The 226,363-nt window shown below is 55.6% G+C and carries 227 protein-coding genes, 1 tRNA gene, 4 rRNA genes and 1 pseudogene (2 of these 233 cut by a window edge); 138 read left to right on the top strand and 95 right to left on the bottom strand.

Annotated features, from left to right (window positions below):
- The 6 genes from AC2TE5_RS21465 to AC2TE5_RS21440 form a co-directional block, all read right to left on the bottom strand.
- Positions 1 to 186 carry the 5' portion of a phosphopantetheine-binding protein gene (locus AC2TE5_RS21465; RefSeq protein ID WP_008503081.1) on the bottom strand. 72 nt of this gene lie to the left of the window's left edge, so only the first 186 of its 258 coding nucleotides appear in the window; it begins with the start codon at positions 184 to 186; its stop codon lies off the left edge, out of view.
- Entirely contained in the window at positions 167 to 982 is an 816-nt protein-coding gene (locus AC2TE5_RS21460) for a lysophospholipid acyltransferase family protein (RefSeq protein ID WP_484612324.1), read from the bottom strand. Before AC2TE5_RS21460 ends, AC2TE5_RS21465 begins: the two co-directional genes overlap by 20 nt.
- Positions 979 to 1,701, bottom strand: a complete 723-nt coding sequence (locus tag AC2TE5_RS21455; protein ID WP_484612323.1) for a beta-ketoacyl synthase chain length factor — start codon at positions 1,699 to 1,701, stop codon at positions 979 to 981. Before AC2TE5_RS21455 ends, AC2TE5_RS21460 begins: the two co-directional genes overlap by 4 nt.
- Before the next feature lie 67 nt (positions 1,702 to 1,768).
- Positions 1,769 to 2,833 carry a class I SAM-dependent methyltransferase gene (locus AC2TE5_RS21450; protein ID WP_159515068.1) on the bottom strand — a complete coding sequence of 355 codons (1,065 nt, stop codon included), beginning with the start codon at positions 2,831 to 2,833 and terminating at the stop codon, positions 1,769 to 1,771.
- A gap of 69 nt (positions 2,834 to 2,902) precedes the next feature.
- On the bottom strand, positions 2,903 to 3,292 hold the full coding sequence (locus tag AC2TE5_RS21445; protein ID WP_484612322.1) for an LptM family lipoprotein: 390 nt from the start codon (positions 3,290 to 3,292) through the stop codon (positions 2,903 to 2,905).
- Positions 3,293 to 3,624: 332 nt separating this feature from the next.
- Positions 3,625 to 4,674 (bottom strand): AI-2E family transporter, encoded by a 1,050-nt coding sequence (locus AC2TE5_RS21440; protein ID WP_213329102.1) that lies wholly within the window; start codon positions 4,672 to 4,674, stop codon positions 3,625 to 3,627.
- Positions 4,675 to 4,819: 145 nt separating this feature from the next.
- On the opposite strand from AC2TE5_RS21440, the gene AC2TE5_RS21435 reads away from it, so the two are divergent.
- Positions 4,820 to 6,037 (top strand): MFS transporter, encoded by a 1,218-nt coding sequence (locus AC2TE5_RS21435; protein ID WP_484612321.1) that lies wholly within the window; start codon positions 4,820 to 4,822, stop codon positions 6,035 to 6,037.
- 4 nt (positions 6,038 to 6,041) lie between these two features.
- Here the strand turns inward: AC2TE5_RS21435 and AC2TE5_RS21430 are convergent, their stop codons facing one another.
- Positions 6,042 to 6,599, bottom strand: a complete 558-nt coding sequence (locus AC2TE5_RS21430) for a DcrB family lipoprotein (RefSeq protein WP_484612320.1) — start codon at positions 6,597 to 6,599, stop codon at positions 6,042 to 6,044.
- Positions 6,600 to 6,671: 72 nt separating this feature from the next.
- The gene (locus tag AC2TE5_RS21425; protein ID WP_032648297.1) at positions 6,672 to 7,337 is read right to left on the bottom strand and encodes a 7-cyano-7-deazaguanine/7-aminomethyl-7-deazaguanine transporter; all 666 of its coding nucleotides are present in this window, start codon (positions 7,335 to 7,337) and stop codon (positions 6,672 to 6,674) included.
- 167 nt (positions 7,338 to 7,504) lie between these two features.
- Here AC2TE5_RS21425 and tusA point away from each other — a divergent pair, with 167 nt between their 5' ends.
- On the top strand, positions 7,505 to 7,747 hold the full coding sequence (tusA, locus tag AC2TE5_RS21420) for a sulfurtransferase TusA (protein ID WP_436353546.1): 243 nt from the start codon (positions 7,505 to 7,507) through the stop codon (positions 7,745 to 7,747).
- 104 nt (positions 7,748 to 7,851) lie between these two features.
- On the opposite strand, the gene yhgN is transcribed toward tusA, so the two are convergent.
- Positions 7,852 to 8,445, bottom strand: coding sequence for an NAAT family transporter YhgN (yhgN, locus tag AC2TE5_RS21415; RefSeq protein ID WP_003861574.1), 594 nt, complete (start codon positions 8,443 to 8,445; stop codon positions 7,852 to 7,854).
- A gap of 177 nt (positions 8,446 to 8,622) precedes the next feature.
- Between yhgN and asd the strand changes: the two genes are divergently transcribed.
- The 6 genes from asd (at position 8,623) to glgP (ending at position 19,344) form a co-directional block, all read left to right on the top strand.
- Positions 8,623 to 9,726: an aspartate-semialdehyde dehydrogenase gene (gene asd / locus AC2TE5_RS21410; RefSeq protein ID WP_033146834.1), complete on the top strand. Its 1,104-nt coding sequence runs from the start codon at positions 8,623 to 8,625 to the stop codon at positions 9,724 to 9,726.
- 249 nt (positions 9,727 to 9,975) lie between these two features.
- On the top strand, positions 9,976 to 12,162 hold the full coding sequence (glgB, locus tag AC2TE5_RS21405; protein ID WP_484612319.1) for a 1,4-alpha-glucan branching enzyme: 2,187 nt from the start codon (positions 9,976 to 9,978) through the stop codon (positions 12,160 to 12,162).
- On the top strand, positions 12,159 to 14,132 hold the full coding sequence (gene glgX, locus AC2TE5_RS21400; protein ID WP_032662237.1) for a glycogen debranching protein GlgX: 1,974 nt from the start codon (positions 12,159 to 12,161) through the stop codon (positions 14,130 to 14,132). Before glgB ends, glgX begins: the two co-directional genes overlap by 4 nt.
- Before the next feature lie 17 nt (positions 14,133 to 14,149).
- A complete protein-coding gene (gene glgC, locus AC2TE5_RS21395) occupies positions 14,150 to 15,445 on the top strand; it encodes a glucose-1-phosphate adenylyltransferase (protein WP_063144256.1) in 1,296 nt (431 codons plus the stop codon).
- Complete coding sequence (glgA, locus tag AC2TE5_RS21390) at positions 15,445 to 16,878, top strand: glycogen synthase GlgA (RefSeq protein WP_063144255.1); 1,434 nt, start codon at positions 15,445 to 15,447, stop codon at positions 16,876 to 16,878. Before glgC ends, glgA begins: the two co-directional genes overlap by 1 nt.
- A gap of 18 nt (positions 16,879 to 16,896) precedes the next feature.
- A complete protein-coding gene (gene glgP, locus AC2TE5_RS21385) occupies positions 16,897 to 19,344 on the top strand; it encodes a glycogen phosphorylase (protein ID WP_213329106.1) in 2,448 nt (815 codons plus the stop codon).
- Positions 19,345 to 19,439: 95 nt separating this feature from the next.
- On the opposite strand, the gene glpD is transcribed toward glgP, so the two are convergent.
- On the bottom strand, positions 19,440 to 20,948 hold the full coding sequence (glpD, locus tag AC2TE5_RS21380; RefSeq protein ID WP_032662239.1) for a glycerol-3-phosphate dehydrogenase: 1,509 nt from the start codon (positions 20,946 to 20,948) through the stop codon (positions 19,440 to 19,442).
- Positions 20,949 to 21,136: 188 nt separating this feature from the next.
- Here glpD and glpE point away from each other — a divergent pair, with 188 nt between their 5' ends.
- The 4 genes and pseudogenes from glpE to AC2TE5_RS21360 all read left to right on the top strand — a co-directional run bounded on the left by glpE (position 21,137) and on the right by AC2TE5_RS21360 (position 24,453).
- Entirely contained in the window at positions 21,137 to 21,469 is a 333-nt protein-coding gene (gene glpE / locus AC2TE5_RS21375) for a thiosulfate sulfurtransferase GlpE (RefSeq protein ID WP_006177908.1), read from the top strand.
- A 47-nt stretch (positions 21,470 to 21,516) separates the two neighbouring features.
- Entirely contained in the window at positions 21,517 to 22,347 is an 831-nt protein-coding gene (gene glpG / locus AC2TE5_RS21370; RefSeq protein WP_121426134.1) for a rhomboid family intramembrane serine protease GlpG, read from the top strand.
- 16 nt (positions 22,348 to 22,363) lie between these two features.
- The gene (locus AC2TE5_RS21365) at positions 22,364 to 23,122 is read left to right on the top strand and encodes a DeoR/GlpR family transcriptional regulator (RefSeq protein ID WP_008503060.1); all 759 of its coding nucleotides are present in this window, start codon (positions 22,364 to 22,366) and stop codon (positions 23,120 to 23,122) included.
- A gap of 117 nt (positions 23,123 to 23,239) precedes the next feature.
- A pseudogene (locus AC2TE5_RS21360) lies at positions 23,240 to 24,453 on the top strand (IS481 family transposase).
- Between the two features lie 21 nt (positions 24,454 to 24,474).
- Here the strand turns inward: AC2TE5_RS21360 and malT are convergent.
- Positions 24,475 to 27,180 carry an HTH-type transcriptional regulator MalT gene (gene malT, locus AC2TE5_RS21355; protein ID WP_213329107.1) on the bottom strand — a complete coding sequence of 902 codons (2,706 nt, stop codon included), beginning with the start codon at positions 27,178 to 27,180 and terminating at the stop codon, positions 24,475 to 24,477.
- A 586-nt stretch (positions 27,181 to 27,766) separates the two neighbouring features.
- On the opposite strand from malT, the gene malP reads away from it, so the two are divergent.
- Both malP and malQ read left to right on the top strand, forming a co-directional pair.
- Entirely contained in the window at positions 27,767 to 30,160 is a 2,394-nt protein-coding gene (gene malP / locus AC2TE5_RS21350) for a maltodextrin phosphorylase (protein WP_213329108.1), read from the top strand.
- A gap of 9 nt (positions 30,161 to 30,169) precedes the next feature.
- Positions 30,170 to 32,251, top strand: coding sequence for a 4-alpha-glucanotransferase (gene malQ / locus AC2TE5_RS21345; RefSeq protein WP_484612318.1), 2,082 nt, complete (start codon positions 30,170 to 30,172; stop codon positions 32,249 to 32,251).
- A gap of 86 nt (positions 32,252 to 32,337) precedes the next feature.
- Here the strand turns inward: malQ and gntT are convergent, their stop codons facing one another.
- From gntT to gntX, 3 genes are all read right to left on the bottom strand, one after another.
- Positions 32,338 to 33,654, bottom strand: coding sequence for a gluconate transporter (gene gntT / locus AC2TE5_RS21340; RefSeq protein WP_213329110.1), 1,317 nt, complete (start codon positions 33,652 to 33,654; stop codon positions 32,338 to 32,340).
- Between the two features lie 394 nt (positions 33,655 to 34,048).
- The gene (nfuA, locus tag AC2TE5_RS21335) at positions 34,049 to 34,624 is read right to left on the bottom strand and encodes a Fe-S biogenesis protein NfuA (protein WP_029742206.1); all 576 of its coding nucleotides are present in this window, start codon (positions 34,622 to 34,624) and stop codon (positions 34,049 to 34,051) included.
- A 61-nt stretch (positions 34,625 to 34,685) separates the two neighbouring features.
- Entirely contained in the window at positions 34,686 to 35,369 is a 684-nt protein-coding gene (gene gntX, locus AC2TE5_RS21330; RefSeq protein ID WP_484612317.1) for a DNA utilization protein GntX, read from the bottom strand.
- Positions 35,370 to 35,405: 36 nt separating this feature from the next.
- On the opposite strand from gntX, the gene bioH reads away from it, so the two are divergent.
- Complete coding sequence (gene bioH / locus AC2TE5_RS21325; RefSeq protein ID WP_213329112.1) at positions 35,406 to 36,179, top strand: pimeloyl-ACP methyl ester esterase BioH; 774 nt, start codon at positions 35,406 to 35,408, stop codon at positions 36,177 to 36,179.
- Between the two features lie 111 nt (positions 36,180 to 36,290).
- Positions 36,291 to 36,560, top strand: coding sequence for a YdgH/BhsA/McbA-like domain containing protein (locus tag AC2TE5_RS21320; protein WP_133295262.1), 270 nt, complete (start codon positions 36,291 to 36,293; stop codon positions 36,558 to 36,560).
- A 33-nt stretch (positions 36,561 to 36,593) separates the two neighbouring features.
- On the opposite strand, the gene feoC is transcribed toward AC2TE5_RS21320, so the two are convergent.
- The 5 genes from feoC to greB all read right to left on the bottom strand — a co-directional run bounded on the left by feoC (position 36,594) and on the right by greB (position 42,628).
- A complete protein-coding gene (gene feoC, locus AC2TE5_RS21315; protein ID WP_024907906.1) occupies positions 36,594 to 36,830 on the bottom strand; it encodes a [Fe-S]-dependent transcriptional repressor FeoC in 237 nt (78 codons plus the stop codon).
- A 10-nt stretch (positions 36,831 to 36,840) separates the two neighbouring features.
- Positions 36,841 to 39,159 carry a Fe(2+) transporter permease subunit FeoB gene (gene feoB, locus AC2TE5_RS21310; protein WP_484612316.1) on the bottom strand — a complete coding sequence of 773 codons (2,319 nt, stop codon included), beginning with the start codon at positions 39,157 to 39,159 and terminating at the stop codon, positions 36,841 to 36,843.
- 30 nt (positions 39,160 to 39,189) lie between these two features.
- Positions 39,190 to 39,417, bottom strand: coding sequence for a ferrous iron transporter A (gene feoA, locus AC2TE5_RS21305; RefSeq protein ID WP_008503050.1), 228 nt, complete (start codon positions 39,415 to 39,417; stop codon positions 39,190 to 39,192).
- Positions 39,418 to 39,736: 319 nt separating this feature from the next.
- Entirely contained in the window at positions 39,737 to 42,067 is a 2,331-nt protein-coding gene (locus AC2TE5_RS21300) for a Tex family protein (protein ID WP_484612315.1), read from the bottom strand.
- A gap of 87 nt (positions 42,068 to 42,154) precedes the next feature.
- Entirely contained in the window at positions 42,155 to 42,628 is a 474-nt protein-coding gene (gene greB / locus AC2TE5_RS21295) for a transcription elongation factor GreB (protein WP_014885539.1), read from the bottom strand.
- Between the two features lie 228 nt (positions 42,629 to 42,856).
- Between greB and ompR the strand changes: the two genes are divergently transcribed.
- Positions 42,857 to 43,576 carry an osmolarity response regulator transcription factor OmpR gene (ompR, locus tag AC2TE5_RS21290; protein WP_001157751.1) on the top strand — a complete coding sequence of 240 codons (720 nt, stop codon included), beginning with the start codon at positions 42,857 to 42,859 and terminating at the stop codon, positions 43,574 to 43,576.
- Entirely contained in the window at positions 43,573 to 44,919 is a 1,347-nt protein-coding gene (envZ, locus tag AC2TE5_RS21285; RefSeq protein WP_010436407.1) for a two-component system sensor histidine kinase EnvZ, read from the top strand. The genes ompR and envZ overlap by 4 nt, the downstream gene beginning before the upstream one ends.
- A gap of 127 nt (positions 44,920 to 45,046) precedes the next feature.
- Here the strand turns inward: envZ and pckA are convergent, their stop codons facing one another.
- From pckA to AC2TE5_RS21260, 5 genes are all read right to left on the bottom strand, one after another.
- Complete coding sequence (gene pckA / locus AC2TE5_RS21280; RefSeq protein WP_484612314.1) at positions 45,047 to 46,663, bottom strand: phosphoenolpyruvate carboxykinase (ATP); 1,617 nt, start codon at positions 46,661 to 46,663, stop codon at positions 45,047 to 45,049.
- A gap of 352 nt (positions 46,664 to 47,015) precedes the next feature.
- On the bottom strand, positions 47,016 to 47,900 hold the full coding sequence (gene hslO, locus AC2TE5_RS21275; RefSeq protein ID WP_162269339.1) for an Hsp33 family molecular chaperone HslO: 885 nt from the start codon (positions 47,898 to 47,900) through the stop codon (positions 47,016 to 47,018).
- A 17-nt stretch (positions 47,901 to 47,917) separates the two neighbouring features.
- Complete coding sequence (gene hslR / locus AC2TE5_RS21270) at positions 47,918 to 48,319, bottom strand: ribosome-associated heat shock protein Hsp15 (protein ID WP_023333710.1); 402 nt, start codon at positions 48,317 to 48,319, stop codon at positions 47,918 to 47,920.
- Positions 48,316 to 48,999, bottom strand: coding sequence for a GMP/IMP nucleotidase (gene yrfG, locus AC2TE5_RS21265; protein WP_032641117.1), 684 nt, complete (start codon positions 48,997 to 48,999; stop codon positions 48,316 to 48,318). The genes hslR and yrfG overlap by 4 nt, the downstream gene beginning before the upstream one ends.
- A gap of 67 nt (positions 49,000 to 49,066) precedes the next feature.
- Positions 49,067 to 51,202, bottom strand: a complete 2,136-nt coding sequence (locus tag AC2TE5_RS21260) for an intracellular growth attenuator family protein (protein WP_484612313.1) — start codon at positions 51,200 to 51,202, stop codon at positions 49,067 to 49,069.
- Positions 51,203 to 51,523: 321 nt separating this feature from the next.
- Here AC2TE5_RS21260 and nudE point away from each other — a divergent pair, with 321 nt between their 5' ends.
- Positions 51,524 to 52,084 carry an ADP compounds hydrolase NudE gene (nudE, locus tag AC2TE5_RS21255; protein WP_023333707.1) on the top strand — a complete coding sequence of 187 codons (561 nt, stop codon included), beginning with the start codon at positions 51,524 to 51,526 and terminating at the stop codon, positions 52,082 to 52,084.
- Positions 52,085 to 52,164: 80 nt separating this feature from the next.
- On the opposite strand, the gene mrcA is transcribed toward nudE, so the two are convergent.
- Positions 52,165 to 54,717 carry a peptidoglycan glycosyltransferase/peptidoglycan DD-transpeptidase MrcA gene (gene mrcA, locus AC2TE5_RS21250; protein WP_213329118.1) on the bottom strand — a complete coding sequence of 851 codons (2,553 nt, stop codon included), beginning with the start codon at positions 54,715 to 54,717 and terminating at the stop codon, positions 52,165 to 52,167.
- Positions 54,718 to 54,837: 120 nt separating this feature from the next.
- On the opposite strand from mrcA, the gene AC2TE5_RS21245 reads away from it, so the two are divergent.
- The 12 genes from AC2TE5_RS21245 (at position 54,838) to trpS (ending at position 64,821) form a co-directional block, all read left to right on the top strand.
- Positions 54,838 to 55,614 carry a DNA utilization protein HofM gene (locus tag AC2TE5_RS21245; protein WP_484612312.1) on the top strand — a complete coding sequence of 259 codons (777 nt, stop codon included), beginning with the start codon at positions 54,838 to 54,840 and terminating at the stop codon, positions 55,612 to 55,614.
- Positions 55,611 to 56,105 (top strand): PilN domain-containing protein, encoded by a 495-nt coding sequence (locus tag AC2TE5_RS21240; protein ID WP_484612311.1) that lies wholly within the window; start codon positions 55,611 to 55,613, stop codon positions 56,103 to 56,105. Before AC2TE5_RS21245 ends, AC2TE5_RS21240 begins: the two co-directional genes overlap by 4 nt.
- Before the next feature lie 3 nt (positions 56,106 to 56,108).
- The gene (locus tag AC2TE5_RS21235) at positions 56,109 to 56,564 is read left to right on the top strand and encodes a HofO family protein (RefSeq protein ID WP_484612310.1); all 456 of its coding nucleotides are present in this window, start codon (positions 56,109 to 56,111) and stop codon (positions 56,562 to 56,564) included.
- Positions 56,554 to 56,958 (top strand): HofP DNA utilization family protein, encoded by a 405-nt coding sequence (locus tag AC2TE5_RS21230; RefSeq protein WP_484612309.1) that lies wholly within the window; start codon positions 56,554 to 56,556, stop codon positions 56,956 to 56,958. Before AC2TE5_RS21235 ends, AC2TE5_RS21230 begins: the two co-directional genes overlap by 11 nt.
- A complete protein-coding gene (gene hofQ, locus AC2TE5_RS21225) occupies positions 56,885 to 58,108 on the top strand; it encodes a DNA uptake porin HofQ (RefSeq protein WP_484613371.1) in 1,224 nt (407 codons plus the stop codon). The genes AC2TE5_RS21230 and hofQ overlap by 74 nt, the downstream gene beginning before the upstream one ends.
- 286 nt (positions 58,109 to 58,394) lie before the next feature.
- Positions 58,395 to 58,916, top strand: coding sequence for a shikimate kinase AroK (gene aroK / locus AC2TE5_RS21220; protein ID WP_003861630.1), 522 nt, complete (start codon positions 58,395 to 58,397; stop codon positions 58,914 to 58,916).
- A gap of 57 nt (positions 58,917 to 58,973) precedes the next feature.
- Positions 58,974 to 60,062: a 3-dehydroquinate synthase gene (aroB, locus tag AC2TE5_RS21215; protein ID WP_121426116.1), complete on the top strand. Its 1,089-nt coding sequence runs from the start codon at positions 58,974 to 58,976 to the stop codon at positions 60,060 to 60,062.
- A gap of 92 nt (positions 60,063 to 60,154) precedes the next feature.
- Positions 60,155 to 61,471: a cell division protein DamX gene (gene damX, locus AC2TE5_RS21210; RefSeq protein WP_484612308.1), complete on the top strand. Its 1,317-nt coding sequence runs from the start codon at positions 60,155 to 60,157 to the stop codon at positions 61,469 to 61,471.
- 67 nt (positions 61,472 to 61,538) lie between these two features.
- Positions 61,539 to 62,351: an adenine-specific DNA-methyltransferase gene (gene dam, locus AC2TE5_RS21205; protein WP_023309480.1), complete on the top strand. Its 813-nt coding sequence runs from the start codon at positions 61,539 to 61,541 to the stop codon at positions 62,349 to 62,351.
- A 41-nt stretch (positions 62,352 to 62,392) separates the two neighbouring features.
- The gene (gene rpe, locus AC2TE5_RS21200; RefSeq protein WP_024907923.1) at positions 62,393 to 63,070 is read left to right on the top strand and encodes a ribulose-phosphate 3-epimerase; all 678 of its coding nucleotides are present in this window, start codon (positions 62,393 to 62,395) and stop codon (positions 63,068 to 63,070) included.
- Positions 63,063 to 63,824: a phosphoglycolate phosphatase gene (gene gph, locus AC2TE5_RS21195; protein WP_121426114.1), complete on the top strand. Its 762-nt coding sequence runs from the start codon at positions 63,063 to 63,065 to the stop codon at positions 63,822 to 63,824. The genes rpe and gph overlap by 8 nt, the downstream gene beginning before the upstream one ends.
- Positions 63,817 to 64,821, top strand: a complete 1,005-nt coding sequence (trpS, locus tag AC2TE5_RS21190; RefSeq protein ID WP_010436358.1) for a tryptophan--tRNA ligase — start codon at positions 63,817 to 63,819, stop codon at positions 64,819 to 64,821. Before gph ends, trpS begins: the two co-directional genes overlap by 8 nt.
- A 144-nt stretch (positions 64,822 to 64,965) precedes the next feature.
- Here the strand turns inward: trpS and AC2TE5_RS21185 are convergent, their stop codons facing one another.
- The 4 genes from AC2TE5_RS21185 to nirB all read right to left on the bottom strand — a co-directional run bounded on the left by AC2TE5_RS21185 (position 64,966) and on the right by nirB (position 69,630).
- Positions 64,966 to 65,136, bottom strand: a complete 171-nt coding sequence (locus AC2TE5_RS21185; protein WP_008503029.1) for a YhfL family protein — start codon at positions 65,134 to 65,136, stop codon at positions 64,966 to 64,968.
- Between the two features lie 143 nt (positions 65,137 to 65,279).
- Positions 65,280 to 66,653, bottom strand: coding sequence for a siroheme synthase CysG (gene cysG, locus AC2TE5_RS21180; RefSeq protein WP_484612307.1), 1,374 nt, complete (start codon positions 66,651 to 66,653; stop codon positions 65,280 to 65,282).
- A gap of 110 nt (positions 66,654 to 66,763) precedes the next feature.
- Positions 66,764 to 67,090 carry a nitrite reductase small subunit NirD gene (gene nirD, locus AC2TE5_RS21175; RefSeq protein ID WP_029740471.1) on the bottom strand — a complete coding sequence of 109 codons (327 nt, stop codon included), beginning with the start codon at positions 67,088 to 67,090 and terminating at the stop codon, positions 66,764 to 66,766.
- The gene (gene nirB, locus AC2TE5_RS21170; RefSeq protein WP_484612306.1) at positions 67,087 to 69,630 is read right to left on the bottom strand and encodes a nitrite reductase large subunit NirB; all 2,544 of its coding nucleotides are present in this window, start codon (positions 69,628 to 69,630) and stop codon (positions 67,087 to 67,089) included. The genes nirD and nirB overlap by 4 nt, the downstream gene beginning before the upstream one ends.
- A gap of 239 nt (positions 69,631 to 69,869) precedes the next feature.
- Between nirB and AC2TE5_RS21165 the strand changes: the two genes are divergently transcribed.
- A complete protein-coding gene (locus AC2TE5_RS21165) occupies positions 69,870 to 71,186 on the top strand; it encodes a cytosine deaminase (protein ID WP_484612305.1) in 1,317 nt (438 codons plus the stop codon).
- A gap of 3 nt (positions 71,187 to 71,189) precedes the next feature.
- On the opposite strand, the gene tsgA is transcribed toward AC2TE5_RS21165, so the two are convergent.
- Entirely contained in the window at positions 71,190 to 72,374 is a 1,185-nt protein-coding gene (gene tsgA, locus AC2TE5_RS21160) for an MFS transporter TsgA (protein WP_121426109.1), read from the bottom strand.
- Positions 72,375 to 72,652: 278 nt separating this feature from the next.
- Between tsgA and ppiA the strand changes: the two genes are divergently transcribed.
- From ppiA to argD, 4 genes are all read left to right on the top strand, one after another.
- The gene (ppiA, locus tag AC2TE5_RS21155; protein ID WP_023309471.1) at positions 72,653 to 73,225 is read left to right on the top strand and encodes a peptidylprolyl isomerase A; all 573 of its coding nucleotides are present in this window, start codon (positions 72,653 to 72,655) and stop codon (positions 73,223 to 73,225) included.
- Positions 73,226 to 73,331: 106 nt separating this feature from the next.
- Complete coding sequence (locus AC2TE5_RS21150) at positions 73,332 to 73,916, top strand: putative adenosine monophosphate-protein transferase Fic (RefSeq protein ID WP_484612304.1); 585 nt, start codon at positions 73,332 to 73,334, stop codon at positions 73,914 to 73,916.
- Positions 73,917 to 73,946: 30 nt separating this feature from the next.
- Positions 73,947 to 74,510: an aminodeoxychorismate synthase component 2 gene (pabA, locus tag AC2TE5_RS21145; RefSeq protein WP_213329128.1), complete on the top strand. Its 564-nt coding sequence runs from the start codon at positions 73,947 to 73,949 to the stop codon at positions 74,508 to 74,510.
- Positions 74,511 to 74,596: 86 nt separating this feature from the next.
- Positions 74,597 to 75,817, top strand: coding sequence for a bifunctional acetylornithine/succinyldiaminopimelate transaminase (gene argD, locus AC2TE5_RS21140; RefSeq protein WP_484612303.1), 1,221 nt, complete (start codon positions 74,597 to 74,599; stop codon positions 75,815 to 75,817).
- Here the strand turns inward: argD and AC2TE5_RS21135 are convergent.
- Complete coding sequence (locus tag AC2TE5_RS21135; RefSeq protein WP_213329142.1) at positions 75,814 to 77,901, bottom strand: YccS/YhfK family putative transporter; 2,088 nt, start codon at positions 77,899 to 77,901, stop codon at positions 75,814 to 75,816. The two genes, argD and AC2TE5_RS21135, sit on opposite strands and share 4 nt — an antisense overlap.
- A 57-nt stretch (positions 77,902 to 77,958) precedes the next feature.
- On the bottom strand, positions 77,959 to 78,591 hold the full coding sequence (gene crp, locus AC2TE5_RS21130) for a cAMP-activated global transcriptional regulator CRP (RefSeq protein ID WP_000242758.1): 633 nt from the start codon (positions 78,589 to 78,591) through the stop codon (positions 77,959 to 77,961).
- A 311-nt stretch (positions 78,592 to 78,902) separates the two neighbouring features.
- Between crp and AC2TE5_RS21125 the strand changes: the two genes are divergently transcribed.
- Entirely contained in the window at positions 78,903 to 79,307 is a 405-nt protein-coding gene (locus tag AC2TE5_RS21125; RefSeq protein ID WP_008503018.1) for an OsmC family protein, read from the top strand.
- Positions 79,308 to 79,373: 66 nt separating this feature from the next.
- Here AC2TE5_RS21125 and AC2TE5_RS21120 read toward each other — a convergent pair whose 3' ends face one another.
- Genes AC2TE5_RS21120 through AC2TE5_RS21110 form a run of 3 tightly spaced genes read right to left on the bottom strand, consistent with a single transcriptional unit; the run spans position 79,374 to position 81,511 of the window.
- Positions 79,374 to 80,243: a phosphoribulokinase gene (locus tag AC2TE5_RS21120; RefSeq protein ID WP_032662303.1), complete on the bottom strand. Its 870-nt coding sequence runs from the start codon at positions 80,241 to 80,243 to the stop codon at positions 79,374 to 79,376.
- A gap of 30 nt (positions 80,244 to 80,273) precedes the next feature.
- Positions 80,274 to 80,492 (bottom strand): YheU family protein, encoded by a 219-nt coding sequence (locus AC2TE5_RS21115; protein WP_063144226.1) that lies wholly within the window; start codon positions 80,490 to 80,492, stop codon positions 80,274 to 80,276.
- Positions 80,489 to 81,511, bottom strand: coding sequence for a hydrolase (locus AC2TE5_RS21110; RefSeq protein ID WP_029741379.1), 1,023 nt, complete (start codon positions 81,509 to 81,511; stop codon positions 80,489 to 80,491). Before AC2TE5_RS21110 ends, AC2TE5_RS21115 begins: the two co-directional genes overlap by 4 nt.
- A gap of 228 nt (positions 81,512 to 81,739) precedes the next feature.
- Here AC2TE5_RS21110 and mdcA point away from each other — a divergent pair, with 228 nt between their 5' ends.
- The 8 genes from mdcA to mdcH all read left to right on the top strand — a co-directional run bounded on the left by mdcA (position 81,740) and on the right by mdcH (position 88,791).
- Positions 81,740 to 83,395 (top strand): malonate decarboxylase subunit alpha, encoded by a 1,656-nt coding sequence (gene mdcA / locus AC2TE5_RS21105; protein WP_484612302.1) that lies wholly within the window; start codon positions 81,740 to 81,742, stop codon positions 83,393 to 83,395.
- Positions 83,395 to 84,252 (top strand): triphosphoribosyl-dephospho-CoA synthase, encoded by an 858-nt coding sequence (locus AC2TE5_RS21100; RefSeq protein ID WP_484612301.1) that lies wholly within the window; start codon positions 83,395 to 83,397, stop codon positions 84,250 to 84,252. The genes mdcA and AC2TE5_RS21100 overlap by 1 nt, the downstream gene beginning before the upstream one ends.
- A gap of 9 nt (positions 84,253 to 84,261) precedes the next feature.
- A complete protein-coding gene (mdcC, locus tag AC2TE5_RS21095; protein WP_014885504.1) occupies positions 84,262 to 84,561 on the top strand; it encodes a malonate decarboxylase acyl carrier protein in 300 nt (99 codons plus the stop codon).
- On the top strand, positions 84,554 to 85,387 hold the full coding sequence (locus tag AC2TE5_RS21090) for a biotin-independent malonate decarboxylase subunit beta (protein ID WP_116342651.1): 834 nt from the start codon (positions 84,554 to 84,556) through the stop codon (positions 85,385 to 85,387). The genes mdcC and AC2TE5_RS21090 overlap by 8 nt, the downstream gene beginning before the upstream one ends.
- Positions 85,387 to 86,187 carry a biotin-independent malonate decarboxylase subunit gamma gene (mdcE, locus tag AC2TE5_RS21085; protein ID WP_198886846.1) on the top strand — a complete coding sequence of 267 codons (801 nt, stop codon included), beginning with the start codon at positions 85,387 to 85,389 and terminating at the stop codon, positions 86,185 to 86,187. Before AC2TE5_RS21090 ends, mdcE begins: the two co-directional genes overlap by 1 nt.
- Before the next feature lie 128 nt (positions 86,188 to 86,315).
- Positions 86,316 to 87,275 carry an AEC family transporter gene (locus tag AC2TE5_RS21080; protein WP_024907941.1) on the top strand — a complete coding sequence of 320 codons (960 nt, stop codon included), beginning with the start codon at positions 86,316 to 86,318 and terminating at the stop codon, positions 87,273 to 87,275.
- Between the two features lie 2 nt (positions 87,276 to 87,277).
- Positions 87,278 to 87,895, top strand: a complete 618-nt coding sequence (locus AC2TE5_RS21075; RefSeq protein ID WP_484612300.1) for a malonate decarboxylase holo-ACP synthase — start codon at positions 87,278 to 87,280, stop codon at positions 87,893 to 87,895.
- Positions 87,895 to 88,791, top strand: coding sequence for a malonate decarboxylase subunit epsilon (mdcH, locus tag AC2TE5_RS21070; RefSeq protein WP_484612299.1), 897 nt, complete (start codon positions 87,895 to 87,897; stop codon positions 88,789 to 88,791). The genes AC2TE5_RS21075 and mdcH overlap by 1 nt, the downstream gene beginning before the upstream one ends.
- 63 nt (positions 88,792 to 88,854) lie before the next feature.
- Here the strand turns inward: mdcH and AC2TE5_RS21065 are convergent, their stop codons facing one another.
- Complete coding sequence (locus tag AC2TE5_RS21065) at positions 88,855 to 89,787, bottom strand: LysR substrate-binding domain-containing protein (RefSeq protein WP_484612298.1); 933 nt, start codon at positions 89,785 to 89,787, stop codon at positions 88,855 to 88,857.
- 15 nt (positions 89,788 to 89,802) lie between these two features.
- Positions 89,803 to 91,707 carry an ABC transporter ATP-binding protein gene (locus AC2TE5_RS21060; RefSeq protein ID WP_370733230.1) on the bottom strand — a complete coding sequence of 635 codons (1,905 nt, stop codon included), beginning with the start codon at positions 91,705 to 91,707 and terminating at the stop codon, positions 89,803 to 89,805.
- Between the two features lie 138 nt (positions 91,708 to 91,845).
- Between AC2TE5_RS21060 and kefG the strand changes: the two genes are divergently transcribed.
- The 4 genes from kefG to slyD all read left to right on the top strand — a co-directional run bounded on the left by kefG (position 91,846) and on the right by slyD (position 95,101).
- Positions 91,846 to 92,397, top strand: coding sequence for a glutathione-regulated potassium-efflux system ancillary protein KefG (gene kefG, locus AC2TE5_RS21055; protein ID WP_014885493.1), 552 nt, complete (start codon positions 91,846 to 91,848; stop codon positions 92,395 to 92,397).
- Positions 92,397 to 94,202, top strand: coding sequence for a glutathione-regulated potassium-efflux system protein KefB (gene kefB / locus AC2TE5_RS21050; RefSeq protein WP_484612297.1), 1,806 nt, complete (start codon positions 92,397 to 92,399; stop codon positions 94,200 to 94,202). The genes kefG and kefB overlap by 1 nt, the downstream gene beginning before the upstream one ends.
- Before the next feature lie 13 nt (positions 94,203 to 94,215).
- Positions 94,216 to 94,416 (top strand): YheV family putative zinc ribbon protein, encoded by a 201-nt coding sequence (locus tag AC2TE5_RS21045; protein WP_010436300.1) that lies wholly within the window; start codon positions 94,216 to 94,218, stop codon positions 94,414 to 94,416.
- Positions 94,417 to 94,510: 94 nt separating this feature from the next.
- Complete coding sequence (gene slyD / locus AC2TE5_RS21040) at positions 94,511 to 95,101, top strand: peptidylprolyl isomerase (RefSeq protein ID WP_063865788.1); 591 nt, start codon at positions 94,511 to 94,513, stop codon at positions 95,099 to 95,101.
- Between the two features lie 51 nt (positions 95,102 to 95,152).
- Here slyD and AC2TE5_RS21035 read toward each other — a convergent pair whose 3' ends face one another.
- Positions 95,153 to 95,371 (bottom strand): protein SlyX, encoded by a 219-nt coding sequence (locus AC2TE5_RS21035; RefSeq protein WP_159515679.1) that lies wholly within the window; start codon positions 95,369 to 95,371, stop codon positions 95,153 to 95,155.
- 238 nt (positions 95,372 to 95,609) lie between these two features.
- Here AC2TE5_RS21035 and fkpA point away from each other — a divergent pair, with 238 nt between their 5' ends.
- The 11 genes from fkpA (at position 95,610) to bfr (ending at position 103,811) form a co-directional block, all read left to right on the top strand.
- The gene (gene fkpA / locus AC2TE5_RS21030) at positions 95,610 to 96,428 is read left to right on the top strand and encodes an FKBP-type peptidyl-prolyl cis-trans isomerase (protein ID WP_023309460.1); all 819 of its coding nucleotides are present in this window, start codon (positions 95,610 to 95,612) and stop codon (positions 96,426 to 96,428) included.
- A 166-nt stretch (positions 96,429 to 96,594) separates the two neighbouring features.
- Entirely contained in the window at positions 96,595 to 97,317 is a 723-nt protein-coding gene (locus AC2TE5_RS21025) for a helix-turn-helix transcriptional regulator (protein ID WP_003861697.1), read from the top strand.
- Positions 97,317 to 97,703, top strand: coding sequence for a sulfurtransferase complex subunit TusD (gene tusD, locus AC2TE5_RS21020; protein WP_121426097.1), 387 nt, complete (start codon positions 97,317 to 97,319; stop codon positions 97,701 to 97,703). The genes AC2TE5_RS21025 and tusD overlap by 1 nt, the downstream gene beginning before the upstream one ends.
- Entirely contained in the window at positions 97,703 to 98,062 is a 360-nt protein-coding gene (gene tusC, locus AC2TE5_RS21015; RefSeq protein ID WP_213329136.1) for a sulfurtransferase complex subunit TusC, read from the top strand. The genes tusD and tusC overlap by 1 nt, the downstream gene beginning before the upstream one ends.
- 7 nt (positions 98,063 to 98,069) lie before the next feature.
- Positions 98,070 to 98,357: a sulfurtransferase complex subunit TusB gene (tusB, locus tag AC2TE5_RS21010; RefSeq protein ID WP_054830114.1), complete on the top strand. Its 288-nt coding sequence runs from the start codon at positions 98,070 to 98,072 to the stop codon at positions 98,355 to 98,357.
- Positions 98,358 to 98,481: 124 nt separating this feature from the next.
- Positions 98,482 to 98,856: a 30S ribosomal protein S12 gene (gene rpsL, locus AC2TE5_RS21005; RefSeq protein WP_000246815.1), complete on the top strand. Its 375-nt coding sequence runs from the start codon at positions 98,482 to 98,484 to the stop codon at positions 98,854 to 98,856.
- A gap of 96 nt (positions 98,857 to 98,952) precedes the next feature.
- Entirely contained in the window at positions 98,953 to 99,423 is a 471-nt protein-coding gene (gene rpsG, locus AC2TE5_RS21000) for a 30S ribosomal protein S7 (RefSeq protein WP_004106370.1), read from the top strand.
- A 96-nt stretch (positions 99,424 to 99,519) separates the two neighbouring features.
- Positions 99,520 to 101,634, top strand: coding sequence for an elongation factor G (gene fusA, locus AC2TE5_RS20995; RefSeq protein WP_063144212.1), 2,115 nt, complete (start codon positions 99,520 to 99,522; stop codon positions 101,632 to 101,634).
- A gap of 69 nt (positions 101,635 to 101,703) precedes the next feature.
- On the top strand, positions 101,704 to 102,888 hold the full coding sequence (gene tuf, locus AC2TE5_RS20990) for an elongation factor Tu (protein ID WP_014068448.1): 1,185 nt from the start codon (positions 101,704 to 101,706) through the stop codon (positions 102,886 to 102,888).
- A gap of 179 nt (positions 102,889 to 103,067) precedes the next feature.
- Positions 103,068 to 103,262, top strand: a complete 195-nt coding sequence (bfd, locus tag AC2TE5_RS20985) for a bacterioferritin-associated ferredoxin (RefSeq protein WP_008503493.1) — start codon at positions 103,068 to 103,070, stop codon at positions 103,260 to 103,262.
- Between the two features lie 72 nt (positions 103,263 to 103,334).
- On the top strand, positions 103,335 to 103,811 hold the full coding sequence (bfr, locus tag AC2TE5_RS20980; protein WP_484612296.1) for a bacterioferritin: 477 nt from the start codon (positions 103,335 to 103,337) through the stop codon (positions 103,809 to 103,811).
- On the opposite strand, the gene AC2TE5_RS20975 is transcribed toward bfr, so the two are convergent.
- The gene (locus tag AC2TE5_RS20975) at positions 103,795 to 104,268 is read right to left on the bottom strand and encodes a prepilin peptidase (protein ID WP_484612295.1); all 474 of its coding nucleotides are present in this window, start codon (positions 104,266 to 104,268) and stop codon (positions 103,795 to 103,797) included. The two genes, bfr and AC2TE5_RS20975, sit on opposite strands and share 17 nt — an antisense overlap.
- Before the next feature lie 380 nt (positions 104,269 to 104,648).
- Between AC2TE5_RS20975 and rpsJ the strand changes: the two genes are divergently transcribed.
- The 31 genes from rpsJ (at position 104,649) to AC2TE5_RS20820 (ending at position 119,479) form a co-directional block, all read left to right on the top strand.
- Positions 104,649 to 104,960: a 30S ribosomal protein S10 gene (gene rpsJ, locus AC2TE5_RS20970; RefSeq protein ID WP_001181005.1), complete on the top strand. Its 312-nt coding sequence runs from the start codon at positions 104,649 to 104,651 to the stop codon at positions 104,958 to 104,960.
- Positions 104,961 to 104,992: 32 nt separating this feature from the next.
- A complete protein-coding gene (gene rplC / locus AC2TE5_RS20965; protein ID WP_006178923.1) occupies positions 104,993 to 105,622 on the top strand; it encodes a 50S ribosomal protein L3 in 630 nt (209 codons plus the stop codon).
- A gap of 10 nt (positions 105,623 to 105,632) precedes the next feature.
- The gene (gene rplD, locus AC2TE5_RS20960; protein WP_000424395.1) at positions 105,633 to 106,238 is read left to right on the top strand and encodes a 50S ribosomal protein L4; all 606 of its coding nucleotides are present in this window, start codon (positions 105,633 to 105,635) and stop codon (positions 106,236 to 106,238) included.
- Positions 106,235 to 106,537 (top strand): 50S ribosomal protein L23, encoded by a 303-nt coding sequence (gene rplW / locus AC2TE5_RS20955; protein WP_000617546.1) that lies wholly within the window; start codon positions 106,235 to 106,237, stop codon positions 106,535 to 106,537. The genes rplD and rplW overlap by 4 nt, the downstream gene beginning before the upstream one ends.
- Before the next feature lie 17 nt (positions 106,538 to 106,554).
- The gene (rplB, locus tag AC2TE5_RS20950; protein WP_000301859.1) at positions 106,555 to 107,376 is read left to right on the top strand and encodes a 50S ribosomal protein L2; all 822 of its coding nucleotides are present in this window, start codon (positions 106,555 to 106,557) and stop codon (positions 107,374 to 107,376) included.
- Positions 107,377 to 107,392: 16 nt separating this feature from the next.
- Complete coding sequence (gene rpsS, locus AC2TE5_RS20945) at positions 107,393 to 107,671, top strand: 30S ribosomal protein S19 (RefSeq protein WP_001138117.1); 279 nt, start codon at positions 107,393 to 107,395, stop codon at positions 107,669 to 107,671.
- Between the two features lie 14 nt (positions 107,672 to 107,685).
- Entirely contained in the window at positions 107,686 to 108,018 is a 333-nt protein-coding gene (rplV, locus tag AC2TE5_RS20940) for a 50S ribosomal protein L22 (RefSeq protein WP_002919773.1), read from the top strand.
- A gap of 17 nt (positions 108,019 to 108,035) precedes the next feature.
- A complete protein-coding gene (rpsC, locus tag AC2TE5_RS20935) occupies positions 108,036 to 108,737 on the top strand; it encodes a 30S ribosomal protein S3 (protein ID WP_000529945.1) in 702 nt (233 codons plus the stop codon).
- A 12-nt stretch (positions 108,738 to 108,749) separates the two neighbouring features.
- A complete protein-coding gene (rplP, locus tag AC2TE5_RS20930) occupies positions 108,750 to 109,160 on the top strand; it encodes a 50S ribosomal protein L16 (RefSeq protein ID WP_002919759.1) in 411 nt (136 codons plus the stop codon).
- A complete protein-coding gene (gene rpmC, locus AC2TE5_RS20925; protein WP_003863282.1) occupies positions 109,160 to 109,351 on the top strand; it encodes a 50S ribosomal protein L29 in 192 nt (63 codons plus the stop codon). The genes rplP and rpmC overlap by 1 nt, the downstream gene beginning before the upstream one ends.
- Entirely contained in the window at positions 109,351 to 109,605 is a 255-nt protein-coding gene (gene rpsQ / locus AC2TE5_RS20920; protein ID WP_008503489.1) for a 30S ribosomal protein S17, read from the top strand. Before rpmC ends, rpsQ begins: the two co-directional genes overlap by 1 nt.
- A 166-nt stretch (positions 109,606 to 109,771) precedes the next feature.
- Complete coding sequence (rplN, locus tag AC2TE5_RS20915) at positions 109,772 to 110,143, top strand: 50S ribosomal protein L14 (protein ID WP_002919748.1); 372 nt, start codon at positions 109,772 to 109,774, stop codon at positions 110,141 to 110,143.
- 10 nt (positions 110,144 to 110,153) lie between these two features.
- A complete protein-coding gene (rplX, locus tag AC2TE5_RS20910) occupies positions 110,154 to 110,468 on the top strand; it encodes a 50S ribosomal protein L24 (RefSeq protein WP_003863287.1) in 315 nt (104 codons plus the stop codon).
- A gap of 14 nt (positions 110,469 to 110,482) precedes the next feature.
- Positions 110,483 to 111,022, top strand: a complete 540-nt coding sequence (gene rplE, locus AC2TE5_RS20905; protein WP_001096206.1) for a 50S ribosomal protein L5 — start codon at positions 110,483 to 110,485, stop codon at positions 111,020 to 111,022.
- A gap of 14 nt (positions 111,023 to 111,036) precedes the next feature.
- Complete coding sequence (rpsN, locus tag AC2TE5_RS20900; protein ID WP_003863291.1) at positions 111,037 to 111,342, top strand: 30S ribosomal protein S14; 306 nt, start codon at positions 111,037 to 111,039, stop codon at positions 111,340 to 111,342.
- A 30-nt stretch (positions 111,343 to 111,372) separates the two neighbouring features.
- A complete protein-coding gene (gene rpsH, locus AC2TE5_RS20895; protein ID WP_006178918.1) occupies positions 111,373 to 111,765 on the top strand; it encodes a 30S ribosomal protein S8 in 393 nt (130 codons plus the stop codon).
- Between the two features lie 12 nt (positions 111,766 to 111,777).
- Complete coding sequence (gene rplF / locus AC2TE5_RS20890) at positions 111,778 to 112,311, top strand: 50S ribosomal protein L6 (protein ID WP_003863296.1); 534 nt, start codon at positions 111,778 to 111,780, stop codon at positions 112,309 to 112,311.
- Positions 112,312 to 112,320: 9 nt separating this feature from the next.
- Positions 112,321 to 112,674: a 50S ribosomal protein L18 gene (rplR, locus tag AC2TE5_RS20885; RefSeq protein WP_003863297.1), complete on the top strand. Its 354-nt coding sequence runs from the start codon at positions 112,321 to 112,323 to the stop codon at positions 112,672 to 112,674.
- A gap of 14 nt (positions 112,675 to 112,688) precedes the next feature.
- A complete protein-coding gene (gene rpsE / locus AC2TE5_RS20880) occupies positions 112,689 to 113,189 on the top strand; it encodes a 30S ribosomal protein S5 (RefSeq protein WP_003863299.1) in 501 nt (166 codons plus the stop codon).
- A gap of 6 nt (positions 113,190 to 113,195) precedes the next feature.
- Entirely contained in the window at positions 113,196 to 113,375 is a 180-nt protein-coding gene (gene rpmD, locus AC2TE5_RS20875; protein ID WP_003863301.1) for a 50S ribosomal protein L30, read from the top strand.
- A gap of 3 nt (positions 113,376 to 113,378) precedes the next feature.
- Entirely contained in the window at positions 113,379 to 113,813 is a 435-nt protein-coding gene (rplO, locus tag AC2TE5_RS20870) for a 50S ribosomal protein L15 (RefSeq protein ID WP_003863304.1), read from the top strand.
- A gap of 7 nt (positions 113,814 to 113,820) precedes the next feature.
- Positions 113,821 to 115,152 carry a preprotein translocase subunit SecY gene (secY, locus tag AC2TE5_RS20865; protein WP_003863305.1) on the top strand — a complete coding sequence of 444 codons (1,332 nt, stop codon included), beginning with the start codon at positions 113,821 to 113,823 and terminating at the stop codon, positions 115,150 to 115,152.
- Between the two features lie 31 nt (positions 115,153 to 115,183).
- Entirely contained in the window at positions 115,184 to 115,300 is a 117-nt protein-coding gene (gene rpmJ / locus AC2TE5_RS20860; RefSeq protein WP_000868187.1) for a 50S ribosomal protein L36, read from the top strand.
- A 146-nt stretch (positions 115,301 to 115,446) separates the two neighbouring features.
- The gene (gene rpsM / locus AC2TE5_RS20855; protein ID WP_003863308.1) at positions 115,447 to 115,803 is read left to right on the top strand and encodes a 30S ribosomal protein S13; all 357 of its coding nucleotides are present in this window, start codon (positions 115,447 to 115,449) and stop codon (positions 115,801 to 115,803) included.
- Between the two features lie 16 nt (positions 115,804 to 115,819).
- Positions 115,820 to 116,209 (top strand): 30S ribosomal protein S11, encoded by a 390-nt coding sequence (rpsK, locus tag AC2TE5_RS20850; RefSeq protein WP_003863312.1) that lies wholly within the window; start codon positions 115,820 to 115,822, stop codon positions 116,207 to 116,209.
- 33 nt (positions 116,210 to 116,242) lie between these two features.
- Positions 116,243 to 116,863: a 30S ribosomal protein S4 gene (rpsD, locus tag AC2TE5_RS20845; protein ID WP_004868345.1), complete on the top strand. Its 621-nt coding sequence runs from the start codon at positions 116,243 to 116,245 to the stop codon at positions 116,861 to 116,863.
- Positions 116,864 to 116,888: 25 nt separating this feature from the next.
- Complete coding sequence (locus AC2TE5_RS20840) at positions 116,889 to 117,878, top strand: DNA-directed RNA polymerase subunit alpha (RefSeq protein WP_002919219.1); 990 nt, start codon at positions 116,889 to 116,891, stop codon at positions 117,876 to 117,878.
- A 40-nt stretch (positions 117,879 to 117,918) separates the two neighbouring features.
- A complete protein-coding gene (gene rplQ, locus AC2TE5_RS20835) occupies positions 117,919 to 118,302 on the top strand; it encodes a 50S ribosomal protein L17 (RefSeq protein ID WP_001216368.1) in 384 nt (127 codons plus the stop codon).
- Positions 118,303 to 118,409: 107 nt separating this feature from the next.
- Positions 118,410 to 118,778, top strand: a complete 369-nt coding sequence (locus AC2TE5_RS20830; RefSeq protein ID WP_159515035.1) for a DnaJ family domain-containing protein — start codon at positions 118,410 to 118,412, stop codon at positions 118,776 to 118,778.
- 2 nt (positions 118,779 to 118,780) lie between these two features.
- Positions 118,781 to 119,206 (top strand): Zn(2+)-responsive transcriptional regulator, encoded by a 426-nt coding sequence (gene zntR / locus AC2TE5_RS20825; protein WP_023333666.1) that lies wholly within the window; start codon positions 118,781 to 118,783, stop codon positions 119,204 to 119,206.
- Between the two features lie 57 nt (positions 119,207 to 119,263).
- Positions 119,264 to 119,479, top strand: a complete 216-nt coding sequence (locus AC2TE5_RS20820) for an alternative ribosome-rescue factor A (protein WP_023333665.1) — start codon at positions 119,264 to 119,266, stop codon at positions 119,477 to 119,479.
- Here AC2TE5_RS20820 and mscL read toward each other — a convergent pair whose 3' ends face one another.
- The 5 genes from mscL to def form a co-directional block, all read right to left on the bottom strand.
- Positions 119,480 to 119,890, bottom strand: a complete 411-nt coding sequence (gene mscL, locus AC2TE5_RS20815) for a large-conductance mechanosensitive channel protein MscL (RefSeq protein ID WP_023309449.1) — start codon at positions 119,888 to 119,890, stop codon at positions 119,480 to 119,482.
- 146 nt (positions 119,891 to 120,036) lie between these two features.
- Entirely contained in the window at positions 120,037 to 121,413 is a 1,377-nt protein-coding gene (gene trkA, locus AC2TE5_RS20810) for a Trk system potassium transporter TrkA (protein ID WP_008503482.1), read from the bottom strand.
- Positions 121,414 to 121,435: 22 nt separating this feature from the next.
- Positions 121,436 to 122,722 (bottom strand): 16S rRNA (cytosine(967)-C(5))-methyltransferase RsmB, encoded by a 1,287-nt coding sequence (rsmB, locus tag AC2TE5_RS20805; RefSeq protein ID WP_484612294.1) that lies wholly within the window; start codon positions 122,720 to 122,722, stop codon positions 121,436 to 121,438.
- Between the two features lie 52 nt (positions 122,723 to 122,774).
- Positions 122,775 to 123,722 carry a methionyl-tRNA formyltransferase gene (gene fmt / locus AC2TE5_RS20800; protein ID WP_484612293.1) on the bottom strand — a complete coding sequence of 316 codons (948 nt, stop codon included), beginning with the start codon at positions 123,720 to 123,722 and terminating at the stop codon, positions 122,775 to 122,777.
- A 25-nt stretch (positions 123,723 to 123,747) separates the two neighbouring features.
- A complete protein-coding gene (gene def / locus AC2TE5_RS20795) occupies positions 123,748 to 124,257 on the bottom strand; it encodes a peptide deformylase (RefSeq protein ID WP_008503479.1) in 510 nt (169 codons plus the stop codon).
- Between the two features lie 127 nt (positions 124,258 to 124,384).
- On the opposite strand from def, the gene dprA reads away from it, so the two are divergent.
- From dprA to AC2TE5_RS20765, 6 genes are read left to right on the top strand one after another with little or no spacing between them, the layout of a single operon-like run.
- Positions 124,385 to 125,509, top strand: a complete 1,125-nt coding sequence (gene dprA, locus AC2TE5_RS20790; RefSeq protein ID WP_484612292.1) for a DNA-protecting protein DprA — start codon at positions 124,385 to 124,387, stop codon at positions 125,507 to 125,509.
- Positions 125,481 to 125,954 carry a DUF494 family protein Smg gene (gene smg, locus AC2TE5_RS20785; RefSeq protein WP_008503477.1) on the top strand — a complete coding sequence of 158 codons (474 nt, stop codon included), beginning with the start codon at positions 125,481 to 125,483 and terminating at the stop codon, positions 125,952 to 125,954. Before dprA ends, smg begins: the two co-directional genes overlap by 29 nt.
- Positions 125,955 to 125,980: 26 nt before the next feature.
- Positions 125,981 to 126,535 carry a DNA topoisomerase family protein gene (locus AC2TE5_RS20780; protein ID WP_032662341.1) on the top strand — a complete coding sequence of 185 codons (555 nt, stop codon included), beginning with the start codon at positions 125,981 to 125,983 and terminating at the stop codon, positions 126,533 to 126,535.
- Entirely contained in the window at positions 126,528 to 127,100 is a 573-nt protein-coding gene (tsaC, locus tag AC2TE5_RS20775) for an L-threonylcarbamoyladenylate synthase type 1 TsaC (RefSeq protein WP_029740644.1), read from the top strand. Before AC2TE5_RS20780 ends, tsaC begins: the two co-directional genes overlap by 8 nt.
- Positions 127,101 to 127,104: 4 nt before the next feature.
- Positions 127,105 to 127,923, top strand: a complete 819-nt coding sequence (aroE, locus tag AC2TE5_RS20770) for a shikimate dehydrogenase (protein WP_484612291.1) — start codon at positions 127,105 to 127,107, stop codon at positions 127,921 to 127,923.
- Positions 127,920 to 128,168 carry a DUF1488 family protein gene (locus AC2TE5_RS20765; protein WP_048976997.1) on the top strand — a complete coding sequence of 83 codons (249 nt, stop codon included), beginning with the start codon at positions 127,920 to 127,922 and terminating at the stop codon, positions 128,166 to 128,168. The genes aroE and AC2TE5_RS20765 overlap by 4 nt, the downstream gene beginning before the upstream one ends.
- Here AC2TE5_RS20765 and AC2TE5_RS20760 read toward each other — a convergent pair.
- A complete protein-coding gene (locus AC2TE5_RS20760) occupies positions 128,144 to 128,698 on the bottom strand; it encodes a gamma carbonic anhydrase family protein (protein WP_029740647.1) in 555 nt (184 codons plus the stop codon). The two genes, AC2TE5_RS20765 and AC2TE5_RS20760, sit on opposite strands and share 25 nt — an antisense overlap.
- Positions 128,699 to 129,170: 472 nt before the next feature.
- Between AC2TE5_RS20760 and AC2TE5_RS20755 the strand changes: the two genes are divergently transcribed.
- The 5 genes from AC2TE5_RS20755 to rrf (AC2TE5_RS20735) all read left to right on the top strand — a co-directional run bounded on the left by AC2TE5_RS20755 (position 129,171) and on the right by rrf (AC2TE5_RS20735) (position 134,261).
- Positions 129,171 to 130,710, top strand: a 16S ribosomal RNA gene (locus AC2TE5_RS20755).
- Between the two features lie 208 nt (positions 130,711 to 130,918).
- Positions 130,919 to 133,824: ribosomal RNA gene (locus AC2TE5_RS20750) — 23S ribosomal RNA — on the top strand.
- A gap of 72 nt (positions 133,825 to 133,896) precedes the next feature.
- Positions 133,897 to 134,012: ribosomal RNA gene (rrf, locus tag AC2TE5_RS20745) — 5S ribosomal RNA — on the top strand.
- A gap of 14 nt (positions 134,013 to 134,026) precedes the next feature.
- Positions 134,027 to 134,102, top strand: a tRNA-Thr gene (locus AC2TE5_RS20740).
- Between the two features lie 43 nt (positions 134,103 to 134,145).
- Positions 134,146 to 134,261: ribosomal RNA gene (rrf, locus tag AC2TE5_RS20735) — 5S ribosomal RNA — on the top strand.
- The 16S, 23S and 5S rRNA genes sit together here with 1 tRNA gene alongside, the layout of an rRNA operon.
- A gap of 106 nt (positions 134,262 to 134,367) precedes the next feature.
- Here the strand turns inward: rrf (AC2TE5_RS20735) and AC2TE5_RS20730 are convergent.
- The 7 genes from AC2TE5_RS20730 to AC2TE5_RS20700 form a co-directional block, all read right to left on the bottom strand.
- Entirely contained in the window at positions 134,368 to 135,126 is a 759-nt protein-coding gene (locus tag AC2TE5_RS20730; RefSeq protein WP_014171880.1) for an amino acid ABC transporter ATP-binding protein, read from the bottom strand.
- 7 nt (positions 135,127 to 135,133) lie between these two features.
- Positions 135,134 to 136,237 carry an amino acid ABC transporter permease gene (locus AC2TE5_RS20725; protein WP_121424811.1) on the bottom strand — a complete coding sequence of 368 codons (1,104 nt, stop codon included), beginning with the start codon at positions 136,235 to 136,237 and terminating at the stop codon, positions 135,134 to 135,136.
- 9 nt (positions 136,238 to 136,246) lie between these two features.
- Positions 136,247 to 137,428, bottom strand: a complete 1,182-nt coding sequence (locus AC2TE5_RS20720) for an amino acid ABC transporter permease (RefSeq protein ID WP_484612290.1) — start codon at positions 137,426 to 137,428, stop codon at positions 136,247 to 136,249.
- A 67-nt stretch (positions 137,429 to 137,495) separates the two neighbouring features.
- The gene (locus tag AC2TE5_RS20715; protein ID WP_023333654.1) at positions 137,496 to 138,521 is read right to left on the bottom strand and encodes an amino acid ABC transporter substrate-binding protein; all 1,026 of its coding nucleotides are present in this window, start codon (positions 138,519 to 138,521) and stop codon (positions 137,496 to 137,498) included.
- A gap of 473 nt (positions 138,522 to 138,994) precedes the next feature.
- Positions 138,995 to 139,216: a lipoprotein gene (locus AC2TE5_RS20710; protein WP_008502867.1), complete on the bottom strand. Its 222-nt coding sequence runs from the start codon at positions 139,214 to 139,216 to the stop codon at positions 138,995 to 138,997.
- A 304-nt stretch (positions 139,217 to 139,520) separates the two neighbouring features.
- Positions 139,521 to 142,634, bottom strand: a complete 3,114-nt coding sequence (locus tag AC2TE5_RS20705; RefSeq protein ID WP_484612289.1) for an efflux RND transporter permease subunit — start codon at positions 142,632 to 142,634, stop codon at positions 139,521 to 139,523.
- An 11-nt stretch (positions 142,635 to 142,645) separates the two neighbouring features.
- Positions 142,646 to 143,785 carry an efflux RND transporter periplasmic adaptor subunit gene (locus AC2TE5_RS20700; RefSeq protein ID WP_484612288.1) on the bottom strand — a complete coding sequence of 380 codons (1,140 nt, stop codon included), beginning with the start codon at positions 143,783 to 143,785 and terminating at the stop codon, positions 142,646 to 142,648.
- Positions 143,786 to 144,173: 388 nt separating this feature from the next.
- Between AC2TE5_RS20700 and envR the strand changes: the two genes are divergently transcribed.
- On the top strand, positions 144,174 to 144,893 hold the full coding sequence (envR, locus tag AC2TE5_RS20695) for an acrEF/envCD operon transcriptional regulator (RefSeq protein ID WP_213328836.1): 720 nt from the start codon (positions 144,174 to 144,176) through the stop codon (positions 144,891 to 144,893).
- Here the strand turns inward: envR and AC2TE5_RS20690 are convergent.
- The 14 genes from AC2TE5_RS20690 to acuI all read right to left on the bottom strand — a co-directional run bounded on the left by AC2TE5_RS20690 (position 144,809) and on the right by acuI (position 157,725).
- Complete coding sequence (locus AC2TE5_RS20690) at positions 144,809 to 146,890, bottom strand: putative bifunctional diguanylate cyclase/phosphodiesterase (protein WP_484612287.1); 2,082 nt, start codon at positions 146,888 to 146,890, stop codon at positions 144,809 to 144,811. The genes envR and AC2TE5_RS20690 overlap by 85 nt on opposite strands.
- Positions 146,891 to 147,029: 139 nt before the next feature.
- A complete protein-coding gene (locus AC2TE5_RS20685; protein WP_193941273.1) occupies positions 147,030 to 147,194 on the bottom strand; it encodes a DUF2556 family protein in 165 nt (54 codons plus the stop codon).
- Positions 147,195 to 147,371: 177 nt separating this feature from the next.
- On the bottom strand, positions 147,372 to 147,668 hold the full coding sequence (gene fis / locus AC2TE5_RS20680; protein ID WP_000462905.1) for a DNA-binding transcriptional regulator Fis: 297 nt from the start codon (positions 147,666 to 147,668) through the stop codon (positions 147,372 to 147,374).
- A gap of 23 nt (positions 147,669 to 147,691) precedes the next feature.
- Positions 147,692 to 148,657, bottom strand: a complete 966-nt coding sequence (gene dusB / locus AC2TE5_RS20675) for a tRNA dihydrouridine synthase DusB (protein WP_023309409.1) — start codon at positions 148,655 to 148,657, stop codon at positions 147,692 to 147,694.
- A 330-nt stretch (positions 148,658 to 148,987) separates the two neighbouring features.
- Entirely contained in the window at positions 148,988 to 149,728 is a 741-nt protein-coding gene (locus AC2TE5_RS20670; protein WP_213328941.1) for a carbonic anhydrase, read from the bottom strand.
- A gap of 128 nt (positions 149,729 to 149,856) precedes the next feature.
- On the bottom strand, positions 149,857 to 150,738 hold the full coding sequence (gene prmA / locus AC2TE5_RS20665) for a 50S ribosomal protein L11 methyltransferase (RefSeq protein ID WP_032639765.1): 882 nt from the start codon (positions 150,736 to 150,738) through the stop codon (positions 149,857 to 149,859).
- Positions 150,739 to 150,749: 11 nt separating this feature from the next.
- Entirely contained in the window at positions 150,750 to 152,201 is a 1,452-nt protein-coding gene (panF, locus tag AC2TE5_RS20660; protein WP_032650448.1) for a sodium/pantothenate symporter, read from the bottom strand.
- The gene (locus AC2TE5_RS20655) at positions 152,191 to 152,433 is read right to left on the bottom strand and encodes a YhdT family protein (protein ID WP_063143609.1); all 243 of its coding nucleotides are present in this window, start codon (positions 152,431 to 152,433) and stop codon (positions 152,191 to 152,193) included. The genes panF and AC2TE5_RS20655 overlap by 11 nt, the downstream gene beginning before the upstream one ends.
- 108 nt (positions 152,434 to 152,541) lie before the next feature.
- Positions 152,542 to 153,891, bottom strand: coding sequence for an acetyl-CoA carboxylase biotin carboxylase subunit (gene accC, locus AC2TE5_RS20650; protein WP_010436177.1), 1,350 nt, complete (start codon positions 153,889 to 153,891; stop codon positions 152,542 to 152,544).
- Between the two features lie 10 nt (positions 153,892 to 153,901).
- Entirely contained in the window at positions 153,902 to 154,363 is a 462-nt protein-coding gene (accB, locus tag AC2TE5_RS20645; RefSeq protein ID WP_010436174.1) for an acetyl-CoA carboxylase biotin carboxyl carrier protein, read from the bottom strand.
- Positions 154,364 to 154,384: 21 nt separating this feature from the next.
- Positions 154,385 to 154,837, bottom strand: coding sequence for a type II 3-dehydroquinate dehydratase (gene aroQ / locus AC2TE5_RS20640; protein ID WP_484612286.1), 453 nt, complete (start codon positions 154,835 to 154,837; stop codon positions 154,385 to 154,387).
- Between the two features lie 234 nt (positions 154,838 to 155,071).
- Positions 155,072 to 155,671 (bottom strand): protein-methionine-sulfoxide reductase heme-binding subunit MsrQ, encoded by a 600-nt coding sequence (msrQ, locus tag AC2TE5_RS20635; protein ID WP_213328838.1) that lies wholly within the window; start codon positions 155,669 to 155,671, stop codon positions 155,072 to 155,074.
- A complete protein-coding gene (msrP, locus tag AC2TE5_RS20630; RefSeq protein WP_121424800.1) occupies positions 155,672 to 156,673 on the bottom strand; it encodes a protein-methionine-sulfoxide reductase catalytic subunit MsrP in 1,002 nt (333 codons plus the stop codon).
- 77 nt (positions 156,674 to 156,750) lie between these two features.
- Entirely contained in the window at positions 156,751 to 157,725 is a 975-nt protein-coding gene (acuI, locus tag AC2TE5_RS20625) for an acrylyl-CoA reductase (NADPH) (RefSeq protein WP_159515024.1), read from the bottom strand.
- A 183-nt stretch (positions 157,726 to 157,908) separates the two neighbouring features.
- Here acuI and csrD point away from each other — a divergent pair, with 183 nt between their 5' ends.
- The 8 genes from csrD to tldD all read left to right on the top strand — a co-directional run bounded on the left by csrD (position 157,909) and on the right by tldD (position 170,180).
- Positions 157,909 to 159,849 (top strand): RNase E specificity factor CsrD, encoded by a 1,941-nt coding sequence (csrD, locus tag AC2TE5_RS20620; RefSeq protein WP_213328841.1) that lies wholly within the window; start codon positions 157,909 to 157,911, stop codon positions 159,847 to 159,849.
- 282 nt (positions 159,850 to 160,131) lie between these two features.
- A complete protein-coding gene (mreB, locus tag AC2TE5_RS20615) occupies positions 160,132 to 161,175 on the top strand; it encodes a rod shape-determining protein MreB (protein ID WP_000913396.1) in 1,044 nt (347 codons plus the stop codon).
- A gap of 62 nt (positions 161,176 to 161,237) precedes the next feature.
- Complete coding sequence (gene mreC / locus AC2TE5_RS20610; protein ID WP_023309400.1) at positions 161,238 to 162,254, top strand: rod shape-determining protein MreC; 1,017 nt, start codon at positions 161,238 to 161,240, stop codon at positions 162,252 to 162,254.
- Positions 162,254 to 162,742: a rod shape-determining protein MreD gene (mreD, locus tag AC2TE5_RS20605; RefSeq protein WP_023309399.1), complete on the top strand. Its 489-nt coding sequence runs from the start codon at positions 162,254 to 162,256 to the stop codon at positions 162,740 to 162,742. Before mreC ends, mreD begins: the two co-directional genes overlap by 1 nt.
- Positions 162,743 to 162,751: 9 nt before the next feature.
- Complete coding sequence (locus tag AC2TE5_RS20600) at positions 162,752 to 163,345, top strand: Maf family protein (RefSeq protein ID WP_032639757.1); 594 nt, start codon at positions 162,752 to 162,754, stop codon at positions 163,343 to 163,345.
- Positions 163,335 to 164,804, top strand: a complete 1,470-nt coding sequence (gene rng, locus AC2TE5_RS20595) for a ribonuclease G (RefSeq protein WP_010436156.1) — start codon at positions 163,335 to 163,337, stop codon at positions 164,802 to 164,804. Before AC2TE5_RS20600 ends, rng begins: the two co-directional genes overlap by 11 nt.
- Positions 164,805 to 164,846: 42 nt before the next feature.
- A complete protein-coding gene (gene yhdP / locus AC2TE5_RS20590; RefSeq protein WP_484612285.1) occupies positions 164,847 to 168,650 on the top strand; it encodes an AsmA2 domain-containing protein YhdP in 3,804 nt (1,267 codons plus the stop codon).
- 84 nt (positions 168,651 to 168,734) lie between these two features.
- Positions 168,735 to 170,180, top strand: coding sequence for a metalloprotease TldD (tldD, locus tag AC2TE5_RS20585; RefSeq protein WP_196367259.1), 1,446 nt, complete (start codon positions 168,735 to 168,737; stop codon positions 170,178 to 170,180).
- Between the two features lie 46 nt (positions 170,181 to 170,226).
- On the opposite strand, the gene AC2TE5_RS20580 is transcribed toward tldD, so the two are convergent.
- A complete protein-coding gene (locus AC2TE5_RS20580) occupies positions 170,227 to 170,841 on the bottom strand; it encodes a YagU family protein (protein WP_032642433.1) in 615 nt (204 codons plus the stop codon).
- A 218-nt stretch (positions 170,842 to 171,059) separates the two neighbouring features.
- Entirely contained in the window at positions 171,060 to 171,986 is a 927-nt protein-coding gene (aaeR, locus tag AC2TE5_RS20575; protein ID WP_023616809.1) for an HTH-type transcriptional activator AaeR, read from the bottom strand.
- A 179-nt stretch (positions 171,987 to 172,165) separates the two neighbouring features.
- Between aaeR and aaeX the strand changes: the two genes are divergently transcribed.
- From aaeX to AC2TE5_RS20550, 5 genes are all read left to right on the top strand, one after another.
- Positions 172,166 to 172,369, top strand: a complete 204-nt coding sequence (aaeX, locus tag AC2TE5_RS20570) for a p-hydroxybenzoic acid efflux pump operon protein AaeX (RefSeq protein ID WP_003860416.1) — start codon at positions 172,166 to 172,168, stop codon at positions 172,367 to 172,369.
- A gap of 7 nt (positions 172,370 to 172,376) precedes the next feature.
- Entirely contained in the window at positions 172,377 to 173,309 is a 933-nt protein-coding gene (gene aaeA / locus AC2TE5_RS20565; RefSeq protein WP_484612284.1) for a p-hydroxybenzoic acid efflux pump subunit AaeA, read from the top strand.
- Between the two features lie 5 nt (positions 173,310 to 173,314).
- Positions 173,315 to 175,282 (top strand): p-hydroxybenzoic acid efflux pump subunit AaeB, encoded by a 1,968-nt coding sequence (gene aaeB / locus AC2TE5_RS20560; RefSeq protein WP_219321626.1) that lies wholly within the window; start codon positions 173,315 to 173,317, stop codon positions 175,280 to 175,282.
- 90 nt (positions 175,283 to 175,372) lie between these two features.
- Positions 175,373 to 176,827, top strand: a complete 1,455-nt coding sequence (locus tag AC2TE5_RS20555) for an NAD-dependent succinate-semialdehyde dehydrogenase (RefSeq protein ID WP_213751841.1) — start codon at positions 175,373 to 175,375, stop codon at positions 176,825 to 176,827.
- Positions 176,828 to 176,872: 45 nt separating this feature from the next.
- On the top strand, positions 176,873 to 177,145 hold the full coding sequence (locus tag AC2TE5_RS20550) for a barstar family protein (RefSeq protein ID WP_063143598.1): 273 nt from the start codon (positions 176,873 to 176,875) through the stop codon (positions 177,143 to 177,145).
- A 62-nt stretch (positions 177,146 to 177,207) separates the two neighbouring features.
- Here the strand turns inward: AC2TE5_RS20550 and yhcN (AC2TE5_RS20545) are convergent, their stop codons facing one another.
- From yhcN (AC2TE5_RS20545) to argR, 3 genes are all read right to left on the bottom strand, one after another.
- Positions 177,208 to 177,474, bottom strand: coding sequence for a peroxide/acid stress response protein YhcN (yhcN, locus tag AC2TE5_RS20545; protein ID WP_023333630.1), 267 nt, complete (start codon positions 177,472 to 177,474; stop codon positions 177,208 to 177,210).
- Between the two features lie 112 nt (positions 177,475 to 177,586).
- Positions 177,587 to 177,850 carry a peroxide/acid stress response protein YhcN gene (gene yhcN / locus AC2TE5_RS20540; RefSeq protein WP_023309389.1) on the bottom strand — a complete coding sequence of 88 codons (264 nt, stop codon included), beginning with the start codon at positions 177,848 to 177,850 and terminating at the stop codon, positions 177,587 to 177,589.
- Positions 177,851 to 178,225: 375 nt separating this feature from the next.
- Positions 178,226 to 178,696: a transcriptional regulator ArgR gene (argR, locus tag AC2TE5_RS20535; protein WP_023309388.1), complete on the bottom strand. Its 471-nt coding sequence runs from the start codon at positions 178,694 to 178,696 to the stop codon at positions 178,226 to 178,228.
- Between the two features lie 397 nt (positions 178,697 to 179,093).
- On the opposite strand from argR, the gene mdh reads away from it, so the two are divergent.
- Positions 179,094 to 180,032 (top strand): malate dehydrogenase, encoded by a 939-nt coding sequence (mdh, locus tag AC2TE5_RS20530; protein ID WP_213328844.1) that lies wholly within the window; start codon positions 179,094 to 179,096, stop codon positions 180,030 to 180,032.
- A 57-nt stretch (positions 180,033 to 180,089) separates the two neighbouring features.
- Here mdh and degS read toward each other — a convergent pair whose 3' ends face one another.
- From degS to zapG, 3 genes are all read right to left on the bottom strand, one after another.
- Positions 180,090 to 181,157 (bottom strand): outer membrane-stress sensor serine endopeptidase DegS, encoded by a 1,068-nt coding sequence (gene degS, locus AC2TE5_RS20525; protein WP_213328845.1) that lies wholly within the window; start codon positions 181,155 to 181,157, stop codon positions 180,090 to 180,092.
- Between the two features lie 91 nt (positions 181,158 to 181,248).
- Positions 181,249 to 182,616 (bottom strand): serine endoprotease DegQ, encoded by a 1,368-nt coding sequence (gene degQ, locus AC2TE5_RS20520; RefSeq protein WP_484612283.1) that lies wholly within the window; start codon positions 182,614 to 182,616, stop codon positions 181,249 to 181,251.
- A gap of 171 nt (positions 182,617 to 182,787) precedes the next feature.
- Complete coding sequence (gene zapG, locus AC2TE5_RS20515) at positions 182,788 to 183,186, bottom strand: Z-ring associated protein ZapG (protein ID WP_008502832.1); 399 nt, start codon at positions 183,184 to 183,186, stop codon at positions 182,788 to 182,790.
- Positions 183,187 to 183,375: 189 nt separating this feature from the next.
- Here zapG and zapE point away from each other — a divergent pair, with 189 nt between their 5' ends.
- From zapE to sspB, 5 genes are all read left to right on the top strand, one after another.
- Positions 183,376 to 184,500 (top strand): cell division protein ZapE, encoded by a 1,125-nt coding sequence (gene zapE / locus AC2TE5_RS20510; protein ID WP_213328847.1) that lies wholly within the window; start codon positions 183,376 to 183,378, stop codon positions 184,498 to 184,500.
- A 290-nt stretch (positions 184,501 to 184,790) separates the two neighbouring features.
- Positions 184,791 to 185,219: a 50S ribosomal protein L13 gene (rplM, locus tag AC2TE5_RS20505; RefSeq protein WP_006178824.1), complete on the top strand. Its 429-nt coding sequence runs from the start codon at positions 184,791 to 184,793 to the stop codon at positions 185,217 to 185,219.
- Between the two features lie 15 nt (positions 185,220 to 185,234).
- Positions 185,235 to 185,627 (top strand): 30S ribosomal protein S9, encoded by a 393-nt coding sequence (gene rpsI / locus AC2TE5_RS20500; RefSeq protein ID WP_003860436.1) that lies wholly within the window; start codon positions 185,235 to 185,237, stop codon positions 185,625 to 185,627.
- A gap of 308 nt (positions 185,628 to 185,935) precedes the next feature.
- Positions 185,936 to 186,574, top strand: coding sequence for a stringent starvation protein SspA (sspA, locus tag AC2TE5_RS20495; protein WP_023333624.1), 639 nt, complete (start codon positions 185,936 to 185,938; stop codon positions 186,572 to 186,574).
- Between the two features lie 5 nt (positions 186,575 to 186,579).
- Entirely contained in the window at positions 186,580 to 187,077 is a 498-nt protein-coding gene (sspB, locus tag AC2TE5_RS20490) for a ClpXP protease specificity-enhancing factor (protein ID WP_024906337.1), read from the top strand.
- Between the two features lie 30 nt (positions 187,078 to 187,107).
- On the opposite strand, the gene AC2TE5_RS20485 is transcribed toward sspB, so the two are convergent.
- Together AC2TE5_RS20485 and gltB are read right to left on the bottom strand one after the other, a co-directional pair.
- Complete coding sequence (locus tag AC2TE5_RS20485; RefSeq protein ID WP_193941261.1) at positions 187,108 to 188,526, bottom strand: glutamate synthase small subunit; 1,419 nt, start codon at positions 188,524 to 188,526, stop codon at positions 187,108 to 187,110.
- Positions 188,527 to 188,535: 9 nt separating this feature from the next.
- Complete coding sequence (gene gltB, locus AC2TE5_RS20480) at positions 188,536 to 192,996, bottom strand: glutamate synthase large subunit (protein WP_484612282.1); 4,461 nt, start codon at positions 192,994 to 192,996, stop codon at positions 188,536 to 188,538.
- A 687-nt stretch (positions 192,997 to 193,683) separates the two neighbouring features.
- Here gltB and mnmL point away from each other — a divergent pair.
- Positions 193,684 to 194,625, top strand: a complete 942-nt coding sequence (gene mnmL / locus AC2TE5_RS20475) for a tRNA modification radical SAM protein MnmL/YtqA (protein ID WP_213328848.1) — start codon at positions 193,684 to 193,686, stop codon at positions 194,623 to 194,625.
- Here the strand turns inward: mnmL and AC2TE5_RS20470 are convergent.
- Complete coding sequence (locus AC2TE5_RS20470) at positions 194,605 to 196,107, bottom strand: helicase HerA-like C-terminal domain-containing protein (RefSeq protein WP_484612281.1); 1,503 nt, start codon at positions 196,105 to 196,107, stop codon at positions 194,605 to 194,607. The genes mnmL and AC2TE5_RS20470 overlap by 21 nt on opposite strands.
- 137 nt (positions 196,108 to 196,244) lie before the next feature.
- Here AC2TE5_RS20470 and AC2TE5_RS20465 point away from each other — a divergent pair, with 137 nt between their 5' ends.
- Positions 196,245 to 197,891, top strand: a complete 1,647-nt coding sequence (locus AC2TE5_RS20465) for a dihydroxyacetone kinase subunit DhaK (protein WP_484612280.1) — start codon at positions 196,245 to 196,247, stop codon at positions 197,889 to 197,891.
- A 92-nt stretch (positions 197,892 to 197,983) separates the two neighbouring features.
- Here AC2TE5_RS20465 and ahr read toward each other — a convergent pair whose 3' ends face one another.
- From ahr to pepA, 5 genes are all read right to left on the bottom strand, one after another.
- Positions 197,984 to 199,003 (bottom strand): NADPH-dependent aldehyde reductase Ahr, encoded by a 1,020-nt coding sequence (gene ahr / locus AC2TE5_RS20460; protein WP_484612279.1) that lies wholly within the window; start codon positions 199,001 to 199,003, stop codon positions 197,984 to 197,986.
- An 83-nt stretch (positions 199,004 to 199,086) separates the two neighbouring features.
- Entirely contained in the window at positions 199,087 to 199,590 is a 504-nt protein-coding gene (locus AC2TE5_RS20455) for a GNAT family N-acetyltransferase (RefSeq protein ID WP_198886065.1), read from the bottom strand.
- Positions 199,591 to 199,713: 123 nt separating this feature from the next.
- The gene (locus tag AC2TE5_RS20450; RefSeq protein ID WP_121424782.1) at positions 199,714 to 202,569 is read right to left on the bottom strand and encodes a valine--tRNA ligase; all 2,856 of its coding nucleotides are present in this window, start codon (positions 202,567 to 202,569) and stop codon (positions 199,714 to 199,716) included.
- Positions 202,569 to 203,012 carry a DNA polymerase III subunit chi gene (gene holC / locus AC2TE5_RS20445; protein WP_008502815.1) on the bottom strand — a complete coding sequence of 148 codons (444 nt, stop codon included), beginning with the start codon at positions 203,010 to 203,012 and terminating at the stop codon, positions 202,569 to 202,571. Before holC ends, AC2TE5_RS20450 begins: the two co-directional genes overlap by 1 nt.
- Before the next feature lie 118 nt (positions 203,013 to 203,130).
- On the bottom strand, positions 203,131 to 204,642 hold the full coding sequence (gene pepA, locus AC2TE5_RS20440) for a leucyl aminopeptidase (protein WP_023309366.1): 1,512 nt from the start codon (positions 204,640 to 204,642) through the stop codon (positions 203,131 to 203,133).
- A 266-nt stretch (positions 204,643 to 204,908) separates the two neighbouring features.
- Here pepA and lptF point away from each other — a divergent pair, with 266 nt between their 5' ends.
- The 5 genes from lptF (at position 204,909) to mtgA (ending at position 211,168) form a co-directional block, all read left to right on the top strand.
- The gene (gene lptF / locus AC2TE5_RS20435) at positions 204,909 to 206,009 is read left to right on the top strand and encodes an LPS export ABC transporter permease LptF (RefSeq protein WP_024906345.1); all 1,101 of its coding nucleotides are present in this window, start codon (positions 204,909 to 204,911) and stop codon (positions 206,007 to 206,009) included.
- A complete protein-coding gene (lptG, locus tag AC2TE5_RS20430; RefSeq protein WP_213328853.1) occupies positions 206,009 to 207,091 on the top strand; it encodes an LPS export ABC transporter permease LptG in 1,083 nt (360 codons plus the stop codon). Before lptF ends, lptG begins: the two co-directional genes overlap by 1 nt.
- Before the next feature lie 135 nt (positions 207,092 to 207,226).
- Positions 207,227 to 209,560, top strand: coding sequence for an aerobic respiration two-component sensor histidine kinase ArcB (gene arcB, locus AC2TE5_RS20425; RefSeq protein WP_213328854.1), 2,334 nt, complete (start codon positions 207,227 to 207,229; stop codon positions 209,558 to 209,560).
- Between the two features lie 232 nt (positions 209,561 to 209,792).
- Complete coding sequence (elbB, locus tag AC2TE5_RS20420) at positions 209,793 to 210,446, top strand: isoprenoid biosynthesis glyoxalase ElbB (protein WP_484613370.1); 654 nt, start codon at positions 209,793 to 209,795, stop codon at positions 210,444 to 210,446.
- Complete coding sequence (gene mtgA, locus AC2TE5_RS20415) at positions 210,443 to 211,168, top strand: monofunctional biosynthetic peptidoglycan transglycosylase (protein ID WP_063143583.1); 726 nt, start codon at positions 210,443 to 210,445, stop codon at positions 211,166 to 211,168. Before elbB ends, mtgA begins: the two co-directional genes overlap by 4 nt.
- A gap of 38 nt (positions 211,169 to 211,206) precedes the next feature.
- On the opposite strand, the gene npr is transcribed toward mtgA, so the two are convergent.
- From npr to AC2TE5_RS20360, 11 genes are all read right to left on the bottom strand, one after another.
- Positions 211,207 to 211,479: a PTS phosphocarrier protein NPr gene (gene npr, locus AC2TE5_RS20410; protein ID WP_003861872.1), complete on the bottom strand. Its 273-nt coding sequence runs from the start codon at positions 211,477 to 211,479 to the stop codon at positions 211,207 to 211,209.
- Positions 211,476 to 212,330 (bottom strand): RNase adapter RapZ, encoded by an 855-nt coding sequence (gene rapZ / locus AC2TE5_RS20405; RefSeq protein ID WP_014885397.1) that lies wholly within the window; start codon positions 212,328 to 212,330, stop codon positions 211,476 to 211,478. The genes npr and rapZ overlap by 4 nt, the downstream gene beginning before the upstream one ends.
- A gap of 45 nt (positions 212,331 to 212,375) precedes the next feature.
- The gene (gene ptsN / locus AC2TE5_RS20400; RefSeq protein WP_008501443.1) at positions 212,376 to 212,867 is read right to left on the bottom strand and encodes a PTS IIA-like nitrogen regulatory protein PtsN; all 492 of its coding nucleotides are present in this window, start codon (positions 212,865 to 212,867) and stop codon (positions 212,376 to 212,378) included.
- Positions 212,868 to 212,949: 82 nt separating this feature from the next.
- Positions 212,950 to 213,237 carry a ribosome hibernation promoting factor gene (gene hpf, locus AC2TE5_RS20395; protein WP_008501444.1) on the bottom strand — a complete coding sequence of 96 codons (288 nt, stop codon included), beginning with the start codon at positions 213,235 to 213,237 and terminating at the stop codon, positions 212,950 to 212,952.
- A gap of 22 nt (positions 213,238 to 213,259) precedes the next feature.
- Positions 213,260 to 214,693 (bottom strand): RNA polymerase factor sigma-54, encoded by a 1,434-nt coding sequence (gene rpoN / locus AC2TE5_RS20390; RefSeq protein WP_063143582.1) that lies wholly within the window; start codon positions 214,691 to 214,693, stop codon positions 213,260 to 213,262.
- A gap of 47 nt (positions 214,694 to 214,740) precedes the next feature.
- The gene (gene lptB, locus AC2TE5_RS20385; protein WP_023309359.1) at positions 214,741 to 215,466 is read right to left on the bottom strand and encodes an LPS export ABC transporter ATP-binding protein; all 726 of its coding nucleotides are present in this window, start codon (positions 215,464 to 215,466) and stop codon (positions 214,741 to 214,743) included.
- A 6-nt stretch (positions 215,467 to 215,472) separates the two neighbouring features.
- Positions 215,473 to 216,027 (bottom strand): lipopolysaccharide ABC transporter substrate-binding protein LptA, encoded by a 555-nt coding sequence (lptA, locus tag AC2TE5_RS20380; protein ID WP_023309358.1) that lies wholly within the window; start codon positions 216,025 to 216,027, stop codon positions 215,473 to 215,475.
- Positions 215,996 to 216,571 (bottom strand): LPS export ABC transporter periplasmic protein LptC, encoded by a 576-nt coding sequence (gene lptC / locus AC2TE5_RS20375; RefSeq protein ID WP_121424777.1) that lies wholly within the window; start codon positions 216,569 to 216,571, stop codon positions 215,996 to 215,998. The genes lptA and lptC overlap by 32 nt, the downstream gene beginning before the upstream one ends.
- On the bottom strand, positions 216,568 to 217,134 hold the full coding sequence (gene kdsC, locus AC2TE5_RS20370; protein ID WP_023309356.1) for a 3-deoxy-manno-octulosonate-8-phosphatase KdsC: 567 nt from the start codon (positions 217,132 to 217,134) through the stop codon (positions 216,568 to 216,570). Before kdsC ends, lptC begins: the two co-directional genes overlap by 4 nt.
- A gap of 14 nt (positions 217,135 to 217,148) precedes the next feature.
- Positions 217,149 to 218,135 carry an arabinose-5-phosphate isomerase KdsD gene (gene kdsD, locus AC2TE5_RS20365; protein WP_213328856.1) on the bottom strand — a complete coding sequence of 329 codons (987 nt, stop codon included), beginning with the start codon at positions 218,133 to 218,135 and terminating at the stop codon, positions 217,149 to 217,151.
- A gap of 13 nt (positions 218,136 to 218,148) precedes the next feature.
- A complete protein-coding gene (locus AC2TE5_RS20360; protein WP_252034347.1) occupies positions 218,149 to 219,126 on the bottom strand; it encodes a calcium/sodium antiporter in 978 nt (325 codons plus the stop codon).
- A 227-nt stretch (positions 219,127 to 219,353) separates the two neighbouring features.
- Here AC2TE5_RS20360 and mlaF point away from each other — a divergent pair, with 227 nt between their 5' ends.
- The 7 genes from mlaF (at position 219,354) to murA (ending at position 224,147) form a co-directional block, all read left to right on the top strand.
- Positions 219,354 to 220,166 carry a phospholipid ABC transporter ATP-binding protein MlaF gene (gene mlaF, locus AC2TE5_RS20355; RefSeq protein WP_213328857.1) on the top strand — a complete coding sequence of 271 codons (813 nt, stop codon included), beginning with the start codon at positions 219,354 to 219,356 and terminating at the stop codon, positions 220,164 to 220,166.
- A gap of 7 nt (positions 220,167 to 220,173) precedes the next feature.
- Entirely contained in the window at positions 220,174 to 220,956 is a 783-nt protein-coding gene (mlaE, locus tag AC2TE5_RS20350) for a lipid asymmetry maintenance ABC transporter permease subunit MlaE (RefSeq protein WP_023333605.1), read from the top strand.
- Positions 220,957 to 220,960: 4 nt separating this feature from the next.
- Positions 220,961 to 221,509 (top strand): outer membrane lipid asymmetry maintenance protein MlaD, encoded by a 549-nt coding sequence (gene mlaD / locus AC2TE5_RS20345; protein ID WP_023309352.1) that lies wholly within the window; start codon positions 220,961 to 220,963, stop codon positions 221,507 to 221,509.
- A gap of 18 nt (positions 221,510 to 221,527) precedes the next feature.
- Complete coding sequence (gene mlaC / locus AC2TE5_RS20340; protein WP_023333604.1) at positions 221,528 to 222,163, top strand: phospholipid-binding protein MlaC; 636 nt, start codon at positions 221,528 to 221,530, stop codon at positions 222,161 to 222,163.
- Positions 222,163 to 222,456 carry a lipid asymmetry maintenance protein MlaB gene (mlaB, locus tag AC2TE5_RS20335; RefSeq protein WP_032639716.1) on the top strand — a complete coding sequence of 98 codons (294 nt, stop codon included), beginning with the start codon at positions 222,163 to 222,165 and terminating at the stop codon, positions 222,454 to 222,456. Before mlaC ends, mlaB begins: the two co-directional genes overlap by 1 nt.
- A gap of 126 nt (positions 222,457 to 222,582) precedes the next feature.
- Positions 222,583 to 222,837 (top strand): BolA family iron metabolism protein IbaG, encoded by a 255-nt coding sequence (gene ibaG, locus AC2TE5_RS20330; RefSeq protein WP_023333602.1) that lies wholly within the window; start codon positions 222,583 to 222,585, stop codon positions 222,835 to 222,837.
- A 50-nt stretch (positions 222,838 to 222,887) separates the two neighbouring features.
- Positions 222,888 to 224,147: a UDP-N-acetylglucosamine 1-carboxyvinyltransferase gene (murA, locus tag AC2TE5_RS20325; protein WP_023309349.1), complete on the top strand. Its 1,260-nt coding sequence runs from the start codon at positions 222,888 to 222,890 to the stop codon at positions 224,145 to 224,147.
- A 60-nt stretch (positions 224,148 to 224,207) separates the two neighbouring features.
- Here murA and sfsB read toward each other — a convergent pair whose 3' ends face one another.
- Both sfsB and ispB read right to left on the bottom strand, forming a co-directional pair.
- Positions 224,208 to 224,495, bottom strand: a complete 288-nt coding sequence (gene sfsB, locus AC2TE5_RS20320; protein ID WP_121424774.1) for a DNA-binding transcriptional regulator SfsB — start codon at positions 224,493 to 224,495, stop codon at positions 224,208 to 224,210.
- Positions 224,496 to 224,725: 230 nt separating this feature from the next.
- Positions 224,726 to 225,697 carry an octaprenyl diphosphate synthase gene (gene ispB / locus AC2TE5_RS20315; protein WP_024906360.1) on the bottom strand — a complete coding sequence of 324 codons (972 nt, stop codon included), beginning with the start codon at positions 225,695 to 225,697 and terminating at the stop codon, positions 224,726 to 224,728.
- 257 nt (positions 225,698 to 225,954) lie between these two features.
- Between ispB and rplU the strand changes: the two genes are divergently transcribed.
- Together rplU and rpmA are read left to right on the top strand one after the other, a co-directional pair.
- Positions 225,955 to 226,266: a 50S ribosomal protein L21 gene (gene rplU, locus AC2TE5_RS20310; RefSeq protein ID WP_003025032.1), complete on the top strand. Its 312-nt coding sequence runs from the start codon at positions 225,955 to 225,957 to the stop codon at positions 226,264 to 226,266.
- Between the two features lie 19 nt (positions 226,267 to 226,285).
- Positions 226,286 to 226,363, top strand: the beginning of a protein-coding gene (gene rpmA / locus AC2TE5_RS20305; protein ID WP_004385076.1) for a 50S ribosomal protein L27. 180 nt of this gene lie beyond the right edge of the window; only the first 78 of its 258 coding nucleotides appear in the window; it begins with the start codon at positions 226,286 to 226,288; its stop codon lies beyond the right edge, outside the window.

The raw sequence follows: 226,363 nt of genomic DNA, 5'->3' as shown, positions 1-226,363 counted from the left end.
TTCGGCGGAAAGCACCACGCCATACTGGTTTTTCACGGCCAGACCCAGTTCCAGCGCGTCGATAGAGTCGAGACCCAGCCCATCGCCAAACAGCGCGGCATCGGTGTCAATGTCCTCTGCGGTAAGCTCGTCCAGATTCAGCGTGGTGATAATGAGATTCTTAATTTCAAGATAAAGCGCTTGCATCATTAATTCCTGACAAAGATTGAAGGCCTGATGTTAATCGATGCTGTAGATGCCGGTTTAACTGCCTTGCCGCCAGCGCCGGTTCTTGTTCATTTGCATCGTAAAATTCGTCAATGTTCACGCGGTCGCGGACATCCACGGTGAAGACAGGTTTTTCTGGCGGTACATCATACCAGCGACTTTTTTTATCCAGCAGGTGCTCGCTGCAGTGGATCAGCACCACCCGCAGATCGCTGTTACAGCGCACGGCGATATTTGCCGCGCCGCGCTGGAGGGAGATGGCCTCGCCAAACCGGGTACGCGTGCCTTCCGGGAAGATTAACAGCGTGTCGCCCTGAGCCAGACGCTGCCGGCTGGCCGCGAGCAGGGGCTCGGCTTCGCTGTTAATCAGGTAGTCCGCCGCGCGGATAACGCCGCTGACAAAGGGGTTGCGCAGCAGCGCGCTCTTCACCAGACAGTCGGTTTCCGGCATCACCGACGCCAGAATCACGTAGTCAATTAACGTGGGGTGGTTAGCCACCACCAGACAACCCCGATCGCTGCGCAGCGCGTCAAGATTGTGAATGCGATAGTCCAGTACTCCGAGGCTGCGCGCCACGGTCAGGAAGAAGCGGAAGCTGGCCGCAATGCTGCGACGCGCCAGGCGACGACGGCTGGCGCGGTCGCGCTGGACGATCAGGAGCAGGTTGAACCAGACCAGCGACAGCAGCAGCCCGCCCACGCCAAACAGCGCGAAGCAGAAGCCGGTCATCGCCAGACGCCATAACCAGTTGATACGGGCGGCCAGGCGGTTCATGCGCGCGTCCATTGCCACAGCAAACGTTCGCCCGGCACTACAAACTGACGTTCCTCGCTGAGATAACGTTGCAGGAACATCAGGCTTTGCGGCAGGGCAGGTTCTTCACCCGTGCTGCCGCTGCGGGTTTCGCACTGCAAGTCGTTGCCGGATTCAATCACCAGCGCCAGCGCGTACGGCCAGGTGGGCATCTGCGGCGGTAGCGCCGGATGGTAAAATTCCGGCAGCGCGCCGTCAAAATCGACCAGCAGGACGCGGGAGTAGCCCGCATGCAGCAGGCTCAGCACTTCGCATAAGGCCTGCTGGAAGGTGTCCAGCCCGGCAGAGATGGATGACGAGACGATGGGCTGGCGTGCGGTAATCGTGAGATTGCCCACCGCGGAATTGTGCACGGACATGGCGAAGTCGGTGGGGGAAACGGACTGCCCGGTCGCCAGAGCATGCAGAATACGGTAGTTGCGCTCCAGCTCGCCGTGACGGCTGGCATAGACGACGGCATCAATGGCGTGGTTTTGCAGCATGGCAAGACCAATATCCACCGCCAGCTTACTGCCTGAATTGAGGCGGCGCGCGGTCATCATGGGTAAAGCTGTCAGCCGGGGAAGCGGGGCCGCTGGGTCAACGGCCAGCTGCAGGCGCGACCACGCCTGCCACTCTGTGGCATCGCTGAGTCCTGGCGCTCTCGCCTGCCAGTCGATAATGTTCAGTGAAAATTTCATCTACGCGCGTCCGCGAAAAAAACCGTATTCAAAGGGCAGGCTGGGCCACCCGGGCAGCTAAGCTGCTCTATTGTTCACGTTTGGTGCATATCAGCAGGGTATGACCGACCCCAAGGTTGTCCAGCCGCTGTTCAACGCTGAAACCTGCGCTCTCCAGATAGCGATAAAACTTCTCTACGCTGTAAAACCGGCTATTACCATTCGCCATACAGGTGAAATAGAGCGAGGTTGCATTCAGGCTGAAAGAGGCCGCTTCAAATTTCTGGGCATCCCAGAAAAGCTCCATGATGCACAAACGTGCGCCTGGCTTCATGACCTGTGCGACGCGCGTCAGCATGGCGACAATCTGATCCGGAGAGAAACAATCCAGGAACTGGCTCATCCACCAGACGTCGGCGTCACCCGGCAATGCTGCTGGGCTAAGCATATCGACAGCATGGAATGCAATACGATGAGAAAAACCTGCTTTTGCGATGTTTTCCTGCGCCAGCGCTATCTGCTGCGGCAGATCGAGGATCGTCACGGCAACATTTTCGTCATAGCGGCAGCAGCGTAACGACCATTTACCCGTATTTCCGCCCACATCGTACAATTTTGTCGGCGAGCTTGCGAATATATATGGCAACGCAGCGTCAAAAGCGGCGTCAGAATAGTAATGATCGAAGGCGAACCAGCTCTCTTTCGCCGGAGCCGGTAATTGGGATAAGGCCGGGTAGATGGTTGGCCAGTTGCCAAACACGGCTAATCCGGCAGGCTTTTCTTCCTGCAGGGCGTCCGCCAGGTGAAATAGTCCCTGGTAACAAACGTCCTGAGTGAAATCCATATTTACGCGGGTCATTTCGTCGTGCAGTAAAAAATGGCCCACTTTCGCCAGAAAATAACGTCCATTCTGTTGGGTAACGATTCGACCGCTTAATCCCATATCCAGCAGTACGCTGACGCCATAGCCGCCGAGCGTGCTGTGTTCGGTTATTTCCTCGAGGCTGGCACCCTGTTTACCTTGTTTATCGAGCCAGGCGAGAACGCCTGAGTTACGCAGACAAAGCGCAGTCTGGAATAACATCGGGGCAAAGGCGATGCGCTGCGCTTCGGTAATGGCATCCAGTGCGCTGAGTGTGTCCTTTTCGTACATTACTGCGTAACCTTTTAGGGCAATAAAGAGAGGTTATCGGGCCATACGCGGCCCGACTTTAGAAAAAAATTACAGCGCGGCGCCAGCGGAAAGGTTCAGCTGAATATCGTGGTCGAGGTTATTCACCCAGCGGTTATAATTTTTGTGAATTTTACCGTCTGCCGCTTTCAGGTTAAGGCTGTTTTCATAGTTGATTGAATAGCTTGTTGCCGTGTACGGAATACTCACCTGGACCGAGTGATCGCGTGACTGCAGACGTCCCTTAATCACTCCCGGGCCCGCTTCCGTCATGATCCAGTCACGCTTTTGGCCTGCTTTCAAAATTGCCGTTTTTACCTGATCGGCAGAATGACCCGCGCTGACAATAGAGTGAACCTGAGCGATTGGGGCGGTACGCGCACAGCCTGCCAGTGCGCCAACGAATACGGCAGCAGCACACCATTTAACGATCTTTTTCATCAACAACTCCATATCAATAATAACAATTAAAGGTAGTGGTTTTTACAAATAATATTCATCCGGCGTATCGTTTGCGCCAGATGTATTTTTAATCAATATTAATGTTTGCATTACGTTGACGCGAAGACGGGCATAATATCATGGAAAATAAATAAGAATTTCATTTTTTATAATTTGCGTTAAATCATGAATTGCGTATCAACATAATGCGCGTAGCGTAAATAAAGACAGGGCGAATATCGCCTTAACGCAAATAAAAATACCGCGACGGATTAAGGTCGCGGTAATTTACGGCGTATTACTGACGGTTTAAACCTACCTGTACAGGTAGGTTACCCGGGTAGCCGGCTTTTCGGTCTCCCCGGCCCGAGCAGGATCGCCAGCTTGCTGCCGCCTTTGGTGGTTTCCATCCAGATTTTACATACGCTGGTCAGCGGGACCGAAAGCAGCATGCCGACCGGGCCCAGCAGCCATCCCCAAACCAGTAAGGATAAAAACACCACCAGCGTCGACATGCCCAGCCGGTGCCCCATCATGCGCGGCTCAAGAATATTGCCCAGCACCATATGCACGACGAGGAACAGCGCGCCGACCAGCATACATTCGTAGAAGCCGTTAAACAGAAACGCCTGAATCATCGGCGGCACGGCGGAAAGCACCGCGCCAATATTGGGCACGTAGTTCAGCAGAAAGGCCAGCACGCCCCACATCAGCGCGAACTGCACGTCCATCAGCATCAGCCCCAGCCAGACAATCACCCCGGTCCAGACGCTCAGGAGCGTTTTCAGCGCCAGGTATTTGGAGACGCCCTTCAGTGCCCGGTGTAATCCCGCAATGTGAATTTGTGGATTGTTCAGTGCAAAGCGCAGCTTATAAGGGACGTGGCGGACTTCGAACAGCATGAACACCACCGTCATGACCAGCAGCAGAATGCTGGCCATCGCGCCGGAAAGCCCCGTCATTAAGGTGGTGGCGTAGGTCATAACCTTCTCTGAATCCATCCGGCGCAGCATCCGTTCGGGTGAGATATGCAGATTAAGGAAGGGCACCATCTCCTGCAGTGCGACAATCTTACGCGTCAGCTCTTTGTTGTACTGCGGCAGCATGGTGGAGAATTCGCTCAGCGATGCCGCCAGCACGCCGAAGAGCGCCGTCAGGGCAATCAGCATCACGATGACGACGATGGTGATGGCTACCGGACGGCTGACGCCCCGGCGTAAAAACCAGGTGACCAGAGGATTAAGCACAATGGCAAAAAAGAGCGCCAGCAGGAGCTGAACAATAATGTCGGCGGCAGCATGGATACCCGCAAGGATAACCACCAGACAGGCGAGTTTTAATAAGATGTGAAGTCCTGTTTTGTCGGACGGGTTAGCGATCATGCGTGTTCCTTAATGTGATGACCCGGTAAGTGTAGTGCCCGGGCTCCGCTTCGTCTGGGGCCGTTAATCTGAAAGTCGGGGCTGATTTTCTTATTGCGCCGTGGTAATAGTGAAACACTGTTGTAAAAAACCCAGGTAGAACCCCATGCCCGAACCTGCCGCTGAACCGGCACTGAGCGGACTGCGCCTCAATCTGCGCATCGTTTCCGTTGTGATTTTCAACTTTGCCAGCTATCTGACCATTGGCCTGCCGCTGGCGGTCCTGCCGGGCTATGTCCATGACGTGATGGGCTTCAGCGCCTTCTGGGCGGGGCTGGTGATTAGCCTGCAATATTTCGCCACGCTCCTCAGCCGCCCGCATGCCGGGCGCTACGCGGACACGTTCGGTCCAAAAAGCATCGTGGTGGTGGGACTGTGCGGCTGTTTCCTCAGTGGCCTGAGCTATCTGCTGGCTGCCGCAACCAGCCACTGGCCGCTGGTCAGCCTGGCGCTGCTCTGCCTGGGCCGCGTCATTCTGGGCATTGGGCAAAGTCTGGCGGGAACCGGCTCGACGCTGTGGGGCGTGGGGGTGGTAGGCGCGCCGCACATTGGCAGGGTGATCTCCTGGAACGGGATTGTCACCTACGGTGCGATGGCGCTCGGTGCGCCGCTCGGCGTGGCCTGCTATGCGCTGGGGGGGCTGTATGGGCTGGCCATCACCATCATGGTGGTCGCGCTGCTGGCGATCCTCTTTGCGCTGCCGCGCCCGAAAGTGAAGGCCAGCAAAGGCAAGCCGCTGCCGTTTCGGGCGGTGCTGGGGCGCGTCTGGCCGTACGGCATGGCCCTGGCGCTGGCGACCACCGGCTTCGGCGTGATCGCGACCTTCATTACTCTGTTCTACGACGCCAAAGGCTGGGACGGCGCGGCCTTTGCGTTAACCCTGTTCAGCTGTGCGTTTGTAGGCGCCCGCCTGCTTTTCCCTAACGGCATCAACCGTCTGGGCGGGCTGAACGTGGCGATGATCTGCTTTGCGATAGAGATTGTCGGGCTGCTGCTGACCGGAATAGCGATGGTGCCCTGGGTCACGAAAGTGGGCGTGTTCCTCGCGGGGGCAGGCTTTTCCCTGGTCTTCCCGGCGCTGGGCGTGGTGGCGGTAAAAGCCGTGCCGCAGCAGAATCAGGGGGCGGCGCTGGCGACCTATACGGTGTTTATGGATATGTCTTTAGGCATTACCGGCCCGCTGGCGGGGCTGGTGATGGCCTGGGCAGGGGTTCCGGTGATCTATCTTGCCGCGGCGGGTCTGGTGGTGATTGCGCTGCTGCTGACGTGGCGGCTAAAAAAATGGCCCCCGGTGCAGGCACCGGAGGCCACGTCATCGTCGTGAAGGGTTACTGGATCACGATGGTGTTAATGATGTTTTCAGCAGCCGTCTGCGCTTTCTGCTGATCTTCCGCTGGCAGGGTGATCTGCAGGGTCAGCAGTTTGTTATCAACCTTGCCCAGCACCACAGAAGAGTAAGCGGTCTGGCCTTTTGCAGAGATGATGCTGTCGAGCTGTTGCAGCGTGTGGCCTTTCAGCTCGATGGATTTATTGGTGACGACCTGCAGCTGCGGATCGCGGCCGCGCTGCTGATCTTCCAGACGTTTGGACAGAACGGCCAGATCTTCGCTGGTGTCGTCGCCCACAATCACAATGACCGCTTTCTGCCCGGTTGCGTCGGAGTACACGTGCATGTTGTTCGCCTGGGTGCCCAGCTTGCCGCTCTGGTCAGTCATATCGGCTGGCAGAGAGAAACTGAGTTTGCCATCCATCAGATTCACCGGCTGGCCGGTCGCGTTGCTCTCTGCGGATGCGCCCTGAGCAGGCATTTTCGTGTCGCTGTTATCACAGGCTGCAAGACCCACAACCAGCAGGCCAATCCCGACATATTTAACCAGATTGCGCATTGACTTCTTCCTTTCGATAAACGGCCATAACGGCTCATTCGCTCATCTTATCACAACTGATAAAGCGAACCCTTAACCAGCCTGCAATGCCGTGATTTCAGATTTATCTGCCAGCCTTTTCAGCAGCATATTGAGCAGCACGCCGTACATCGGCAGGAAGAAGACAATGCTGATGAGGACCTTGAAGCAGTAGTCCACCAGCGCGATTTCCATCCAGTGTTCAGCCATGAACGCATCCGGGCTGCGCCAGAAGGCGATGAAGAAGAAGGCCAGCGTATCGCTCACGTTACCGAACAGCGTGGAGGCGGTTGGTGCCATCCACCAGCGATGGTTCTGACGCAGGCGGTTAAACACATGCACGTCGAGGATCTGCCCCAGCGCGTAGGCCATAAAGCTTGCCGCGGCGATACGGGCAACAAACAGGTTGAAGTGGGTTAACGCCTCAAAGCCCTGCCAGCTTCCCATATAAAACAGAGAGGAAATCACGTACGAGATGAACAGCGCCGGGAGCATGACCGAAAAAATAATGCGGCGAGCCAGCGGTGCGCCAAAGATACGCACGGTCAAATCGGTCGCGAGGAAAATAAACGGGAAGCTGAACGCGCCCCAGGTGGTATGAAAACCAAAGATGGAGATCGGGAGCTGCACCAGATAGTTGCTGGAGGTGATCACCAGCAAATGGAAAAGCGAAAGCCAGAACAACGCTTTTACGCGCTGTGATTCAGAAAACGACGTCATATTGTGACCTTTTTATACGTTGGGGTGAGGGAACCCAATAAAAACCGCAGCATGATACTGCTTTGGCAGGACATTGCAATGGTTAGTTTTTACGCAATCGTTAACCTGGTTTGCATTGATCGCAACCGGGCGTAAACTACAGCCGTTTTTACCAGACCGAGAAGACCATGATCGACCTGTTTTCCAGCCCAGACCACACTCTTGACGCCCAGGGCCTTCGCTGCCCGGAGCCGGTAATGATGGTACGCAAAACCGTGCGCAACATGCAGACCGGTGAAACGCTGCTGATTATTGCCGATGACCCGGCCACGACCCGCGATATTCCCGGCTTTTGTACCTTTATGGAACATGAACTGGTGGCACAGCAGACCGAGGCGCTGCCGTACCGGTATTTGATTCGTAAGGGTTAGATGGGCTGTCCTCTGCGGCCTGATGCCCTCACCCCGGCCCTCTCCCACGGGGAGAGGGAGCAAACACTAAAAACGGCAATCTTTGATTGCCGTTTTGCGTTTACCTAGCCTTTCATCCACGCCCTGATCCCGTCCAGGAACATCTGCGTTGCCATCATTACCAGAATCAGCCCCATCAGGCGTTCCAGCGCGTTCACCCCTTTCTCTCCCAGCAGGCGAAGGAACAGGGACGACTGCAGCAGGATAATAAACGTCCCGCCCCAGGCGATCAGCAGGGCAATCACCAGATGGCTCATCTGGTTCGGATATTGATGCGACAGCAGCATCAGCGTGGCCAGAATGGTTGGCCCGGCGACGAGGGGGATCGCCAGCGGCACAATAAACGGCTCTTCACCCGCAGGCAGGCCGCTGCTGCTGCCTTCCGCGCTCGGGAAAATCATCTTAATGGCAATCAGGAACAGAATAATCCCGCCGGAAATCGAAACCGTTTCGGCGCGCAGGTTCAGGAACGCGAGAATTTTTTCACCCGCAAACAGGAAGATAAACATCACCAGCAGGGCGATGAGCAGCTCGCGGATCATGATCGCCCGGCGGCGCTTCGGCTCGGTGTGCTTCAGCACCGACATGAAGATCGGCAGGTTACCCAGTGGATCCATTATCAGAATCAATAAAACCGCTGCGGAAATGATTTCACTCATGTAAATTATCCCTGAAATTCTCTATGGTTATTATGATAATTAGCTGTATTTCTGATTGCCGGGCAATCATCGATTAATTTCGCTTGCGACTTTGGCAGCATTTTGTAATGTGAAGCATATCCCAGTTCAATACTGGCTTGCACAAACAGCACACACCCTCAGCAGGAAAAAAATGCTATGAAAAACGTTGGTTTTATCGGCTGGCGCGGTATGGTCGGCTCTGTACTCATGCAACGCATGGTTGAAGAGCGCGATTTCGACGCTATCCGCCCGGTCTTCTTCTCCACTTCCCAGCTCGGCCAGGCTGCTCCGTCCTTTGGTGGTACCACAGGCACGTTGCAGGATGCTTACGATCTGGAAGCGCTGAAGGCACTCGACATTATTGTCACGTGCCAGGGCGGCGATTATACCAACGAAATCTATCCAAAGCTGCGTGAAAGCGGCTGGCAGGGCTACTGGATTGACGCGGCCTCTTCGCTGCGCATGAAAGACGATGCCATCATCATTCTTGACCCGGTTAACCAGGGCGTCATCACCGACGGCCTGAACAACGGCGTGAAAACCTTTGTTGGCGGCAACTGCACCGTCAGCCTGATGCTGATGTCCCTCGGCGGCCTGTTCGCGCAGGATCTGGTGGAGTGGGTCTCCGTGGCGACCTACCAGGCCGCGTCCGGCGGCGGCGCGCGTCACATGCGCGAGCTGCTGACCCAGATGGGCCAGCTGCACCAGAGCGTCGCGACCGAGCTGGCAAACCCGGCGTCCGCGATCCTCGATATTGAACGTAAAGTGACTCAGCTGACCCGCAGCGGCGAGCTGCCGGTGGATAACTTCGGCGTACCGCTGGCCGGTGGCCTGATCCCGTGGATCGACAAACAGCTGGATAACGGCCAGACCCGCGAAGAGTGGAAGGGCCAGGCTGAGACCAACAAAATCCTCGCGACCGCGAACACCATTCCGGTTGACGGTCTGTGCGTGCGTATCGGCGCGCTGCGCTGCCACAGCCAGGCCTTCACCATTAAACTGAAAAAAGATGTGTCTATTCCGACCGTGGAAGAGCTGCTGGCCGCGCACAACCCGTGGGCGAAAGTGGTACCAAACGATCGCGATATCACCATGCGCGAGCTGACCCCGGCTGCTGTTACCGGCACGCTGACCACGCCGGTTGGCCGTCTGCGCAAGCTGAACATGGGGCCGGAATATCTCTCCGCGTTCACCGTCGGCGACCAGCTCCTGTGGGGTGCCGCCGAGCCGCTGCGCCGCATGCTGCGCCAGCTGGCGTAATAATTTGTTAAATACCGGGGGTGATTTTCACCCCTTTTTTTTGCGTACTACATGGAGTAACACGCGTATGTCTTATTTTTTATCAGGAGTCATCTAGAGCGTTGGCTATGCTTTAAGGAAGAGTCATTTCTTACCTGAGGTTCGAACGGAGCAGAATGGATGCACATTTTTGTGCTGTCCCGTTCAGGTCACATTAAAAGTCGTCCCGGAGCGCTTAAAAAGGACGACATAAAAAACAGGATGAATACCATGTCCGATCGTGTGGATAGAGACGTGATTAATGCGCTTATTGCGGGTCATTTTGCTGACCCCTTTTCTGTGCTTGGGATGCATTATACTGAGGATGGTCTTGAAGTTCGGGCACTGTTACCGGATGCCACAGAAGTCTGGGTGATTGAACCCAAAACCGGCCGCAAGGTGGGTAATCTAGAATGCCTCGATTCCCGTGGCTTCTTCTCGGGCGTAATGCCCCGTCGTAAAAACCCTTTTCGCTATCAGCTCGCCGTTCTCTGGCACGGTCAGCAAAACCTGATTGACGACCCTTACAGCTTCGGCCCTCTGCTTAAGGAGATGGATGCCTGGCTGCTCTCCGAAGGAACGCATCTTCGCCCTTATGAAACGCTGGGTGCCCATGCCGATACCATGGACGGCATTACCGGCACGCGGTTCTCCGTGTGGGCGCCTAACGCCCAGCGCGTCTCCGTTGTCGGCCAGTTCAACTACTGGGACGGCCGCCGCCACCCGATGCGCCTGCGCCGGGAAACCGGCATCTGGGAGCTGTTTATCCCCGGGGCGCACCACGGGCAGCTTTATAAATTCGAGATGATCGACGCCCACGGCAAGCTGCGCATTAAAGCCGATCCGTATGCCTTCGAAGCGCAGATGCGCCCGGAGACCGCGTCGCTGATTTGCGGCCTGCCGGAGAAGGTCGTCCAGACGGAGGAGCGTAAACAGGCCAACCGCTTTGATGCGCCCATCTCCGTCTATGAGGTCCACCTTGGCTCCTGGCGTCGCCACACCGATAACAACTTCTGGCTGAGCTACCGTGAGCTTGCCGACCAGCTGGTGCCCTATGCCAAATGGATGGGCTTTACCCACCTTGAGCTGCTGCCGGTCAACGAGCATCCGTTCGACGGCAGCTGGGGCTATCAGCCCACCGGGCTGTATGCGCCAACGCGCCGCTTCGGCACGCGCGATGACTTCCGCTATTTCATTGATGCCGCGCACGCCGCCGGGCTGAACGTCATCCTCGACTGGGTGCCGGGCCATTTCCCGTCGGATGACTTTGCGCTGGCAGAATTTGACGGCACGAAGCTGTACGAGCACAGCGACCCGCGTGAAGGCTATCACCAGGACTGGAATACGCTGATCTACAACTACGGTCGCCGTGAAGTCGCAAACTACCTGGTCGGGAATGCCCTGTACTGGATCGAGCGGTTTGGTATTGATGCCCTGCGCGTCGATGCGGTGGCGTCGATGATCTACCGCGACTACAGCCGCAAAGAGGGCGAGTGGATCCCGAACGAGTTTGGCGGCCGTGAAAACCTGGAAGCGATTGAATTCCTGCGCAATACCAACCGCATTATCGGCGAGCAGGTGGACGGTGCCGTGACCATGGCGGAAGAGTCGACCGACTTTGCGGGCGTCTCCCGTCCGCCGTCACTAGGCGGCCTGGGGTTCTGGTATAAGTGGAACCTGGGCTGGATGCACGACACGCTCGACTACATGAAGCTGGATCCGGTTCACCGCAAGTACCATCACGACAAGCTGACGTTCGGGATGCTCTACAACTACACCGAAAACTTCATGCTGCCGCTGTCCCACGATGAAGTGGTGCACGGCAAAAAATCCATTCTCGACCGCATGCCGGGCGACGCGTGGCAGAAGTTTGCCAACCTGCGCGCCTACTACGGCTGGATGTTTGCCTTCCCGGGCAAGAAACTGCTGTTTATGGGCAATGAGTTCGCTCAGGGACGCGAGTGGAACCACGACGCCAGCCTCGACTGGCATCTGCTCGAAGGCGGTGACAACTGGCACCACGGGGTGCAGCGTCTGGTGCGCGACCTGAACCTGACCTACCGCCACCACAAAGCGCTGCACGAGCTCGACTTCGATCCGTACGGCTTTGAGTGGCTGGTGGTGGACGACCACGAGCGCTCGGTGTTTGTCTTTGTGCGTCGTGACAAAGCGGGTAACGAGATCGTCGTCGCCAGCAACTTCACGCCGGTGCCGCGCGAACACTACCGCTTCGGCATTAACCAGCCGGGTAAATGGCGCGAGATCCTGAATACCGACTCGATGCATTACCACGGCAGTAACGCCGGTAACGGCGGGCTGGTACAGAGCGACGCCATCGAAAGCCACGGACGACCCAACTCCCTGAGCCTGACGCTGCCGCCGCTTGGCACCATCTGGCTGATGCGGGAGGGCGAATGACGCAGCTTACGGCAGGTAAACCCGAACCGCTCGGCGCGCGTTTTGACGGAAAGGGTGTCAATTTCACCCTCTTTTCCGCTCACGCTGAGCGGGTAGAACTGTGCGTTTTTGATGGGGAAGGTAACGAGCACCGTTACGATTTACCCGAGCGCACGGGGGATACCTGGCACGGCTACCTGGCCGGAGGACGGCCAGGCATGCACTACGGCTTTCGCGTACACGGTCCGTGGGATCCGGCGCAGGGGCACTGGTTTAACCCGGCGAAGCTGCTGATCGACCCGTGCGCGCACCGCGTGGACGGTGAATTTAAAGATGACCCGCTCTTCCACGTGGGCTACGGCGAGCCCGACCACCGCGACAGCGCGCCCGTCGCGCCAAAAAGCGTGGTGGTGAACGATCTTTATGACTGGGAAGACGATGCCCCGCCGCAGACGCCGTGGGGCAATACCGTCATTTATGAAGCCCACGTCAAAGGGCTGACGTACCTGCATCCGTCGATCCCCAAAGAGATGCGAGGCACCTATAAGGCGCTCGGGCATCCCACCATGATCGCCTACCTGAAACACCTCGGCATTACCGCGCTGGAACTGCTGCCCGTCGCCCATTTTGCCAGCGAGCCGCGCCTGCAGCGGCTGGGGCTAAGCAACTACTGGGGCTACAACCCGCTGGCGATGTTCGCGCTTGAGCCACGCTATGCCGCTCATCCGGAAAAGGCGCGGGACGAGTTTCGCGATGCGGTGAAGGCGCTTCATACGGCGGGCATTGAGGTCATTTTGGACGTCGTGCTGAACCACAGTGCCGAAAGCGATCTCGACGGTCCGACGCTCTCCATGCGCGGAATTGATAACCGTAGCTATTATTGGATCAGGCAGGATGGCGATTATGAGAACTGGACCGGCTGCGGTAACACGCTCAACCTCAGCCATCCGGCGGTCACGCATTTTGCTTATGAGTGCCTGAAATACTGGGTAGAAACGTTCCACGTCGACGGTTTTCGTTTCGACCTGGCGCCCGTGATGGGCCGCACGCCGGCGTTCAGCCAGCAGGCGCCGCTGTTTGAGGCGATAAAAAACTGTCCGGTGCTCTCGCAGGTGAAGCTCATTGCCGAGCCGTGGGACATCGGTGAAGGCGGTTATCAGGTCGGGAATTTCCCGCCGCTGTTTGCCGAGTGGAACGATCACTACCGCGATGCCGCGCGCCGCTTCTGGCTGGAACGGAATCTGTCGCTGGGGGAGTTCGCCGGACGCTTTGCCGCTTCAAGCGATCTCTTTAAGCGCGACGGCAAACGCCCGTCGGCCACCGTCAATCTGTTGACGGCGCACGACGGTTTTACCCTCAGGGACTGCGTTTGTTTCAATCAGAAACACAATGAGGCAAACGGCGAAGAGAATCGCGATGGCACTAACAATAACCATAGCTTTAATCATGGTATAGAAGGGTTAGGCGGAAGCCTTGACGTTATCGAGCGGCGACGCGCCAGCGTACATGCGCTGCTGACAACGCTTTTATTGTCGCAGGGCACGCCGATGCTGCTGGCAGGCGATGAGCACGGCCATAGCCAGCACGGTAACAACAATGCGTATTGCCAGGACAACACGTTAACCTGGCTCGACTGGGGTGAAGCCAACAGCGGGCTGATTCATTTTACCGCTGCGCTGATCCATCTTCGCCAGCAGATCCCCGCGCTGACCGCCGATCGCTGGTGGGAAGAGGGTGACGGCAACGTTCGCTGGTTGAATCAAGACGCGCAACCGTTAAGCGCGCAAGAGTGGCAACACGGCGTACCACGCCTGCAAATCCTGCTGTCGGATAAATGGCTGGTCACGCTGAACGCGACGGATGACGTCGCAGAGATTGTTTTACCTGAAGGGGAATGGCGAGCTGTTCCCCCCTTTGCCGGAGCGGATAATCCGGTAGTAATGGCTGTCTGGCACGGGCCTGCGCACGGAGTGTGCGTATTCCAAAGATGATAAAAAAGGAGTTAGTCATGGTTAGATTAGAGAAGAACGATCCCTTAATGTTGGCACGCCAGCTACCATTAAAAACGGTTGCCCTGATACTTGCGGGTGGGCGTGGTACCCGTCTGAAAGATTTGACCATCAAGCGCGCCAAACCGGCTGTTCACTTTGGTGGTAAGTTCCGCATCATCGACTTTGCGCTCTCCAACTGCCTGAACTCGGGCATTCGCCGTATTGGCGTCATCACGCAGTATCAGTCGCACACGCTGGTTCAGCATATCCAGCGCGGCTGGTCATTCTTCAGCGAAGAGATGAACGAGTTTGTCGATCTCCTTCCTGCTCAGCAGCGCGTTCACGGCGAGAACTGGTACCGCGGGACGGCGGATGCGGTGACGCAGAACCTCGACATCATTCGTCGCTACAGCGCGGAATACATCGTGATCCTCGCCGGGGACCACATCTACAAGCAAGATTACTCCCACATGCTCATCGATCACGTCGAAAAAGGGGCGCGCTGCACCGTGGCGTGTCTGCCCGTGCCCGTTGCTGAAGCGACGGCGTTTGGCGTGATGCACGTGGATGCCGACGACAAAATTATCGACTTTGTTGAAAAACCGGCGAACCCGCCAACCATGCCGGGCGATGACACCAAATCGCTTGCCAGCATGGGGATCTACATCTTTGATGCAGAATATCTTTATGAGCTGCTGGAAGAAGATGACAAAGACGAAAACTCCAGCCACGACTTCGGTAAAGACATCATTCCGAAAATCACGAAAGCTGGCATGGCGTATGCACATCCTTTCCCGCTGTCCTGCGTGCAGTCCGACCCGAATGCGGAACCCTACTGGCGCGATGTGGGAACCCTGGAAGCGTACTGGAAAGCGAACCTCGACCTGGCGTCGGTCACGCCTGAGCTGGATATGTACGACCAGAACTGGCCGATTCGTACCCATATGGAATCGCTGCCGCCGGCGAAATTTGTGCAGGATCGCTCCGGCAGCCACGGTATGACGCTGAACTCGCTGGTGTCCGGCGGGTGCATTATTTCAGGCTCGGTGGTGGTGCAGTCGGTGCTGTTCCCCCGCGTGCGGATAAATTCATTCTGTAATATCGATTCGGCAGTCTTACTGCCTGATGTCTGGGTAGGTCGCTCGTGTCGTCTGCGTCGCTGCGTTATCGATCGTGCCTGCGTCATTCCCGAAGGGATGGTGATTGGTGAAAACGCGGAAGAAGACGCGCGTCGTTTCTATCGTTCGGAAGAGGGGATCGTGTTAGTTACACGGGAAATGTTGCGGAAGCTGCAGATCAAACAGGAGCGATGATGCAGGTTTTACACGTATGTTCTGAGATGTTCCCGTTGTTAAAAACGGGCGGTCTGGCGGATGTTCTGGGTGCATTACCGGCGGCGCAAATCGCCGGAGGCGTGGATACCCGAGTCCTGCTGCCCGCCTTTCCGGATATCCGGCGCGGTATACCTGATGCAAAAGTGGTGACCCGCCGTGAGACCTTCGCCGGACGCATCACCCTGCTGTTTGGACATTACAATGGCGTAGGGATTTACCTGATCGACGCGCCGCACTTATACGATCGACCGGGCAGCCCGTATCACGATACGAACCTGTTCGCCTATACCGACAACGTGCTGCGCTTTGCGCTGCTCGGCTGGGTCGGTGCCGAAATGGCGACGGGGCTGGATCCGTTCTGGCGTCCGGATGTGGTGCACGCGCACGACTGGCACGCCGGGCTTGCCCCGGCGTATCTCGCGGCGCGCGGCCATCCGGCCAAATCGGTCTTTACCGTGCATAACCTGGCGTATCAGGGGATGTACTATGCCCATCACATGAGTGAAATCGATCTGCCATTATCGTTCTATAACATGCACGGACTGGAATTTAACGGGCAGATCTCGTTCCTGAAAGCCGGGCTGTACTACGCCGATCACATCACGGCGGTGAGCCCAACCTACGCGCGTGAGATCACCCAGCCGGAGTTTGGCTACGGTCTGGAAGGGTTGCTGCAACAGCGCCATCGCGAAGGCCGCCTGTCGGGCATTCTGAACGGCGTGGATGAACAGATCTGGAGCCCGGAGACCGATCTCCTGCTGGCGGCGCGCTATGGCCGTGACTCCGTGGAAGACAAAGCGGAAAACAAACGCCAGCTGCAGATTGCGATGGGCCTGAAGGTTAACGACAAGGTGCCGCTGTTCGCGGTGGTCAGCCGCCTGACCAGCCAGAAAGGGCTGGATCTGGTGCTGGAGGCGTTGCCCGGTTTACTGGAGCAGGGCGGGCAGCTGGCGCTGCTCGGCGCGGGCGACCCGGTGCTGCAGGAAGGTTTCCTTGCCGCCGCCGCGGAACATCCGGGGCAGGTGGGCGTGCAGATTGGCTACCACGAAGCGTTCTCGCACCGCATCATGGGCGGCGCGGACGTCATCCTGGTGCCGAGCCGTTTCGAACCCTGCGGCCTGACGCAGCTTTACGGTCTGAAATACGGCACGCTGCCGCTGGTACGCCGCACGGGCGGGCTGGCGGATACCGTATCCGATAGCTCTCTGGAAAACCTGGCGGACGGTATCGCCAGCGGGTTTGTCTTTGAGGACAGTAATGCCTGGTCGCTGCTTCGGGCGATTCGGCGTGCTTTCGTCTTGTGGTCCCGTCCATCGCTCTGGCGTTACGTTCAGCGTCAGGCGATGTCCATGGACTTTAGCTGGCATGTCGCGGCGCAGTCATACCGCGATCTCTATCAACGCTTGATGTAACGAGGCGAAGTTACTGATATGAACGCTCCATTTAGCTACTCTTCACCCACGCTCAGCGTTGAGGCGTTAAAGCACTCCATCGCCTACAAGCTGATGTTCACCATCGGGAAAGATCCGGTTATTGCGAACAAACACGAGTGGCTGAACGCCACCCTGTTTGCGGTGCGTGACCGTTTAGTGGAACGCTGGCTGCGCTCAAACCGCGCCCAGCTCTCGCAGGAAACGCGTCAGGTTTACTACCTGTCGATGGAATTTTTGATTGGCCGCACGCTTTCCAACGCGCTGTTGTCGCTCGGTATTTATGACGACGTCAAAACCGCACTGGAAGAGATGGGGTTAGATTTAGAAGAACTGATCGATGAAGAGAACGACCCGGGCCTCGGCAACGGCGGCCTGGGGCGTCTCGCCGCCTGCTTCCTCGACTCGCTCGCGACGCTGGCGCTGCCGGGCCGCGGCTACGGTATTCGCTACGACTACGGTATGTTCAAACAGAACATCGTCGACGGGCGTCAGAAAGAGTCGCCGGACTACTGGCTGGAGTACGGCAACCCGTGGGAGTTCAAGCGCCACAATACGCGCTACAAGGTACGCTTTGGCGGGCGTATCCAGCAGGAAGGCAAAAAATCCCGCTGGGTCGAAACGGAAGAGATCCTGGCCGTAGCCTACGACCAGATTATCCCCGGCTATGACACCGATGCCACCAACACGCTGCGCCTGTGGAGTGCCCAGGCCAGTAGCGAAATTAACCTCGGTAAATTCAACCAGGGTGACTACTTTGCGGCGGTGGAAGATAAAAACCACTCCGAGAACGTGTCCCGCGTGCTGTACCCGGATGACTCGACCTACTCCGGCCGCGAGCTGCGCCTGCGTCAGGAGTATTTCCTCGTCTCTTCGACGATTCAGGATATCCTCAGCCGCCACCATCAGCTGCACAAAACCTACGCCAACCTGGCGGAGAAAACCGCGATTCACCTTAACGACACCCACCCGGTGCTCTCCATTCCGGAGCTGATGCGCCTGCTGATCGACGAGCATAAGTTCAGCTGGGATGACGCGTTTGAAGTGACCTGTCAGGTGTTCTCCTACACCAACCACACGCTGATGAGCGAAGCGCTGGAAACGTGGCCGGTGGACATGCTCGGCAAAATCCTGCCGCGCCATCTGCAGATCATCTTTGAGATTAACGACTACTTCCTCAAGACGCTGCAGGAGCAGTACCCGAACGATACCGGGCTGCTGAGCCGCGCGTCCATCATTGATGAATCAAACGGTCGCCGCGTGCGCATGGCCTGGCTGGCGGTGGTCATCAGCCACAAGGTCAACGGCGTGTCCGAGCTCCACTCGAACCTGATGGTGCAGTCGCTGTTTGCGGACTTCGCGAAGATTTTCCCGACGCGCTTCTGCAACGTGACCAACGGCGTCACGCCGCGCCGCTGGCTGGCGCTGGCCAACCAGCCGCTCTCTGAGGTGCTGGACGAGAATATCGGCCGTACCTGGCGGACCGATTTGAGCCAGCTGAGCGAGCTGGAACAGCACATTGATTTCCCGACGGTGAACAAAGCCGTGCGCGAAGCCAAGCTGCTGAACAAAAAGCGTCTGGCGGTCTGGCTGGCGATGCACCTCAACGTGGTGGCAAACCCGAAAGCGCTGTTCGACGTTCAGATCAAACGCATCCACGAATACAAACGTCAGCTGATGAACGTGCTGCACGTGATCACCCATTACAACCGCATCAAGGCCGATCCAACGGCCGAATGGGTGCCGCGCGTGAAGATCTTCGCCGGTAAGGCGGCCTCTGCCTACTACATGGCGAAGCACATCATTCATCTCATCAACGATGTGGCGAAGGTGGTTAACCAGGATCCGGACATTGGCGACAAGCTGAAGGTGGTGTTCATTCCGAACTACAGCGTGAGCCTGGCGCAGATGATCATCCCGGCGGCGGATCTTTCTGAGCAGATTTCTACGGCGGGTACGGAAGCATCCGGCACCAGCAACATGAAGTTTGCCCTTAACGGCGCGCTGACCATTGGTACGCTTGACGGGGCGAATGTTGAGATGCTGGAGCACGTGGGCGAAGAAAATATCTTTATCTTCGGTAATACGACGGAAGAGGTGGAGGCGCTGCGCAGGAAAGGCTACTCGCCGCGTAAATATTACGAAGAGGATGAAGAGTTACGCCAGGTGCTGACGCAGATCGCGACCGGCGTGTTTAGCCCGGATGAACCGAGCCGCTATCGCGATCTGGTGGATTCGCTGATTAACTTTGGCGATCACTACCAGGTGCTGGCGGATTATCGCAGCTACGTGGACTGTCAGGATAAGGTGGACGAACTGTATCGTCAGCAGGAGAAGTGGACCAGCGCCGCGATGTATAACATCGCCAATATGGGCTATTTCTCGTCTGACAGGACCATCAAGGAGTATGCCGAGACGATCTGGCATATTGATCCGGTGAGGTTATAAAAGCAAAACGGCAACCTCGGTTGCCGTTGTTAGTGTTTGTTCCCTCTCCCTGTGGGAGAGGGTCAGGGTGAGGGCATCAGCCCGCACCGATCGTATTACGACGCCAGCGACAGCTCACGCTTCCCCGCATTTTGCAGTAACCACTGCGCCACGCGAGACTGCTGCTCGGCGTTGAGCCACATCCCTTCTTTGGTACGACGCCAGATAGCATCATCCAGACGACGAACCCACTCGTGCTCAACCAGGTAGCGCAGCTCGGCTTCGTACAGCTCGTGGCCAAAATGCTCGCCCAGATCCGCAATGTCCTTCGCATCGCCCAGGAACAGCTCGGTATTGCTGCCGTAGGTGCGGGCATAGTGGCGCGCCATTCCTTCGGTGATGAACGGGAAGCGACGGCGCAGCTTCGCGGCGTAATCATCGCGGTTATCGCCGATATCACCGCCGGGCAGTACCGCGCCTTTGGTCCATGCCGGGCCAATGCCTTTATAGTACGGCGCCAGTTTTTCCAGCGCGTGCTCGGCCAGCTTGCGGTAGGTGGTCAGCTTGCCGCCAAACACGGAAAGCAGCGGCGCCTGGCCGTCAACGTCGTGAATATCGAGCGTATAGTCGCGGGTAATCGCCTGCGGCGAGTCAGACTCGTCATCGCACAGCGGACGCACGCCGGAGTAGGTCCAGACAACGTCATCGCGAGACAGCTGTTTCTTAAAGTGCGCGTTATACACTTTGAGCAGGTAGTTCACTTCGCTCTCGTCGATCTCGACGTTCTTCGGATCGCCTTTGTACTCCACGTCGGTGGTACCGATGATCGAGAACTCGTCCATCCACGGGATCACAAACACGATGCGCTTGTCTTCGTTCTGCAGAATGTAGGCCTGCTTCTGCGTATGCACGCGCGGCACCACAATGTGGCTGCCCTTGATCAGGCGAATGCCGTACGGCGAAGGCAGATGCATGCCGTCGTCGAAGAACTGCTTCACCCACGGGCCGGTAGCGTTCACCAGGCCGCGCGCTTTCCAGCTGAATTTCTCGCCGGTATCGATGTCTTCCGCTTCCACAATCCACAGGCCGTTTTCACGACGGGCAGCGGTCGCGCGGGTACGGGTTTTCACCTCGCCACCTTTCTTCTCGACCATCTGGGCATTCGCCAGCACCAGGCGCGCATCGTCCACCCAGCAGTCGGAATATTCGAAACCGCGCACGATTTCTGGCTTAAGGACCGATTCTGAGCCAAAACGCAAACCTTTCGAACCCGGGAGGCTGGTGCGTTTACCCAGATGATCGTACATAAACAGACCAATTCGGATCATCCACGCCGGACGCAGATGCGGGCGATGGGGCAGGCGGAAGCGCATCGGAATAGCCAGATGCGGCGCCATTTTCAGCAGCACTTCACGTTCGGCCAGCGCTTCACTGACCAGGCGGAATTCGTAGTGTTCCAGGTAGCGCAGGCCACCGTGAATCAGTTTGGAGCTGGCGGACGACGTCGCGCAGGCGAGATCGTTAGCTTCCAGCATCAGTACGGATAAACCGCGTCCTGCGGCATCAACCGCAATACCGGCACCGTTGATGCCACCGCCTATCACAATCAGATCTTTGGTTTCCATAACACCCTCATGCACTTTCGTTAAAGCTCAGAAATGTTCGATATCGCTCATAATAGCAAAGGAACGCGCTTTTGGTAACATCAAAAAAACAATTTAGAGTGATATGGATAACATAATGGCGTTTACCCGCCGCCAGGACGTACACTACGGGGTAAAATCTTGTCGTTGACCACTGTAAAGAGAACACCATGGATCAGTTTGAATGTATTAACGTAGAAGAAGCCCACCAGAAGATGCACCAGGGAAAAGCGGTGCTGGTGGACATCCGCGATCCGCAGAGTTTTGCGATGGGCCACACGCCGGGCGCGTTCCATCTCACCAACGACACGCTGGGCGCGTTTATGCGCGATAACGACTTCGAGACGCCGGTCATGGTCATGTGCTACCACGGCAACAGCAGCAAAGGTGCGGCGCAGTATCTGCTTCAGCAGGGCTACGACGCGGTGTACAGCGTCGACGGCGGCTTCGATGCCTGGCATCGTCATTTCCCGGCAGAAGTGGAATACGCTTTTGAGCGCTGATCCCGCTATACTGTCCCCTTTTGTGTGGAAATAAGCGACCGCTGCCCATGTTGATGATCACCTCTTTTACCAACCCGCGCGTCGCCCAGGCGTTTGTCGACTATATGGCGACGCAGGGCGTTATTCTGACCATTCAGCAACATAACCAGACCGACGTTTGGCTGGCCGACGAGAGCCAGGCCGCGCGCGTAAACGAAGAGCTGGCGCGTTTTCTTGAGAACCCCGGCGACCCGCGCTATCTGGCGGCCAGCTGGCAGTCCGGGCAGACCGGCAGCGGATTGCACTACAGCCGTTTTCCCTTCCTTGCCACCATCCGCGAACGCGCGGGCCCGTTTACGCTGCTGCTGATGGCGGCCTGCATTATCGTCTTCATTATTATGAACGTGGTGGGCGACCAGAGCGTGATGATTGCTCTGGCCTGGCCCTATGACCCGTCTCTTGAGTTTGACGTCTGGCGCTACTTTAGCCACGCGCTGATGCACTTCTCGGTGATGCATATCCTCTTTAACCTGCTGTGGTGGTGGTATCTCGGCGGTGCCGTTGAAAAGCGTCTGGGCAGCGGCAAGCTGATCGTTATCACCCTTATCAGCGCCCTGCTGAGCGGCTATGTGCAGCACAAGTTCAGCGGGCCGTGGTTCGGCGGGCTGTCGGGCGTCGTGTACGCCCTGATGGGCTATGTCTGGCTTCGCGGGGAGCGCGATCCGGAAAGCGGCATCTATCTGCAACGCGGATTAATAACCTTTGCGTTAATATGGCTAATTGCCGGATGGTTTGATCTGTTTGGTATGTCTATCGCCAACGGTGCACACGTCGCCGGGCTGGCCGTGGGGCTGGCGATGGCGTTTGCCGACACGCTCCATGCGCGAAAACGAACATAATTCTCAGGGATAATTGATGAAACAAACACAACGTCATGACGCTATTATCGAACTGGTAAAAAAACAGGGATACGTCAGCACCGAAGAGCTGGTGGAGCAGTTTGCCGTCAGCCCACAAACCATCCGTCGTGACCTGAACGACCTGGCCGATCAGAACCGCATTCTTCGCCACCACGGCGGGGCGGCGCTGCCGTCCAGTTCGGTCAATACCTCCTGGCACGACCGTAAAGCCACGCAGACGGCAGAGAAAGAGCGCATTGCCCGCAAGGTCGCCAGCCAGATCCCAAACGGGGCGACGCTGTTTATTGATATCGGCACCACGCCGGAAGCGGTGGCCCATGCGCTGCTGGATCACGAGAACCTGCGCGTGGTCACCAATAACCTGAACGTGGCCAATACCCTGATGCAGAAAGACGATTTCCGCATCATCCTCGCGGGCGGCGAACTGCGCAGCCGCGACGGTGGGATTATTGGCGAAGCGACCCTCGATTTTATCTCTCAGTTCCGCCTCGACTTCGGCATTCTGGGGATCAGCGGCATCGACAGCGACGGCTCCCTGCTGGAGTTCGATTATCACGAGGTACGCACCAAGCGCGCGATTATTGAAAACTCGCGCCACGTGATGCTGGTGGTGGACCATTCCAAGTTTGGCCGTAACGCGATGGTGAACATGGGCAGCATCAGCATGGTGGATGCGGTCTATACCGACGTGATGCCGCCGGCGGGCGTGATGCAGGTGATTAAGGATAATAATTTGCAGTTAGAGTTGTGTTGAAAAGCCGTTCTCCCTCTCCCTGTGGGAGTGTACGGTCCGGGGACATAGTGAACACTTGTTCGGGGACATGGTAGACACTTACAACTAAGGCATAAGAACCCGTTTATGGAGTCGCTTATGCCCTGGGATGCGAGAGATACCATGTCATTACGTACCGAGTTTGTTTTGTTCGCCTCGCAGGACGGGGCGAACATTCGTTCCCTCTGCCGTCACTACGGTATTTCACCTGCCACAGGCTACAAGTGGCTTCGCCGCTGGGCTCAGGAAGGTGCCGCCGGCCTTCAGGACCGCCCGCGCATACCGCACCATTCCCCGAACCGCTCATCTGACGACATCACAGCCCTGCTGCGCATGGCGCATGACCGCCATGAGCGCTGGGGCGCACGCAAGATAAAGCGCTGGCTCGAGGACCAGGGGCACCGCATGCCCGCCTTCAGCACCGTCCATAGCCTGATGGCCCGCCATGGTCTGCTGCCGGGCGCTTCACCGGGCATTCCCCCCACGGGACGGTTCGAACATGACGCGCCGAACCGCCTCTGGCAGATGGATTTTAAGGGCCACTTTCCCTTTGGCGGCGGCCGCTGCCATCCGCTCACCCTGCTGGACGACCACTCCCGTTTTTCCCTGTGCCTGGCGCACTGTACCGATGAACGGCGCGAGACCGTGCAGCAGCAGCTGGTCAGCGTGTTTGAGCGTTACGGCCTGCCGGACCGGATGACGATGGACAACGGCTCACCGTGGGGCGACACCACCGGCACCTGGACGGCGCTGGAGCTGTGGCTGATGCGCCACGGTATCCGGGTGGGGCACTCCCGGCCTTATCATCCGCAGACGCAGGGCAAGCTGGAGCGTTTTCACCGCAGCCTGAAGGCGGAAGTACTGCAGGGAAAATGGTTCGCAGACAGCGGTGAGCTGCAGCGCGCCTTCGACCACTGGCGGACGGTCTATAACCTTGAACGCCCGCACGAGGCGCTGGATATGGCGGTACCGGGCTCGCGGTATCAGCCGTCAGCGCGGCAGTACAGCTGCACCACAACGCCCCCGGAATACGACGAGGGCGTGATGGTCAGGAAGGTGGATATCAGCGGAAAGCTGAGCGTGAAAGGGGTAAGTCTGAAGGCAGGCAAGGCGTTCAGGGGAGAACGGGTCGGGCTGAAGGAGATGCAGGAAGACGGCAGCTACGAGGTGTGGTGGTACAGCACGAAAGTGGGGGTGATCGACCTGAAGAAAAAGTCGATCACCATGGGTAAAGGATGATAAAAAGTGTTCACCATGTCCCCGAACACCTGTCTACCATGTCCCCGGACTGTACAGGGAGAGGGTCGGGGTGAGGGCATCAGGCTGCACAAAACCTAAACCCCATACCCCATCATCTTCAACAGCTGCTGCGCATGCTGCACCGCATCCTGTCGATGCGCCACACCCAGCTTCTGATACAGATTGCGGATATGCGTTTTGATGGTGGTCGCCGCCACCGCCAGCTCGCCGGCGATCTGCTCGTTGCTGTAGCCTGAATAGATCAGCCCCAGAACCTGCCATTCACGCTGGGTGAGCGGGCTGGTGCGGATAAGCTCCGGCACTTCCGGGTGGTTCAGCAGACGTTCAACGAAGTTCTCATCAAAGTGCGCGAACTTGTGCCGATGATGCTGGTTAATCTCGCGCAGAATGCGCTGGGCGCGATGCTGATCCAGCTCCGGCAGCGTGTTGAGCTGAATAAGCTGACGCAGCTGCTGCGCCATTACTTCACCTTCAATCACAAAGTGGCTGATAAACCCGGTGCGGTTAGCCAGCTGCAGTGCTTCGAGCAGCACGCGCTGGGCATCGTTTTTACGACCCGCCTGCCAGTAGAGCTGGTTCAGCAGCAGCAGGTTGCGGTTCAGGTCGCTCATCAGACGCAGGCTGCGCGCGTTCTCGTTCAGCTCTTCCAGCACAATCTCAGCGGGCTCTAATTCACCGAGCAGGATCTGCGCGCGGGCAATGTTGCGCCACTGGCTCTGCAGGAAGTGGTTGTTCGCAAATTCCGGTTTGGGCGTCTGACGCAGCCAGTTGGCGGCGGATTTTTTATCGCCGGTCATCTGCCAGTAAATCACCCGGACCTTATCGGCGTTGGAGACCCAGTCGCTATGATACTGACCGTTGCCGAGCAGGTTCTCCAGGCGGTTAAGATGGTTGCGGGCATTATCGAGATCGCCGCGCGCCAGCGAGCACTGCACCAGCAGCGCCAGACACTGCAGCTGCTGCTGAGGCTGGAAGCTGGAAAGGACATTCACACCCTGGCGGGCGCAGCTTTCCGCTTCATCCAGACGCGACCATGCCCACAGCAGCTGAGCGCGAATACGCAACAGGAACTCGTGCATCGGCAGCTGTTCCAGGTGCTGTTCACGAATCAGCTGGAACGCTTTTTCCTGGTTTTCCCAGGCGGCCTGCAGGAACCCCTGTGCAAATAAAATCTCGCTCTGTTGGATCAGGCTCCACAGCGCGTAATGCCAGACATCGTGCCGACGCGCCATCTGTTCGGTTTGCTGCATCAGTGAAAGCGAACGGGTGAGGTCGCCTTTGCAGTGCAGCACCTCGCCGTGCACCGAGGTCGCCACGATGCGGCTGTAGAAGTTAGCCAGCGGCAGTTCATCCAGCGCGACCATCGCCAGCCGCTCAGCTTCGTCCGGGTCGCCGTCGTTAATGGCCACCTGAGCGCGCAGCGCGTTGAACTCGCCGTGCAGGGTGGTATCCATTTCGCTTTCCATCTCCTGCTCGGCGCGCGCCAGCAGGGTGTTCACTTCGCTGTAGCGATGCTGACTCTGCATCAGCCAGGCCTGCAGCAGAACCAGACGCGGGTTCTCCAGCAGGCTTTCCCACGGCAGGGCTTTGAGAGACTCTTCCAGCAGCGTCAGTTCGCTGTGGTTGAACAGGCCCCACGCATGGTTGAGGAGGATATCGCGCAGCATGCTGGCATCACCGGCGGCCAGCGCGTGGTGGATGGCCTCGCTCGGGAAGCCTTGTGCCATCCAGCTTTCGGCAGCGGCGCGGTGGATCTCCGGAAGTTCAACCGCCAGCTCCCACTGACAGCGCTGGCGCAGGAAGCTGCCAAACAGCGGGTGATAGCTAAACCACTCGCCCGGATCGTCCATGCGCGTCAGGAAAAGGCCCTGACGTTCAATCTCTTCGAGCTGTAGCTGACCGTTTTCACAACCGGTGACGCGCACGATCAGCGCATCGTTCATGGAACGCAGCAGAGAGCTTTTCAGCAGGAAATTACGCGTCGAGGGATCGACGCTGTCCAGCACCTCATCCACGAGGTAGTCAGAAAGGTGGCTGGCGTTGATGCCCGCCAGACGCCGCGCAGACTGATGCGCCGGACTGTTGTTTTGCCGGGCAGAGAGGGCGATTAGCTGCAGCGCCGTGGCCCAGCCGGCAACGTCATCGCACAGGCGGCTGCTTTCGGCGGCCTCAATGGGCGATGTCAGTCGGCAGTCAAAGAACTGTTTCGCTTCCTGGTGGGTAAAGGCCAGCTGCTGGCTGCCCACTTCCAGAAGCTGATCGCGCACGCGCAGGTTGGCAATACCCAGCTGCGGCAGGTTGCGTGACAGCACCACTAAGGTCAGGTTTTCCGGCTGATGGCGCAGGAAGAAACGCATCGATTCATGAATCACCGGGTTAGTGATGAGATGGTAATCATCAATCACCACGTAAAGCGGGCGATGCCATTCGGCCAGTTCGATAAACAGCTGAGAGAAAAGGGAGGACAGGCTGGCGTACTGGCGCTTTTGCACCATCACCTCACTGGCGACGCAGTGTCCATGGGTGGCTTGCTGTATGGCGGCAATCAGATAGCTGGCAAAACGCTCCTGCTGGTTATCGCCCTCGTCGAGGGAGTACCAGCCAAGATCGCTCTTACCCGCGGCCCATTGCGAAATGAGCGTTGTTTTTCCATAGCCTGCAGGGCTCGTAACCAGCGCCAGTCGGAAATTATGCGCGCCGGAAAGTTTAGCCAACAGACGCTCGCGAACCACTGTATGGTCAAGGCGAACCGGGCGACTTAATTTAGACGGAATCAACATAGGTTTCACTTCACTGTGGGGAACGAGAGATTTTATTTTTTTTGCGCTTCGTAATTAATAGGATATAAGGTCGAACAGAAAGAGAACTATTGCAAGTTATGTCTGGGTTTTGTGGTTCTGAATTTGCACTCTGTCACAAAACATTCAGGCAAATGTTGGAACTTTCTCGAAAGGGGCTTCACGCCGCGTCACTGCTGGCTTGTCTGTATACATTACCGCTGCGCTGAAACTGGTTTCAGAAAGGTATAGTGACGTCAAATTTAATAAAGTCCGGGTAAAGTTGAGTGAGAGTAATAGTCTCCATAAAGGTGACCCGATGACTAAATTATTATTCTACGTAAGTAATTATTTCTGAGCGGATTAATTTCCCCCGAAACTGCATTTCATTTCTTTGACATTCTCCCCTGTTACTTTTTTATCTTCAGGGCACACTCGAACTATGCTCTGAGAGTGGCCTCGATCACACTTTTCTGCTCATCCCCGCTACTCCTCCCTGTCTAATCCCCCACAGGAGGAGGAAGAGGTGAAATGAGCCAGGCACACTAGCGCCAACTTGTGTTTTCTTTCTAAAGGATGCCGATCCCCTATGTCACAGCCTACCTTCAACAAAGCTCAATTCCAGGCTGCCCTGACGCGTCAGTGGCAGCGTTTTGGCCTTCATGCTGCAAACGAAATGACGCCTCACCAGTGGTGGCAGGCCGTGAGCGGTGCGCTCGCAGAACAGCTGGATGCTCAACCGGTGGCGAAGCCTGTTAAGGGCCAGCGTCACGTGAACTATATCTCGATGGAATTCCTGATTGGCCGCCTGACCGGCAATAACCTGCTGAACCTTGGCTGGTATCAGGACGTCGGCGATGTGCTGAAAGAACACGACATTAACCTGACCGACCTGCTGGAAGAAGAGATTGACCCGGCGCTGGGCAACGGCGGCCTGGGCCGTCTGGCGGCCTGTTTCCTGGACTCTATGGCGACCGTCGGCCAGTCGGCGATCGGCTATGGTCTGAACTATCAGTACGGCCTGTTCCGTCAGTCGTTTGCCGATGGCCATCAGATGGAAGCGCCGGACGACTGGCATCGCAATACCTATCCGTGGTTCCGCCACAACGCGCAGCTGGATGTGCAGGTCGGCATTGGCGGGAAAGTCACAAAGCAGGGGCTCTGGGAACCGGCGTTCACCATTACCGGTGAAGCCTGGGATCTGCCGGTGCTTGGCTACCGTAACGGCGTGGCGCAGCCGCTGCGTCTGTGGCAGGCGAAGCACGCGCATCCGTTTAACCTGACCAAATTCAACGACGGCGATTTCCTGCGCGCCGAGCAGCAGGGCATCGACGCCGAGAAGCTGACCAAAGTCCTCTACCCGAACGACAACCACCTGGCGGGTAAAAAGCTGCGCCTGATGCAGCAGTACTTCCAGTGCGCCTGCTCCGTGGCGGACATTCTGCGTCGCCATCACCTGGCGGGCCGCAAGCTGGCGCAGCTGCCGGACTTCGAAGTGATTCAGCTCAATGACACGCACCCGACTATTGCCATCCCGGAACTGCTGCGCGTGCTGATCGACGAGCATCAGCTGAGCTGGGACGACGCCTGGGCCATCACCAGCCGCACCTTTGCCTACACCAACCACACCCTGATGCCGGAAGCGCTCGAGTGCTGGGATGAGAAGCTGGTGAAAACGCTGCTGCCGCGGCACATGCAGATCATCAACAAGATTAACGACCAGTTTAAAACCCTGGTGGATAAAACCTGGCCGGGCAACAAAGCGGTCTGGGCGAAGCTGGCGGTGGTTCACGATAAGCAGGTGCGCATGGCGAACATGTGCGTAGTCAGCGGCTTTGCGGTGAACGGCGTGGCGGCGCTGCACTCGGATCTGGTGGTCAAAGATCTCTTCCCGGAATACCACCAGCTGTGGCCGACCAAATTCCACAACGTGACCAACGGCATCACGCCGCGCCGCTGGATCAAGCAGTGCAACCCGCTGCTGGCCGGCCTGCTGGACAAGACCCTGAAGAAAGAGTGGGCCAACGACCTGGACCAGCTCATCAACCTGGAAAAACAGGCTGACGACGCGAAGTTCCGCAAGCAGTACCGCGCGATCAAGCTGGAGAACAAGGTTCGCCTGGCGGAGTTCGTGAAAATGCGTACCGGGATTGAGATCAACCCGAATGCCATTTTCGATATCCAGATCAAACGTCTGCACGAGTACAAACGTCAGCACCTGAACCTGCTGCATATTCTGGCGCTGTACAAAGAGATCCGCGAGAACCCGCAGGCCGACCGCGTGCCGCGCGTGTTCCTGTTCGGTGCGAAAGCGGCGCCGGGCTACTACCTGGCGAAAAACATTATCCTCGCCATCAATAAAGTGGCGGCGGCGATCAACAGCGATCCGAAAGTGGGCGACAAGCTGAAGGTAGTGTTCCTGCCGGACTACTGCGTCTCGGCGGCTGAACTGCTGATCCCGGCGGCGGATATCTCCGAGCAGATCTCGACGGCGGGGAAAGAGGCGTCCGGTACCGGCAACATGAAGCTGGCGCTGAACGGCGCGCTGACCGTCGGTACGCTCGACGGGGCAAACGTCGAAATCGCCGAGAAGGTCGGTGAAGAGAATATCTTTATCTTTGGCCATACCGTGGAAGAGGTGAAAGCCATTAAGGCCAAAGGCTATGACCCGGTGAAATGGCGTAAGAAAGACAAAGTGCTGGATGCTGTACTGAAAGAGCTGGAAAGCGGTAAATACAGCGACGGCGACAAGCACGCGTTTGACCAGATGCTGCACAGCATGGACAAACACGGCGGTGACCCGTATCTGGTGATGGCGGACTTCACGGCCTACGTTGAAGCGCAAAAACAGGTCGACGTGCTGTATCGCGACCAGGAAGCGTGGACCCGCGCGTGCATCCTGAACACCGCCCGCTGCGGCATGTTCAGCTCTGACCGTTCAATCCGTGATTATCAGGCCCGTATCTGGCAGGCAAAACGCTAAGGAAGCGCGATGGAGAGTAAACGTCTGGACAGCGCCGCGCAGGCGGCGGGGATCAGCCTCAGTTACATTAATGCTCACGGCAAACCGCAGTCTATTGGCGCCGACACCAAAAGACGTTTGCTGGACGCCATGCACAAAGCCGACGCGAAAGCGTCGGTTGCGCCGGTGCCGAACGTGAAGGTATTCACCGCAGGCAAAAAGATGCCGCTGGCGGTGGAGGGGCGCGGCGAGTTTAGCTGGCTGCTTACCACCGAAGAGGGGCATCAGCACAAAGGCCACGCCACCGGCGGCAAAACGTTAAACCTTCCGGCGAAGCTGCCGGAGGGGTATCACACCCTCACGCTCACCCAGGATGACCTGCGTTTCCACTGCCGGGTAATCGTCGCGCCAAAACGCTGCTACGAGCCGCAGGCGCTGCTCGAAGGCAAAAAGCTGTGGGGCGCCTGCGTGCAGCTCTACACCCTGCGCTCCGACAGCAACTGGGGCATCGGTGATTTTGGCGATCTGAAAAAGATGCTGGCATCCGTGGGCGAGCGCGGCGGCGCGTTTATCGGCCTCAACCCGATCCACGCGCTCTATCCGGCCAACCCGGAGAGCGCCAGCCCGTATAGCCCGTCGTCCCGCCGCTGGCTGAACGTGATTTATATCGACGTTAACGCGTTAGATGACTTCAAAAACAGCAAAGAGGCGCAGGCGTGGTGGAAACTCAGCACCACGCAGCAGGCGCTGAAGCAGGCGCGCGACGCAGACTGGGTGGACTATTCCACCGTCACGGCGCTGAAAATGGCCGCGCTGCGTCTGGCGTGGAAAGGCTTTTCGCAGCGTGACGACGAGCAGATGGCCGCGTTCCGCCAGTTTGTGATGCAGGAGGGCGAGAGCCTGTACTGGCAGGCGGCGTTTGATGCGCTGCACGCGTATCAGGTGAAAGAGGACGAAATGCGCTGGGGCTGGCCGGTCTGGCCTGAAGTGTATCAGTCCGTCGACACGCCTGAAGTGAAAGCGTTCTGTGAAAAATATGCCGATGAAGTGGATTTCTACCTGTGGCTGCAGTGGCTGGCGTACAGCCAGTTTGCCGCCTGCTGGCAGGTGAGCCAGGGCTATAAGATGCCGATCGGCCTGTATCGTGACCTGGCCGTGGGTGTGGCAGAAGGCGGTGCGGAAACCTGGTGCGATCGTGAGCTTTACTGTCTGAAAGCCTCCGTGGGTGCGCCACCGGATATCCTCGGCCCGCTCGGCCAGAACTGGGGACTGCCGCCGATGGATCCGCACGTTATGGCGGCGCGCGCCTACGAGCCGTTTATCGACCTGCTGCGCGCCAACATGCAGAACTGCGGTGCGCTGCGTATCGACCACGTGATGTCCGTGCTGCGCCTGTGGTGGATCCCGTACGGTGAAACCGCCGACCACGGGGCGTACGTGCAGTACCCGGTTGACGATCTGCTGTCGATCCTGGCGCTGGAAAGTAAGCGTCACCAGTGCATGGTGATCGGTGAAGATCTCGGTACCGTGCCGGTGGAAATTGTCAGCAAGCTCCGCGACAGCGGCGTCTACTCCTATAAAGTGCTCTATTTTGAAAACGACCATGAGAAAACCTTCCGCGCGCCGAAAGCGTACCCTGAACAGTCAATGGCAGTCGCGACGACGCATGACCTTCCTACGCTTCGTGGCTATTGGGAAAGCGGCGATCTGACGCTCGGCAAAACGCTGGGTCTGTATCCTGATGAAGAGGTTTTGCGCGGCCTGTATCAGGATCGCGAGCTCTCTAAGCAGGGGCTGCTTGATGCGCTGCACAAGCAGGGCTGTCTGCCGAAACGTGCCGGGCATAAGGCGTCGTTGATGTCGATGACCGCTACCCTCAATCGCGGCCTGCAGCGCTATATTGCCGACAGCAACAGCGCGCTGCTGGGCCTGCAGCCGGAAGACTGGATTGATATGGCGGAGCCGGTGAACATCCCGGGCACCAGCTATCAGTACAAGAACTGGCGTCGCAAGCTGTCCACAACGCTTGAGAAGATGTTTACCGATGACGGGGTGAACAGGCTGATTAAGGATTTGGACAAGCGCAGAAGGGCGGTGGGTAAGAAGCGGTAGTTTCACCCTCACCCTAACCCTCTCCCAGAGGGAGAGGGAATAGAATGTAGGCCGGGTAAGCGTCAGCGCCACCCGGCTTTTTTACATCAGACAACCATATTCAACAGCAGCACCCCGACCAGACCGCACACCGAAATAATGGTTTCCAGCGCGGACCAGGACTTGATGGTTTCACCGATCGTCAGGTTGAAGTACTCCTTGAACAGCCAGAAGCCAGGGTCGTTAACGTGAGAGAAAATCACGCTGCCGGAACCGACGGCGATAACCATCAGCTCAGGGCTTACGCCCGTGGTCGCAATCAGCGGGGCAACGATACCGCCCGCGGTGATCGCCGCAACGGTCGCAGAACCCAGCGCAATACGCAGAACCGCAGCAATTGACCAGGCCATCAGGAGCGGCGACACGTTGGTTTCATGCATCATGGCAGCGATGTATTTGTCCACGCCGCTGTCGACCAGAACCTGCTTGAACGCACCGCCACCGCCGATGATCAGGAGCATCATGGCAATGATTTTGATGGAAGAGGTCAGCGTGTCGTTGATCTGATCCATTGAGCGACCGCGGTTCAGACCGAAGGTGAACATCGCGATCAGCACCGCAATTAGCGTTGCCATCACCGGGTCACCCAGGAATTCCGCAACGGCCAGGAACGCATGGCCTTTCGGCAGGATCATCTCCGCCACGGCACGCATGGCCATCAGGATCACTGGTACCAGAGAGGTCCAGACGCTGACGCCAAAGCCAGGCATCTCTTCTTCGGTGAAGGTTTTGGCGCTGTACAGACCTTCCGGGATCGGCTTATCAATGCCTTTCAGGAAGCGGGCATAAACCGGGCCTGCCAGAATCACGGTTGGGATCGCCAGAATCGTACCGAACAGCAGGGTTTTACCCATATCCGCGTGGAAGATGGTCGCGATAGCGGTTGGACCCGGGTGCGGCGGCAGGAAGCCGTGGGTCACGGACAGCGCCGCAGCCATTGGCACACCGACATACAGCAGCGGGATGTTTGCCGCAGCCGCGATGGTGAACACCAGCGGCAGCATCAGCACGAAGCCCACTTCATAGAACAGCGCGAAACCGACGGTAAAACCGGTTAACACCACGGCCCACTGAATGTGCTGTTTACCGAATTTGGCAATCAGGGTGGTGGCGATACGCTGCGCGCCACCGCAGTCCGCCAGCATTTTGCCGAGCATGGCACCGAAGCCCATGATCAGCGCCAGGCTGCCGAGCGTACCGCCGACGCCGGCTTTAATGGAGCTAATAACCTTAACCAGCGGCATCCCTTGCATCAGACCGACTGCAAGTGCCACCAGAACCAGAGCGATAAATCCGTTCAGCTTGAAGCGGATCATCAAGAGCAGTAATAACACAACACCGATAGCAACGATGACTAATGGCATGATTTACCTGGCCTTTGAATTGTTATGGGTAACGTCATTGTTTCAACGACAAATTCCGATTGTCCCAACTGGGAACAGAGTGTTAACGGCACTAATACTGATGCCTTGGAAACCATTAAGTTTAGTCGGCTGTTATGAGTGTGCTTAGTGCCCACGAGAATGATACGGGTAACATGATGTGATTGAGAATCACCCAGGCAGGCAAAATGTGAATTATGAGACGCAGGTCAACATATAGAGGGAGAGGTAAACGCAAAACGGTAACCACAAGGTTACCGTTTTTAATGTTTTCACCCTCTCCCGTGGGAGAGGGCCGGGGTGAGGGCATCAGACCTCACTATTTTTGTAGGCTCGCTAAGCGCAGCGCCACCGGGCAATACGGGCGAACACTGAATTAGTAGTAAGAGTGCTCGCCGCGCTGGTGCTCGGTCAGGTCACGCACGCCTTTCAGTTCCGGGAATTCGTTCAGCAGCTGCTTCTCGATCCCTTCCTTCAGGGTCACGTCGACCATCGAACAGCCGTTACAGCCGCCGCCGAACTGTAGGATCGCCAGACCGTCTTCCGTGATTTCCATCAGGGTTACACGGCCGCCGTGGCCCGCCAGCTGTGGGTTGATCTGGGATTGCAGCAGATACTCAACGCGCTCCATCAGCGGGGCATCGTCAGACACTTTACGCATTTTCGCGTTCGGCGCTTTCAGGGTCAGCTGAGAACCCAGCTGATCGGTGACGAAGTCGATCTCCGCATCTTCAAGATACGGTGCGCTCAGCTCATCAACGTAGGCGGTGAGCTGTTCAAATTTAAGGGCAGTGTCAGTCGCTTCCACAGCGTCCGGAGGACAATAAGAAACACCACATTCTGCATTCGGAGTGCCTGGATTAATCACAAACACGCGGATCTGCGTCCCTTCTTCCTGATTTGCCAGCAGTTTGGCAAAGTGCGCTTGTGCAGAATCGGAAATACGGATCATAGCTTTGGCCTAATAGTTGACTAAATTACCTGGGTATAATCATACGCCCATTGAAGAAGGGCTACAAGGTACGGCACAGACACCATACCTGAACCGACGCGGCGCCGCTTCGCAAAAGCAGTCGGGAAAGTTCAGCAACGGTACTGCCCGTGGTGACGACATCATCCACAATCGCGATATGGAGACCGTCGACCGGCAATTCAAGGCGAAAGGCATTTTTGAGGTTTCTTTTGCGCAGCCGGGCGCTGAGCTGATGCTGGATGGCGGTGGCATGAACTCGTGTAAGCGCGTTGGCCTCATACCGACAGCCGAGCCACCGCGCGAGGGGGCGGCAGATCAGGTCACTCTGGTTATAGCCGCGCCGCCAGTGCCGACGCCGGTATAGGGGGACATTCACCACCATGTCGATTTTCGGCAGCGCACGCTGACGCTGTGCCTGCAAAACCGCCAGCAATAGCAGGCGGGCAAGGGGCTGTGCCAGCGAGCTCTGCCCGGAAAACTTTAGCGCGTGAATCAGCCTGCTCAGCGGGGGAACATAATCATCCACGGCCACCAGCGCGCTCCACGGCGGGGATTTTTTCAGGCAGCGGCCACAGGGCAAAGAGGGATTTGTGGCCGGTAAACCACATTGTGGACAGGTCCCGATACGCCATTCCAGCGATCGCGTGCAGACGGAGCAGACGCCCCACCGGCTGAGCGCCAGCGGCATTTGGCATAGCCAGCACAAGCCGGGTACTGTTAGCATGTGCAACCTCCATGTGAAAAAAGAGAACAGTAACTGATGAAGACGCTGTGGTGGCAGACCGTAGGGACAGGAAATTGCCATCTTGTGCTGCTGCACGGATGGGGCCTGAACGCGGAGATATGGCATTGCATACGTGAGGAACTTGCCTCGCATTTCACACTGCATCTGGTGGATTTACCCGGCTTTGGCCGCAGCCGCGGATATGGCGCGTTATCGCTTGATGAGATGGCGCAGCAGGTTCTGGACGCAGCGCCGCAAAACGCGGTCTGGCTGGGCTGGAGCCTGGGCGGGCTGGTGGCGAGCCAGATTGCACTGTCGCGGCCTGACCGCGTACAAGCCCTGGTAACGGTGGCGTCGTCACCCTGTTTTAGCGCGCAGGACGCGTGGCCAGGGATCAAACCTGAAGTGCTGGCGGGCTTCCAGCAGCAGCTGAGCGAAGATTTTCAGCGGACCGTGGAGCGGTTTCTTGCATTGCAGACAATGGGCACTGACACCGCGCGTAAAGATGCCCGAACGCTGAAGCAGACCGTGCTTTCGCTGCCGATGCCGGAGGTTGAGGTGCTTAACGGGGGTCTTGAGCTCCTGAAAACGGTTGACCTGCGCGAGCCGCTGGCCGCGCTGACGGTGCCGCACCTGCGTATCTACGGTTACCTCGACGGGATTGTGCCGCGCAAAGTGGTTCCGCTGCTGGATTCGCTCTGGCCGGACAGCGAATCGCAGATTATTGCCAAAGCCGCACATGCCCCGTTTATCTCCCATCCGACGGAGTTTTGTTCAGCGCTCATTGCGTTAAGTCAACGTTTAGACTGATTATTTTCTATCCAGCCTGGAAAAAGTTACACACCGCAACCATACTCCTGATGTCGTTGCGGTTGTTCTGCCTACGATAATCAAAACAACAATCCTATGGAGAGTCAGGTTATGAAACTTGTTACAGGTATTGTCACTTCTCTGGTTATTGGGTCACTGTCATTTGGCGTCTTTGCGGCAAAAGAGCTGGAAAAAGATAAAGTTGCCAGCATGAATCTGACGAAAATTGGTGAAATTTCTACGTCTGACACCACCGCGCCGATGGACGCGAGAAAAGAGCTGTCGAAGAAAGCGGATGAGCTGGGCGGAACGTACTACGTCGTCACCAGCGCTGAAAAGCAGACCAAAAACGTACGCGCAACGGCGGACGTCTACAAGTAATACGATAAAGCCAGGCAGCGATGCCTGGCTTGATTAACGCAGTGCCCACCACTCCCTGAGGCAGGCCTTTCCTTCCGGACAGCTTTTACAACTGCCGGATAGACAGCCGTCCGCGTCTTCCTGAATCCGCACGGCTTTCCCCATGGCTTCCAGTCTTTCCAGCATGGCATCGATCATCGGCTGCGGCGTATGCAGGCTGAGGCTCAGCTGTTTCGCCTCCATCCGCCCTTGCAGTGCCAGCAGGTCACGAACCTGAATCAACGATGCCATGGTGTGCTCCTTAGTGACAGTCGCCCGCCGGGCTGCTGCAGCAGGTCGCGGCGGTTTTACGGTTTGCCAGCAGGTCGATGTCGACGCGGCTGCGTGCCCGCCGCAGAAGACCGAGCACTATCACGTTAAACAGCACAACCGCGAGAATGCAGACCAGGCTGTAGCGCGGATGCTGGCTGAAGTTAACGGTTTGATAAAAGAGCGTCGACAGCGAGTACGCAATGTTTAACCCCCACAGGATGGAGAAGCCCATCCAGCCGCGGCTGGACTCGCGGGCAATCGCTCCCATCACGGAGATGCACGGAATGTAGAGCAGAACAAAGATGAGGTAGCTGTAGGCCGCGGACGCGCTGCCAAATTTCTCGCCCATCACGCCCATGGCACCCGTCGCCATTTCGCCGTCGCCTTTGCTCGCCTCAATAGGGTTCGCCAGCACGCTCAGGCTGAAGGTGTCTTTCAGGCTCTGCCAGGTCTCCTCTACGGCAACCAGCAGTTCATGCCCGAGATGAAACTCTGCCGGATTAAATTCCTGCTCCTGAATGTTCTCAGCGGTGTAAAGCGTGTTCAGGGTGCCGACAACCACCTCTTTTGCCATCGCGCCGGTGAACAGCCCGACGGTTGCCTGCCAGTTATCCTCATGCACGCCAATCGGTTTAAAGACCGGCGTGATGACGCGGCTGACGGAGGCGAGGGCAGAGTCGTTGATGTTATCTGCCGCCTGCCCGCTGAGGGTGAAGCTGTTCAGCGCGCTCAGGAAAATGCTGACGATGACAATGACCTTACCGGCGCGCAGCACAAAGCCTTTCAGGCGCTGCCAGGTCTGGATCGCCAGGCTTTTCAGATGCGGCACGTGATACACCGGCAGCTCCATCACAAACGGTGACGCTTCACCGCGCATGATGGTGTGCTTCAGCATCAGACCGGTGAGGATCGCCATCACGATGCCCAGCACGTACAGCGAAAAGACCGCCAGCGCGCCCTGCTGACCGAAGAAGGCAGCGGCAAAGACCGCAAAGATTGCCAGGCGGGCACCGCAGGACATAAACGGCGCCATCATGATGGTCATCAGACGTTCACGCGGCGCATCAAGCGTGCGCGCGCCCATCACCGACGGCACGTTACAGCCGAAGCCGACAATCAGCGGAACGAAGGATTTACCCGGCAGACCCAGCGCCTGCATCAGACGATCCATCACGAACGCGGCGCGCGCCATGTAGCCGGAATCTTCCAGGAACGAGAGGAACAGATACATCATGCCGATCTGCGGCACCAGAGGCAGAACGGTGTTGATACCGCCGCCGATCCCCTGTGCGAGGAAGATGGTTAACCATTCCGGGAAGTGCAGGGTGTAACCCACCCACTGAATACCGTGCACGAAGACCGCGACGGAACCAGCGTCGAAAATGGGCTGGAGTGCGCCACCGATGTTAATGGCGAGCAGGAACATCACGTACATCACCAGCAGGAAGATGGGCAAACCGAGGAAGCGGTTAAGCACCACTTTATCCACCGCTGCCGTAAAGCGGCTGGGTTCTGCCGTCAGGGCGTTGCTGACAACGTCGCAAATCGAGGCGATGGCCTGATAACGCGCATCGGCGATGTGCAGCGCCGGGTCGTCCAGCTCGTCGCTAAGACGGGCTACCGTCGCGTCCAGCTTATCTGCCGCATGCCCGGCGTAAGCGCGGCTGTAGATATCGCCTTCCAGCATCTGCAGGCCGAGCCACAGGCGCTGTTTCGCAGGCATGCTGTTGTCCATCTCCTGCGCCAGCAAATTGGCTTCGCGCAGGAGAGGCTGCGCGTAATGCACCAGCTCAATGTCGCGATTACCCTGGTGACGGTCAATGGCCAGCTTCAGCGCGTCAATACCGCGAGCGCGCGTCGAGACCAGCGGAACGACCGGGCACCCCAGGCGCGCGGAGAGGGCATCGACGTCGATGCGCAGCTTTTGTTTCTCCGCAATGTCGAGCATGTTGAGCGCCACGATGCAGGGGATACCCAGCTCCAGCAGCTGCAGCGTCAGATAAAGGTTACGCTCGAGATTGGAGGCGTCGACCACGTTGATCAGCAGGTCCGCGTCGCCGCCAAGAATATAGTGGCAGGCAATCTGCTCATCGAGCGAGGTTTGCGACGAAATGGTGGTTAAGGAGTAGGTGCCGGGAAGGTCAACCAGCGTCACCTGATTGTCCGTTGTCGTGAACTGGCCCTCTTTACGCTCAACCGTCACGCCCGCCCAGTTGCCCACGCGCTGGCGTGCGCCGGTCAGCTGGTTAAAAAGGGTGGTCTTGCCGGAATTAGGATTGCCAATTAAGCCAATAGTTAACTTTTTCATTTTTTTAGACTCACTGAAACCGCTGGCTTGTTATCGGGATAAGGCTTCGACTTCTATTAACGCGAGGTCTTTCTTACGCAGCACCAGATTCACGCGGCGGGTTTCGATGTGAACCGGGTCACCTAGCGGCGCCACGCGCACGACCTGGAATGACGAGCCGGGCAGCATGCCCAGCGACAGCAGCTTTTGCCGATAGGCCGGGCTAATTTCGCGGGTAAAACCGGTAATCTTCCATGCACTGTCTGGAGTGAATTGCATAACGCCTGATTCCACGAAAGGTTAAATTATCTACTATGGGATGATAATGAGAATAGTTTTTATCAGCAATATTAAAACTGTGACGGAATGTTGTTTGCGGTATTAATTTACGGCCTGTTTGACCTTGCTCAATATTTGCTGAATTGCCTGGAAAATGAAAAGAGGAGTATTTGTTAACGGGGTGATAATTAGTGGTTTAAATATGGCTACATTCTATTTATTTTAATTCGCTGCGGCCTGCTTGCCGGGCGGCACTGCGTTTGCCCGGCCTACAAAACCGTAGGCCCGGTAAGCGCAGCGCCACCGGGCATTGACAACCTTAGCGTTTCTTACCCATCGCTGCCGCCAGCGCATCCATCATCGCGCTGTTGCCGGCAGGCTGCGCATCACGTCCGCGCGGTTTTGCTGCTTTCGCGGCCGGACGCTGCTGCTCGCGGCCACCGCCATTGCCGCCGCGGCGCGCGTTGGTGTCGCCAGGCTGCTCGTCCAGACGCATGGTCAGGGCGATACGCTTGCGCTGCAGATCCACTTCCAGCACTTTGACCTTCACGATGTCGCCCGCTTTGACCACGGTGTGCGGGTCTTCAACGAACTTGTCGGCGAGGGATGAGATATGCACCAGTCCGTCCTGATGCACGCCGATATCCACAAACGCGCCAAAGTTGGTCACGTTGGTCACCGCGCCTTCCAGCACCATGCCGGGCAGCAGGTCGTTCATGGTTTCCACGCCGTCAGCAAAGGTCGCCGTTTTGAACTCAGGACGCGGATCGCGGCCCGGCTTTTCCAGCTCTTTGATGATGTCGGTGACGGTTGGGACACCAAATTTGTCGTCGGTGAAATCAACGGCTTTCAGGTTGCGCAGGGCGCTGTTGTCACCCATAAGATCTTTCAGTGCCTGCTGGGTGGCGGCCAGAATGCGTTCCACCACAGGGTACGCTTCCGGGTGAACGGTAGAGGCATCCAGGGGGTTATCGCCGTGGTTGATGCGCAGGAAGCCCGCGCACTGCTCAAAGGCTTTTGGCCCCAGACGGCTCACCTTCAGCAGCTGCTGACGGTTCTGGAACTGGCCGTTCTCATCACGCCAGGCGACGATGTTCTGCGCCATCATGCGGGTTAAGCCCGCCACGCGGGTCAGCAGGGGGACGGAGGCGGTGTTCAGGTCAACGCCGACGGCGTTTACGCAGTCTTCCACCACCGCATCCAGCTTGCGCGCCAGCTGAGTCTGGCTCACGTCGTGCTGATACTGACCCACGCCGATAGATTTCGGGTCGATCTTCACCAGCTCCGCCAGCGGATCCTGCAGGCGGCGAGCGATTGAAACCGCACCGCGCAGGGAAACGTCCAGGTCCGGGAACTCCAGCGCCGCCAGCTCGGAGGCGGAATAGACGGATGCCCCCGCTTCGCTGACGATCACTTTCTGCGCCGTCACTTTCGGGAACTGCTTCTGCACGTCGAGGTAGAAACGTTCGGTTTCGCGGGACGCCGTACCGTTGCCGATGGCAACCAGCTCCACGTTGTATTTTTCGCACAGCGCCGCCACCACGACGGCCGCTTTCGCTGCCTGGCCGGTGTGCGGATAGATGGTGTCGGTGGCGACGAGCTTGCCGGTGCCGTCAACCACGGCGACCTTCACGCCGGTACGCAGACCCGGATCGAGACCCATGGTTGCGCGCAGGCCGGCAGGGGCGGCCATCAGCAGGTCGTGCAGGTTACGGGCGAAGACGTTAATCGCTTCATCTTCGGCGCGCTCGCGCACGGTGCCCATCAGCTCGGTTTCGAGGTGCATCAGCACCTTGATGCGCCAGGTCCAGCTCACCACGCCTTTGCGCCAGCTGTCCGCCGGGGCGTTGTTCAGGCGCAGGCCGAGATGGTCGATAATGATCTGCTCGCAGTGGCTCTCTTTCGGCGGCTCGTCAAACTGCGGGTCGGCGTTCAGGGAGAGCTGGAGCACGCCTTCGTTGCGGCCGCGGAACATCGCCAGCGCGCGGTGTGAAGGGGCGGTAGAGATCGGTTCGTGGTGATCGAAGTAGTCGCGGAATTTCGCGCCTTCTTCCTCTTTACCCGCGACGACGGTAGAGACGATGTGGGCATTCTTCCACAGGTAATCACGCACTTTAGCGAGCAGGGCGGCGTCTTCGGCGAAGCGCTCCATCAGAATGTAGCGCGCGCCGTCGAGGGCGGCCTTGGTGTCCGCTACGCCTTTGTCGGCGTCGATAAATTTGGCGGCTTCGGTTTCCGGGTCGTGGGACGGCTCGTTCCACAGCAGGTCGGCCAGCGGCTCAAGGCCCGCTTCAATCGCAATCTGCCCGCGCGTGCGGCGCTTCGGTTTATACGGCAGATAGAGATCTTCGAGTTCGGTTTTGCTCAGGGTACCGTTAATGGCGCTTTCCAGCTCGCTGGTCAGTTTGCCCTGTTCGCCGATGGATTTGAGGATCGCCTGACGACGTTCTTCCAGCTCGCGCAGATAGCCCAGACGGGTCTCCAGGTTACGCAGCTGCGTGTCATCCAGACCGCCGGTGACTTCCTTACGATAGCGTGCAATAAACGGCACGGTGTTCCCTTCATCAAGCAGGCGAACGGCAGCTTCTACCTGTTCGGCTCTGGCCTGAATATCACCCGCAATAATGCGGCAGAGCGAATCTTTCATCATGGCTTTATCATCTGTTGAGTCGAAAAATCAGGGGATAGTTATACGGGCTGACACGGCAAAATGCCAGCCGGGGAGGGCGCTCTCGGACTATTTTACGTAGACGATCTCATTGACGTACCAGCTGGCTTCTCCGGCCGGGGTCTGAACGACGGCCAGATCGCCCACTTCCTTTTTCAGTAGAGCGCGGGCCATCGGGGAGTCGATGGAGATGTAATCCTTACGACCAAAAATTTCATCGTAGCCGACAATGCGAAACCGCAGGGTGTCACCGTCGTCGTTTTCAATTTCCACCCACGCGCCGAAAAATACCTTGCCCTCCTGCTGCGGGGAGTAATCGACAATTTTGAGATTCTCGAGGCACTTGGTCAGATAGCGAACCCGGCGGTCAATTTCGCGCAGCCGCTTTTTATTGTACTGGTAGTCAGCGTTTTCGCTGCGATCGCCCAGGCTTGCCGCCCAGGTGACTTTTTTGGTTACTTCAGGACGCTCTTCGCGCCAGAGGTAATCCATCTCTTTTTTGAGTTTCTCATACCCTTCGCGGGTGATCAGGGGCGTTTTCATGGTAAAGCCTTTGCTGCCGGTTTTCTGTCTTGCGCACAATACGTACCACACAGTGTAACAGACAGGATTAATAATGATTTATGTGATGAAATGAGCAGATAAGCTGCTGTTAAATATGCTTTGTAACAATTTCGACTAGAATTTATACCAGAATTAGCTGGTCGAATACGTGCACTTTTTTAGAATACGCTGTTACAAAGACTATCCGAACCTTTGGGAGTACACACAATGCAAGAGAACTACAAAATTCTGGTCGTGGATGACGACATGCGCCTGCGTGCGCTGCTGGAACGTTATCTGACTGAGCAGGGCTTCCAGGTTCGTAGCGTCGCGAACGCTGAGCAGATGGACCGTCTGCTGACCCGTGAATCTTTCCACCTGATGGTGCTCGACCTGATGCTGCCCGGCGAAGACGGGCTTTCTATCTGCCGCCGTCTGCGCAGCCAGAGCAACCCGATGCCGATCATCATGGTGACGGCGAAGGGCGAGGAAGTTGACCGTATCGTGGGCCTCGAAATCGGCGCGGACGACTACATTCCAAAACCGTTTAACCCGCGTGAACTGCTGGCGCGTATTCGCGCTGTTCTCCGCCGTCAGGCGAACGAACTGCCAGGCGCACCGTCGCAGGAAGAAGCCGTCATCGCCTTCGGCAAGTTCAAGCTGAACCTCGGCACGCGCGAGATGTTCCGTGAAGACGAGCCAATGCCGCTTACCAGCGGCGAGTTTGCGGTACTGAAAGCGCTGGTCAGCCACCCGCGTGAACCGCTTTCCCGTGACAAGCTGATGAACCTGGCGCGCGGTCGCGAATACTCCGCAATGGAACGCTCTATTGACGTGCAGATCTCTCGCCTGCGCCGCATGGTGGAAGAAGATCCTGCTCATCCTCGTTATATTCAGACCGTATGGGGTCTGGGCTACGTGTTCGTCCCGGACGGCTCTAAAGCATGAGGCGAATGCGCTTCTCGCCGCGTAGCTCGTTTGCCCGCACCCTGTTGCTGATCGTCACCCTGCTGTTCGTCAGCCTGGTGACGACCTATCTGGTGGTGCTGAACTTTGCGATCCTGCCGAGCCTCCAGCAGTTTAATAAGGTCCTGGCCTACGAAGTCCGTATGCTGATGACCGACAAACTGCAGCTGGAGGACGGCACGCAGCTCGTCGTTCCCCCGGCGTTTCGCCGTGAAATCTACCGTGAGCTGGGCATTTCGCTCTACTCCAACGAAGCGGCGGAAGACGCGGGCCTGCGCTGGGCGCAGCATTACGAATTCCTCAGCCAGCAGATGGCGCAGCAGCTGGGCGGCCCAACGGAAGTGCGCGTTGAGGTCAACAAAAGCTCGCCCGTCGTCTGGCTGAAAACCTGGCTGTCACCCAATATCTGGGTGCGCGTCCCGCTGACCGAAATCCATCAGGGCGACTTCTCGCCGCTGTTCCGCTACACCCTGGCGATTATGCTGCTGGCGATAGGCGGCGCGTGGCTATTTATCCGTATACAGAACCGACCGCTGGTCGACCTGGAGCACGCTGCGCTGCAGGTCGGTAAAGGAATTATTCCTCCTCCGCTGCGCGAGTATGGCGCCTCGGAAGTCCGTTCGGTGACGCGCGCGTTTAACCATATGGCGGCAGGCGTGAAGCAGCTGGCGGATGACCGTACGCTGCTGATGGCGGGCGTCAGCCATGACCTGCGCACGCCGCTGACGCGTATTCGCCTGGCGACGGAGATGATGGGGGAAGAGGACGGTTACCTTGCCGAGTCCATCAACAAGGACATCGAAGAGTGTAACGCCATCATTGAGCAGTTCATCGACTACCTGCGCACCGGGCAGGAGATGCCAATGGAGATGGCGGATCTGAACGCGGTGCTGGGCGAGGTGGTGGCGGCGGAAAGCGGCTACGAGCGCGAGATTGATACCGACCTTCAGGCGGGGGAGATCCAGGTACGCATGCACCCGCTCTCCATCAAACGTGCGGTTGCCAACATGGTGGTCAACGCGGCGCGGTACGGTAACGGCTGGATCAAAGTCAGCAGCGGGTCTGAACTCAACCGCGCCTGGTTCCAGGTGGAGGATGACGGTCCGGGCATCAAGCCCGAGCAGCGTAAGCATCTGTTCCAGCCGTTTGTGCGCGGCGACAGCGCGCGCAGCACCAGCGGTACGGGCTTAGGCCTGGCGATTGTTCAGCGTATTATCGATAACCACAACGGGCTGCTGGAAATTGGCACCAGCGAGCGGGGTGGATTGAGCATTCGCGCCTGGCTGCCGGTACCGGTGACGCGGGGGCAGGTGAAAGAGGGTTAAAAAAAGGGTGGCGCTCGCCACCCCCCGACAAAATGTGGTCTCTGCGGCCTGATGCCCTCACCCCGACCCTCTCCCACGGGGAGAGGGAGAAAACATTAAAAAAGGCAACTTACGTTGCCTTTTGCTTTTACCTTGGTCCCGCACTCACCAGCGCAGCACCCGCCGGGGTATCGGTATACTTCTCGAAGTTCTCAATAAACAGCTTCGCCAGCGATTCCGCCTTCTCGCGCCACTGCTCAGGAGAACCGTACGTATTGCGCGGGTCGAGGATATGCGTATCCACACCCGGCAGCGACGTTGGGATCGCCAGGTTAAACATTGGCAGCGTGAAGGTTTCGGCGTCGTCCAGAGAACCATCCAGAATGGCGTCGATAATCGCGCGGGTATCTTTGATAGAGATACGTTTGCCGGTACCGTTCCAGCCGGTGTTCACCAGATAGGCCTGCGCGCCGGATGCCTGCATGCGTTTCACCAGCACTTCAGCGTACTGCGTCGGGTGCAGCGACAGGAAGGCCGCGCCGAAGCAGGCTGAGAAGGTTGGGGTTGGCTCCGTCACGCCGCGCTCGGTACCCGCCAGCTTGGCGGTAAAGCCGGAGAGGAAGTGGTACTGCGTCTGGCTGGCCGTCAGGCGGGACACCGGAGGCAGCACGCCGAACGCATCCGCCGTCAGGAAAATGACCTTCGTGGCATGACCCGCTTTTGACACCGGCTTCACGATATTGTCGATGTGGTAGATCGGGTAAGAGACGCGGGTGTTTTCCGTTTTCGACGCATCGTCGAAGTCGATGGAGCCGTCGGCGCGCACGGTGACGTTTTCCAGCAGCGCATCGCGACGGATCGCGTGGAAGATATCCGGCTCGGCCTCTTCGGACAGGCGAATGGTCTTCGCGTAGCAGCCGCCTTCAAAGTTGAATACGCCGTCGTCATCCCAGCCGTGTTCGTCATCGCCAATGAGACGACGTTTTGGATCGGTGGAGAGGGTGGTTTTACCGGTGCCGGACAGGCCGAAGAATACCGCCACGTCGCCTTTTTCACCGACGTTAGCCGAGCAGTGCATGGAGGCGATGCCCCGCAGCGGCAGCAGGTAGTTCATGACGGAGAACATCCCTTTCTTCATTTCGCCGCCGTACCAGGTTCCGCCGATCAGCTGGATACGCTCGGTCAGGTTGAAGGCCACAAAGTTTTCGGAGTTCAGACCCTGCTCTTTCCACTGTGGATTCGTGCATTTTGCACCGTTCATCACGATGAAATCCGGGGTGAAATCCTGCAGCTCTTCGTCGGTTGGACGAATAAACATGTTTTTCACGAAATGCGCCTGCCAGGCCACTTCAGTGATAAAACGCACGGAGAGACGGGTGTCGGCGTTAGCGCCGCAGAAAGCGTCGACAATGAACAGGCGCTTGCCGGAAAGCTGATGGGTGACGAGCCCTTTCAGGTGCTGCCAGGTTTCCGGGGAGAGCGGTTTGTTGTCGTTCTTCCCTTTGCCCTTGTCAGCCCACCACAGCGTATCGCGGGTGGTTTCGTCTCGGACGATATACTTATCTTTCGGCGAACGACCGGTAAAGATACCGGTATCGACGGCGATAGCACCAAGATTCGTCAACACACCACGCTCGTATCCTTCCAGTGCTGGATTGAGCTCTTCCTGATACAGCGTATCGTAGTCGGGGTTGTAGACGATTTCCTGGACGTCGTGAATACCATAAGCCTTGAGATTTTGCGGGGTTAAACCAGTAACACGCATATCACTGCTCCTTAGCCAATATGTACTGCCTGAAATTGTAGGGTTTTTCTGAGGTTGTTAACCGCGACGGGGCTCATAGATTTACGCATCTGGACAAAACCCTTACTAACGGAAAACGCTGCGACTCCAGTCACAGCGCAGGCGGATTATCGCAGGAATCGCTTTTTGGTTGGGGAAAATGTTCCGAAAAGGTTAAAGAGTGGTGATTTTATCGGAAAGAATGTGAATGTAATCGCATACACGTAAGAAAATTACGTAAGAGTTACATAGGGAAAACGATTCAGCTTGGGGGGAGTTTTTTACCCCTCACCCCAGCCCTCTCCCCAAAGGGAGAGGGAACAGGATGGGGATATTAGTGAACCTGCGGATCCGCCGGGGAGGCGTTATTGCGGATCTCAGCGATATCCATCGAATTGAACACGTAGTGCGTACCGCAGTAGTCACAGTGCATATCAATTTCGCCGTCTTCCGCCATGATGCTGTCGATCTCTTCATCCGGCAGGGTTTTCAGCGCGCCAGCGCAGCGCTCGCGGGAGCAGGTGCACTTAAATTCCACCGCCTGCGGGTCGTAGACCGTCACTTCTTCTTCGTGGTACAGACGCCACAGCACGTCGGTCGCTGACAGGTTGAACAGCTCTTCCGCTTTGATGGTTTCGGTCAGCGTCGCCAGGTGCTCGAAGTCATTGGTCTGTGCGTCCTGCGCAGGCAGAACCTGCAGCAGCATACCGCCGGCAGCAGGCTGACCGTCCACTTCACCGGTGCGGATGAAGAGACGCGTCGGCAGCTGTTCAGAACGCATGAAGTAATCTTCCAGGCAGGCTGCCAGGGTATCGCCTTCCAGACCCACCACGCCCTGATAGCGCTCACCTTCCTCAGGGGAGATGGTGATCACCAGGTAGCCATTACCTACCAGCGTTTTGAGGTCCGCATTTTCAGGCACGTCGCCCTGAACGCGCGCCACGCCGCGCATCTGCTGTTGGTTATTGCCGTTGATCACCGCCAGCGTCATCGGGCCGTCACCCTGCAGCTGCACGGTGATATCACCGGCAAACTTCAGCGTCGCCGTCAGCAGGCTGGTGGCAACCAGCAGTTCGCCCAACAGGGTCTTCACCGGCAGCGGGTAGTTGTGGTTTTCCAGAATCTGTTTCCAGGTTTCGGATACGGTGACCAGCTCGCCGCGCACGGCGAATTGTTCAAACAGATAGCGGTGTAATTGGTCGTGTTGGGCCATTTTCATCTCTCGTGCGGGTGAGGTTACTCGGTCTCACCGTGTTTAAATTTCATCAGATCGCGGCGCTCTTTTTTATCCGGCCGCCGGTCCGGGTGAGGCATCGTCAGCGCGTTCATTTTGCGCGCCAGCGCGGTCTTCTCGCGCTTTTCAATGCTCTCCGCCGTCTCTTCATAAAGCAGTACGGCTTCCGTTGCGGGTCGACGCTGTTCGGTAATGGCTTTAATCACCACCGTACGTTCATCGTTGCCCTGACGCAGCGTTAAGGTGGCATTCAGCTCAACCAGCTTGCTCGGTTTGCTGCGCTGGCCGTTGTAATGCACTTTTCCGCCGTCAACCATCTCGCGGGCAAGGGCGCGTGTTTTATAAAAACGCGCTGCCCACAGCCATTTATCCAGTCTTACCCCGTCAGAGGGTTTTTCTTTCATGGCGTCTCCTTCACGGTCAGTGAGGGGATCATCTGGCGATAGTCGTTCAGTCCAGGGTGGCGCAGATAGCTTTTTTCAGCCAGGCCAGAGTCAGGATTGGTCACGCCAAGACAGTAGCGAATGCCAAACCTTGCCGCGGAATCCAGAATGGGCTCGCTGTCATCAATGAACAGCGTACGTTCTGGCTGCAAACCCGTCTCTTCCTTCACCGCATGCCACAACCGCTGATCCTCTTTCGGATAACCAAATGTGTGGGTGGAAAGTAATAAATCAAGGTGCGACGCCAGGCCGGTATGCTCCAGCTTCACCGCCAGATTATGGGGATGCGCGTTGGTCAGCAAAATACGGCGCTTGCCGCTGGCTTTCAGCGCATCCAGAAAGGGCACGGTATCCTCGCGCAGAACGGCGCGCGGGCCCTGGGCGGTGGTCATGGCACAAATATCCAAACCGAGGCGCTCGCTCCAGTAATCAAGACAGTACCAGTTTAGCGTATGTTGCACCGCGCTATATTGCGAACGAATGAATGCCTGCGCTTCTGCCGGGGAGATCCCCTGCTGTTCGCCGTAGGTTTCAGGAACCAGCGTTTGCCAGAAATAGTTATCAAAGGCGAGATCGAGCAGCGTGCCGTCCATATCCAGCAGAACGGTGTCAACCTCCTGCCAGGCGATATCAAGATGCATTAGGGGGAACTCCAGCCAGAAGAAACGTGCGCGACAGGGTAGCACATCTTGTCGCGCAACGACGTTATCAGATCAGGCTCTCAGACGAGGGGATCAGCTTAGGATTGAGGCAGTTTTCATAATACTGCTGGATGTCGGCAAGCCGGTTGCGCGAGCGCTGGTAGCGGCGCAGGGCCATAAAGCCGTTCCAGAAAATGGCGGCAAGCATCGCGGTCATCAGCAGAGAGGTGCCGATGTAGCGCCATAAGCCTGCGCTATCCGGCATCCGGTGCAGGCCGATATGGCGAGTGCCGTTGGCATCGGTGTAGATGCTTGTGACAATCCCTTCGGCGCTGAACGGCGTTTGCATCAGCATCTGCGCCAGGCGCTGGAACTGGCTCCACTGCTCCTGCGCCGGGTAGTCATAAAGCGCAACCTGCGGGTAAGGCTGATCGACCAGGTCGCTGCCTTCATCGCTGACAATCACAAATCCGCCCGGTGCCGGGCTGTTCAGCGCCTGAGCCGCTCGGGTGGTCTCGCGCATCATGAACGGCGAGGTCGAGGTGGCGACCAGGTTATCCAGCGATTCAGCGCTTACCGGACGCAGCAGCACGTTAACGCCATCCAGTCGTCCCGCTTCGGCGCGTTTCACCAGCGAGTCCCAGTCCTTACTGTTACCCAGGTTTACCAGGGCATTTTTAAGACGTATGCACTCATCCTGAGAGGAGCATAAATCCTGCGTTTTCAGGACGATGTCACCAAAATCATCCAGCAGAACCATGCCTGATTTCTGAATGGCCGAGCGCAGCGCAGGGCTGACGCGCGAATCATCGTCCGGTTTCGGGTGCAGCTGGCGGTTCACCGTCTGGGTCAGCGCCGTGGCCTTATTCACCACTTCGGATTCCGGCAGCGGCAGCGGCGGCGCGTCGTTCCAGATAATTTGCGAACAATCGAACGGCATGAAAGGCGAGTTCTGGCGGGTATTCCACGCCCCCGGGGTGTGAATATTACACATCCCGGTCCCCTTCAGGCGCAGCGTGTCCCCCACTCGTACACCGGCTTCATCCAGCTTGCTGACGCTGCTCGCTTCAATGGTTTGCGCGCCTTTGATCCACGACAGGGTGAATTTGATGGGCATATCCAGCGGCACGAAGAGCAGCAGCATAACTAAGACCAGCGCGGCGCCGCCGGCAATGACCGCGCTGCGCAGCCAGTGCTGAAGCGGGAAGTTTTTCACTTCGTCATGCAGAGACAGGAAGCGCCCCTGACGCACAACGTGGCGGTCAAGGTAGATATCAATATCGGTTTTCAGCCCTAGGTCCTGCGCAATCCACGGCTGCCAGTGGCGCGGGTAGATTAGGTCGATAATACCGAGTGAAATATTGTTGAGATGTTCCTGATCGTTTTCACCGAACAGGCCCCAGCGCTTTGGCGTACCGCGCAGGCAGTGGATCTCTCGCAACGAGGTTTTGGCCGGTGGGGCAAAGAGCCCCCACAGCCCTGCTGCCAGCAGCAGCACCGCGCCTCCCGCCAGCCAGGGGACAAACACATCCGGCGTGAGCAGGCAGATAAAAAAGAGCAGGAAGGCCGCGACGATCAGAATGGCTTCACGGATGCCGTCCGGGCGGCTCAGGGCGTACTCTTCATGCGTCTCCTGGCGAATATTCAGCAGTTCGATCTGCTCAGTCTCTTCGCCACGAATGGATGCCTGCGTTGAACTCGCGCGCTCCAGCGCAAAACGCGGGGCTTCCTGAAGGTATTCATTCAGCGTATGGCCGTTAAGCGAGATAACCAGGGGCAACGAATCGGTGTGGATCAGCTCAACGCTGTTCTCGTCATTTATGTACTGCTCCCAGGACGGGGGCAGATGCACTTCGACGGAATCCAGGTAATAGCGCCATTTGTTGGGGTCATCAGTGGTGATGCCATAACGCGTGATGGAGCGCGTCACGCAGAGCACGGTATCACTTTGCGCGTTAAGCTTTAGCGCGACGGGCGCAGCGGTAGCTCCCGTCGGCCCAGGCGTTAGCTGAGAACGGTTCAGGATTTCGAGATAGTTTTCAACTGCATCGCGCTCGTCTTGCGTGAGTTTACGCGTGCTCGCACCCGCAAATGCATTTAAAAAGGGCAGACGATAACGGCGCTGTACGCGGCGCCTGTACAACCACCCTGCAACCAATGCGCTGGCCAGCATAGCAGCGAGAACAATCAAAATGGTGCTCATGCTTTCCCCATCTTACTTATCTTACAGGTGTAGTCAGTAGCACCTTTACATTGAATGAGAGTCTGTGGTTGGCTATCGGCAAGTATGGAGTCGAACTTGAGCATTCTGAAGCGCATCCCAGTGACCGGTGATGATAGCAAAGCCTGTTATGGCGCGATATCAGCAAATTCCTGGAAACATTTCAACCTCTTGACATTTGTTTTGAATTGAGGATTGATCCCTGATACGTTGCATAAATGTAAATAAAGAACGATTGACATTGCCGAAACCGTGCGGCATATCGCACAATAACGCCAGTTCTCACTGCTAAGACCCATCACGATGAGCAAACCACTACAAAAACCCACCATTCTAAATGTTGAAACTGTCGCCAAATCGCGCCTGTTTAATGTCGAAAGTGTGGATCTGGAGTTCAGCAACGGTGTGCGTCGCGTTTATGAACGTATGCGCCCCTCTTCGCGCGAAGCGGTGATGATCATTCCCATTATCGACGATCATCTGATTTTGATCCGCGAATACGCTGTGGGAACGGAATCTTACGAGCTTGGTTTCTCGAAAGGGCTTATCGACCCGGGTGAAACCGTCTTCGAAGCGGCAAACCGCGAGCTGAAAGAAGAGGTCGGATTCGGGGCGAATGAGCTTTCATTCCTGAAAAAGCTGAGCATGGCGCCGTCCTATTTTTCCAGCAAAATGAATATCGTGGTGGCCGAAGATCTCTATCCTGAATCGCTCGAAGGGGATGAGCCGGAGCCGCTGCCGCAGGTTCGCTGGCCGCTAGCGCACCTGATGGATCTGCTGGAAGACCCTGACTTTAATGAGGCTCGCAACGTGAGCGCGCTGTTCCTGGTCCGGGAGTGGCTGAAGGGGCAGGGGCGACTGTAGGCCATAAAAAAAGCCGGGTGGCGGCTTCGCCTTACCCGGCCTACGATTATTTGCCCGGTTTTTACCGGGCATTTTTATGCTTAAAACAGCTCGTGCGTTTCGCCGTTATCAATAATCTCTGTACCCACCTCATGCACCGCCTGCGTGGTTGGCTGCGTGCCCTCGATGAAATACTCTGCGCGACTATTACCGCCGTTGGCGAGCTGGCCCGTGCTGCGGTCGATATTGACCGTCACCACGCCTGGCGGTGGCGTCAACGGCTGCTCCGGCACGCCTTCAAGGACGGACTTCATGTAGGCGTCCCAGGCCGGCTGCGCGCTCTTCGCTCCGCCTTCGTAGCCGGAAATCTGATCCTTAATCGCGCCGGAGGCCGTTGTACGACCTAAGTCACGGCGGTGATCGTCGAAACCGATCCAGACCGATGTCACCACGCCCGGCCCGTAACCGGAGAACCACGCATCTTTCGAACTGTTGGTTGTCCCCGTTTTACCGCCGATGTCATGGCGCTGCAAATCACGCCCTGCACGCCAGCCTGTACCCTGCCAGCCCGGTTCACCGAAGATGTTGGTGTTCAGCGCGCTTTTGATCAGGAACGACAGCGGCGTGTTGATCACATGCGGGGCATACTCCGGCGCACCGGTCTGTGCTACCAGAGACTGGTTAGCCTGCTCGAGCTGCGGCTGCGGCACGACGCCGTTCTGCTGCTCCTGAGACACGGCAGGATCTTCCATGTCCTTGTTTTCAAGCACCTCGGATTTCGGCGTATTGCCATAAATGACCGGAATATCGCAGTCAGGACAGGCAATCTTCGGCTTCGCTTCGAACAGTACGCCGCCCTGGTCGTTCTCGATCTTGCTGATGAAGTACGGGTCAATCAGGAAGCCGCCGTTGGCCATCACCGAGTAACCGCGTGCGACCTGAAGCGGCGTAAAGGAGGCGGAGCCTAACGCCAGCGACTCGGTGCGAACGATATTCTGCGCCGGGAAACCGAAGCGCTGCAGATACTCTGCGGCATAGTCGACGCCCATCGCGCGCATGGCGCGCACCATCACCACGTTTTTCGACTGCCCCAGCCCCTGACGGAGACGAATAGGACCGGCATACTCCGCAGGGGAGTTCTTCGGCTGCCAGTCGGAACCGGCACCGGCATCCCAGCGGGAGATTGGCACGTCGTTCAGGATGCTGGCGAGGGTCAAGCCCTTATCCATCGCTGCCGTGTAGAGGAACGGTTTGATATTGGAACCAACCTGACGCAGCGCCTGGGTGGCGCGGTTAAATTTGCTCTGGTTGAAATCAAACCCGCCGACCAGGGCCAGAACGGCACCGTTCTGCGGGTTGATAGAGACCAGGGCCGAGTTGACGTCCGGCACCTGGGCCAGCCACCAGGATTCGCCTACCTTGCGCACCCAGATTTGCTGCCCGGTTTGCACCGCATCGGTCACTTTACGCGGCGTTGCGCCCTGCAGCGTATCCGAGCGGTACGGACGCGCCCAGCGGATACCGTCCATACGCAGCGAGACGGAAGTACCGTCCGCGAGCGTCGCAACGGCTTCCTGAGGATCGGCCTGCGTCACCACGGCAGGAAGGAGCGGACCATAGGTTGGCAGCGCCTTCAGCGTACTGGTGATTTTTTTGCTGTCCCACGCGCTTTCGCCCACTTTCCAGAGCACGTTTGACGGGCCGCGATAGCCGTGACGCATATCGTAGTCCATCACGTTGTTGCGCACCGCTTCCTGAGCCGCCTGCTGGACTTTGCGGGTGACGGTGGTGTACACGCGATAGCCATCTTCATAGGCCTTGTCACCATAGCGATTCACCATCTCCTGGCGAACCATTTCGGTCAGGTAAGGAGAAGCGAAGGCGATCTCAGGGGCGTGGTAGTTAGCGTCAATCACATCGTTACGCGCCTGGTCGTACTCGCTCTGGCTGATGTAGCCTTCGCTCAGCATACGTGACAAGACGACGTTACGACGCGCGGTGGCGCGATCGAGCGAGTAGAGCGGGTTAAACGTGGACGGCGCTTTCGGCAGACCGGCAATGGTTGCCATTTCGCTTAAGGTGAGTTGCTCAACAGGCTTACCGAAGTACACCTGCGCGGCAGCCCCCACGCCATAGGCGCGGTAGCCCAGGTAGATTTTGTTGAGGTACAGCTCAAGGATTTCGTCTTTGCTCAGCAGCTGCTCAATACGGATCGCAAGGAACACCTCTTTGATCTTACGTATCAGCGTCTTTTCGGGGCTGAGGAAGAAGTTACGCGCCAGTTGCTGCGTAATGGTACTCGCCCCCTGAGAGGCGTGACCAGAGAACAGCGCAATGCTCGCGGCACGGAAAATCCCCACCGGATCGACACCGTGGTGCTCGTAAAAACGGCTGTCCTCCGTGGCGATAAAGGCTTTCACCATCACGGGAGGGATTTGGTTTAAGGTCAGCGGAATACGACGCTTCTCGCCATACTGCGCCATGAGCTCGCCATCGGCGCTATAGACCTGCATCGGGATCTGGAGTCGTACATCGCGAAGCGTGGCGACATCAGGTAGCTGTGGCTCAATATATTTGTACAAACCGTAAATCGAGCCTGCTCCCAGCAGAATGCAACAGACTGCAAGGATGAATAAATACTTTACGAACTTCACCGGAGATTTCCCATTTGGTTTCACTTGGGCAGTTTCTAAACAATCGCGCGGTAGTATAAAGGCAAGCCTGATTCATTGATATAGCCGTCAAGGTGACGGGCGATAAGGAGATCGTGAAGCATGGCTTTCAAAACATGGCAAACGGGCGTTCATATTCAACAGGATAGGGTGCTGATCGTCGCGTTGGCCCGGGAGAAGTCCGGCTGGTGCCTGCGCCGCTGGTGGGCGATTCCTCTGGCCGAAGGCATCATTCGTGACGGCAAAATTTGTCAGCCAGAACAGCTGGTTGATGCGTTACGCGACTGGCGGAAAACGCTGCCGCACTACCACCGGGCGTTCCTCTCTTTCCCGGCAGCGCGCACCCTGCAGCGGTCGCTTCCCCGCCCGACCGTTGCGCTGCGCGACAGCGAGCAGCTCTCATGGCTTGGCGCGGCGCTCGCGCGCGAACTGGAGATGTCTGCCGATACGCTCTGTTTCGATTACGCGCAGGACACCTTCAGCAATACCTTTCACGTCACTGCCGCGCAAAACAGCGAGGTCGACACCCTTCTGGCGCTAGCGAAAACGCTGCGTTTGCGGCTGGTGGCCATTACGCCGGATGCCAGCGCGCTGGCGAATCTTCTTCCTGCGGTGGCACCCGCGACGTGCATCGCCTGGCGGGACGATCGGCAGTGGCTGTGGGCGATGCGCCACCAGTGGGGACGCCGCTTTACCACAGAAGCCGAAAGCGTGGCCGAGCTGGCGGCGCTGCTGGCGCTTGGACCGGATGACATCGCGCTGTTTGATAACCGACGTGACCCGTGGGAAATCCTGGAACGCTGCCATGCCCCGCTACCGGACTGCGGCGCAGATTATACCGTTGCGCTGGCGCTGGCCATGAGCGAGGTGCCCGGATGAGCATCATGAACTTTCTGCCCTGGCGACAGCAGCGGCGCGCGCGATGCCTGCGTTTCTGGGGCGCAATGGGTGTCGGCACCGTGCTGTTGATGTTCATGGTCATGTTCGGTCTGCGGATGAACCCTCTTATGAGGCTGCACGCGCTGCAAACGGAACTCACGGGAATGCAGACCGTGCAGCATGCGCTTCTCTCCCGGCAGAAACTCGCCTCACAGGCGCAGATGCCAGCGCAGACACTTCAGCGACGCGCATGGCAGCCGGTGCTGGAGTCGCTTTCCCGCGCCATTCCGGCACAGGTCTGGCTGACAGAGCTGCGCTATCAGCCGCCTGCGCTGATGCTGAGCGGGTATGCCCTAACCCTGCCGGCCCTCTCCGCCCTGCGGGATGCGCTTGGCCAAATCGCGGATTTTACGCCCGGGACGACGGGTGAGCTTCGGCAGGACAGCCAGGGGCGCTGGATGTTCACCCTTCATCTTAAAAGCGAGGGTTAACGCGTGGATACTCTGTTAGAACGCTGGTGCGAAAGCAGTCCCTGGTATCGGGTGCTCTTCTGGTGCCTGGGGAGTCTCCTGGCCGGACTGGCAGCGTGGGGCACCTTGCTCAGACCCCTAGACAGGCAGTGTGCTGAACGACAGCGCCAGCTGATTCAGGACGCGAGAGCTAACGCAGCGTTATGGCCTGCCGTCAGAAAGATGCCGTTTCGTCCGGAAGCACCGGAATCACGGGAGCTGATATCTTTTTCCCCGCTCGATTTTCAGGGCGATAACGCGACGCTGGTTCACTGGAAGCCGTTGCAGAACGGAGGCGAACTGATGCTGGAGATTGAGTGGCAGGCGCTTCCGGCGCTTTTTTCCCGGCTGGCGCAGCGGGATGTGCAGATCGCCGCTTTTGCGATTTCGCCACAGGGTACAGCGTTGCGCCTGCGGCTGGAGCTGGAACATGCGAAATAGCGCGCGATATTTGCTGGTTTGCTCAGCGCTGCTATTGACCGGCATGCGCGATCCGTTTCGCCCGCCGGACGATCCCTGCGCCATTGGCGAGCTGGCGCAGTGGCACTATCGCGGCATGGTGGGAGGACAGCAGGCTATCGGCATTTTACAGGATGGGCAAAAGCGCTGGCACCGGCTGAAAACGCATGAGCGCTTCCCGACAGGCTGGACGATAACAGCCATCAATGAAACGGAACTGGTTGTTGATGTGGGTGACACATGTGAACCAGGAAAATGGACGTGGCAACGAGAAGGAACGGATAAGAATGAATTTACGGATAATGCTGTGGCTGCTGGCGTTCAGCCATCCGCTGTGGGCCGCCGCGCCAAAACCGGTCACGCTGGTGGTGGATGATGTGCCTGTAGTCCAGGTGCTTCAGAGCCTGGCCGCGCAGGAGAGCCGTAATCTGGTGATATCGCCCGATGTCGGCGGCACGCTTTCGCTTAACCTGACGCGCGTGCCCTGGCGGCAGGCGTTACAGACGGTTGTCACCAGCGCTGGCCTGGTTTTGCGAGAGGAAGGCGGCATTTTTTACGTGCATACCGCGGCCTGGCAGCGTGAACAGCAGGAACGCTCAGAGCAGGAGCGGGCGCGTCGACAGCTTGATGCGCCGCTGGTGTCTCACAGTATCCCGTTTTCCTATGCCGATGCCGGAGAGCTGCAAAAAGCCGCGGAAAAACTCCTTAGCCCAAAGGGGAGTTTATCTGTCGACAAACGCACCAACCGCCTGCTGATTAGGGATAACCAGACGGTGGTGGAGACGCTGCAGCGCTGGGCCGCTCAGATGGATATTCCCGTCGAACAGGTCGAGCTGGCGGCGCATATTGTGACCATGAATGAAAAAAGCCTGCGTGAGCTGGGAGTGAAGTGGAATCTCACCGACGCCACCGACGCGGGCAAGGTTGGTCAGCTCACCACGCTTGGCAGCGATCTTTCCGTCGCCAGCGCCACCAGCCACGTGGGTTTTAACATCGGGCGGATCAATGGTCGGCTGCTGGATCTGGAGCTCTCTGCGCTGGAGCAAAAACAGCAGGTCGATATCATCGCCAGCCCGCGGCTGCTGGCCTCGCATATGCAGCCGGCCAGCATCAAGCAGGGGAGTGAAATTCCATATCAGGTCTCAAGCGGTGAAAGCGGCGCCACCTCCGTTGAGTTTAAAGAGGCGGTATTAGGGATGGAGGTCACACCGGTGGTGTTACCGGGAGGGCGCGTGCGCCTGAAATTGCACATCAGCGAAAATATGCCGGGACAGGTTCTGCAGCAGGCGGACGGCGAAACGTTGGCGATCGACAAACAGGAGATAGAAACCCAGGTAGAGGTAAAAAGTGGAGAAACGCTGGCGTTAGGCGGAATTTTTTCGCAGAAGAACAAAACCGGTAGTGACAGCGTCCCGGGGCTGGGAAACATCCCCTGGCTTGGGCAGCTTTTTCGCCACGATGGGAAGGATAATGAACGGCGCGAGTTAGTGGTGTTTATTACGCCACGTCTGGTCGGTATTCGCTGACGGGTAACGATCCCCGCAATGATTTTGCATTCAGTTTGTTGCAGATGTTTGACGTGGGGCATGAATTAGCATACAAGGAGTACCGATTTGAGTTGGACTTACGTCTTATTACCTTATGCGCCCGACGCGGTGATTTAATCAGTTGCCAAACAAGCCGGAGTATTGAGATAATTTTTAGTCTGACTCTCGCTCTATTGCATATGAGGTTTCAGTTCATGTCCTGCTACGCTGAGTGTCTGCGAAGCGGGGATTACCATTAACGAATAGTCTTAGTAGTACCGATAAAATGGCAGAGAAACGCAATATCTTTCTGGTTGGGCCTATGGGTGCCGGCAAAAGCACTATTGGGCGTCAGTTAGCTCAACAACTCAATATGGAATTTTACGATTCTGATCAAGAGATTGAGAAACGAACCGGAGCTGATGTGGGCTGGGTTTTCGACGTAGAAGGCGAAGAAGGTTTCCGTGACCGAGAAGAAAAAGTGATCAACGAACTCACGGAAAAGCAGGGCATCGTTCTGGCAACAGGCGGCGGCTCTGTGAAATCTCGCGAAACCCGCAACCGTCTCTCCGCCCGTGGCGTAGTGGTCTATCTTGAGACGACCATCGAGAAACAGCTGGCACGTACGCAGCGCGATAAAAAGCGCCCGCTGCTGCAGGTTGAAACGCCACCACGCGAAGTTCTGGAAGCGTTGGCCGATGAACGCAATCCGCTGTATGAAGAGATTGCCGATGTGACCATTCGTACTGACGACCAGAGCGCTAAAGTGGTTGCAAACCAGATTATTCATATGCTGGAAAGCAACTGATTCTGGCTTTATATACACTCGCCTGCGGGTAAAAGCATTAAAGGTGGATGTCGCGTCATGGAGAGGATTACAGTTACTCTCGGGGAACGTAGTTACCCTATCACCATCGCGGCTGGTTTGTTTAACGACCCAGCTTCCTTTTTACCACTGAAAGCGGGTGATCAGGCGATGCTGGTCACCAATGAGACGCTGGCTCCGCTTTATCTCGACCGCGTACGCCACCTGCTTGAGCAGGCGGGCGTAAAAGTCGACAGTGTGATTCTCCCCGATGGCGAGCAGTATAAAAGCCTGACGGTACTGGATACCGTCTTTACCGCATTGCTGCAAAAACCGCACGGTCGCGATACAACACTGCTTGCCCTGGGCGGCGGTGTTGTGGGCGATCTGACCGGCTTTGCGGCCGCAAGCTATCAACGTGGCGTCCGTTTTATTCAAATCCCGACCACGTTGCTGTCCCAGGTCGACTCCTCTGTGGGTGGCAAAACGGCAGTCAACCATCCGCTCGGCAAAAACATGATTGGCGCGTTCTACCAGCCCGCATCGGTGGTGGTGGATCTCGACTGTCTGAAAACCCTGCCGAAGCGCGAACTGGCTTCTGGTCTGGCGGAAGTGATCAAATACGGCATTATTCTGGATGGCGAGTTCTTTAACTGGCTTGAAGAGAATATGGATGCGCTGCTGTGCCTGGATGAGGCTAAACTGGCATACTGCATCCGTCGTTGTTGTGAGCTGAAAGCAGAAGTTGTCGCCGCAGACGAGCGTGAAACGGGCTTACGTGCTTTACTGAATCTTGGGCATACGTTTGGTCACGCGATTGAAGCCGAAATGGGTTACGGTAACTGGCTGCACGGTGAAGCCGTCGCGGCCGGAATGGTAATGGCTGCCCGTACTTCAGAACGTCTCGGGCAGTTCACACCGGAAGAGACGGCACGCATCATTGCGCTGCTTGAGCGTGCAGGTTTGCCGGTGACCGGACCGCAGGAGATGTCGGCGCAAGCGTATTTACCCCACATGATGCGCGATAAAAAAGTATTGGCAGGCGAGATGCGTCTTGTACTCCCGCTTGCAATAGGGAAGAGTGAAGTGCGCGGCGGAGTGCCGCACGATGTCGTTCTTGGCGCTATCGCTGATTGTCAGCAGGCGTAACAACTAGAAAGGTCAGGCCACTGTCGCCGGTGGTCGTTTAGCTTCAGGTGAAATGCAAAGTCGTTAGCATAAGCCTTTGAGTGGGGTGTTAAATGGATGAATTCAAACCAGAAGACGAGCTGAAACCCGATCCCAGCGATCGTCGTACTGGTCGTTCTCGTCAATCTTCAGAACGTGATAACGAGCCGCAGATCAACTTTGACGATGTTGATCTGGATGCAGACGATCGTCGCCCTTCGCGCAGCCGCAACGCGCACGAAGAGCGAGCAGAAGAGGATTATGAGTCCGAAGAAGATTCAATGGACGAACAGCCTGTAGAGCGTCGCCCGCGTAAACGTAAAAAAGCCGCTGCGCCTAAACCGGCGTCCCGCCAGTACATTATGATGGGCCTTGGCGTTCTGGTGCTTGTGCTGCTGATTGTCGGCATTGGCTCCGCGCTTAAAGCACCGTCAACGAACTCAACCGAGCAAACTGCTTCCGCTGAGAAGAGCATCAACCTGTCCGGTAACGATGCGACCAATCAGGCGAATGGCGCACAGCCTGCACCGGGTGCGACTTCCGCAGAGCAGACCGCAGGTAACACCACCGCGCCGCAGGATGTTTCTCTGCCTCCCGTTTCTTCAACCCCTGCTCAGGGTCAGGCACCTGCTACGCCTGAAGGCCAGCAGCGCGTAGAAGTTCAGGGTGACCTGAACAATGCGCTGACGCAGCCGCAGAACCAGCAGCAGGTTGATAACGTCGTGGTTAACTCCACGCTGCCAACCGAGCCGGCAACCGTTGCCCCGATTCGCGGTGGTAATGCTCAGCCGCAAACGGCTGCGACGGAAACCAAACCGCGCCAGACGCAAACTGCGACACGTCCTGAACGTAAGCAGGCGGTGATTGAGCCTAAGCGTGAAACCAAACCTCAGGCAGTCGTCAAAGCGCCTGAAGTGAAATCCGTACCGGCACAGCCGAAACACACCGAAACGGCTGCGGCGAGCGAGCCTGCTAAAGCGCCAGTCACGCAGACTGCGCCGAAAGCAACGGCGACCACAACGGCACCGGCTGCCACAGCTGCGCCTGCAGCAACAGCTCCAGCAGCCACGGCAACAGCCTCCAGCAGCGCCGCAGGCAAAACGGCAGGTAACGTTGGTTCGCTGAAGTCTGCGCCATCCAGCAACTACACGCTGCAGCTGAGCAGTTCGTCTAACTATGACAACCTCAACAGCTGGGCGAAGAAATCAAATCTGAAAAACTACGTTGTTTATCAGACGACCCGTAACGGTCAACCGTGGTACGTGCTGGTCAGCGGTGTTTATACGTCTAAAGATGAAGCGAAACGTGCCGTGGCGGCACTGCCAGCGGATGTTCAGGCGAAAAATCCGTGGGCTAAGCCGATTCATCAGGTTCAGGCCGATCTGAAGTAATGTTTAAAGCGCAGGATGCTGTCGGAGCTTTCTCCACAGCCGGAGAAGGTGTAATCAGTTAGTCAGCATGAAAAAAAATCGCGCTTTTCTGAAATGGGCAGGGGGGAAATACCCCCTGCTCGATGATATTAAAAAGCACCTGCCTAAAGGCGAGTGTCTTATCGAGCCTTTCGTGGGCGCAGGATCGGTGTTCCTCAACACCGATTTTTCTCGTTATATCCTGGCGGATATCAACAACGACCTTATCAGCCTCTATAACATCGTTAAGCTGCGTACCGAAGAGTATGTCGCAGAGGCGCGCAAGCTGTTTACGCCGGAGAATAATCACCCGGACGTTTACTACCAGTTCCGCACTGAGTTTAATCAGAGTCAGGATCCGTTCCGCAGAGCGCTGCTGTTCCTCTATCTCAACCGACACGGTTACAACGGCCTGTGCCGGTATAACCTGCGTGGGGAGTTTAACGTGCCGTTTGGTCGCTATAAACGCCCGTATTTTCCGCAGGACGAGCTGTATCACTTTGCCGAAAAAGCGCAGAACGCAGAGTTTCATTGCCTCTCTTATGAAGAGTGTATGGAACTGGCAGGCGTAAACTCGGTGGTTTACTGTGACCCGCCTTACGCACCTCTGTCTGCAACGGCGAATTTCACCGCTTATCACACCAACAGCTTCAGCCCGGCCGAACAGGCTCGTCTGGCTGAGATGGCGGAAAAGCTGGTCAGCAAAAGAATTCCGGTGTTAATTTCGAATCACGATACCCCTGATACGCGCGAATGGTACAAAGCCGCGAAGCATTTTCAGGTCAAAGTGCGGCGTAGCATTAGCAGCAACGGCGGCACACGTAAAAAGGTGGACGAACTTCTGGCTCTTTATCGCCCCTGAGCCGTTTTGCCCGCCGGTAAACACATTTCAAGGAGAAGCGGATGAAACAGTTTTTGATTGCTCCCTCAATTCTGTCGGCCGATTTTGCCCGCCTGGGTGAAGACACCGCCAAAGCTCTCGCGGCTGGCGCAGATGTCGTCCATTTCGACGTTATGGACAACCACTACGTCCCGAATCTGACCATTGGCCCAATGGTGCTTAAGGCATTGCGTAACTATGGCATTACCGCGCCGATCGACGTTCACCTGATGGTGAAGCCTGTCGATCGCATCGTGCCTGACTTCGCCGCAGCGGGTGCCAGTATCATCACTTTCCATCCGGAAGCCTCTGAACACGTAGACCGCACGCTGCAGCTGATCAAAGAGAACGGCTGTAAAGCAGGGCTGGTGTTTAACCCGGCCACGCCGCTGAGCTATCTCGACTATGTCATGGACAAGCTGGACGTGATCCTGCTGATGTCCGTGAACCCAGGCTTTGGCGGTCAGTCGTTTATCCCCCACACGCTGGATAAGCTGCGTGAAGTGCGCCGTCGTATTGATGAGTCAGGTTACGATATTCGTCTGGAAGTGGACGGCGGGGTGAAAGTGAATAACATTGGTGAAATTGCGGCAGCGGGCGCGGATATGTTCGTTGCAGGTTCGGCAATTTTCGACCAGCCGGATTACAAAAAAGTCATTGATGAAATGCGCCGTGAGCTGGCGAAGGTAAGTCATGGATAAATTGCAGGCAATTCGGGGTGTGGCATTCGACCTCGACGGCACGCTGGTCGACAGCGCGCCGGGCTTAACGAGCGCCGTAGACCAGGCGTTGTACGCTCTTGAACTGCCCGTTGCGGGCGAAGAGCGCGTAGTGACGTGGATTGGCAACGGTGCCGATGTTCTGATGGAGCGCGCGTTGACGTGGGCTCGCCAGGAGCGCGCGTCGCAGCGTTCCGCGCAGGGTAAACCGAGCGTGGATCACGCTGATATCCCTAAGGACGAGCAGCTGCGTATTCTGCGTAAACTGTTCGATCGTTTCTACGAAGAGACCGTCGAGGAGGGCAGCTTCCTGTTCCCGGACGTTCAGGAAACGCTGAGCGCGCTGCACGCGAAGGGCCTCCCGCTGGGGCTGGTGACCAACAAGCCAACCCCGTTCGTTGCGCCTCTGCTGGAAGCGCTGGATATCGCGAAGTACTTCTCCGTGATTGTGGGCGGCGATGACGTGCAGAACAAAAAGCCGCATCCGGAACCGCTGTTGCTGGTGGCAGGAAAATTATCCTTAACGCCTGCGGAGCTGCTCTTTGTCGGGGATTCGCGCAATGATATTCTGGCTGCCCGAGCGGCAGGGTGTCCTTCCGTCGGATTAACCTATGGCTACAACTACGGTGAGGCCATCACGCTAAGTGAGCCGGATGTGGTCTTCGACCACTTCAAAGATTTGTTGCCCGCACTCGGGCTTTCGCACAGTGAACATCAGGAATTGAATAATGACTAAGCCCATCGTTTTTAGTGGCGCACAGCCTTCAGGTGAATTGACCATTGGTAACTACATGGGTGCGTTACGTCAGTGGGTCAGCATGCAGGATGACTACCATTGCATTTACTGCATCGTCGATCTCCACGCGATTACCGCGCGTCAGGATCCTGAGAAGCTGCGTAAAGCCACCCTGGATACGCTGGCGCTGTACCTGGCCTGCGGCATCGATCCTGAGAAAAGCACCATCTTCGTTCAGTCTCACGTGCCAGAGCACGCGCAGCTGGGCTGGGCGCTGAACTGCTACACCTATTTCGGCGAGCTGAGCCGCATGACCCAGTTCAAGGATAAATCCGCGCGCTACTCTGAAAACATCAACGCCGGCCTGTTCGACTATCCGGTGCTGATGGCGGCGGACATCCTGCTGTATCAAACCAACCAGGTGCCGGTGGGTGAAGACCAGAAGCAGCATCTGGAGCTGAGCCGCGATATCGCCCAGCGCTTTAACGCGATTTACGGCGATGTGTTCAAAGTGCCAGAGCCGTTTATTCCAAAATCCGGCGCGCGCGTGATGTCGCTGCTGGAGCCGACCAAGAAGATGTCCAAGTCTGACGATAACCGCAACAACGTTATTGGCCTGCTGGAAGATCCGAAATCCGTCGTCAAAAAGCTCAAGCGCGCGGTCACCGACTCCGACGAGCCGCCTGTTGTGCGCTACGACGTGCAGAACAAAGCGGGCGTCTCCAACCTGCTGGATATCCTCTCCGGCGTGACCGGCCAGAGCATTCCTGAGCTGGAGCAGCACTTCGAAGGCAAAATGTACGGCCACCTGAAAGGTGAAGTGGCAGACGCCGTTTCCGGGATGCTGACCGAGCTTCAGGAGCGCTATAACCGCTATCGCAATGACGAAGCTTTCCTGCAGAAGGTGATGAAAGACGGCGCAGAAAAAGCCAGCGCGCGCGCGTCCGAAACCCTGAAAGCGGTGTATGAAGCGATTGGGTTTGTCGCGAAGCCGTAAGTCTGCTTGCCGGGTGGCGGCTTCGCCTTACCCGGCCTACGGACAGTGTAGGTCGGGTAAGCGTTAGCGCCACCCGACAAAGAAACCGCTCCGCACCAACAAAAAAACCGGGAAAGCCCCGGTTTTTTTACGCCTGAAAATCGCTTACTGCTGCGCCGCCGGGCCGCAACCGCCGATGATCTTCGAAATGGAGATCGCCGGGTGCAGCAGGTAATCATAACTGCAGTTATTTTTGGTGTTCTGTACGTGACCGGTGCAGGCAGTCAGAGTCGATAACAGGCCAACCAGAACGGCGGCTTTTGCCAGTTTGAACATACGCATTCCTTGTCTTAAAAACGAAAATTGGATGTAACTCAAGGGAATAAAGGGAAAAGTTCCACTTCGGGGCGGTATGTTATCGACAGCGGTAAGAGGGGAGTAGTCCGCTTAAGGACTACTCCGGAAAGGAAGAATATGCGTTAGTGATTCGAGAACCAGTTCAGCTTGTCGCGCAGTTCAACCACACGACCCACCACAATCAGCGCCGGGCTTTCAACCTGCTGCGCCAGCTCGCCGAGCTGCGTCAGTACGCCATTCACCACGCGCTGCGTAATGGCGGTGCCGTTTTCCACCAGCGCGACCGGCATATCTGCCTCCATGCCGTGCTCCAGCAGCTTCGCCTGGATGGTCGCGGCCTGGTTCAACCCCATGTAGAACACCAGCGTCTGCTTTTCGGCGGCCAGGTTATGCCAGTCCAGCTCGCTGCCGGTTTTCAGGTGGCCCGTCACCAGACGCACGCTCTGGGCGTAGTCGCGGTGGGTCAGCGGAATGCCAGAGTAGGCTGAACACCCGGATGCCGCCGTAATGCCCGGCACGACAGAGAACGGAATGCCCGCGTCACACAGGGTTTCCAGCTCCTCGCCGCCGCGCCCAAAGATAAACGGATCGCCGCCCTTAAGACGCACCACTCGCTTACCTTTCTGCGCCTCGCGCAGGAGGATCTGGTTAATCTCCTCCTGCGGCACGCAGTGGTAGCCCGCCCGTTTGCCGACGAATACGCGGTCGGCGTCGCGGCGCACCAGGTTCATGATGTCATCGGAAACCAGGCGATCGTAAACCACGATATCGGCCTGCTGGATCTGCTGCAGTCCTTTCAGCGTCAGCAGGCCCGCATCTCCCGGCCCGGCCCCGACCAGCACCACTTCGCCGCGATGGTCCAGCGGCTCGCTCAGGAGCCGTTCGGTCGTCTCTTCAACGGCTTTGGTGTCCTGATTGGCCAGCGACTGCGCCAGCCTGTCGTTCACAAAGAATTTTTCCCAGAAGCGACGGCGCTCGCCCACGGTCGTGAAGGTTTGCTTCACGCGTGAACGCAGCTGCCCGGCGTAATGGGCAATCTGACCAAGATGCTGGGGCAACAGGGCTTCCAGCTTTTCCCGCAGCAGGCGGGCGAGAACCGGCGAGCGTCCGCCGGACGACACCGCAATCATCAGCGGCGAGCGGTCGATAATCGACGGCATGATAAAACTGGCCTCTTTCGGCGCATCCACCACGTTGCAGAAAATTCGGCGCGCTTCGCAGGCGTCGCTGACGCGCTGGTTCACTTCATCGTCATCCGTTGCGGCAATGGTCAGCCAGCAGGTATCCAGCAGGGAGACATCAAACTCTCCCTGTTCCAGCGTGAGCATCCCTTCCTGGGCCCATACCTCAAACTGTGGGGCAAAGGCGAGGGCGTTAACGGTCAGTCGGGCGCCAGCTTCTAACAGCAGGCGCGCTTTGCGTTCGGCCACGTCGCCGCCGCCCACGAGCAGGCAGTCGCGGTTGCGTAATTGACAAAAAATTGGCAGGTGATCCACGACGTTACCTCGCAGCATTCATGGAGGGGGTAAGAATTGACGTCAGGATAACAGCAGGGATCGTACAGAACATACGACTTTCCTGCCGTTATCCCTAAAAGGGTGGGGGATTAGCCTTTCAGCTGCACCTTGCCGTCCTTCACGCGAACGTCATAGTGCTTCACTGAATGACTCTCATCTTCCATGCAGTAACCGTCGCTTAAGCGGAAACGCTGCTTTTTCAACGGACTGGCAACCCACAGCTCCCCCTGATGTTCGGCAATCAAGCCGCGGGAGAGCACGCTGGCCTCAAAGAACGGGTCGATATTGCTGATGGCAAAAACCTGTTCATCGTGGCGAGGGCGGAAAATCGCGACCTGTTCTTTGCCCAGCAGCGCGCACACGCCGGTGGCGGGGATGATGTCGTTAATATCGCAAATGTTTATCCACTGGCTCATGCGTTTTCCTCCACCAGCGTGACCGGAATACGTTCATACGGCGTTGCCGGACGATGCTGTTCACGCTCCGGCACAACCTGTACGTTCGGGTCGCGCTGGGTGCTGTTGATAAAGTGTTTGAAGCGCGTCTGCGCCGCCGGGGTGTTGACGGTTTCTGTCCACTCGCAGATCACCGCCTCGCGAAGGCGCGCCATCTCGGCTTCCAGATGTTCGTTCAGACCCAGCTTGTCGTCGATGATCACCGATTTCAGGTAATCGATGCCGCCTTCCAGATTATCGAGCCAGGAAGCGGTACGGGTCAGCTTATCGGCGGTACGGATGTAGAACATCATGAAGCGGTCGAGGTACTGAATCAGCGTGTCGCGATCGAGATCCGCCGCCAGCAGGTCCGCATGGCGTGGCTTCATCCCGCCGTTGCCGCAGACGTAAAGGTTCCAGCCTTTCTCGGTGGCGATGATACCCACGTCTTTACCCTGCGCTTCCGCGCATTCGCGGGTACAGCCGGAGACGCCGAACTTCATTTTGTGCGCAGTGCGGATGCCTTTGTAGCGGTTCTCCAGCTCCACGCCGAAGCCCACGCTGTCGCCGACGCCGTAGCGGCACCAGGTGCTGCCCACGCAGGTTTTCGCCATACGCAGCGCTTTGGCGTACGCGTGGCCGGTTTCGAAGCCGGCTTCAATCAGCTGACGCCAGATTTCCGGCAGGTCGTCTTTCTGCGCGCCAAACAGGCCGATACGCTGGGAGCCGGTGATTTTGGTGTACAGATTAAATTCACGGGCAATACGGCCCACGGCCACCAGCCCTTCCGGCGTAATTTCGCCACCGGCGGAACGTGGAATAACGGAGTAGGTGCCGTCTTTCTGGATGTTGGCCAGGAAGTTGTCGTTGGTGTCCTGCAGCGGCGTATGCTCGGGCTTGAGCACGTACTCGTTCCAGCAGGAGGCCAGCAGGGAGCCGACGGTCGGTTTACACACTTCGCAGCCGTAGCCCTGCCCGTGCTTCGCTAGCAGTTCGTCGAAGGACTTAATGCCCTCCACGCGGATCAGGTGGTACAGCTCCTGGCGAGAATACGCGAAGTGCTCGCACAGGTTGTTGTTCACTTCGATGCCCTGTTTCGCCAGCTCGGCGTTCAGCACCTGAGTGACCAGCGGAATACAGCCGCCGCAGCCGGTACCGGCTTTGGTTTCGGCTTTCAGGGCCGCAACGGTGTGGCAGCCTTTGTTGATGGCGGAGATCAGCATGCCTTTGGTGACGTCGAAGCAGGAGCAAATCTGCGCGCTATCCGGCAGTTTATCCACGCCGATAGACGGTTTGCCGCTGGACGCGTGGGCCGGGAGGATCAGCGCGTCCGGGTTTTCCGGCAGTTCGATGGCGTTCAGCACCAGCTGGAGCAGGTTGCCGAAGTCGCTGGTGTCGCCCACCAGCACCGCACCGAGCAGGGTTTTATTGTCCTGGCTGACGATGAGGCGTTTGTAGACTTCTTTGCTTTCGTCGAGATAGACATAGCTGCGGGAATTCGGGGTGCGGCCATGCGCATCGCCAATACCGCCCACGTCCACGCCCAGCAGCTTCAGCTTGGCGCTCATGTCTGCACCGGTAAACGCGTTTTCGCTGCCGAGGATATGGTCCACGGCGACCTGCGCCATTTTGTAGCCCGGCGCCACCAGGCCGTATACGCGGTTGTTCCAGCTGGCGCATTCGCCGATGGCGTAGATATCCGGATCGGAGGTCTGGCAGGCGTCGTTGATCATGATCCCGCCGCGCTGCGCCACGGCCAGACCGCACTGGGTCGCCAGCTTGTCGCGCGGACGAATACCGGTGGAGAAGACGATAAAGTCCACTTCCAGCTCGCTGCCGTCGGCAAAGCGCATGGTTTTGCGCGCTTCAGTCCCTTCCTGCACGATCTCTTTGGTGTTCTTGCTGGTGTGAACCTTCACGCCCATGCTTTCGATTTTACGACGCAGCTGGTCGCCGCCCATATGGTCCAGCTGTTCGGCCATCAGCATCGGGGCAAATTCGATGACGTGGGTTTCAACGCCGAGGTTTTTCAGTGCGCCAGCCGCTTCCAGGCCCAGCAGACCGCCGCCGACAACCGCACCGCGTTTGCTTCGGCGCGCGCAGGACTCAATGGCGTTGAGGTCTTCAATGGTACGGTAGACGAAGCAATCCTGAGTTTCCGAGCCTTTGATCGGCGGGATCCACGGATAGGAGCCCGTCGCCATGATCAGCTTGTCGTAAAAAACCGTACGCCCGGCGCTGGAGTGGATCACTTTTTCCTGACGGTTGATGGTGATAGCGCGTTCGCCCACCAGCACTTTTACGCCATGCTTCTCGTAGAAACCTTCCCGCACCAGAGAGAGCTCTTCGGCGGTATGATGGGAGAAGTAGGAAGACAGGTGCACACGGTCGTACGCCTTGCGGGGTTCTTCACAGAACACGGTAATATCGAACTGCTCAGCATCGGCCTTATCGAGAAGATCCTCAATAAAGCGGTGGCCGACCATGCCGTTACCGATGATAGCGAGTCTGACTTTGCTCATTATTGCCTCGATTTCTTTTCTATTATTGCCTACCTTAACGATTCAGCAGGGGCGCTTATTGATGCAAATCAAATACGTCTTCGCCTACTCCTTAGGTGGTATGCGACTGATTTGTCAGGATTTTTATAAGTGGCGGAAATCGCAGGCTTTTCGTGCCCGTTGAATTTGTGTACAAATCAGGGGCGGTTTTGCCAAAATTGATACGCCTGAATATCAGCGGCGTTTTTTAGGGGAAGGGTATGTCTACAACACCGTTATGGCTTGTTCAGAATGTTCGTTTACCGGGTCGGGAAGGGCTGTGGCAACTCGCCATTGAGAACGGGCGATTTGGTGACATCACCCCGATGGACGACACCCACGCCGAAAGTTATGAAGTATTGAACGCGCGCGGCGGGCTTGCTATCCCGCCGTTCATTGAGCCGCATATCCATCTTGATACGACCCAGACCGCGGGTGAGCCGAACTGGAACCAGTCCGGCACGCTGTTCGAAGGCATTGAGCGCTGGGCGGAGCGCAAGGCGCTGCTCAGTCATGAGGATGTGAAAGCGCGCGCCTGGAAAACGCTGAAGTGGCAAATTGCCAACGGCATCCAGTTTGTCCGCACCCATGTGGATGTCTCCGACCCGACGCTTACCGCCCTTAAGGCGATGCTGGAGGTGAAGCAGGAGGTTGCCCCGTGGGTGACGCTGCAAATCGTCGCGTTCCCGCAGGAAGGTATTCTCTCTTACCCGAACGGCGCGGCGCTGCTGGAAGAGGCGTTAAAGCTGGGGGCCGACGTGGTGGGGGCGATCCCACACTTTGAGTTCACCCGCGAGTATGGCGTGCAGTCGCTGCATATCGCTTTTGAACTGGCGAAGAAGTATGACCGTCCGCTGGATATCCACTGCGATGAAATCGACGACGAGCAGTCGCGGTTTGTCGAGACGGTGGCCGCGCTGGCGTATGAAGCAGGTATCGGCACGCGCGTGACGGCCAGCCACACCACCGCCATGCACTCCTACAACGGCGCTTACACCTCGCGCCTGTTCCGCCTGCTGAAGATGTCGGGGATTAACTTCGTCGCTAACCCGCTGGTGAACATCCACCTGCAGGGGCGCTTTGATGATTACCCGAAACGCCGCGGCATCACCCGGGTGAAAGAGCTCCAGGAAGCGGGCATTAACGTCTGCTTTGGTCACGACGACGTCTTCGACCCGTGGTACCCGCTCGGCACCGGCAACATGCTGCAGGTGCTGCATATGGGGCTGCACGTCTGCCAGATGATGGGCTATCCGCAAATCGACAGCGGCCTGAATCTCATCACCCATAACAGCGCCCGGACCTTTGGCCTGAGCGATTACGGCATTAAGACGGGGAACCCGGCGAACCTGATTATTCTGCCCGCGGAGAGCGGGTTTGAAGCGGTGCGCTGCCAGGTGCCGGTGCGCTGGTCGATTCGTCAGGGACGGGTGATCGCTACGACGCAGCTGGCGCAGACGTGGATCCAGACGGACGTCGGGGGAGAAGAGGTAAGCTTTGCCAGAAACAGCCCCTCTGCAGAGCGCAAAGGGGCGTAAGGGTTAGTGAGACGCTGCTGCCGCGTTGTGCTGGCGGTGGCGGGTCACGAAGCCCAGGATGAAGCACATGATGAACACCACGGCATACAGACCGTTGGCGGTGTGCAGCGCCGCCAGCGGGCCGCTGTGGGCCACGATCGGGCCAGTGACCACGAAGGTCAGCATGGTGCCGATGGTGCCGCAGGTCAGGACGAAGTTAACCAGCTTCGGCGAGGCCACTTTGGTCTGCAGGGAGCCCAGGGTGATGATCGAGGTATAAATGGCGCTGGAGAAGAAGCCCAGAGTCAGAATAAACCACGGCATATGTTCCGGTGAACCGTTGATGAACAGGTACATCAGTACGGTCGCCATACCTGCCAGCACGGTCAGAATGCGCTGCAGGTCGAAGAAGCGCAGGATGAAGCTAAACGCCCACATGCCGAACATGTAAGACATCCAGAAATCGCTCACCAGTTGACCCGCATCGTTCAGGCTCATGCCCAGACCTTTGGCGTATTCCGGTACCCAGGAGATAAAGCCCAGCTGGCCCAGGATGTAGCACAGGGCGGCAACGGAGAGGAACAGCACGCCGATGCCCCACTTTTCTTTCGCAACGGGCTCTGCGGTGGTTTGCGCTTTCTTGCCCAGCACCGGGAATTCGCAGCCGAAGGTCAGAATAAAGATCGCCACATAGACCAGACCAATGCAGGCATAGACCCAGTACCACTCGATGCTGCGCGCCAGCAGAACGGCCGCGACCATCGGGAAAATCATACCGGCCATGCTGAAGAAAGAGTCGGTAAACAGCAGGCGCGCGCCGCGCTGGCGGCCTTCATACATATGGGTAATCAGGAACGTACCGATCGACATGGTGATCCCGCTGACCAGACCGAGCACGAACATGGCGGCTGAGAACAGCGCGATGCTGTGGCTCAGCATCAGGCCCGCCACGGCGGCGACCATCAGCACAAAGCCAAAACGCAGCTGGGTTTTCAGCGGGACGATTTCCATCAGCCAGGCATTCAGGAAGATAGAGATCAGGATCCCTGCGTTGAGGAAGGTGAAGGTATTACTCATGCTGGAAACGGGCAGCTGGAAGTAGTCTGCGATATTCCCCATCACCATCCCGGTGACGATCACCAACGCGCCGGTCAGGGCGTAGGAGAAGAAGCTGATCCATGTGAGCTTGATGCGATTGCTGTTAGTCATGTCTGGCCTGTTCAGAAAAAGAAAAGCGCCCAGGGGGCGCTGAGAGCGGGCAGATTTTAGACATTAAAGTGATCTATTCATATCTTTTAAGAGAAATTAGAAGTTCATTACATGGTTTTGTGTGATCGCGATCACACAAAAAGGCGCTAAAGCCAACCGTTTGCGCGGTTACAACTGTTTCAATTTCGTAAAATTAGGTAAAAGGCTGGTCTCCGTTCATACTGCTCTTTAGAATCAAGCCATTCGCTTTTTATACTGCGCTTTGTTAAGGAATTCTCATGCTCAAATCAACACTGGCGGCTGTCGCAGCTGTGTTTGCTCTTTCTGCCGTTTCCCCTGCTGCGCTGGCAGCCAAAGGGGACCCTCACGTTCTGCTGACCACCTCCGCCGGGAACATTGAGCTGGAACTGAATAGCCAGAAAGCTCCGGTTTCTGTGAAAAACTTCCTCGACTATGTGAACAGTGGTTTCTATAACAACACCACCTTCCACCGCGTGATCCCGGGCTTTATGGTGCAGGGCGGCGGCTTCAACGAGCAGATGCAGCAGAAGCAGCCGAACCCGCCTATTAAAAACGAAGCGGACAACGGCCTGCTGAACAAGCGCGGCACCATCTCCATGGCGCGTACCGCGGATAAAGACAGCGCGACCAGCCAGTTCTTCCTCAACGTGGCGGATAACGCCTTCCTCGACCACGGTCAGCGCGACTTCGGCTATGCCGTTTTCGGTAAAATCGTGAAAGGGATGGACGTGGCCGACAAGATTTCTCAGGTGCCTACTCACGACGTCGGTCCGTATCAGAATGTGCCGTCAAAACCGGTGGTTATCCTCTCCGCGAAAGTGCTGCCGTAATCTTCTTAAATACGGGCGATCCTCGCCCGTGTGATTTAGCCCTCCCTGCGAAAGCGCGTTTTGCTGCTTATACTTGTGGCAAACGGACTATTCAGGGAGGCGTTAAGTGAAAAAACTCACCGACAAGCAAAAATCCCGTTTCTGGGAGCAGCAGCGTAACGTCAATTTACAGGCCAGTTGTCTCCTTGAAAAAGGTAATGGTCCCTCAGAACCCCATATTGAGACGCTGGAGCTTGGGCCTTCCGCGCCCGGGTTGCCCCATCTGTGCCTTATTCATCGTCATTTGTACCGCAGCGAGATGAAGCGGGCAGGCGAGCTCCGTACCGACGATATTTTTAAAGGGGATATTCCCTTCTGCCATTTTGAGTACATCGAGAAGATGGGCAACGAGCTGATGGCGGCGCTGGAAAGCGAAAAGTATCTTGTGGGACTTGAGAAAGCGGCGTTTGTTGACCGGGTTAGCCACTATTACTGCGAAATCAACATGCTGCATCCCTTCATGCGCGGCAACGGTATTGCCCAGCGCGTTTTCTTCGAGCAGCTGGCGCTTCACGCGGGCTACGCGCTGGACTGGCGTGATATCGATCCCGAGCAGTGGGTGGCGGCTAACCGAAGTGGCGCAACGGGAGATTTAACCGCGTTAAACGCTATCTTTGCCAAAGTAGTGAGCGAAGCGCGGGAATTTGAGTAGAATAGGGCGGCATTTTTTTCGGGAGCCGCCATGATTCTGCTGATTGATAACTACGATTCCTTCACCTGGAACCTTTACCAGTATTTTTGTGAACTGGGTGCAGAGGTGGTTGTCCGCCGCAACGACGAGATCGATCTCGACGATATCGACACGCTGGCTCCGCAGAAAATCGTGATTTCTCCGGGGCCGTGTACGCCGTCGGAGTCGGGTATTTCTCTGGATGTGATCCAGCACTATGCCGGCAAGCTGCCGATCCTGGGCGTCTGCCTGGGCCATCAGGCGATTGCCCAGGCGTTTGGTGCCACCATCGTGCGCGCCGCCAAAGTGATGCATGGTAAAACCTCTCCGGTCACCCACACCGGCACCGGGGTATTTACAGGGCTCAATAACCCGTTAACCGTGACGCGCTACCATTCTCTGGTCATTGACCCATCGACGCTGCCCGCCTGCTTTGAGGTGACCGCCTGGAGCGATACCCAGGAGATTATGGGGATTCGTCACCGCGAATGGGACCTCGAAGGCGTGCAGTTCCACCCGGAAAGCATCCTCAGCGAACAGGGCCACGCGCTGCTGGCAAATTTCCTCAATCGCTGAATATCTGTTGCCTTGTTGTGATTTTTTATGCATATTTTGTGATTATATTTTCACAATCACTGTGACATAAAATGGATGGTCATGACATGGCAACTGAACAACCAGCAATTACCCGCGCGACATTTGATGAAGTGATCCTGCCGATTTATGCACCGGCTGAATTTATCCCGGTGAAGGGAAAGGGCAGCCGCGTCTGGGATCAGCAGGGTAAAGAGTATGTGGATTTCGCGGGCGGTATTGCGGTCACGGCGCTGGGTCATTGCCATCCCGCGCTGGTGGAGGCGCTGAAAACCCAGGGCGAAACCCTGTGGCACACCAGCAACGTGTTCACCAACGAACCGGCGCTGCGCCTGGGACGTAAGATAATCGATGCCACCTTCGCCGAGCGCGTGCTGTTTATGAACTCCGGCACCGAGGCTAACGAAACCGCTTTTAAGCTGGCGCGCTACTACGCCACCACGCGCCACAGCCCGTACAAAACCAAAATCATCGCCTTCCACAATGCCTTCCACGGACGCTCCTTCTTTACCGTCTCCGTTGGCGGCCAGCCGAAGTATTCCGACGGGTTTGGCCCGAAGCCGGCCGACATCGTCCACGTGCCGTTTAACGATCTGCATGCGGTGAAAGCGGTGATGGACGACCATACCTGCGCGGTGGTGGTCGAGCCAATCCAGGGTGAAGGCGGCGTGACCGCGGCAACCCCGGAATTCCTGCAAGGGCTGCGCGCGCTGTGCGACGAACATCAGGCGCTGCTGGTCTTTGATGAAGTGCAGTGCGGGATGGGGCGTACCGGCGATCTGTTCGCGTATATGCACTACGGCGTGACGCCGGATATTCTGACCAGCGCTAAAGCGCTCGGCGGTGGTTTCCCGGTGAGTGCGGTACTGACGACGCAGGAGATCGCCTCCGCGTTCCACGTCGGCTCTCACGGCTCTACCTACGGCGGTAACCCGCTGGCGAGCGCCGTGGCGGGCGCCGCATTCGACATTATCAACACGCCGGAGGTGTTGAACGCCGTGAGCGCGAAGCGCGAGCTGTTCGTAAAACACCTGCAAAAGATTGATGAGCAGTACGACGTGTTCAGCGAAATCCGCGGGATGGGGCTGTTGATTGGCGCCGAGCTGAAGCCGCAGTACAAGGGCCGCGCGCGTGATTTCCTGCACGCCGCCGCGCACGAAGGGGTGATGGTGCTCAATGCCGGGCCGGACGTGATGCGCTTTGCGCCGTCGCTGGTGGTGGAAGACAGGGATATTGAGGACGGGTTAACCCGCTTTGCCGCGGCGGTCGCGAAGATCGTAAAAGGCTAATACGGCGTCCGCTTTAACACGCGCGTTAACCAAACGCCATGATGCGGACGCTGACGCCATGCCACCGATGAAATGGTGTGCATGGTGTTCAGATGCCCGAGAACGCGCTGCAAATGCTGCTCCAGCGTGCTCATTGGCCCGTGGGTCAACGTCTCCGGCGCTTCCAGAATGTTCGAATCTCCCGACTCACCCGGCGAGTCATACTCCAGACGCTGCTGACAGCGCTGCAGCGCAATTTCACACGACTGCAAATAGCGCTGCGCCAGATCCGGCGTCAGCATCGTGTGCTCGCGCGCCAGCGTGGTCATGGCGTTAATGTGCTCGACGATAAACTGGCTGTGCGTCACCCAGAGCTTCATGTCTGCAAGATAGTGCGAGTTAAAGCCCGGCTCCTGCATCGCCTGGTTGAGTGAGTTAAACAGGGCGTTGTGCGCCTGGTTGACCTTCATTCGCTGATAGGCCAGCGGGGAGGGCTGCGGGTCGTCGCTCAGGATCAGGCGAATGGCCTGCTGGTCGGCTTCCAGGGCATCGTGGGCGTTCTGGCGCAGCAGTCCGCTTTGCCACTGCGGCCACAGCCAGACCATGCCGCCAAAGGCAATCAGACAGCCGATCAGGGTATCAATCAGCCTGGCGACAATAAACTGTTCGCCATTGAGCGTGAGCAGCTGCAGGGTATATACCGCCGTCACCGTAAAGCCCACCATCGCCCAGCCGTAGTTTTTGCGGATAATCAGGTAGCTCACCAGCGTAACCGCCAGCATGCCTGCCAGGGTATAGCCTTCCGGCACGTGGAAGTGCAGCGTCACGCCCGCAATGATCAGCCCGGCCATCGTTCCGCCAGCCCGATGCAGAATACGCACCCGCGTGGCACCGTAGCCGTTCTGGGTGACAAAGAGCACGGTCATTAAGATCCAGTAGGGTTTCGGCAGGTGCAGCGCCATGCCCATCAGGCTGGCGGTACTGAGCATAACGCTAATCCTTGCGGCGTTGCGCAGGGCGGACGATTTAAGAGAAAGATAGCTTTTGAGGGCGGGCAATAGCGGAAGCCGTTTCTGCTTATCCGCCATCAGGTCGCGGGGATAAAGCGGGCGCTGCGTGCGCAACACGCGGGCGATGCGGCTGAAGTGCCAGGCGGCAAACTGGCCGACGGGGTTATCCGGATGCTGACGGGCGATTTTCTCCAGCGCGCCCAGCTGCTTATCCATGTTAAAGCGCGTCGGGTAGCGGTGGTAGAGAATATCGTCGGCCAGCACCCGCAGGCGTGCGGACACGGTTTGCGCGTTCCAGCGGATCACCGCTTCGGCGTGGCTGCGCTCGACCAGCTTTTGCACCTCCTGCGGGTGGTGCAGGCTAACGGAGATATGCTCCTGCAGATCCAATCCGACCTGGAAGGTGCGCAGCAGCCGTTTGTACTCGTGGTTCTTGTTGGCGGCGAGCATATGCAGCTGCTGATAGCACTGGCTAATCAGATCCACCACCTTCTGCTGGCGCGTCAGCAGCGGCGGTAAGGACTTTTCCGGATCGGTATGCTGGGTGAGCAGGGTGTATTTGGCTTCGCAGTAATCCGCAAGCTGCACATAGAGCAGGCTCAGGGATTCACGCAGCGGCTGTTCGCGCCACAGCCAGAACCAGAACCAGTTAAACAGCCCGTACCACAATGTCCCCAGGGCGTAGATCAGCAGCGGCTCCCACACCGGCATATTCCCGGCGAGGCTCAGCGTGAAAATGGCCGCAATCAGCGAGGCGGGAAGCAGGCGGGCGTGCAGCGAACTGATTTCCGCCGTGACGCCGAGGGTCATCGCCAGCACGGTCAGGATCAGCGGCAGCGGGATATCACGAGCCAGTAACAGCTGTACGGCGAGGCTACAGCCCGCAAACAGGCAGCCGCCGATAATCAGGCGTTTGAAAAAGCGCTTATGCGGCGTGTCCAGACCGGCAATGTTGCAGCAGGCGGGCACGAGGGAAAACAGCAGGCCTTGCTGAAGATGTCCGAGGATCAGACCTATGGCCACAGGAAGACACAACACCAGCGTTTGTCGCAGTGCGTAGTTAACTTCCGGGTGATAGATCAGCCTGCGCCACATGGGGAGTAGAGACAAAAACGGCGTGACACCTTGCGATGGCACGCCGTTTAAGCGGAATTAACGCGTTCCGTAGACCACGATGGTTTTACCGTGGGCGGAGATCAGGTTTTGATCTTCCAGCATTTTCAGGATACGGCCCACTGTTTCACGGGAGCAACCGACGATCTGACCAATTTCCTGACGGGTAATTTTAATTTGCATGCCGTCCGGGTGGGTCATAGCGTCTGGCTGTTTCGCCAGGTTCAGCAGGGTTTGTGCGATACGGCCGGTAACGTCCAGGAAGGCGAGGTTACCCACTTTTTCTGACGTGACCTGCAGACGGCGCGCCATCTGGGAAGAAAGACGCATCAGGATGTCAGGGTTAACCTGAATCAGCTGACGGAACTTCTTGTAAGAAATTTCAGCCACTTCACATGCTGTCTTTGCACGAACCCAGGCGCTACGTTCCTGGCCCTCTTCAAACAGGCCCAGTTCACCGATGAAATCGCCCTGGTTCAGATAAGAAAGGATCATCTCTTTCCCTTCTTCATCTTTGATCAGCACTGCCACCGAGCCTTTAACGATGTAATACAACGTTTCCGCTTTTTCACCCTGGTGAATCAGCGTGCTCTTTGATGGGTACTTATGAATGTGGCAATGAGACAAGAACCATTCGAGAGTCGGGTCTGTTTGCGGTTTGCCAAGCACCATGCGCTGTTATCCTCTGTTATAAGCTGTCACCAGAGTCATCAGATGCATCCGGACTCTGGGGTTGCAATCGAATTCTTACCCATACCCTGGGAAGTCGGCTACCGTAACGTTTCGCAGCCAGTAAAGTTTGATGTCCTCTGCATACATGTGTAACGTCAATGTATTACTGTAGCATCCAGAGTGTTTTAGCATAGCTTTCGCCGCGTGTCTCCTGGTGTCTCGCTTCAGCATGATGCAGGTCGCCTTCCATTGCGAGAAATGTAACGCACGCGTAATCTGTCACCAAAAATGCAACGTTGGAGTTTAAGAATATGCAAGCGCGCGTGAAATGGGTTGAAGGTTTAACGTTCCTGGGCGAGTCCGCGTCAGGACACCAGATTTTGATGGACGGTAACTCCGGCGATAAAGCGCCAAGCCCAATGGAAATGGTGCTGATGGCGGCAGGTGGATGCAGCGCAATTGACGTGGTGTCGATTCTGCAAAAAGGTCGTCATGACGTCACGGATTGTGAAGTCAAACTCACGTCAGAACGTCGCGAAGAGGCGCCACGCCTGTTCACCCATATTAACCTGCACTTTGTGGTCACCGGTAAAGAGCTGAAAGACGCGGCGGTCTCGCGTGCGGTGGACCTGTCTGCGGAGAAGTACTGCTCTGTGGCGTTAATGCTGGAGAAAGCGGTAAAAATCACGCATTCGTATGAAGTGATCGAGGCCTAATTATTTGGGCATCGTGCGTGTTGATGCCCTCACCCTAACCCTCTCCCACAGGGAGAGGGAACATGTTCACGCGATCTGCTTCCCTTCCATCAGTCGCTCCACCAGCGGCGTCATGATGAGCTCCATCGCCAGCCCCATTTTTCCGCCCGGCACCACTAACGTATTCATGTGCGAAATAAACGAACCCTGCAGCATGGCCAGCAGCCAGGGGTAATCAATGCCGTCGAGGTTGCGGAAATGGATCACCACAAAGCTCTCATCCAGAGACGGGATACTTTTGGCGGCAAACGGGTTGGAGGTATCCACCGTCGGCACGCGCTGGAAGTTGATATGGGTGCGGGAAAACTGCGGCGTCAGGAAGTTAATGTAATCCTCCATGGAGCGCACCACGGAGTCCATCACCGCTTCGCGAGAATGGCCGCGCTCGCTCATGTCACGCGTCAGCTTCTGGATCCACTCCAGGTTAACGATAGGGACCACGCCGACCAGCAGATCCACGTGGCGGGCCACGTCGTGTTGAGGGGTGACCACGCCACCGTGCAATCCTTCGTAAAACAGGACGTCGGTGGGTTCCGGCAGCGGTTGCCACGGGGTAAAGGTTCCCGGCACCTGATTCCAGGGAACGGCTTCATCATAGGTATGCAGATACTTGCGGGACTGCCCTTTGCCGCTCTGACCGTACTCGATAAAGGTTTGTTCCAGCAGGCCGAAGTCATTGGCTTCCGGGCCGAAGTAGCTAATGTGTTTACCCGAATCGCGCGCCTTACGGATGGCCATGTCCATTTCCGGGCGCGTGTAGCGGTGAAAGCTATCGCCTTCGACCTCCGCCGCACGGAGATTCAGCTGGGCGAAAATCTTGCGAAATGCGAGGCTGGTGGTGGTGGTTCCCGCACCACTCGACCCCGTAACGGCAATAACCGGATGTCTGGCAGACATAGCAACTCCCTGACTGAAAAGGGTGGAAGATCAGCCGTGAAACGCGTTGCGGGGCATGATATTGACCGTCTCATGCAGTTCTGACCACACCAGCAGCACGTCGCCGCTTTTCAGCTGGCGCTTAACATCGTTGACCTTTTGCTCAAGCGAGCGTTCCTGTTCACCATAATCGGTGCCTTCGCGTAATACAAAGCTTTCAATCAGATTATCGAGCGTTTCGGGAGCCAGATCCTGCCAGGGAATAATCATTTTGCACCGTCCAGATAAGGAGTTAGCCAGTCAGGAATACGCGCCTCAAGCCACATTTTCGGGCGGCGCAGCGTGCCGCCGATAAACCCGACGTGGCCGCCGTGCTCGGTCAACTGATAGTGAACGTTGTCGGGCAGAAACTCCTGAGCGGGGATCGAATGATGATCCATAAACGGGTCATCTTTGGCATGAATAATCAGCGTCGGCTGCGTGATCTTGCTGAGCAGCGGCATGGCGCTACACTGACGATAATAGTCAATCGCATCGGCGAAGCCGTGGATTTTCGCGGTGATCAGGTCGTCGAACTCGCGAATACGGCGCACCTTTTTCAGCTGGCGGAGGCTGACCGGCAGGGTATCCGGGTAGGCCTTCAGCTTACGCGCCGCGTTGGCCTTCAGCAGGTTGAGCAGGTAGCGCTGATAGACGCGGGAAAAGCCTTTATCCATGTGGTAGCTGCACTGCTCCAGCATAAACGGCGCGGAGACAATGACGGCGGCATCCAGCGGTACGCTTTCGCCCTCTTTGGCCAGCAGACAGGCCAGCATATTTCCGCCCAGCGAGTAGCCCACCGCGGCGGTTGGCACGGTGCCAAAGTTGTCCCGCAGCCAGTGTAAAAACCACGTTCCGTCTTCGGTTTCACCCGAGTGATAAATGCGTTTCTGACGATTCGGTTCGCCGCTGCAGCCGCGAAAATGCATCACCACGCCCAGCCAGCCGCGCGCTTTTGCCGCCTCAATTAATCCATGCGCATACGGGCTGTGCAGGCTGCCTTCCAGGCCGTGAAAGACCACCAGACGCGGCTTATGGCGGGCCTGTTCCGGCGCTTCGCTCCAGGCGAGATCCAGAAAATCACCGTCTGGCAGGTCAAGCCGTTGCCAGTGCGGGGTGAACTGAACCTTGCGGCGGATCAGTCGCGGCAGCATGGTCTGCAGGTGGGGGTTAGCCACGCCGCGCATGGGCACGAACTCGGTGCTGTCTTCGGCCGCAATGTCGAAGTCTGATGGAATGATTTGGGTCATAAGGGCGATGCTGATTCTTGTCAGAAATTTACGGTACTTTCCGAATTGTACCCCGTTTAGCCTGGTTTTCCGAAACATGAACTGATCCCGATCACAAATCTTTACCTTGATTATTACTCTCAGGCTAATGATTCCGCTCTACGCTTAATTGATGCCTTTCTCACCAGAGCGCACACTTTACTCAACGTTAAGCAAATCAAAATGATTAGCTGAATCAGGAGGTTAATAATGTTATCTGGGCAAACACCCACCCGGCAATGGAACACGCGACGCAGCGAAAAAGCGCGTCGTCTGGCCTCCGTACCGGTGCAGGGCAAGGTACTGCCAACCGGCGATCTTGTCGCCATGCTGGAAAAATTAATCGCGCCTGGCGACAAGGTCGTTCTGGAAGGGAACAACCAGAAGCAGGCGGATTTCCTTTCCCGCTCGCTCGCCGAAGTGAACCCGCAAATTGTCCACGACCTGCATATGATCATGCCGAGCGTCGGCCGCAGCGAGCATCTGGACATCTTCGAGAAAGGCATCGCCCGCAAGCTGGACTTCTCCTTCTCCGGGACGCAAAGCCTGCGTATTTCGCAGCTGCTGGAAGACGGTCAGCTCGAAATCGGTGCGATTCACACCTACATCGAACTTTACTCACGCCTCTACGTCGACCTTTCGCCCAACGTGGCGCTGATTGCCGGTTTTAAAGCCGACCGCAAAGGCAACCTCTATACCGGGGCGAGTACCGAAGATACCCCGGCGCTGGTGGAAGCCGCCGCGTTCCACGACGGCATCGTCATCGCGCAGGTGAACGAGCTGGTGGACGACGAGTGCGAGCTGCCGCGCGTGGATATTCCGGGCTCCTGGATCGACTACGTGGTCGTTGCGGACAAACCGTTCTTTATTGAACCGCTGTTCACCCGCGACCCGCGCCTCATTAAGCAGGAGCATATCCTGATGGCGATGATGGCCATCAAAGGCATCTACGCTGAGCACCAGGTGCAGTCCCTGAACCACGGTATCGGCTTTAACACCGCGGCGATTGAGCTGCTGCTGCCCACCTACGGCGAACAGCTCGGCCTGAAGGGCAAAATCTGTAAACACTGGACGCTGAACCCGCATCCGACGCTGATCCCCGCCATTGAAAGCGGCTGGGTGGAGAGCGTGCACTGCTTCGGCGGCGAGCTGGGGATGGAAGAGTACATCCGCGCCCGTCCGGACGTGTTCTTTACCGGTGCCGACGGCTCAATGCGTTCCAACCGCGCCTTCTGCCAGCTGGCAGGCCAGTACGCGGTGGATATGTTCATCGGCTCTACGCTGCAGGTTGACGGTTACGCCAACTCCTCAACCGTAACCCGCGGTCGTCTTTCCGGCTTCGGCGGAGCGCCAAACATGGGCCATGACCCGCACGGTCGTCGCCACGCTACCCCGGCCTGGCTGAACATGATCACCGAGCCTGACCCGATGCAGCGCGGTAAAAAACTCGTCGTGCAGATGGTCGAAACCTTCCAGGCTGGCGTGAAGCCAACCTTCGTGGAAAAACTCGATGCCGTTGACGTGGCGAAAGCCTCCGGCATGCCGCTGGCACCGGTGATGATTTACGGCGATGACGTGACCCACGTGCTGACGGAAGAGGGGATTGCCTACCTCTACCGGGCGAAAGATCTGGAAGAGCGTCGGTCCATGGTTGCCGCCGTCGCGGGGATCACCGATATCGGCCTGGGCGTTGACGCCAAACGCGTGGCGGAACTGCGCCAGAGCGGCAAGGTGGTGTACCCGGAAGATATGGGGATTCGCCGCACCGACGCCACCCGCTCTCTGCTGGCTGCGGGCAGCGTGTCAGACCTCGTGGAGTGGTCCGGCGGTCTGTATAACCCACCTGCGAAATTCCGGAGCTGGTAATGAAACTTCTGCCCCAGATTCAGGTTGAAGGCGGTGCCGAATGGCTGGCGCGAACCGCCACGCAGTGTCTGATTGACGAAGCACGTTTAAGCCCGAAACCCGGTCTGGTGGACAGTCGGGGGAACGGCGCGCACCACGATTTATCCCTTGCGCTGATGGAGCGCTCCGCGCGCAGCCTGACCCCCACGTTTCAGGCGCTGGCGCAGCAGAGCTGGCTGCGTCCGGCAGATATTGCGCTTCGGCAAACCGTTGGCCGTCTTGGCCGCGAAGGCGAACAGCAGATGATGGCGGCCACCGACGGGGTGAATACCCATCGTGGCGCGATCTGGGCGCTGGGAGTGCTGGTGAGCGCGGTGGCGATGCTGGGCGGGAAGGCAACTGCGCAGGTCGTCGCGAATACCGCCGCTCAGCTGGCGAAACTCCCGGACGAGGCGGCACCGAAGGTGTTCAGCAAAGGTCTGCGCGCCACGCACCGCTACCGCGTGCCGGGCGCGCGCGAAGAGGCGCAGCAGGCGTTCCCGCACGTTATGCAGCGCGCACTGCCGCAGCTTCGCCTCAGCCGTCTGAACGGCAGCAGCGAGGCGCAGGCCAGGCTCGACGCGCTGATGGCCATCATGACCTCCCTCACCGACACCTGCGTGCTGTCGCGCGCCGGAATGGAGGGGCTGGACGCCATGCAGAACGGTGCCCGTGCGGTACTGAACGCCGGAGGCTGTGCAACGGCGGCGGGCCAGCAGGCGCTGGCGAGCCTGGACCGCCAGATGCTCTCGCTCAACGCTTCACCGGGCGGCGCTGCCGACCTGCTTGCCGCCACGCTGTTTCTCGACCGCGTCGAAACGCCTTATTCAAAGCATTAAGAGGAAGTTATGGAAAAAATTACATTGACCGTGCCAGCCAGCCGCGCGTTAAGCGGCAGGGCGCTGGCGGGCGTCGTCGGCTCCGGGGATATGGAGGTGCTCTTCACCGCCGAACCGGGCCAGACGCTAACCATTGATATCACCACCTCAGTCGACAACAGCCGTGGCCGCTGGGAGGCGCTGTTCAACCGCCTGCAGACCGTCAGCAGCCTGCCCGCAGGCAAACTGACCATTCATGACTTCGGCGCGACGCCGGGCGTGGCCCGCATTCGCATCGAACAGGTTTTTGAGGGGGTGAGCCATGCGTGATGACAGCAGCTTTATCGAACTAAAAGCGCGCCAGCGCGCGCAGGCCCTGCTGGATGACGGCAGCTACCGCGAACTGCTGGATCCGTTTGAAGGCATTATCTCTCCGTGGCTTGGGCCGCAGGGCATTGTCCCGCAGGCCGATGACGGCATGGTCGTCGCAAAAGGCACCATCAACGGTCAGCCTGCGGTCGTGGTCGCGATTGAAGGCGCGTTCCAGGGCGGCAGCATGGGCGAAGTGTCCGGTGCAAAAATGGCGGCGGCGCTGGAGCTGGCGGCGGAAGATAACCGTAACGGCATTCCGACGCAGGCAGTGCTGTGCCTCGAAACCGGCGGCGTGCGTCTTCAGGAGGCTAACCTCGGCCTCGCGGCGATTGCCGATATCCACGCCGCGATTGTAGACCTGCGTCGCTACACGCCCGTCATCGGGATTGTGGCCGGGACCGTGGGCTGCTTCGGCGGGATGTCCATTGCGGCAGCGCTGTGCAGCTACCTGATTGTGACCCGCGAAGCGCGTCTTGGCCTCAACGGCCCGCAGGTTATCGAGCAGGAGGCGGGCATTGAAGAGTACGACTCCCGCGACCGTCCGTTTATCTGGAGCATGACCGGCGGCGAAGTGCGCTATCAAAGTGGCCTGGTGGACGCGCTGGTGGGCGACGGCGTAAATGCGGTGAAGGCGGCGATGAACGACGCGATTGCGAAAGGCGTACCGGCGAAACACCGCACCGATAACTACGACGATTACCTGAACCGTCTGACGAATTTCGACACCCGCAAGCAGGCCGATGCCGAACAGATTAACGCGCTTTTTGCCCGGGAGGTGAAATGATGAGTAATTCAAAAAGCCGTGGCGAGCTGTGGCTGGAAACCCTCGCCCCGAACGCCAAACGTATCGAAGGGCTCTGCCCGTCCGTGCAGGCGGCAGACGGCGAGCTGAACGGTGAGGCGGTGCGCTTTGTGGCCGTGGTGCCGGATGCCAACAACCACTTCCCGCGGGCGGCGAAAGGTGAGGTCGGTCTGCTGGAAGGCTGGACGCTGGCGAAAGTGGTCAGCGAAACCGTCGCGGCGGATGCCGATAAAGCCGTGAAGCGCCCGATTGTGGCGGTGATCGACGTCCCGAGCCAGGCCTATGGCCGTCGTGAAGAGGCGTTTGGTATTCATCAGGCGCTGGCAGGAGCCGCTGCCGCGTATGCTAACGCGCGCCTGGCCGGTCACCCGGTGATTGGGCTTATCGTCGGCAAGGCGATGTCCGGCGCGTTCCTGGCGCACGGCTACCAGGCCAACCGTCTGATCGCCTTTAACGACAAGGGCGTGCTGATCCACGCGATGGGAAAAGAGTCTGCGGCGCGTATTACCCTGCGTACCGTCGAGGCGCTGGAAAAACTGGCGGCAACCATTCCGCCAATGGCCTACGACATCAGCAACTACGCCACGCTGGGGCTGCTCTCCAGCCTGCTGGATATCAGCAACCCGGATGCCCCGTCCGATCGCGATCTGGCGCAGGTGAAATCCACCCTGCAACAGGCCATCAGCGATGCCCGTCAGGATGCGACGCTTAAAAATCGTCTGGGTGCTGACAACCGCCGCAGCTCGGCGCTCGTACGCGAACGCATGCGAGCCAGCTGGTAAGTAAAAAAAAGACCTGCCAGAGATGCAAACCCCCGCGAGCGCGTCCGCTGCGCCCGCGTGGGAGCCTGCATCCTGAAAAATAATAAACATCGCACCAGTGCTAAAACTTTTTTTACTACAGGTGATTTATGACTTACGTAATTGTTCATGCTCTTGCACCGATTTTCGTCATCATGCTGCTGGGTTTCTGGGCCGGTAAGGCAAAGATGGTCGATAACAAAAACGTTTCCCTGCTCAATATCTTCGTGATGGATTTTGCACTGCCTGCCGCGCTGTTCAGCGCCACCGTGCAAACGCCGTGGACCGGCATCGTGGCGCAGTCGCCGCTGATTCTGGTGCTGACCCTGGCGATGTGGATCACCTATGCGGCCATCTACTTCCTCGCGACTAAAGTCTTTAAGAAATCCCCGCAGGACGCGGCAGTGCTGACCCTGACGGTAGCTTTACCGAACTACGCTGCGCTGGGCCTGCCGATTCTGGGCAGCGTGCTGGGTGAAGGATCTTCCACGTCGCTTTCCGTTGCGGTCTCTATTGCCTGCGGTTCGGTGCTGATGACCCCGTTCTGCCTGCTGATCCTGGAGCGTGAGAAAGCGCGCGCCGAGGGGAATAACTCTGGCTCAACGCTCTCCATGCTGCCGGTGCTGATGTGGCGCTCCATTAAGAAACCGATCGTGATGGGCCCGCTGCTGGGCGTGATTCTTTCCGCCATCGGGATCAAAATGCCGGAACTGGTGCTTGCGGCGATTAAACCGCTGGGGCTGTCGGCGACCGCTGCGGCGCTGTTCCTGACCGGGGTGATCCTCTCTGCCCGTAAGCTGCAGATCAACACCATGGTGATTACGTCCACCATCGCCAAGCTGCTGATTCAGCCCGCTATTGCCTGGGGTATTGTGCTGATCTTCGGTCTGCACGGCTCCGTGGCGATCACCGCTATCCTGATGATTGCGCTCTCCGCAGGCTTCTTCGGCGTGGTGTTCGGTAACCGCTTTGGCGTGCAGTCGCCGGATGCTGAAGCCGTGCTGCTGTTAAGCTCCGTACTGTGTATCCTGTCGCTGCCGCTGTTTATCTCGCTGACTTCAGGAATGTAATTATGACCACAACATTACGCCCGCACGACCTCATCTGGCTTACCGCGCGCGACGCGCTGGAAGGCATCACCGAATCCTGGGTGGAGGCGGCATGGCATACCGGCCTGCCGGTGGTGGTGCGGCGTGATGTTGATAGTGAAGGCCGCATTCCCGTTGGCGTGCGCGGATTGCGCCGCGACCAGCGGGCGGCAGGGTGGGTGAAGCCCGAAAACGTGCAGCGCGTGGTGTCGCCGGAAGACCTGTGCGCCACCGCCGATCTGCTTCGTTCGCCGTTTGTCACCCAGCCGCCGGTTCAGGTGGCGCTGCAGCTTGCGCAGCAGGCGTGGCCGTGGATGTGGGGGATCACTGGCAGCACCGGCTACGCGCTGGCGACCGGCATTCCGGTGATCCATGCCGACAGCGATCTCGATCTGCTGATCCGCGCCCCTGAGCCGATTTCCCCCGATGCTTTTACCGCATGGCAGTCGCAGCTTAGCCGCGCGCTGTGTCGGGCGGATACGCAGGTGGATACGCCCGAAGGGGGCTTTGCGCTGGCGGAGTGGCTGCGTGACGGCAAAACGCTGCTGAAAACCCGCCGCGGACCGCGCCTGGTGGCGGATCCGTGGCGCAGGGAGGAGTGATGAAAATACTGTTTACCTTTCCGGGACAGGGCACGCAGCATGAAGGCATGCTGCAAAATTTGCCGGGAACGACGCTGGCACAGGCACGCGAGGTGCTGGGCAGCGAAGTCGATACGCTGGATAGTGCAGCCTCACTCGCTCACACCCGTGCGGTTCAGCTGTGTCTGCTGATTTCAGGCGTGGCCTGGGGGCGCGAGCTGGAGCGTCGCGGCGTGACGCCGGATATCGTTAGCGGGCTGTCCATCGGCGCTTATCCGGCGGCGGTTATCGCGGGCGCGCTGGACTTTTCGGACGCGCTGAGGCTGGTGGCGCTGCGCGGTGACCTGATGGAGCAGGCGTACCCGCACGGCTACGGCCTGACGGCAATCATGGGCTTAACCCTGCCGCAGGTGGAAACGCTGATTGAAGGCACCGGAACCTATATTGCCAACCTGAACGCTGAAACGCAGATCGTGATTGCCGGAAGCGATGACGGGATGGCGCAGGTGGCGGCGCGAGCGCTGGCAAAAGGGGCGAACAAGGCCAAACGGCTGGCGGTAAGCGTGCCGTCGCACTGCGAGCTGCTGGCGAAACCGGCACAAAAGCTGGCGGCGGCGTTTGAGTCCGTCACGCTGGCTCGTCCACGCTGCGCGTACCTGAGCGGCAGTACCGGCCGCGTGCTCTGGCAGCCGGAAAAAATCGCCGACGATCTGGCGATGAACATGGCGCGAACCGTGCGCTGGCAGGAGGCGGTGATTTCCGCTAACGAGCGTGAAGCGCGGCTGGCAATTGAGATGCCGCCCGGCGGCGTACTGACCTGCCTGACGCGGCAGGCTGCGTGGGAAGGGGAGACCCTTTCGCTGGAGCGCAGCGGGGTAGACGTGGCGGTGCATCTGGCGAAGCGGCTTCGTGCGTGAGTTTTTTTGCCCGGTGACGGCTGCGCCTTACCGGGCCTACGGGTTCGGTTGTCTTGTTTTGTATCACACACTTTCCTGCAAACTGCGCGCATACATCCGCCCTTCGGCGGCTAATGCCCGCAGGCTCGGGTCCTGCTCGCGGTTGCGGGCAAAGACAATCGCGATCAGCTGCTGCATCTGGTACGGCTCCGCCAGCTTCAACAGCTGCACCGAATTCTCGTAGACCTTCTTCATCCTGCCCGGCATCAGCGTAAATCCAACGCCCGCCTGTACCAGGCTCAGCATCGAGAAAATGTCATTTACGCGCGTGACGATTTCCGGCTCGAACCCGGCGATATGAAACGCTTCCTGAAACCCTGCATACGTGGCGAACCCTTCTGCCAGAGCGACAAACTTCTGATCTTTGTAATCACGCAGATCCGCTGGCCCGCTGGTATCAAGCGTGGCGGAAGCCGGTGCGGCGAGGAAGATGTCGTCGTGGAAGAGCGGCAGAACCTCAAGGCTGTTGCGGTCGATGTCGCTTTCGGAGATGGAGATAAGAATCGCGTCCAGCGAGCCTTCATCCAGCATGTGCAGCAGGGTGTCGTTGGAGCCCATCGTCAGATCCATCTCCAGATCCGGACGGCGCAGCTTCATGCCCATAATCAGGCGCGGCACGGTTTCCAGCGTCAGGGAGTAGAGCGTGCCCACGCGCAGCCTCCCCTGGCCGATACCGGCGATTTTGCGCGACTCTTCCAGCCCGCGCTCCATCACCTGCATCACCTCCTGGCAATACTCCAGCAGCGTCCAGGCGGAAGGCAGGGCAATCAGGTTGCGCCCCTTGTGGGTAAAGAGCGGGCAGCGCACGTTCTCTTCCAGCGTGTGCAGCGCGCGGTGCACGCTGACGCCGCTCAGGCCCAGAGTTTCGGCGGTACGCGCGATATTCCCTTTCTCCATAAACGTCATGAAGATGCTGAGCTTGCGGAACGTAATCTCGCTCGTGATATCGAAACTCATAACCCTCCCGGCGTGTTATTCAGCCTGCAGCATCGCTTCCAGCTGTTCCTGCGCGTCGAGCCATGCCATCTCGCACTCTTCGAGGCTGGATTTGGTCTTCGCCTGCGTTTGCAGGCAGTCCGTCAGCTCAGCTTTGCGGCTCTGGTCATACAGACCGCTGTCGCCGAGCTTCTCTTCAACGATAGCCAGCGTGGCGTTGAGTTTTTCCATCTCTTTTTCGAGACGGGTAATCTCTTTACGCAGCGGCTGCGTCTGGGTGCGAAGCTCCGCTTCACGACGCTTCTGGTCTTTACGCGCCTGCGCGCTGTTGGCGTTGTCCTTAGCTGACTCTTCCGGCTGGTTTTCCTGCTTCTGCACGTCCGTCAGCCACTGCTGGTAGTCTTCAAGATCGCCGTCGAACGGTTCGACTTTGCCGCCGTGCACCAGGTAGAGATCGTCCGTGGTAGAGCGGATCAGGTGACGATCGTGCGAAACCACAACCAGCGCGCCTTCGAACTCGATCAGCGCTTCGGTCAGCGCCTGGCGCATGTCGAGATCCAGGTGGTTGGTCGGTTCATCGAGCAGCAGCAGGTTCGGGCGCTGCCAGACGATCAGCGCCAGCACCAGACGGGCTTTTTCACCGCCGGAGAAACGCTCGGTGTTTTCAGTCACCTTATCGCCCTGGAAGCCGAAGCCGCCGAGATAGTCGCGCAGCTTCTGCTCCATCTCCTGCGGCGCCAGGCGCGCGAGGTGCTGAATCGGCGATTCATCCGCGCGTAAAAATTCCAGCTGATGCTGGGCGAAGTAGCCCAGCTTGATGCCCTTCGCCAGGCCGATTTCACCGCTGACCGGGTTAAGCTCGCCCGCCAGCAGCTTGATCAGCGTTGATTTACCGGCACCGTTACGCCCCAGCAGGCCAATGCGTGAACCCGGGACCAGGTTGAGCTTGATGGAGTCGAGAATAATGCGGTCGGCATAGCCCGCGCTCACTTTTTCCATCTTCAGGAGCGGGTTTGGCAGGCTTTCCGGCTCGCGGAAGCTGAAGTGGAACGGGTTATCCACGTGCGCCGGGGCAATCATCTCCATGCGTTCCAGCATCTTGATGCGGCTCTGGGCCTGCTTGGCTTTTGAGGCTTTGGCCTTAAAGCGATCCACGAAGCTCTGCAGGTGCGCCACGCGCTGCTGCTGGCTTTCGTACATGGACTGCTGCTGGGCAAGACGCGTCGCGCGCTGGCGCTCGAAGGAGCTGTAGTTGCCGGTGTACTCGAACATCGTTTGCTGTTCGATATGAATGATTTTATCCACCACCGGGTCGAGGAAGTCGCGGTCGTGGGAGATCAGAATCAGAGTGCCCTGATAGCTCTTGAGCCACTTCTCCAGCCAAATAACCGCATCGAGATCGAGGTGGTTGGTCGGTTCATCGAGCAGCAGCAGGTCAGAGCGGCAGATCAGCGCCTGCGCCAGGTTGAGACGCATACGCCAGCCGCCGGAGAAGTCGCTGACCGGGCGTTCCAGCTGTTCATTGCTGAAGCCCAGGCCGTGCAGCAGGCTGGAGGCGCGGGAGCGAATGGTCCACGCGTCGATAGCGTCCAGCTTGCCGTGAACGGTGGCGATGGCGTGGCCGTCGTTGCGCTCGTTCGCGGCGTTGAGTTCCGCCTCGAGCTTACGGTATTCACGGTCGCCGTCGATAACATAGTCGAGCGCCGGTTCACTCAGCGCAGGCGTCTCCTGGTTTACCCAGGCAAGCTGCCAGTTCCCCGGGAAGGTAAAGTTACCGCCGTCAGCGCTAATCTCGTTTTTCAGCAGCGCCAGCAGGGTGGATTTACCGCAGCCGTTTTTGCCGACCAGGCCCACTTTTTGGCCTGGGTTGATGGTAGCAGTGGCGTTATCCAGCAGGACGCGCACGCCGCGACGAATTTGTAACGAGGAGAAAACAATCATAGAAGCGCCGTATGTTCCGACTATGTTAATTTGTCATTATGATAATGTAAGGTGTGGGCCATTTTCCGCACCGGGCCGCCATGGTAGCCCAAAACAACGACGATACACAAAAACAGAAACAAGACCGGGAGGGGAATGATGTCTCAGACAGCAAAAGTGCTGCTGCTGTATGCCCATCCGGAATCTCAGGACTCGGTGGCAAACCGGGTGCTGCTTAAGCCGGCCACACAGCTCAGCAACGTGACGGTGCACGATCTCTACGCGCACTATCCTGATTTCTTTATTGATATCCCTTACGAGCAGGAGCTGCTGCGTCAGCATGACGTGATTGTGTTCCAGCATCCGCTTTATACCTACAGCTGTCCGGCGCTGCTCAAAGAGTGGCTGGACCGCGTGCTGAGCCGGGGCTTCTCCAGCGGGGTGGGGGGCAACCAGCTGGCGGGAAAGTACTGGCGTAGTGTGATTACGACCGGTGAACCCGAAAGCGCTTACCGTCACGACGGGCTGAATCGTTATCCGATGAGCGACATTCTGCGGCCTTTCGAGCTGACGGCGGCGATGTGCCGTATGCACTGGATGAGCCCGATTATTGTCTACTGGGCGCGGCGACAGGATCCGAAAGAACTGGCAAGCCACGCCAGAGCCTACGGTGAATGGCTGGCGTCACCCATTCCGGCAGGAGGTCGTTAATGGAAGGATCGAATTTGCTCCTCGCCGGGGTGCTGTTTTTATTTGCGGCCGTCGTTGCGGTGCCGCTTGCTGCACGTATTGGTATCGGTGCGGTGTTGGGTTATCTGCTGGCGGGGATCGCGATTGGTCCCTGGGGACTGGGATTCATCAGCGATGTAGATGAGATTCTCCATTTCTCCGAGCTGGGCGTGGTGTTCCTGATGTTCATCATCGGCCTGGAGCTGAATCCTTCGAAACTGTGGCAACTCCGACGCTCTATCTTTGGCGTGGGCGCCGCGCAGGTGTTGTTCAGCGCCGCGATCCTGGGCGGCCTGCTAATGCTGACCCACTTTTCATGGCAGGCGGCGGTGATTGGCGGGATAGGCCTTGCGATGTCCTCCACGGCGATGGCGCTGCAGCTGATGCGTGACAAAGGGATGAATCGCAACGAAGCCGGTCAGCTGGGCTTTTCGGTGCTGCTGTTCCAGGATTTGGCGGTGATCCCGGCGCTGGCGCTGGTACCGCTGCTGGCGGGATCCGGGGACGATCATTTCGACTGGGCTAAAATCGCCATGAAGGTGCTGGCCTTCGCGGGCATGCTGATCGGCGGTCGTTTCCTGCTACGTCCCGTGTTCCGCTTTATTGCCGCGTCGGGCGTTCGCGAGGTATTTACCGCCGCGACGCTGCTGCTGGTGCTGGGATCGGCGTTATTTATGGACGCGTTGGGGCTGTCGATGGCGCTCGGGACCTTTATCGCCGGGGTGCTGCTGGCGGAGAGCGAGTATCGTCACGAGCTGGAAATTGCCATCGATCCCTTCAAAGGGCTGCTGTTAGGCCTGTTCTTTATCTCGGTGGGGATGGCGCTCAACCTTGGCGTGCTCTATACCCATCTGCTGTGGGTGATAGTGAGCGTTGCCATCCTGGTGGCGGTGAAGACGCTGGTGCTGTACGTCATGGCACGTATCTACGGGCTGCGCAGTTCGGAACGCATGCAGTTTGCCAGCGTGTTAAGCCAGGGGGGCGAGTTCGCGTTTGTGCTGTTTTCGACCGCCTCCTCCCAGAAGCTGTTTAAAGACGATCAGATGGCGCTTTTGCTGGTGACGGTCACGCTGTCTATGATGACCACGCCGCTGCTGATGAAGCTGGTGGATAAACTGCTGTCGCGCCGCCTGAACCCGACGGACGATGAAGACGAAGCGCCGTGGGTGGAAGACGACAAGCCGCAGTTGATTGTGGTGGGCTTTGGCCGTTTCGGACAGGTGATTGGACGCCTGCTGATGGCGAACAAAATGCGCATTACGGTACTGGAGCGGGATATCAGCGCGGTCAACCTGATGCGCAAATATGGCTATAAGGTGTATTACGGCGATGCCACCCAGCTCGAGCTGCTGCGCTCGGCGGGGGCGGAAGCGGCAGAGTCCATCGTGATTACCTGTAACGATCCGGAAGACACGATGAAGCTGGTGGAGCTGTGTCAGCAGCATTTCCCGCATCTGCATATTTTGGCGCGTGCGCGGGGACGTGTTGAAGCTCACGAACTGTTGCAGGCGGGTGTGAAACACTTCTCCCGTGAGACGTTCTCCAGTGCGCTGGAGCTGGGCCGCAAGGCGCTGATCTCGCTCGGTATGCATCCGCATCAGGCGCAGCGCGCCCAGATGCACTTCCGCCGGCTGGATATGCAAATGTTGCGCGAGCTGATGCCGGTACATACTGATACTGAGCAGATCTCCCGCGTGCGGGAAGCGCGTCGCGAGCTGGAGGAGATCTTCCAGCGAGAGATGCAGCAGGAACGACGCCAGCTTGATGGCTGGGATGAATTTGAATAAAGGGTAACGAAAGATGGCTGTACGTAAACGCTTTATTGCGGGTGCAAAATGCCCGACCTGCCAGGCGCAAGATACCCTGGCGATGTGGCGGGAAAATAATATTGATGTTGTTGAGTGTGTTAAGTGCGGTCACCAGATGCGTGAGGCCGATAAAGAGGCCCGCGATCACGTTCGCAAAGAAGAGCAAGTTATCGGGATTTTTCATCCGGACTAGCGATATGCCCTGAGTTTTTTTAAGCTAAAGGGTACACGGGTGCAGATTTCCGCTACAATCTGCGCCAGCAATTTTCCCACGCTCAGGAGATATCATGAAAGTAGCAAAAGACCTGGTGGTCAGCCTGGCCTATCAGGTACGTACAGAAGACGGTGTGTTGGTTGATGAGTCTCCGGTGAGTGCGCCGCTTGACTACCTGCATGGTCACGGCTCCCTGATTTCTGGCCTGGAAACCGCGCTGGAAGGTCATGAAGTTGGCGACAAATTTGACGTTGCTGTGGGCGCGAACGACGCTTACGGTCAGTATGACGACAACCTGGTTCAGCGCGTTCCTAAAGACGTGTTCATGGGCGTTGACGAACTGCAGGTTGGCATGCGCTTCCTGGCTGAAACTGACCAGGGCCCGGTTCCTGTTGAAATCACCGAAGTGGAAGATGACCACGTCGTGGTTGACGGTAACCACATGCTGGCTGGCCAGAACCTGAAGTTCAACGTAGAAGTTGTTGCGATCCGTGAAGCGACCGAAGAAGAGCTGGCTCATGGCCACGTTCACGGTGCGCACGGTCACGACCATGACCACGATCACGGCCACGACGGCTGCTGCGGTGGTCACGGCCACGACCATGGTCACGACCACGATCACGGTAAAGGTGGTTGCGGTAACGGCGGCTGCGGCTGCCATTAATTCCGTCATGCGGAAAATAAAAAAGCGGGATAATCCCGCTTTTTTTACGCCTCAATAATGAGGAGGTGGCGTCTCTTCTGACTGAGAGGCGATGTGCGATGACTGCGTTGCCTTCACTTTTTCAGTGAGCAGGCGCATCAGATCCCGCAGTTTTGCCATTTCGAGCTCATGTGCGGTCACGGTCTGGTTTAGCTCTTCGATGGTGATGTCCTGAAAAGCCAGGCGGCTTTCCAGCTCAGCCAATCTCGCTTCTATTGCTGTATCCTTCATCATTCACCTCGTTTATTTCAGATTCGCCATAATGGCCCTGCGGCGGCGCAGTTTAACTGAGTTTATCCTTAAGTACAGTCCGCATCCCTTTGGCAGGAAACTTATTTAAACAAAAATAGTCTGAAAAGTGGCGAGAATTGGAAGTGTCTGTCTGTAGATTTCTTCCGCAACGTTTTATAGTACGTCACTCATTTACGTTTAACGCTGGGGTGAGAGTCCCCAGGCCCTGGAGATATGGATGAAATCACTGTTTAAAGTAACGCTGCTGGCGACCACGATGGCCGTTGCGCTGAACGCGCCGCTGTCATTCGCTGCTGATACTGCTGCGAAGCCTGCTGCTACTGCAGACAGCAAAGCGGCGTTCAAAAATGACGACCAGAAATCCGCCTACGCACTGGGCGCATCTCTGGGTCGTTACATGGAAAACTCTCTGAAAGAACAAGAGAAACTGGGCATCAAACTGGATAAAGCTCAGCTGATCGCGGGCGTTCAGGACGCATTTGCAGATAAGAGCAAGCTGTCTGACCAGGAAATTGAACAGACTCTGCAGGCGTTTGAAGCGCGCGTGAAGGGTGCCGCGCAGACTAAGATGGACGCGGACGCCAAAGACAACGAAGCGAAAGGCAAAGCCTACCGCGATACCTTTGCTAAAGAGAAGGGTGTGAAAACCTCTTCTACTGGTCTGGTGTACAAAGTTGAGAAAGAAGGCACCGGCGATGCGCCTAAAGACAGCGACACCGTTGTTGTGAACTACAAAGGTACGCTGATCGACGGTAAAGAGTTCGACAACTCTTACACCCGCGGTGAGCCGCTCTCCTTCCGTCTGGACGGCGTTATCCCAGGCTGGACTGAAGGCCTGAAAAACATCAAGAAAGGCGGCAAGATTAAGATGGTTATCCCACCAGATCTGGCCTACGGCAAAACCGGCGTTCCGGGTATCCCTGCCAACTCTACGCTGGTCTTTGACGTAGAGCTGCTGGACATCAAACCGGCACCGAAAGCGGATGCCAAAGCAGACGCGCCGGCTGACGATAAAGCCGCTGCTGCTAAGAAGTAATGCTGTAAAAAAACCGCCGCCTTTAAGGCGGCGGTTTTTTATTGTGGGGCAGATATAATTAACACTGGAAAGCGTTAGGCACGCTGTATTAATTTAGTTGTCCGTGTAGATAATGAGCCTGCCCTGAAAACCTAACGACAGGCTCCTGAAAAGGAGTGTTTTTTTCATGTCCAGGTCGCTTTTAACCAACGAAACCAGTGAACTTGATTTGCTGGATCAACGTCCTTTCGATCAGACCGACTTCGATATTCTGAAATCCTATGAAGCGGTAGTGGACGGGTTAGCGATGCTCATTGGCTCCCACTGCGAAATCGTATTGCACTCCCTGCAAGATCTGAAGTGTTCCGCCATCCGCATTGCGAATGGTGAGCATACTGGCCGTAAAATTGGTTCGCCAATTACCGACCTTGCATTGCGTATGCTGCATGACATGACCGGCGCGGACAGCAGCGTCTCCAAATGCTATTTCACCCGCGCCAAAAGCGGCGTGCTGATGAAATCAGAAACCATCGCGATTCGAAACCGCGAGCATCGTGTTATTGGGCTGCTGTGCATCAACATGAACCTTGATGTGCCATTCTCGCAAATCATGAGCACCTTTATTCCACCAGAAACGCCGGACGTTGGCTCTTCTGTTAACTTTGCCTCCTCCGTTGAAGATCTGGTGACGCAGACGCTTGAGTTTACGATTGAAGAGGTGAATGCCGATCGCAACGTCTCGAACAACGCCAAGAATCGTCAGATCGTGCTCAATCTCTATGAGAAAGGGATTTTTGATATTAAAGACGCCATCAACCAGGTGGCCGATCGTCTGAACATCTCCAAGCACACGGTCTACCTCTATATTCGCCAGTTCAAAAGCGGCGATTTCCTGGGACAAGACAAGTAATGCGTTTTGCGTTAATGGTGACAGGCCCGGCGTACGGTACTCAGCAGGCCAGCAGCGCGCTGCAGTTTGCGCATGCGCTACTGGCGGCCGGGCATGAGCTGGCGAGCGTCTTTTTCTATCGGGAAGGGGTGTATAACGCGAATCAGTTTACGTCACCGGCGAGCGATGAGTTCGATCTGGTGCGCGGCTGGCAGGCATTAAACGAAAAGCAGGGCGTAGAACTGCACATCTGCGTGGCGGCGGCACTGCGCCGCGGCGTGACCGATGCAACCGAAGCCGCGCGTCTTGGTTTATCGGGTTCTAACCTGCAGCCCGGTTTTTCGTTGAGTGGTCTGGGTGCACTGGCACAGGCGGCATTAACCTGTGACAGAGTGGTGCAATTTTGATGAAGCGCGTGGCATTTGTTTTTACCTCTGCGCCGCACGGCAGCGCTTCTGGTCGAGAAGGGCTGGATGCGTTACTTGCGACTTCCGCGCTGACCGAAGATATCGGTGTCTTCTTTTTGGGCGACGGCGTATTTCAGCTTCTGACGGGGCAACAGCCTCAGGCCATTCTGGCGCGTGATTACATCGCGACGTTCAAAGTGTTACCGCTTTACGATATCGAAACCTTCTATGTTTGTGCTGACTCTTTGGCCGCGCGTGGTTTAAACGAGGCAACGCCTTTCGTGCTGGATGCGACGGTCCTGTCTTCTGCTGCATTGCGCGAACACCTTTCCCACTACGACACTATTCTGACTTTCTGAGGCCGTCATGCTCCATACTCTGAGCCATTCACCATGGCAATGTGATACCGACGCGTTACTGAGTATGCTGCGCGAAGGTGATGACCTGCTGCTGATTCAGGATGGCGTGCTTGCCGCACTGGAAGGCAGTCGTTTCGTTGAAATTCTCACGAATGCCCCCATAACAGTCTCTGCGCTGAAAGACGATCTGGATGCGCGGGGTCTTTCTGGTCAAATTTCAGCCAAAATTGACGTGGTTGGCTATACTGATTTCGTCAATCTTACTGTGACGCACGCCAGTCAAATGAACTGGTGATCTGAGATCGCTGTATATTTCTTGACACCTTTTCGACGTAGCCCTAAAATTTCGCGTCCTCATATTGTATGAGGTCGATTTATTACGTGTTTACGAAGCAAAAGCTAAAACCAGGAGCTATTTAATGGCAACAGTTAACCAGCTGGTACGCAAACCACGCGCACGCAAAGTTGCAAAGAGCAACGTGCCTGCGCTGGAAGCCTGCCCGCAGAAACGTGGCGTATGTACTCGTGTATATACCACCACTCCTAAAAAACCAAACTCCGCACTGCGTAAAGTATGCCGTGTGCGTTTGACTAACGGTTTCGAAGTGACTTCCTACATCGGTGGTGAAGGTCACAACCTGCAGGAACACTCCGTGATCCTGATCCGTGGCGGTCGTGTTAAAGACCTTCCGGGTGTTCGTTACCACACCGTTCGTGGTGCGCTCGACTGCTCAGGTGTTAAAGACCGTAAGCAGGCTCGCTCCAAGTACGGCGTGAAGCGTCCTAAGGCTTAATGGTTCTCCGTTAAGTAAGGCCAAACTGATTTATCTTAATGTCACACTAAACTCTTTGAGTTTTGGACAATCCTGAATTAACAACGGAGTATTCCCATGCCACGTCGTCGCGTCATTGGTCAGCGTAAAATCCTTCCAGATCCGAAATTCGGATCAGAACTGCTGGCAAAATTTGTAAATATCCTGATGGTAGATGGTAAAAAATCTACTGCAGAAGCAATCGTATACAGCGCGCTTGAGACCCTGGCTCAGCGTTCTGGTAAAAATGAACTGGAAGCTTTCGAAGTCGCTCTCGACAACGTTCGCCCAACTGTAGAAGTTAAGTCCCGCCGCGTTGGTGGTTCTACTTATCAGGTTCCAGTTGAAGTTCGTCCGGTTCGTCGTAATGCTCTGGCAATGCGTTGGATCGTTGAAGCTGCTCGTAAACGCGGTGATAAATCCATGGCTCTGCGTCTGGCGAACGAACTTTCTGATGCTGCAGACAACAAAGGTACTGCAGTTAAGAAACGTGAAGACGTTCACCGTATGGCAGAAGCCAACAAGGCGTTCGCACACTACCGTTGGTAATCCCTTCGGAGTATTAGTCACCAGGCGGGCGCTTCAGAGAAGCCGCCCGCTCTGGGTAACTTAACTGAACGCCTAAAGATATAAACGAGGAATCAAATGGCTCGTACAACACCCATCGCACGCTACCGTAACATCGGTATCAGTGCGCACATCGACGCCGGTAAAACCACTACTACCGAACGTATTCTGTTCTACACCGGTGTAAACCATAAAATCGGTGAAGTTCATGACGGCGCAGCCACCATGGACTGGATGGAACAGGAGCAGGAGCGTGGTATTACTATCACCTCCGCAGCGACTACTGCATTCTGGTCAGGTATGGCTAAGCAGTACGAACCGCATCGCGTAAACATCATCGACACCCCGGGCCACGTTGACTTCACCATCGAAGTAGAACGTTCCATGCGTGTTCTTGACGGCGCGGTAATGGTTTATTGCGCAGTTGGTGGTGTTCAGCCACAGTCTGAGACCGTATGGCGTCAGGCGAACAAATATAAAGTTCCACGCATCGCGTTCGTTAACAAAATGGACCGTATGGGTGCTAACTTCCTGAAAGTTGTTGGTCAGATCAAATCCCGTCTGGGCGCGAACCCTGTTCCGCTGCAGCTGGCTATTGGTGCTGAAGAAGGCTTCACCGGCGTTATCGACCTGGTGAAAATGAAAGCCATCAACTGGAACGATGCAGACCAGGGCGTTACCTTCGAATACGAAGATATCCCGGCTGAGATGCAGGACCTGGCTGACGAATGGCACCAGAACCTGATCGAATCCGCTGCTGAAGCTTCTGAAGAGCTGATGGAGAAATACCTGGGTGGTGAAGAACTGACTGAAGAAGAGATCAAAAAAGCTCTGCGTCAGCGCGTTCTGAACAACGAAATCATCCTGGTAACCTGTGGTTCTGCGTTCAAGAACAAAGGTGTTCAGGCGATGCTGGATGCGGTAGTTGACTACCTGCCATCCCCGGTTGACGTTCCTGCGATCAACGGCATCCTGGACGACGGTAAAGATACTCCGGCTGAGCGTCACGCAAGCGACGAAGAGCCATTCTCTGCACTGGCGTTCAAAATTGCTACCGACCCATTCGTGGGTAACCTGACCTTCTTCCGCGTTTACTCTGGTGTGGTTAACTCCGGTGACACCATCCTGAACTCCGTGAAAACGGCGCGTGAACGTTTTGGCCGTATCGTACAGATGCACGCTAACAAACGTGAAGAGATCAAAGAAGTTCGTGCGGGCGACATCGCTGCAGCTATCGGTCTGAAAGACGTGACTACTGGTGACACCCTGTGTGACCCAGATCACCCGATCATTCTGGAGCGTATGGAATTCCCTGAGCCGGTAATCTCCATCGCAGTTGAACCAAAAACCAAAGCTGACCAGGAAAAAATGGGTCTGGCTCTGGGCCGTCTGGCGAAAGAAGACCCATCATTCCGCGTATGGACTGATGAAGAATCTAACCAGACCATCATCGCTGGTATGGGTGAACTGCACCTGGACATCATCGTTGACCGTATGAAGCGTGAATTCAACGTTGAAGCGAACGTGGGTAAACCTCAGGTTGCTTACCGCGAAGCGATTCGCGCGAAAGTTACCGATGTTGAAGGTAAACACGCTAAGCAGTCTGGTGGTCGCGGTCAGTACGGTCACGTTGTGATCGACATGTACCCACTGGAGCCGGGCTCTAACCCGAAAGGTTACGAGTTCATCAACGACATCAAAGGTGGTGTAATTCCTGGCGAATACATCCCAGCCGTTGATAAAGGCATCCAGGAACAGCTGAAAGCGGGCCCGCTGGCTGGCTATCCGGTTGTTGACATGGGTGTTCGTCTGCACTTCGGTTCTTACCACGACGTTGACTCCTCTGAACTGGCGTTTAAACTGGCTGCGTCTATTGCCTTTAAAGAAGGCTTTAAGAAAGCAAAACCAGTTCTGCTTGAGCCAATCATGAAGGTTGAAGTAGAAACTCCTGAAGAGAACACCGGTGACGTTATCGGTGACTTGAGCCGTCGTCGCGGTATGCTGCGTGGTCAGGAATCCGAAGTAACTGGCGTTAAGATCCACGCTGAAGTTCCGCTGTCTGAAATGTTCGGATATGCAACTCAGCTGCGTTCTCTGACCAAAGGTCGTGCATCATACACCATGGAATTCCTGAAGTATGATGATGCGCCTAACAACGTTGCTCAGGCCGTTATTGAAGCCCGTGGTAAGTAATCCACAGGATTAAAACCTAAGTCCCGTGCTCTCTCCACAGGGGAGAGCACTATAGTAAGGAATATAGCCGTGTCTAAAGAAAAATTTGAACGTACAAAACCGCACGTCAACGTTGGTACTATCGGCCACGTTGACCATGGTAAAACTACCCTGACTGCTGCAATCACTACCGTTCTGGCTAAAACCTACGGTGGTTCTGCTCGTGCATTCGACCAGATCGATAACGCACCAGAAGAAAAAGCACGTGGTATCACCATCAACACTTCCCACGTTGAATATGACACCCCGACTCGCCACTACGCACACGTAGACTGCCCAGGCCACGCCGACTATGTTAAAAACATGATCACCGGTGCTGCGCAGATGGACGGCGCGATCCTGGTTGTTGCTGCGACTGACGGCCCAATGCCTCAGACTCGTGAGCACATCCTGCTGGGTCGTCAGGTAGGCGTTCCTTTCATCATCGTGTTCCTGAACAAATGCGACATGGTTGATGACGAAGAGCTGCTGGAACTGGTAGAGATGGAAGTTCGTGAACTGCTGTCTCAGTACGATTTCCCAGGCGACGATACCCCAATCGTTCGTGGTTCTGCTCTGAAAGCGCTGGAAGGCGAAGCTGAGTGGGAAGCGAAAATCATCGAACTGGCTGGCTTCCTGGATTCTTACATCCCAGAACCAGAGCGTGCGATTGACAAGCCATTCCTGCTGCCAATCGAAGACGTATTCTCCATCTCCGGTCGTGGTACCGTTGTTACCGGTCGTGTAGAGCGCGGTATCATCAAAGTTGGTGAAGAAGTTGAAATCGTTGGTATCAAAGAGACTGCTAAGTCTACCTGTACTGGCGTTGAAATGTTCCGCAAACTGCTGGACGAAGGCCGTGCTGGTGAGAACGTTGGTGTTCTGCTGCGTGGTATCAAACGTGAAGAAATCGAACGTGGTCAGGTTCTGGCGAAGCCAGGCTCAATCAAGCCACACACCAAGTTCGAATCTGAAGTGTACATCCTGTCCAAAGACGAAGGCGGCCGTCATACTCCGTTCTTCAAAGGCTACCGTCCACAGTTCTACTTCCGTACAACTGACGTGACCGGTACCATCGAACTGCCAGAAGGCGTAGAGATGGTAATGCCAGGCGACAACATCAAGATGGTTGTGACTCTGATCCACCCAATCGCGATGGACGACGGTCTGCGTTTCGCAATCCGTGAAGGCGGCCGTACCGTTGGTGCGGGCGTTGTTGCTAAAGTTCTGGGCTAATTAATTATCCCTGAATAAAAAAAGGACGCTTCGGCGTCCTTTTTTGTTTTCTGCCGTTCAGTCACTGTCACAAAATTTCGCATTTTTTGCCTGCTCCCGCCCCGTATTGTGGCGCTTGTGCTATTGTAATCATAACCATTCTCACTTACACTTTGCGCATAATTTGAACGGGAGTCTCTATGTACGTTTGTTTATGTAATGGTGTAAGCGACAAGAAAATACGTCAGGCCGTTCGCCAGTTTCAGCCTCAGTCATTTCAGCAGCTACGCAAATTTGTTCCGGTGGGAAATCAATGCGGTAAATGCGTACGTGCTGCGCGCGAGATCATGCAGGACGAATTGATGCAGATCCCGGAATACAAAGAGATCGCGTAAGCGCCCATCTTTTTTTTGACATCCCTGTAGCCCGATCTACGCTTCAATGAGTGGAAGCGGAGGGACTATATAATGAAAGGTGATGTTAAAATCATAAGTTATCTCAATAAATTATTGGGAAATGAGCTTGTCGCAATTAACCAGTACTTTCTTCACGCGAGAATGTTCAAAAACTGGGGGCTTAAACGTCTGAACGACGTTGAGTACCATGAATCGATCGATGAAATGAAGCACGCCGATAAATATATCGAGCGTATTTTATTCCTTGAAGGCATTCCAAACCTGCAGGTCCTCGGAAAGCTGGGCATCGGAGAAGATGTCGAAGAGATGCTGCGTTCCGACCTCAGGCTGGAGCTTGAAGGCGCCAAAGATCTCCGTGAAGCCATTGCCTACGCAGACAGCGTACATGACTACGTCAGTCGCGATATGATGATCCAGATCCTGGCCGATGAAGAAGGCCACATTGACTGGCTGGAAACGGAGCTGGACTTGATTGCTAAAATCGGCCTGCAGAACTACCTTCAGTCGCAGATTAAAGTGGAAGAGTAACCACCGTCTTCCAACCTACGCATAAACCCGCTGCTGCCAGAAATGGCCCAAAAGGCAGTGGGTTTTTTAATGCCCCTTTATCAGGGGTGAATAACGAAAACACAAGAATGCTGAGTAGCGCCATAAGCGCAGCGAGTAATGCCAGTGCAGGCAGTATGCACCAGCCATGCCACGCGCCAAGCGCCGCCAGGTATTTTACATCGCCATATCCCATCCCTTCACGCCGGCAGATAAACCGATATCCCCAGTAGATAACGGCAAAGCCGATATATCCAGCCATCGCACCCGCCACAGCACTCGGCAGAAAATCAGGATGGATACAGAGCTGAAAGAGCAGGCCCGACCATAGCAGCGGGCAGAGAAATTTATCGGGAAGCAGTCCGTAGCGAATATCTGCACGGACAAGAAAGGCCGTCAGCGAAAAATAGACCAGCAAAAAGGGGAGGGTGGTTAGCATGGAGATGGCCTCAAAAGGGTTTGAGCGCATACTCGTCATAAGCGGCCTGGCCGGCAATCGACAAAAACGACAATTGCGTAGGGGCTCGAGACAAAGCATTGAGAAGGGATACATTGCGTAAAAAGTTGCGCGCCCTTACGCATACTGCGCCTCAGGCGCTTAATTTCTAAACGGCACTTGCGTCTTGCCCAGATTTACGTATAATGCGCGGGCTTGTCGTAATTGACGGCGGGTTCAATCTGAACCAGAGTAGCTCACTTTGTTACTCAACAATGCTCCCAATTGGGGAGCTACGTAAGAACGGTTACACTCTCCCATCAATCGTAATGGGTTTGAGGAGTAATCATTTTCGTTTATAAAATAATTGGAGCTCTGGTCTCATGCAGAACCAAAGAATCCGTATCCGCCTTAAAGCGTTTGATCATCGTCTGATCGATCAATCAACCGCGGAAATCGTCGAGACTGCTAAGCGCACTGGTGCGCAAGTCCGTGGTCCGATCCCGCTGCCGACCCGCAAAGAGCGCTTCACCGTTCTGATCTCCCCGCACGTCAACAAAGACGCGCGCGATCAGTACGAAATCCGCACTCACAAGCGTCTGGTTGACATCGTTGAGCCAACTGAGAAAACCGTTGATGCTCTGATGCGTCTGGATCTGGCTGCCGGTGTAGACGTGCAGATCAGCCTGGGTTAATCAGGTCATCGAGCGATTGAGAGGTTGATACAATGATTGGTTTAGTCGGTAAAAAAGTGGGCATGACCCGCATCTTCACTGAAGATGGCGTTTCAATCCCAGTAACCGTAATCGAAGTTGAAGCAAACCGCGTTACCCAGGTTAAAGATCTGGCTAACGATGGCTACCGCGCTGTTCAGGTGACCACTGGTGCTAAAAAAGCTAACCGTGTAACCAAACCAGAAGCGGGTCACTTCGCTAAAGCTGGCGTAGAAGCTGGCCGTGGTCTGTGGGAATTCCGTCTTGCTGAAGGCGAAGAGTTCACCGTAGGTCAGGACATTAGCGTTGAGCTGTTTGCTGACGTTAAAAAAGTTGACGTAACCGGTACCTCTAAAGGTAAAGGTTTTGCTGGTACCGTTAAGCGCTGGAACTTCCGTACCCAGGACGCTACCCACGGTAACTCCTTGTCTCACCGCGTTCCGGGTTCTATCGGTCAGAACCAGACTCCGGGCAAAGTGTTCAAAGGCAAGAAAATGGCAGGTCAGCTGGGTAACGAACGTGTAACCGTTCAGAGCCTGGACGTAGTACGTGTTGACGCTGAGCGCAACCTGCTGCTGGTTAAAGGTGCAGTTCCGGGTGCAACCGGTAGCGACCTGATCGTTAAACCAGCTGTGAAGGCGTAAGGGGATAGCAATGGAATTAGTATTGAAAGACGCGCAGAGCGCGCTGACTGTTTCCGAAACTACCTTCGGTCGTGATTTCAACGAAGCGCTGGTTCACCAGGTTGTAGTTGCTTATGCAGCTGGTGCTCGTCAGGGTACTCGTGCTCAGAAGACTCGTGCTGAAGTAACTGGTTCTGGCAAAAAGCCATGGCGCCAGAAAGGTACCGGCCGTGCGCGTTCAGGTTCTATCAAGAGCCCGATCTGGCGTTCAGGTGGCGTGACCTTCGCTGCGCGTCCACAGGACCACAGTCAAAAAGTTAACAAAAAGATGTACCGCGGCGCGCTGAAAAGCATTCTGTCCGAACTGGTACGTCAGGATCGTCTGATCGTTGTCGAGAAGTTCTCTGTTGAAGCGCCTAAAACTAAGCTGCTGGCACAGAAACTGAAAGACATGGCTCTGGAAGATGTGCTGATCATCACCGGTGAGCTGGACGAGAACCTGTTCCTGGCCGCACGTAACCTGCACAAGGTTGACGTACGCGATGCGACTGGTATCGACCCGGTTAGCCTGATCGCCTTCGACAAAGTCGTAATGACTGCTGATGCTGTTAAGCAAGTTGAGGAGATGCTGGCATGATTCGTGAAGAACGTCTGCTGAAGGTGCTTCGCGCACCGCACGTTTCTGAAAAAGCGTCTACTGCGATGGAAAAAACAAACACCATCGTTCTCAAAGTTGCTAAAGACGCGACCAAAGCAGAGATCAAAGCTGCTGTGCAGAAACTGTTTGAAGTCGAAGTCGAAGTCGTTAACACCCTGGTCGTTAAAGGGAAAGTTAAACGTCACGGACAGCGTATCGGTCGTCGTAGCGACTGGAAAAAAGCTTACGTCACCCTGAAAGAAGGCCAGAATCTGGACTTCGTTGGCGGCGCTGAGTAAGTCGGAGGAGTAATACAATGGCAGTTGTTAAATGTAAACCGACATCTCCGGGTCGTCGCCACGTAGTTAAAGTGGTTAACCCTGAGCTGCACAAGGGCAAACCTTTTGCTCCGTTGCTGGAAAAAAACAGCAAATCCGGTGGTCGTAACAACAATGGCCGTATCACCACTCGTCACATCGGTGGTGGCCACAAGCAGGCTTATCGTATTGTTGACTTCAAACGCAACAAAGACGGTATCCCAGCAGTTGTTGAACGTCTTGAGTACGATCCGAACCGTTCCGCGAACATCGCGCTGGTTCTGTACAAAGACGGCGAACGCCGTTACATCCTGGCCCCTAAAGGCCTGAAAGCTGGCGACCAGATTCAGTCTGGCGTTGATGCTGCAATCAAAGCAGGCAACACCCTGCCGATGCGCAATATCCCGGTTGGCTCTACCGTTCATAACGTAGAAATGAAACCAGGTAAAGGCGGTCAGCTGGCACGTTCCGCTGGTACTTACGTTCAGATCGTTGCTCGTGATGGTGCTTATGTCACCCTGCGTCTGCGTTCTGGTGAAATGCGTAAAGTCGAAGCAGACTGCCGCGCTACTCTGGGCGAAGTTGGCAATGCTGAGCATATGCTGCGCGTTCTGGGTAAAGCAGGTGCTGCACGCTGGCGTGGTGTTCGTCCTACCGTTCGCGGTACTGCGATGAACCCAGTCGACCACCCACATGGTGGTGGTGAAGGTCGTAACTTTGGTAAGCACCCGGTAACTCCGTGGGGCGTTCAGACCAAAGGTAAGAAGACCCGCAGCAACAAGCGTACTGATAAATTTATCGTACGTCGCCGTAGCAAATAATTTTAGAGGATAAGCCATGCCACGTTCTCTCAAGAAAGGTCCTTTTATTGACCTGCACTTGCTGAAGAAGGTAGAGAAAGCGGTGGAAAGCGGAGACAAGAAGCCCCTGCGCACTTGGTCCCGTCGTTCAACGATCTTTCCTAACATGATCGGTTTGACCATCGCTGTCCATAATGGTCGTCAGCACGTTCCAGTCTTTGTTACCGACGAAATGGTTGGTCACAAACTGGGTGAATTCGCACCGACTCGTACTTATCGCGGCCACGCTGCTGATAAAAAAGCGAAGAAGAAATAAGGTAGGAGGAAGAGATGGAAACTTTAGCTCAACATCGCCATGCTCGTTCTTCTGCTCAGAAGGTTCGCCTTGTTGCTGACCTGATTCGCGGTAAGAAAGTGTCGCAGGCCCTGGACATCCTGACCTATACCAACAAGAAAGCTGCGGTATTGGTCAAGAAAGTACTGGAATCTGCCATTGCTAACGCTGAACACAACGATGGCGCTGACATCGACGATCTGAAAGTCGCGAAAATTTTCGTAGATGAAGGCCCAAGCATGAAGCGCATTATGCCGCGTGCGAAAGGTCGTGCAGATCGCATCCTGAAGCGCACCAGCCACATTACTGTGGTTGTGTCCGATCGCTGAGACTCTGGAGACTAGCAATGGGTCAGAAAGTACATCCTAATGGTATTCGCCTGGGTATTGTAAAACCATGGAACTCTACCTGGTTTGCGAACACCAAAGAATTCGCTGACAACCTGGACAGCGATTTTAAAGTACGTCAGTACCTGACTAAGGAACTGGCTAAAGCGTCTGTATCTCGTATCGTTATCGAGCGTCCAGCGAAGAGCATCCGTGTGACTATTCACACTGCTCGCCCTGGCATCGTTATCGGTAAGAAAGGCGAAGACGTAGAAAAACTGCGCAAGGTCGTAGCGGATATCGCTGGCGTTCCTGCACAGATCAATATCGCTGAAGTTCGTAAGCCTGAACTGGACGCTAAATTGGTTGCTGACAGCATCACTTCACAGCTGGAACGTCGTGTTATGTTCCGTCGTGCTATGAAGCGTGCTGTACAGAACGCAATGCGTCTGGGCGCTAAAGGTATCAAAGTTGAAGTTAGCGGCCGTCTGGGCGGCGCGGAAATCGCACGTACCGAATGGTACCGCGAAGGTCGCGTACCGCTGCACACTCTGCGTGCTGACATCGACTACAACACCTCTGAAGCGCACACCACTTACGGTGTAATCGGCGTTAAGGTATGGATCTTCAAAGGTGAGATCCTGGGTGGTATGGCTGCTGTTGAACAACCGGAAAAACCGGCTGCTCAACCTAAAAAGCAGCAGCGTAAAGGCCGTAAATAAGGAGCGTCGCTGATGTTACAACCAAAGCGTACAAAATTCCGTAAAGTGCACAAAGGCCGCAACCGTGGTCTGGCGCAGGGTACGGATGTTAGCTTCGGCACTTTCGGTCTGAAAGCTGTTGGCCGTGGTCGTCTGACTGCACGTCAGATCGAAGCAGCACGTCGTGCAATGACCCGTGCAGTTAAGCGTCAAGGTAAGATCTGGATCCGTGTATTCCCGGACAAACCGATCACCGAGAAGCCGCTGGAAGTTCGTATGGGTAAAGGTAAAGGTAACGTGGAGTACTGGGTTGCCTTGATCCAACCGGGCAAAGTCCTTTATGAAATGGACGGTGTTCCGGAAGAGCTGGCCCGTGAAGCCTTCGGCCTGGCAGCAGCGAAACTGCCTATCAAAACCACCTTTGTAACTAAGACGGTGATGTAATGAAAGCAAAAGAGCTGCGTGAAAAAAGCGTTGAAGAGCTGAACGCTGAGCTGCTGAACCTGCTGCGTGAGCAGTTCAACCTGCGTATGCAGGCTGCAAGTGGCCAGCTGCAACAGACTCACCTGCTGAAGCAAGTGCGTCGCAATGTTGCACGCGTTAAGACTTTACTGACTCAGAAGGCGGGTGCGTAATGACCGATAAAATCCGTACTCTGCAAGGTCGTGTTGTTAGCGACAAAATGGAGAAATCCATTGTTGTAGCTATCGAACGTATTGTGAAACACCCGATCTACGGTAAATTCATCAAGCGTACGACCAAACTGCACGTACATGACGAGAACAACGAATGTGGTATCGGCGACAAGGTTGAAATCCGTGAATGCCGTCCACTGTCCAAGACTAAGTCCTGGACGCTGGTTCGCGTTGTAGAGAAAGCGGTTCTGTAATACAGTACGCCTTCTCAATACGAATAAACGGCTCAGCGATGAGCCGTTTATTTTTTCTACCCATATTGCAGAAGCGGTGTTATAATGCCGCGCCCTCGATATGGGGCTTTTTAACGGCTCTGATTTTAGAGTCTCAGGTAGTAGTTGACATTAGCGGAGCACTAAAATGATCCAAGAACAGACTATGCTGAACGTCGCCGACAACTCCGGTGCACGTCGCGTAATGTGTATCAAGGTTCTGGGTGGCTCGCACCGTCGCTACGCAGGCGTAGGCGACATCATCAAGATCACCATCAAGGAAGCAATTCCACGTGGTAAGGTCAAAAAAGGTGATGTGCTGAAGGCGGTAGTGGTGCGCACCAAGAAGGGTGTTCGTCGCCCTGACGGTTCTGTCATTCGCTTCGATGGTAATGCATGCGTTATTTTAAACAATAACAGCGAGCAGCCTATCGGCACGCGTATCTTTGGGCCGGTAACTCGTGAACTTCGTACTGAGAAGTTCATGAAAATTATCTCTCTGGCACCAGAAGTACTCTAAGGAGCGAATCATGGCAGCGAAAATCCGTCGTGATGACGAAGTTATCGTGTTAACCGGTAAAGATAAAGGTAAACGCGGTAAAGTAAAAAATGTTCTGTCTTCCGGCAAACTTGTCGTTGAAGGTATCAACCTGGTTAAGAAACATCAGAAGCCGGTTCCGGCCCTGAACCAACCAGGCGGCATCGTTGAAAAAGAAGCTGCTATTCAGGTTTCTAACGTTGCAATCTTCAATGCGGCTACCGGCAAGGCTGACCGTGTAGGCTTTAGATTCGAAGACGGCAAAAAAGTCCGTTTCTTCAAGTCTAACAGCGAAACTATCAAGTAATTTGGAGTAGTACGATGGCGAAACTGCATGATTACTACAAAGACGAAGTAGTTAACAAACTCATGACTGAGTTTAACTACAATTCTGTCATGCAAGTCCCTCGGGTCGAGAAGATCACCCTGAACATGGGTGTTGGTGAAGCGATCGCTGACAAGAAACTGCTGGATAACGCAGCAGCTGACCTGACAGCAATCTCCGGTCAAAAACCGCTGATCACCAAAGCACGCAAATCTGTTGCAGGCTTCAAAATCCGTCAGGGCTATCCGATCGGCTGTAAAGTAACTCTGCGTGGCGAACGCATGTGGGAGTTCTTTGAGCGCCTGATCACTATTGCTGTTCCACGTATCCGTGACTTCCGTGGCTTGTCCGCTAAGTCTTTCGACGGTCGTGGTAACTACAGCATGGGTGTCCGTGAGCAGATCATCTTCCCAGAAATCGACTACGATAAAGTCGACCGCGTGCGTGGTTTGGATATTACCATTACCACTACTGCGAAATCTGACGAAGAAGGCCGTGCTCTGCTGGCTGCCTTTGACTTCCCGTTCCGCAAGTAAGGTAGGGTTACTGAATGGCTAAGCAATCAATGAAAGCACGCGAAGTAAAGCGCGTAGCTTTAGCTGATAAATTCTTCGCTAAACGCGCTGAACTGAAAGCGATCATTTCTGATGTGAACGCTTCCGACGAAGATCGTTGGAATGCGGTTCTCAAGCTGCAGTCTCTGCCGCGTGATTCCAGCCCGTCTCGTCAGCGTAACCGCTGTCGTCAAACAGGTCGTCCACATGGTTATGTGGGCAAGTTTGGGTTGAGCCGTATCAAACTGCGTGAAGCCGCTATGCGCGGTGAAGTGCCAGGCTTGAAAAAGGCTAGCTGGTAATTACCAATTGAATCACGGGAGTAAAGACAGATGAGCATGCAAGATCCGATCGCGGATATGCTGACCCGTATCCGTAACGGTCAGGCCGCGAACAAAGTTGCGGTCACCATGCCTTCCGCCAAGCTGAAAGTGGCAATTGCCAACGTGCTGAAGGAAGAAGGTTTTATCGAAGATTTTAAAGTTGAAGGCGACACCAAGCCGGAACTGGAACTTACTCTCAAGTATTTCCAGGGTAAAGCTGTTGTAGAAAGCATTCAGCGTGTCAGCCGCCCAGGTCTGCGCATCTATAAGAAAAAAGATGAGCTGCCGAAAGTTATGGCTGGTCTTGGTATCGCAGTTGTTTCTACCTCTAAAGGTGTTATGACTGATCGTGCAGCGCGCCAGGCTGGTCTTGGTGGCGAAATTATCTGCTACGTAGCCTAATCGGAGGAAAGAATGTCTCGTGTTGCTAAAGCACCGGTCGTTATTCCTGCCGGCGTTGATGTAAAAATCGACGGTCAGGTTATTACGATCAAAGGTAAAAACGGCGAGCTGACTCGTACCCTCAACAAAGCTGTTGAAGTTAAACATGCAGATAACGCTCTGACCTTCGGTCCACGTGATGGTTTCGTGGATGGATGGGCTCAGGCTGGTACCGCGCGTGCCCTGCTGAACTCAATGGTTGTTGGTGTTACCGAAGGCTTCACTAAAAAGCTTCAGCTGGTTGGTGTAGGTTATCGTGCAGCTATCAAAGGGAATGCAGTAGGCCTGTCTCTGGGCTTCTCACACCCTGTTGAGCATCCGCTGCCGGCCGGTATCACTGCAGAATGTCCGACTCAAACTGAAATCGTGCTGAAAGGCGCTGATAAACAGCTGATCGGTCAGGTTGCAGCAGATCTGCGCGCCTACCGTCGTCCTGAGCCTTATAAAGGCAAGGGTGTTCGTTACGCCGACGAAGTCGTGCGTACCAAAGAGGCTAAGAAGAAGTAAGGTAACACTATGGATAAGAAATCTGCTCGTATCCGTCGTGCGACCCGCGCACGCCGCAAGCTCAAAGAGCTGGGTGCAACTCGCCTGGTGGTACATCGTACCCCGCGTCATATTTACGCACAGGTAATTGCACCGAACGGTTCTGAAGTTCTGGTAGCTGCTTCTACTGTAGAAAAAGCTATCTCAGAACAATTGAAGTACACCGGTAACAAAGACGCCGCTGCAGCTGTAGGTAAAGCTGTTGCAGAACGCGCTCTGGAAAAAGGCATCAGCAATGTTTCCTTTGACCGTTCCGGGTTCCAATATCATGGTCGTGTCCAGGCACTGGCAGATGCTGCCCGTGAAGCTGGCCTTCAGTTCTAAGGTAGAGGTGTAAGATGGCTCACATCGAAAAACAGGCTGGCGAACTGCAGGAAAAGCTGATCGCGGTAAACCGCGTATCTAAAACCGTTAAAGGTGGTCGTATTTTCTCCTTCACAGCTCTGACTGTAGTAGGCGATGGTAACGGTCGCGTTGGTTTTGGTTACGGTAAAGCGCGTGAAGTTCCAGCAGCGATCCAGAAAGCGATGGAAAAAGCCCGTCGCAATATGATTAACGTCGCGCTGAACAACGGCACCCTGCAGCACCCAGTTAAAGGTGTTCACACGGGTTCTCGTGTATTCATGCAGCCAGCTTCAGAAGGTACCGGTATCATCGCCGGTGGTGCAATGCGCGCCGTTCTGGAAGTTGCTGGGGTTCATAACGTTCTGGCCAAAGCATATGGTTCCACCAACCCGATCAACGTGGTTCGTGCAACTATTGATGGCCTGGAAAATATGAATTCTCCAGAAATGGTCGCTGCCAAGCGTGGTAAATCCGTTGAAGAAATTCTGGGGTAATTGACCATGGCAAAGACTATTAAAATCACTCAAACCCGCAGTGCAATCGGTCGTCTGCCGAAACACAAGGCAACGCTGCTTGGCCTGGGTCTGCGTCGTATTGGTCATACCGTTGAGCGCGAGGATACTCCTGCTGTTCGTGGTATGGTCAACGCGGTTTACTTCATGGTTAAAGTTGAGGAGTAAGAGATGCGTTTAAATACTCTGTCTCCGGCCGAAGGCTCTAAAAAGGCGGGTAAACGCCTGGGTCGTGGTATCGGTTCTGGCCTCGGCAAAACCGGTGGTCGTGGTCACAAAGGTCAGAACTCTCGTTCTGGCGGTGGCGTACGTCGCGGTTTCGAGGGTGGCCAGATGCCACTGTACCGTCGTCTGCCGAAGTTCGGCTTCACCTCTCGCAAAGCAGCGATCACAGCGGAAATCCGTCTGTCTGACCTGGCGAAAGTTGAAGGCGGCGTTGTAGACCTGAACACGCTGAAAGCAGCAAACATTATCGGTATCCAGATCGAGTTCGCGAAAGTGATCCTGGCTGGTGAAGTTTCTACTCCGGTAACTGTTCGTGGCCTGCGTGTTACTAAAGGTGCTCGTGCTGCTATCGAAGCTGCTGGCGGTAAAATTGAGGAATAAGTAGCAGATGGCTAAGCAACCGGGATTAGATTTTCAAAGTGCCAAAGGTGGATTTGGCGAGCTGAAACGCAGACTGCTGTTTGTTATCGGCGCGCTGATTGTGTTCCGTATTGGCTCTTTTATTCCGATCCCTGGTATCGATGCCGCTGTACTTGCCAAACTGCTTGAGCAACAGCGAGGCACCATCATTGAAATGTTCAACATGTTCTCTGGTGGTGCTCTCAGCCGTGCTTCTATCTTCGCATTGGGTATTATGCCGTACATTTCGGCATCTATTATTATCCAGCTGCTGACGGTCGTTCATCCGGCCCTGGCAGAGTTGAAGAAAGAAGGGGAGTCTGGACGTCGTAAGATTAGTCAGTACACCCGTTACGGTACTCTGGTGCTGGCAATATTCCAGTCGATCGGTATTGCTACCGGTTTGCCGAATATGCCTGGTATGCAGGGCCTGGTGTTAAACCCGGGCTTTGCATTCTACTTCACCGCTGTTGTAAGTCTGGTCACAGGGACTATGTTCCTGATGTGGCTCGGCGAACAGATTACTGAGCGTGGTATCGGTAACGGTATCTCAATCATTATCTTCGCCGGTATTGTTGCGGGCCTCCCGCCAGCCATCGCCCATACTATCGAGCAAGCGCGTCAAGGCGACCTGCACTTCCTCCTGTTGCTGTTGGTTGCAGTATTAGTATTTGCAGTGACGTTCTTTGTTGTCTTCGTTGAACGTGGTCAACGCCGCATTGTGGTGAACTACGCTAAACGTCAGCAGGGTCGTCGTGTCTATGCTGCACAGAGCACACATTTACCGCTGAAAGTGAACATGGCGGGGGTTATCCCGGCTATCTTCGCTTCCAGTATTATTCTGTTCCCGGCAACCATCGCGTCATGGTTCGGGGGCGGTACTGGTTGGAACTGGCTGACAACAATTTCGCTGTATTTGCAGCCTGGGCAACCACTTTATGTGTTACTCTATGCGTCTGCGATCATCTTCTTCTGTTTCTTCTACACGGCGTTGGTCTTCAACCCGCGTGAAACAGCAGATAACCTGAAGAAGTCCGGTGCATTTGTACCAGGAATTCGTCCGGGAGAGCAAACGGCGAAGTATATCGATAAAGTAATGACTCGCCTGACTTTGGTTGGTGCGCTTTATATTACTTTTATCTGCCTGATCCCGGAGTTCATGCGTGATGCAATGAAAGTACCGTTCTACTTCGGTGGGACCTCACTGCTTATCGTTGTTGTCGTGATTATGGACTTTATGGCTCAAGTGCAAACTCTGATGATGTCCAGTCAGTATGAGTCTGCATTGAAGAAGGCGAACCTGAAAGGCTACGGCCGCTAAATGGTCGCCTGAGAAGTTACGGAGAGTAAAAATGAAAGTTCGTGCTTCCGTCAAGAAATTATGCCGTAACTGCAAAATCGTTAAGCGTGATGGTGTCATCCGTGTGATTTGCAGTGCCGAGCCGAAGCATAAACAGCGCCAAGGCTGATTATTTCGCATATTTTTCTTGCAAAGTTGGGTTGAGCTGGCTAGATTAGCCAGCCAATCTTTTGTATGTCTGTACGTTTCCATTTGAGTATCCTGAAAACGGGCTTTTCAGCATGGTGCGTACATATTAAATAGTAGGAGTGCATAGTGGCCCGTATAGCAGGCATTAACATTCCTGATCAGAAACATGCTGTGATCGCATTAACTTCGATCTACGGCGTCGGCAAGACCCGTTCTAAAGCCATTCTGGCTGCAGCGGGTATCGCTGAAGATGTTAAGATCAGTGAGCTGTCTGAAGAACAAATCGACACGCTGCGTGACGAAGTTGCCAAATTTGTCGTTGAAGGTGATCTGCGCCGTGAAATCAGCATGAGCATCAAGCGCCTGATGGATCTTGGTTGCTATCGCGGTTTGCGTCATCGTCGTGGTCTGCCAGTGCGCGGTCAGCGTACTAAGACCAACGCACGTACCCGTAAGGGTCCGCGCAAACCGATCAAGAAATAATCGGGGTGATTGAATAATGGCAAAGGCACCAGTTCGTGCACGTAAACGTGTAAGAAAACAAGTCTCTGACGGCGTGGCTCATATCCATGCTTCTTTCAACAACACCATCGTTACTATTACTGATCGTCAGGGTAACGCATTGGGTTGGGCAACAGCCGGTGGTTCCGGTTTCCGTGGTTCTCGCAAATCCACTCCGTTCGCAGCTCAGGTTGCAGCAGAGCGTTGCGCAGAAGCCGTAAAAGAATACGGCATCAAGAATCTGGAAGTTATGGTTAAAGGTCCGGGTCCGGGTCGTGAATCTACTGTTCGCGCTCTGAACGCCGCTGGTTTCCGCATCACGAATATTACTGATGTGACTCCGATCCCTCATAACGGTTGTCGTCCGCCGAAAAAACGTCGCGTATAACGCTCCGTTTTTTAGGTTAGTTGGAGATAGAAAATGGCAAGATATTTGGGTCCTAAGCTCAAGCTGAGCCGTCGTGAGGGCACCGACTTATTCCTTAAGTCTGGCGTTCGCGCGATCGATACCAAGTGTAAAATTGAACAAGCTCCTGGCCAGCACGGTGCGCGTAAACCGCGTCTGTCTGACTATGGTGTGCAGTTGCGTGAAAAGCAAAAAGTTCGCCGTATGTACGGTGTGCTGGAGCGTCAGTTCCGTAACTACTATAAAGAAGCAGCACGTCTGAAAGGCAACACAGGTGAAAACCTGCTGGCTCTGCTGGAAGGTCGTCTGGACAACGTTGTATACCGTATGGGCTTCGGCGCTACTCGTGCTGAATCACGTCAGCTGGTTAGCCACAAAGCAATCATGGTAAACGGTCGTGTTGTTAACATCGCTTCTTATCAGGTTAAAGCGAATGACGTTGTTAGCATTCGTGAGAAAGCGAAAAAGCAATCTCGCGTGAAGGCCGCTCTGGAGCTGGCTGAGCAGCGTGAAAAGCCAACCTGGCTGGAAGTTGATGCTGGCAAGATGGAAGGTACGTTCAAGCGTCAGCCAGAACGTTCTGATCTGTCTGCGGACATTAACGAACACCTGATCGTCGAGCTTTACTCCAAGTAAAGCTTAGTACCAAAGAGAGGACACAATGCAGGGTTCTGTGACAGAGTTTCTAAAACCGCGCCTGGTAGATATCGAGCAAGTGAGTTCGACGCACGCCAAGGTGACCCTTGAGCCTTTAGAGCGTGGCTTTGGCCATACTCTGGGTAACGCACTGCGCCGTATTCTGCTCTCATCGATGCCGGGTTGCGCGGTGACCGAGGTTGAGATTGATGGTGTACTTCATGAGTACAGCACCAAAGAAGGCGTTCAGGAAGATATCCTTGAAATCCTGCTCAACCTGAAAGGGCTGGCGGTGAGAGTTCAGGGTAAAGATGAAGTTATTCTTACTCTGAATAAATCTGGCATTGGCCCTGTGACTGCAGCCGACATCACCCACGACGGTGATGTTGAAATCGTCAAGCCGCAGCACGTGATCTGCCACCTGACCGATGAGAACGCAGCTATTAGCATGCGTATCAAAGTTCAGCGCGGTCGTGGTTATGTGCCGGCTTCTGCCCGAATTCATTCGGAAGAAGATGAGCGCCCAATCGGCCGTCTGCTGGTCGACGCATGCTATAGCCCTGTAGAGCGTATTGCCTACAATGTTGAAGCAGCGCGTGTAGAACAGCGTACCGACCTGGACAAGCTGGTCATCGAAATGGAAACCAACGGCACAATCGATCCTGAAGAGGCGATTCGTCGTGCGGCAACCATCCTGGCAGAACAACTGGAAGCTTTCGTTGACTTACGTGATGTACGTCAGCCGGAAGTGAAAGAAGAGAAACCAGAATTCGATCCGATCCTGCTGCGCCCTGTTGACGATCTCGAATTGACTGTCCGCTCTGCTAACTGCCTCAAGGCAGAAGCTATCCACTATATCGGTGATCTGGTACAGCGTACCGAGGTTGAGTTGCTGAAAACGCCGAACCTGGGTAAAAAATCTCTTACTGAGATTAAAGACGTGCTGGCTTCACGTGGTCTGTCTCTGGGCATGCGCCTGGAAAACTGGCCACCGGCAAGCATTGCTGACGAGTAACCGGATCACAGGTTAAGGTTTTACTGAGAAGGATAAGGTCATGCGCCATCGTAAGAGTGGTCGTCAACTGAACCGCAACAGCAGCCATCGCCAGGCTATGTTCCGCAACATGGCAGGTTCACTGGTTCGTCATGAGATCATCAAGACGACCCTGCCTAAAGCGAAAGAGCTGCGTCGCGTAGTTGAGCCGCTGATTACTCTTGCCAAGACTGACAGCGTTGCTAATCGTCGTCTGGCATTCGCCCGTACTCGTGATAACGAGATCGTGGCAAAACTGTTTAACGAACTGGGCCCGCGTTTCGCGAGCCGTGCCGGTGGTTACACTCGCATTCTGAAGTGTGGTTTCCGTGCAGGCGACAACGCGCCGATGGCTTACATCGAGCTGGTTGATCGTTCAGAGAAAGCAGAAGCTGCTGCAGAGTAATCTGCAGTAACGTAAAAAAACCCGCTTCGGCGGGTTTTTTTATATCCGCGATACCCCCACTTCTCTACAATGTCTGTATCAATTCTGTTCATCCCCTGGAGCTGGTAATGTGGTTGCTCGACCAGTGGGCAGAACGCCATATTCGCGATGCCCAAAGAAAAGGTGAATTCGACGATCTCCCGGGTAGCGGCGAACCCCTTGTGCTTGACGATGATTCGCACATCGCGCCTGAACTGCGTGCTGGATACCGTTTACTGAAAAATGCCGGCTGTCTCCCTCCTGAGCTCGAACAGCGCAGAGAGGCTGTAGAACTGGCCGATCTTCTCAACGGGATCCGCCATGACGATCCGCGATACTCTGAACTTAGTCGCCGCCTCGCCCTGCTTGAACTCAAGCTGCGCCAGGCTGGGATGAACACCGATTTCCTTCGCGGTGAATACGGTGAAAGATTGATGCAGAAAATAAACGAGGAGTAGTTATGTACCGTATCGGTGAACTTGCGAAGCTTGCGAACGTCACGCCGGATACCATCCGATATTACGAAAAGCAGCAGATGATCGATCATGAAGTTCGTACAGAAGGAGGCTTTCGCCTTTATACCGATAACGATCTGCAGCGACTGCGGTTTATTCGTTATGCGCGTCAGCTCGGCTTCACGCTGGATTCGATCCGTGAGTTATTATCGATCCGCATCGATCCGGAGCATCACACCTGCCAGGAATCTAAAAGCATTGTGCAGGCCCGGCTGGATGAAGTTGAAGCACGCATTCAGGAATTGCAAACCATGCAGCGCTCTCTGCAAAGGCTGAATGATGCCTGCTGCGGGACGGCCCACAGCAGTATTTACTGTTCAATTCTCGAAGCCCTTGAACAGGGAGCGAGTGGAGAAAAACAGGGCTGTTGATTTTTAGTTCATCCGGGTCTAGACTCCCGTCGTCATAAACCCTGCTCTGGAGACATTATGAGCCGCTATCAGCACACGAAAGGACAAATAAAGGACAATGCCATTGAGGCGTTACTTCACGACCCGTTATTCAGGCAGCGCGTTGAGAAGAATAAAAAAGGGAAAGGAAGTTATCTGCGTAAAGACAAACATGAAAAACGGGGTAACTGGGAGGCCAGTGGCAAGCAAGCGAATCGCTTATTTACCACTGGCCTTCCTGCTTTTATCTGTTGATTATACGCGGTTATTCTGCTCTTTTAACAGATCGCGGATCTCACTCAGCAGCACTTCTTCTTTCGTTGGTGCAGGTGCAGCAGCCGGCTCTTCTTTTTTACGGTTGAGCCTGTTGATCAGCTTGATAGCCATAAAAATGGCAAACGCGACAATCACAAAATCAAATACGTTCTGAATAAATACGCCGTAGTGCATTACTACTGCCGGAACATCACCCTGCGCTTCACGCAGCGTGAAAGCGAATTGTTTGAAATCGATGCCCCCGATTAAGAGCCCTAAAGGTGGCATGATAATGTCGGCCACTAATGATGAAACAATCTTGCCGAATGCTGCACCAATAATGACACCCACTGCCAAATCCACCACGTTCCCGCGCATCGCAAATTCGCGAAATTCTTTAATAAAACTCATTGTTCTCTCCTTGTGCCAGCTGACGAGTATAAGTTTAACAAATGATTAGCCAATTGCCATTCGGGATAATTAAACGTTATGAAAAATAAAAGGCACAGAAATGAAAAGGATAAAGTACGGGTGCTCTTACTCGAGCACCCAAATCTTTAAAGGAAGAATGGACTTGGCTGGAATAAACGTTCGACGTCGGTAATAAACTTTTTATCGGTAAGGAACATAATAACGTGATCGCCTTGCTCAATACGTAAATTGTCATTGGCAATCATGACGTCGTTCCCGCGTACAACGGCGCCGATAATCGTGCCTGGCGGCAGCTTAATTTCGTCGATCGACCGGCCCACGACGCGTGACGTGGTTTCATCTCCGTGAGCAACAGCTTCTATGGCTTCCGCTACGCCGCGGCGGAGCGATGACACACCGACAATATCCGCTTTACGAACATGGCTCAGGAGCGCGGAAATTGTCGCCTGCTGCGGCGAAATGGCAATATCAATGACGCTGCCCTGAACCAGATCGACATACGCCTTGCGCTGGATGAGCACCATGACCTTCTTTGCTCCCATACGCTTGGCGAGCATGGCGGACATTATATTCGCCTCGTCGTCGTTGGTGACGGCAATAAAGAGATCAACTTGATCAATATGCTCTTCAGCCAGCAGCTCCTGATCCGACGCATCGCCATAAAATACGATCGTATTTTGCAGTTTTTCTGCCAGTTCTGCAGCACGCTGTTGATCGCGCTCGATCAACTTCACGCTGTAATCTTTTTCTAACCGATGTGCCAGACCTGCACCAATATTGCCGCCGCCGACCAGCATAATGCGTTTATACGGTTTTTCGAGACGCTGAAGTTCACTCATCACCGCACGAATATGCTGTGAGGCCGCAATAAAGAAGACCTCATCACCCGCTTCGACAATCGTGGAACCTTGCGGGCGGATTGGCCTGTCGTGACGGAAGATGGCTGCGACGCGCGTATCGATATGCGGCATGTGCTCGCGCATGGTGGAAAGCGCATTCCCGATCAATGGTCCACCGTAATAGGCCTTAACCACTGCCAGGCTCACTTTACCCTCGGCAAAGTTCACCACCTGCAGGGCGCCCGGATATTCGATCAGGCGATAGATATTGTCGATAACCAGCTGTTCTGGCGCGATGAGATGGTCAATAGGGACCGCTTCGGAATTAAACAGTTTCTCAGCATCGCGAACATAGTCCGGAGAGCGAATACGCGCGATTCGGTTTGGCGTGTTGAAAAGCGAGTAGGCCACCTGACAGGCCACCATGTTGGTTTCGTCAGAACTGGTTACCGCAACCAGCATGTCGGCATCATCGGCACCCGCCTCACGAAGAACGCGTGGGTGCGAACCATGACCCTGCACCACGCGCAGGTCAAACTTGTCCTGTAAGACACGCAGACGATCGCCGTTGGTATCAACAATTGTGATGTCGTTGTTTTCGCCAACCAGGTTTTCCGCCAGCGTTCCGCCCACCTGTCCTGCACCCAGAATGATAATCTTCATATCTCGTGACCTGTTCTCAACATCACTCTTTGATTAGCTTAGCGTAAAAGAAGCCATCACCCTCTTCAGCACCCGGCAGGTTCTGCAGACCCGGGGATTCAGGCGTTCCCGTATCGCGCAGCGTGGCGTCCGGGGTACGTTTAAGGAAGGCCGCGATTTGCTGGCTGTTTTCTTCCGGCAGTACGGAGCAGGTTGCATAGACCAGCGTTCCGCCAGGTTTAAGATGTGACCAAATGGCGTCGAGAATGTCGGATTGCAGTTGGGCAAGTTCCTTAATATCACGATCGCGGCGTAGCCACTTGATGTCCGGATGACGACGAATAACACCGGTTGCAGAGCAGGGAGCGTCCAGCAAAATGCGATCGAATTGTGTTTCACCACACCATTCTGCGGGTTTGCGTCCATCGCCTTGCTTAACCTGAGCCTTCATGCCAAGACGCTTAAGGTTGTCGTAGACGCGTGAGAGGCGCTGTTCATCGACGTCCACTGCCATCACGCTGGCCTGCGGAGCCACTTCAAGAATATGCGTCGTTTTGCCCCCAGGCGCGGCGCACAGATCGAGGATCTGCTCACCATTTTTGGGTTCAAGCCAGGTCATGCAGCCCTGAGCCGAGGCATCCTGTACGGTTACCCAGCCTTCATCAAAACCGGGTAATGCATGCACCGGTGCCGGTGAGGCCAGGCGTACAGCATCTGGATAGGCGTCATGCGGGAATCCACTCATTCCAGCTTCTCCAAGCAATGCCAGCCATGCGTCACGGGTGTGGTGATTTCGATTCACGCGTAACCACATTGGCGGACGCTGGTTGTTGGCATCGGCAATTTCCTGCCACTGCTGGGGATAAGCTTTTTTCAGGCGCTTCAACAGCCAGTCCGGGTGCAGGAAACGTGCTTCGCTTTGGGCAAATTCAGCCAGAAGCTCTTCCTGCTGTCTCTGGAACTGACGCAGTACGCCGTTGATCAGCCCTTTCAGCTGAGGGCGTTTAATCGCAACGGCACCTTCCACCGTCTCAGCCAGCGCGGCATGAGGTGGGATGCGGGTATGAAGAAGCTGATAAAAGCCCACCATAATCAAATAGTGTACGGTGCGCTGCTTGCCTGTCATTGGGCGTGACATCAGTTTGTTAATCAACCACTCAAGCTGAGAAAGCGTGCGCAGAACGCCAAAACAGAGCTCCTGAAGCAGGGCTTTGTCTTTATCAGAGACTTTTTGTTGCAGAGGAGGCAGGACGTTACTTAATGACTGGCCCTGCTCGATAACCTGCTCAACGGCCTGAGCCGCCATACTGCGTAGATTTTGTTTTTTCATAACCGTAAAAATAAAAATGCCCGGAAACACCGGGCCTTAAGGATAAATTTGCTCAGGCAAGACGATTGCCCGGAATAAACCATTCGCGACGGGAATTTAACAGATCCTGGGCGCTCATGGCCTTCTTACCGGCCGGTTGTAGCGATTCAAGATTCAAGATCCCTTGCGCAGTCGCCACCTGGATCCCGTTCTTGTTGGCGTCAACAATCGTACCGGGTTCAGCGGTGGTAGTACCGCTAATGACGGAGGCTTTCCAGACTTTCACCGGCTGCTCATCAATCTCCATCCAGCTCATTGGCCACGGATTAAAAGCGCGAATGCAGCGTTCAAGTTGAGCGGCTGACAGGGACCAGTCGATCCGCGCTTCTTCTTTGCTCAGTTTTTCGGCATACGTCACCAGTGCCTCATCCTGAACTTCCGGTTTCGCCGTATTGTCAGCCAGCTGCTGGAGCGTCTCGATAAGCCCTTGTGGACCGAGGTCTGCCAGTTTGTCATACAGCGTGGCGCTGGTATCGTCTGACGTAATGGGACAGGCCAGTTTATACAGCATATCGCCGGTGTCTAAACCTACGTCCATCTTCATAATAGTAACGCCCGTTTCGGCATCACCTGCCCACAGCGAGCGTTGGATAGGTGCAGCACCACGCCAGCGCGGGAGCAGAGACCCATGCACGTTGATGCACCCCAGGCGAGGCATATCGAGCACAGCTTTCGGCAAAATTAAACCGTAAGCCACCACCACCATTACGTCGGCATTCAGGTCAGCAACCAGCTGCTGATTTTCCTGTGGGCGTAACGATACGGGCTGGAAAACGGGTAGCCCATGCTCTTCTGCCAGTACCTTTACTGGGCTCGGCATCAGTTTTTTACCGCGACCTGCAGGACGGTCCGGCTGGGTAAAGACGCCAACAACCTGGTGACCAGAAGATAACAGCGCGTCAAGATGACGCGCTGCAAAATCAGGAGTTCCCGCGAAGATAATTCGTAGTGTTTTAGACACGATGATCCTTGTATCCGGGGGGACGTTATGCGCGAGAACGCAAACGATCCAGTTTTTCTACTTTCTGACGAATACGCTGCTGTTTCAGCGGCGAGAGATAATCGATAAACAGTTTACCGACCAGGTGATCCATCTCATGCTGAATACAAATCGCCAGCAGGTCGTCTGCTTCCAGTTCGAACGGATTACCGTCACGATCCAGGGCGCGAATTTTCACTTTTTCGGCACGCGGCACTAAAGCACGCTGTTCAGGAATGGACAGACAGCCTTCCTCAATACCGGTTTCGCCACTCTTTTCGAGCAACTCAGGGTTGATCAGCACCAGGCGGCCATCGCGATTTTCAGAAACATCAATCACGATAATACGCTTGTGAATGTCCACCTGCGTCGCCGCCAGGCCAATGCCTTCTTCGGCGTACATGGTATCGAACATATCATCAACGATACGCTGGATTTCTGCATTCACTTCTTTGACCGGTTCAGCGACGATGCGAAGGCGCTCGTCCGGAATATGTAACACTTGCAAAACTGCCATAAATTTCCAGAGTCGTGTTCAGGAGTTGATAAGAATACTCTCTCTATTCTAGACAAATCCCCCATCGATTGACAGCATCAGTGACCAATCGCAATGATTGCGGAGGCCGCTTATGGCAGGGGAAAGGATGACGTCTACCGAGATATGGCTACGGCTAATACACACAGGGTCTCTATGTGGTGATGTAATGCTGGAAGCGGCTGCGCGACTGCAGAAGCAGGGAAACATCGATGCGCTCGTCGCCAGGAACGCCGGGCTGACAGCAAAGCAGGTTGAACGGTTCTTTGCGCCAGACGAGAGCGAACTGGAACGTAGCCTGATGTGGCTTGAGCAGCCGGGAAATCACTTATTGACGGCCAACCATCCGCTTTATCCCCCTTTACTCCGAACGATCCCTGATTATCCCGGGGCATTATTCGTAAAAGGTAACCCTGAGGCGCTTAATACGGTTCAACTGGCGGTGGTAGGCAGTCGTGCGCCGTCATGGTACGGCGAGCGATGGGGGAAATTCCTGTGCGAACAATTGTCACAAAGCGGTTTCACGATCACCAGCGGGCTTGCCTGCGGTATTGACGGCGTTGCCCACGGCGCGGCGCTGTCAGTTAAAGGTCGAAGTGTAGCGGTGCTCGGGAACGGTCTTTTTAGTATTTATCCACGCCGACATCAGGCACTGGCGATGCGGCTTATTGAATCTGACGGCGCGATAGTGTCGGAGTTCCCGCTTTCCGCACAGCCGAGGCCAGCAAACTTTCCGCGTCGTAATCGCATTATCAGCGGGCTTAGCAAAGGCGTGCTGGTCGTTGAAGCGGCGCGGAGAAGCGGTTCGCTGGTCACGGCGCGATGCGCGCTCGAACAAGGGCGAGAAGTCTTCGCCTTGCCTGGTCCGATAGGCAACCCCGGATGCGACGGGCCCCACTGGCTGATTAAGCAAGGGGCAACACCGGTAACGGAAGTAGGGGATATTCTTGAAAATTTGCAATATGGGTTGCAATGGCTGCAGGAAGATCCCGAAAAGCGACAATATTCATCAGATCAGGGAAAGGTGGCATTGCCATTTCCCAAGCTCCTGGCTAACGTAGGAGATGAGGTAACACCTGTTGACGTTGTCGCTGAACGTGCCGGCCAACCTGTGCCAGTAACAGTAGCACAGCTACTCGAACTGGAGTTAGCAGGGTGGATCGCAGCTGTACCCGGCGGCTATGTCCGATTAAGGAGGGCATGCCATGTTCGACGTACTGATGTATTTGTTTGAGACTTACATCCATAACGAAGCAGAAATGCGAGTGGATCAGGACAAATTAACACAGGATCTTACCGATGCGGGGTTTGAGCGGGAAGATATCTATAATGCGTTGATGTGGCTGGAAAAACTGGCTGATTATCAGGAAGGCCTCGCCGAACCGATGCAGCTTGCTTCTGACCCATTGTCAGTACGCATTTATACCGCAGAAGAGTGTGAAAGGCTGGACGCCAGCTGCCGGGGGTTCATCTTATTCCTTGAGCAGATTCAGGTGCTGAACCTCGAAACGAGAGAAATGGTGATAGAGCGCGTCATGGCGCTGGATACAGCAGAATTTGAACTGGAAGATCTCAAGTGGGTGATCCTGATGGTTCTGTTTAATATCCCGGGCTGTGAAAATGCCTATCAGCAAATGGAAGAATTACTCTTTGAAGTGAATGAAGGTATGCTGCACTAATTCAATGTGCAGCACCAAGAGTTGTTATGGCCAAATCAGCACTATTCACGGTGCATAAAAACGAGCCCTGCCCGCAGTGCGGGGCTGAACTTGTTATTCGGTCCGGGAAACACGGCCCGTTTCTCGGTTGTTCACACTATCCGGAATGTGATTATGTCCGTCCCCTGAAAAGCCAGGCGGATGGACATATCGTTAAAATTCTGGAGGGGCAGTTTTGTCCAGTCTGCGGTGGTGAATTAGCCCTGCGTCAGGGGCGTTTCGGCATGTTTATTGGATGTAGCCGCTACCCGGAATGCGAACATACGGAACAAATTGATAAGCCTGATGAAACGGCAATTGCGTGCCCTCAGTGTCAACGTGGTCAATTGGTACAGCGCCGCTCCCGTTATGGTAAGACCTTCCATTCGTGCGATCGCTATCCTGAATGCCAGTTCGTTATCAATTTTAAACCGGTAGCGGGAACCTGCCCTCATTGCAATTATCCGCTACTCATAGAGAAGAAAACCGCGCAAGGCATGAAACGCTTCTGCGCCAGTAAACAATGTGGAAAGCCGGTTACGGCGGATCAAAATAGTGAATAATAACCTGCCATCAGGCTCCATTGCGCATGCAGTGGACGTACTGAAAAATGAAGAAGTCATCGCCTATCCAACTGAAGCTGTTTTTGGGGTCGGTTGCGATCCTGACAGCGAGACGGCAGTGAGCCGTCTGCTTGCCTTAAAACAAAGACCCGTCGAGAAAGGGCTGATTTTGATCGCTGCGAATTACGAACAGCTTAAACCCTATATCGATGACTCCATGCTGACGCCGGCGCAGCGCGAGACTATCTTCTCGGCGTGGCCTGGACCGGTGACCTTCGTCTTCCCAGCGCAGCCGACAACGCCGCGCTGGTTAACCGGACGTTTTGATTCCCTCGCCGTTCGCGTAACTGACCATCCGCTGGTGGTTGAGCTTTGTCTGGCATTTGGTAAACCGCTGGTCTCAACCAGCGCCAACCTGACCGGATTGCCACCTTGTCGGTCAACCGAAGAAGTACTGGCGCAGTTCGGGAATGACTTCCCTGTTGCTGTCGGTGAAACGGGAGGGCGCCTGAATCCGTCTGAAATTCGCGACGCTTTGACCGGCGAACGTTTTCGCCAGGGGTAATCTCATGGAAACCTATGCTGTTTTTGGTAATCCGATTGCACACAGCAAGTCACCGTTGATCCATCAGCAATTTGCGAAGCAGCTGCAGATAAATCATCCCTATGGCCGCGTACTGGCACCGGTGGATGCATTTATTCCAACGCTGGAGGCTTTTTTCGCTGCGGGCGGTAAAGGCGCAAATGTGACGGTCCCTTTTAAAGAGGAAGCCTTCGAACGTGCGGATGAGCTAACCGAGCGCGCTTCACTGGCTGGTGCAGTCAATACCCTAAAACGGCTTGAGGATGGCCGCCTTTTGGGGGACAACACCGACGGAATTGGTTTACTTAGCGATCTGGAACGACTGTCGTTTATTAAGCCCGGATTCCGGGTCCTGCTGATTGGTGCGGGTGGCGCATCGCGGGGAGTACTGTTGCCTCTGCTTTCACTGGACTGCGCGGTGACCATTACCAACAGAACCTTTTCCCGCGCAGAAGTGCTAGCGGCGTTGTTTGCCCATACCGGCAGCGTGAGCGCGGTAGCGCTTGACGATCTTGCCGATCGTGAGTTCGATCTTGTCATCAACGCCACGTCCAGCGGCATTAATGGCGAGATCCCGGCAATTCCCGCTTCTCTGGTCAACGCGCATATGTACTTCTATGACATGTTTTATCAGAAAGGGAAAACGCCTTTCCTTAACTGGTGCGAACAACACGGCGCGAAACAGTTAGCCGATGGGCTGGGAATGCTGGTGGGTCAGGCCGCGCATGCGGTGCTGCTCTGGCATGGCGTGTTGCCTGCGGTCGAACCTGTCATTGAAAAGTTAAAGCAGGAGCTGTCGGCGTGAACCAGGCTATTCATTTCCCGGACAGAGAGAACTGGGATGAGAGTAAACAAGCGGTCTGTTTTCCGGTGCTGGTGCAGGGGATGCAACTTACCTGTGCCATTCATGGGGAAACGCTGCTGCGTCGTTTTGGCGGTTCAGACCCGATAGCGGTATTTTGCGAAAATCGCTGGGATCTGGAAGAGGAAGCCAGCGATTTAATCCGCGAACAACAGGAAGACGATCAGGGCTGGGTTTGGTTGTCCTGATCCAAATAGTCATTCTTCCAGTTAACGTAGTTGTTTGCCGAGTATTTTAACCCTTCGATCTCTGCCTCCTTCAGGGGGCGGATCTGTTTTACCGGGCTTCCCAGATAGAGATAGCCACTCTCCAGCCGTTTGTTCTGCGGGACCAGGCTACCGGCACCAATCATTACGTCATCTTCTACTATGACGCCATCCAGTAAAATCGACCCCATGCCAACAAGTACGCGATTTCCGATAGTGCAGCCGTGAAGCATCACTTTATGGCCGACGGTAACCTCTTCTCCAATGATGAGGGGATTGCCCTCCGGGTTATAGGAGGATTTGTGTGTGACATGCAGAACGCTACCGTCCTGAATATTGGTACGTGCACCAATCGACACATAGTTAACATCTCCCCTGATGGCGACAAGCGGCCAGATGCTGACGTCATCGGCCATTCGGACATCACCAATCACCACGCTGCTGGCATCGATCATCACGCGATCGCCTTTTTGGGGGAAGAGATCTTTATAAGGACGTAATACTGCGGGCATATCTACCTCTAACAATGAGCGCTATACAGAAGACTTTGATCATAGTAATGGATCGAGGCAAGGCAAAATACGTCAATATTTAAGCAGATCGGGCGGGATTTCAGCGAAAAGCGCGGAAAATCAGCAGTCGGAAAAAAAGATCTAAAAAATACTTGTGCTAAAAAATGGGATCCCTATAATGCGCCTCCATCGACACGGCGGATGTGAATCACTTCACACAACAAGCGGTTCGGTTGAAGAGAAAAAATCCTGAAATAACGGGTTGACTCTGAAAGAGGAAAGCGTAATATACGCCACCTCGCAACGGTGAGCGAAAGCCGCGTTGCACTGCTCTTTAACAATTTATCAGACAATCTGTGTGGGCACTCAAAGTGACATGGATTCTTAATGTCTTCGGACAATAAATGAATACCAAGTCTCTGAGTGAACATACGTAATTCATTACGAAGTTTAATTCACGAGCATCAAACTTAAATTGAAGAGTTTGATCATGGCTCAGATTGAACGCTGGCGGCAGGCCTAACACATGCAAGTCGAGCGGTAGCACAGGGAGCTTGCTCCTGGGTGACGAGCGGCGGACGGGTGAGTAATGTCTGGGAAACTGCCTGATGGAGGGGGATAACTACTGGAAACGGTAGCTAATACCGCATAACGTCGCAAGACCAAAGAGGGGGACCTTCGGGCCTCTTGCCATCAGATGTGCCCAGATGGGATTAGCTAGTAGGTGGGGTAACGGCTCACCTAGGCGACGATCCCTAGCTGGTCTGAGAGGATGACCAGCCACACTGGAACTGAGACACGGTCCAGACTCCTACGGGAGGCAGCAGTGGGGAATATTGCACAATGGGCGCAAGCCTGATGCAGCCATGCCGCGTGTATGAAGAAGGCCTTCGGGTTGTAAAGTACTTTCAGCGGGGAGGAAGGCGATAAGGTTAATAACCTTGTCGATTGACGTTACCCGCAGAAGAAGCACCGGCTAACTCCGTGCCAGCAGCCGCGGTAATACGGAGGGTGCAAGCGTTAATCGGAATTACTGGGCGTAAAGCGCACGCAGGCGGTCTGTCAAGTCGGATGTGAAATCCCCGGGCTCAACCTGGGAACTGCATTCGAAACTGGCAGGCTAGAGTCTTGTAGAGGGGGGTAGAATTCCAGGTGTAGCGGTGAAATGCGTAGAGATCTGGAGGAATACCGGTGGCGAAGGCGGCCCCCTGGACAAAGACTGACGCTCAGGTGCGAAAGCGTGGGGAGCAAACAGGATTAGATACCCTGGTAGTCCACGCCGTAAACGATGTCGACTTGGAGGTTGTTCCCTTGAGGAGTGGCTTCCGGAGCTAACGCGTTAAGTCGACCGCCTGGGGAGTACGGCCGCAAGGTTAAAACTCAAATGAATTGACGGGGGCCCGCACAAGCGGTGGAGCATGTGGTTTAATTCGATGCAACGCGAAGAACCTTACCTACTCTTGACATCCAGAGAACTTAGCAGAGATGCTTTGGTGCCTTCGGGAACTCTGAGACAGGTGCTGCATGGCTGTCGTCAGCTCGTGTTGTGAAATGTTGGGTTAAGTCCCGCAACGAGCGCAACCCTTATCCTTTGTTGCCAGCGGTTCGGCCGGGAACTCAAAGGAGACTGCCAGTGATAAACTGGAGGAAGGTGGGGATGACGTCAAGTCATCATGGCCCTTACGAGTAGGGCTACACACGTGCTACAATGGCGCATACAAAGAGAAGCGACCTCGCGAGAGCAAGCGGACCTCATAAAGTGCGTCGTAGTCCGGATTGGAGTCTGCAACTCGACTCCATGAAGTCGGAATCGCTAGTAATCGTAGATCAGAATGCTACGGTGAATACGTTCCCGGGCCTTGTACACACCGCCCGTCACACCATGGGAGTGGGTTGCAAAAGAAGTAGGTAGCTTAACCTTCGGGAGGGCGCTTACCACTTTGTGATTCATGACTGGGGTGAAGTCGTAACAAGGTAACCGTAGGGGAACCTGCGGTTGGATCACCTCCTTACCTTAAAGAACCTGCCTTTGTAGTGCTCACACAGATTGTCTGATGAATGATGAACTTCTGAATGTACTTTTGAGTGCATTAAGAAGTTTTGCTCTTTAAAAATCTGGATCAAGCTGAAAATTGAAACGACACACATGTTATGTGTGTTCGAGTCTCTCAAATTTTCGCAAGTCGATGATGAATCGAAAGAAACATCTTCGGGTTGTGAGGTTAAGCGACTAAGCGTACACGGTGGATGCCCTGGCAGTCAGAGGCGATGAAGGACGTGCTAATCTGCGAAAAGCGCCGGCGAGGTGATATGAACCTTTGACCCGGCGATGTCCGAATGGGGAAACCCAGTGTGATTCGTCACACTATCGTTAACTGAATACATAGGTTAACGAGGCGAACCGGGGGAACTGAAACATCTAAGTACCCCGAGGAAAAGAAATCAACCGAGATTCCCCCAGTAGCGGCGAGCGAACGGGGAGCAGCCCAGAGTCTGAATCAGCTTGTGTGTTAGTGGAAGCGTCTGGAAAGTCGCACGGTACAGGGTGATAGTCCCGTACACGAAAGCACACAGGTTGTGAACTCGAAGAGTAGGGCGGGACACGTGGTATCCTGTCTGAATATGGGGGGACCATCCTCCAAGGCTAAATACTCCTGACTGACCGATAGTGAACCAGTACCGTGAGGGAAAGGCGAAAAGAACCCCGGCGAGGGGAGTGAAAAAGAACCTGAAACCGTGTACGTACAAGCAGTGGGAGCACCTTCGTGGTGTGACTGCGTACCTTTTGTATAATGGGTCAGCGACTTATATTCTGTAGCAAGGTTAACCGTATAGGGGAGCCGAAGGGAAACCGAGTCTTAACTGGGCGTTAAGTTGCAGGGTATAGACCCGAAACCCGGTGATCTAGCCATGGGCAGGTTGAAGGTTGGGTAACACTAACTGGAGGACCGAACCGACTAATGTTGAAAAATTAGCGGATGACTTGTGGCTGGGGGTGAAAGGCCAATCAAACCGGGAGATAGCTGGTTCTCCCCGAAAGCTATTTAGGTAGCGCCTCGTGAACTCATCTTCGGGGGTAGAGCACTGTTTCGGCTAGGGGGCCATCCCGGCTTACCAACCCGATGCAAACTACGAATACCGAAGAATGTTATCACGGGAGACACACGGCGGGTGCTAACGTCCGTCGTGAAGAGGGAAACAACCCAGACCGCCAGCTAAGGTCCCAAAGTCATGGTTAAGTGGGAAACGATGTGGGAAGGCACAGACAGCCAGGATGTTGGCTTAGAAGCAGCCATCATTTAAAGAAAGCGTAATAGCTCACTGGTCGAGTCGGCCTGCGCGGAAGATGTAACGGGGCTAAACCATGCACCGAAGCTGCGGCAGCGACACTTAGGTGTTGTTGGGTAGGGGAGCGTTCTGTAAGCCGTTGAAGGTGTCCTGTGAGGGGTGCTGGAGGTATCAGAAGTGCGAATGCTGACATAAGTAACGATAATGCGGGTGAAAAGCCCGCACGCCGGAAGACCAAGGGTTCCTGTCCAACGTTAATCGGGGCAGGGTGAGTCGACCCCTAAGGCGAGGCCGAAAGGCGTAGTCGATGGGAAACAGGTTAATATTCCTGTACTTGGTGTTACTGCGAAGGGGGGACGGAGAAGGCTATGTTAGCCGGGCGACGGTTGTCCCGGTTTAAGCATGTAGGCGGAGGTTCCAGGTAAATCCGGTACCTTATTAACGCTGAGGTGTGATGACGAGGCACTACGGTGCTGAAGTAACAAATGCCCTGCTTCCAGGAAAAGCCTCTAAGCATCAGGTAACATCAAATCGTACCCCAAACCGACACAGGTGGTCAGGTAGAGAATACCAAGGCGCTTGAGAGAACTCGGGTGAAGGAACTAGGCAAAATGGTGCCGTAACTTCGGGAGAAGGCACGCTGATGTGTAGGTGAAGCCCCTGCGGGTGGAGCTGAAATCAGTCGAAGATACCAGCTGGCTGCAACTGTTTATTAAAAACACAGCACTGTGCAAACACGAAAGTGGACGTATACGGTGTGACGCCTGCCCGGTGCCGGAAGGTTAATTGATGGGGTTAGCGGCAACGCGAAGCTCTTGATCGAAGCCCCGGTAAACGGCGGCCGTAACTATAACGGTCCTAAGGTAGCGAAATTCCTTGTCGGGTAAGTTCCGACCTGCACGAATGGCGTAATGATGGCCAGGCTGTCTCCACCCGAGACTCAGTGAAATTGAACTCGCTGTGAAGATGCAGTGTACCCGCGGCAAGACGGAAAGACCCCGTGAACCTTTACTATAGCTTGACACTGAACACTGGTCCTTGATGTGTAGGATAGGTGGGAGGCTTTGAAGCGTGGACGCCAGTCTGCGTGGAGCCGACCTTGAAATACCACCCTTTAATGGCTGGTGTTCTAACGTAGACCCGTAATCCGGGTTGCGGACAGTGTCTGGTGGGTAGTTTGACTGGGGCGGTCTCCTCCCAAAGAGTAACGGAGGAGCACGAAGGTTAGCTAATCCTGGTCGGACATCAGGAGGTTAGTGCAATGGCATAAGCTAGCTTGACTGCGAGAGTGACGGCTCGAGCAGGTGCGAAAGCAGGTCATAGTGATCCGGTGGTTCTGAATGGAAGGGCCATCGCTCAACGGATAAAAGGTACTCCGGGGATAACAGGCTGATACCGCCCAAGAGTTCATATCGACGGCGGTGTTTGGCACCTCGATGTCGGCTCATCACATCCTGGGGCTGAAGTAGGTCCCAAGGGTATGGCTGTTCGCCATTTAAAGTGGTACGCGAGCTGGGTTTAGAACGTCGTGAGACAGTTCGGTCCCTATCTGCCGTGGGCGCTGGAGAATTGAGGGGGGCTGCTCCTAGTACGAGAGGACCGGAGTGGACGCATCACTGGTGTTCGGGTTGTCATGCCAATGGCATTGCCCGGTAGCTAAATGCGGAAAAGATAAGTGCTGAAAGCATCTAAGCACGAAACTTGCCCCGAGATGAGTTCTCCCTGACCCTTTAAGGGCCCTGAAGGAACGTTGAAGACTACGACGTTGATAGGTCGGGTGTGTAAGCGCAGCGATGCGTTGAGCTAACCGATACTAATGAACCGTGAGGCTTAACCTTACAACGCCGAAGCTGTTTCGGCGGACGAGAGACAGAAGATTTTCAGTTTTGATACAGATTTAACAGAATTTGCCTGGCGGCTTTAGCGCGGTGGTCCCACCTGACCCCATGCCGAACTCAGAAGTGAAACGCCGTAGCGCCGATGGTAGTGTGGGGTCTCCCCATGTGAGAGTAGGGAACTGCCAGGCATCAAATTTAGCGTGCTGATATGGCTCAGTTGGTAGAGCGCACCCTTGGTAAGGGTGAGGTCCCCAGTTCGACTCTGGGTATCAGCACCACTTTATACTTAGGTTAAAGTTCGGCAAGAAGTAAAAGAATTTGTCTGGCGGCTTTAGCGCGGCGGTCCCACCTGACCCCATGCCGAACTCAGAAGTGAAACGCCGTAGCGCCGATGGTAGTGTGGGGTCTCCCCATGTGAGAGTAGGGAACTGCCAGACATCAAATAAGTGAGAAGGCCATCCGAAAGGATGGCCTTTTTGCGTTTATGTGCAGAAAAAACGGTAGGCCGGGTAAGGCGAAGCCGCCACCCGGCAGAGCAAACGACTAATGAATCACCTGCGACAGGAATGCTCGCGTACGTTCTGACTTCGGATGCGCAAAGAACTCATCCGGCGGTGCCTGCTCAACAATCTCCCCGCGATCCATAAAGATCACCCGGTCGGCCACGGTTCGCGCAAACCCCATCTCATGCGTCACACACAGCATGGTCATACCGGATTGCGCCAGCCCAATCATGGTGTCCAGAACCTCTTTCACCATTTCCGGATCCAGGGCAGATGTCGGTTCATCAAACAGCATAATTTTCGGTTTCATGCACAGCGAACGGGCGATAGCCACACGCTGCTGTTGGCCGCCCGATATCTGGCCAGGAAACTTATTGGCATGCTCGGCGATACGTACGCGCTCGAGGTAGTGCATGGCTAATGCCTCCGCTTCCTTTTTCGGCATCTTTCGTACCCAAATTGGCGCAAGCGTACAGTTCTGCAGAACGGTCAGGTGCGGAAACAGATTAAAGTGCTGAAATACCATTCCCACTTCCTGACGTACGCGTTCGATATTGCGGATATCTTCATTCAGCTCGATGCCATCAACCACAATGCGTCCTTGCTGATGTTCTTCAAGATGATTAATACAGCGAATGGTCGTGGATTTCCCGGAGCCAGAAGGGCCGCAAAGGACAATGCGTTCTCCCTGCTTTACCTTAAGATTAATGTCCTTCAGGACATGAAATTGTCCGTACCATTTATTCACATTTTCCAGCGTAATCATCGCGTCGGCGGGTGTCATAGTTATTTGGCTCATAATTTCCTCAGTGCGGTGTACGCCCGGTGTTAAAGCGCTTTTCCAGATGCTGGCTGTAGCGCGACATGCTAAAACAAAAGATCCAGTAGATCAGAGCTGCAAAGACATATCCTTCGGTGGACATACCCAGCCAGACAGGGTCAACGGTTGCCTGTTGCACGCTGCTAAAGAGATCGAACAATCCAATGATGATCACCAGGCTGGTATCCTTGAAGAGGGCAATGATCGTGTTGACCAGACCCGGGATGACCAGCTTGAGTGCTTGGGGAAGAATGACCAGTCCTTGCGTTTTCCAGTAACCAAGAGCCAGTGATTCCGCCGCTTCGTACTGGCCTTTAGGCAACGCTTGCAGCCCACCACGTACAACTTCAGCGACATAGGCGGACTGGAAGAGAATCACCCCCACCAGGGCACGGATCAGCTTGTCGATGGTGGTACCTTCTGCCATAAACAGCGGCAGCATGACCGACGACATAAACAGAACGGTGATAAGCGGTACGCCGCGCCAGAACTCAATGAAGATAACGGAGAGCACGCGGACGATCGGCATTTTTGAACGCCGTCCCAGGGCCAGTAAAATCCCCCACGGTAGCGCACCGGCTATCCCCACTGAAGCGATAATCAGCGTCAGCGTCAGCCCGCCCCACTGGCGTGTTTCAACGCGTTCCAGCCCCAGGAAACCGCCATACAACAGCGCCCAGACAATAATTGGATAAACCACTGCCCAGGCGGCAATATAGCGTCCACGATGAGGCAGCTTTTTCCAGAACATGGCCGCGACAGAAAGCAGGCCGATAACCAGCGCCAGATTAATCCGCCAGCGCTGTTCATGGGGATACAATCCATACATAAACTGGCCGAAGCGCTCATGAATAAACACCCAGCAGGCGCCGGCCTTTGTGCAGTCTGCTCGGGTTGAACCGACCCAGTTGGCCTGTAAAAACGCCCAGTTCAGCAGGGGAGGAATCAATTCCCACATGAGCCACAGGCAGACAATCGTCAGCAGGCTGTTACTCCAGCTGGAGAACAGATTCTTACGCGCCCAGAGAATGAAACGTCCACCTGTCGAGTTGGCAGGGCGCGAGGAGTGCGACAGTATCGCTTTTGTCATCATAGATCCTTAGCGCTCGACCAGTGCTATACGACGGTTATAAAGGTTCATCAGCAGTGAAATCACCAGGCTGATGATCAGATAGACAGACATCGTGATGGCGATGGTTTCAATGGCTTGTCCGGTCTGGTTAAGCACGGTACCGGCGAAGAGTGACACCATATCCGGGTAGCCAATGGCAGCGGCCAGCGACGAGTTTTTGACAATATTGAGATACTGGCTGGTCAGGGGCGGAATGATGACCCGTAAAGCCTGCGGAATGATGACCTGGCGAAGCGTCACGGTATGGGGTAATCCCAGTGAGCGTGCCGCCTCGTGCTGTCCATAAGGTACGGCCTGTATCCCCGCACGGATAATCTCTGCGATAAACGCGGACGTATAAATCGACAGCGCCAGCGTCAGGGCTGCCAGCTCGGGAATTAATACCATCCCGCCCTGAAAGTTAAAGCCCCGCAGATGTGGAATGTCCCAGTGCAGCGCGGCCCCAAACAGCCAGTGTGCGATCAGCGGCAGGCTAACGATCAGGACGACTGCCGTGGGCCAGGTTCTACGGAGCTGACCGGTTTTGATCTGATGCTTGCGGTTAAAACGGAATACCCCAGCAGAGAGAGCAAGCGCTATCGCAATCGCGCCGATGAAAGCGTACAGGCCTTCACTCACCAGGGGAGAGGGGATGGACAACCCACGGTTACTCAGGAAAAACAGCTCAAACGCGTCGACGGCCTGGCGGGGACCGGGAAGGTTACGCAGTACGGCGAAATACCAGAAGAATATCTGCAGGAGCGGGGGGATATTGCGGAACGTCTCAATATAAACAGTCGACAGTTTCCGCAGGAGCCAGTTTTCAGAAAGACGCGCCAGGCCAATAAAGAAGCCCAGTATCGACGCGAAGACGATACAAAGCGCCGATACCAACAGCGTATTCAGTAAACCGACTACGAACACGCGTCCGTACGTGTCACCTTCCTGGTAATCAATAAGGTGCTGAACGATACCAAACCCCGCGCTGCGATCTAAAAACGCGAAACCGGAAGTAATGCCGCGATTATTCAGGTTGGTGATGGTGTTATGGATGAGATACACGGCGATGAGAACAACCGCAACAATAGCAATAATCTGGAATAGCCAGGCGCGGACCGCGGGATGAGAAAAGGATAGCGATCCTTTTACGGCTGAGCGGCGATGGGACATAAAGAAACCTCAGTAACCATGACTCTGGAGTGGGCACTGCCTGAGCAGTGCCCGTTACAGCTATGACTTAACGTACTGGTGGCGCGTACTGAATGCCGCCGTTGTTCCAGAGATTGTTCTGGCCGCGTTTGATCTTCAGCGGGCTTTCCGATCCCACGTTGCGCTCAAAGATCTCAGAGTAGTTGCCCACCTGTTTGATGATGTTGTAAGCCCACTTGTTATCCAGCTTCAGATCCTTGCCGAAATCACCTTCTTTACCGAGCAGGTGTGCCATATCCGGGTTGGATGGCTTAGCAGCTTTCTCATCAACGTTTTTAGAGTTGATGCCCATCTCTTCTGCGTTCAGCATGGCAAACAGCGTCCAGCGAACAATGGAGAACCAGTCTTCATCACCACGACGAACGACGGGGCCGAGAGGTTCTTTGGAGATTACTTCTGGCAGGACAATCCACTCTGCCGGGTTGCTCAGCTTAATACGTAAGGCATACAGCTGTGACTGGTCAGAGGCCAGCGTGTCGCAACGGCCGGATTCCAGCGCTTTGGCCGATTCATCCGAGCGGTCGAATGTCACCGGGGTGTATTTCATGTTGTTTGCTTTGAAATAATCCGCGACGTTCAGCTCGGTATCGGTGCCCGCCTGGATACAAACGGTGGCACCATCCAGTTCCTTAGCGCTTTTCAGGCCTGCTTTATTGTGGGTCAGGAAGCCGATGCCGTCATAATAGGTCACGCCCGTAAATGACATCCCCATGCCTGCATCGCGGGAGGAAGTCCAGGTGGTATTACGGGAGAGCATGTCGACCTCGCCGGACTGCAGCGCCGTAAAGCGTTCTTTCGCCGTCAGCGGGGTGTATTTTACTTTGCTGTCATCGCCAAAAACGGCGGCTGCAACGCCACGGCAGACATCTACATCAATACCGGTAAATTTGCCGTTCGCATCGGCATAAGAGAAGCCAGGCAAACCGTCACTGATACCACATTGAACAAAACCTTTCTTTTTAACGGCATCCAGTGTCGTTCCCGCATGGGCTTGACCGGCTACGGCAAACAACATGCCTGCAGCGGCCAGGCTGGCTATCATCGTCTTTTTCATAATGCATCCTGTGTGGCGAAATTTATCGTTATAGAGGCGTTTTTAAACGCTTAACCTGTCTGTGGCTTTGGCCAACGTTTATAAAGCAAACGTAATGCCAGTTTTGCGTTCGACAAAATAAGAGACGAGTGAACGCTTAATGCTGAGTGTAGACAGGCTTAAATAAAACGAGCGCCCCGAAACGGTGCGAAATTACAACCTGTGCCACAAATCGGAGCAAAAGTTTTGAGTCGGGTCAGGAAAAAGAAGAGATAGTTTCTAGGGTGAATATTGGCAGGGTATTCAATAATATTAATGTGTGAAAATCATCACGATAGAATAAGTAATTTGAATGAGTATGCGAAAAAGTTGTGACTAACTTCAGGCTTGTATTAATTACGTGAATAAATACGGGGCTATTTTTTTACTTATTTGAAAATACTGCACTCATTAAAAGCAAAAGCGCGGGCAGAGCCGCGCTTTCTGAACAGATGTTACTTCGTCAGAGCAACAATACCCAGCGTCAAACCCGCTACTGCGGCAGCACCGCCGGCGATAGCACCCGCAGTCTCCCAGTTATCCTGGGTGGTGCCCTTCATACAGGTATTGGTATGAACCAGTCGGCCCTGGTCGTCGTAAACCGGTACACATGGAGAGTCGTGCGCGCAACCAGCAAGCAGCGCAGCGAGAAGTGCAACGGAAATGAATCTTTTCATGATGTTACCTCAGTATTATTTCTCATCCGCCATAAAGCCAGGAGGGCTATTAACGAACTGGAGGTTATTTTACCACCGGGGTAAGTCCTCGTTACACGAGGAATAATCTCAAATTATGTAGTTTGTAAAAATCGTGGAGAAAAGTCGGTTTCAGGAGGAATTAATGGAGACATTATGAAGATGTAAGGGGCTGTTTTTACTTAATGCAAATCATCATGTTTAAACACTGCCTTTATGTAAAGCCTAATTTATTGTTTATGTTAAAAATAAAAAAAGGCACCAGAGGTGCCTTTTCAGGGGAACATTACTCTTTATGGTGAGTAAACCATCGCCGAACAACCACAAAGAAGACGGGCACGAAGAAAATCGCCAAAAGCGTTGCGGAAAGCATTCCCCCCATAACCCCCGTACCGACGGCATTTTGGGCGCCGCTTCCGGCCCCGGTGCTGATCACCAGCGGCATGACGCCAAGGATAAAGGCCAGGGACGTCATCAGGATCGGTCGAAGGCGCATCCTGGAAGCTTCCAGCGTGGCTTCAATAATGCCTTTGCCTTCTTTATCCATCAGGTCTTTAGCAAATTCGACGATCAGGATGGCGTTTTTCGCCGATAAACCAATCGTCGTCAGCAGGCCGACCTGGAAATAGATGTCATTATTCAACCCGCGCAGCGACGCTGCGAGAAGCGCCCCAATGACCCCCAGTGGGACAACCAGCATAACGGAGAACGGAATGGACCAGCTTTCATACAGCGCTGCCAGACACAGGAACACCACGATCAGTGAAATGGCGTACAGTGCAGGCGCCTGGTTACCCGAGAGCCGCTCCTGATAAGACATCCCCGTCCAGTCATAGCCGATGCCGGAAGGCAGTTTTGCCGCGAGACTTTCCATCATAACCATGGCCTCACCGGTACTTTTACCCGGGGCTGATTCACCCAGGATCTCCATAGAGGGCATCCCGTTATAGCGCTCCAGGCGAGGTGAACCATAGACCCAGTGAGCGTTGCTGAAGGCTGAGAACGGGACCATTTCCCCATTCGCGCTGCGCACGTAAAGGTTGTTAATATCGCCTGGCAACATACGGAATTTTGCGTCGGCCTGTACGTAGACCTTTTTCACGCGGCCATGATCGATAAAGTCGTTCACATAGGTACCACCTAAGGCCGTCGAAATCGTCTGGTTGACGTCAGAAAGACTGACGCCCAGCGCCTGCGCTTTCTCTTGATCGACATCCAGCTTGAACTGAGGCGTATCTTCAAGACCGTTAGGACGCACGCGAACCAGCAGGTCAGGGTGCTCTTTCACCATGCTGAGCAGTTGGTTACGCGCCTGCGTCAGCTGGGTGTGCCCCAGGTTAGCCTGATCGATCAATTCAAAGTCGAAGCCCGTGGCGGTACCCAACTCAATAATTGCAGGCAGGTTAAACGGGAACACAAGGCCATCTTTAATCTGACTGAAGGCTTTCGTCGCGCGACCCACAATGGCTTCGACGCCATTTTCCGACCCCGGGCGCTCCTCCCAGGGCTTCAGGCTGACGAATGCAATACCGGAGTTCTGACCTTGGCCGCTAAAGCTAAAGCCGTTTACGGTAAAGACGGATTCAACGTTCGCCTTCTCTTTGTTCAGATAGTAATCCTGAACCTGGTCGAGGACCTGCTGAGTACGCGTCTGGGTTGCACCTGCCGGGAGTTGAACCATCGTCATAAATACCCCCTGATCCTCTTCGGGTAGGAAGGAGGTGGGCAAGCGCAGGAAAAGCACCGCCATGCCACCGACAATAATGACGTACACCACCAGATAGCGCCCTGTCTTACGCAAAATACCGCTCACGCTGTTGCTGTAGTGCTCCACGCTTTTATCAAAGAGCGCATTAAACCAGCCGAAGAAACCCCCTTTTTTCTCATGATGGTCGCCGGATACGGGCTTAAGCAACGTTGCACAGAGTGCGGGCGTCAGGATTAGCGCAACCAGTACGGACAACGCCATAGCGGAAACGATAGTCAGCGAGAACTGGCGATAGATTGCCCCCGTCGAGCCGCCAAAAAAGGCCATCGGAATAAAGACCGCCGAGAGCACCATGGCGATCCCCACCAGTGCGCCCTGGATCTGCTCCATCGACTTCTGCGTGGCCTCTTTCGGCGGCAGCTTGTCCTCGACCATGACACGTTCAACGTTCTCAACGACCACGATAGCGTCATCGACCAGCAGACCTATCGCCAGCACCATGCCGAACATCGTCAGGGTATTGATGGAGAAACCAAACGCCGCCAGAACCGCGAAGGTACCCAGCAGAACGACCGGCACCGCGATAGTCGGGATGAGCGTCGCACGCAGGTTTTGCAGGAACAGGTACATGACCAGGAAGACGAGAACGATCGCTTCAAACAGGGTCTTCACCACTTCGTGGATGGAGATTTTCACGAAAGGCGTGGTGTCATAGGGATAGACAACTTTCAGCCCCTGTGGGAAGAACTGCTGCAGCTGCGCCAGCTTGCTTTTGATGGCTGCCGCAGTGTCCAGCGCATTTGCCCCGGTTGCCAGCTTAATCCCCAGGCCGGTTGCCGCCTGCCCGTTGATTTTAGTGACCATGTTGTAGTTTTCGCCACCCAGCTCAATGCGAGCCACGTCCTTCAGATGAACCATCGAGCCGTCCTGGTTCACCTTAAGCGTCACGCGGCCAAACTCCTCCGGTGATTTCAGACGAGTTTGCGCGATGATCGAGGCATTCAGCTGCTGCCCTGGAATGGACGGCGTTCCGCCCAGCTGGCCTGCCGCTATCTGATCGTTCTGGGTTTTCAACTGGTTGATAATATCCAGCGGCGTCAGCTGGTATTTGTTCATCGCGTTGCTGTCGAGCCAGATGCGCATCGCATACTGAGCGCCAAACAGCTGAACGTCACCGACACCAGACGTTCGGCTGATGGCATCTTTGACGTTTGAGGCGACATAGTCAGAGATGTCGTTCTGCGTGAGGCTTTTGTTGTCTGAAACAAAACCGGCGACCAGCAGGAAGCTGCTGCTGGATTTCTCCACGCCAATCCCTTGCTGCTGAACCTCTTGCGGTAGCAGCGGCATGGCGAGCTGCAGCTTGTTCTGCACCTGCACCTGAGCGATGTCCGGGTCGGTTCCTGACTCGAAGGTCAGGGTGATGGTGACGTTACCCGCTGAATCGCTGGTGGAGGACATATACATCAGGTTATCGATACCGTTCATGTTCTGTTCGATAACCTGGGTCACGGTATCCTGCACCGTTTGAGCGTCCGCTCCCGGGTAGGTCGCGGATATCGCCACGGCGGGAGGGGCAATGGTCGGATACTGTGCGACGGGAAGTTTGAGAATGGCCAGCCCGCCTGCAATCATCAAAATGATGGCAAGTACCCAGGCGAAAACCGGCCTCTGAATAAAGAAATTAGCCATGTCGTCGTCCCTTAACCGGCTGGAGTCGTGGTGGTATCCGGCGTGGCGACGACGGTTACCCCCGGTTTGACTTTCTGTAGCCCGCTGACAATCACGCGGTCACCGTTTTTCAGCCCTTCCGTCACCAGCCAGCGATCGCCAATTGCCTGAGGGGCCACGACGGTTCGCGGCTCAACCTGGTTTTTATCGTTCACCACCAGGACGGTTGCATCGCCTCGCGGTGTACGGGTCACGCCTTGCTGTGGAACCAGAATCGCGTCCGGCTGGGTGCCTTCATCAATGCGGGCGCGAACAAACATGCCGGGTAATAACAGATGCTGAGGGTTCGGGAAAATGGCGCGAAGGGTAATCGAGCCGGTACTTTCATCGACCGTGACGTCAGAGAACTGCAACGTGCCTTTCAGCGGATAGGGCTGCCCGTTCTCCATTAGCAGTTCAACGCTGCTGGCGGTATCGCCTTTTTGCAGACTCGTCTGTTTCAGGCGCATAAAATCATTACTGGACTGGGTGACATCGACATAAATCGGATCGAGCTGCTGGACCGTTGCCAGCGCTGCGGCCTGCCCATTCGTCACAAGCGCCCCTTCGGTCACGCTGGATTTCCCGATACGACCATCAACAGGAGAGGTCACTTTGGTGTAGGCAAGGTTGATACGTGCGCTTTCAACGCCGGCTTTTGCGGCCACCATGCTGGCATCTGCCTGCTGAGCCGTCGCCACGGCCTGGTCATACTCCTGCTTACTGACATATTGGGTGCCTACCAGCGGGAGATAACGTTTCACCGTCAGGTGCGCAATATTGGCCGCAGCCTGAGCCTTCGCCAGTTCGCCTTTCGCGCTGTCATAGGCCGCCTGATAGGTCGCGGGGTCAATCTGGTAAAGTGACTCACCCGCTTTTACATCGCTACCTTCCGCAAAGTTGCGGCGAAGGATAATACCGCTAACCTGAGGACGAACCTCCGCAACGCGAAATGCATCTGTTCTGCCCGGGAGTTCAGTGGTGACAGCCAGAGGCGCGCTTTTCACAATATGCACGCTGACCTGAGGCGCCTGCAGGTGTTGTTGTTGATTTTCCTGACCATCGCATCCAGTGAGCAGTACCGCGCAGACAATGAAACCGGATAAGGGCAAGCGTCTGAAATGATTCGTCATTACTGTTCCTTTAAATACCCATTAACCGATATATGTCGCGAACCGGTAGCTGGGGCAGAGGGATAAAAAATAAAATGTAGCTGCGTATAATAATGAGGGTATTTAATGTTTTTTAATTTATAAGTGCGAATGACCATGCTTGTAGAAAAAAATCAGAATCAGACCTGGTCCATTCGGGGATATACTTCAGGCATGTTAATCAGGTAAATGGGATTAATGTTGTCTAATTATTCACTTCATGAATTTAATTGATTCGATGTATTTGTATTAATTATAAATTAAGAGGGTTGACTTTTTTTGTGCAAAATTAAAACGGATTTTAGTGAATACTTACATTTGCATGAACGCAATATTACCTTTAAACCTTGTGAGTAACGGGTAGTTACCTATGGCGCGTAAAAAGAAAGAAGAGGCTCAACTAACCCGGCAGCAGCTGATTGAGGCGGCTATCGGACAGTTTGCGACGCGTGGCGTAGCCAGCACGACGCTGACGGATATCGCTGATGCTGCTAAGGTGACGCGCGGCGCGATCTATTGGCACTTCACCAGTAAATCTGAAATATTTAATGCCATCTGGGAACAGCAATTACCGCTTCGCGACATTATTCGCGACAGGCTTTCCCTTTCCGATAGCGACGACCCGTTGTTAAAACTTCGTGAGCAGTTTATTACCGCGCTGCAGTATATTGCCCATGAACCCCGGCAATGTGCGCTTTTACAAATTCTGTATCATAAGTGTGAATTTAGCAGCGATATGATTTCAGAGCGTGAAATCAGAAAGCGTATTGGATTCAATGATGACACGCTACGCGCCACGCTGGAGACCTGTATTTCGCGCAATATCATTTCGCCAAAGGTGAATGTTGATCTCACCTTGATTGTATTCCACGGTTTTTTTAGCGGAATAATTAAAAACTGGTTAATGAATAACGACAGTTTTAATCTTTATCAGCAGGCACCCGCTCTGGTCGATAGCATACTGGCGACACTTCCTGTCATTCGCGTGTCGCCTGATGAGGGGGCTTACAGCTCAGCGCCAGGTAACATCTCCCCTCGGGCACAAAGTGCTTCTATGGTCTGCGCGCTGGCGGGTTTACCTAACAGATAGCCCTGAAGGGTGTTACAGCCCAGCTCGGTTAAAAAGGCTTGCTGTGCTTCGGTTTCCACACCTTCTGCCACGACTTTCAGGTTAAGTGTTTTAGCGAGGGCCACGATCGCTGAGACAATAGTGGCATCCTCGCTTTCGCCGCTGAGCTCTTTCACAAACGCCCTGTCGATTTTCAATTCACAGGCCGGTAAGCGCTTGAGATACAGCAGGCTCGAATATCCGGTGCCAAAATCATCAATGGAGGCCTTCACGCCCGCATCCGTCAGCTCTGTCAGCACCCGTACGCTCTCATCCGGGTTGCTCATCGCCGTGGTTTCCGTCACTTCGAGGATCAACATTTCCGGTGGTACATGGTGAAGTGCCAGGCAGTCGAGAACCGTTTTAACCAGCGAAGGTTGTTCAAACTGCAGTGTCGACAGGTTTACCGCCATTGACCAGCTTTGATGCCCCTGAAGATGCCATTCCCGCAGCTGGCGACAGGCTTCATTAATCACCCAGTTGCCAATGGGGATGATCAGCCCCGTTTTTTCCGCCAGCGGCAGAAAAAGTTCTGGCGTCAGTAACCCCTGCTTAGGATGCTGCCAGCGCAATAGCGCCTCGAATCCGAGAACAGGACCTGCGGGGGCGTGGAATTTTGGCTGATACAGCAGGCGCAGCTCATTGCGATCGATCGCCATCCACAAATCGTTCATTAGTTGGAGATGGGTCTGCGCCAGGGTGTTCATGGAGGGCTGGAAAAAGTGGTAACCGTTACGGCCCATATGCTTCGTGTGATACATCGCCGCGTCGGCGTTAAACATCAGCTCACGCTCGGTTTTACCGTCGTGAGGATACAGCGCGATACCAATGCTGAGGGTCACCACCAGTTCATAGGGGCCGAGATTGAACGGGCTATCGATCGCGCGGACCAGCGAATTCGCCAGCGATGCCGCGTCGTCCGGACCTTCACCCTCTGCCAGCAGAACAAACTCATCACCGCCGATACGTGCAAGGGTGAACTGGCCTTTCAGGAGAAGCAGCAGACGCTGCGTAACGGCGACCAGCAGCCTGTCACCGACATCATGGCCGTAGGCGTCATTGATGGCTTTAAAGCCGTCGAGATCCATGAACATCAGGGCAAAATGGTTCCCTTCACGATCGGCTTTGCTGATGGCCTGATCGAGTCTGTCTTCCAGCAGGATACGGTTGGGCAGACGCGTCAGGGTATCGTGCAGCGCCAGTTGAGCGAGTTCCCGGTTAGCTTCTGCCAGCGACGAAGCCAGAAGGGCGGTACGTGCCTGAAGGCGGGCATCCAGCATCGACACCAGCAGGGTGATCCCAAGAATAGAGAGCGCGACGACGCTGACCAGTACCGCCAGCCAGCTCCCGTTAATCCCCTCATGATGAACCATTGTGGACATGGGAAACTGCGCCGCTTTCATCCCGGCATAGTGCATACCGGCAATGGCAATCCCCATCGTGATGGCGGCCCCCATGCGCATCAGCACGACCTGCGCGGCTTCGCGACGCAGGCGGAAGGTCAGCCATAATGCTGCGAGCGAAGCGGCAAGCGCAATCACGACCGAAATGGCCACCCAGACCTTGTCCCAGATAATCCCCGGCATCACTTCCAGCGCCGCCATGCCGGTGTAATGCATAGCAACAATACCGCTCCCCATCACCAGCGCGCCGGGCAGCAGTCGGCGCAAGCGTAATTGCTCGCAGCTCACGAGCCATAGCGCAAACAGCGACGAACCCACGGCGATAGCCATGGATAACACCGTCAGGGTGGCGTTGTAGCTCATGCTCATGGAGAGGTCCATCGCCAGCATGCCGATGAAATGCATGGCCCACACGCCAATACCCATTGCAATACCGCCTCCAGCCAGCCAGACGCGGGCAGCGACGCCCTCACTCCCGGCGACGCGTGCAGCCATGTTCAGCGCGGTATACGCAGCAAGGATGGCAACAACAAAGGAGAGGACAACAAGGATATGGTTGTATTGGCTGACCAGCATGGACGGTTCTACTCGAGTGTGGGGTTACGCTAGAGCGGTTGAGAAGGGCGAGACATTATCACCGTCAGGTAATGGCTCAAAGGGATTTAAATCCCCGTTTTTAGTGGGTAATAACGGGGTGACTTGCGCAATCGGACGGTTAGTCGAGCTCTGAGCAGTTCACGAGTTTCAGCGGATTGACGGAGTTCATATTGCGACACTTATCGGTTTCGGTGCTCATCAGTTCAATCCACTGCATCAGGAGTGCATCGAAAAGGAGAACGGAGATTGCAAAGACAACCAGCCACCAGTATTTACGAATCATTGTGTCATTCCGCAGAAAGAACGCCAGTAAGGTGGGGGAAATATACACGAAAAACCGTGGTTGAAAAGCGGGAGAAGCGAAGGTTTACAATGCGTTGACGGAGAGGCACGGGTAATAAAAAAGGCGCTTCCCCATGCCGAAGAGCGCCTTTTTAAACAAGCATTTAACTGATTAGTATCAGTTCATGCCGTATTTTTTCAGTTTCTTACGCAGAGTACCACGGTTGATACCCATCATCAGCGCAGCGCGGGTTTGGTTACCGCGGGTGTATTGCATCACCATGTCCAACAGTGGCTGTTCAACTTCAGCCAGTACCAGCTCATACAGGTCATTAACATCCTGACCGTTCAGTTGAGCAAAATAGTTCTTCAGTGCCTGTTTAACCGAGTCACGCAGGGGCTTTTGAGTTACCTGGTCCTGAGAGTTAACGGTAGAAACGGTCAGTACGTCAGAATTTACGCGTTGTTCGAACATAGTTCTGTCAGCTCTTTATTTCATTACGCAAGATTTTCGAAGTATGCCTCCAACGCCTCCAGCTGTACGCTGGCATCCTCTATGGCGTTGAATGTGCGCCGAAACTGGTCATCTGGAGCGTGCTCCTGGAGATACCAGGAGACGTGTTTACGCGCAATTCGGTACCCTTTTGCCTGACCGTAGTGGTCATGCAGTTCCCGAACATGCGAACAAAGCAAGCGCTTAACCTCTGCCAGAGGCAGCGGGGCAAGCAGCTCCCCAGTGTCCAGATAATGCTGGATTTCCCGGAAGATCCAGGGTCTTCCCTGAGCGGCACGTCCTATCATCAGAGCATCAGCTCCCGTATAGTCGAGTACAGCTCTGGCTTTAAGCGGGTCAGTTATGTCGCCATTCGCGATAATCGGAATGGAAACTTTCTGCTTAACTGCCCGAATGCTGTCGTATTCAGCTTCACCGTTGAACAAACAGGCGCGAGTGCGTCCATGAATGGTCAGGGCCTGAATGCCACAGTCTTCGGCCAGTTGGGCAATCTCTACACAGTTACGGTGTTCCGGCGACCAACCCGTGCGAATCTTCAACGTAACAGGAACGTCCACTGCGCTGACAACCGCCGTCAGGATAGCTTTCACCTGGTCGGGGTATTGCAGAAGGGCTGAACCTGCAAGCTTGCGATTCACCTTTTTGGCCGGGCACCCCATATTGATATCAATAATCTGGGCACCACTTTCCACGTTAATCCGCGCGGCATCTGCCATCTCTTCAGGCACGCTTCCGGCAATTTGCACGGTGCGAATACCTGGTTCATCAACGTGCACCATCCGAAGGCGGGATTTATCGCTTTCCCAAACCTGCGGGTTAGACGACATCATCTCGGATACGGTTAAACCGGCTCCCATCTCATAGCACAGCGTCCTGAACGGCCGGTCTGTAATACCTGCCATAGGGGCTGCGATCAGGCGATTTCTAAGCTGGTGGTGTCCGATGCGCATGAGTTAAGAAATGACCATACTGTGACTGCAAGGCGGCGTATATTACGCATTTTTTGCACGAGATGAAAGGCCAAACTTTGAACAATCCACTGTTGTAGATCAAGGAATCGCCGCTCAATCTTCCTGTTCAAAATTATTCATTATTTAAATCATTATGTTATACGAGAATGGTTATTTTATGGGCGCTTACAATTTCCCGTAACTTCTCATCATTTCTGAATAAATGCTTCGCTGAAGCGGGATAATCTGCTGTTTTTAGCAGCAGATTTCCCCACTTCTTTGCGATCTGCGTCGCATTTTAGAACATGATCGTCATGCGAAAAATGCGTCTTATTCGACCACAACGCGCCCGTGCAGCGACTGTACCGGACGGTTATTATCGTGATGCATTGTATGGGTGAATCTATCAAGCTGTTCTGCAGAAACCGTCAGGGGCTGCTTAAGCACAATCCAGGTGACGCCTTCTGAACACGGAGGGGTGGTCAATGAGCCGCTAAAGCGCCAGTACGTTTTATCTTTTGGCAGCAGTTTGTTCAGATTAAGATCCTGTTTAATGGAGACGTTCTGCTCGGCCTGCTGAGGCATAACGCGCCACAGTTTTTCAAGCTCCGGGTTTGCGGCCCCTTTATCAAACATTACCGCCACCACCGTCAGTTCTCCACCGGCATTTTTATGAACCAGGTGCATTTCCATCGCATATTTCTTGCCATGAACGGTGTTTTCGCTCGGCGCATGGAAATGGAACTGCTGTAATGTCCAGGTTTGCTTATCGAGAGTAAGGGTATCGCGGGTGTCAGCCTGTTCGCTTGCCTGAATGGTATGGCCGTTGTTTGTCAGCGTAACAGGGCCATCAACGTAGTGGGTTTGTAGCGGGGAAAGATGGGCGTTAGCGGTCGAATCAATATTAATGGGAGACTGGTTCATTCCGCTTTGACAGGTCTTGTATGCCTCGTCCAGCTCGCCCCAGTGTTCCGGCGAACCTTCCCCTTCGTAGCTCCAGTGTGATGCGAATGCTGAAGCCGAGATCATGCTCAGCGCCAGCAGCGCTGCCTTGCCTGTAATGTGTTTCATCATATTCTTCCGGTGAATTTTTGTAATACAAATCAACATGATTTGTGTGGTTATTTTACCGAAGAATGAACGGGGGAGAGAGGATTATCAGAGGGGGAGAGGCGTGGTCAGATGACCACGCCAAATGCTTATTTTTTACGGCCGGTGATGCGGCACCACTCTTCTTTTTCCACTACCGGGTCAAGGGCAAAGAGATCGGCGTAGGCTTCACATACGCTGTCGGCCTGGCTCGCCAGGATACCGGAAAGCCCCAGCAGACCGCCCTCAACGGGCAGCACGCTAATTAACGGGGCCAGCTCGCGCAGTGGGCCCGCCAGAATGTTTGCGACCACCACATCGGCTTTCATGGCGTCTGGCTGAGCATCCGGCAGATACAGCTCCAGACGGTCGGAAACGCCGTTACGCTCGGCATTATCGCGGCTGGCCTGAATCGCCTGCGGATCGATATCGATCCCGATGGCTTTTGCCGCGCCCAGTTTCAGGGCTGCAATCGCGAGGATCCCGGATCCACAGCCGAAGTCGATCACTGTCTTACCGTCCAGATCCAGCCCATCAAGCCACTGCAGGCAGAGGGACGTGGTTGGGTGAGTGCCGGTCCCAAACGCCAGGCCCGGATCGAGCATCACGTTGACCGCATTCTCGTCCGGGACGTCGCGCCAGCTTGGGCAGATCCACAGACGTTTGCCGAACTGCATCGGGTGGAAGTTATCCATCCACTCGCGTTCCCAGTCTTTGTCTTCCAGCTGTTCGATTTTGTGCACAAAACCCGCGCCCAGCAGAGGATGATTCTCCAGAATCGCGACAACCTCTTTCATATCGGTTTCGGCATCAAACAGGCCAATAACGTCGGTATCGCCCCACAGGCGGGTTTCGCCCGGCAGCGGCTCAAAGACCGGCGTGTCATGCGTGTCCTGGAAGGTGATGGAGACCGAGCCGGCCTCCATCAGCGCATCGCTCAGTTCCTCGGCGTTAGCGCCGGTTGTGTTCAGTTTTAGTTGGATCCACGGCATGGCAAAACTCTTTATTTATCAGTAGAAATCATAGCGGGCTGTGGGACGGGCTGACCGAAACGGTTCCCCACCACAAACGCCAGTAAACTTAGCAGTAACGAAGGCACAATCGGATGGAAGCCCAGGTACTGAATCTTAAACGTTGCGAGGACGGCATACAGCACACCGCCGACGATCATGCCGCTCAGCGCGCCTGCCGCGTTTGCGCGTTCCCAGTAAAGCCCTAACACCAGCGGCCACAGGAATACAGCCTCAAGCCCACCAAATGCCAGCAGGTTCAGCCAGATGATCATCTCCGGCGGACGCCATGCGGCGAGCATCATCAGAATGCCGAGCACCAGCGTGGTCCAGGTTGAGATGCGTTTAAGCTTCTGCTCATTATGCATTTTAGCCGGACGCGCGCTAAGCCACAGATCTTTGATGATAGTGGCGGAAGCCTGAAGCAGGTGCGCGTTAACGTTGGACATGATTGCCGCCATCGGTGCAGCAAGGAACAGCCCGGCGGCCCACGGCGGCAGAACCTGCACCATCAGCGTAGGGATCACCTGATCCGGCACGGTCAGGTGAGGTAATACGGCCCGACCCAGCGCGCCCGCCAGATGCATTCCCAGCATCAGAAGGGCGACAACGACGGTACCAATCACAATCCCACGGTGAACGGCTTTGCTGTCTTTATAAGAGATACAGCGCACGGCGGTGTGCGGCAGACCGATAACCCCAAAGCAAACCAGCACCCAGAAGGAGGTCATAAACGCGGGCGTCAGGATATCGTCAGCACCATGAGGGCTGACCAGCTTAGGATCAATCTGTTCCAGCGTTTGCACCGCATTGTGTAACCCGCCGGCCGCGTAGATGACGCCAACCAGCAGCACCAGGGTGCCTATCAGCATCACCATGCCCTGCATGGTGTCGTTCAGTACGCTGGCGCGGAAACCGCCAAACGCGGTGTACAGCGCAATCGTGATCCCGAAGATGAGCAACCCGGTCTCGTACTTGATACCCGCTGCCGTTTCCAGCAGGCGCGCGCCGCCAATAAACTGAACGGCAATGGCGCCAACGAAGGCGACAATCAGGCTGATACTGGCAATCCAGACCACCGCACGGCTCTGATAACGCGCCTGCAGCATGTCGTTCAGCGTAATGGCGTTATAGCGACGGGCGAGAATGGCAAATTTTTTGCCCAGAATGCCCAGCGACAGCCAGATTGTGGGCACCTGAATCATGGCCAGCAATACCCAGCCCAGGCCGTATTTGTATGCGGCTCCCGGCCCGCCGATAAACGAACTGGCGCTCACGTAAGTGGCGGTCAGCGTCATCGCCAGCACAAACCCGCCCATGGAACGGCTGCCGAGGAAATATTCGCTCAGAAACGATCCGGTACTGCGTTTGCGCATGGCATAGAAAGAGAGACCAAATACCACGATCAAATAGACAACCAGTACGGTGATGATTTCAGTTTGCATCACTGTCCTCCAGCGGGAAATCGCGGAAGATAAAGCGCACCATCAGCCAGCTGAGCAAAATAAAAATCAGCGGCACCAGCAGACACGCCATTTCGAACCAGTGCGGCAGGCCGGTGATGCCTGTGGTTGAGTCTGGTAAGTAAGCAGTCACTAACCATGCAGCGAGATAGAGAAGGGTCAGCCACAGCGCCCAGCGCGCTTCTTTATGGGCCTGAACAAAACGCTTGTCCATTTTTTGTCCCTTGTGGATGAAGAAAGCGGGGATTGTACATGATGAGGCTTTCCAGGCCCCAGAAATAAAAAAGGCCGGATAATCCGGCCTTTTCGCAAAGATGCTGTATTACTTCTCGTGCAGACCGAGTTTTTTCTCCAGATAGTGGATGTTGGTTCCACCATTCTGGAAGTGCTCGTCGCTCATAATGCGCATCTGCAGATCAACGTTGGTTTTGATACCGTCGATGATCAGCTCCTGCAGGGCGTTCTTCATGCGGGCAATCGCCACGTCACGGTTTTCGCCGTAGCAGATAAGCTTGCCGATCATTGAGTCATAGTACGGCGGTACGGTGTAACCGGCGTAGATATGAGATTCCCAACGCACGCCAAAGCCACCCGGCGCGTGGAAACGCGTGATTTTACCCGGGCTTGGCAGGAAGGTGTTCGGGTCTTCGGCGTTGATACGGCACTCTACCGCATGGCCTTTCACCACAACTTCTTCCTGCTTGATGGACAGCGGCTGGCCTGCAGCGATACGCAGCTGTTCTTTGATCAGGTCAACGCCGGTGATCATTTCGGTAACCGGGTGTTCAACCTGAATACGGGTGTTCATTTCGATGAAATAGAACTCGCCGTTTTCGAACAGGAACTCAAAGGTACCTGCACCGCGATAGCCGATATCGACACACGCTTTGGAGCAACGCTCGCCGATGTAGCGACGCAGCTCTGGGGTAATGCCCGGTGCTGGTGCTTCTTCGACCACTTTCTGGTGACGACGCTGCATCGAGCAGTCACGTTCTGCCAGATAGATCGCGTTACCCTGACCGTCAGCCAGCACCTGAATTTCGATGTGGCGTGGGTTTTCCAGGTATTTTTCCATGTACACCATGTCATTGCTGAAAGCGGCTTTCGCTTCTGCTTTGGTCATGGAGATGGACTGAGCCAGTTCAGCATCGCTACGCACAACGCGCATACCGCGACCGCCGCCACCGCCGGACGCTTTGATGATAACCGGGTAGCCAATGCGTTTAGCATGAGCACGGTTAGCATCCATGTCGTCGGTCAGAGGGCCGTCAGAGCCTGGTACGGTTGGAACACCGGCTTTTTTCATCGCGGTGATAGCAGACACTTTGTCGCCCATCAGGCGGATAGTGTCGGCTTTCGGGCCGATGAAGATAAAGCCAGAGCGTTCAACCTGCTCAGCAAAGTTGGCGTTCTCAGAGAGGAAGCCGTAACCCGGATGAATTGCCACCGCGCCGGTGATTTCAGCGGCGCTGATGATAGCCGGGATGTTCAGATAGCTTTTTACGGACGGAGCCGGGCCAATACAGACCGTCTCATCCGCCAGCAATACGTGTTTTAAATCGCGATCCGCGCTTGAGTGCACAGCGACGGTCTTGATGCCCAGTTCTTTACAGGCACGAAGAATACGCAGTGCGATCTCGCCGCGGTTGGCGATAACAATTTTATCCAGCATGTACGCCTCGTTACTCGATGACGACCAGCGGCTCGTCAAATTCAACCGGCTGACCACTTTCGACCAGAATCGCTTTCACAGTACCTGATTTGTCTGCTTCGATCTGGTTCATCATTTTCATCGCTTCAACGATGCACAGGGTATCGCCTACGTTGACTTTCTGACCCACTTCGATGAACGCCTTCGCGTCCGGGCTCGGGGTGCGGTAGAAAGTACCAACCATTGGGGAACGTACGATGTGACCACTGATTTCTGCTGCAGCGGCAGGTGCGGCTTCAGCTGCTGGCGCAACGGCTGCGGAAAGCGCAGGCTGCTGCACTGGCGCAGCATAAGCTTGCTGCATTACCGGGAAGCTAGCGGCTGGGGCTGCACGGCTGATGCGTACAGACTCTTCGCCTTCAGAAATTTCCAGTTCGGAGATGCCTGATTCTTCAACCAGCTCGATCAGTTTTTTAATCTTACGAATATCCATGAGTGGGTTCCGTACTCTTGTTTAGTGTGATTGTGACAAGCGTTTTACCGCTGTCTGTAAAGCGTATGAATAGCCGTCAGCGCCCAGTCCACAGATAACGCCAGCAGCGATATCTGACAGATACGAGTGGTGGCGGAATGGCTCTCGGGCGTGCACATTACTCAGGTGGATCTCGATAAACGGGATACTCACCGCGAGCAGTGCGTCGCGGATAGCAACACTGGTGTGCGTAAACGCGGCCGGATTGATCAGGATATAGTCCACAGTGTCTTTAGCCTGATGAATACGGTCGATGAGTGCGTACTCCGCATTCGACTGAAAATGATCCAAATCCACATTCAGTGACGCTGCTTCCGTTCCCAGACGGTTAACAATTTCACCCAATATTAGCGTGCCGTACTTCTCTGGCTCACGGGTGCCGAGCATGTTCAGGTTCGGTCCGTTCAAAACTAAGATATGGAACTTATCAGTCATTATGCCGCTATCTCCTGCGATTTTCGGGTAAAAAACAAAATATACCTTCAAAGCGCAAATGTCACCTTTTCAGAGGCTTAAAACCGCTGTCAGGCGAACCAAGGTCGCACATTATAACGATTTCGTAGCATTTAGCAGCTAAATACTGGTCTTATCAGGGAAGATTATCAACCGCTATCCGAAAAAGATTTGCGGTTGACGGCCAATCTGCGGGAAAACGCACAGTTTCGCGAACTATCGCCACCACTGGCGGAACTTCTTATAACGCCATGCTAAAAGCGCCACGGCCGCCAGTGCATAAAGGACCGGCTGCGGGGAGAGGATCTTCACCGACCACAGGTAATGAATGGGGGCGAGGATCGCGACAAGATAGACGAAGTTGTGCAGCAGCTGCCAGCGCCTGCCCAGTTTTCGCTGCGCATACTGCGTGGATGTCAGCGCTAACGCCAGTAAAACCACCCAGCTCACGATACCGAGCGTCAGATAAGGACGCGTCACCAGTTCGCGGCCAAGCAGCGCCAGATTGTTAATTCCCAACTCCAGCAGGGCATAGCTGGTGAGGTGCAGCGTCGCCCAGGCAAAACACCATAGCCCTAACAGCCGACGCGTGCGAATCAATAATGGCTGTTTAGCGTAGCGCGCCAGCGGCGAGACGAGCAAGGTGGCCAGCAAAAATTTCAGAGCCATCCGACCGGTAAAATGCTGGATATCCTTTGCCGGGTCTGCGCTAAAGAGCCCCTGGCTGGCGGCCCAGAACAGCCATATAAAAGGAAGCAGCCCGGCCAGGTGCAGCAGTACTTTCAGCCAGGTAATCTGTTTTGCCGTTAAACGCACTCAGAAGTTCTCCCGTAAATTGAGACCACGGTAAAGCGAGGCCACTTCATCCGCATAGCCGTTAAACAGCAGCGTCGGCTGGCGCTTCACGTCCAGCGCACCGCCGGAACCGATAAACCGCTCGGTTGCCTGCGACCAGCGCGGATGATCCACGTGCGGGTTCACGTTGGCGAAGAAGCCGTATTCGTCCGGGGCCGCCAGATTCCAGGTGGTTGGCGGACGCTCACGGGTAAGCTTAATGCTGACGATAGATTTAATCCCTTTGAAACCATATTTCCAGGGTACGGTTAAACGGATTGGGGCACCGTTCTGCGGCGGAAGCGCTTTGCCATAAACACCGACGGTCAGCAGGGTAAGAGGGTGCATCGCTTCGTCGAGGCGTAACCCTTCCACATACGGATACTCAAGCCCGCCGCCGATAAACCGATCTTTCTGCCCGGGCATCTCGTCCGGCGCATAGCGCGTCTGGAAAGCGACATATTTTGCGTTGCTGGTGGGCTCAACCATCGCCAGCAGTTTATGCAGCGGGAAGCCGACCCAGGGCACCACCATCGACCACGCCTCCACGCAGCGCATGCGATAGATACGCTCTTCGAGCGGGAAACGGGTGGTGAGATCGTGGTGGTCCAGCGTCAGGGGTTTCGCCACTTCGCCATCAATCTTCAGCGTCCACGGATCGGTTTTAAGGCTTCCGGCGTTCGCGGCAGGATCGGCCTTATCGAGACCAAATTCGTAGAAGTTATTGTAGCCGGTGACTTTATCTTCCGGCGTGAGCGTCAGTTTGTTTTGCCATTGGGCGGGTTTGGTAAAGGTGAGCGGGGCGCCGGAAGGGGCCTTCGGCCGATCGTTGCCTTTAAACCAGTCGAGCAGGTCGGCGTGTGCCGCCGGAGAGAGCGTCAGGGCAGTGGCGCTGATGCCAAGCATTTTCAGGATCTGGCGGCGCTGTAACATAAAGACAGACTCGGACGTTACGTCGGCTTCCGTCAGTTTTCGGTTTTTCATGGCATCCTCCGTCATGCGTTTTTCTAAGCATGACGGAGGAGAGGGATTCGCGCGAATATGTCACGAAAATTTGAAGATTAGGCGATTTTCACCAGCGCACGACCGTGGAACTGGTTGTCCATGATCTTACTGGCGTATTCCGGCGCCTGGCTGAGGGTTATCTCCGTTGCGCTCTGGGTATAGAAAGATTCAGGCAGATCGCGCACCAGCCGTTCCCAGGCTTCATGACGACGAGCCGGCGGGGTCATCACGGAATCCACACCCTGCAGGCGTACGTTACGCAGAATAAATGGCATCACGGTGGTTGGTAGGGCAAATCCGCCCGCCAGACCGCAGGCTGCCACGCAGCCGCCGTAGTTCATCTGCGCCAGGACTTTTGCCAGCACCTTATCGCCGACGGTATCCACCGCCCCTGCCCAAACCTGTTTTTCCAGCGGGCGGGTTTCGGCAAATTCGTCGCGGCTGAGAATGCGGCTGGCACCGAGCTGGCGCAGATAGTCATGGGTGCTTTCACGGCCGGAAACCGCAGCGACCTGATAGCCCAGCTTGTGCAGCAGCGTGACCGCCGTGCTGCCCACGCCGCCGCTGGCGCCAGTGACGACAATTTCACCCGACTCAGGGCGGATACCCGCATCTTCCAGCGCCATCACGCACAGCATGGCGGTAAAGCCTGCCGTGCCGACGATCATCGCCTTGCGGCCATCCATGCCTTTCGGCATTGGCACCAGCCAGTCGCCCTTCACGCGCGCCTGCGTTGCCAGCCCGCCCCAGTGATTTTCACCTACGCCCCAGCCGGTAAGCAGCACCTGCTGGCCCGCATGGAAACGCGGATCTTCGCTGGTATGAACCCGGCCTGCGAAATCAATCCCCGGCACCATAGGGAAATTTCGGATGATTTTACCCTTACCGGTAATAGCCAGCGCGTCTTTATAATTTAAACTGGACCAGTCGATGTCGACGGTTACTTCGCCTTCCGGCAGGCGACTCTCTTCAACCGCCTGCACTGAGGCAAGCGTTTTGCCGTCCTGCTGTTCTAAGATCAAAGCCTGCATACGGGGGTCCTCTCGACTCAGATGATTGGAAAATAATTTCTGAAGACTATACTCGCTCAGGGAAACGCAATGCCGATTTAACGCAATAAATTGCCAGATACGCCCGATTTGGTAGTATGCCGCATTTGAAATGCAAGTTAGCGCTTACTCGCTACCCCATCAACCCACGGAGTAATCTCAAGGATGCGATTAACGACGAAGTTCTCGGCTTTTATCACCTTGCTGACGGGGCTTACCATTTTTGTCACGCTTATGGGCTGCTCCCTGAGCTTTTACACCGCCATTCAGGACAAGCTGGTTAACCGGGTACAGTCTGTTGCATCGGTGATTGATACGCGTCTGCTGACGACGCCGCTGCCGGCGCTCTCCCGTGAGCTCGATGAGTTGATGGTACCTGTTGATATCGTTCAGATCGACATTCTGCAGGGAAAGCACCGTGTTTTAAGCCACGAACGGCCGGGAAGTTATCTGCCCGCGGGCGTGGTGAGCCAGTATCGGGACGTGACGGTGCACTCCCTTAAAAATCCGGGGATGACCATACACATGGTCTACCTCGATCCGATGGCGAGCTATTTCCGTTCCATGATGACCACCGCGCCGCTCACCGTCGCCGTTGCGTTTATCGTCCTGCTGATCTTTCTCGCGGTCCGCTGGCTGCGCCGCCAGCTCTCCGGTCAGGAGCTGCTGGAGATGCGCTCTGTGCGGATCCTTAACGGTGAACGCGGCCCGCAGGTGCGTGGCTCCGTCCACGAGTGGCCGTCGCGCGCCAGCAGCGCGCTGGATACCCTGCTCTCCGAAATCCAGTTTGCCAGCGATCAGCGCAGCCGTATGGATACGCTGATCCGCTCTTATGCGGCGCAGGATAATAAAACCGGCCTTAACAACCGTCTGTTCTTTGATAATCAGCTCGCCACGCTGCTCGACGATTCAGAAAAAGTGGGGACACACGGGGTGGTGATGATGATTCGCCTGCCCGATTTCGATCTCCTGCGCGACACCTGGGGACAGCGGGTCGCGGAAGAAAACCTCTTTACGCTGATCAACCTGCTCTCCACCTTTATTATGCGCTACCCGGGCGCGCTGCTGGCCCGCTATCACCGCAGCGACTTTGCCGTATTGTTGCCTCACCGCACGCTGAAGGAGTCGGAAAGCATCGCCAGCCAGCTGCTGAAGGCGGTGGATGCGCTGCCGCAGAGCAAAATGCTCGACAGGGACGATATGGTCCACATGGGGATCTGCGCCTGGCGTGGCGGACAATCCACGGAACAGGTGATGGAGCATGCGGAAGCCGCTACCCGCAACGCCGTGTTGCAGGGGGCGAACGGGTGGGCGGTTTATGATGACTCGCTGCCGGAAAAAGGGCGCGGCAACGTGCGCTGGCGAACGCTGATTGAGCAAATGCTCAGCCGCGGCGGGCCACGTATTTATCAAAAACCCGCGGTCATGAAAAACGGCAACGTTCATCACCGTGAACTGATGTGTCGTATTTTTGACGGTACGGAAGAGGTCATCTCTGCGGAATATCTGCCGATGGTGCTGCAATTTGGCCTGTCCGAAGAGTATGACCGCCAGCAAATTACCCGGCTGATTCCGTTTTTATCCTTCTGGCCTGAAGAAAACCTGGCGTTACAGGTCACCGTGGAGTCGTTAATACGCCCACGTTTTCAGCGCTGGCTACGTGATACATTAATGCAATGCGAAAAATCGCAACGCAAACACATTATTTTTGAACTTGCTGAGGCCGACGTAGGTCAACACATCAGCCGGTTACGTCCGGTGGTACGTTTGATTAATGCGCTGGGTGCGCGAGTAGCGGTGACGCAGGCAGGTTTAACGCTGGTCAGTACCAACTGGATCAAGGAGCTGGATGTGGAGTTATTAAAGCTACATCCGGGGCTGGTAAGGAATATTGAGAAGCGTACGGAAAACCAGCTGCTGGTACAGAGTCTGGTTGAAGCATGCAAGGGAACGCGAACACAAGTATTTGCCGCGGGCGTGCGCTCCAGAAGCGAATGGCAGATGTTAACAGAGCGCGGTGTGATGGGTGGTCAGGGGGATTTTTTTGCTGCCTCTCAACCGCTTGACACCAACGTGAAAAAATATTTGCAAAGATACTCTGTTTGACCTGCCGTTTACGCTGTTTTCACGTAGAATATCGCGCCTGTAGCTTTGAGTATGTCGAGCAAAAAGCCAGTGAACGACCTGTAACGGGTTACAAACGTCAGTGGGGAACGCTACTGTTTACTCAGCCCTGAGGGAGTCAGGGGATGGTTTTGTAACATCAGGAAACGTACTGCACAAATTTTCACCGTTGCAGATGATTTTTGCGCCTTGTCGCTGCTGCGTGTGGTTGGTAAAGTAAGCGGATTTTGTTTTCCGCCCCAGCTTTCAGGATTATCCCTTAGTATGTTGAAAAAATTTCGTGGCATGTTTTCCAATGACCTGTCCATTGACCTGGGTACCGCGAATACCCTTATTTATGTAAAAGGACAAGGCATCGTATTGAATGAGCCTTCTGTTGTGGCCATTCGTCAGGATCGTGCGGGCTCGCCGAAAAGCGTGGCCGCTGTGGGTCATGACGCGAAGCAGATGCTGGGTCGTACCCCTGGCAACATCGCCGCCATTCGCCCAATGAAAGACGGCGTTATCGCCGACTTCTTCGTGACTGAAAAAATGCTTCAGCACTTCATCAAGCAGGTTCACAGCAACAGCTTCATGCGTCCAAGCCCGCGTGTTCTGGTGTGTGTGCCGGTTGGCGCAACCCAGGTAGAACGTCGCGCAATCCGTGAATCTGCCCAGGGTGCAGGTGCACGTGAAGTGTTCCTGATTGAAGAGCCAATGGCTGCAGCCATCGGAGCGGGCCTGCCTGTTTCCGAAGCTACCGGTTCTATGGTGGTGGATATCGGTGGTGGTACCACTGAAGTGGCCGTTATCTCTCTGAACGGCGTAGTCTACTCCTCTTCCGTACGTATCGGTGGTGACCGCTTCGATGAAGCCATCATTAATTATGTGCGCCGTAACTACGGCTCTCTGATCGGTGAAGCCACCGCAGAGCGTATCAAACACGAAATCGGCTCTGCGTACCCGGGCGATGAAGTGCGTGAGATCGAAGTACGTGGCCGTAACCTGGCGGAAGGTGTTCCACGCGGTTTTACCCTGAACTCCAACGAAATTCTGGAAGCACTGCAGGAACCACTGACGGGCATCGTGAGCGCGGTAATGGTTGCGCTGGAACAGTGTCCACCAGAGCTGGCGTCCGATATCTCCGAGCGCGGTATGGTTCTGACCGGTGGTGGTGCGCTGCTGCGTAACCTCGACCGCCTGTTAATGGAAGAGACAGGTATTCCTGTCGTAGTTGCAGAAGATCCACTGACTTGCGTCGCCCGTGGTGGTGGCAAGGCGCTGGAAATGATCGACATGCACGGCGGCGATTTGTTCAGCGAAGAGTAGTCGAGTTTGAGAGGGTAGCAATTTGCTACCCTTTCTCTCTGACGCGAGAATACGCATAGCCTATGAAGCCAATTTTTAGCCGTGGCCCATCGCTACAGTTTCGCCTCATCCTGGCGGTTCTGGTTGCGCTTGGGGTCATTATTGCCGATAGCCGCCTCGGTACGTTCAGCCAGATCAGAACGTACATGGATACCGCCGTCAGTCCTTTCTACTTTGTTTCAAATGGTCCCCGTGAACTGCTCGACTCCGTTTCTCAAACGCTGTCTTCGCGCGACCAACTCGAACTCGAAAACCGGGCATTACGTCAGGAACTGCTGCTCAAAAACAGCGAACTGCTGATGCTGGGGCAATACAAGCAGGAAAACGCGCGTCTGCGTGAACTGCTCGGCTCGCCGCTGCGTCAGGATGAGCAGAAAATGGTCACGCAGGTAATCTCCACCGTGAACGACCCCTACAGCGATCAGGTTGTGATCGACAAAGGGAGCGTGAACGGGGTGTATGAAGGTCAGCCTGTTATCAGTGATAAAGGCGTCGTGGGCCAGGTTGTTGCCGTGGCCAAACTGACCAGCCGCGTGCTGCTGATTTGCGATGCCACGCATGCGCTGCCGATCCAGGTCCTGCGCAACGACATCCGCGTGATTGCGGCCGGTAACGGCTGTACGGACGACCTGCAGCTGGAACACCTGCCGGCTAACACGGATATCCGCGTGGGCGACGTGCTGGTGACGTCCGGCCTGGGTGGACGCTTCCCTGAAGGCTATCCGGTTGCGGTGGTCTCTTCGGTCAAGCTGGATACTCAGCGTGCCTATACCGTGATTCAGGCGCGTCCAACCGCCGGTTTGCAGCGTCTGCGCTATCTGCTGCTGCTGTGGGGCGCCGATCGTAACGGTGCTAATCCGATGACGCCTGAAGAGGTGCATCGCGTAGCAAATGAGCGCCTGATGCAGATGATGCCGCAGGTTCTCCCGCCTGCGGATTCCATGGGGCCGCCTGCGCCAGTACCGGCGCCGGCAACCGGGTTAACGCAGCCGCTGCCGGATGCGCCGCCACCGCCTAAACTCTCTTCGGGAGGGCAGTAGTGGCAAGCTATCGCAGCCAGGGACGCTGGGTCATCTGGCTCTCGTTTCTCATTGCACTGTTACTGCAAGTGATGCCCTGGCCGGATGACATTCTCGTTTTCCGGCCAAACTGGGTATTGCTCATTTTACTCTACTGGATCCTTGCCCTGCCGCATCGCGTAAATGTCGGCACAGGTTTCGTGATGGGTGCCATACTGGATCTCATTAGCGGCTCTACGCTTGGCGTGCGCGCCTTGTCCATGAGCATTATTGCGTACCTCGTCGCACTCAAATTCCAGCTCTTTCGTAACCTTGCGCTCTGGCAACAGGCCCTGGTGGTGATGCTATTGTCGCTCGCTGCGGATATCGTTGTTTTCTGGGCAGAGTTTTTAGTGATCAACGTCTCTTTCCGACCGGAAGTGTTCTGGAGTAGTGTAGTAAACGGTGTGCTCTGGCCATGGTTATTCCTGCTGATGCGTAAGGTTCGCCAGCAGTTTGCTGTGCAATAAAAGGTTTCTATGACGTCTTTGTATCTCGCTTCCGGCTCCCCGCGCCGTCAGGAACTCCTGACGCAGCTAGGGGTCTCTTTTGAACGCATCGTTACCGGCATTGAAGAAAAACGTGCTGAAGGCGAAAGCGCTCAACAGTACGTGTCTCGCCTGGCGCGCGAGAAAGCGCAGGCGGGCGTGGCCAGTGTGCCACGCGATCTTCCCGTGCTGGGAGCAGATACCATCGTTATTCTGAACGGTGAAGTGCTTGAGAAACCGCGCGACGCCGATCATGCGGCGCGCATGCTGCGCAAAATGTCCGGACATACGCATCAGGTGATGACGGCCGTCGCGCTGGCTGACAGCCAGCACGTGCTGGATTGCCTGGTGGTGACAGAAGTAACGTTCAGAGTACTTACCGACGACGACATTGCCGCTTATATTGCCAGCGGTGAACCAATGGATAAAGCAGGTGCATACGGTATTCAGGGGCTGGGTGGCTGTTTTGTCAGGAAGATTAATGGCAGCTATCACGCCGTAGTCGGCTTACCGCTGGTGGAAACGTATGAGTTGCTGAGCAATTTTAACTCACTGCGTGAGGGAAGGGATAATTATGACGGCTGAATTGTTGGTAAACGTAACGCCATCGGAAACCCGTGTGGCCTATATTGATGGTGGCATTCTTCAGGAAATTCATATTGAGCGTGAAGCGCGGCGCGGAATAGTAGGCAATATCTACAAAGGTCGTGTCAGTCGTGTACTACCGGGTATGCAGGCGGCTTTTGTAGATATTGGACTGGATAAGGCGGCGTTTTTACATGCCTCCGATATCATGCCGCACACCGAGTGCGTCGCGGGTGAAGAGCAAAAGCAGTTTGCCGTGCGCGATATTTCTGAACTGGTACGTCAGGGACAGGATCTGATGGTGCAGGTGGTGAAAGATCCCCTCGGCACCAAAGGCGCCCGTCTGACCACCGACATCACCTTACCTTCCCGCTATCTGGTCTTTATGCCCGGCGCGTCGCACGTGGGCGTTTCGCAGCGTATTGAGAGCGAAACCGAGCGCGAGCGGCTGAAGAAAGTGGTCAGCGCCTACTGCGATGAGCAGGGCGGGTTTATCATCCGTACCGCTGCGGAAGGGATCAGCGAAGAAGATCTGGCCTCGGATGCGGCTTACCTGAAGCGCGTCTGGACCAAGGTGATGGAGCGTAAAAAACGCAACCAGACCCGCTACCAGCTCTACGGTGAACTGGCGCTTGCCCAGCGCGTTCTGCGTGACTTTGCCGATGCGCAGCTCGACCGCATTCGCGTGGACTCGCGCCTGACCTATGAAGCGCTGCTGGAATTTACCGCCGAGTACATCCCGGAGATGCCTGGCCTGCTGGAGCATTATTCAGGACGTCAGCCGATCTTCGATCTCTATGATGTCGAAAACGAGATCCAGCGTGCGCTGGAGCGTAAGGTCGAGCTGAAGTCCGGCGGCTATCTGATCATCGATCAGACCGAAGCGATGACCACCGTCGATATCAACACCGGCGCGTTTGTCGGCCATCGCAACCTGGATGACACCATCTTCAACACCAACATCGAAGCCACGCAGGCGATTGCGCGCCAGCTTCGTCTGCGCAATCTGGGCGGCATTATCATCATCGACTTCATCGATATGAGTAATGAAGACCATCGTCGCCGCGTGCTGCACTCGCTCGAGCAGGCGCTGAGTAAAGATCGCGTGAAAACCAGCATCAACGGCTTCTCACAGCTGGGGCTGGTGGAAATGACGCGTAAGCGTACCCGTGAAAGCGTTGAGCATGTGCTGTGTAATGAATGCCCTACCTGCCATGGACGCGGAACGGTAAAGACGGTTGAGACCGTCTGCTACGAAATTATGCGTGAAATCGTTCGTGTCCATCATGCCTACGACTCCGATCGTTTTCTGGTCTATGCTTCCCCTGCGGTGGCTGAAGCGCTGAAAGGCGAAGAGTCGCACGCGCTGGCGGAAGTGGAAATCTTTGTCGGCAAACAGGTAAAAGTACAAATTGAACCGCTCTATAACCAGGAGCAGTTTGACGTCGTGATGATGTAAGACGCAGTACGCTGCGTGACGAAAGCTGACAAGGAGAGATGCGTGAGGCGATTGCCGGGGATTTTAGTGCTTACAGGGGCAACGCTGGTCGTGATTGTCGCGTTGCTCGTGAGCGGGCTACGCCTCGTATTACCGCATCTGGACAGCTGGCGTCCGCAGCTGCTGGCTAAAATCGAATCCACCACCGGCGTGCCGGTGAACGTAAGCCAGATTAGCGCTAACTGGCAGAATTTTGGCCCGACGCTCGATGTCCGGGATATCAACGCCAGCCTGAAAGATGGCGGCTACCTGAAAATCAAACGCGTAACCCTGGCGCTGGACGTCTGGCAAAGCCTGCTGCATCTGCGCTGGCAGTTTCGCGATCTCACCTTTTATCAACTCCAGTTTCTGACCAATACGCCGCTGTCTGGCGGCGATAGCGGTCAGGGTCTTGAAGCCAACCGCTTCAGCGATCTTTTCCTCCGCCAGTTCGATCATTTCGATCTGCGCGACAGCGAAGTGAGCTTTATTACCCTTTCCGGCCAGCGCGCCGAACTGGCGATCCCTCAGCTGACTTGGCTCAACGGTAAAGAACGTCACCGCGCCGAGGGGCAGGTCAATCTCTCAAGCCTGAACGGCCAGCACGGCGTGATGCAGGTGCGCATGGATCTGCGGGACGACGACGGCCTGTTAAACAACGGCAAAGTCTGGCTGCAGGCCGACGATGTGGACGTGAAGCCGTGGCTGGGCGACTGGATCCAGCAAAATATGCAGCTGGAGACTGCCCGCTTCAGCCTTGAAGGCTGGCTGACCCTGACCAAAGGCGAATTTGCCAGCGGCGATATCTGGCTCAAGCAGGGGGGCGCAAGCTGGAAAGGCGAAAAACGGCAGCATCAGCTTTCCGTCGATAACCTCACCGCGCACGTGACGCAGGAGAAAGAGGGCTGGCAGTTTGCCATTCCGGATACGCGTATCACCATGGACGGCAAGCCGTGGCCGCGCGGTGCGCTGACGCTGGCCTGGATGCCGGAGCAGGACGTCGGCGGCGCGGCCAGTAAACGCAGCGATGAGCTGCGCATCCGCGCCAGTAACCTGGATTTGGCAGCCATTGAAGGCCTGCGCTCGATGGCGGCAAAGCTCTCTCCGGATCTGGGCGAGATCTGGCTGGCAACGCAGCCGAGCGGGACGATCGATGCTCTGGGGCTGGACATCCCGCTTCAGGCGACGGAAAAAACGCGCTTCCAGGCCACATGGAAAGATCTTGCCTGGAAGCAGTGGAAGCTGCTGCCGGGGGCGGAACACTTTAGCGGCAAGCTGGAAGGCAGCGTGGAAAACGGCAGGCTGACGGTTGATATGCACGACGCCAAAATGCCTTACGAAACGGTCTTCCGCGCGCCGCTGGAAATCGAACAGGGCAGCGCGGTGCTTAACTGGCTCCGTAACGACAAGGGTTTCCAGCTTGATGGCCGCCATATCGATGTGAAAGCCAAAGCGGTGCACGCGCGCGGCGATTTCCGCTATCTGCAGCCTGAAGGTGATGAGCCGTGGCTGGGCATTCTGGCCGGGATCAGCACCGATGACGGCTCTCAGGCCTGGCGCTACTTCCCGGAAAACCTGATGGGAAAAGCCCTGGTAGACTATCTCAGCGGCGCGATTCAGGGCGGTCAGGCGGACAATGCCACGCTGGTCTATGGCGGTAATCCGCATCTTTTCCCGTACAAACATAATGAAGGCCAGTTCCAGGTGCTGGTGCCGCTGCATAACGCGACCTTCGCTTTCCAGCCCGGCTGGCCCGCGCTGAAAGACCTGGATATCGAACTCAACTTCCTCAATGACGGACTATGGATGAAGTCCGACAGCGTGGCGCTGGGCGGCGTGACGGCCAGCAACCTGACGGCCAACATCCCGGACTACTCAAAAGAGATGCTGCTGATTGATGCCGATATCAACGGTCCGGGCAAAGCGGTGGGACCGTACTTTGAGGAGACGCCGCTGAAGGAGTCGCTGGCGGCGACGCTTCAGCAGCTGCAGCTTGATGGCGATGTGAATGCTCGCTTACATCTTGATATCCCGCTGGACGGGGAGATGACCACCGCCAAAGGCGACGTCCGCCTGAAGAACAACAGCCTGTTCATCAAGCCCCTTGAGAGCACGCTGAAAAATCTCAGCGGGCAGTTCAGCTTTGAGAACGGTAACCTGAAGAGCGAGCCGCTTACGGCCAGCTGGTTTAATCAGCCCGTGAATATTGACTTCACGACTACCGAAGGTGAAAAGGCCTATCAGGTGGCCGTCAATCTGGACGGCAACTGGCAGCCAGCACGAATGGACGTCCTGCCGAAGCCTATTGAGGCGTCAGTGGAGGGGGCGGTCGCCTGGCAGGGTAAAGTGGCAATCGACCTGCCTTATCACGCGGGTGCCCGGTATAAGGTCGACATTACGGGCGATCTGAAAAACCTTCACAGCCAGCTGCCTGCGCCGCTGGATAAACAGTCCGGACAGCCGCTGCCGGTAAAGCTGAACGTCGATGGCAACCTGAACAGCTTCGAGCTGACCGGCAGCGCGGGTGGGACAAACCACTTCAACAGCCGCTGGCTGCTTAACCGCAAGCTCACCCTCGACAAAGCCATCTGGACAACGGATAGCCGCTCCACTCCGCCGCTGCCGGAGCAGCCGGGCATTGAGCTGAACCTCCCGCCGATGGACGGTGCAGAGTGGCTGGCGCTGTTCCAGAAAGGCGTTGGGCAAAACGTTGATGAAACCGCCCAGTTCCCGCAGGCCATTACCGTACGTACGCCGTCGCTGATGCTGGGCGGGCAGCAGTGGAACAACCTGAGCATTGTCTCGCAGCCTGGCGCTAACGGTACGAAGGTGGAGGCCCAGGGCAGAGAGATCAACGGTACGCTGACCATGCGCAATCACGCGCCGTGGCAGGCGGCGATCCGCTATCTCTACTACAACCCGGCAGCCGCCGCGAGCGATAAAGACAAACCGGCAGAGACGTCGCCGCTGAGCCATACCTCCCGCGTCGATTTTAGCGGCTGGCCCGATCTCCAGCTGCGCTGTGCGGAGTGCTGGCTGTGGGGGCAGAAATATGGCCGTATCGACGGTGATTTCACTATTCAGGCAAACACGCTTACGCTCTCCGGCGGCCTGGTTGATACCGGCTTTGGCCGCATGACGGCTGCGGGGGAATGGGTGAATAAGCCAGGCGAGCAGCGAACGTCCCTGAAGGGCGACATTAAAGGCAATAAACTGGACGCGGCAGCCAATTTCTTTGGTATCAGCACGCCGCTGCGCGGCTCGTCATTTGACGTCAATTACGATCTTCACTGGCGTGACGCCCCGTGGAAGCCGGATGAGGCCTCGCTGAACGGCATTCTGAAAACCCACTTTGGCAAAGGTGAAATTGCCGACGTGAGCACGGGGCGCGCCGGGCAGATCCTGCGCCTGCTGAGTTTTGACGCGCTGCTGCGCAAGCTGCGCTTCGATTTCAGCGATACCTTCAGCGAAGGTTTCTACTACGATTCCATTCGCAGCACGGCGTGGATCAAGGACGGCGTTCTGCATACGGACGACACGCTGGTGGATGGCCTGGAAGCGGATATCGCCATGAAAGGCTCCGTCAACCTCGTGCGCCGCGAGCTGGATATGGAAGCCGTGGTGGCACCGGAAATTTCCGCAAGCGTGGGCGTTGCGGCGGCCTTTGTGGTGAACCCGATTGTCGGTGCGGCGGTGTTTGCCGCCAGTAAAGTGCTGGGGCCACTCTGGAGCAAGGTCTCCATTCTGCGCTACCGCATTACCGGTCCGGTAGATAAACCGCAGATTAACGAGGTGCTGCGCCAGCCGCGCAAAGAAGCACAGCAATGATTTGACGTGGGCAGGTAATTGCCTCACTCTCAATAAATACGATCTTTATACCGCCACGGGCGGCAACGAACGAGTAGCAATACGATGAGTCTGAACCTGGTAAGTGAACATTTGCTCGCAGCGAACGGCCTGAGCCATCAGGACCTGTTCTCCATTCTTGGTCAACTGACCGAACGCCGTCTCGACTACGGCGACCTTTATTTCCAGTCGAGCTATCACGAATCCTGGGTTTTAGAAGACAGCATCATCAAAGATGGCTCTTACAACATCGACCAGGGCGTCGGCGTCCGTGCCGTCAGCGGCGAGAAAACCGGTTTTGCCTATGCCGATCAGATTAGCCTCACCGCACTTGAGCAGAGCGCGCAGGCTGCGCGTACCATTGTGCGTGATACCGGCGATGGCCGCGTGAAAACGCTGGGGGAAGTGCAGCACTCTGCGCTCTATACCAGTATCGATCCGCTGCAAAGCATGAGCCGTGAAGAGAAGCTGGATATCCTGCGTCGCGTGGACAAAGTCGCCCGCGCGGCGGACAAACGCGTGCAGGAAGTTTCTGCCAGCCTGAGCGGCGTGTATGAGTTGATTCTGGTTGCGGCAACGGACGGTACCCTGGCGGCAGATGTTCGCCCGCTGGTGCGTCTCTCCATCAGCGTGCAGGTCGATGACGACGGCAAACGCGAGCGCGGCTCAAGCGGCGGCGGCGGTCGTTTCGGCTATGACTGGTTCCTGGGCGACGTTGACGGTGAAGCACGCGCTGACGCGTGGGCAAAAGAAGCCGTGCGCATGGCGCTGGTAAATCTGAATGCCGTCGCGGCGCCGGCGGGCTCATTCCCGGTGGTGCTGGGCGCTGGCTGGCCGGGCGTGCTGTTGCACGAGGCGGTGGGCCACGGTCTTGAAGGCGACTTTAACCGTCGCGGGACGTCCGTATTCAGCGGTCAGATTGGGCAGCTCGTCTCCTCCGAACTGTGTACCGTGGTGGATGACGGCACCATGCTCGATCGCCGCGGCTCGATTTCCATCGACGATGAAGGCACCCCGGGCCAATACAACGTGCTGATCGAAAACGGCGTGCTGAAAGGCTACATGCAGGACAAACTCAACGCGCGCCTGATGGGCGTAGCGCCGACAGGCAACGGACGCCGTGAATCTTACGCGCACCTGCCGATGCCGCGCATGACTAACACTTACATGCTGCCGGGCAAATCCACGCCGCAGGAGATTATCGAATCCGTTGATTACGGTATCTTTGCGCCAAACTTTGGCGGCGGCCAGGTGGACATCACCTCCGGTAAGTTTGTTTTCTCCACGTCAGAAGCGTATCTGATCGAGAAAGGCAAAGTGACCAAAGCGGTGAAAGGCGCGACGCTGATTGGCTCCGGTATTGAAGCTATGCAGCAGATCTCCATGGTCGGCAACGATCTGAAGCTGGATAACGGCGTAGGTGTCTGCGGTAAAGAGGGCCAGAGCCTGCCGGTTGGCGTGGGCCAGCCAACGCTGAAAGTGGACAACCTGACGGTGGGCGGCACGGCCTGACCTGACCCTGCATAAAAAAAGGCGCTACTGACGTAGCGCCTTTTTTTTAACGTAAGTTACCCAGCGGTATCTCCGGATCCGGCTCGTGCGTGATGCGGTTACGCAAGTCACGACGAATGATTTCGATCGACCAGAACCAGACCAGATGGCCCACGATCTCTGACACGTGTTCATACCACGGCAGCTCAAACAGCGGTGGCGTCAGCCCCATCAGAGGGAAGGAGATCATATGCACAAAAAGCTGAGCTAACGCACCCGCCAGCAAACCCTGCCAGAGTTTAATTTTCGGGAAGACTTCAGCCACTACACAATAACCTACAGCGAACACGATTGAGAAAATAATATGTGTTACGCCGACCCAGTTAAATATATGTCCGGCAAATGTATAAACCGCCGCGTTAGGATCGACGACGCCCAGCCAGTCGCGTAAAAATACATAGGGAGGGTTTAAGAAATTTCTTGAGCAGTCAATCTGGCTGGCAGCTCTTATTAATTGCTCGGGCCCGCATGCGCCGGTGAATAAATCGGTGGGGCTGCGTGGCGGAAGCGGTACCTCGGCTCCCCATTTGACAAAGGCGGAGACAATCCCTGCAATTAAACCGATGAACGCGGCGAGCCCATAGCGCCTGCGTGAAGGCGGTGTTTGTTCAAATAGATTCATTTCTTTTCCTTGTTTAACGTCATCCTGCGGAATACATTTTATTATTCATATCAGCAACAAATTAATAACAGTCTGAAAGGCAGACTGTTATTAAGGTAAAGGGCAGGCGGCGGCAGTGTCAATTCGCTATTCCTGATAGTGCCGAAGGAATATTCCAGAATGCTGAGGCGTTTCATCCTGGTAATATTCATCGCTCATATACTTTCAGCGTAAAATCGTTATTCCTTCCTTCTTCCCCGCATCCCCTGAAACAGCTCCGCCACGTCCACAAAATACTCGGTCAGATAGTTAATACACACCTGTACCTTGAGCGGGAGTTTGTCTTTTTCGGTATACAGGGCGTACACCGGACGCGGATCGGACTGGTAGCGCGGGAAGAGGATCTCCAGCACGCCGCTGTTGATCTCGTTGATCACCCACATTAACGGCACGTAGGCGATCCCGGCCCCGGCCACCAGCCAGCGCGAAATGGTCATCGGATCGTTAGTGACAAACCGCCCTTCCGGCAGCAGTTTGGTAGAAATCCCTTCCGGGGCAATCAGCTCAAATTCATTATCGGGCCGCACGCTGTACTCCAGCCACGAGTGGTTGGTGAGATCGGCGGGTTTCTCCGGAACGCCGTACTGCGCCAGATAGCTTTTCGAGGCGCAGACGACCATCGGCATACTGCCCAGCCTGCGCGAGAACAGGCTGGAATCCTGCAACGCGCCGACGCGGATCACCACGTCCAGCCCGTCGGCAATCAGGTCCGGCGCCGGGATACCCGTCACCAGATTGACCGTAAGCCCAGGGTACTCTTTCAGCATATCCGCGGTCATGGCAGCGAGAACATTTTGTGCCATAGTTGAAGAACACCCGATGCGCAGCGTGCCGATGGGGGTGTTGTTGAAGGCATAGAGCTGTTCGTGAACATCCTGCACTTCAAGCAGCATGCGGCGACAGCCCTGATAGTAAATTTTACCCGCCTCCGTCAGCCCAATGCTGCGGGTACTGCGGTTGAGCAGCTTGACCTGAAGCTCATCTTCCAGTTTGGACACCGTCTGGCTGATGGATGAGACGCTCATCTGAAGCTGGCGGGCAGCGGCGGTAAACGAGCCCAGTTCAACCACTTTGGCGAAGACCGACATGCGTTTTAAACGTTCCATTGTTCACTCTGGCTTAAAAGTGATTTAGATCACATATTATAGATAACAGCATAACAGTTACGTTAATATATTATTAATTACATGACGGCTGCGCCATTCTCGCCCGGCGTCTCTTGCTCTCCCGCGGTGGCGTGCGCTTAAAAATTCTGAAGCCTGCACTCTCTCTTATCAAGGTCAACATGAGTCTGTTTCCCGTTATCGTGGTGTTCGGTCTGTCGTTCCCACCGATATTTTTCGAGCTTCTTTTATCACTGGCGATCTTCTGGCTGGTGCGCAAGGTGCTGGTCCCTACCGGGATCTACGATTTCGTCTGGCACCCTGCATTGTTCAATACCGCGCTGTATTGCTGCCTGTTTTACCTGATATCGCGCATGTTTGTCTGAGGTTGATGTGAAAACGCTAACAAGAAAAATCTCCCGCACTGCCATCACGATGGCGCTGGTTATCCTCGCCTTCATCGCTATTTTCCGCGCCTGGGTTTATTACACCGAATCACCGTGGACGCGTGATGCACGCTTCAGCGCCGATGTGGTGGCAATAGCCCCAGACGTGGCCGGTCTTATCACGGCGGTCAACGTCCAAGATAACCAGCTGGTGAAGAAAGATCAGGTCCTGTTCACCATCGACCAGCCTCGTTACCAGAAAGCGCTGGAAGAGGCGGAAGCGGACGTGGCCTATTACCAGGCGCTGGCTGCGGAGAAACGCCGTGAGGCAGGCCGCCGTAATCAGCTGGGCGTTCAGGCAATGTCCCGCGAAGAGATTGACCAGTCCAACAACGTGCTGCAAACCGTGCTGCACCAGCTGGCGAAAGCGCAGGCAACGCGCGATCTGGCGAAGCTCGATCTGGAACGCACCGTGATCCGCGCGCCGTCCGATGGCTGGGTGACCAACCTGAACGTCTATGCCGGGGAATTCATCACCCGCGGCTCAACCGCCGTGGCGCTGGTTAAACAGAACTCCTTCTACGTGCTCGCCTATATGGAAGAGACCAAGCTGGAAGGCGTGCGTCCGGGGTTCCGGGCGGAAATTACGCCGCTCGGCAGTAATCGTGTGTTTAAAGGTACCGTCGACAGCGTTGCTGCAGGGGTAACTAACTCCAGCAGCTCTAACGATGCCAAAGGGATGGCGACGGTAGACTCCAACCTGGAGTGGGTACGTTTGGCCCAGCGCGTGCCGGTGCGCATCCACCTGGATGAACAGCAGGGAAATCTGTGGCCTGCGGGTACCACGGCGACGGTGGTGATTACCGGTGAAAAGGATCGGGATGCCAGCCAGGACTCGTTCTTCCGTAAAATTGCCCACCGCCTGCGCGAGTTTGGTTAATCGCCATGGGTATCTTTTCCATCGCCAGCCAGCACATTCGCTTCGCCGTGAAGCTGGCGTGCGCCATCGTGCTGGCGCTGTTTGTCGGCTTCCACTTCCAGCTTGAAACTCCTCGCTGGGCGGTGTTAACGGCCGCCATTGTCGCGGCGGGTCCTGCCTTCGCCGCGGGCGGGGAGCCCTATTCAGGCGCGATCCGCTATCGCGGGATGCTGCGTATCATCGGGACGTTTATCGGCTGCTTCGCGGCGCTGACCATTATTATTTTGATGATTCGCACCCCGCTGCTGATGCTGATGGTCTGCTGCATCTGGGCGGGTTTCTGCACCTGGATCTCGTCTCTGGTGAAAGTGGAGAACTCTTACGCCTGGGGGCTGGCGGGCTATACCGCGCTGATTATTGTCATCACCATTCAGTCTGAACCGCTGCTCGCCCCGCAGTTTGCGGTTGAGCGCTGCAGCGAGATTGTGATTGGTATTGTCAGTGCGATCGTCGCTGACCTGCTTTTCTCCCCGCGCTCCATCAAGCAGGAAGTCGACCTTGAGCTTGACGCGCTGATTGTTGCTCAGTACCAGCTGATGCAGCTCTGCATTAAGCACGGCGACAGCGAAGAGGTGGATAAAGCCTGGAGCGGGCTGGTACGCCGTACGCAGGCGCTTGAAGGAATGCGCAGCAACCTTAATATGGAGTCCTCGCGCTGGGCTCGCGCGAATCGTCGTCTGAAAGCCCTCAACACCGTCTCTCTGACGCTGATTACCCAGGCATGTGAAACCTATCTGATTCAGAACACCCGCCCGGAAGCGGTCACCGATACGTTCCGCGAATTGTTTGCCGAGCCGGTGGAAACCGTGCAGGACGTACACAAGCAGCTTAAGCGCATGCGCCGGGTCATTGCCTGGACCGGGGAGCGCGACACGCCGGTAACCATCTACACCTGGGTCGGCGCCGCGACGCGCTACCTGCTGCTGAAGCGCGGCGTGATCGGCAACACCAAAATCAGCGCGGCGGAAGAAGAGGTGCTGCAGGGGGAAGTGGTGATCAAAGCGGAATCCGCCGAGCGCCATCACGCCATGGTCAACTTCTGGCGTACGACCCTTGCCTGCATGCTCGGCACGCTGTTCTGGCTGTGGACGGGCTGGACGTCCGGCAGCGGCGCGATGGTGATGATTGCCGTCGTGACCGCACTGGCGATGCGTCTGCCTAACCCGCGTATGGTCGCCGTTGATTTCCTCTACGGCACCATTGCCGCCCTGCCGATAGGCGCGCTCTATTTCCTGGTCATCATCCCGTCGACGCAACAGAGCATGCTGCTGCTCTGTATTAGCCTGGCGGTAATGGCGTTCTTTATCGGCATTGAAGTGCAAAAGCGGCGCCTGGGATCGCTGGGGGCGCTGGCGAGTACGATTAACATCATCGTGCTCGATAACCCGATGACCTTCCATTTCAGCCAGTTCCTCGACAGCGCGTTAGGTCAGCTGGTGGGCTGTTTCCTGGCCATGATGGTGATACTGCTGGTTCGGGATAACTCGCAGGCAAGAACGGGCCGCGTGCTGTTGAACCAGTTCGTGTCGGCTGCCGTGTCGTCGATGACAACCAATACCGCGCGCCGTAAAGAGAACCACCTGCCCGCTCTCTACCAGCAGCTGTTTTTACTGCTGAACAAGTTCCCGGGCGATATCGCGAAGTTCCGCCTGGCGTTAACCATGATCATCGCGCACCAGCGTCTGCGTAACGCGCCCGTGCCGATCAACGACGACCTGTCGGCCTGGCACCGCCAGCTGCGTCGTACCGCCGATCACGTGCTTTCCGCCAGTAGCGATGACAAACGGCGTCGTTACTTTACGCAGCTGCTTGAAGAGCTCGATATCTATCAGGAAAAGCTCAAGCACTGGGAGGCACCGCCTCAGGTGACCGAGCCGGTAGGACGGCTGGTGTTTATGCTGCATCGCTACCAGAATGCCCTCACGGACAACTGACAGACGTAAAAAAACCGACGCCAAAAGCGTCGGTTTTTTTGTGGCTATACTTATTCCAGCACGTTCTTACATTTCAGAAAGGGAGAACACATGACGACGCAGGCGCTTCAGGACCACATCCTTTTTCAGACCGGTTATCTGGTCAACGGAATCTGGAAAACGCTGGATACAACCTTTGATGTGCTGAACCCCGCGACCGGTGAGGTCATTGCTAAAGTCGCAAAAGCGGGTAAAGCGCAAACCGAAGACGCTATCGCAGCGGCTACCCAGGCCTTCCCGGCATGGCGTGCCAAAACCGCGAAAGAACGCTCGGCCATTCTCTACCGCTGGTACGAACTGATCATTGAGAATAAAAGCTGGCTCGGGCGGTTAATGACCACCGAACAGGGCAAACCCCTGAAAGAGGCGGAGGGAGAAGTCGAGTACGCCGCCAGCTTTATCCAGTGGTTTGCCGAAGAGGCCAAACGCGCGAACGGTGAAATTATTCCGCCGATCAAACCCGGCTCACGCATTCTGGCGACCCGTGAACCCATTGGTGTGGTCGCGGCGATTACGCCGTGGAACTTCCCGATGGCTATGCTCACCCGCAAGTTGGGCCCGGCGCTGGCAGCAGGATGTACCGGGGTGATCAAACCGGCCAACAACACGCCGCTCAGCGCCTTTGCGCTGCTTACGCTGGCGAAACAGGCCGGTGTGCCCGACGGCGTGCTCAACGCCGTGGCCGGGAATACGCATGAAATCAGCGATGCGATCATGGCCAGCCGCGACGTGCGTAAAATCTCCTTCACCGGTTCAACCTCCGTCGGCAAGACGCTGGTGCGTAACGCCGCAGAAACCATGAAAAAAGTCTCTATGGAGCTGGGGGGGAATGCCCCGTATATCGTTTTTGAGGATGCGGACATCGACGCAGCGGTAAAGGGGGCGATCGCCAACAAGTTCCGCAATGCCGGGCAGGTCTGCGTCAGCGTGAACCGTTTTTATATTCAGGAAACCGTCTACGACAAATTTGTGAATAAACTCGCCGATGCGGTGAATGCGCTGAAGGTGGGCAATGGTCTTGAGGAGGGAGTGGTCGTCGGGCCGCTGATTGAATCTTCTGCGGTCAACAAGGTGCGTGAGCATGTCGACGATGCCGTTGCCCGGGGCGCAACCGTACTGGCTGGGGGTAAGCCCCATCCGCTTGGCGGGAATTTCTGGATGCCAACCGTACTGGGCGACTGCCATGAAGGCATGAAGCTGGCAGAAGAAGAGACGTTTGGCCCGGTGGCGGCGTGCTTCCGTTTCACCTCGGAAGATGAAGTCATCCAGCGCGCCAACAATACGCCGTATGGGCTGGCGGCTTACTTCTATACCCAGAATCTCTCCCGGGTCTTCCGCGTTTCACAGGCAATCGAGAGCGGGATGATCGGCATTAACGAGTGCGCCGTCTCCACGGAGCTCGGCCCCTTTGGCGGCGTAAAAGAGTCTGGTCTTGGACGAGAGGGCTCCGTGCTGGGGCTGGAAGAGTATCTGGAAGTTAAAACCCTGCATATTGGGGGATTATAATAGACAGGGCGGCATCTGCCGCTCGCCTGGACTGGGTGGCTGGCAATGAAAACCTATACGTTTGATTTTGACGAGATCGACAGTCAGGAAGACTTCTACCGTGAATTTATCCGGGCGTTTGATCTTGAACGGGAAAGCGTGACGAATCTGGATACGCTGTGGGACGTGGTCACCGGCAGTCTGTTGCCGCTACCGCTGGAAATTGAGTTCATCCATTTGCCCGATAAGCTTCGCAGACGTTTTGGCGCGCTGATATTGCTGTTCGATGAAGCGGAAGAAGAGCTTGAAGGGCAGCTGCGCTTTAACGCGCGGCATTGAATGAAAAAAAGCCCCTGACCATGAGGCCAGGGGCAAGTCGTATGATGAGATACGACGAGGGTTTATTTATACAGCTCTGCCGTTGCATGCCAGTGGTCACCCTGATTCAGTTCGGTGACGCGATAGCTGCTGGCGCCTGCTTTTTCAGCTTTGGCGGCAAGTTCGTGACGAATATCCATCGGTGAACCGGTGACAGACGTTACGGAGATGCTGCCCATACGCTGTAGATTTTGTGCCTGGTCGGCATTCACCTGCTGTACGGCTGCGCTTGCGCCGAAAGAGAGAACAGATGCCAGACCGAGGGTTGCGATGATCAATTTGGTTTTCATAGTCTTTACTCCTGAATAGGGTTTTTTTACTCAACGGCGAGAAGGGTTGAACCGCTATTTTTATGCCTGGTGCCGTTGAGTGGAGATTTACGTTTTCAGCTATTACTAAAACTTATTTGTACAGCTCAGCGGTGGCGTGCCAGTGGTCACCGGAACGCGCTTCGATGATGCGATAGGATGACGCACCCTGTTCTTCCGCTTTTTTGTTCAGCATCTCATGCATGTCCATTGGCGATGTGCCGACCGCACCGACAGAAACCGTACCGATAGCCTGGCGGGATTGCGCCTGGTCAGCATTGATAGAGTCAGCCGCGAAAGCACCGAATGACAGGACAGACAGGACGCTCAGCGCCGCTACAGTTGATTTGATTTTCATGATTCTTACCTCGTCGAATTTTTTAGTGGGGTCTTGTTTCGTGACCCTCATCACAAAATCAAGTATACACTAATAACGGCAAAAATTAATACCAGACTAATGGTTTCCCTTGTTATTACGTGTTAACCAGTCTGTTTTTTATAACCAAATTGCATAATATTGGGCGTTTTTTGTCCGCTAGTGGCGGGTATATCTAATTAAATCATATGGATATCCGCTTTTGATTTTTTGTGCGATTTTTTGATTTAGCATTCACCAGATGAATGTTAATGGGTGGTAAAAAGCACTATTTGTCAAAGTGAAGGGCAGTGGAAAAGAGGGGGAAACGCAGCAGAAGCAGAACGATCCCCGCAGCGGCGCTACGGGGAGAGGGAATTAGAGTTCCTGTTCGAACAGAACCAGAATCGCTTCGTGGAGATCTTTCACGGAGAAACCGCTAGCCGGTGTGGTAAAGATGGTGTCATCGCCGGCGATAGTCCCGAGGATACCCTCCGTTTTACCCAGCGAGTCCAGCATGCGGGCAATCAGCTGTGCGGCACCCGGGCTTGTGTGGATCACCACGACGGCGTCGTTATGATCGATATCCAGAACCAGATTCTTGAGCGGGCTGGAGGTGGTCGGCACGCCAAGTTCTGCCGGCAGGCAATAGACCATCTCCATCTTGGCGTTACGGGTACGCACCGCGCCAAATTTCGTTAACATGCGGGAGACTTTCGACTGGTTGATGTTATCGAAGCCTTGTTCCTGCAGCGCCTGAACAATTTCTCCCTGAGAACTGAATTTCTCTTCTTTGAGTAGCGCCTTAAACGCCTTTACTAATTCTTCTTGCTTAGACGAGCTTCGCATAAGTCACCCGGAATATGACGATAGAAACAACATTATTATGCATGTGGATGAATTTTTATGCAAATTATCTACCCAGCGGTAGGCTGAAATAATGTTATGAAAGGGAGTGATTTTATCAGATTTCGTTATCAGAAAACATGCCTGGGTCACGCCGCGCAAATAAGCTTAAAAGTAAATTAAATGTTATCAAAATGATGTTGTTTTGGTGGCGGGGCAGGGTGTATTGTAACCACCTCTTAAAGCGTTGCCCTCTGTCCTCAGATAGTCTTCTGATGAGAGATAAAGTCGCGTGACCTCAAATTCTTTAGCTACGAAAATTGTAATTATTTACTTGCTGAATTATGGTCGCCGCAACGGATTTACAGATACTTAAGTTAACCATAATAAGGAGTTTAGGATGAAAGTCGCAGTCCTCGGCGCTGCTGGTGGTATCGGCCAGGCGCTTGCCCTACTACTGAAAACCCAACTGCCTTCAGGCTCAGAACTCTCCCTGTACGATATTGCCCCGGTAACCCCAGGTGTGGCGGTTGACCTGAGCCACATCCCGACCGCTGTAAAAATCAAAGGCTTCTCCGGTGAAGATGCACGTCCTGCACTGCAGGGTGCCGACGTGGTGCTGATTTCTGCAGGCGTGGCGCGTAAGCCAGGCATGGATCGTTCAGACCTGTTCAACGTCAACGCGGGCATCGTGAAAAACCTGGTGCAGCAGATTGCAGAAATCTGCCCGAAAGCATGCATCGGTATCATCACTAACCCGGTGAACACCACCGTGGCTATCGCGGCAGAAGTGCTGAAGAAAGCGGGTGTTTACGACAAAAACAAACTGTTCGGCGTGACCACGCTGGATATCATCCGTTCCAACACCTTTGTTGCTGAGCTGAAAGGCAAACAGCCAACAGAAGTGGAAGTTCCGGTCATCGGCGGTCACTCTGGCGTCACCATCCTGCCTCTGCTGTCGCAGATCCCAGGCGTGAGCTTCACCGAGCAGGAAGTGGCTGACCTGACTAAACGCATCCAGAACGCGGGCACCGAAGTGGTGGAAGCGAAGGCGGGTGGCGGTTCTGCGACCCTGTCTATGGGCCAGGCTGCTGCACGTTTTGGTCTGTCACTGGTTCGCGCTCTGCAGGGCGAGAAAGGCGTTGTTGAATGCGCTTACGTTGAAGGCGACGGCGAACACGCTCGCTTCTTCTCTCAGCCGCTGCTGCTGGGTAAAAACGGTATCGAAGAGCATAAATCCATTGGTACGCTGAGCGCGTTTGAAAAACACGCGATGGAAGGCATGCTGGATACGCTGAAGAAAGATATCACCCTGGGCGAAGAGTTCGTTAACAAGTAAAACGAACCGTCTCCCGGTAAAAAAAACGGAGCTTATCGCTCCGTTTTTTTATGCCTGTCAGTTAGTGGCCGGGTATTCCTGAATCGTTACCTGCAGCGTCAGTTTCTTATCGTTGCGCATGACCTCAACAGGGATGATAGAACCCGGGCGAATTTCTGCCACCTGATCCATCGTCTCCAGCGCGGAGACCGCTGGCGTGCCGTTGACCGACACAATGACATCATTAACCTGAATACCCGCATTAGCGGCCGGGCCACCAGGCGACACCTCGTTGACCACGATGCCCTGAATCTGATCGATACCGCCGCCCTGGGTATGCATCGGCGCAATTTCACGCCCGCCGATACCGATATAGCCGCGGATCACGCGCCCGTCGCGGATCAGTTTATCCATAATTTTGGTCGCCAGCTGGAACGGAATGGCAAAGCCGATCCCTTCCGGCGTCTCACCGTCGTTACTCTTATCGAACGAGAGGGTGTTGATGCCCATCAGCTCGCCCAGCGAGTTGACCAGCGCACCACCGGAGTTACCGTGGTTGATTGAGGCATCGGTTTGCAGGAAGTTCTGCCGCCCGGAGGGGTTCAAACCGATACGACCGGTCGCGCTGATAATCCCCTGGGTGATGGTCTGGCCCAGGTTGTAAGGGTTACCGATAGCCAGTACGACGTCACCAATATGCGGGGTACGTTTACGGTTGATCGGGATGACCGGCAAACCGCCCGTGGCGTTAATTTTCAGCACGGCCAGGTCGGTCAGGCTGTCAGATCCAACGAGTAACGCCTCAAACACGCGGCCATCCTGCAGGGCGACGATGATCTGGTCGGCATCGTTAATCACGTGCTTGTTGGTAATAATGTAGCCGCGCTCGTCCATGATCACGCCGGAGCCGAGTGTACGGATCTCCAACTGGTTATGGGCTGAAGCATTCAGGCCACGGTTATAGACGTTAACCACGGCAGGTGCGGCACGGCGGACGCCCTGGTTATAGGTGGCCGGCGTTTCATCCGTGCTATCGAACTGGGGAGCCGACAGTTTATTGAACTGACGTAAAGACGGCAGCGCCAGCAGCAGCAGGCCAGCGACAATCAAACCGATGACAATAGAACGTAAGAGCTTTAAAAGCATGATGCGCGTGTCGTTAAAATAGGAACGATTTGCAGCATAACATGAGTTATCCGGACATCACACGCAGCGGTGATGTCCGGGTCGCAAATGCTTAGCGCAACAGAATATAGATAGACTCATTGCCACGCATGACCTGCAGGGCAATAACCGCCGGTTTACTTTCCAGCACCTTGCGCAGTTCGGCAATGGACTGCACGCGATTGCGGTTGACACCGATGATCACGTCATCCTGGTGCAATCCAGCCTGTGCCGCAGGGCTGCTCTTTTCGACGGTGTCGATGCTAATGCCTTTCGTACCGTCCTTCAGCTGCCCATCGCTCAGCGTAGCCCCTTGTAGCGCCGGGGCGATAAGCTCCGCACTGGCCGAGGAAGAGGTGCTCTTATCCAGCGTCACTTCAACGTCAAGCGGCTTACCGTCACGTATCAGGCCCAGCTTCACTTTGGTGCCTGGTTCCGTTGTGGCAATCCGCGAACGCAGTTCTGCAAAGCTGCTCAGCGGTTTGTCGTTCAGGCTGACGATCACATCACCCGACTTCACGCCCGCTTTTGCCGAGCCGGAGTTTGGCAGCACTTCACTGACAAACGCCCCGCGCTGTACGTTGATGTTGAACGCTTTTGCGATATCCGCGCTCATCTCCATACCTTTAATACCCAGCAGCCCGCGTTTGACTTCGCCAAACTGAATGAGCTGTTGAGAGAGGGTTTTGGCCATATTGCTGGGGATAGCAAAACCGATCCCGATGCTGCCGCCGCCCGGGGCCAGAATCGCCGTGTTAATCCCAATCAGCTCGCCGTTCAGGTTAAGCAATGCCCCGCCGGAGTTACCACGGTTGATTGAGGCATCGGTCTGGATAAAGTTTTCCAGCCCTTCCAGATTGAGGCCGCTGCGCCCGAGCGCCGAGACGATCCCGGAAGTCGCGGTCTGCCCTAAACCAAAGGGGTTGCCCACGGCGACGGCAAAATCGCCGACGCGCAGTTTGTCCGAGTCCGCGATGGCAATCTGGGTCAGGTTGCTCGGGTTTTGCACCTGCAGCAGCGCGATGTCGCTCTGGTCATCGCCGCCGATCAGTTTGGCATCAAATTCACGGCCATCGTTCAGCTGGACGCTGATTTTATCGGCCTGGCTGATGACGTGATTGTTGGTCAGAATATAGCCTTTTGCCGCATCAATAATGACGCCAGAGCCCAGGCCTTCAAAAGGCTGCGCCTGCTGGTCCGGAGACTCATCGCCAAAATATTTTTTCAATTCTTCAGGGACGCGTTGGCTTTGTACTGCGGTGCCCTCAACCTGAACGCTGACGACCGCAGGCAACACTTTTTCCAGCATGGGCGCGAGGCTTGGAATGGCCGCCTGGCCAGGTACCTGGGTGGGTATGGCGGCGAATACAGGGACGGACGCCGAGAGAGATAACCCGACACTTAACGCGATAGCGCTCAACAGCTGGTTTTTTTTCTTCATCGATGTTGACTCTCGTAACCTGGAATAAAGGAAAAACGGCCCTAAAAACACGTTGATGTTATTGAATTTTAAACCGCTGAACAATGAGGTGTTTAACTAAATGATAGCTGGGGTCATCAAGAAAGGACGGGCGCAATCGCTGCGCCCGTAAAATAAATTCAGGTTGTGCGATTAATCGCGTTTTACACCGCCGCGCAGCAGGCCGGACGCGCCATCGGAATAGTCGCGAGGCATCTGAACGGGCGCCTGATCGTTACCGGCTTCAGAGTCAGCCAGACGGTTGCGGAACGGGTTGGTTTCCGCGGTCATTTCCGGCAGCAGGCTGCTGGAGCTTTTTGCCATATGTTGGTACAGCTGACGATAGTCGGTTGCCATGTTGTCCAGCAGCTCGGCGCTACGGGCAAAATGGCTGACCAGCTCTTCGCGATACTCTTCCAGCTCGGCTTTGTTCTTTTCCAGTTCGTACTGCAGTGACTGCTGCTGACGCAATTTGCGATTACCGAAACGCATGGCCACAGCACCGATGACGATGCCGACGACTAAACCGATTAGCGCATATTCCCAGGTCATGAACTTCTCCCGTTGTCTTGTTGTTCCGTAGGGTGTTGGCTCGGCTCCTGCCTGTGCCTGATAATGCCACTATAACCGCTATTTCTGCAGAAGTGGAATCCTGACGTATCATCGCGTAGTGTAGAACGGCCTTTTTTTCATCAGTCACGTCTGCTGGTGAGCGTTAATTGAAGGAATAACAATAAGATTATGCAAAACCTGTCCCCTGCATCGCGTTATCAACTGGCCCTAAACGAGGGCACTCATCAGCCTGATGACGTTCAACGTGAGGCGGTAAACCGTCTGGAGATGATTTATCAGGAGCTCACGGCAAAACCCGCTGAAGTCGAACAGAACGGTGGGCTAAAGGCGGCGTTTGGGCGGTTGCTCGGTAAAAAAGCGCCACAGGCTCACGCGCCGGTGCGCGGTTTATATATGTGGGGCGGGGTCGGTCGCGGAAAAACCTGGCTGATGGACCTGTTCTATCTGAGCCTGCCTGGCGCACGTAAACAGCGTCTGCACTTCCATCGTTTTATGCTGCGGGTGCATGAAGAGCTGACTGCACTACAGGGCAAGAGCGATCCGCTGGAGATTGTGGCCGACAGGTTCAAGGCGGAAACCGACGTGCTCTGCTTCGACGAGTTTTTTGTGTCTGACATCACCGACGCCATGCTGTTAGGCGGCCTGATGAAAGCGCTTTTTGCCCGCGGGATCACGCTGGTGGCCACGTCGAATATCCCGCCGGATGAGCTCTATCGTAACGGCCTGCAGCGGGCACGCTTCCTGCCCGCCATCGATGCCCTCAAGCAGCACTGCGATATCATGAACGTCGATGCCGGTGTTGACTATCGTCTGCGCACGCTGACCCAGGCGCACCTGTGGCTTTCGCCGTTAAATGCAGAGACCACCCGCGAGATGGATAAACTCTGGCTGGCGCTGGCGGGGGCAAAACGCGAGCACGCCCCGGAACTCGAGATTAACCATCGCCCGCTGCCCACCCTTGGCGTCGAAAACCAAACGCTGGCGGTCTCCTTTACGACGCTCTGCGTGGATGCCCGCAGCCAGCATGACTACATTGCGCTTTCGCGTCTGTTCCACACCGTGATGGTGCTGGGTGTACCGGTGATGACGCGGCTGATGGAGAGCGAAGCACGGCGCTTCATTGCGCTGGTGGACGAGTTTTATGAGCGCCACGTCAAGCTGGTGGTCAGCGCCGAGGTACCTTTATATGAGATTTACCAGGGCGAGCGGCTGAAGTTTGAGTTCCAGCGCTGCCTGTCGCGCCTGCAGGAGATGCAGAGCGAGGAATACCTGAAGCTGGAGCATATGCCGTAAATGCCACCCTCTCCCTGTGGGAGAGGGGCTGGGGGTGAGGGCACCAGACCGCACAATATCTAACCCCGAAAAACCCATTCCAAATCGCATTTAAGGGTCGATCTTTGACCTCAACTTCTCTATAATCTTGCGACCCCACGTTACGAGAAGGTTTTTTTCCCAAAACTTTCTATGTGTCGGCATGTGCTATTCGAAGGGGTAGGTTTGCCGGACTTTGTCGTGTGAGCCTCAACTGACTAAACGTTTGGGTGTTCACCAACGTGTAACTTATTTATTTGGGTAAGCTTTTAATGAAAACTTTTACAGCTAAACCAGAAACCGTACAGCGCGACTGGTATGTTGTTGACGCGACCGGTAAAACTCTGGGCCGTCTGGCTACTGAACTGGCTCGTCGCCTGCGCGGTAAGCATAAAGCGGAATACACTCCGCACGTTGATACCGGTGATTACATCATCGTTCTGAACGCTGATAAAGTTGCTGTAACCGGCAACAAGCGTACTGACAAAGTGTACTATCACCACACCGGCCACATCGGTGGTATCAAAGAAGCGACCTTTGAAGAGATGATTGCCCGCCGTCCTGAGCGTGTGATTGAAATCGCGGTTAAAGGCATGCTGCCAAAAGGCCCGCTGGGTCGTGCTATGTTCCGTAAACTGAAAGTTTACGCAGGCAACGAGCACAACCACGCGGCACAGCAACCGCAAGTTCTTGACATCTAATCGGGATTATAGGCAATGGCTGAAAATCAATACTACGGCACTGGTCGCCGCAAAAGTTCCGCAGCTCGCGTTTTCATCAAACCGGGCAGTGGTAAAATCGTAATCAACCAGCGTTCTCTGGAACAATACTTCGGTCGCGAAACTGCCCGCATGGTAGTTCGCCAGCCGCTGGAACTGGTTGATATGGTAGAAAAACTGGATCTGTACATCACCGTTAAAGGTGGTGGTATCTCCGGTCAGGCAGGTGCGATCCGTCACGGTATCACCCGCGCTCTGATGGAGTACGACGAATCCCTGCGTTCTGAACTGCGTAAAGCTGGCTTCGTTACTCGTGACGCGCGTCAGGTTGAACGTAAGAAAGTGGGTCTGCGTAAAGCACGTCGTCGTCCACAGTTCTCCAAACGTTAATCCATTCTGCTTACGCAGAACGATTGGCGAAAAACCCGCTTCGGCGGGTTTTTTTATGGATAATGCGCAGGTTATCCACAATCTCCATGCATATATCTTCTCTTTTTCCACATTTCCAGAATCCCCTCACCACAAAGCCATCAAAATCTGGTAAACTATCATCCAATTTTCTGCCCAAATATCGGTGAATACTCGATTTTTGTTCGTTTCTTGAACAATGTGTTTTCCCTGGGATGGGCGATACAACATCTGGCTGGCCCCTGTTGGGCTGGTAGCAGTAAAAATTCTGAATATACCTGGAGGTTTTCATGGCTGTCGCTGCCAACAAACGTTCGGTAATGACGCTGTTTTCTGGTCCTACTGACATTTATAGCCATCAGGTTCGTATCGTGCTGGCCGAGAAGGGTGTCAGTTTTGAGATCGAGCATGTGGAAAAGGATAACCCGCCTCAGGATCTGATCGATCTCAACCCGAGCCAAAGCGTACCGACGCTAGTGGATCGCGAGCTGACCCTGTGGGAATCCCGTATCATTATGGAATATCTGGATGAGCGTTTCCCGCATCCGCCGCTGATGCCTGTTTACCCTGTCGCGCGTGGTGAAAGCCGCCTGTACATGCAGCGTATCGAAAAAGACTGGTACTCGCTGATGAACGTTATCGTCAGCGGTTCCGCTTCTGAAGCCGACGCTGCGCGTAAGCAGCTGCGTGAAGAGCTGCTGGCAATCGCGCCTGTGTTTGGTCAGAAACCGTTCTTCCTGAGCGATGAGTTCAGCCTGGTGGATTGCTACCTGGCACCGCTGCTGTGGCGTCTGCCAACCCTGGGCGTAGAGTTCAGCGGTCCTGGCGCGAAAGAGCTGAAGGGCTATATGACTCGCGTATTTGAACGCGACTCTTTCCTGGCATCTTTAACTGAACCGGAACGTGAAATGCGTCTCGGCCGAGGCTAATGACTGTGGAAATGTCACAACTTACCCCACGCCGTCCGTATCTGCTGCGCGCCTTCTATGAATGGCTGCTGGATAACCAGCTCACGCCGCACCTGGTTGTGGATGTGACGTTGCCGGGCGTGCTGGTTCCTATGGAATATGCGCGTGACGGACAGATCGTACTGAACATTGCGCCGCGTGCGGTGGGTAACCTGGAGCTGGCAAACGATGAAGTGCGCTTCAACGCGCGTTTCGGCGGCGTGCCGCGTCAGGTTTCCGTACCTCTGGCAGCCGTGCTGGCTATCTACGCGCGTGAAAACGGTGCGGGTACCATGTTCGAGCCGGAAGCGGCGTATGATGAAGATGTTGCCAGCCTGAATGATGACAACGCATCCGATGAGCGCGAAAGCGACACGGTGATGTCACTTATTGATGGCGATAAACCCGATCATCACGACGACAATGACCCTGATGACGATCCGCCTCCGCGCGGTGGTCGTCCGGCACTTCGCGTCGTGAAATAAAAAAACAGGCCCAATCGGGCCTGTTTTTTTTTACACTTCCAGGAAGTTCAGTATACCGTCAGCCGCCTTGCGGCCTTCGGCAATCGCCGTCACCACCAGGTCAGAACCGCGAACGATATCGCCGCCGGCGAAGATTTTCGGGTTGCTGGTCTGGAACGCGTTATCGCTACCTTCCGGCGCGATTACGCGGCCCTGTGAATCCAGCTCGACGCTGTGCTTCGCCAGCCACTCCATGCTGTGAGGACGGAAACCGAACGCCATCACCACGGCATCGGCCGGGATCACGTGTTCAGAACCGGCGACGATCTCGGCGCGACGACGGCCTTTCGCATCCGGTGCCCCCATCTCAGTGCGCGCCATCTTCACGCCGCTCACTTTACCGTTGGCATTCACTTCAATACCCAGAGGCTGGATGTTGAACTGGAACTCCACGCCCTCTTCACGCGCGTTTTTCACTTCGCGTTTAGAGCCCGGCATGTTCTCTTCGTCACGACGGTAGGCGCAGATCACGTGTGCCGCATTCTGACGAATGGAGGTACGCACGCAGTCCATCGCGGTATCACCGCCGCCCAGCACCACCACGCGTTTGCCTTCCATGCTGACGAACGGCTCATCGGCGGTTTCGCCGTAGCCCATGATCTGCTTGGTGTTGGCAATCAGGAACGGCAGCGCGTCAAACACGCCCGGCGCATCTTCGTTCTCCAGACCGCCGCGCATGGACTGATAGGTGCCCACGCCGAGGAACACGGCGTCGTAATCCTTCAGCAGGTCGTCGAGCTGCACGTCGCGGCCCACTTCCACGTTCAGTTTGAACTCAATGCCCATGCCGGTGAAAATTTCACGGCGACGGGTCATGACCTCTTTTTCCAGCTTGAAGGCCGGGATACCGAAGGTCAGCAGACCGCCGATTTCCGGATGGCGGTCAAAGACCACCGCCTTCACGCCGTTGCGGGTCAGCACGTCCGCACAGGCCAGGCCCGCCGGACCTGCACCGATGATGGCCACGCGCTTGTCGGTTTGACGCACGCCGGTCATATCCGGACGCCAGCCCATCTCGAACGCTTTATCGTTGATATAGCGCTCGATGTTGCCGATGGTCACCGCACCGAACTCGTCGTTCAGAGTACAGGAGCCTTCGCACAGACGGTCCTGAGGACACACGCGGCCGCACACTTCCGGCAGGGTGTTGGTCTGGTGAGACAGCTCGGCAGCTTCAAAAATACGCCCTTCATTGGCCAGCTTCAGCCAGTTCGGGATGTAGTTGTGTACCGGACATTTCCATTCGCAGTAAGGGTTACCGCAGGACAGGCAGCGGTCTGCCTGCGCTTTGGCCTGGCCTTCTGAAAACGGCTCGTAGATTTCAACAAATTCAATTTTGCGGATCTTCAGCGGTTTCTTTGGCGGATCAACACGCTGCAGGTCGATAAACTGGTATACGTTCTGGCTCATCTGAATTCCTTACTGCGCCTGCACGCGCAGCTCTGCTGCGCTACGACTACGGTGACCCAACAGGGCTTTAACATCGCTGGACTTAGGCTTAACCAGCGCGAATTTCGCAGAGAACGCCGGCCAGTTCGCCAGGATCTCTTCGCCGCGCGAAGAACCGGTATGCTGCACGTGTTCGGTAATCAAGCCGCGCAGGTGTTCTTCATGGATAGCCAGCGTATCAACGTCCAGCACTTCCACCAGCTCCGGGTTCACGCGTTTGCGGAACTCACCGTCTTCGTCCAGGACGTACGCAAAACCGCCCGTCATGCCCGCGCCGAAGTTCACGCCGGTTTTACCCATTACGCAAACAATCCCGCCCGTCATGTATTCACACCCGTTATCGCCAATGCCTTCCACCACGGTGATAGCACCGGAGTTACGCACCGCAAAACGCTCGCCCGCGCGGCCTGCTGCGAACAGACGACCGCCGGTCGCGCCGTACAGGCAGGTGTTACCGATGATGCTGGCTTCATGGCTGCGGAAGGCTGAGCCGACCGGAGGACGCACCGCCAGCAGACCGCCTGCCATGCCTTTACCGACGTAGTCGTTGGCATCGCCAGTCAGGTACAGCTCAACGCCGCCTGCATTCCATACGCCGAAGCTCTGACCCGCGGTACCGCTGAAGTGCGCGGTAATCGGATCCGCCGACAGCCCCTGGTCACCGTGCGTTTGCGCGATGTAACCGGAAAGGGAGGCGCCCACGGAGCGGTCGGTGTTGCGGATATCAAACCAGAACGTTTTGCTCTGCTTGTCGTCCACGTACGGCTTAGCCTGCTGCAACAGCTGCGCGTTCAGCACGCCGTTATCGAACGGCGGGTTGTTCTCGGTGCAGTAGACCGCTTTGCCAGGGTGCGGCTGCGCGGTTTCCAGCAGCTTAGACAGCTCAAGCTTCTGCTGCTTCGCCGTGAAGCCTTCCAGCTCTTTCAACAGGTCGGTGCGGCCAATCAGGTCCACCAGGCGTTTAACGCCCAGCTGCGCCATCAGCTCGCGGGTTTCGCGGGCGATGAAGTCAAAGTAGTTGGTCACTTTGAACGGCAGGCCGTGATAGTGGTTCTTACGCAGCTTCTCGTCCTGGGTAGCCACGCCGGTTGCGCAGTTGTTCAGGTGGCAAATACGCAGGTACTTACAGCCAAGCGCAACCATTGGGCCGGTACCGAAGCCGAAGCTTTCCGCGCCGAGGATCGCCGCTTTGATGATGTCGAGGCCGGTTTTAAGGCCACCGTCCACCTGCAGGCGGATCTTGTGACGCAGACCGTTAGCCACCAGCGCCTGCTGGGTTTCCACCAGGCCAAGCTCCCACGGACAGCCCGCGTATTTCACGGAGGAGAGCGGGCTGGCGCCGGTACCGCCGTCGTAGCCGGCGATGGTGATGAGGTCCGCATAGGCTTTCGCCACGCCGGTAGCGATGGTGCCGACGCCCGGTTCGGAAACCAGCTTCACGGAGATCATCGCCTTCGGGTTGACCTGCTTCAGGTCGAAAATCAGCTGCGCTAAGTCCTCGATAGAGTAGATATCGTGGTGCGGCGGCGGGGAGATCAGCGTCACGCCCGGCACGGAATAGCGCAGTTTGGCGATGTACGGGGTAACTTTATCACCCGGCAGCTGACCGCCTTCGCCCGGTTTAGCACCCTGAGCGACTTTAATCTGGATCACGTCGGCGTTGACCAGGTACGCGGGCGTTACGCCAAAGCGACCGGATGCCACCTGCTTGATGCGGGACACTTTGTTGGTGCCGTAACGCGCCGGATCTTCACCGCCTTCGCCGGAGTTGGAGTTGCCGCCGATGCTGTTCATGGCTTCCGCCAGCGCTTCGTGGGCTTCCGGGCTCAGCGCGCCGATGGACATCGCCGCGGTATCGAAGCGTTTGAACAGCTCGGATGCAGGCTCAACCTCGTCAATGCTGACCGCTTCATCACCCGGGTTCAGGGCAATAAGGTCGCGCAGCGTTGCCGCAGGACGGTTGTTGACCAGCTCAGCGTACTGCTGGTAATCACTGTATTCGCCGCTCTGAACCGCCTGCTGCAGCGTGCGCACCACGTCCGGGTTATAGGCGTGGTATTCGCCACCGTGAACGTATTTCAGCAGACCGCCCTGATCCAGCGGCTTACGTGCCAGCCATGCGCGTTTGGACAGGTTCACCAGATCCTGCTGGAAGTCAGCAAAACCGGCGCCGCCGATGCGGCTGACCACGCCCTGGAAGCAGAGGTTGGCGACTTCGTCATGCAGGCCGACCGCTTCAAACAGCTTCGAACAGCGGTAGGAGGCAATGGTCGAGATGCCCATTTTGGACATGATCTTGTACAGACCTTTGTTGATGCCGTTACGGTAGTTCAGCATCACCGCGCGGTAGTCTTTGTCGATCGCGCGGGTATCCACCAGGCGTGCCAGCGTTTCGTAGGCCAGGTACGGGTAGATCGCCGTCGCGCCGAAGCCTAACAGCACGGCAAAGTGGTGCGGGTCGCGGGCGCTTGCGGTTTCAACAATGATGTTGGCGTCGCAGCGCAGGCTCTTATCGACCAGACGCGTCTGGATAGCGCCAACCGCCATGGGGGCAGGCACCGGCAGACGGTTTTTCGCGATATTGCGGTCGGACAGCACCAGCAGAACGGTACCGTTACGCACCATCTGTTCGGCTTTGTCACACAGCGCATTCACCGTCTCTTCGAGGCTCGCTTCGTTCACGTCGAAAGTAATATCGAGCGTGTCGGCGCGATAGTGCTCCTCTTTCATGGTGGTGAGCTGTTTGAAATCGGAGTACAGCAGGATCGGCGATTTAAAGGTCAGACGGTGCGCCTGGCCTTCTGCTTCGCAGAAAACGTTCATCTCGCGACCGATGCTGGTTGCCAGCGACATCACGTGCGCTTCACGCAGCGGATCGATTGGCGGGTTGGTCACCTGCGCAAACTGCTGACGGAAGTAATCGTAAATGATGCGCGGCTGGCTGGAGAGCACGGCAAACGGGGTATCGTCCCCCATGGAGCCGACCGCTTCCTGACCGTTTTCACCCAGTACGCGAATAACAGAGTCCAGCTCTTCCGCGCTGTAGTTAAACTGTTTCTGGAAGCTCGCAAGCATATCGTCGTCCAGTTCGCGACGACCCACTTCTTCATCCGATAAATCTTCGAACGGCACGAGGCGACGCACGTTCTTCTCCATCCACTCTTTGTACGGATGGCGGCTTTTCAGATCGTGATCGGTTTCGGCAGAGTGCAGAATGCGCCCACCGCGGGTGTCGATAACCATCAGCTCGCCCGGACCGACGCGGCCCTTCTCGACCACTTCGTCAGGCTGGTAATCCCAGATACCGACTTCGGAGGCGCAGGTGATGAGCTTGTCTTTGGTGATGACGTAGCGTGCCGGACGCAGACCGTTACGGTCCAGGTTACAGGCAGCGAAGCGACCGTCGGACATGACGATGCCCGCCGGGCCGTCCCACGGCTCCATGTGCATGGAGTTAAAGTCGAAGAACGCGCGCAGCTCGGGGTCCATATCCGGGTTGTTCTGCCAGGCCGGTGGCACAAGCAGACGCATGGCGCGCACGATGTCCATCCCGCCTGCCAGCAGCAGTTCCAGCATGTTATCCATTGAGCTGGAGTCAGAGCCGGTTTCGTTCACGAACGGCGCGGCATCGTGCAGATCAGGGATCAGTGGCGTCTGGAACTTATAGGTACGAGCGCGGGCCCACTGGCGGTTACCGGTGATGGTGTTGATCTCGCCGTTGTGCGCCAGGTAGCGGAACGGCTGAGCCAGCGGCCAGCGTGGAACGGTGTTGGTGGAGAAGCGCTGGTGGAACAGGCAAATGGCCGATTCCAGACGCAGGTCCGCCAGGTCCAGGTAGAAGCGCGGCAGGTCAGCCGGCATACACAGACCTTTATAGATGTTCACCAGGTTAGAGAGGCTACAAACGTAGAACTCTTTATCGTCCTGGAGACGTTTTTCAATGCGGCGGCGGGCGATAAACAGACGGCGTTCCATATCACGTGGACGCCAGCCCGCAGGCGCGTTAACGAAAATCTGTTCAATACGAGGCAGCGAGGAGAGGGCGATTTCACCGAGCACCCCTTCGTTGGTTGGCACATTGCGCCAGCCGACAATCGACAGGGTTTCACGCTGAAGTTCTTCTTCGACGATGCGGCGTGAGGCGGCAGCCTTTTCAGGATCCTGGTTCAGGAACAGCATGCCGACAGCGTAGTTTTTGGCTAAACGCCAGCCGCGCTCTTCCGCCACGATGCGGAAGAAACGATCCGGTTTTTGCAGCAGCAGGCCGCAACCATCGCCCGTTTTACCATCGGCAAGAATCGCGCCACGGTGCTGCATTCGGGCCAGTGCGTGAATAGCAGTACGCACTACCTTGTGGCTAGGTTCGCCTTCTATGTGGGCGATCAGGCCGAAACCACAGTTATCCTTCTCAAGGGATTTATCGTACAACATATCAGTGAACCTCCCCAGGCTCGTCGGGCTTCCCACTGAACTTTACCGTGGCGCACAGGCACAGAAAGAGCATGGCGACGGGGTTTGCGTTTCATACGCGGACCTCGCATTCGCCCTCTTTTTCATCCTTTCGCGCAGGTAAACAAGTTTGAGGACTTGCTTCAGAGGGAATCTCAATTACTGCATAAATATGATGAGCAGGCCGCTCATCCAGAAAGCTTCCAGCGGATTTCCAACTTATCGGGAATTGGTACACAGGTCAAATGGCAATCTTATTTATACAAAAATGTGCTAAAGAGAGTTTATCTGATTGTAATTAAAGGGTATTTAACTATTTTTACATTGATTGTATGCCCTGGCAGGACGCAACGGAGTGTGATCTGACTCACTATATGAAAGCGGTATTATCAATGTAGCGTGCTGAATAGCAGTTTTATAGCAGAATAATAATCTGGAATCGGCTGCAAACCCGCATAAAGCCACTGTTTTTCAGTGGTGGCGCTATAAATGAAAAAAACAATCAGAACATAAGGAAAAGTAATCACGGATAGCGTGAATGAAATTGCAGTAATCCTGAGTATTTATTCATATAGATAAAGGCCGTCCAGGGCGATTGATCCAGGTCATCGCCGACAGAGGCTAAAAGTGGCAGGCTTGTCCCCTTTCTCCGGGACGGTCTATCAGATTATGCAGTTACAGAAATTAGTCAATATGTTTGGTGGGGATCTTTTGCAGCGGTACGGGCAAAAGGTTCATAAGCTGACGCTGCACGGCGGGTTTAGCTGCCCCAATCGCGATGGCACCATCGGGCGCGGCGGCTGCACCTTCTGTAACGTAGCGTCCTTTGCTGACGAAGCCCAGCAGCATAAATCTATCGCGGAACAGCTCGCCCATCAGGCCAGCCTGGTGAACCGCGCGAAGCAGTATCTGGCCTATTTCCAGGCCTACACCAGCACGTGGGCGGAGGCGCAGGTGCTGCGCTCTATGTATCAGCAGGCCGTCAGCCAGGCTAACATCGTTGGGCTGTGCGTGGGCACGCGCCCGGACTGCGTACCGGACGCGGTGCTGGATCTGCTCAGCGAGTACAAAGAACAAGGCTACGAGATCTGGCTGGAGCTGGGCCTGCAAACCGCGCACGACAAAACCCTGCACCGCATTAACCGTGGCCATGATTTTGCCTGCTACCAGCGCACCACGCGCCTGGCCCGTGAGCGAGGGCTGAAGGTCTGTTCACACCTGATTGTTGGGTTACCCGGTGAAGGTCAACAGCATGGCCTTGAAACGCTGGAAAAGGTGGTTGAGACCGGCGTGGACGGCATTAAGCTGCACCCGCTGCATATCGTTACGGGAAGCATTATGGCGAAAGCCTGGGAAGCGGGGCGGTTAAGCGGAATTGAGCTTGAGGACTATACGGTGACGGCGGGGGAGATGATTCGCCACACGCCGCCGGAAATCGTCTACCACCGCATCTCGGCCAGCGCCCGCCGTCCAACGCTTCTGGCACCGCTATGGTGTGAGAACCGCTGGACGGGGATGGTGGAAATCGACCGCTATCTGCAGGAGAACGGCGTACAGGGGTCGGCGCTTGGCCGCCCGTGGGTTCCCCGTCTACCGGCGACGGCCGCCTAACAGACTCCCCAGCATGCCGCGCACTATCTGATTGGTGACCTGTCGCGCCGCGCTTTTCGCCATGGTTTGTACCACGCCGTCGCGCTTGCCGCCGCGCGGCCCGGTGCTGCCGAACAGAATGTCTTTGAGCCCCCCGAGAATACCGTCATCCACGGCGACAGACTGCCCTTTAGCGGCAGGCGCATCCTGCGATTCGGTGGTCGCCTGCACCCCTTTTTGCAGCATCTCGAACGCGGACTCGCGATCCACCTCGTCTTCGTACTTCCCGTAAACCGGAGAGTGGTTAATCAGGCCGTTACGTTCATCGTCGGTAACCGGCCCCATGCGCGAGCAGGGCGCGATCACCATGGCGCGTTCCACCACGGACGGGCTGCCCTTCGCATCAAGGAACGAGATCAGCGCTTCACCGGTGCCTAACGCCTGAATCGCCGCTTCAGTGTCAAAGGCAGGATTGGCGCGCATGGTTTGCGCGGCGGCTTTCACCGCTTTCTGATCCTTCGGCGTAAAGGCGCGCAGGGCGTGCTGCACGCGGTTACCAAGCTGGCCGAGCACGTTATCCGGGATATCCGACGGGTTTTGTGAAACAAACCAGACGCCGACCCCTTTGGAGCGGATCAGGCGAATGACCTGTTCAATTTTATCCAGCAATACCTGCGGCGCGTCGTTAAACAGAAGGTGCGCTTCGTCAAAGAAGAACACCAGCTTCGGTTTTTCCAGATCGCCCGCTTCCGGTAACTGCTCGTACAGTTCGGAGAGCATCCACAGCAGGCTGGCGGCGTAGAGCTTTGGCATCTGGTAGAGCTTTTCCGAACTCAGAATGTTGATGATGCCTTTGCCGCTGCTGTCGGTGCGCATCCAGTCTTTGATATCCAGCATTGGCTCGCCAAAGAAGTGTTCGGCCCCCTGTTGCTCCAGGGTCAGCAACCCACGCTGAATGGCGCCCACCGAGGCGCTGCTGATATTGCCGTACTGGTTCTGGAAGGATTTGGCGTTATCGCCGATGTACTGCGTAATGGCGCGCAGATCTTTAAAATCAAGCAGCAGCAGTCCCCGATCGTCGGCAATGCGGAAGATAATATTCAGCACGCCGGACTGCACGTCGTTGAGGTTAAGCAGACGGGCCAGCAGCAGCGGGCCGAGATCGGAGACGGTGGCGCGCACCGGATGGCCTTTTTCACCAAAGATATCCCACACCACCACCGGATTGCTATGCGGCGTCCAGTCCGTGATGCCAATATTCTTCAGCCGTTCGAGCAGTTTTTCAGAGGCCGTCCCTTCCTGAGCCACACCGGATAAATCGCCTTTCACGTCAGCCATAAAGACCGGTACGCCAATCTCCGAAAGCGACTCCGCCAGCTTTTGCAGGGTGACGGTTTTCCCCGTCCCGGTCGCTCCGGTGATCAGACCGTGGCGGTTCGCCATCGCGGGCAGTAAATACAGCTCTTTTTCCAGCGTCCGGGCAATTAACAATGGTGTACTCATGATGCGCTTCCTCTCTTTGTCCTGGGTGGAGTATAGGCAACCTGATAGCAATTTGGTTGAGTAAATTCCTGACTTTGCGGCGCATTATCCAGCGCGGACTATGCTTTTGCATACGGTTCACAAAATAGTGGGAAACTATGTCCAGATTCTTCTTTAACGATCGCAAACAGCTGGTCAACGATGCCATTGAAGGCATACTGCTTTCTGCGCCACACGCAAACCTCGTCAAACTTGATATCGATCCGGCCATCAGGATCGTCGCGCGCGGCGACTGGGACAAAAGCCGCGTGGCGGTGATCTCCGGCGGCGGCTCAGGCCACGAACCCGCGCACGCCGGGTTTGTCGGCAAAGGGATGCTGACGGCGGCAGTGTGTGGCGATCTTTTTGCCTCGCCGAGCGTGGATGCGGTGCTGAATGCCATTGTGGCGGTCACGGGCGATCGCGGCTGTCTGCTGATCGTCAAAAACTACACCGGAGATCGCCTGAACTTTGGCCTGGCGGCAGAAAAGGCCAAACGCTACGGCCTCAAGGTGGAGATGGTGATCGTGGCGGACGATATCGCGCTGCCCGATAACAAACAGCCGCGCGGTATTGCCGGTACGGCACTGGTGCATAAGGTTGCGGGCTATGCGGCGGAGCACGGGAAATCGCTGAGCGAAGTGCGGGATATTGCGCAACAGGCCTGCGACAACCTGTGGAGCCTGGGCGTTGCAATGCAAACCTGCAACCTGCCGGGCAGCGACGAGGAAGAGGGGCGCATTAAGCAAGGCCACGTTGAGCTGGGTCTGGGCATTCACGGCGAGCCGGGAGCTTCCGTCGTGGATACGCAGAACAGCAAAGCCATTATCGACACGCTGGTGACGCCGCTACGCGCGCAGGCGGGAGAGGGGCGCTTTGCGGTATTGATTAACAATCTTGGGGGCGTCTCGGCGCTGGAGATGGCCCTGCTGACCAAAGAGCTGGCGCATTCGGCGCTGAAAGAGGAGATCGCGTACCTGATAGGCCCCGCGCCGCTGGTGAGCGCGCTGGACATGAAGGGCTTTTCGCTCACGCTGCTGAAGCTTAACGGTTTCTTCGAAAAGGCGATTCACGCCGAGGTCGAGACGCTGGGCTGGCAGAAGCCCGTGGCGTTTGCGCCACTGCGCACCGTGGCGCATAGCGCCATCCACGATCGTGTGGAATACACCCCGTCGGACAATCTGCGGGTGGGCGAATATGTCTCCACGGTGACCAGTACGCTCCTCCAGCTGGAAAACCGACTGAACGCGCTGGATGCCAAAGTGGGCGACGGTGATACGGGCTCTACCTTTGCGCAAGGCGCGCGGGATATTGCGCAGCGCCTGGAGGATCGCAAGCTCCCGCTTGATAACGTATCGACGCTGCTGCTGCTGGTGGGCGAGCGGCTGGCCACGGTGATGGGCGGATCGAGCGGGGTGCTAATGTCGATCTTCTTTACCGCTGCCGGGCAAAAGCTTCACGAGGATCGGTCTTTGCCGGAGGCGTTGCTCAGCGGGCTGGCGCAGATGAAGCAGTACGGTGGGGCAGATCTCGGCGATCGTACCCTGATCGACGCGCTGCAACCGGCGCTGGAAGCCTTGCAGAAAGGCGATCTTCAGGCGGCAGTGCAGGCGGCACAGCAGGGGGCAGAGGCAACGGCGAAAATGGCGAAAGCCGGAGCAGGGCGCTCGTCATATGTGAATAAAGAGAATCTGGACGGCGTAATGGACCCGGGGGCGGTCGCGGTGGCAGAGGTGTTTAAGGCCATGGTAGAAGCAAAACGGTAACAACCGTTACCGTTTTTAGTGTTTGCGCCCTCTCCCCGTGGGAGAGGGTTGGGGTGAGGGCATCAGGCCGCACATTCCCCGGCAATGTCACATCAAAAATCCGCTTTCAACACCACGCGGTAGCGGGCTTTGCCGTCACGCACGTGCTGGATCGCTTCGTTGATTTTCGACATCGGATACAGTTCGGTGGTCGGGGCCACTTTGGTGCGTCCGGCAAACTTCATTAGCTTGCGCAACTCAAACGGCGTACCGGTCGCGGAGCCTGACACGCTGCGATCCCCACCGATCAGTGTAAACGCCGGAACCGGCAGCGGCTTCATTACGGCACCTACGGTATGGAAGTTACCGCCGTAGGCCAGTGCTTCAAAGTACGGCTGCCAGTCGAGATCCACGTTCACGGTGTTGATGATCAGGTCAAACTGCCCGGCCAGCGCGTTCAGCGCGTCAGGATCGCGGCTGTTCACAACTTTATCCGCACCCATCGCCAGCACTTCTTTCTCTTTTGCCGGGTTCGAGCTAAACGCCGTGACTTCACAGCCCATCGCGTGCAGCAGCTTGATGGCGATATGCCCCAGACCGCCAATACCGATCACGCCCACGCGGCTGGTGGCGGTGATATGGTGCATCAGCAGGGGTTTGAAGACGGTGATACCGCCGCACAGCAGCGGACCGGCGGATTCGATATCAATGCTGTCCGGCAGCGGGATGACCCATTGCCAGTCGGCGCGCAGCTTATCGGCAAAACCGCCCTTGTTCAGAATGGTGGGAACGGCGCCTTCGAGGCAGTTGATCTGATTGCCGCTGATACAGGCATCGCAGTGGCCGCAGCTGCGTGCCGTCCAGCCAATGCCCACCCGCTGGCCCACTTTCAGCCCTTTGTCCTGCACGGCGCTACCGAGCGCCACGACGCGGCCAATGACTTCGTGCCCGGCAACCAACGGATAGCTCGAGAAGCCCCATTCGTTGTCGATCATCGAGAGATCCGAGTGGCAGATCCCGCAGTAATCAACCTGTACTTCGACGTCTTCTGCTTTTAGTTCGCCCGCATCGTACTCGTACAGCTCAAGTTCTGCACCCGCCTGCGGTGCGGCGTAGCTTTTTATCTTCGACATCGTGTTTCCCCCGTTATGGTGTGAACTGAGAGTGTAGAGCATTCAGTTTACAGCCGCTTAACAGAAGAGGGCAGGAACGAAAGTTACAGACTTTTCAGCATCCTGACTTCGCAGTCAACGTGGCCGGTACAGCCCAGCGGCGCATCGATATGCTCAAAGCCCAGATGTTCATACAGGCCGATGGCCTCTTTGAGGAAAGCGGTGGTTTCAAGGTAGCAGCGGGTAAAACCCTGCTTGCGCGCGTGGTCCAGCGCAATCAGCGCCAGCTTTTTCGCCAGCCCTTGTCCGCGCGCCGTTGGCAGGAAATACATTTTCTGTAGTTCGCAGATATCCGGCTCGCTGCAGCTGAGGGGCGCCACGCCGCCACCGCCCACAACCTGGCCGTTCTGCTCGATTACCCAGTAGGCATGCCCTGGCTGGCTGTAGAGCTGGAAAAGCTCGTCCAGGTTCGGGTCCGCAACCGTGTAGCCTTTGTCAGCCGTCAGGCCATATTCGGCAGAAACGGTGCGGATAACGGCGGCGATAGCCGGATTATCCTGCTCAGTGATCCGACGCATCGTCGTCGCGACGGGGGTAATCACGCTCATAGCATTACTCATTACAAAAATTCACACATAACTGCTGTTAATAGCACCGCAGAAAGGGGAGTGCAAGCGAGGAGTTTTCAGGAAGGTTACCCCTTACGCCCTGAAGCGTAAGGGGTAAAAGCATTACAGTGCGGCAATAACCGCCTGCTGCTCAATCAGCTTGGTCTTCGCATCGGCGAAGGCAACCAGACGCTCACGCTCTTTCGCGATGACCGCTTCCGGCGCGCGGGCGACAAAGCCTTCGTTCGCCAGCTTGCTTTCGATTTTACCAATTTCCACGTCGACTTTCGCCACTTCTTTCGCCAGACGCGCCAGCTCGGCGTCCTTGTCGATCAGGCCTGCCATCGGGATCAGAAGCTCGGCGCCGTCGATGATTTTGGTCACGGAAACCGGACCTTTGTCATCCGCAGGCAGCACGGTGATGCTTTCCAGACGCGCCATGGTCTTGAGGAAGGTGTTGTTCTCGGTGACGCGACGAACAGCCGCTTCGCTACAGCCACGAAGCAGCAGCTCCAGCGGTTTGCCAGGGGCGATGTTCATTTCAGCACGGATGTTACGTACCGCAACGATCGCCTGCTTCAGCCACTCGGTATCCGCGGACGCCGCTTCATCAACCTTAGCCGCATCGAATTCCGGGAACGGCTGCAGCATGATGGTATCGGCGTTGATGCCTGCAATCACCTTCACGCGCTGCCAGATAGTTTCGGTAATAAATGGAATGACCGGATGCGCCAGGCGCAGCAGACCTTCCAGAACGGTAATCAGCGTATTGCGCGTGCCGCGCAGTTCCGCCTCAGTACCGCCGTTCATCACCGGCTTCGCCAGCTCCAGATACCAGTCGCAGAACTGGTTCCAGGTGAATTCATACAGGATGCCCGCCGCGATATCGAAGCGGTAGCTGTCCAGCGCCTCGCGGAACGCTTTCACCGTCTGGTTGAATTCCGCCAGGATCCAGCGGTCCGCCAGAGACAGGGTCATTTCGCCGCCGTTGAAGCCACAGTCCTGATCTTCGGTGTTCATCAGCACGAAGCGGCTGGCGTTCCACAGCTTGTTACAGAAGTTACGGTAACCTTCCAGACGCTTCATGTCCCAGTTGATGTCACGGCCGGTAGAGGCCAGTGCCGCCAGGGTGAAGCGCAGGGCGTCGGTACCGTGAGACTCGATCCCGTTCGGGAACTGTTTCTCGGTGCGCTTGCGGATTTTCTCAGCCAGCTGCGGCTGCATCATGTTGCCGGTACGTTTTTCCAGCAGGTCTTCCAGAGAGATACCGTCAACCATGTCCAGCGGGTCAATCACGTTACCCTTGGACTTGGACATCTTCTGGCCTTCGTCGTCGCGGATCAGACCGGTCATGTAGACGGTATGGAACGGAACCTGCGGCTTGCCGTCTTCGTCTTTGATGAAGTGCATGGTCATCATGATCATGCGCGCAATCCAGAAGAAGATAATGTCGAAGCCGGAGACCATCACGCTGGTTGGGTGGAACTGACGCAGCGCGTCGGTGTTTTCTGGCCAGCCGAGGGTGGAGAAGGTCCACAGCGCGGAGGAGAACCAGGTGTCCAGCACGTCTTCGTCCTGACGCAGCGCAACGTCCGCGCTCAGGTTGTTTTCCTGACGGACTTCATCTTCCGTACGGCCAACGTAGACGTTACCTTCGTTGTCGTACCACGCCGGAATACGGTGACCCCACCACAGCTGACGGGAGATACACCAGTCCTGAATGTCACGCATCCAGGAGAAGTACATGTTTTCGTACTGCTTCGGCACGAACTGAATGCTGCCGTTCTCAACCGCTTCAACAGCTGGTTTCGCCAGCACGTCGGCACGCACGTACCACTGGTCGGTCAGCATTGGCTCGATCACCACGCCGCCACGGTCGCCGTACGGCACGGTCAGATCGTGAGGTTTGATCTCTTCGAGCAGGCCGAGTGCGTCGACGGCAGCCACAATCGCTTTACGCGCGGCAAAGCGTTCCAGCTTTTGGAACTCCGCCGGGATGTCGCTGGAGTAAACGTCAGACTCTTCGCCTTTAGTGTCATACACTTCTGCGCTTTCACGGATATCGCCGTCAAAGGTCAGGATGTTGATCATTGGCAGGGCGTGACGACGACCGACTTCATAGTCGTTGAAGTCGTGCGCAGGGGTGATTTTTACGCAGCCGGTGCCTTTTTCCATGTCGGCGTGTTCGTCGCCCACAATTGGAATACGGCGGTTTACCAGCGGCAGCACTACGAATTTGCCGATCAGATCTTTATAACGCGGATCTTCCGGGTTAACGGCCACGCCGGTATCGCCCAGCAGGGTTTCCGGACGGGTGGTCGCGACCACCAGGTAATCTTTACCGTCGGCGGTTTTTGCGCCATCGGCCAGCGGATAGCGGATGTGCCACATGGAGCCTTTAGACTCGCGGTTTTCCACTTCCAGGTCAGAGATGGCGGTGCGCAGTTTCGGATCCCAGTTTACCAGGCGTTTGCCGCGGTAAATCAGGTCTTCTTTGTACAGGCGGACGAAAACTTCTTTAACGGCGTTGGATAGGCCTTCATCCATGGTGAAGCGCTCGCGCTCCCAATCCACGGAGTTGCCGAGACGGCGCATCTGACGGGTAATGGTGCCGCCGGATTCCGCCTTCCACTGCCAGATTTTGTCGATGAACGCGTCGCGACCGTAGTCGTGGCGGGTTTTTCCTTCTTCAGCGGCAATTTTACGCTCAACCACCATCTGGGTCGCGATACCCGCGTGGTCAGTCCCCGCCTGCCACAGGGTGTTTTTACCCTGCATGCGCTGGTAGCGGATCATGGTGTCCATGATGGTCTGCTGGAAAGCATGACCCATATGCAAACTGCCGGTGACGTTCGGCGGCGGGATCATGATGCAGAAGGACTCTTTGCTTTCGTCGCCGTTAGGCTTGAAATAGCCCTGCTGTTCCCAGTGCTCGTAAAGCGGCTGTTCGATATCGCGTGGGTTATATGTCTTTTCCATTATTTCCAGGTTGCCGTATTCAGGTTAAAACCAGCCAGGCGGTACGCTTTATAGCGTTCGCGCGCCAGTTGTTTCAAAGATTCTTCGTAAGGGACAAAGTCTACCACTTCTGTGAAAGCGGTGGCAAAATCTGCAAAATCTATCCGCAGGCTAATCAGAATATCGCGCGCGCTGCTGTTACGCTTTTGCGGCCAGGCAATTTCAACCGGTGCTCCACCGCGCGGGCCTTCGCCCGACAGGTTATGCGGGACAAAACTCTCCGGCGGGCGCGCCCACAGCGCCTCATCAAGGCGAATGGCCTGCTGTTCATCTTCACAGGCAATCAGAACGCGTTTACCTGCGCGCCAACGTTCTGCGGCAATTTCACACACCAGCTGTTCGACGGCGCTGAGGCCATCCTGATGGGTGTCGTTGTCCAGAAGGTAGAACGTTGCATTCTTCATATATGGGGCTTCTTGTCGTGGATTTAAATGCAAAGCCGGGTGGCGCTACGCTTACCCGGCCTACGGTTGAGTGACGCTGTAGGCCGGGTAAGGCGAAGCTGCCACCCGGCGTTTTACATCACTCGTCGCCGTTAAAACCCGCACGATTGAGCAGGAACTGCGACAGCAGCGCCACTGGACGACCGGTTGCGCCTTTGGCTTTACCGGAGCGCCATGCGGTGCCCGCGATATCCAGGTGCGCCCAGTTGTACTTGCGGGTGAAGCGTGCCAGGAAGCAGCCCGCGGTGATCGCACCGCCAGGACGTCCGCCAATGTTCGCCATATCCGCAAAGTTGGACTCCAGCTGATCCTGATACTCGTCACCCAGCGGCAGACGCCATGCGCGGTCCCCGGCCTGCTCTGAGGCACCAATAAGCTCGTGCGCCAGCGGATTGTGGTTCGACATCAGGCCGGTGATATGGTGGCCCAGCGCAATCACACAGGCACCGGTGAGGGTGGCGACGTCAATCACCGCTTCAGGCTCGAAGCGCTCAACGTAGGTCAGCACGTCACACAGCACCAGACGGCCTTCGGCGTCGGTGTTCAGCACTTCAACGGTCTGGCCAGACATGGTGGTCAGCACGTCACCCGGACGATAGGCGCGCCCCCCAGGCATGTTTTCGCAGCCCGCCAGTACGCCGATCACGTTGATAGGCAACTGAAGCTCCGCAACCATGCGCATCACGCCGTAAACCGCCGCCGCGCCGCACATGTCGTATTTCATCTCGTCCATGCCTTCGGCAGGCTTGATGGAGATACCGCCGGAGTCGAAGGTCAGGCCTTTACCGACCAGTACAATCGGGCGCGCGTCTTCGGACGGGTTGCCTTTGTACTCGATGACGGACATCAGGGATTCATTCTGCGAGCCGTTACCGACTGCCAGGTAAGAGTGCATCCCCAGCTCTTTCATCTGCTGTTCGCCGATGACGCGGGTAATGACGTTTTTGCTGTAGGCGTCGGCCAGCTGACGTGCCTGAGAGGCCAGGTACGCTGCGTTACAGATGTTAGGCGGCATGTTGCCGAGATCTTTGGCCGCTTTAATGCCGGCTGCGATCGCCAGACCGTGCTGGATCGCGCGTTCGCCACTGGTCAGTTCGCGACGGGTTGGCACGTTAAAGACCATTTTACGCAGCGGACGACGCGGCTCGCTTTTATTGGTCTTCAGCTGATCGAAGCTGTACAGGCTCTCTTTTGCCGTTTCAACCGCCTGACGTACTTTCCAGTAGGTGTTACGTCCTTTGACGTGCAGCTCGGTCAGGAAGCAGACGGCTTCCATTGAGCCAGTATCATTCAGCGTATTGATTGTTTTCTGAATCACCTGCTTATACTGACGTTCATCCAGCTCGCGCTCTTTGCCGCAGCCAATCAGCAGAATACGCTCTGACAGTACGTTCGGAACATGGTGCAGTAACAGCGTCTGCCCAGGTTTGCCTTCCAGTTCGCCACGGCGCAGCAGGGCGCTAATATAGCCGTCACTGATTTTATCGAGTTGCTCGGCGATCGGGGAGAGTCGGCGTGGTTCAAAGACGCCCACAACGATGCAGGCACTCCGCTGTTTCTCCGGGCTACCGCTTTTTACACTGAACTCCATGCACTACGCTCCTGAATCTTAAAGACAACGGCGGCTGCTACGGATAGAATTGAAACCTTTCGTAACTCATGTCCGCTGTTGTGGTGACTTCGTGTTAATCTTACGTTACTACGGTTTCGACACGTCAGAAAAAGTCCTGAAACGTGAATCCGCTGGATGTTTTAATCTTAGCGATGATTTCGACGACTCAAGAGAATAAATGACGTTTAAGCCATGAAACAAGCGAAATTCCTGCAAAGAGACGGGTTTTTACGGGCGTATTTAAAGTGATAATCATAAGATATCTGGTGCGGGAGACGCTCAAAAGCCAACTGGCGATCCTCTTCATCCTGCTGCTGATTTTTTTCTGTCAGAAGCTGGTTAAGATCCTCGGTGCGGCCGTTGACGGCGAAATTCCAACAAATCTGGTGCTTTCCCTGCTTGGTTTAGGGATCCCGGAAATGGCGCAGCTCATCCTGCCGCTAAGTCTTTTCCTTGGCCTGCTCATGACGCTTGGGAAACTCTACACCGAGAGTGAAATCACGGTGATGCATGCCTGCGGCCTGAGCAAAGCCGTACTGGTGAAAGCGGCCATGATACTGGCGCTGTTCACGGGCATTGTTGCGGCGGTGAATGTGATGTGGGCGGGTCCTATGTCTTCCCGTCATCAGGACGAAGTGCTGGCCGAGGCGAAAGCCAACCCCGGCATGGCGGCGTTAGCCCAGGGTCAGTTCCAGCAGGCAACCGACGGCAACTCCGTGCTGTTTATTGAGAGCGTTGACGGCAGTAAATTCAACGACGTCTTCCTGGCGCAGTTACGTCCCAAAGGTAACGCGCGTCCGTCAGTGGTGGTTGCAGACTCCGGTCAGCTTGCTCAGCGCAAAGATGGTTCTCAAATCGTGACGCTGAACAAAGGCACCCGTTTCGAAGGCACCGCGATGCTGCGCGACTTCCGTATTACGGATTTCCAGAACTATCAGGCCATTATCGGCCATCAGGCGGTGGCGCTCGATCCAACGGATACCGAGCAAATGGACATGCGTACCCTCTGGAATACCGATACCGACCGAGCGCGCGCTGAGTTCCACTGGCGTATTACGCTCGTCTTCACCGTGTTTATGATGGCGCTGATTGTCGTTCCGCTGAGCGTGGTGAACCCGCGCCAGGGACGCGTGCTCTCTATGCTGCCGGCGATGCTGCTTTACCTGATCTATTTCCTGCTGCAAACCTCGATTCGTTCTAACGGCGCGAAGGGTAAGCTGGACCCTATGGTCTGGACATGGTTCGTCAACAGCCTGTACATCTTACTGGCGCTGGGATTAAACCTGTGGGATACGGTGCCTGTGCGCCGCATACGTGCCCGATTCTCGCGTAAAGGAGCCATCTAATGCAGGCGTTTGGCGTTCTTGATCGCTATATCGGTAAAACCATTTTTACCACCATCATGATGACGTTGTTCATGCTGGTGTCGCTCTCCGGCATTATCAAATTTGTCGATCAGCTGAAAAAAGCCGGGCAGGGGAGCTATGACGCGGTGGGCGCGGGGATGTATACCCTGCTCAGCGTGCCGAAAGATGTGCAGATCTTCTTCCCGATGGCGGCCCTGCTGGGCGCGCTGCTGGGGCTGGGAATGCTGGCGCAGCGCAGTGAGCTGGTCGTTATGCAGGCCTCGGGCTTTACCCGCATGCAGGTCGCGCTGTCGGTCATGAAAACCGCGATCCCACTGGTGCTGTTGACCATGGCGATTGGCGAGTGGGTCGCACCGCAGGGCGAACAGATGGCGCGTAACTACCGTGCGCAGGCAATGTACGGCGGTTCACTGCTCTCGACACAACAAGGTTTATGGGCGAAAGACGGTAAAAACTTCGTCTACATCGAACGGGTAAATGGGAATGATGAGCTGGGTGGGGTGAGCATCTACGCGTTCGATGACCAGCGCCGTCTGGAGTCAGTCCGCCATGCCTCTTCGGCGAAATTTGACGCCGACAAAAAACAGTGGCGTTTGTCCCAGGTAGATGAGTCTGACCTGACCGATCCGAAACAGATCGCCGGTTCTCAGACGGTCACCGGGACGTGGAAGACTAACCTGACGCCCGATAAGCTCGGGGTCGTGGCGCTGGATCCTGACGCGCTCTCCATCAGCGGGTTACACAACTATGTGAAATACCTTAAGTCGAGCGGGCAGGATGCAGGACGTTATCAGCTCAACATGTGGAGCAAAATCTTCCAGCCGATGTCCGTGGCGGTGATGATGCTGATGGCGCTGTCGTTTATCTTCGGCCCGTTACGCAGCGTGCCGATGGGCGTGCGCGTCGTGACCGGTATCAGCTTCGGCTTTGTGTTCTACGTGCTGGACCAGATCTTCGGTCCACTGACGCTGGTTTATGGCATTCCGCCGATCATTGGTGCGCTGCTGCCAAGCGCCAGCTTCCTCCTGATCAGCCTCTGGCTGTTGTTGAAACGCTCCTGATTGACCTCTCCTCGCTTCCGGTTAACCGGGAGCGAGGCTAATCTCCTGTTTCACCCCGCACTTTTTCTCACAACCTTCAACGCCTCGCCCTGAATTTGAGTATTATTGAGCGATAAAGTCGTGAAGGGATCCTCTATGAAGCAAATTCGAATGCTTGCCCAGTATTACGTCGACCTGATGATGAAGCTTGGGCTGGTGCGTTTCTCCATGCTGCTTGCGCTGGCGCTGGTCGTTCTGGCCATTGTCGTGCAAATGGCCGTCACCATGGTTCTGCATGGTCAGGTCGAGAGTATCGACGTCATCCGCTCCATCTTCTTTGGCTTGCTCATTACTCCCTGGGCGGTCTATTTCCTTTCCGTGGTGGTTGAACAGCTGGAAGAATCCCGTCAGCGTTTGTCAAAACTGGTCGATAAACTGGAAGAGATGCGCGAGCGCGACCTGAAGCTCAACGTCCAGCTCAAAGACAACATTGCGCAGCTGAACCAGGAGATTTCAGATCGTGAGAAGGCGGAGGCCGAGCGTCAGGCTACGCTTGAGCAGCTGAAAATCGAAATGAAAGAGCGCGAGGTCACGCAGATCCAGCTTGAGCAGCAATCCTCATTCCTGCGGTCGTTCCTCGATGCTTCGCCGGATCTGGTGTTTTACCGTAATGAAGATAAAGAGTTTTCCGGCTGTAACCGGGCGATGGAGTTGCTCACCGGGAAAAGCGAGAAGCAGCTGATTAACCTGAAGCCGCAGGACGTTTACTCTGAAGAGGCGGCGGCCAAGGTCATGGAGACGGACGAAAAAGTATTCCGCCATAACGTCTCGCTGACCTATGAACAGTGGCTGGATTACCCGGACGGACGTAAAGCCTGCTTTGAGATCCGTAAGGTGCCCTACTATGACCGCGTGGGGAAACGCCACGGCCTGATGGGCTTTGGCCGCGATATCACCGAGCGTAAGCGCTATCAGGACGCCCTGGAGCGCGCCAGCCGCGACAAGACGACCTTTATCTCCACCATCAGCCACGAGCTGCGTACGCCGCTTAATGGCATTGTCGGGCTGAGCCGTATTCTGCTGGATACCGACCTGACCGCAGAGCAAGAAAAATACCTCAAGACTATCCATGTCTCCGCGGTCACGCTGGGTAATATCTTCAACGATATTATTGATATGGATAAGATGGAGCGCCGTAAAGTTCAGCTTGATAATCAGCCTGTTGATTTCACCAGCTTCCTTGCCGATCTGGAAAACCTTTCCGGCCTGCAGGCGCAGCAGAAGGGGCTGCGTTTTGTCATGGAGCCAACCCTGCCGCTGCCGCATAAAGTGGTGACTGACGGCACGCGTCTGCGCCAGATCCTGTGGAACCTTATCAGCAACGCGGTGAAATTTACCCAGAAGGGGCAGGTGGCGGTGCGCATCCGCTTTGACGAAGGCGATATGCTGCACTTCGAGGTGGAAGACTCGGGGATGGGTATTCCGCAGGAGGAGCAGGACAAAATTTTCGCGATGTATTACCAGGTGAAGGACAGCAACGGCGGGAAACCGGCGACCGGAACGGGCATTGGCCTGGCGGTCTCTAAACGGCTGGCGAAAAGCATGGGGGGCGATATCACCGTTGCCAGCCAGCCGGGTAAAGGGTCAACCTTCACGCTGACGGTCCACGCGCCGGCGGTGGCGGAGGAGGTTGAGGATACCTTTGAAAACGACGACATGCCGCTGCCTGCGCTGCACGTCCTGCTGGTGGAAGACATTGAGCTGAACGTGATTGTGGCGCGCTCCGTTCTGGAGAAACTGGGCAACAGCGTGGATGTCGCGATGACCGGTAAGGCCGCGCTCGAGATGTTTAAACCGGGCGAATACGATCTTGTCCTGCTGGATATTCAGCTACCGGATATGACCGGGCTGGATATCTCGCGTGAGCTGACGCGTCAGTACGCGGCCGACGAACTGCCGCCGCTGGTGGCGCTGACGGCGAACGTACTGAAAGATAAAAAAGAGTATCTCGATGCCGGTATGGACGATGTACTCAGCAAGCCGCTGGCGGTGCCTGCTCTGACCGCCATGATTAAGAAGTTCTGGGATACCCGTGATGAAGAGGAGAGCACCATGACGTCTGTTGATAGCGCAAAAGCCCAAACGATACTCGATACCGCGATGCTGGAGCAGTACATCGATCTGGTCGGCCCGAAACTGATTACCGACGGTCTGGCGGTGTTCGAAAAAATGATGCCGGGCTATCTGAGCGTGCTGGAATCAAACCTGACGGCTCGTGACCAGAAGGGCATTGTGGAAGAAGGACATAAAATTAAAGGTGCCGCCGGCTCGGTTGGCCTACGCCACCTGCAGCAGCTGGGTCAACAGATTCAGTCGCCTGATTTACCTGCATGGGAAGATAACGTGGGTGATTGGGTTGAAGAGATGAAACAAGAGTGGCAAAACGATGTTGCGGTGCTTAAAGCCTGGGTCGATGCCAGAAAAAAATGACCCCGGCTTAACCGGGGTGCGCGAATACTGCGCCAACACCAGGGAAATCGTGGCTGCGCCTGTTTTTTATAGTTATTTTCGAAAGGGCGCTGCCTGAAAAATTTAGGCCGCACGCAGATAAGATAGCAAATCTTAAATGGTTTGTTACATGAATCAGTGAAATGTGTGAAGCATAGCGTTTTAATCAAAATTATTAATGTGCTTCAGCAAGTTGCAGAAAAGGATTGTCATGATGAAAAAGATTGGTGTCGTGCTGAGCGGATGCGGTGTTTACGATGGTTCTGAGATACATGAAGCCGTAATCACGCTGCTGGCCCTGGCTAAGCACGGAGCAGAGGTTATTTGTTTTGCGCCAGACAAAAATCAGGCGGATGTGATTAATCATCTGACGTGTGAGCCGATGGCGGAAACCCGTAATGTACTGATTGAAGCCGCGCGTATTGCGCGAGGTGATATCCATCCTCTTATTCAGGCAGATCCTACAGAGCTTGATGCGCTCATTGTGCCGGGTGGGTTTGGCGCGGCCAAAAATCTCAGTACCTTTGCTGCGCAGGGCGCGGAGTGTCAGATCGATCCTCATTTAAAGGCACTGTCGCAGGCCATGCATGCGGCAGGAAAACCGCTGGGCTTTATCTGCATCGCGCCGGCAATGCTGCCCAGGATTTTTGATTTCCCGCTGCGCCTGACTATCGGGACGGATATTGATACCGCAGAGATCGTCGAGGAAATGGGGGGCGAACACGTTCCGTGCCCGGTTGATGACATTGTGGTTGATGAAGATAACAAAATTGTCACCACGCCAGCGTATATGCTGGCGAACAATATCGCTGAGGCGGCCTCAGGCATTGAAAAGCTAGTGGCCCGCGTGCTGGTGCTGACTGAATGAGGCGTAAATTTGCCGCAGGCGCAGGGGTGAAACGTATTCTCTTGCGTATCGTCCTTGTACTGGCGGTATTCTGGGGAGGCGGGCTGGCTTTATTCAGCATTATGCCGGTTCCGTTCTCTGCCGTTATGGTTGAGCGCCAGCTCGGCGCGTGGTTCAGCGGTGATTTCAGCTATGTTGCCCACTCTGACTGGGTGAGTATGGACGAGATCTCCCCGTTCATGGGGCTGGCGGTCATCGCGGCGGAGGACCAGAAATTCCCGGAGCACTGGGGGTTCGACGTGGCGGCCATTGAGAAGGCGTTAGCTCATAATGAACGCCATGAGAACCGCGTGCGCGGTGCGTCAACCTTGTCGCAGCAGACGGCCAAAAATCTTTTTCTGTGGGACGGTAGAAGCTGGGTGCGAAAAGGGCTGGAAGCGGGGCTGACCCTGGGGATGGAAACGGTCTGGAGCAAAAAACGCATTCTGACCGTCTATCTCAACGTCGCTGAGTTTGGCGACGGTGTTTTTGGCGTGGAAGCTGCCGCGCAGCGTTATTTCAATAAGCCAGCCAGCCGTCTGAGCATGTCAGAAGCAGCGCTATTGGCCGCTGTTTTACCGAATCCCATCCGCTTTAAAGCCAGTGCCCCATCAGGATACGTGCGAAGCCGTCAGGCGTGGATCATACGCCAGATGAATCAGCTGGGCGGAGAGGGTTTTATGCAGCGTAATAATCTTATGTAGGGCGGGTAAGCGCAGCGCCACCCGCCGAGGGGCGAACGTTAGTCTTCGTCAAAGCCAGCGTTAAACAGGGCAATCACCGCCGCCAGCGCTTCCTCTTCCTGAGGCCCGGTGGCTTCAACTTCAATCTGGCGCCCTTTGGCGGAATCCAGCATCAGCAGGGCGATCACGCTGTTCGCTTCCGCTTCGGTACCTTCGTCATTTCGCAGCAGAACCTCTGCATCGAAACCCTGCATCAGCTCAAACAGTTTCATCGCCGGGCGTGCATGCATACCCAGCTTATTGGTGATCTCAACGGTTTGTTTTACGGTCATGTTTTACGTTTTTCCAGCGTGCGATGACGGGACTGAACGTTCTTCCCGCGCGAGCGGAAATAGTCGGCCAGCTGTTCGGCGATATAAACCGAACGATGTTTACCGCCGGTACAGCCAATCGCCACCGTCAGGTAGCTACGATTGTTTGTCTCCAGCATAGGTAACCATAGCTCAAGGTAGCTTCGCGTCTGGTAGATAAAATTGTGAACTTCTGTGTGCCGGTCGAGGAAGGCCGCGACGGGTTTATCCAGACCGGTCATTGGACGCAGCTTCGGATCCCAGTGCGGGTTCGGCAGGAAGCGCACGTCGAAAACGTAATCCGCATCAATCGGAATACCGTGCTTAAAGCCGAAGGATTCGAACACCATTGTCAGTTCACGCTCGCGTTTACCCAACAGTCGGGTACGCAGCATTTCCGCCAGCTCGTGAACGGACATCTCAGAGGTGTCGACAATCAGGTCGGCGCGAGAACGCAGCGGCTCCAGCAGGTCGCTCTCTTCATCGATAGCGCTCTCCAGAGAGAGGTTCTTACTGGAAAGCGGGTGCAAACGACGGGTATCGCTGTAGCGGCGGATCAGCGTATTGCGGTCTGCATCAAGGAACAGCAGCTGAGGCGAGAACGCATCAGGCAGGTTGCTCATGGCCTGTTCGAAGATCTCTGGCGATTCAGGCATGTTACGGACGTCGATACTGACGGCGGCAGAGGTTTGTCTCTCCGCAAGCGTGCGGGCCAGGTCGGGCAATAACACGACCGGCAGGTTATCGACGCAGTAAAAACCCATGTCTTCCAGCGCGCGCAGAGCAACGGATTTCCCCGACCCTGAACGGCCACTGACAATCATCAGCACCATGTTCCGTTTCTCCTCAGGACAACAGATGTGAAGGCCATCTCCTGGTTATGCATCATCCTGATTGCCTTCTGCTTCAGTGATAATTTGATAGAGCTCTTCATCACTTTGGGCCGAGCGCAGTCGACGGCAAATGGTTTTATCGGCCAGACGTTTTGCGACCAGCGACAGCGTATGCAGATGGGTTTTCGTCTGATCGGCAGGCACCAGCAGCGCGAAGAGGAGATCGACGGGCTGGTTATCAATGGCATCGAAGGCGATGGGTGTTTCAAGTTGCACAAACACACCAACGGCACGCAGGGTATCCTCTTCCAGTTTGCCGTGCGGGATCGCGATGCCGTTGCCGATACCGGTACTGCCCATTTTTTCACGGGTCAGAATTGCTTCGAATACCACCTGCGGCGGCAGGCCCAGCTGTTTTGCAGCCAGTTCACTGATGATCTCCAGCGCACGTTTTTTGCTCTGGCAGTGAACCGCACTGCGGGTACATTCCTGGTTAAGGACATTGCTCAGTTGAAGAGCGGAATCGTTGTTCATCATAATTTCACCTAAGCGCTAACTGTACAAATGGCCTGTTGTGTTTCACAACAGGCCGTCCTGCACCCGTTAACTGCCCGGACAATTAGTGTTGTTTCAGTTTATCTTTATGTTTATTGAGCTGTCGTGCAAGCTTATCAATCAAGCCGTCGATAGCAGCGTACATGTCTTGCCCTTCCGCACTGGCATGCAGTTCACCCCCGTTAACATGCAGGGTGGCATCCGAGATATGAGTCACTTTCTCCACTTTCAACACAATATAGACCTGATTGATCCTTTCGAAATACTGCTCGAGTTTTGCAAACTTCGCGTTCACAAAGTCGCGTAAAGCCTCAGTAATTTCGACGTTTTGTCCAGTGATGTTGAGCTGCATAGTGTCTTCCTTATCGGTTGTGTCAGACCAGCTGTTTACGCTGGTTGGACGGCGGAATGGATAAAGACTCTCGATACTTCGCAACAGTACGACGTGCCACCATAATACCCTGATCGGACAGCATGGTGGTTAACTTACTGTCGCTTAGTGGCTTCGCGGGGTTCTCCGCGGCGATCAACTTCTTCACCAGGGCACGAATGGCCGTTGACGACGCTTCGCCGCCGCCCTCGGTATTCACATGGCTGGAGAAGAAATACTTAAGCTCAAAAATACCGCGTGGACTGTGCAGATACTTCTGCGTGGTGACACGGGAAATGGTTGATTCATGCATTTCGACGGCCTGGGCGATATCCGCCAGTACCATCGGTTTCATATACTCTTCGCCCTGCTCAAAGAATGCCTGCTGCTGTTCGACAATACAGCGGCTGACGCGTAGCAGCGTATCATTTCGGCTCTCCAGACTTTTGATCAACCATCGCGCTTCCTGAAGATTGCTACGAATATATTGATTGTCGGAGTCGTTACGCGCGCTGGTGCACATGGAGGCATACTGCTGGTTGATTTGCAGGCGAGGGATGCTGTCTGAATTCAGTTCAACGACCCAGCGGTCATTGTGTTTTCTGACCAGCACGTCCGGGATCACGTACTCGGGCTCGCTGGTCTGGATCGACTGTCCCGGGCGCGGATCGAGCGACTGGATCAGATTCACCGCTTCTTTCAGCACCTCTTCCTTCAGGCGCGTGACGCGCATCAGGGAGCGGAAATCGTGGTTGGCCAACAGATCCAGATGATCGCTGATGATTAAGCGCGCCTCGTCGATCCATGGCGTCTCTTTGCTGAACTGAGAAAGCTGGATCAGCAGGCAGTCGCGCAGATCTTTTGCGGCCACGCCTACCGGATCGAAACGCTGGATGCGCTTCAGTACGGCTTCGATCTCCTCAAGCTCAATCTCTTCGTCGCCCATGCTTTCCAGGATATCGTCCAGCGTGACGGTCAAATAGCCGGTGTCGTCAACGGCATCGACAATTGAGGTGGCAATCGCGCGGTCGGTATCGGAGAAGGGGGTGAGTTCCACCTGCCACATCAGGTAATCCTGCAGCGACTGGGTGGTTTCTCCCTGATAGACCGGTAGCTCATCGTCCTGGTAGTCTGCACGCGTACCGGAAGGGGTTCCGGCGGTGTAGATTTCATCCCAGCTGGCATCCAGCGGTAGCTCGTCGGGCATCTCTTTTTGTTCGAGTGCGTCCGCGGTGTCGAGCGCTTCCGTATCCTGCGATTGCTGGGTATCTACCTCGTCATGAAGATCGGTTTGTTCCAGCAGGGGGTTGCTGTCTAGCGCCTGCTGGAGCTCCTGCTGAAGTTCTAACGTGGACAGTTGCAACAGGCGAATTGCCTGCTGTAGCTGCGGCGTCATCGCCAGTTGTTGGCTGAGCCTTAATTGCAAACCTTGCTTCATGTTCAGAGCATTTTTCTCCGGTTCGGCGTTACGTTACCTCTACCCTATCAGAGTCTGAAGTCTTCCCCAAGATAGACGCGCTTAACATGATCGTCTTCGAGGATCTGCTGCGGCGTACCGTGGGCGATCAGATTGCCCTGGCTCACAATATACGCGCGTTCACACACGGCCAGCGTTTCACGAACGTTGTGGTCGGTGATCAGTACGCCAAGCCCGCTGTCACGCAGGTGTTCAATGATACGTTTAATGTCGATAACCGAGATCGGGTCAACGCCCGCAAACGGTTCATCCAGAAGGATAAATTTTGGGTTTGCGGCCAGCGCACGCGCAATCTCAACGCGGCGGCGTTCACCCCCGGAGAGTGCCTGACCGAGGCTGTCACGCAGGTGCTCAATGTGGAACTCTTCCATCAGCTCGTTGGCACGATCCTGACGCTGTTCGCTGGTCAGGTCGTTACGAATTTGCAGGACCGCCATCAGGTTATCGTAAACGCTAAGACGACGGAAAATAGAGGCTTCCTGCGGCAGGTAGCCGATCCCGCGACGCGCGCGCGCGTGCAGCGGCAGAAGGCTGATGTCTTCATCGTCAATGATAATGTTGCCGGCATCGCGCGGCACAATGCCAACGACCATGTAGAAGGTGGTGGTTTTACCCGCACCGTTAGGGCCAAGCAGCCCTACAATTTCGCCGGAGTTGACGGTCAGACTGACATCTTCTACGACACGGCGGCCCTTATAGGCCTTCGCGAGATTTTTTGCAGTTAATGTTGCCATAACGAATTAGTTACTCTTCTTCTGTGCCGGGGCCTGGCCTTTGCCTTTGTCCTGCAGCTGCGACGGAACCAGTACGGTCGTGACGCGTTTGCCTTTCTCGCTGGAGGCCTGCATTTTTTGCTCTTTCACCAGATAGGTGATCTGGTCGCCGGTAATGTTGCTGTCCAGCTGTTCCAGATACGCATTTCCGGTCAGGATGACCAGGTCCTTCGCCAGCTCGTAGTGCATATGCGAGGCGTGACCTTTCACCGGCTTGCCGTTGTCCTGCATCTGGTAGAAGGTCGCCGGGTTGCCGTAACCATCAATGATCTCTTTGCCCTGCTCGCCACCCGGACGGGTCACGACCACTTTGTCGGCGTTAATTTTGATGGTGCCCTGAGTCATGACGACGTTACCCGTGAAGGTGACGACGTTACCCTGCATATCGAGAGACTGGGTATCGGACTCGATATGGATCGGTTGGTCGGTATCGCCCGTTACAGCAAGCGCGGGGAGACTGGTCGCCAGCATCGCGCTGGCGATAATTACTTTAAGGCTGAGTTTGTTTGTTTTGAATTTCATAGGAGGTTCTAACCTTTTCAATCAGCTCGGCGTTTTTGCTGCGTAAGTTCCCGCGCATTCTCAAACCGCTGGAATTAAATGTTGTGCCATACAGTGTGACCAGATCCTGCGAGGTCACGTCCTGGGTTACCAGGTTAATCTGGGCGTTATCCGTCGTAATTTTTCGCAGTTGCGAGTCAGCGGTCAGGGCGTTGACTTCAACGTGGCCATACAGATAAAGCATACGGTCATTTGTCAGTTTTGCCCGATCTGACTTAATTGACCACGTCGGGACTTTGTCCTTATCAAAGGTGGTCATGACAGGCTGGGTAAACCACGAAATACCGTCATCTGAAAAATATTCAACGTGCTGGGCAATCAGGCGATAGTTCAGCGCACCTTCCGGGCTGTAGACCACGGTGTCGCTGTGATCGCTTTTATAGGTTGGATCGTTATTGTTGACCACTTGCGTTTGCGTATCGTCGCGATCGGCAAGGTTCACGCCAATCAAGACCAGTGCGACAAGCGAAAGCAAAATGATAATCCAACGTCTGGTTTTACTCATATCGATTGCCCTTTGGCCTCATCAAGCTTGCCCTGCGCCAGCAAAAGCAGATCGCAGACTTCACGTACGGCACCACGGCCCCCGTTGATGTGGGTAACGTAGTCAGCGCGCGGGATCAGCAGCGGATGCGCATCGGCAACGGCGATGCTCAGCCCCACTTCAGCCATCACGGGCCAGTCAATCAGATCGTCCCCGACGTAGGCCACGTTTTCCGGTGCGATAGCCAGTTTACCCAGTAAATCCTTAAACGCCGCCATTTTATCGGATTGACCCTGATACAGATGGGTAATTCCTAAGGTTTCACAGCGGTCTTCTACCAGTTTAGCTTTTCGCCCGGTGATGATAGCCACCTCAATACCGGAGGTGAGCGCACAGCGGATACCGTAGCCGTCGCGAACGTTAAACGCCTTCAGCTCTTCACCATTATTGCCCATGTAAATCAGGCCATCGGAGAGTACCCCATCTACATCCAGGATGAGCAGACGAATGTTTTCCGCCTTTGCCATCATCTGGGTACTGACCGGACCATAACAGGTTGCAAGGGATGCACCCGCATTACTCATTGTCTTATCCTTCATTACACTACGCCTGCGCGCAGCAGATCATGCATATGTACCACACCCAGCAACTGGTCGCCATCGGCAACCATAACGGAGGTGATATGGCGGGACTGCATCAGGTTCAGCACATCCACGGCCAGCGTACCCGGACGCACGCGGATACCGCCCGGCGTCATCACGTCGGCAATGCCGAGCGTGCGGACATCTACACCCATGTCGAACACGCGACGCAGGTCGCCATCGGTGAAGATCCCCTGAATTTTCATCAGATCGTCGCACACGACCGTCATACCCAGATTCTTGCGGGTGATTTCCAGCAGCGCATCACGCAGGGAGGCTTCTTTACTCACGTGAGGGATCTCATCCCCGGTGTGCATAATATCGTTTACCCGAAGCAGCAGCTTGCGCCCCAGCGCACCGCCCGGGTGGGAAAGCGCGAAATCTTCCGGCGTAAAACCGCGGGCTTCGAGCAGCGCGACGGCAAGCGCATCGCCCATGACCAGCGCGGCGGTGGTGCTGGACGTTGGCGCCAGGCCGAGCGGACAGGCCTCCTTGGGCACCTTCACGCACAGGTGAATATCAGCCGCGCGCGCCATGCTGCTTTCCGGACGGCTGGTCATGCAAATAAGCGGCACCTGCAGGCGCTTCAGTACCGGGATCAGCGCCAGGATCTCATTGGACTCACCGGAGTTGGACAGCGCGATGACGATATCCTGCGGCGTGACCATACCCAGGTCGCCGTGCGCGGCTTCCCCCGGGTGTACAAAGAAGGAAGAGGTTCCGGTGCTGGCAAATGTTGCCGCCATTTTGCGTCCAATGTGGCCGGACTTACCCATCCCCATCACCACGACTTTGCCGGCACAGTAGAATATCTTCTCACATGCCAGACTAAAATCCTGATTAATGTACCGATCTAACTGCGCCAGACCTTCACGTTCAATCTCCAGAACCTCTTTGCCTGCTTTCTGAAAGTCAAAACCCGGCTGCAATTCTATTTGCGACATAATGCGTTTCCGTTTACCCAGAGAGAAGAGGCGAGAGCCAGTACAGCATCGCCATCCATACGATAAATCCACCCGTCAGCAGCGCGCCTGCGCCTTTGCCGATCTGTCGTTGCCGCCGCCAGCAGAGCAGGGCAAATATCACGCTGACCAATAACATCACGCCGTAGTCGCGTGAGAACGCCAGGGGATTAAAGGGCCCTGGCGTAATCAGGGCTGGCAGACCCATCACAATGGCGATATTAAAAATGTTAGAACCGATGATATTACCAATGGCAATGTCATCCTCACCTTTACGTGCCCCCGCAATGGCCGTGGCCAGCTCCGGCAGGCTGGTACCGATGGCAATCACCGTCAGGCCAATGGTCAGTTCACTGATGGCGAAATAGTTCGCCAGCACCGTCGCGTTATCCACGACCATGCGCGTGGCCATCGGCATGATGATCAGCGCAACGCCAAGCCAGAGCAGGGCAACAGGCAGCGTGCCTTCTCGCGGAAGTTCGGCAACCTGCTCACGCGTGAGGCTATCCTGGCCCTGTTTCTCAGCCAGACGGGCGATTTTAACACTATACAGCAGCCAAATAACGGCCAGCGCCAGCAAGAAAATGCCGTCGCTGAAGCTCAGTACACCATCGTAAAATACGCAGCCTGCCAGCAGGCTTACGATTAACATTAGCGGCAATTCACGGCGCAGAACATCAGAATGCACGCGAAATGGATGGAGCAGGGCGGCCAGGCCTAAAATCAAGAGTATATTGACGATGTTAGAGCCAATCGCGGTACCGACTGCCAGGTCTAACTGGCCATGCAGCGATGCCGAGACAGAGACGATGATTTCAGGAAGTGACGTTCCAACACTGACCACGGTCATCCCGATGACGACAGGCGGTACGCCCGTCAGGCGACACAGGATAGATGCAGCAAACACTAAACGGTCAGCACTGTAGACCACCAATAGTAAACCAATTATTAACAGTGCTGTTGCTAAAAGCATCAAAAGTCCTTTCTTCAGGTATACTCGTCGGTCCATCGCGCGGGAATGGCTGGACTGCATACAGTCTGAGGCGTAACGAATTCCTAATTTTGACTTTATGCGCCGGAAAAGTAAAACAAATGCCAGCTTTCGCTAACCTCAACGGCTATTATTCTGTAAAAATGCGGAGTTGAGGGCTGATTCAGGCGGCATGCCTTAACGTGAGCAGGGTAATAAAGGAACCATAAATGAGCCAAACGATGGCGAATTTAGTCGATGTTCGCGGTGTGAGTTTTTCTCGCGCCAACAGATTGATATTTGATGATATTTCGTTGACCGTACCGCATGGCAAGATCACTGCCATCATGGGGCCGTCCGGGATCGGTAAAACGACCCTGCTGCGCCTTATTGGTGGTCAGATCCCACCCGATCGCGGTGAAATCCTCTTTGATGGCGAAAACATCCCGGAGATGTCACGCTCGCGCCTGTATACTGTCCGCAAACGCATGAGCATGCTCTTTCAGTCTGGAGCCTTGTTCACCGACATGAATGTCTTTGATAACGTGGCCTACCCGCTGCGCGAGCATACCAGCCTGCCGCCGGAACTGCTGAAAAGCACGGTGATGATGAAGCTTGAAGCCGTCGGTTTGCGGGGCGCCGCGAAGCTGATGCCTTCTGAGCTGTCCGGTGGGATGGCGCGCCGTGCCGCGCTGGCGCGAGCCATTGCATTAGAACCTGATTTAATCATGTTCGACGAACCGTTTGTTGGACAGGATCCCATCACGATGGGCGTGCTGGTGAAGCTCATCTCTGAACTGAACAGCGCGCTTGGCGTCACCTGCATTGTGGTATCTCACGATGTACCGGAAGTATTGAGCATTGCCGATTACGCCTATATCGTGGCGGACAAAAAGATCGTCGCACACGGTAGCGCCCAGGCGCTGCAGGAAAATTGCGATCCGCGCGTGCGGCAGTTCCTCGACGGTATTGCCGATGGCCCTGTGCCGTTCCGCTACCCGGCGGGCGACTATCGTGACGATTTACTGGGAATAGGGAGTTAAGCCACTCATGCTGTTAAATGCGTTGGCCGCTCTCGGACACCGTGGCATAAAAACCATCAGGACGTTCGGGCGTGCCGGATTGATGTTATTCAACGCGCTGGTCGGCAAGCCGGAATTCCGTAAGCACGCACCGCTATTGGTGCGCCAGCTTTATAATGTCGCCGTGCTGTCGATGCTCATCATCATTGTTTCCGGTCTGTTTATCGGTATGGTGCTTGGGCTACAGGGCTATCTTGTGCTGACAACCTACAGTGCGGAAACCAGCCTCGGGATGCTGGTGGCGCTCTCGCTGCTGCGTGAACTGGGGCCGGTTGTGGCGGCGCTGCTGTTCGCCGGGCGTGCGGGGTCGGCATTAACGGCTGAAATTGGCCTGATGCGTGCGACCGAGCAGCTCTCCAGCATGGAGATGATGGCGGTCGATCCGCTGCGTCGCGTGATCTCACCGCGTTTCTGGGCGGGGGTGATCTCTTTACCGCTGCTGACGATTCTGTTTGTCGCCGTGGGTATCTGGGGCGGTTCGCTGGTCGGCGTGCACTGGAAAGGCATTGATGCCGGTTTCTTCTGGTCCGCGATGCAGGACGCCATTGACCTGCGAATGGATCTGGTTAACTGCCTGATTAAAAGCGTGGTATTTGCCATTACGGTCACCTGGATTGCATTGTTCAATGGTTACGATGCCATCCCGACGTCGGCGGGCATTAGCCGTGCAACTACACGTACAGTCGTACATTCGTCGCTGGCCGTACTGGGTCTGGATTTTGTGCTCACCGCACTGATGTTTGGGAATTGAGTTCATGCAAACGAGAAAAAATGAAATTTGGGTCGGTGTATTCCTGCTGCTGGCGCTGCTGGCCGCGCTGTTTATCTGCCTGAGAGCGGCGGATATCACGTCTGTGCGCACCGAGCCGACGTATCGCATCTATGCCACCTTCGACAACATCGGCGGGCTGAAGGCGCGCTCACCGGTTCGTATCGGCGGCGTGGTGATCGGACGCGTCTCTGACATTACGCTTGATGAGAAAACCTATCTGCCACGCGTCGCGATGGATATCGAAGAGCGTTACAACCATATCCCGGACACCAGCTCCCTTTCTATCCGTACTTCCGGCCTGCTGGGCGAACAATATCTGGCGCTTAACGTCGGCTTTGAAGACCCCGAGCTGGGAACGACTATCCTTAAAGACGGTAGCGTCATTCAGGATACGAAATCCGCGATGGTGCTGGAGGATATGATTGGTCAGTTCCTTTACAGCAGTAAAGGGGATGAGAAAAAATCCGACGCTGCCCCAGCGCAGAGCGAAGATCATACCGACGTCGCACCGACGCCAGGTGCTGCGAATTAATATCAGGAGAAGTCATTCATGTTTAAACGACTGTTAATGGTTGCCATGCTGGTCATCGCCCCTCTTACCGCCGCTCACGCTGCGGATCAGAGTAACCCGTACAAACTGATGGACGAAGCGGCGAAGAAGACCTTCGACCGTCTTAAAAATGAACAGCCTAAAATTCGTGCTAATCCTGATTATCTGCGTGACGTCGTTGACCAGGAGCTGCTGCCGTACGTGCAGATTAAATATGCGGGTGCGCTGGTGCTGGGACGTTATTACAAAGACGCGACCCCTGCGCAGCGTGATGCTTACTTTGCCGCGTTCCGTGAATACCTGAAACAGGCTTATGGCCAGGCGCTGGCAATGTACCACGGTCAGACCTATCAGATTGCGCCTGAGCAGCCGCTGGGTGATGCGACCATCGTCCCTATCCGTGTGACGATCATCGATCCTAACGGTCGTCCGCCGGTTCGTCTGGATTTCCAGTGGCGTAAAAACAGCCAGACCGGTCACTGGCAGGCGTATGACATGATTGCCGAAGGGGTAAGCATGATCACCACCAAACAGAACGAATGGAGTGACCTGCTGCGCACCAAGGGCATCGATGGCCTGACCGCGCAGCTGCAGTCTATCTCTCGTCAGAAAATTAGCCTGGATGAGAAGAAGTAATGTCACAGCAACTCAGCTGGTCGCGTGAAGGCGAGACATTAAAGCTGTCCGGTGAGCTGGATCAGGATCTGCTGAACCCACTGTGGGACAAACGCCATGAAGCGATGCAGGGCGTGACGCTCATCGATTTAACTGACGTCACGCGGGTGGATACGGCGGGTGTTGCGCTGCTGGCCCATCTGGTTGCGGTAGGGAAAAAGCAGGGTGCTAGCGTTACGCTTCACGGCGCGAGCGATAATGTCGTGACCCTTGCACAGCTCTACAACCTCCCTCAGGACGTACTGCCTCGTTAATATTTTCAGTGCGTTACTTCCGAAAGCCCTGACAGTTTCATCGTCGGGGCTTTTTGCTTGTTTAAGACAACGCCACTTTGCTCTAAGATGTTGGGCTTGTTTTCACTATCAGATGATTAAGAGCCCATGGAAAATCATGAAATCCAGACAGTGCTGATGAATGCACTCTCCCTTCAGGAAGCCCACGTCTCTGGCGATGGCAGTCACTTCCAGGTTATTGCTGTGGGTGAGATGTTCGACGGTATGAGCCGTGTGAAGAAACAGCAGGCTGTGTACGCGCCGCTGATGGAATATATTGCGGATAACCGCATCCACGCCCTGTCGATTAAAGCGTTCACCCCGCAAGAGTGGGCACGCGATCGCAAACTAAACGGTTTTTGAGCTGAGGGCGACAGGCCCGCAGCACGGTTGAATTTATAAGAGAGCACACAATGGATAAATTTCGTGTACAGGGGCCAACGCGTCTCCAGGGCGAAGTCACAATTTCTGGCGCCAAAAACGCCGCGCTGCCAATCCTCTTTGCTGCGCTGCTCGCGGAAGAGCCGGTAGAAATTCAGAACGTACCGAAGCTGAAAGATATCGACACCACCATGAAGTTGCTCACCCAGTTGGGCACGAAAGTTGAGCGTAACGGTTCCGTCTGGATCGACGCCAGCAAGGTGAATAACTTCTCAGCTCCTTACGATCTGGTGAAAACCATGCGTGCATCCATCTGGGCGCTTGGCCCGCTGGTGGCGCGTTTTGGTCAGGGTCAGGTCTCTCTGCCGGGCGGCTGCGCTATCGGTGCGCGTCCGGTTGACCTGCACATCTTTGGTCTGGAGAAACTGGGCGCAGAGATCAAGCTGGAAGAAGGTTACGTTAAAGCGTCCGTCAATGGTCGTCTGAAAGGCGCGCACATTGTCATGGACAAAGTGAGCGTGGGCGCAACGGTCACCATTATGTCTGCGGCGACGCTGGCAGAAGGGACCACTATCATCGAAAACGCCGCGCGCGAACCGGAAATTGTGGATACCGCCAACTTCCTCGTGGCGCTGGGCGCGAAGATCTCCGGTCAGGGGACCGACCGTATCACCATCGAAGGCGTTGAACGTCTGGGCGGTGGTGTCTATCGCGTACTGCCGGACCGTATCGAAACCGGTACTTTCCTGGTCGCTGCGGCGATTTCTGGCGGTAAGATTGTTTGTCGCAACGCGCAGCCAGATACCCTGGATGCGGTGCTGGCGAAACTGCGCGATGCGGGTGCGGATATCGAAATCGGTGAAGACTGGATCAGTCTTGATATGCACGGCCAGCGTCCAAAAGCGGTCAATGTGCGTACGGCACCGCATCCGGCGTTCCCAACGGACATGCAGGCGCAGTTCACCCTGTTGAACTTGGTCGCCGAAGGTACTGGCTTCATCACAGAAACCATTTTCGAGAACCGCTTTATGCACGTACCGGAGCTGATCCGTATGGGTGCGCATGCTGAGATCGAAAGCAATACCGTGATTTGTCATGGCGTTGAGAAACTGTCTGGTGCTCAGGTGATGGCAACCGATCTGCGTGCATCCGCAAGCCTGGTGCTGGCGGGTTGTATCGCGGAAGGCACAACGATCGTGGATCGTATTTATCACATCGATCGTGGCTATGAGCGTATCGAAGATAAACTGCGCGCGCTGGGTGCCAATATCGAGCGAGTGAAGGGCGAGTAATCGTTCCGGCAGCCCCCTGCCAGCAATGACCGGGGGGTTGCTGTTCCTGTCAAAAACGCATTACTCCTGCGGTTCTCTTTTTGCCTTTCTCTGGCGAATCATGCGCGATCTGTCGATAAATTCATGGGTGATGGGATCGTGGTAGCGCGAAGGCCAAATTACCCACGGATGCGTATCCAGCGCCGTCGCGATAATTAATTCTCCCTTGGGCCAGGGGCGGGTGAGGGCGTTTGCCAGAGTTGAAGAACTCAGTCCATGGCGGCGGGACTCTGCTGCCAGTGAAGTGCCTCTTTTGCGCAGCGCGGCAATAATATCAGCCGTGTGCCAGTCGATAAATTTCGTATCCATAACGCCGTCCTTAAGTTCGGATTCACCTACGCCGTTTCTTCTGAAACGACGGGGTTACTATACCCATTTCAAACTCTTGTTCTAAAAAGTTCGCGTTACTTGAAGGGATATTCAGAATAAGACATGGCTTTATTCATGCGGTCTCTAAACCGATGAATTTACAGGAATACGGAATTTACAGGAGTTTATTGGAATCTCCCCGCCATGGCCGCGGGGAGAGACAAGGAGGATTAACGGTCGCGCTGAACGGCGATGTGGGCAAGACCAATCAGCGCCTCGCGCCACGGGCTGTCGGGAATGACCTGGAGAGCTTCGATGGCTTTGTCGGCTTCTTCTTCCGCACGCTGACGCGTCCATTCCAGCGATCCGCAGATAGCCATGGTTTCCAGCACAGGTTCCAGAAGATGGCGGCCATTTCCCTGCTCAATCGCTTCACGGATCATTTTCGCCTGGTCGGCCGTTCCGTTGCGCATAGCATGGAGCAGGGGCAGGGTCGGTTTGCCTTCGTTCAGGTCATCGCCCACGTTTTTGCCGAGCGTCTCGCCGTCTGCACTGTAGTCCAGCAAATCGTCAATCAGCTGGAATGCCGTACCAAGATAGCGGCCATAGTCCTGCAGACCTTTCTCCTGCGCTTCGGTACAGTCAGCCAGAATGCCGGAACACTGGGCAGCCGCTTCAAACAGGCGCGCGGTTTTGCTGTAGATCACGCGCATGTAGTTTTCTTCGGTGATGTCAGGGTCGTTGACGTTCATCAGCTGCAGTACTTCGCCTTCAGCAATGACGTTTACGGCTTCAGACATCACTTCCAGCACTTTCAGGGAGCCCAGACTGGTCATCATCTGGAAGGCGCGGGTATAGATAAAATCCCCCACCAGTACGCTGGCTGCGTTCCCGAAAGCGGCGTTTGCCGTGGCTTTGCCACGACGCATATCCGATTCATCCACCACATCGTCATGCAGAAGCGTCGCCGTGTGAATAAATTCGATGAGCGCTGCGATAGTGATGTGAGCATTTCCCTGATAACCAACGGCTCTGGCAGCCAGAATGGCGATCATCGGACGAATGCGTTTACCGCCGCCGCTGACGATGTAATAGCCCAACTGATTTATCAGCTGAACGTCAGAGTTGAGTTGCTCCAGGATTGCTGCATTCACACCCGCCATATCTTGCGCGGTTAACTCGTTGATTTTTTCTAAATTCATCGCAAAAGCCGGGCTTTTTATCCTGTTGATCCCATCTTCAATGGGGTAACGAAGGGTTTCGGTTTATCAATAGTAGTGCTGATTGTACTGAAAAAACGGCACAGATAAACGTTACCGTACGTGTTGTGTTTTTTTTCTTCATGTATTGACGGTAGCACTTGTCAAAGGCTCGCGTTTTGCGTAATATTCGCGCCCTATTGTGAATATTTATAGCGCACTCTGAATCATACGAGGATGTGCGCGGAAGCGGAGTTTATATGTACGCGGTTTTCCAAAGTGGTGGTAAACAACACCGAGTAAGCGAAGGTCAGACCGTTCGCCTGGAAAAGCTGGACATCGCAACTGGCGAATCTGTTGAGTTCGCAGAAGTTCTGATGATCGCAAACGGTGAAGAAGTCAAAATCGGCGTTCCTTTCGTTGATGGCGGCGTTATCAAAGCTGAAGTTGTTGCACACGGTCGTGGCGAGAAAGTTAAAATCGTTAAGTTTCGTCGTCGTAAGCACTACCGTAAGCAGCAGGGCCACCGTCAGTGGTTCACTGATGTGAAAATTACTGGCATCAGCGCCTAAGACCTGAGGAGAGATTTAAATGGCACATAAAAAGGCTGGCGGCTCCACACGTAACGGTCGCGATTCAGAAGCTAAACGCCTTGGCGTTAAGCGTTTC

The organism is Enterobacter sp. N5-15 (assembly GCF_057221635.1).
The sequence above is the reverse complement of the archived record's forward strand: the minus strand, read 5'-3'. Positions and strand labels throughout refer to the sequence as shown.

Bases quoted from the DNA above. Each gene is read 5' to 3' on its own strand.
- AC2TE5_RS21460 (WP_484612324.1), bottom strand. From the start codon at position 982: ATGAACCGCCTGGCCGCCCGTATCAACTGGTTATGGCGTCTGGCGATG.
- AC2TE5_RS21455 (WP_484612323.1), bottom strand. From the start codon at position 1,701: ATGAAATTTTCACTGAACATTATCGACTGGCAGGCGAGAGCGCCAGGA.
- AC2TE5_RS21450 (WP_159515068.1), bottom strand. From the start codon at position 2,833: ATGTACGAAAAGGACACACTCAGCGCACTGGATGCCATTACCGAAGCG.
- AC2TE5_RS21445 (WP_484612322.1), bottom strand. From the start codon at position 3,292: ATGAAAAAGATCGTTAAATGGTGTGCTGCTGCCGTATTCGTTGGCGCA.
- AC2TE5_RS21440 (WP_213329102.1), bottom strand. From the start codon at position 4,674: ATGATCGCTAACCCGTCCGACAAAACAGGACTTCACATCTTATTAAAA.
- AC2TE5_RS21435 (WP_484612321.1), top strand. From the start codon at position 4,820: ATGCCCGAACCTGCCGCTGAACCGGCACTGAGCGGACTGCGCCTCAAT.
- AC2TE5_RS21430 (WP_484612320.1), bottom strand. From the start codon at position 6,599: ATGCGCAATCTGGTTAAATATGTCGGGATTGGCCTGCTGGTTGTGGGT.
- AC2TE5_RS21425 (WP_032648297.1), bottom strand. From the start codon at position 7,337: ATGACGTCGTTTTCTGAATCACAGCGCGTAAAAGCGTTGTTCTGGCTT.
- tusA (WP_436353546.1), top strand. From the start codon at position 7,505: ATGATCGACCTGTTTTCCAGCCCAGACCACACTCTTGACGCCCAGGGC.
- yhgN (WP_003861574.1), bottom strand. From the start codon at position 8,445: ATGAGTGAAATCATTTCCGCAGCGGTTTTATTGATTCTGATAATGGAT.
- asd (WP_033146834.1), top strand. From the start codon at position 8,623: ATGAAAAACGTTGGTTTTATCGGCTGGCGCGGTATGGTCGGCTCTGTA.
- glgB (WP_484612319.1), top strand. From the start codon at position 9,976: ATGTCCGATCGTGTGGATAGAGACGTGATTAATGCGCTTATTGCGGGT.
- glgX (WP_032662237.1), top strand. From the start codon at position 12,159: ATGACGCAGCTTACGGCAGGTAAACCCGAACCGCTCGGCGCGCGTTTT.
- glgC (WP_063144256.1), top strand. From the start codon at position 14,150: ATGGTTAGATTAGAGAAGAACGATCCCTTAATGTTGGCACGCCAGCTA.
- glgA (WP_063144255.1), top strand. From the start codon at position 15,445: ATGCAGGTTTTACACGTATGTTCTGAGATGTTCCCGTTGTTAAAAACG.
- glgP (WP_213329106.1), top strand. From the start codon at position 16,897: ATGAACGCTCCATTTAGCTACTCTTCACCCACGCTCAGCGTTGAGGCG.
- glpD (WP_032662239.1), bottom strand. From the start codon at position 20,948: ATGGAAACCAAAGATCTGATTGTGATAGGCGGTGGCATCAACGGTGCC.
- glpE (WP_006177908.1), top strand. From the start codon at position 21,137: ATGGATCAGTTTGAATGTATTAACGTAGAAGAAGCCCACCAGAAGATG.
- glpG (WP_121426134.1), top strand. From the start codon at position 21,517: ATGTTGATGATCACCTCTTTTACCAACCCGCGCGTCGCCCAGGCGTTT.
- AC2TE5_RS21365 (WP_008503060.1), top strand. From the start codon at position 22,364: ATGAAACAAACACAACGTCATGACGCTATTATCGAACTGGTAAAAAAA.
- malT (WP_213329107.1), bottom strand. From the start codon at position 27,180: ATGTTGATTCCGTCTAAATTAAGTCGCCCGGTTCGCCTTGACCATACA.
- malP (WP_213329108.1), top strand. From the start codon at position 27,767: ATGTCACAGCCTACCTTCAACAAAGCTCAATTCCAGGCTGCCCTGACG.
- malQ (WP_484612318.1), top strand. From the start codon at position 30,170: ATGGAGAGTAAACGTCTGGACAGCGCCGCGCAGGCGGCGGGGATCAGC.
- gntT (WP_213329110.1), bottom strand. From the start codon at position 33,654: ATGCCATTAGTCATCGTTGCTATCGGTGTTGTGTTATTACTGCTCTTG.
- nfuA (WP_029742206.1), bottom strand. From the start codon at position 34,624: ATGATCCGTATTTCCGATTCTGCACAAGCGCACTTTGCCAAACTGCTG.
- gntX (WP_484612317.1), bottom strand. From the start codon at position 35,369: ATGCTAACAGTACCCGGCTTGTGCTGGCTATGCCAAATGCCGCTGGCG.
- bioH (WP_213329112.1), top strand. From the start codon at position 35,406: ATGAAGACGCTGTGGTGGCAGACCGTAGGGACAGGAAATTGCCATCTT.
- AC2TE5_RS21320 (WP_133295262.1), top strand. From the start codon at position 36,291: ATGAAACTTGTTACAGGTATTGTCACTTCTCTGGTTATTGGGTCACTG.
- feoC (WP_024907906.1), bottom strand. From the start codon at position 36,830: ATGGCATCGTTGATTCAGGTTCGTGACCTGCTGGCACTGCAAGGGCGG.
- feoB (WP_484612316.1), bottom strand. From the start codon at position 39,159: ATGAAAAAGTTAACTATTGGCTTAATTGGCAATCCTAATTCCGGCAAG.
- feoA (WP_008503050.1), bottom strand. From the start codon at position 39,417: ATGCAATTCACTCCAGACAGTGCATGGAAGATTACCGGTTTTACCCGC.
- AC2TE5_RS21300 (WP_484612315.1), bottom strand. From the start codon at position 42,067: ATGATGAAAGATTCGCTCTGCCGCATTATTGCGGGTGATATTCAGGCC.
- greB (WP_014885539.1), bottom strand. From the start codon at position 42,628: ATGAAAACGCCCCTGATCACCCGCGAAGGGTATGAGAAACTCAAAAAA.
- ompR (WP_001157751.1), top strand. From the start codon at position 42,857: ATGCAAGAGAACTACAAAATTCTGGTCGTGGATGACGACATGCGCCTG.
- envZ (WP_010436407.1), top strand. From the start codon at position 43,573: ATGAGGCGAATGCGCTTCTCGCCGCGTAGCTCGTTTGCCCGCACCCTG.
- pckA (WP_484612314.1), bottom strand. From the start codon at position 46,663: ATGCGTGTTACTGGTTTAACCCCGCAAAATCTCAAGGCTTATGGTATT.
- hslO (WP_162269339.1), bottom strand. From the start codon at position 47,900: ATGAAAATGGCCCAACACGACCAATTACACCGCTATCTGTTTGAACAA.
- hslR (WP_023333710.1), bottom strand. From the start codon at position 48,319: ATGAAAGAAAAACCCTCTGACGGGGTAAGACTGGATAAATGGCTGTGG.
- yrfG (WP_032641117.1), bottom strand. From the start codon at position 48,999: ATGCATCTTGATATCGCCTGGCAGGAGGTTGACACCGTTCTGCTGGAT.
- AC2TE5_RS21260 (WP_484612313.1), bottom strand. From the start codon at position 51,202: ATGAGCACCATTTTGATTGTTCTCGCTGCTATGCTGGCCAGCGCATTG.
- nudE (WP_023333707.1), top strand. From the start codon at position 51,524: ATGAGCAAACCACTACAAAAACCCACCATTCTAAATGTTGAAACTGTC.
- AC2TE5_RS21245 (WP_484612312.1), top strand. From the start codon at position 54,838: ATGGCTTTCAAAACATGGCAAACGGGCGTTCATATTCAACAGGATAGG.
- AC2TE5_RS21240 (WP_484612311.1), top strand. From the start codon at position 55,611: ATGAGCATCATGAACTTTCTGCCCTGGCGACAGCAGCGGCGCGCGCGA.
- AC2TE5_RS21230 (WP_484612309.1), top strand. From the start codon at position 56,554: ATGCGAAATAGCGCGCGATATTTGCTGGTTTGCTCAGCGCTGCTATTG.
- hofQ (WP_484613371.1), top strand. From the start codon at position 56,885: ATGCTGTGGCTGCTGGCGTTCAGCCATCCGCTGTGGGCCGCCGCGCCA.
- aroK (WP_003861630.1), top strand. From the start codon at position 58,395: ATGGCAGAGAAACGCAATATCTTTCTGGTTGGGCCTATGGGTGCCGGC.
- aroB (WP_121426116.1), top strand. From the start codon at position 58,974: ATGGAGAGGATTACAGTTACTCTCGGGGAACGTAGTTACCCTATCACC.
- damX (WP_484612308.1), top strand. From the start codon at position 60,155: ATGGATGAATTCAAACCAGAAGACGAGCTGAAACCCGATCCCAGCGAT.
- dam (WP_023309480.1), top strand. From the start codon at position 61,539: ATGAAAAAAAATCGCGCTTTTCTGAAATGGGCAGGGGGGAAATACCCC.
- rpe (WP_024907923.1), top strand. From the start codon at position 62,393: ATGAAACAGTTTTTGATTGCTCCCTCAATTCTGTCGGCCGATTTTGCC.
- gph (WP_121426114.1), top strand. From the start codon at position 63,063: ATGGATAAATTGCAGGCAATTCGGGGTGTGGCATTCGACCTCGACGGC.
- trpS (WP_010436358.1), top strand. From the start codon at position 63,817: ATGACTAAGCCCATCGTTTTTAGTGGCGCACAGCCTTCAGGTGAATTG.
- AC2TE5_RS21185 (WP_008503029.1), bottom strand. From the start codon at position 65,136: ATGTTCAAACTGGCAAAAGCCGCCGTTCTGGTTGGCCTGTTATCGACT.
- nirD (WP_029740471.1), bottom strand. From the start codon at position 67,090: ATGAGCCAGTGGATAAACATTTGCGATATTAACGACATCATCCCCGCC.
- nirB (WP_484612306.1), bottom strand. From the start codon at position 69,630: ATGAGCAAAGTCAGACTCGCTATCATCGGTAACGGCATGGTCGGCCAC.
- AC2TE5_RS21165 (WP_484612305.1), top strand. From the start codon at position 69,870: ATGTCTACAACACCGTTATGGCTTGTTCAGAATGTTCGTTTACCGGGT.
- tsgA (WP_121426109.1), bottom strand. From the start codon at position 72,374: ATGACTAACAGCAATCGCATCAAGCTCACATGGATCAGCTTCTTCTCC.
- ppiA (WP_023309471.1), top strand. From the start codon at position 72,653: ATGCTCAAATCAACACTGGCGGCTGTCGCAGCTGTGTTTGCTCTTTCT.
- pabA (WP_213329128.1), top strand. From the start codon at position 73,947: ATGATTCTGCTGATTGATAACTACGATTCCTTCACCTGGAACCTTTAC.
- argD (WP_484612303.1), top strand. From the start codon at position 74,597: ATGGCAACTGAACAACCAGCAATTACCCGCGCGACATTTGATGAAGTG.
- AC2TE5_RS21135 (WP_213329142.1), bottom strand. From the start codon at position 77,901: ATGTGGCGCAGGCTGATCTATCACCCGGAAGTTAACTACGCACTGCGA.
- crp (WP_000242758.1), bottom strand. From the start codon at position 78,591: ATGGTGCTTGGCAAACCGCAAACAGACCCGACTCTCGAATGGTTCTTG.
- AC2TE5_RS21125 (WP_008503018.1), top strand. From the start codon at position 78,903: ATGCAAGCGCGCGTGAAATGGGTTGAAGGTTTAACGTTCCTGGGCGAG.
- AC2TE5_RS21120 (WP_032662303.1), bottom strand. From the start codon at position 80,243: ATGTCTGCCAGACATCCGGTTATTGCCGTTACGGGGTCGAGTGGTGCG.
- AC2TE5_RS21115 (WP_063144226.1), bottom strand. From the start codon at position 80,492: ATGATTATTCCCTGGCAGGATCTGGCTCCCGAAACGCTCGATAATCTG.
- AC2TE5_RS21110 (WP_029741379.1), bottom strand. From the start codon at position 81,511: ATGACCCAAATCATTCCATCAGACTTCGACATTGCGGCCGAAGACAGC.
- mdcA (WP_484612302.1), top strand. From the start codon at position 81,740: ATGTTATCTGGGCAAACACCCACCCGGCAATGGAACACGCGACGCAGC.
- AC2TE5_RS21100 (WP_484612301.1), top strand. From the start codon at position 83,395: ATGAAACTTCTGCCCCAGATTCAGGTTGAAGGCGGTGCCGAATGGCTG.
- mdcC (WP_014885504.1), top strand. From the start codon at position 84,262: ATGGAAAAAATTACATTGACCGTGCCAGCCAGCCGCGCGTTAAGCGGC.
- AC2TE5_RS21090 (WP_116342651.1), top strand. From the start codon at position 84,554: ATGCGTGATGACAGCAGCTTTATCGAACTAAAAGCGCGCCAGCGCGCG.
- mdcE (WP_198886846.1), top strand. From the start codon at position 85,387: ATGAGTAATTCAAAAAGCCGTGGCGAGCTGTGGCTGGAAACCCTCGCC.
- AC2TE5_RS21080 (WP_024907941.1), top strand. From the start codon at position 86,316: ATGACTTACGTAATTGTTCATGCTCTTGCACCGATTTTCGTCATCATG.
- AC2TE5_RS21075 (WP_484612300.1), top strand. From the start codon at position 87,278: ATGACCACAACATTACGCCCGCACGACCTCATCTGGCTTACCGCGCGC.
- mdcH (WP_484612299.1), top strand. From the start codon at position 87,895: ATGAAAATACTGTTTACCTTTCCGGGACAGGGCACGCAGCATGAAGGC.
- AC2TE5_RS21065 (WP_484612298.1), bottom strand. From the start codon at position 89,787: ATGAGTTTCGATATCACGAGCGAGATTACGTTCCGCAAGCTCAGCATC.
- AC2TE5_RS21060 (WP_370733230.1), bottom strand. From the start codon at position 91,707: ATGATTGTTTTCTCCTCGTTACAAATTCGTCGCGGCGTGCGCGTCCTG.
- kefG (WP_014885493.1), top strand. From the start codon at position 91,846: ATGTCTCAGACAGCAAAAGTGCTGCTGCTGTATGCCCATCCGGAATCT.
- kefB (WP_484612297.1), top strand. From the start codon at position 92,397: ATGGAAGGATCGAATTTGCTCCTCGCCGGGGTGCTGTTTTTATTTGCG.
- AC2TE5_RS21045 (WP_010436300.1), top strand. From the start codon at position 94,216: ATGGCTGTACGTAAACGCTTTATTGCGGGTGCAAAATGCCCGACCTGC.
- slyD (WP_063865788.1), top strand. From the start codon at position 94,511: ATGAAAGTAGCAAAAGACCTGGTGGTCAGCCTGGCCTATCAGGTACGT.
- AC2TE5_RS21035 (WP_159515679.1), bottom strand. From the start codon at position 95,371: ATGAAGGATACAGCAATAGAAGCGAGATTGGCTGAGCTGGAAAGCCGC.
- fkpA (WP_023309460.1), top strand. From the start codon at position 95,610: ATGAAATCACTGTTTAAAGTAACGCTGCTGGCGACCACGATGGCCGTT.
- AC2TE5_RS21025 (WP_003861697.1), top strand. From the start codon at position 96,595: ATGTCCAGGTCGCTTTTAACCAACGAAACCAGTGAACTTGATTTGCTG.
- tusD (WP_121426097.1), top strand. From the start codon at position 97,317: ATGCGTTTTGCGTTAATGGTGACAGGCCCGGCGTACGGTACTCAGCAG.
- tusC (WP_213329136.1), top strand. From the start codon at position 97,703: ATGAAGCGCGTGGCATTTGTTTTTACCTCTGCGCCGCACGGCAGCGCT.
- tusB (WP_054830114.1), top strand. From the start codon at position 98,070: ATGCTCCATACTCTGAGCCATTCACCATGGCAATGTGATACCGACGCG.
- rpsL (WP_000246815.1), top strand. From the start codon at position 98,482: ATGGCAACAGTTAACCAGCTGGTACGCAAACCACGCGCACGCAAAGTT.
- rpsG (WP_004106370.1), top strand. From the start codon at position 98,953: ATGCCACGTCGTCGCGTCATTGGTCAGCGTAAAATCCTTCCAGATCCG.
- fusA (WP_063144212.1), top strand. From the start codon at position 99,520: ATGGCTCGTACAACACCCATCGCACGCTACCGTAACATCGGTATCAGT.
- bfd (WP_008503493.1), top strand. From the start codon at position 103,068: ATGTACGTTTGTTTATGTAATGGTGTAAGCGACAAGAAAATACGTCAG.
- bfr (WP_484612296.1), top strand. From the start codon at position 103,335: ATGAAAGGTGATGTTAAAATCATAAGTTATCTCAATAAATTATTGGGA.
- AC2TE5_RS20975 (WP_484612295.1), bottom strand. From the start codon at position 104,268: ATGCTAACCACCCTCCCCTTTTTGCTGGTCTATTTTTCGCTGACGGCC.
- rpsJ (WP_001181005.1), top strand. From the start codon at position 104,649: ATGCAGAACCAAAGAATCCGTATCCGCCTTAAAGCGTTTGATCATCGT.
- rplC (WP_006178923.1), top strand. From the start codon at position 104,993: ATGATTGGTTTAGTCGGTAAAAAAGTGGGCATGACCCGCATCTTCACT.
- rplD (WP_000424395.1), top strand. From the start codon at position 105,633: ATGGAATTAGTATTGAAAGACGCGCAGAGCGCGCTGACTGTTTCCGAA.
- rplW (WP_000617546.1), top strand. From the start codon at position 106,235: ATGATTCGTGAAGAACGTCTGCTGAAGGTGCTTCGCGCACCGCACGTT.
- rplB (WP_000301859.1), top strand. From the start codon at position 106,555: ATGGCAGTTGTTAAATGTAAACCGACATCTCCGGGTCGTCGCCACGTA.
- rpsS (WP_001138117.1), top strand. From the start codon at position 107,393: ATGCCACGTTCTCTCAAGAAAGGTCCTTTTATTGACCTGCACTTGCTG.
- rplV (WP_002919773.1), top strand. From the start codon at position 107,686: ATGGAAACTTTAGCTCAACATCGCCATGCTCGTTCTTCTGCTCAGAAG.
- rpsC (WP_000529945.1), top strand. From the start codon at position 108,036: ATGGGTCAGAAAGTACATCCTAATGGTATTCGCCTGGGTATTGTAAAA.
- rplP (WP_002919759.1), top strand. From the start codon at position 108,750: ATGTTACAACCAAAGCGTACAAAATTCCGTAAAGTGCACAAAGGCCGC.
- rpmC (WP_003863282.1), top strand. From the start codon at position 109,160: ATGAAAGCAAAAGAGCTGCGTGAAAAAAGCGTTGAAGAGCTGAACGCT.
- rpsQ (WP_008503489.1), top strand. From the start codon at position 109,351: ATGACCGATAAAATCCGTACTCTGCAAGGTCGTGTTGTTAGCGACAAA.
- rplN (WP_002919748.1), top strand. From the start codon at position 109,772: ATGATCCAAGAACAGACTATGCTGAACGTCGCCGACAACTCCGGTGCA.
- rplX (WP_003863287.1), top strand. From the start codon at position 110,154: ATGGCAGCGAAAATCCGTCGTGATGACGAAGTTATCGTGTTAACCGGT.
- rplE (WP_001096206.1), top strand. From the start codon at position 110,483: ATGGCGAAACTGCATGATTACTACAAAGACGAAGTAGTTAACAAACTC.
- rpsN (WP_003863291.1), top strand. From the start codon at position 111,037: ATGGCTAAGCAATCAATGAAAGCACGCGAAGTAAAGCGCGTAGCTTTA.
- rpsH (WP_006178918.1), top strand. From the start codon at position 111,373: ATGAGCATGCAAGATCCGATCGCGGATATGCTGACCCGTATCCGTAAC.
- rplF (WP_003863296.1), top strand. From the start codon at position 111,778: ATGTCTCGTGTTGCTAAAGCACCGGTCGTTATTCCTGCCGGCGTTGAT.
- rplR (WP_003863297.1), top strand. From the start codon at position 112,321: ATGGATAAGAAATCTGCTCGTATCCGTCGTGCGACCCGCGCACGCCGC.
- rpsE (WP_003863299.1), top strand. From the start codon at position 112,689: ATGGCTCACATCGAAAAACAGGCTGGCGAACTGCAGGAAAAGCTGATC.
- rpmD (WP_003863301.1), top strand. From the start codon at position 113,196: ATGGCAAAGACTATTAAAATCACTCAAACCCGCAGTGCAATCGGTCGT.
- rplO (WP_003863304.1), top strand. From the start codon at position 113,379: ATGCGTTTAAATACTCTGTCTCCGGCCGAAGGCTCTAAAAAGGCGGGT.
- secY (WP_003863305.1), top strand. From the start codon at position 113,821: ATGGCTAAGCAACCGGGATTAGATTTTCAAAGTGCCAAAGGTGGATTT.
- rpmJ (WP_000868187.1), top strand. From the start codon at position 115,184: ATGAAAGTTCGTGCTTCCGTCAAGAAATTATGCCGTAACTGCAAAATC.
- rpsK (WP_003863312.1), top strand. From the start codon at position 115,820: ATGGCAAAGGCACCAGTTCGTGCACGTAAACGTGTAAGAAAACAAGTC.
- rpsD (WP_004868345.1), top strand. From the start codon at position 116,243: ATGGCAAGATATTTGGGTCCTAAGCTCAAGCTGAGCCGTCGTGAGGGC.
- AC2TE5_RS20840 (WP_002919219.1), top strand. From the start codon at position 116,889: ATGCAGGGTTCTGTGACAGAGTTTCTAAAACCGCGCCTGGTAGATATC.
- rplQ (WP_001216368.1), top strand. From the start codon at position 117,919: ATGCGCCATCGTAAGAGTGGTCGTCAACTGAACCGCAACAGCAGCCAT.
- AC2TE5_RS20830 (WP_159515035.1), top strand. From the start codon at position 118,410: ATGTGGTTGCTCGACCAGTGGGCAGAACGCCATATTCGCGATGCCCAA.
- zntR (WP_023333666.1), top strand. From the start codon at position 118,781: ATGTACCGTATCGGTGAACTTGCGAAGCTTGCGAACGTCACGCCGGAT.
- AC2TE5_RS20820 (WP_023333665.1), top strand. From the start codon at position 119,264: ATGAGCCGCTATCAGCACACGAAAGGACAAATAAAGGACAATGCCATT.
- mscL (WP_023309449.1), bottom strand. From the start codon at position 119,890: ATGAGTTTTATTAAAGAATTTCGCGAATTTGCGATGCGCGGGAACGTG.
- trkA (WP_008503482.1), bottom strand. From the start codon at position 121,413: ATGAAGATTATCATTCTGGGTGCAGGACAGGTGGGCGGAACGCTGGCG.
- rsmB (WP_484612294.1), bottom strand. From the start codon at position 122,722: ATGAAAAAACAAAATCTACGCAGTATGGCGGCTCAGGCCGTTGAGCAG.
- def (WP_008503479.1), bottom strand. From the start codon at position 124,257: ATGGCAGTTTTGCAAGTGTTACATATTCCGGACGAGCGCCTTCGCATC.
- dprA (WP_484612292.1), top strand. From the start codon at position 124,385: ATGACGTCTACCGAGATATGGCTACGGCTAATACACACAGGGTCTCTA.
- smg (WP_008503477.1), top strand. From the start codon at position 125,481: ATGTTCGACGTACTGATGTATTTGTTTGAGACTTACATCCATAACGAA.
- AC2TE5_RS20780 (WP_032662341.1), top strand. From the start codon at position 125,981: ATGGCCAAATCAGCACTATTCACGGTGCATAAAAACGAGCCCTGCCCG.
- aroE (WP_484612291.1), top strand. From the start codon at position 127,105: ATGGAAACCTATGCTGTTTTTGGTAATCCGATTGCACACAGCAAGTCA.
- AC2TE5_RS20760 (WP_029740647.1), bottom strand. From the start codon at position 128,698: ATGCCCGCAGTATTACGTCCTTATAAAGATCTCTTCCCCCAAAAAGGC.
- AC2TE5_RS20730 (WP_014171880.1), bottom strand. From the start codon at position 135,126: ATGAGCCAAATAACTATGACACCCGCCGACGCGATGATTACGCTGGAA.
- AC2TE5_RS20725 (WP_121424811.1), bottom strand. From the start codon at position 136,237: ATGACAAAAGCGATACTGTCGCACTCCTCGCGCCCTGCCAACTCGACA.
- AC2TE5_RS20720 (WP_484612290.1), bottom strand. From the start codon at position 137,428: ATGTCCCATCGCCGCTCAGCCGTAAAAGGATCGCTATCCTTTTCTCAT.
- AC2TE5_RS20715 (WP_023333654.1), bottom strand. From the start codon at position 138,521: ATGAAAAAGACGATGATAGCCAGCCTGGCCGCTGCAGGCATGTTGTTT.
- AC2TE5_RS20710 (WP_008502867.1), bottom strand. From the start codon at position 139,216: ATGAAAAGATTCATTTCCGTTGCACTTCTCGCTGCGCTGCTTGCTGGT.
- AC2TE5_RS20705 (WP_484612289.1), bottom strand. From the start codon at position 142,634: ATGGCTAATTTCTTTATTCAGAGGCCGGTTTTCGCCTGGGTACTTGCC.
- AC2TE5_RS20700 (WP_484612288.1), bottom strand. From the start codon at position 143,785: ATGACGAATCATTTCAGACGCTTGCCCTTATCCGGTTTCATTGTCTGC.
- envR (WP_213328836.1), top strand. From the start codon at position 144,174: ATGGCGCGTAAAAAGAAAGAAGAGGCTCAACTAACCCGGCAGCAGCTG.
- AC2TE5_RS20690 (WP_484612287.1), bottom strand. From the start codon at position 146,890: ATGCTGGTCAGCCAATACAACCATATCCTTGTTGTCCTCTCCTTTGTT.
- AC2TE5_RS20685 (WP_193941273.1), bottom strand. From the start codon at position 147,194: ATGATTCGTAAATACTGGTGGCTGGTTGTCTTTGCAATCTCCGTTCTC.
- fis (WP_000462905.1), bottom strand. From the start codon at position 147,668: ATGTTCGAACAACGCGTAAATTCTGACGTACTGACCGTTTCTACCGTT.
- dusB (WP_023309409.1), bottom strand. From the start codon at position 148,657: ATGCGCATCGGACACCACCAGCTTAGAAATCGCCTGATCGCAGCCCCT.
- AC2TE5_RS20670 (WP_213328941.1), bottom strand. From the start codon at position 149,728: ATGAAACACATTACAGGCAAGGCAGCGCTGCTGGCGCTGAGCATGATC.
- prmA (WP_032639765.1), bottom strand. From the start codon at position 150,738: ATGCCGTGGATCCAACTAAAACTGAACACAACCGGCGCTAACGCCGAG.
- panF (WP_032650448.1), bottom strand. From the start codon at position 152,201: ATGCAAACTGAAATCATCACCGTACTGGTTGTCTATTTGATCGTGGTA.
- AC2TE5_RS20655 (WP_063143609.1), bottom strand. From the start codon at position 152,433: ATGGACAAGCGTTTTGTTCAGGCCCATAAAGAAGCGCGCTGGGCGCTG.
- accC (WP_010436177.1), bottom strand. From the start codon at position 153,891: ATGCTGGATAAAATTGTTATCGCCAACCGCGGCGAGATCGCACTGCGT.
- accB (WP_010436174.1), bottom strand. From the start codon at position 154,363: ATGGATATTCGTAAGATTAAAAAACTGATCGAGCTGGTTGAAGAATCA.
- aroQ (WP_484612286.1), bottom strand. From the start codon at position 154,837: ATGACTGATAAGTTCCATATCTTAGTTTTGAACGGACCGAACCTGAAC.
- msrP (WP_121424800.1), bottom strand. From the start codon at position 156,673: ATGAAAAACCGAAAACTGACGGAAGCCGACGTAACGTCCGAGTCTGTC.
- acuI (WP_159515024.1), bottom strand. From the start codon at position 157,725: ATGCAGGCTTTGATCTTAGAACAGCAGGACGGCAAAACGCTTGCCTCA.
- csrD (WP_213328841.1), top strand. From the start codon at position 157,909: ATGCGATTAACGACGAAGTTCTCGGCTTTTATCACCTTGCTGACGGGG.
- mreB (WP_000913396.1), top strand. From the start codon at position 160,132: ATGTTGAAAAAATTTCGTGGCATGTTTTCCAATGACCTGTCCATTGAC.
- mreC (WP_023309400.1), top strand. From the start codon at position 161,238: ATGAAGCCAATTTTTAGCCGTGGCCCATCGCTACAGTTTCGCCTCATC.
- AC2TE5_RS20600 (WP_032639757.1), top strand. From the start codon at position 162,752: ATGACGTCTTTGTATCTCGCTTCCGGCTCCCCGCGCCGTCAGGAACTC.
- rng (WP_010436156.1), top strand. From the start codon at position 163,335: ATGACGGCTGAATTGTTGGTAAACGTAACGCCATCGGAAACCCGTGTG.
- tldD (WP_196367259.1), top strand. From the start codon at position 168,735: ATGAGTCTGAACCTGGTAAGTGAACATTTGCTCGCAGCGAACGGCCTG.
- AC2TE5_RS20580 (WP_032642433.1), bottom strand. From the start codon at position 170,841: ATGAATCTATTTGAACAAACACCGCCTTCACGCAGGCGCTATGGGCTC.
- aaeR (WP_023616809.1), bottom strand. From the start codon at position 171,986: ATGGAACGTTTAAAACGCATGTCGGTCTTCGCCAAAGTGGTTGAACTG.
- aaeX (WP_003860416.1), top strand. From the start codon at position 172,166: ATGAGTCTGTTTCCCGTTATCGTGGTGTTCGGTCTGTCGTTCCCACCG.
- aaeB (WP_219321626.1), top strand. From the start codon at position 173,315: ATGGGTATCTTTTCCATCGCCAGCCAGCACATTCGCTTCGCCGTGAAG.
- AC2TE5_RS20555 (WP_213751841.1), top strand. From the start codon at position 175,373: ATGACGACGCAGGCGCTTCAGGACCACATCCTTTTTCAGACCGGTTAT.
- AC2TE5_RS20550 (WP_063143598.1), top strand. From the start codon at position 176,873: ATGAAAACCTATACGTTTGATTTTGACGAGATCGACAGTCAGGAAGAC.
- yhcN (WP_023333630.1), bottom strand. From the start codon at position 177,474: ATGAAAACCAAATTGATCATCGCAACCCTCGGTCTGGCATCTGTTCTC.
- yhcN (WP_023309389.1), bottom strand. From the start codon at position 177,850: ATGAAAATCAAATCAACTGTAGCGGCGCTGAGCGTCCTGTCTGTCCTG.
- argR (WP_023309388.1), bottom strand. From the start codon at position 178,696: ATGCGAAGCTCGTCTAAGCAAGAAGAATTAGTAAAGGCGTTTAAGGCG.
- mdh (WP_213328844.1), top strand. From the start codon at position 179,094: ATGAAAGTCGCAGTCCTCGGCGCTGCTGGTGGTATCGGCCAGGCGCTT.
- degS (WP_213328845.1), bottom strand. From the start codon at position 181,157: ATGCTTTTAAAGCTCTTACGTTCTATTGTCATCGGTTTGATTGTCGCT.
- degQ (WP_484612283.1), bottom strand. From the start codon at position 182,616: ATGAAGAAAAAAAACCAGCTGTTGAGCGCTATCGCGTTAAGTGTCGGG.
- zapG (WP_008502832.1), bottom strand. From the start codon at position 183,186: ATGACCTGGGAATATGCGCTAATCGGTTTAGTCGTCGGCATCGTCATC.
- zapE (WP_213328847.1), top strand. From the start codon at position 183,376: ATGCAAAACCTGTCCCCTGCATCGCGTTATCAACTGGCCCTAAACGAG.
- rplM (WP_006178824.1), top strand. From the start codon at position 184,791: ATGAAAACTTTTACAGCTAAACCAGAAACCGTACAGCGCGACTGGTAT.
- rpsI (WP_003860436.1), top strand. From the start codon at position 185,235: ATGGCTGAAAATCAATACTACGGCACTGGTCGCCGCAAAAGTTCCGCA.
- sspA (WP_023333624.1), top strand. From the start codon at position 185,936: ATGGCTGTCGCTGCCAACAAACGTTCGGTAATGACGCTGTTTTCTGGT.
- AC2TE5_RS20485 (WP_193941261.1), bottom strand. From the start codon at position 188,526: ATGAGCCAGAACGTATACCAGTTTATCGACCTGCAGCGTGTTGATCCG.
- gltB (WP_484612282.1), bottom strand. From the start codon at position 192,996: ATGTTGTACGATAAATCCCTTGAGAAGGATAACTGTGGTTTCGGCCTG.
- mnmL (WP_213328848.1), top strand. From the start codon at position 193,684: ATGCAGTTACAGAAATTAGTCAATATGTTTGGTGGGGATCTTTTGCAG.
- AC2TE5_RS20470 (WP_484612281.1), bottom strand. From the start codon at position 196,107: ATGAGTACACCATTGTTAATTGCCCGGACGCTGGAAAAAGAGCTGTAT.
- AC2TE5_RS20465 (WP_484612280.1), top strand. From the start codon at position 196,245: ATGTCCAGATTCTTCTTTAACGATCGCAAACAGCTGGTCAACGATGCC.
- ahr (WP_484612279.1), bottom strand. From the start codon at position 199,003: ATGTCGAAGATAAAAAGCTACGCCGCACCGCAGGCGGGTGCAGAACTT.
- AC2TE5_RS20455 (WP_198886065.1), bottom strand. From the start codon at position 199,590: ATGAGCGTGATTACCCCCGTCGCGACGACGATGCGTCGGATCACTGAG.
- AC2TE5_RS20450 (WP_121424782.1), bottom strand. From the start codon at position 202,569: ATGGAAAAGACATATAACCCACGCGATATCGAACAGCCGCTTTACGAG.
- holC (WP_008502815.1), bottom strand. From the start codon at position 203,012: ATGAAGAATGCAACGTTCTACCTTCTGGACAACGACACCCATCAGGAT.
- pepA (WP_023309366.1), bottom strand. From the start codon at position 204,642: ATGGAGTTCAGTGTAAAAAGCGGTAGCCCGGAGAAACAGCGGAGTGCC.
- lptG (WP_213328853.1), top strand. From the start codon at position 206,009: ATGCAGGCGTTTGGCGTTCTTGATCGCTATATCGGTAAAACCATTTTT.
- arcB (WP_213328854.1), top strand. From the start codon at position 207,227: ATGAAGCAAATTCGAATGCTTGCCCAGTATTACGTCGACCTGATGATG.
- elbB (WP_484613370.1), top strand. From the start codon at position 209,793: ATGAAAAAGATTGGTGTCGTGCTGAGCGGATGCGGTGTTTACGATGGT.
- mtgA (WP_063143583.1), top strand. From the start codon at position 210,443: ATGAGGCGTAAATTTGCCGCAGGCGCAGGGGTGAAACGTATTCTCTTG.
- npr (WP_003861872.1), bottom strand. From the start codon at position 211,479: ATGACCGTAAAACAAACCGTTGAGATCACCAATAAGCTGGGTATGCAT.
- rapZ (WP_014885397.1), bottom strand. From the start codon at position 212,330: ATGGTGCTGATGATTGTCAGTGGCCGTTCAGGGTCGGGGAAATCCGTT.
- ptsN (WP_008501443.1), bottom strand. From the start codon at position 212,867: ATGATGAACAACGATTCCGCTCTTCAACTGAGCAATGTCCTTAACCAG.
- hpf (WP_008501444.1), bottom strand. From the start codon at position 213,237: ATGCAGCTCAACATCACTGGACAAAACGTCGAAATTACTGAGGCTTTA.
- rpoN (WP_063143582.1), bottom strand. From the start codon at position 214,693: ATGAAGCAAGGTTTGCAATTAAGGCTCAGCCAACAACTGGCGATGACG.
- lptB (WP_023309359.1), bottom strand. From the start codon at position 215,466: ATGGCAACATTAACTGCAAAAAATCTCGCGAAGGCCTATAAGGGCCGC.
- lptA (WP_023309358.1), bottom strand. From the start codon at position 216,027: ATGAAATTCAAAACAAACAAACTCAGCCTTAAAGTAATTATCGCCAGC.
- lptC (WP_121424777.1), bottom strand. From the start codon at position 216,571: ATGAGTAAAACCAGACGTTGGATTATCATTTTGCTTTCGCTTGTCGCA.
- kdsC (WP_023309356.1), bottom strand. From the start codon at position 217,134: ATGAGTAATGCGGGTGCATCCCTTGCAACCTGTTATGGTCCGGTCAGT.
- kdsD (WP_213328856.1), bottom strand. From the start codon at position 218,135: ATGTCGCAAATAGAATTGCAGCCGGGTTTTGACTTTCAGAAAGCAGGC.
- AC2TE5_RS20360 (WP_252034347.1), bottom strand. From the start codon at position 219,126: ATGCTTTTAGCAACAGCACTGTTAATAATTGGTTTACTATTGGTGGTC.
- mlaF (WP_213328857.1), top strand. From the start codon at position 219,354: ATGAGCCAAACGATGGCGAATTTAGTCGATGTTCGCGGTGTGAGTTTT.
- mlaE (WP_023333605.1), top strand. From the start codon at position 220,174: ATGCTGTTAAATGCGTTGGCCGCTCTCGGACACCGTGGCATAAAAACC.
- mlaD (WP_023309352.1), top strand. From the start codon at position 220,961: ATGCAAACGAGAAAAAATGAAATTTGGGTCGGTGTATTCCTGCTGCTG.
- mlaC (WP_023333604.1), top strand. From the start codon at position 221,528: ATGTTTAAACGACTGTTAATGGTTGCCATGCTGGTCATCGCCCCTCTT.
- mlaB (WP_032639716.1), top strand. From the start codon at position 222,163: ATGTCACAGCAACTCAGCTGGTCGCGTGAAGGCGAGACATTAAAGCTG.
- ibaG (WP_023333602.1), top strand. From the start codon at position 222,583: ATGGAAAATCATGAAATCCAGACAGTGCTGATGAATGCACTCTCCCTT.
- murA (WP_023309349.1), top strand. From the start codon at position 222,888: ATGGATAAATTTCGTGTACAGGGGCCAACGCGTCTCCAGGGCGAAGTC.
- sfsB (WP_121424774.1), bottom strand. From the start codon at position 224,495: ATGGATACGAAATTTATCGACTGGCACACGGCTGATATTATTGCCGCG.
- ispB (WP_024906360.1), bottom strand. From the start codon at position 225,697: ATGAATTTAGAAAAAATCAACGAGTTAACCGCGCAAGATATGGCGGGT.
- rplU (WP_003025032.1), top strand. From the start codon at position 225,955: ATGTACGCGGTTTTCCAAAGTGGTGGTAAACAACACCGAGTAAGCGAA.